Origin of the sequence: Pseudoclavibacter sp. AY1F1 (assembly GCF_002931075.1) — a bacterium.
Taxonomy (GTDB): domain Bacteria; phylum Actinomycetota; class Actinomycetes; order Actinomycetales; family Microbacteriaceae; genus Pseudoclavibacter.
In genome coordinates, this window is record NZ_PSTQ01000005.1 from 1 (window position 1) to 225532 (window position 225532).

At 67.4% G+C, this 225532-nt stretch carries 212 protein-coding genes, 4 tRNA genes, 1 other RNA gene and 1 pseudogene (1 of these 218 cut by a window edge); 125 read left to right on the top strand and 93 right to left on the bottom strand.

All coding sequences use genetic code 11. The annotated features are described in order from the left end of the window. Positions 1–40 precede the first annotated feature (40 nt). A complete protein-coding gene (locus C5B85_RS09470; protein ID WP_104285797.1) occupies positions 41–604 on the bottom strand; it encodes a DJ-1/PfpI family protein in 564 nt (187 codons plus the stop codon). A 361-nt stretch (positions 605–965) separates the two neighbouring features. Here C5B85_RS09470 and C5B85_RS09475 point away from each other — a divergent pair, with 361 nt between their 5' ends. Genes C5B85_RS09475 through C5B85_RS09485 form a run of 3 tightly spaced genes read left to right on the top strand, consistent with a single transcriptional unit; the run spans position 966 to position 4168 of the window. Next, the gene (locus C5B85_RS09475) at positions 966–1643 is read left to right on the top strand and encodes a hypothetical protein (RefSeq protein ID WP_181064369.1); all 678 of its coding nucleotides are present in this window, start codon (positions 966–968) and stop codon (positions 1641–1643) included. Beyond that, positions 1640–3241, top strand: coding sequence for a GMC family oxidoreductase (locus C5B85_RS09480; protein ID WP_104285798.1), 1602 nt, complete (start codon positions 1640–1642; stop codon positions 3239–3241). Before C5B85_RS09475 ends, C5B85_RS09480 begins: the two co-directional genes overlap by 4 nt. A 9-nt stretch (positions 3242–3250) precedes the next feature. Then, a complete protein-coding gene (locus C5B85_RS09485) occupies positions 3251–4168 on the top strand; it encodes an IclR family transcriptional regulator (RefSeq protein ID WP_104285799.1) in 918 nt (305 codons plus the stop codon). A 23-nt stretch (positions 4169–4191) separates the two neighbouring features. Here C5B85_RS09485 and C5B85_RS09490 read toward each other — a convergent pair whose 3' ends face one another. Then, positions 4192–4710 carry a hypothetical protein gene (locus tag C5B85_RS09490; protein ID WP_104285800.1) on the bottom strand — a complete coding sequence of 173 codons (519 nt, stop codon included), beginning with the start codon at positions 4708–4710 and terminating at the stop codon, positions 4192–4194. A 2-nt stretch (positions 4711–4712) separates the two neighbouring features. Beyond that, positions 4713–4943, bottom strand: a complete 231-nt coding sequence (locus tag C5B85_RS09495; RefSeq protein ID WP_104285801.1) for a hypothetical protein — start codon at positions 4941–4943, stop codon at positions 4713–4715. A gap of 203 nt (positions 4944–5146) precedes the next feature. Between C5B85_RS09495 and C5B85_RS09500 the strand changes: the two genes are divergently transcribed. From C5B85_RS09500 to C5B85_RS09520, 5 genes are all read left to right on the top strand, one after another. Then, positions 5147–6124, top strand: a complete 978-nt coding sequence (locus tag C5B85_RS09500; protein ID WP_104285979.1) for a DNA topoisomerase IB — start codon at positions 5147–5149, stop codon at positions 6122–6124. Positions 6125–6271: 147 nt separating this feature from the next. Beyond that, a complete protein-coding gene (locus C5B85_RS09505; RefSeq protein WP_104285802.1) occupies positions 6272–6820 on the top strand; it encodes a type 1 glutamine amidotransferase domain-containing protein in 549 nt (182 codons plus the stop codon). Positions 6821–7075: 255 nt separating this feature from the next. After that, positions 7076–7462 carry a hypothetical protein gene (locus tag C5B85_RS09510; RefSeq protein WP_104285803.1) on the top strand — a complete coding sequence of 129 codons (387 nt, stop codon included), beginning with the start codon at positions 7076–7078 and terminating at the stop codon, positions 7460–7462. Positions 7463–7661: 199 nt separating this feature from the next. Further along, positions 7662–8939: an aminoglycoside phosphotransferase family protein gene (locus tag C5B85_RS09515; protein ID WP_104285804.1), complete on the top strand. Its 1278-nt coding sequence runs from the start codon at positions 7662–7664 to the stop codon at positions 8937–8939. Then, positions 8936–9301, top strand: a complete 366-nt coding sequence (locus tag C5B85_RS09520; RefSeq protein ID WP_104285805.1) for a hypothetical protein — start codon at positions 8936–8938, stop codon at positions 9299–9301. Before C5B85_RS09515 ends, C5B85_RS09520 begins: the two co-directional genes overlap by 4 nt. Positions 9302–9631: 330 nt before the next feature. Here the strand turns inward: C5B85_RS09520 and C5B85_RS09525 are convergent, their stop codons facing one another. Both C5B85_RS09525 and C5B85_RS09530 read right to left on the bottom strand, forming a co-directional pair. Further along, positions 9632–10288, bottom strand: coding sequence for a response regulator transcription factor (locus C5B85_RS09525; protein ID WP_104285806.1), 657 nt, complete (start codon positions 10286–10288; stop codon positions 9632–9634). Further along, positions 10285–11973 (bottom strand): cell wall metabolism sensor histidine kinase WalK, encoded by a 1689-nt coding sequence (locus C5B85_RS09530; protein WP_146077917.1) that lies wholly within the window; start codon positions 11971–11973, stop codon positions 10285–10287. Before C5B85_RS09530 ends, C5B85_RS09525 begins: the two co-directional genes overlap by 4 nt. 149 nt (positions 11974–12122) lie before the next feature. Between C5B85_RS09530 and C5B85_RS09540 the strand changes: the two genes are divergently transcribed. Further along, the gene (locus tag C5B85_RS09540) at positions 12123–12455 is read left to right on the top strand and encodes a tryptophan synthase subunit alpha (protein WP_181064370.1); all 333 of its coding nucleotides are present in this window, start codon (positions 12123–12125) and stop codon (positions 12453–12455) included. Positions 12456–12523: 68 nt separating this feature from the next. Next, positions 12524–13240 carry a metal-dependent transcriptional regulator gene (locus C5B85_RS09545; protein WP_104285808.1) on the top strand — a complete coding sequence of 239 codons (717 nt, stop codon included), beginning with the start codon at positions 12524–12526 and terminating at the stop codon, positions 13238–13240. Between the two features lie 116 nt (positions 13241–13356). Here the strand turns inward: C5B85_RS09545 and C5B85_RS09550 are convergent, their stop codons facing one another. From C5B85_RS09550 to C5B85_RS09560, 3 genes are all read right to left on the bottom strand, one after another. After that, positions 13357–14235, bottom strand: a complete 879-nt coding sequence (locus C5B85_RS09550) for a metal ABC transporter permease (protein WP_104285809.1) — start codon at positions 14233–14235, stop codon at positions 13357–13359. A 172-nt stretch (positions 14236–14407) separates the two neighbouring features. After that, a complete protein-coding gene (locus C5B85_RS09555) occupies positions 14408–15187 on the bottom strand; it encodes a metal ABC transporter ATP-binding protein (protein WP_258070699.1) in 780 nt (259 codons plus the stop codon). Next, a complete protein-coding gene (locus C5B85_RS09560) occupies positions 15184–16134 on the bottom strand; it encodes a metal ABC transporter substrate-binding protein (protein ID WP_104285810.1) in 951 nt (316 codons plus the stop codon). Before C5B85_RS09560 ends, C5B85_RS09555 begins: the two co-directional genes overlap by 4 nt. A 401-nt stretch (positions 16135–16535) precedes the next feature. On the opposite strand from C5B85_RS09560, the gene C5B85_RS09565 reads away from it, so the two are divergent. From C5B85_RS09565 to C5B85_RS09575, 3 genes are all read left to right on the top strand, one after another. Next, positions 16536–17321: a pentapeptide repeat-containing protein gene (locus C5B85_RS09565; protein WP_219819393.1), complete on the top strand. Its 786-nt coding sequence runs from the start codon at positions 16536–16538 to the stop codon at positions 17319–17321. A 298-nt stretch (positions 17322–17619) separates the two neighbouring features. Further along, on the top strand, positions 17620–17820 hold the full coding sequence (locus tag C5B85_RS09570) for a hypothetical protein (protein ID WP_146077918.1): 201 nt from the start codon (positions 17620–17622) through the stop codon (positions 17818–17820). 198 nt (positions 17821–18018) lie between these two features. Beyond that, on the top strand, positions 18019–18393 hold the full coding sequence (locus tag C5B85_RS09575; RefSeq protein ID WP_104285813.1) for a VOC family protein: 375 nt from the start codon (positions 18019–18021) through the stop codon (positions 18391–18393). A 471-nt stretch (positions 18394–18864) separates the two neighbouring features. On the opposite strand, the gene C5B85_RS09585 is transcribed toward C5B85_RS09575, so the two are convergent. After that, entirely contained in the window at positions 18865–19710 is an 846-nt protein-coding gene (locus tag C5B85_RS09585) for a PhzF family phenazine biosynthesis protein (protein WP_104285815.1), read from the bottom strand. Between the two features lie 459 nt (positions 19711–20169). Between C5B85_RS09585 and C5B85_RS09590 the strand changes: the two genes are divergently transcribed. Then, positions 20170–20652 carry a hypothetical protein gene (locus tag C5B85_RS09590; RefSeq protein ID WP_258070700.1) on the top strand — a complete coding sequence of 161 codons (483 nt, stop codon included), beginning with the start codon at positions 20170–20172 and terminating at the stop codon, positions 20650–20652. 352 nt (positions 20653–21004) lie between these two features. On the opposite strand, the gene C5B85_RS09595 is transcribed toward C5B85_RS09590, so the two are convergent. Next, positions 21005–22798, bottom strand: coding sequence for an HNH endonuclease signature motif containing protein (locus C5B85_RS09595; RefSeq protein WP_104285816.1), 1794 nt, complete (start codon positions 22796–22798; stop codon positions 21005–21007). A 162-nt stretch (positions 22799–22960) separates the two neighbouring features. Here C5B85_RS09595 and C5B85_RS09600 point away from each other — a divergent pair, with 162 nt between their 5' ends. From C5B85_RS09600 to C5B85_RS09610, 3 genes are all read left to right on the top strand, one after another. Further along, a complete protein-coding gene (locus C5B85_RS09600) occupies positions 22961–23545 on the top strand; it encodes a TetR/AcrR family transcriptional regulator (RefSeq protein ID WP_181064371.1) in 585 nt (194 codons plus the stop codon). A gap of 104 nt (positions 23546–23649) precedes the next feature. Further along, the gene (locus C5B85_RS09605; protein WP_104285817.1) at positions 23650–24495 is read left to right on the top strand and encodes a sugar phosphate isomerase/epimerase; all 846 of its coding nucleotides are present in this window, start codon (positions 23650–23652) and stop codon (positions 24493–24495) included. After that, positions 24492–25661 (top strand): Gfo/Idh/MocA family protein, encoded by a 1170-nt coding sequence (locus C5B85_RS09610; protein ID WP_104285818.1) that lies wholly within the window; start codon positions 24492–24494, stop codon positions 25659–25661. The genes C5B85_RS09605 and C5B85_RS09610 overlap by 4 nt, the downstream gene beginning before the upstream one ends. 113 nt (positions 25662–25774) lie before the next feature. Here the strand turns inward: C5B85_RS09610 and C5B85_RS19555 are convergent, their stop codons facing one another. The 3 genes and pseudogenes from C5B85_RS19555 to C5B85_RS09625 form a co-directional block, all read right to left on the bottom strand. Next, positions 25775–26236, bottom strand: coding sequence for a hypothetical protein (locus tag C5B85_RS19555; protein WP_258070701.1), 462 nt, complete (start codon positions 26234–26236; stop codon positions 25775–25777). A gap of 17 nt (positions 26237–26253) precedes the next feature. Further along, positions 26254–26538: pseudogene (locus C5B85_RS19785) on the bottom strand (maleylpyruvate isomerase N-terminal domain-containing protein); the annotation flags it as partial. A 48-nt stretch (positions 26539–26586) separates the two neighbouring features. Further along, positions 26587–26865, bottom strand: coding sequence for a hypothetical protein (locus C5B85_RS09625; RefSeq protein WP_104285821.1), 279 nt, complete (start codon positions 26863–26865; stop codon positions 26587–26589). 183 nt (positions 26866–27048) lie between these two features. Here C5B85_RS09625 and C5B85_RS09630 point away from each other — a divergent pair, with 183 nt between their 5' ends. Genes C5B85_RS09630 through C5B85_RS09640 form a run of 3 tightly spaced genes read left to right on the top strand, consistent with a single transcriptional unit; the run spans position 27049 to position 29392 of the window. Next, positions 27049–27582: a quercetin 2,3-dioxygenase gene (locus tag C5B85_RS09630; RefSeq protein WP_104285822.1), complete on the top strand. Its 534-nt coding sequence runs from the start codon at positions 27049–27051 to the stop codon at positions 27580–27582. Next, a complete protein-coding gene (locus tag C5B85_RS09635; protein ID WP_104285823.1) occupies positions 27579–28496 on the top strand; it encodes an alpha/beta hydrolase in 918 nt (305 codons plus the stop codon). Before C5B85_RS09630 ends, C5B85_RS09635 begins: the two co-directional genes overlap by 4 nt. Positions 28497–28498: 2 nt before the next feature. Next, positions 28499–29392 carry a LysR family transcriptional regulator gene (locus C5B85_RS09640; RefSeq protein WP_104285824.1) on the top strand — a complete coding sequence of 298 codons (894 nt, stop codon included), beginning with the start codon at positions 28499–28501 and terminating at the stop codon, positions 29390–29392. A gap of 55 nt (positions 29393–29447) precedes the next feature. On the opposite strand, the gene ppk2 is transcribed toward C5B85_RS09640, so the two are convergent. Continuing rightward, positions 29448–30353, bottom strand: a complete 906-nt coding sequence (gene ppk2, locus C5B85_RS09645) for a polyphosphate kinase 2 (RefSeq protein WP_104285825.1) — start codon at positions 30351–30353, stop codon at positions 29448–29450. 145 nt (positions 30354–30498) lie between these two features. Next, positions 30499–31821 (bottom strand): pyroglutamyl-peptidase I, encoded by a 1323-nt coding sequence (gene pcp / locus C5B85_RS09650; protein WP_181064372.1) that lies wholly within the window; start codon positions 31819–31821, stop codon positions 30499–30501. 183 nt (positions 31822–32004) lie between these two features. Between pcp and C5B85_RS09655 the strand changes: the two genes are divergently transcribed. From C5B85_RS09655 to C5B85_RS09670, 4 genes are all read left to right on the top strand, one after another. Continuing rightward, on the top strand, positions 32005–32565 hold the full coding sequence (locus C5B85_RS09655; RefSeq protein WP_181064373.1) for a recombinase family protein: 561 nt from the start codon (positions 32005–32007) through the stop codon (positions 32563–32565). Positions 32566–32636: 71 nt separating this feature from the next. Then, complete coding sequence (locus C5B85_RS09660; RefSeq protein WP_219819395.1) at positions 32637–33281, top strand: RNA polymerase sigma factor; 645 nt, start codon at positions 32637–32639, stop codon at positions 33279–33281. Beyond that, a complete protein-coding gene (locus C5B85_RS09665; protein ID WP_104285829.1) occupies positions 33235–34302 on the top strand; it encodes a hypothetical protein in 1068 nt (355 codons plus the stop codon). The genes C5B85_RS09660 and C5B85_RS09665 overlap by 47 nt, the downstream gene beginning before the upstream one ends. A 153-nt stretch (positions 34303–34455) precedes the next feature. Next, entirely contained in the window at positions 34456–35511 is a 1056-nt protein-coding gene (locus C5B85_RS09670) for an ankyrin repeat domain-containing protein (protein WP_104285830.1), read from the top strand. Here the strand turns inward: C5B85_RS09670 and C5B85_RS09675 are convergent, their stop codons facing one another. Together C5B85_RS09675 and C5B85_RS09680 are read right to left on the bottom strand one after the other, a co-directional pair. After that, positions 35512–37890: a glycoside hydrolase family 65 protein gene (locus tag C5B85_RS09675; protein ID WP_258070702.1), complete on the bottom strand. Its 2379-nt coding sequence runs from the start codon at positions 37888–37890 to the stop codon at positions 35512–35514. 109 nt (positions 37891–37999) lie between these two features. Further along, on the bottom strand, positions 38000–38992 hold the full coding sequence (locus C5B85_RS09680) for a cation transporter (protein WP_104285832.1): 993 nt from the start codon (positions 38990–38992) through the stop codon (positions 38000–38002). Between the two features lie 171 nt (positions 38993–39163). Here C5B85_RS09680 and C5B85_RS09685 point away from each other — a divergent pair, with 171 nt between their 5' ends. Then, positions 39164–40051, top strand: coding sequence for an SDR family oxidoreductase (locus C5B85_RS09685; RefSeq protein ID WP_104285833.1), 888 nt, complete (start codon positions 39164–39166; stop codon positions 40049–40051). A 50-nt stretch (positions 40052–40101) separates the two neighbouring features. On the opposite strand, the gene C5B85_RS19560 is transcribed toward C5B85_RS09685, so the two are convergent. Then, positions 40102–40224, bottom strand: a complete 123-nt coding sequence (locus C5B85_RS19560) for a hypothetical protein (RefSeq protein ID WP_258070703.1) — start codon at positions 40222–40224, stop codon at positions 40102–40104. A gap of 68 nt (positions 40225–40292) precedes the next feature. Here C5B85_RS19560 and C5B85_RS09690 point away from each other — a divergent pair, with 68 nt between their 5' ends. Next, complete coding sequence (locus C5B85_RS09690) at positions 40293–40634, top strand: ATP-dependent DNA ligase (protein ID WP_104285834.1); 342 nt, start codon at positions 40293–40295, stop codon at positions 40632–40634. Between the two features lie 21 nt (positions 40635–40655). Here C5B85_RS09690 and C5B85_RS09695 read toward each other — a convergent pair whose 3' ends face one another. From C5B85_RS09695 to C5B85_RS09715, 5 genes are all read right to left on the bottom strand, one after another. After that, positions 40656–40946: a hypothetical protein gene (locus C5B85_RS09695; protein ID WP_104285835.1), complete on the bottom strand. Its 291-nt coding sequence runs from the start codon at positions 40944–40946 to the stop codon at positions 40656–40658. Positions 40947–41071: 125 nt separating this feature from the next. Next, complete coding sequence (locus tag C5B85_RS09700) at positions 41072–42469, bottom strand: cytochrome P450 (protein ID WP_104285836.1); 1398 nt, start codon at positions 42467–42469, stop codon at positions 41072–41074. Between the two features lie 71 nt (positions 42470–42540). Continuing rightward, on the bottom strand, positions 42541–42810 hold the full coding sequence (locus C5B85_RS09705) for a hypothetical protein (protein ID WP_104285837.1): 270 nt from the start codon (positions 42808–42810) through the stop codon (positions 42541–42543). 177 nt (positions 42811–42987) lie between these two features. Continuing rightward, entirely contained in the window at positions 42988–43701 is a 714-nt protein-coding gene (locus C5B85_RS09710) for a GAF and ANTAR domain-containing protein (protein ID WP_258070704.1), read from the bottom strand. Continuing rightward, positions 43698–44405, bottom strand: coding sequence for a GAF and ANTAR domain-containing protein (locus tag C5B85_RS09715; RefSeq protein WP_181064374.1), 708 nt, complete (start codon positions 44403–44405; stop codon positions 43698–43700). The genes C5B85_RS09710 and C5B85_RS09715 overlap by 4 nt, the downstream gene beginning before the upstream one ends. Positions 44406–44577: 172 nt before the next feature. On the opposite strand from C5B85_RS09715, the gene C5B85_RS09720 reads away from it, so the two are divergent. Then, on the top strand, positions 44578–44835 hold the full coding sequence (locus C5B85_RS09720; protein ID WP_104285839.1) for a hypothetical protein: 258 nt from the start codon (positions 44578–44580) through the stop codon (positions 44833–44835). Here C5B85_RS09720 and C5B85_RS09725 read toward each other — a convergent pair. Beyond that, positions 44817–45224 carry an ATP-dependent DNA ligase gene (locus C5B85_RS09725; RefSeq protein ID WP_104285840.1) on the bottom strand — a complete coding sequence of 136 codons (408 nt, stop codon included), beginning with the start codon at positions 45222–45224 and terminating at the stop codon, positions 44817–44819. The genes C5B85_RS09720 and C5B85_RS09725 overlap by 19 nt on opposite strands. Before the next feature lie 86 nt (positions 45225–45310). Further along, positions 45311–45664 (bottom strand): ATP-dependent DNA ligase, encoded by a 354-nt coding sequence (locus C5B85_RS09730; protein WP_104285841.1) that lies wholly within the window; start codon positions 45662–45664, stop codon positions 45311–45313. A gap of 240 nt (positions 45665–45904) precedes the next feature. Here C5B85_RS09730 and C5B85_RS09735 point away from each other — a divergent pair, with 240 nt between their 5' ends. The 13 genes from C5B85_RS09735 (at position 45905) to C5B85_RS09795 (ending at position 59183) form a co-directional block, all read left to right on the top strand. Beyond that, entirely contained in the window at positions 45905–46378 is a 474-nt protein-coding gene (locus C5B85_RS09735) for a hypothetical protein (protein ID WP_104285842.1), read from the top strand. Between the two features lie 87 nt (positions 46379–46465). Beyond that, entirely contained in the window at positions 46466–47728 is a 1263-nt protein-coding gene (locus tag C5B85_RS09740) for a glycosyltransferase (RefSeq protein ID WP_104285843.1), read from the top strand. Next, complete coding sequence (locus C5B85_RS09745; RefSeq protein WP_104285844.1) at positions 47721–48500, top strand: PIG-L family deacetylase; 780 nt, start codon at positions 47721–47723, stop codon at positions 48498–48500. Before C5B85_RS09740 ends, C5B85_RS09745 begins: the two co-directional genes overlap by 8 nt. Before the next feature lie 339 nt (positions 48501–48839). Then, positions 48840–49946, top strand: a complete 1107-nt coding sequence (ribD, locus tag C5B85_RS09750) for a bifunctional diaminohydroxyphosphoribosylaminopyrimidine deaminase/5-amino-6-(5-phosphoribosylamino)uracil reductase RibD (RefSeq protein ID WP_258070705.1) — start codon at positions 48840–48842, stop codon at positions 49944–49946. Next, the gene (gene ribB / locus C5B85_RS09755) at positions 49943–50635 is read left to right on the top strand and encodes a 3,4-dihydroxy-2-butanone-4-phosphate synthase (protein ID WP_104285846.1); all 693 of its coding nucleotides are present in this window, start codon (positions 49943–49945) and stop codon (positions 50633–50635) included. Before ribD ends, ribB begins: the two co-directional genes overlap by 4 nt. Next, positions 50632–51156: a 6,7-dimethyl-8-ribityllumazine synthase gene (gene ribH / locus C5B85_RS09760; RefSeq protein WP_104285847.1), complete on the top strand. Its 525-nt coding sequence runs from the start codon at positions 50632–50634 to the stop codon at positions 51154–51156. The genes ribB and ribH overlap by 4 nt, the downstream gene beginning before the upstream one ends. Positions 51157–51158: 2 nt before the next feature. Continuing rightward, complete coding sequence (locus C5B85_RS09765) at positions 51159–51791, top strand: riboflavin synthase (protein ID WP_104285985.1); 633 nt, start codon at positions 51159–51161, stop codon at positions 51789–51791. A 210-nt stretch (positions 51792–52001) separates the two neighbouring features. Continuing rightward, positions 52002–53483, top strand: a complete 1482-nt coding sequence (locus C5B85_RS09770) for a family 43 glycosylhydrolase (protein ID WP_104285848.1) — start codon at positions 52002–52004, stop codon at positions 53481–53483. Positions 53484–53524: 41 nt separating this feature from the next. Then, positions 53525–54862 carry an ABC transporter substrate-binding protein gene (locus C5B85_RS09775; RefSeq protein WP_104285849.1) on the top strand — a complete coding sequence of 446 codons (1338 nt, stop codon included), beginning with the start codon at positions 53525–53527 and terminating at the stop codon, positions 54860–54862. A gap of 61 nt (positions 54863–54923) precedes the next feature. Next, positions 54924–55805: a carbohydrate ABC transporter permease gene (locus C5B85_RS09780; RefSeq protein ID WP_104285850.1), complete on the top strand. Its 882-nt coding sequence runs from the start codon at positions 54924–54926 to the stop codon at positions 55803–55805. Further along, positions 55802–56728 (top strand): carbohydrate ABC transporter permease, encoded by a 927-nt coding sequence (locus tag C5B85_RS09785; RefSeq protein ID WP_104285851.1) that lies wholly within the window; start codon positions 55802–55804, stop codon positions 56726–56728. The genes C5B85_RS09780 and C5B85_RS09785 overlap by 4 nt, the downstream gene beginning before the upstream one ends. Then, the gene (locus C5B85_RS09790; RefSeq protein WP_104285852.1) at positions 56725–57744 is read left to right on the top strand and encodes a LacI family DNA-binding transcriptional regulator; all 1020 of its coding nucleotides are present in this window, start codon (positions 56725–56727) and stop codon (positions 57742–57744) included. The genes C5B85_RS09785 and C5B85_RS09790 overlap by 4 nt, the downstream gene beginning before the upstream one ends. Continuing rightward, positions 57714–59183 (top strand): glycoside hydrolase family 32 protein, encoded by a 1470-nt coding sequence (locus C5B85_RS09795; RefSeq protein WP_104285853.1) that lies wholly within the window; start codon positions 57714–57716, stop codon positions 59181–59183. The genes C5B85_RS09790 and C5B85_RS09795 overlap by 31 nt, the downstream gene beginning before the upstream one ends. 61 nt (positions 59184–59244) lie before the next feature. Here C5B85_RS09795 and C5B85_RS09800 read toward each other — a convergent pair whose 3' ends face one another. Then, positions 59245–59667, bottom strand: a complete 423-nt coding sequence (locus tag C5B85_RS09800; protein WP_104285854.1) for a low molecular weight phosphatase family protein — start codon at positions 59665–59667, stop codon at positions 59245–59247. An 87-nt stretch (positions 59668–59754) separates the two neighbouring features. Between C5B85_RS09800 and C5B85_RS09805 the strand changes: the two genes are divergently transcribed. Together C5B85_RS09805 and C5B85_RS09810 are read left to right on the top strand one after the other, a co-directional pair. Further along, positions 59755–60666, top strand: a complete 912-nt coding sequence (locus C5B85_RS09805) for an aminotransferase class IV (RefSeq protein ID WP_104285986.1) — start codon at positions 59755–59757, stop codon at positions 60664–60666. Then, the gene (locus C5B85_RS09810; protein WP_181064375.1) at positions 60663–62903 is read left to right on the top strand and encodes a chorismate-binding protein; all 2241 of its coding nucleotides are present in this window, start codon (positions 60663–60665) and stop codon (positions 62901–62903) included. The genes C5B85_RS09805 and C5B85_RS09810 overlap by 4 nt, the downstream gene beginning before the upstream one ends. Positions 62904–63047: 144 nt before the next feature. On the opposite strand, the gene C5B85_RS09815 is transcribed toward C5B85_RS09810, so the two are convergent. Together C5B85_RS09815 and C5B85_RS09820 are read right to left on the bottom strand one after the other, a co-directional pair. Next, on the bottom strand, positions 63048–64115 hold the full coding sequence (locus tag C5B85_RS09815; RefSeq protein ID WP_104285856.1) for an ABC transporter permease: 1068 nt from the start codon (positions 64113–64115) through the stop codon (positions 63048–63050). Continuing rightward, positions 64112–65047 carry an ABC transporter ATP-binding protein gene (locus C5B85_RS09820; RefSeq protein ID WP_181064376.1) on the bottom strand — a complete coding sequence of 312 codons (936 nt, stop codon included), beginning with the start codon at positions 65045–65047 and terminating at the stop codon, positions 64112–64114. The genes C5B85_RS09815 and C5B85_RS09820 overlap by 4 nt, the downstream gene beginning before the upstream one ends. Before the next feature lie 383 nt (positions 65048–65430). Between C5B85_RS09820 and C5B85_RS09825 the strand changes: the two genes are divergently transcribed. Beyond that, a complete protein-coding gene (locus tag C5B85_RS09825) occupies positions 65431–66321 on the top strand; it encodes a class II glutamine amidotransferase (RefSeq protein WP_181064377.1) in 891 nt (296 codons plus the stop codon). 31 nt (positions 66322–66352) lie between these two features. Here the strand turns inward: C5B85_RS09825 and C5B85_RS09830 are convergent, their stop codons facing one another. Both C5B85_RS09830 and C5B85_RS09835 read right to left on the bottom strand, forming a co-directional pair. After that, a complete protein-coding gene (locus tag C5B85_RS09830) occupies positions 66353–67921 on the bottom strand; it encodes an SLC13 family permease (RefSeq protein ID WP_104285858.1) in 1569 nt (522 codons plus the stop codon). Beyond that, positions 67918–69138 carry a glycerate kinase gene (locus C5B85_RS09835; RefSeq protein WP_104285859.1) on the bottom strand — a complete coding sequence of 407 codons (1221 nt, stop codon included), beginning with the start codon at positions 69136–69138 and terminating at the stop codon, positions 67918–67920. The genes C5B85_RS09830 and C5B85_RS09835 overlap by 4 nt, the downstream gene beginning before the upstream one ends. Positions 69139–69376: 238 nt before the next feature. Here C5B85_RS09835 and C5B85_RS09840 point away from each other — a divergent pair, with 238 nt between their 5' ends. The 3 genes from C5B85_RS09840 to C5B85_RS09850 are packed head-to-tail and all read left to right on the top strand — an operon-like array spanning position 69377 to position 71383. Further along, complete coding sequence (locus C5B85_RS09840) at positions 69377–69835, top strand: MaoC family dehydratase N-terminal domain-containing protein (protein WP_104285860.1); 459 nt, start codon at positions 69377–69379, stop codon at positions 69833–69835. A gap of 4 nt (positions 69836–69839) precedes the next feature. Further along, on the top strand, positions 69840–70331 hold the full coding sequence (locus C5B85_RS09845) for a MaoC/PaaZ C-terminal domain-containing protein (RefSeq protein ID WP_104285861.1): 492 nt from the start codon (positions 69840–69842) through the stop codon (positions 70329–70331). After that, positions 70328–71383 (top strand): UDP-N-acetylmuramate dehydrogenase, encoded by a 1056-nt coding sequence (locus tag C5B85_RS09850; protein ID WP_104285862.1) that lies wholly within the window; start codon positions 70328–70330, stop codon positions 71381–71383. The genes C5B85_RS09845 and C5B85_RS09850 overlap by 4 nt, the downstream gene beginning before the upstream one ends. A gap of 97 nt (positions 71384–71480) precedes the next feature. Here C5B85_RS09850 and C5B85_RS09855 read toward each other — a convergent pair whose 3' ends face one another. From C5B85_RS09855 to C5B85_RS09885, 7 genes are all read right to left on the bottom strand, one after another. After that, positions 71481–71756, bottom strand: coding sequence for a hypothetical protein (locus C5B85_RS09855; RefSeq protein WP_104285863.1), 276 nt, complete (start codon positions 71754–71756; stop codon positions 71481–71483). A 341-nt stretch (positions 71757–72097) separates the two neighbouring features. Then, the gene (locus C5B85_RS09860) at positions 72098–72613 is read right to left on the bottom strand and encodes a GNAT family N-acetyltransferase (RefSeq protein ID WP_104285864.1); all 516 of its coding nucleotides are present in this window, start codon (positions 72611–72613) and stop codon (positions 72098–72100) included. A 59-nt stretch (positions 72614–72672) separates the two neighbouring features. After that, complete coding sequence (locus C5B85_RS09865) at positions 72673–73119, bottom strand: hypothetical protein (protein ID WP_104285865.1); 447 nt, start codon at positions 73117–73119, stop codon at positions 72673–72675. Between the two features lie 50 nt (positions 73120–73169). Continuing rightward, entirely contained in the window at positions 73170–73844 is a 675-nt protein-coding gene (locus C5B85_RS09870; protein WP_104285866.1) for a response regulator transcription factor, read from the bottom strand. Then, the gene (locus tag C5B85_RS09875; protein WP_104285867.1) at positions 73841–75097 is read right to left on the bottom strand and encodes a sensor histidine kinase; all 1257 of its coding nucleotides are present in this window, start codon (positions 75095–75097) and stop codon (positions 73841–73843) included. Before C5B85_RS09875 ends, C5B85_RS09870 begins: the two co-directional genes overlap by 4 nt. A gap of 52 nt (positions 75098–75149) precedes the next feature. Next, positions 75150–76052 carry an ABC transporter permease gene (locus C5B85_RS09880; protein ID WP_104285868.1) on the bottom strand — a complete coding sequence of 301 codons (903 nt, stop codon included), beginning with the start codon at positions 76050–76052 and terminating at the stop codon, positions 75150–75152. Beyond that, positions 76049–76990: an ABC transporter ATP-binding protein gene (locus tag C5B85_RS09885; protein WP_104285869.1), complete on the bottom strand. Its 942-nt coding sequence runs from the start codon at positions 76988–76990 to the stop codon at positions 76049–76051. The genes C5B85_RS09880 and C5B85_RS09885 overlap by 4 nt, the downstream gene beginning before the upstream one ends. A 208-nt stretch (positions 76991–77198) precedes the next feature. Between C5B85_RS09885 and C5B85_RS09890 the strand changes: the two genes are divergently transcribed. From C5B85_RS09890 to C5B85_RS09905, 4 genes are all read left to right on the top strand, one after another. Continuing rightward, the gene (locus C5B85_RS09890) at positions 77199–77624 is read left to right on the top strand and encodes a helix-turn-helix domain-containing protein (RefSeq protein WP_104285870.1); all 426 of its coding nucleotides are present in this window, start codon (positions 77199–77201) and stop codon (positions 77622–77624) included. Between the two features lie 78 nt (positions 77625–77702). Continuing rightward, the gene (locus C5B85_RS09895; RefSeq protein ID WP_068492670.1) at positions 77703–78107 is read left to right on the top strand and encodes a VOC family protein; all 405 of its coding nucleotides are present in this window, start codon (positions 77703–77705) and stop codon (positions 78105–78107) included. Positions 78108–78230: 123 nt separating this feature from the next. Continuing rightward, a complete protein-coding gene (poxB, locus tag C5B85_RS09900) occupies positions 78231–79964 on the top strand; it encodes a ubiquinone-dependent pyruvate dehydrogenase (RefSeq protein WP_104285871.1) in 1734 nt (577 codons plus the stop codon). 69 nt (positions 79965–80033) lie between these two features. After that, positions 80034–81236 (top strand): hypothetical protein, encoded by a 1203-nt coding sequence (locus C5B85_RS09905; protein WP_146077921.1) that lies wholly within the window; start codon positions 80034–80036, stop codon positions 81234–81236. A gap of 126 nt (positions 81237–81362) precedes the next feature. Here the strand turns inward: C5B85_RS09905 and C5B85_RS09910 are convergent, their stop codons facing one another. Continuing rightward, positions 81363–82574 carry a pyridoxal phosphate-dependent aminotransferase gene (locus C5B85_RS09910; protein ID WP_181064378.1) on the bottom strand — a complete coding sequence of 404 codons (1212 nt, stop codon included), beginning with the start codon at positions 82572–82574 and terminating at the stop codon, positions 81363–81365. 189 nt (positions 82575–82763) lie between these two features. Between C5B85_RS09910 and C5B85_RS09915 the strand changes: the two genes are divergently transcribed. The 5 genes from C5B85_RS09915 (at position 82764) to rplA (ending at position 85584) form a co-directional block, all read left to right on the top strand. After that, positions 82764–82836 (top strand) — tRNA-Trp (locus tag C5B85_RS09915). Between the two features lie 70 nt (positions 82837–82906). Continuing rightward, positions 82907–83218 carry a preprotein translocase subunit SecE gene (gene secE / locus C5B85_RS09920; RefSeq protein ID WP_104285874.1) on the top strand — a complete coding sequence of 104 codons (312 nt, stop codon included), beginning with the start codon at positions 82907–82909 and terminating at the stop codon, positions 83216–83218. Between the two features lie 75 nt (positions 83219–83293). Next, positions 83294–84223: a transcription termination/antitermination protein NusG gene (nusG, locus tag C5B85_RS09925; protein WP_104285875.1), complete on the top strand. Its 930-nt coding sequence runs from the start codon at positions 83294–83296 to the stop codon at positions 84221–84223. A gap of 139 nt (positions 84224–84362) precedes the next feature. Beyond that, the gene (rplK, locus tag C5B85_RS09930; RefSeq protein WP_104252140.1) at positions 84363–84794 is read left to right on the top strand and encodes a 50S ribosomal protein L11; all 432 of its coding nucleotides are present in this window, start codon (positions 84363–84365) and stop codon (positions 84792–84794) included. A 103-nt stretch (positions 84795–84897) separates the two neighbouring features. Beyond that, entirely contained in the window at positions 84898–85584 is a 687-nt protein-coding gene (gene rplA / locus C5B85_RS09935; protein WP_068482355.1) for a 50S ribosomal protein L1, read from the top strand. 97 nt (positions 85585–85681) lie between these two features. On the opposite strand, the gene C5B85_RS09940 is transcribed toward rplA, so the two are convergent. Continuing rightward, positions 85682–87376 (bottom strand): 2-isopropylmalate synthase, encoded by a 1695-nt coding sequence (locus C5B85_RS09940; protein ID WP_374953094.1) that lies wholly within the window; start codon positions 87374–87376, stop codon positions 85682–85684. An 85-nt stretch (positions 87377–87461) separates the two neighbouring features. On the opposite strand from C5B85_RS09940, the gene C5B85_RS19180 reads away from it, so the two are divergent. Further along, entirely contained in the window at positions 87462–87635 is a 174-nt protein-coding gene (locus tag C5B85_RS19180) for a hypothetical protein (RefSeq protein WP_181064379.1), read from the top strand. 7 nt (positions 87636–87642) lie between these two features. Next, positions 87643–88311 (top strand): FadR/GntR family transcriptional regulator, encoded by a 669-nt coding sequence (locus C5B85_RS09945; RefSeq protein WP_104285877.1) that lies wholly within the window; start codon positions 87643–87645, stop codon positions 88309–88311. Positions 88312–88348: 37 nt separating this feature from the next. Here the strand turns inward: C5B85_RS09945 and C5B85_RS09950 are convergent, their stop codons facing one another. The 4 genes from C5B85_RS09950 to C5B85_RS09965 all read right to left on the bottom strand — a co-directional run bounded on the left by C5B85_RS09950 (position 88349) and on the right by C5B85_RS09965 (position 92907). Continuing rightward, positions 88349–89350, bottom strand: coding sequence for an NADP-dependent oxidoreductase (locus tag C5B85_RS09950; protein ID WP_258070707.1), 1002 nt, complete (start codon positions 89348–89350; stop codon positions 88349–88351). Between the two features lie 33 nt (positions 89351–89383). After that, entirely contained in the window at positions 89384–90412 is a 1029-nt protein-coding gene (locus C5B85_RS09955; RefSeq protein ID WP_258070708.1) for a YqaJ viral recombinase family protein, read from the bottom strand. Between the two features lie 72 nt (positions 90413–90484). After that, positions 90485–91744, bottom strand: a complete 1260-nt coding sequence (locus C5B85_RS09960) for an allantoate amidohydrolase (RefSeq protein WP_258070709.1) — start codon at positions 91742–91744, stop codon at positions 90485–90487. Positions 91745–91755: 11 nt separating this feature from the next. After that, on the bottom strand, positions 91756–92907 hold the full coding sequence (locus C5B85_RS09965; protein WP_104285878.1) for an FAD-dependent oxidoreductase: 1152 nt from the start codon (positions 92905–92907) through the stop codon (positions 91756–91758). Between the two features lie 103 nt (positions 92908–93010). On the opposite strand from C5B85_RS09965, the gene C5B85_RS09970 reads away from it, so the two are divergent. The 5 genes from C5B85_RS09970 to C5B85_RS09990 all read left to right on the top strand — a co-directional run bounded on the left by C5B85_RS09970 (position 93011) and on the right by C5B85_RS09990 (position 98125). After that, positions 93011–93892, top strand: coding sequence for a LysR substrate-binding domain-containing protein (locus C5B85_RS09970; RefSeq protein WP_258070710.1), 882 nt, complete (start codon positions 93011–93013; stop codon positions 93890–93892). A 277-nt stretch (positions 93893–94169) separates the two neighbouring features. Next, positions 94170–94685, top strand: coding sequence for a 50S ribosomal protein L10 (gene rplJ, locus C5B85_RS09975; RefSeq protein ID WP_104252145.1), 516 nt, complete (start codon positions 94170–94172; stop codon positions 94683–94685). Between the two features lie 45 nt (positions 94686–94730). Next, a complete protein-coding gene (gene rplL / locus C5B85_RS09980; RefSeq protein WP_104252146.1) occupies positions 94731–95114 on the top strand; it encodes a 50S ribosomal protein L7/L12 in 384 nt (127 codons plus the stop codon). 249 nt (positions 95115–95363) lie between these two features. After that, positions 95364–96725, top strand: a complete 1362-nt coding sequence (locus C5B85_RS09985; RefSeq protein WP_104285880.1) for a hypothetical protein — start codon at positions 95364–95366, stop codon at positions 96723–96725. A gap of 266 nt (positions 96726–96991) precedes the next feature. Then, on the top strand, positions 96992–98125 hold the full coding sequence (locus C5B85_RS09990; RefSeq protein ID WP_104285881.1) for a hypothetical protein: 1134 nt from the start codon (positions 96992–96994) through the stop codon (positions 98123–98125). A gap of 293 nt (positions 98126–98418) precedes the next feature. On the opposite strand, the gene C5B85_RS09995 is transcribed toward C5B85_RS09990, so the two are convergent. The 3 genes from C5B85_RS09995 to ffs all read right to left on the bottom strand — a co-directional run bounded on the left by C5B85_RS09995 (position 98419) and on the right by ffs (position 99559). After that, a tRNA-Ser gene (locus C5B85_RS09995) sits at positions 98419–98506 on the bottom strand. 107 nt (positions 98507–98613) lie between these two features. Then, the gene (locus tag C5B85_RS10000) at positions 98614–99267 is read right to left on the bottom strand and encodes an SDR family oxidoreductase (protein ID WP_104285882.1); all 654 of its coding nucleotides are present in this window, start codon (positions 99265–99267) and stop codon (positions 98614–98616) included. Between the two features lie 195 nt (positions 99268–99462). Continuing rightward, an RNA gene (gene ffs, locus C5B85_RS10005) (signal recognition particle sRNA small type) lies at positions 99463–99559 on the bottom strand. A gap of 102 nt (positions 99560–99661) precedes the next feature. On the opposite strand from ffs, the gene pta reads away from it, so the two are divergent. Next, entirely contained in the window at positions 99662–101776 is a 2115-nt protein-coding gene (pta, locus tag C5B85_RS10010) for a phosphate acetyltransferase (RefSeq protein ID WP_104285991.1), read from the top strand. Between the two features lie 54 nt (positions 101777–101830). Next, complete coding sequence (locus tag C5B85_RS10015; RefSeq protein ID WP_104285883.1) at positions 101831–103018, top strand: acetate/propionate family kinase; 1188 nt, start codon at positions 101831–101833, stop codon at positions 103016–103018. A 64-nt stretch (positions 103019–103082) separates the two neighbouring features. Here C5B85_RS10015 and kynU read toward each other — a convergent pair whose 3' ends face one another. Genes kynU through C5B85_RS10030 form a run of 3 tightly spaced genes read right to left on the bottom strand, consistent with a single transcriptional unit; the run spans position 103083 to position 106505 of the window. Beyond that, the gene (gene kynU / locus C5B85_RS10020; protein WP_104285884.1) at positions 103083–104354 is read right to left on the bottom strand and encodes a kynureninase; all 1272 of its coding nucleotides are present in this window, start codon (positions 104352–104354) and stop codon (positions 103083–103085) included. Continuing rightward, positions 104351–105154 (bottom strand): cyclase family protein, encoded by an 804-nt coding sequence (locus tag C5B85_RS19790; protein ID WP_181064380.1) that lies wholly within the window; start codon positions 105152–105154, stop codon positions 104351–104353. Before C5B85_RS19790 ends, kynU begins: the two co-directional genes overlap by 4 nt. Next, a complete protein-coding gene (locus tag C5B85_RS10030) occupies positions 105111–106505 on the bottom strand; it encodes an amino acid permease (RefSeq protein ID WP_104285886.1) in 1395 nt (464 codons plus the stop codon). The genes C5B85_RS19790 and C5B85_RS10030 overlap by 44 nt, the downstream gene beginning before the upstream one ends. Positions 106506–106724: 219 nt before the next feature. Between C5B85_RS10030 and C5B85_RS10035 the strand changes: the two genes are divergently transcribed. The 6 genes from C5B85_RS10035 to C5B85_RS10060 all read left to right on the top strand — a co-directional run bounded on the left by C5B85_RS10035 (position 106725) and on the right by C5B85_RS10060 (position 115073). Beyond that, on the top strand, positions 106725–107174 hold the full coding sequence (locus tag C5B85_RS10035) for an Lrp/AsnC family transcriptional regulator (RefSeq protein WP_146077922.1): 450 nt from the start codon (positions 106725–106727) through the stop codon (positions 107172–107174). 108 nt (positions 107175–107282) lie between these two features. Continuing rightward, positions 107283–110156 (top strand): DNA polymerase III subunit gamma and tau, encoded by a 2874-nt coding sequence (locus C5B85_RS10040; protein ID WP_104285888.1) that lies wholly within the window; start codon positions 107283–107285, stop codon positions 110154–110156. 42 nt (positions 110157–110198) lie between these two features. Beyond that, complete coding sequence (gene recR / locus C5B85_RS10045) at positions 110199–110795, top strand: recombination mediator RecR (protein WP_068476612.1); 597 nt, start codon at positions 110199–110201, stop codon at positions 110793–110795. Positions 110796–111041: 246 nt separating this feature from the next. Beyond that, a complete protein-coding gene (locus C5B85_RS10050; RefSeq protein ID WP_104285889.1) occupies positions 111042–112313 on the top strand; it encodes an aspartate kinase in 1272 nt (423 codons plus the stop codon). 25 nt (positions 112314–112338) lie between these two features. Further along, entirely contained in the window at positions 112339–113391 is a 1053-nt protein-coding gene (locus C5B85_RS10055; RefSeq protein WP_104285890.1) for an aspartate-semialdehyde dehydrogenase, read from the top strand. 191 nt (positions 113392–113582) lie between these two features. After that, a complete protein-coding gene (locus tag C5B85_RS10060; protein ID WP_104285891.1) occupies positions 113583–115073 on the top strand; it encodes a malate:quinone oxidoreductase in 1491 nt (496 codons plus the stop codon). A gap of 487 nt (positions 115074–115560) precedes the next feature. Here C5B85_RS10060 and C5B85_RS10070 read toward each other — a convergent pair whose 3' ends face one another. Further along, entirely contained in the window at positions 115561–116799 is a 1239-nt protein-coding gene (locus tag C5B85_RS10070; protein WP_104285893.1) for an APC family permease, read from the bottom strand. A 90-nt stretch (positions 116800–116889) separates the two neighbouring features. On the opposite strand from C5B85_RS10070, the gene C5B85_RS10075 reads away from it, so the two are divergent. After that, positions 116890–117399: a GNAT family N-acetyltransferase gene (locus C5B85_RS10075; RefSeq protein WP_104285894.1), complete on the top strand. Its 510-nt coding sequence runs from the start codon at positions 116890–116892 to the stop codon at positions 117397–117399. 91 nt (positions 117400–117490) lie between these two features. Beyond that, positions 117491–118093: a thymidine kinase gene (locus C5B85_RS10080; RefSeq protein WP_104285895.1), complete on the top strand. Its 603-nt coding sequence runs from the start codon at positions 117491–117493 to the stop codon at positions 118091–118093. A gap of 87 nt (positions 118094–118180) precedes the next feature. On the opposite strand, the gene C5B85_RS10085 is transcribed toward C5B85_RS10080, so the two are convergent. Both C5B85_RS10085 and C5B85_RS10090 read right to left on the bottom strand, forming a co-directional pair. Beyond that, on the bottom strand, positions 118181–119206 hold the full coding sequence (locus C5B85_RS10085; protein ID WP_104285992.1) for a methionine synthase: 1026 nt from the start codon (positions 119204–119206) through the stop codon (positions 118181–118183). A 20-nt stretch (positions 119207–119226) separates the two neighbouring features. Beyond that, the gene (locus tag C5B85_RS10090) at positions 119227–120219 is read right to left on the bottom strand and encodes a DUF1852 domain-containing protein (RefSeq protein WP_104285896.1); all 993 of its coding nucleotides are present in this window, start codon (positions 120217–120219) and stop codon (positions 119227–119229) included. A gap of 121 nt (positions 120220–120340) precedes the next feature. On the opposite strand from C5B85_RS10090, the gene C5B85_RS10095 reads away from it, so the two are divergent. Continuing rightward, positions 120341–121282, top strand: a complete 942-nt coding sequence (locus C5B85_RS10095) for a LysR family transcriptional regulator (RefSeq protein WP_104285897.1) — start codon at positions 120341–120343, stop codon at positions 121280–121282. Between the two features lie 12 nt (positions 121283–121294). After that, positions 121295–121549, top strand: a complete 255-nt coding sequence (locus tag C5B85_RS10100) for a type II toxin-antitoxin system prevent-host-death family antitoxin (RefSeq protein ID WP_104285898.1) — start codon at positions 121295–121297, stop codon at positions 121547–121549. 123 nt (positions 121550–121672) lie between these two features. Here C5B85_RS10100 and C5B85_RS10105 read toward each other — a convergent pair whose 3' ends face one another. Both C5B85_RS10105 and C5B85_RS10110 read right to left on the bottom strand, forming a co-directional pair. Continuing rightward, positions 121673–123322, bottom strand: coding sequence for an amidohydrolase (locus C5B85_RS10105; protein WP_104285899.1), 1650 nt, complete (start codon positions 123320–123322; stop codon positions 121673–121675). Continuing rightward, positions 123319–124581, bottom strand: a complete 1263-nt coding sequence (locus C5B85_RS10110) for an MFS transporter (RefSeq protein WP_104285900.1) — start codon at positions 124579–124581, stop codon at positions 123319–123321. The genes C5B85_RS10105 and C5B85_RS10110 overlap by 4 nt, the downstream gene beginning before the upstream one ends. A 181-nt stretch (positions 124582–124762) precedes the next feature. Here C5B85_RS10110 and C5B85_RS10115 point away from each other — a divergent pair, with 181 nt between their 5' ends. From C5B85_RS10115 to C5B85_RS10125, 3 genes are all read left to right on the top strand, one after another. Continuing rightward, on the top strand, positions 124763–125377 hold the full coding sequence (locus tag C5B85_RS10115) for a TetR/AcrR family transcriptional regulator (RefSeq protein WP_104285901.1): 615 nt from the start codon (positions 124763–124765) through the stop codon (positions 125375–125377). A gap of 150 nt (positions 125378–125527) precedes the next feature. Continuing rightward, positions 125528–126196 carry a hypothetical protein gene (locus C5B85_RS10120; protein ID WP_104285902.1) on the top strand — a complete coding sequence of 223 codons (669 nt, stop codon included), beginning with the start codon at positions 125528–125530 and terminating at the stop codon, positions 126194–126196. Continuing rightward, positions 126193–127863: a polysaccharide deacetylase family protein gene (locus C5B85_RS10125; protein ID WP_104285903.1), complete on the top strand. Its 1671-nt coding sequence runs from the start codon at positions 126193–126195 to the stop codon at positions 127861–127863. Before C5B85_RS10120 ends, C5B85_RS10125 begins: the two co-directional genes overlap by 4 nt. 13 nt (positions 127864–127876) lie before the next feature. On the opposite strand, the gene C5B85_RS10130 is transcribed toward C5B85_RS10125, so the two are convergent. Beyond that, positions 127877–128275, bottom strand: a complete 399-nt coding sequence (locus tag C5B85_RS10130; protein ID WP_104285904.1) for a DUF1801 domain-containing protein — start codon at positions 128273–128275, stop codon at positions 127877–127879. A 60-nt stretch (positions 128276–128335) separates the two neighbouring features. Continuing rightward, on the bottom strand, positions 128336–129118 hold the full coding sequence (locus tag C5B85_RS10135) for a glucose 1-dehydrogenase (RefSeq protein ID WP_104285905.1): 783 nt from the start codon (positions 129116–129118) through the stop codon (positions 128336–128338). A 146-nt stretch (positions 129119–129264) separates the two neighbouring features. Between C5B85_RS10135 and C5B85_RS10140 the strand changes: the two genes are divergently transcribed. Together C5B85_RS10140 and C5B85_RS10145 are read left to right on the top strand one after the other, a co-directional pair. After that, positions 129265–130371 carry a glutathione S-transferase family protein gene (locus C5B85_RS10140; RefSeq protein ID WP_104285906.1) on the top strand — a complete coding sequence of 369 codons (1107 nt, stop codon included), beginning with the start codon at positions 129265–129267 and terminating at the stop codon, positions 130369–130371. Next, a complete protein-coding gene (locus C5B85_RS10145) occupies positions 130368–130880 on the top strand; it encodes a DinB family protein (protein WP_104285907.1) in 513 nt (170 codons plus the stop codon). Before C5B85_RS10140 ends, C5B85_RS10145 begins: the two co-directional genes overlap by 4 nt. A 45-nt stretch (positions 130881–130925) precedes the next feature. On the opposite strand, the gene C5B85_RS10150 is transcribed toward C5B85_RS10145, so the two are convergent. From C5B85_RS10150 to C5B85_RS10170, 5 genes are all read right to left on the bottom strand, one after another. Further along, the gene (locus C5B85_RS10150) at positions 130926–131822 is read right to left on the bottom strand and encodes an aminoglycoside phosphotransferase family protein (RefSeq protein WP_104285908.1); all 897 of its coding nucleotides are present in this window, start codon (positions 131820–131822) and stop codon (positions 130926–130928) included. A 112-nt stretch (positions 131823–131934) separates the two neighbouring features. Then, positions 131935–132008 (bottom strand) — tRNA-Pro (locus tag C5B85_RS10155). A gap of 85 nt (positions 132009–132093) precedes the next feature. After that, positions 132094–134622: a transglycosylase domain-containing protein gene (locus C5B85_RS10160; protein ID WP_104285909.1), complete on the bottom strand. Its 2529-nt coding sequence runs from the start codon at positions 134620–134622 to the stop codon at positions 132094–132096. 4 nt (positions 134623–134626) lie between these two features. After that, complete coding sequence (locus C5B85_RS10165; RefSeq protein WP_146077923.1) at positions 134627–135610, bottom strand: metallophosphoesterase; 984 nt, start codon at positions 135608–135610, stop codon at positions 134627–134629. A gap of 50 nt (positions 135611–135660) precedes the next feature. Then, a complete protein-coding gene (locus C5B85_RS10170) occupies positions 135661–138186 on the bottom strand; it encodes a transglycosylase domain-containing protein (protein ID WP_104285910.1) in 2526 nt (841 codons plus the stop codon). A gap of 98 nt (positions 138187–138284) precedes the next feature. On the opposite strand from C5B85_RS10170, the gene C5B85_RS19185 reads away from it, so the two are divergent. Both C5B85_RS19185 and C5B85_RS10175 read left to right on the top strand, forming a co-directional pair. After that, a complete protein-coding gene (locus C5B85_RS19185; RefSeq protein WP_167349022.1) occupies positions 138285–138449 on the top strand; it encodes a hypothetical protein in 165 nt (54 codons plus the stop codon). Beyond that, positions 138446–138907 carry a RidA family protein gene (locus C5B85_RS10175; protein WP_104285911.1) on the top strand — a complete coding sequence of 154 codons (462 nt, stop codon included), beginning with the start codon at positions 138446–138448 and terminating at the stop codon, positions 138905–138907. The genes C5B85_RS19185 and C5B85_RS10175 overlap by 4 nt, the downstream gene beginning before the upstream one ends. 122 nt (positions 138908–139029) lie before the next feature. Here the strand turns inward: C5B85_RS10175 and acs are convergent, their stop codons facing one another. Further along, positions 139030–140997 (bottom strand): acetate--CoA ligase, encoded by a 1968-nt coding sequence (gene acs, locus C5B85_RS10180; RefSeq protein WP_104285912.1) that lies wholly within the window; start codon positions 140995–140997, stop codon positions 139030–139032. A 585-nt stretch (positions 140998–141582) separates the two neighbouring features. On the opposite strand from acs, the gene C5B85_RS10185 reads away from it, so the two are divergent. The 14 genes from C5B85_RS10185 to C5B85_RS10250 all read left to right on the top strand — a co-directional run bounded on the left by C5B85_RS10185 (position 141583) and on the right by C5B85_RS10250 (position 155458). Further along, positions 141583–142755 carry a TadA family conjugal transfer-associated ATPase gene (locus C5B85_RS10185; protein WP_104285994.1) on the top strand — a complete coding sequence of 391 codons (1173 nt, stop codon included), beginning with the start codon at positions 141583–141585 and terminating at the stop codon, positions 142753–142755. Continuing rightward, on the top strand, positions 142752–143792 hold the full coding sequence (locus tag C5B85_RS10190) for a hypothetical protein (RefSeq protein WP_146077924.1): 1041 nt from the start codon (positions 142752–142754) through the stop codon (positions 143790–143792). The genes C5B85_RS10185 and C5B85_RS10190 overlap by 4 nt, the downstream gene beginning before the upstream one ends. Before the next feature lie 60 nt (positions 143793–143852). Beyond that, on the top strand, positions 143853–144071 hold the full coding sequence (locus C5B85_RS10195; RefSeq protein WP_104285914.1) for a DUF4244 domain-containing protein: 219 nt from the start codon (positions 143853–143855) through the stop codon (positions 144069–144071). A gap of 8 nt (positions 144072–144079) precedes the next feature. Beyond that, on the top strand, positions 144080–144430 hold the full coding sequence (locus tag C5B85_RS10200) for a TadE/TadG family type IV pilus assembly protein (RefSeq protein WP_258070712.1): 351 nt from the start codon (positions 144080–144082) through the stop codon (positions 144428–144430). Next, positions 144427–144777 carry an Rv3654c family TadE-like protein gene (locus C5B85_RS10205; RefSeq protein WP_104285916.1) on the top strand — a complete coding sequence of 117 codons (351 nt, stop codon included), beginning with the start codon at positions 144427–144429 and terminating at the stop codon, positions 144775–144777. The genes C5B85_RS10200 and C5B85_RS10205 overlap by 4 nt, the downstream gene beginning before the upstream one ends. A 169-nt stretch (positions 144778–144946) precedes the next feature. Further along, complete coding sequence (gene topA / locus C5B85_RS10210; protein WP_104285917.1) at positions 144947–147844, top strand: type I DNA topoisomerase; 2898 nt, start codon at positions 144947–144949, stop codon at positions 147842–147844. Beyond that, entirely contained in the window at positions 147841–148479 is a 639-nt protein-coding gene (gene tmk, locus C5B85_RS10215; RefSeq protein WP_104285918.1) for a dTMP kinase, read from the top strand. The genes topA and tmk overlap by 4 nt, the downstream gene beginning before the upstream one ends. Position 148480: 1 nt before the next feature. Continuing rightward, positions 148481–149650 carry a DNA polymerase III subunit delta' gene (locus tag C5B85_RS10220; protein WP_104285919.1) on the top strand — a complete coding sequence of 390 codons (1170 nt, stop codon included), beginning with the start codon at positions 148481–148483 and terminating at the stop codon, positions 149648–149650. Next, positions 149647–151245: an alpha/beta hydrolase gene (locus C5B85_RS10225; protein WP_104285920.1), complete on the top strand. Its 1599-nt coding sequence runs from the start codon at positions 149647–149649 to the stop codon at positions 151243–151245. The genes C5B85_RS10220 and C5B85_RS10225 overlap by 4 nt, the downstream gene beginning before the upstream one ends. Positions 151246–151332: 87 nt before the next feature. Continuing rightward, positions 151333–151408 (top strand) — tRNA-Thr (locus C5B85_RS10230). 70 nt (positions 151409–151478) lie between these two features. Then, a complete protein-coding gene (gene folP / locus C5B85_RS10235) occupies positions 151479–152405 on the top strand; it encodes a dihydropteroate synthase (protein WP_104285921.1) in 927 nt (308 codons plus the stop codon). A 62-nt stretch (positions 152406–152467) separates the two neighbouring features. Next, positions 152468–153268: a dihydrofolate reductase family protein gene (locus tag C5B85_RS10240; protein ID WP_104285922.1), complete on the top strand. Its 801-nt coding sequence runs from the start codon at positions 152468–152470 to the stop codon at positions 153266–153268. A gap of 140 nt (positions 153269–153408) precedes the next feature. Beyond that, positions 153409–154821 carry a D-alanyl-D-alanine carboxypeptidase/D-alanyl-D-alanine-endopeptidase gene (dacB, locus tag C5B85_RS10245; protein ID WP_104285923.1) on the top strand — a complete coding sequence of 471 codons (1413 nt, stop codon included), beginning with the start codon at positions 153409–153411 and terminating at the stop codon, positions 154819–154821. A 70-nt stretch (positions 154822–154891) separates the two neighbouring features. Then, the gene (locus tag C5B85_RS10250; RefSeq protein ID WP_104285924.1) at positions 154892–155458 is read left to right on the top strand and encodes an isochorismatase family protein; all 567 of its coding nucleotides are present in this window, start codon (positions 154892–154894) and stop codon (positions 155456–155458) included. A 39-nt stretch (positions 155459–155497) separates the two neighbouring features. Here C5B85_RS10250 and C5B85_RS10255 read toward each other — a convergent pair whose 3' ends face one another. The 7 genes from C5B85_RS10255 to C5B85_RS10285 form a co-directional block, all read right to left on the bottom strand. Then, positions 155498–157516 (bottom strand): ABC transporter ATP-binding protein, encoded by a 2019-nt coding sequence (locus C5B85_RS10255; protein WP_258070714.1) that lies wholly within the window; start codon positions 157514–157516, stop codon positions 155498–155500. A 186-nt stretch (positions 157517–157702) separates the two neighbouring features. Then, entirely contained in the window at positions 157703–159112 is a 1410-nt protein-coding gene (locus C5B85_RS10260) for an MFS transporter (RefSeq protein ID WP_104285926.1), read from the bottom strand. 238 nt (positions 159113–159350) lie between these two features. After that, positions 159351–159983, bottom strand: coding sequence for a GTP cyclohydrolase II (gene ribA, locus C5B85_RS10265; RefSeq protein ID WP_104285927.1), 633 nt, complete (start codon positions 159981–159983; stop codon positions 159351–159353). 14 nt (positions 159984–159997) lie between these two features. Then, complete coding sequence (locus tag C5B85_RS10270) at positions 159998–160735, bottom strand: polyprenol monophosphomannose synthase (protein WP_104285928.1); 738 nt, start codon at positions 160733–160735, stop codon at positions 159998–160000. Positions 160736–160827: 92 nt separating this feature from the next. Beyond that, positions 160828–161835: a tryptophan--tRNA ligase gene (gene trpS / locus C5B85_RS10275; protein ID WP_181064381.1), complete on the bottom strand. Its 1008-nt coding sequence runs from the start codon at positions 161833–161835 to the stop codon at positions 160828–160830. 72 nt (positions 161836–161907) lie between these two features. Next, positions 161908–162756, bottom strand: coding sequence for an exodeoxyribonuclease III (locus C5B85_RS10280; protein ID WP_104285930.1), 849 nt, complete (start codon positions 162754–162756; stop codon positions 161908–161910). Positions 162757–162836: 80 nt separating this feature from the next. Further along, positions 162837–164018, bottom strand: a complete 1182-nt coding sequence (locus tag C5B85_RS10285) for a YihY/virulence factor BrkB family protein (protein WP_104285931.1) — start codon at positions 164016–164018, stop codon at positions 162837–162839. A 61-nt stretch (positions 164019–164079) separates the two neighbouring features. On the opposite strand from C5B85_RS10285, the gene ptsP reads away from it, so the two are divergent. From ptsP to C5B85_RS10305, 4 genes are all read left to right on the top strand, one after another. After that, positions 164080–165771, top strand: a complete 1692-nt coding sequence (gene ptsP, locus C5B85_RS10290; protein WP_104285932.1) for a phosphoenolpyruvate--protein phosphotransferase — start codon at positions 164080–164082, stop codon at positions 165769–165771. A 228-nt stretch (positions 165772–165999) separates the two neighbouring features. After that, the gene (locus C5B85_RS10295; protein ID WP_104285933.1) at positions 166000–166740 is read left to right on the top strand and encodes an ATP-binding cassette domain-containing protein; all 741 of its coding nucleotides are present in this window, start codon (positions 166000–166002) and stop codon (positions 166738–166740) included. Next, positions 166740–167420 carry a methionine ABC transporter permease gene (locus C5B85_RS10300; protein ID WP_104285934.1) on the top strand — a complete coding sequence of 227 codons (681 nt, stop codon included), beginning with the start codon at positions 166740–166742 and terminating at the stop codon, positions 167418–167420. Before C5B85_RS10295 ends, C5B85_RS10300 begins: the two co-directional genes overlap by 1 nt. Before the next feature lie 70 nt (positions 167421–167490). Continuing rightward, on the top strand, positions 167491–168306 hold the full coding sequence (locus C5B85_RS10305; RefSeq protein WP_104285935.1) for a MetQ/NlpA family ABC transporter substrate-binding protein: 816 nt from the start codon (positions 167491–167493) through the stop codon (positions 168304–168306). Positions 168307–168507: 201 nt separating this feature from the next. Here C5B85_RS10305 and C5B85_RS10310 read toward each other — a convergent pair whose 3' ends face one another. From C5B85_RS10310 to C5B85_RS10345, 8 genes are all read right to left on the bottom strand, one after another. After that, positions 168508–169752, bottom strand: coding sequence for a beta-ketoacyl synthase (locus C5B85_RS10310; protein WP_104285936.1), 1245 nt, complete (start codon positions 169750–169752; stop codon positions 168508–168510). Next, the gene (locus tag C5B85_RS10315; protein ID WP_104285937.1) at positions 169749–171287 is read right to left on the bottom strand and encodes a class I adenylate-forming enzyme family protein; all 1539 of its coding nucleotides are present in this window, start codon (positions 171285–171287) and stop codon (positions 169749–169751) included. The genes C5B85_RS10310 and C5B85_RS10315 overlap by 4 nt, the downstream gene beginning before the upstream one ends. 53 nt (positions 171288–171340) lie before the next feature. Next, positions 171341–172405 carry a YihY/virulence factor BrkB family protein gene (locus C5B85_RS10320; RefSeq protein WP_104285938.1) on the bottom strand — a complete coding sequence of 355 codons (1065 nt, stop codon included), beginning with the start codon at positions 172403–172405 and terminating at the stop codon, positions 171341–171343. 171 nt (positions 172406–172576) lie between these two features. Further along, complete coding sequence (locus C5B85_RS10325; protein ID WP_068476849.1) at positions 172577–173338, bottom strand: succinate dehydrogenase iron-sulfur subunit; 762 nt, start codon at positions 173336–173338, stop codon at positions 172577–172579. A 14-nt stretch (positions 173339–173352) separates the two neighbouring features. Continuing rightward, positions 173353–175155 carry a succinate dehydrogenase flavoprotein subunit gene (gene sdhA, locus C5B85_RS10330; RefSeq protein ID WP_104285939.1) on the bottom strand — a complete coding sequence of 601 codons (1803 nt, stop codon included), beginning with the start codon at positions 175153–175155 and terminating at the stop codon, positions 173353–173355. Between the two features lie 55 nt (positions 175156–175210). Then, positions 175211–175654: a succinate dehydrogenase, hydrophobic membrane anchor protein gene (gene sdhD, locus C5B85_RS10335; protein ID WP_181064382.1), complete on the bottom strand. Its 444-nt coding sequence runs from the start codon at positions 175652–175654 to the stop codon at positions 175211–175213. A gap of 12 nt (positions 175655–175666) precedes the next feature. Next, a complete protein-coding gene (sdhC, locus tag C5B85_RS10340) occupies positions 175667–175999 on the bottom strand; it encodes a succinate dehydrogenase, cytochrome b556 subunit (RefSeq protein ID WP_104252310.1) in 333 nt (110 codons plus the stop codon). Between the two features lie 302 nt (positions 176000–176301). Continuing rightward, positions 176302–177447: a glycosyltransferase family 1 protein gene (locus C5B85_RS10345; RefSeq protein WP_104285996.1), complete on the bottom strand. Its 1146-nt coding sequence runs from the start codon at positions 177445–177447 to the stop codon at positions 176302–176304. A gap of 124 nt (positions 177448–177571) precedes the next feature. Here C5B85_RS10345 and C5B85_RS10350 point away from each other — a divergent pair, with 124 nt between their 5' ends. The 12 genes from C5B85_RS10350 (at position 177572) to C5B85_RS10405 (ending at position 191266) form a co-directional block, all read left to right on the top strand. Next, positions 177572–178684 carry a mannose-1-phosphate guanylyltransferase gene (locus C5B85_RS10350; RefSeq protein ID WP_104285997.1) on the top strand — a complete coding sequence of 371 codons (1113 nt, stop codon included), beginning with the start codon at positions 177572–177574 and terminating at the stop codon, positions 178682–178684. A 102-nt stretch (positions 178685–178786) separates the two neighbouring features. Continuing rightward, positions 178787–179872 (top strand): BMP family protein, encoded by a 1086-nt coding sequence (locus C5B85_RS10355; protein ID WP_104285941.1) that lies wholly within the window; start codon positions 178787–178789, stop codon positions 179870–179872. 235 nt (positions 179873–180107) lie between these two features. Continuing rightward, positions 180108–181193: a BMP family ABC transporter substrate-binding protein gene (locus C5B85_RS10360; RefSeq protein ID WP_308471333.1), complete on the top strand. Its 1086-nt coding sequence runs from the start codon at positions 180108–180110 to the stop codon at positions 181191–181193. 184 nt (positions 181194–181377) lie between these two features. Next, positions 181378–182877 carry an ABC transporter ATP-binding protein gene (locus C5B85_RS10365; protein WP_104285942.1) on the top strand — a complete coding sequence of 500 codons (1500 nt, stop codon included), beginning with the start codon at positions 181378–181380 and terminating at the stop codon, positions 182875–182877. Beyond that, on the top strand, positions 182874–184187 hold the full coding sequence (locus tag C5B85_RS10370) for an ABC transporter permease (protein WP_104285943.1): 1314 nt from the start codon (positions 182874–182876) through the stop codon (positions 184185–184187). The genes C5B85_RS10365 and C5B85_RS10370 overlap by 4 nt, the downstream gene beginning before the upstream one ends. Next, positions 184184–185494, top strand: coding sequence for an ABC transporter permease (locus C5B85_RS10375; RefSeq protein ID WP_104285944.1), 1311 nt, complete (start codon positions 184184–184186; stop codon positions 185492–185494). Before C5B85_RS10370 ends, C5B85_RS10375 begins: the two co-directional genes overlap by 4 nt. 6 nt (positions 185495–185500) lie before the next feature. After that, entirely contained in the window at positions 185501–185920 is a 420-nt protein-coding gene (locus tag C5B85_RS10380) for a cytidine deaminase (protein ID WP_104285945.1), read from the top strand. Further along, positions 185917–187239: a thymidine phosphorylase gene (locus C5B85_RS10385; RefSeq protein WP_104285946.1), complete on the top strand. Its 1323-nt coding sequence runs from the start codon at positions 185917–185919 to the stop codon at positions 187237–187239. Before C5B85_RS10380 ends, C5B85_RS10385 begins: the two co-directional genes overlap by 4 nt. A 138-nt stretch (positions 187240–187377) precedes the next feature. Further along, complete coding sequence (locus C5B85_RS10390) at positions 187378–188520, top strand: adenosine deaminase (RefSeq protein ID WP_258070716.1); 1143 nt, start codon at positions 187378–187380, stop codon at positions 188518–188520. Next, positions 188517–189002, top strand: coding sequence for a PTS sugar transporter subunit IIA (locus tag C5B85_RS10395; RefSeq protein ID WP_104285947.1), 486 nt, complete (start codon positions 188517–188519; stop codon positions 189000–189002). The genes C5B85_RS10390 and C5B85_RS10395 overlap by 4 nt, the downstream gene beginning before the upstream one ends. Before the next feature lie 120 nt (positions 189003–189122). Further along, positions 189123–190730 (top strand): DNA-3-methyladenine glycosylase 2 family protein, encoded by a 1608-nt coding sequence (locus C5B85_RS10400; protein WP_104285948.1) that lies wholly within the window; start codon positions 189123–189125, stop codon positions 190728–190730. Then, positions 190727–191266 (top strand): methylated-DNA--[protein]-cysteine S-methyltransferase, encoded by a 540-nt coding sequence (locus C5B85_RS10405; RefSeq protein ID WP_104285949.1) that lies wholly within the window; start codon positions 190727–190729, stop codon positions 191264–191266. The genes C5B85_RS10400 and C5B85_RS10405 overlap by 4 nt, the downstream gene beginning before the upstream one ends. Before the next feature lie 220 nt (positions 191267–191486). Here C5B85_RS10405 and C5B85_RS10410 read toward each other — a convergent pair whose 3' ends face one another. Both C5B85_RS10410 and C5B85_RS10415 read right to left on the bottom strand, forming a co-directional pair. Then, positions 191487–193208 (bottom strand): phospho-sugar mutase, encoded by a 1722-nt coding sequence (locus C5B85_RS10410; protein WP_104285950.1) that lies wholly within the window; start codon positions 193206–193208, stop codon positions 191487–191489. Further along, positions 193208–194038, bottom strand: coding sequence for a purine-nucleoside phosphorylase (locus C5B85_RS10415; RefSeq protein WP_104286000.1), 831 nt, complete (start codon positions 194036–194038; stop codon positions 193208–193210). The genes C5B85_RS10410 and C5B85_RS10415 overlap by 1 nt, the downstream gene beginning before the upstream one ends. Positions 194039–194166: 128 nt before the next feature. Between C5B85_RS10415 and C5B85_RS10420 the strand changes: the two genes are divergently transcribed. Continuing rightward, entirely contained in the window at positions 194167–195615 is a 1449-nt protein-coding gene (locus C5B85_RS10420; protein WP_104285951.1) for an NAD(P)H-quinone dehydrogenase, read from the top strand. Positions 195616–195741: 126 nt separating this feature from the next. Here C5B85_RS10420 and C5B85_RS10425 read toward each other — a convergent pair whose 3' ends face one another. Further along, positions 195742–196506, bottom strand: coding sequence for a TSUP family transporter (locus tag C5B85_RS10425; RefSeq protein ID WP_104286001.1), 765 nt, complete (start codon positions 196504–196506; stop codon positions 195742–195744). A 129-nt stretch (positions 196507–196635) separates the two neighbouring features. Beyond that, positions 196636–198420, bottom strand: a complete 1785-nt coding sequence (locus tag C5B85_RS10430; RefSeq protein WP_104285952.1) for a biotin carboxylase N-terminal domain-containing protein — start codon at positions 198418–198420, stop codon at positions 196636–196638. Between the two features lie 362 nt (positions 198421–198782). On the opposite strand from C5B85_RS10430, the gene C5B85_RS10435 reads away from it, so the two are divergent. Continuing rightward, on the top strand, positions 198783–200516 hold the full coding sequence (locus C5B85_RS10435; protein WP_104285953.1) for an ABC transporter ATP-binding protein: 1734 nt from the start codon (positions 198783–198785) through the stop codon (positions 200514–200516). After that, positions 200513–202585: an ABC transporter ATP-binding protein gene (locus C5B85_RS10440; protein WP_104285954.1), complete on the top strand. Its 2073-nt coding sequence runs from the start codon at positions 200513–200515 to the stop codon at positions 202583–202585. Before C5B85_RS10435 ends, C5B85_RS10440 begins: the two co-directional genes overlap by 4 nt. A 181-nt stretch (positions 202586–202766) precedes the next feature. Here the strand turns inward: C5B85_RS10440 and C5B85_RS10445 are convergent, their stop codons facing one another. The 3 genes from C5B85_RS10445 to C5B85_RS10455 all read right to left on the bottom strand — a co-directional run bounded on the left by C5B85_RS10445 (position 202767) and on the right by C5B85_RS10455 (position 206762). Beyond that, a complete protein-coding gene (locus C5B85_RS10445) occupies positions 202767–204974 on the bottom strand; it encodes a hypothetical protein (RefSeq protein ID WP_146077925.1) in 2208 nt (735 codons plus the stop codon). Beyond that, positions 204967–205617, bottom strand: coding sequence for a response regulator transcription factor (locus C5B85_RS10450; protein WP_181064383.1), 651 nt, complete (start codon positions 205615–205617; stop codon positions 204967–204969). Before C5B85_RS10450 ends, C5B85_RS10445 begins: the two co-directional genes overlap by 8 nt. A gap of 131 nt (positions 205618–205748) precedes the next feature. Beyond that, positions 205749–206762: a hypothetical protein gene (locus C5B85_RS10455; RefSeq protein WP_146077926.1), complete on the bottom strand. Its 1014-nt coding sequence runs from the start codon at positions 206760–206762 to the stop codon at positions 205749–205751. Between the two features lie 1086 nt (positions 206763–207848). Here C5B85_RS10455 and C5B85_RS10460 point away from each other — a divergent pair. Next, positions 207849–208166: a hypothetical protein gene (locus C5B85_RS10460; protein WP_146077927.1), complete on the top strand. Its 318-nt coding sequence runs from the start codon at positions 207849–207851 to the stop codon at positions 208164–208166. A gap of 428 nt (positions 208167–208594) precedes the next feature. Here C5B85_RS10460 and C5B85_RS10465 read toward each other — a convergent pair whose 3' ends face one another. Next, complete coding sequence (locus C5B85_RS10465) at positions 208595–209656, bottom strand: SDR family NAD(P)-dependent oxidoreductase (RefSeq protein WP_104285959.1); 1062 nt, start codon at positions 209654–209656, stop codon at positions 208595–208597. A 116-nt stretch (positions 209657–209772) separates the two neighbouring features. Here C5B85_RS10465 and C5B85_RS10470 point away from each other — a divergent pair, with 116 nt between their 5' ends. Beyond that, positions 209773–210327 (top strand): TetR/AcrR family transcriptional regulator, encoded by a 555-nt coding sequence (locus tag C5B85_RS10470; protein ID WP_258070718.1) that lies wholly within the window; start codon positions 209773–209775, stop codon positions 210325–210327. 6 nt (positions 210328–210333) lie between these two features. On the opposite strand, the gene C5B85_RS10475 is transcribed toward C5B85_RS10470, so the two are convergent. After that, positions 210334–210789: a MarR family transcriptional regulator gene (locus tag C5B85_RS10475; protein ID WP_104285961.1), complete on the bottom strand. Its 456-nt coding sequence runs from the start codon at positions 210787–210789 to the stop codon at positions 210334–210336. Positions 210790–210897: 108 nt separating this feature from the next. Between C5B85_RS10475 and C5B85_RS10480 the strand changes: the two genes are divergently transcribed. Further along, positions 210898–211464 carry a hypothetical protein gene (locus tag C5B85_RS10480; RefSeq protein WP_104285962.1) on the top strand — a complete coding sequence of 189 codons (567 nt, stop codon included), beginning with the start codon at positions 210898–210900 and terminating at the stop codon, positions 211462–211464. Between the two features lie 23 nt (positions 211465–211487). Here the strand turns inward: C5B85_RS10480 and C5B85_RS10485 are convergent, their stop codons facing one another. Continuing rightward, a complete protein-coding gene (locus tag C5B85_RS10485; RefSeq protein ID WP_104285963.1) occupies positions 211488–213548 on the bottom strand; it encodes a glucose PTS transporter subunit IIA in 2061 nt (686 codons plus the stop codon). Positions 213549–213721: 173 nt separating this feature from the next. Further along, positions 213722–214372 (bottom strand): nucleoside triphosphate pyrophosphatase, encoded by a 651-nt coding sequence (locus tag C5B85_RS10490; RefSeq protein WP_104285964.1) that lies wholly within the window; start codon positions 214370–214372, stop codon positions 213722–213724. A 218-nt stretch (positions 214373–214590) separates the two neighbouring features. Here C5B85_RS10490 and C5B85_RS10495 point away from each other — a divergent pair, with 218 nt between their 5' ends. Next, the gene (locus tag C5B85_RS10495) at positions 214591–215244 is read left to right on the top strand and encodes a putative glycolipid-binding domain-containing protein (RefSeq protein ID WP_181064384.1); all 654 of its coding nucleotides are present in this window, start codon (positions 214591–214593) and stop codon (positions 215242–215244) included. A gap of 47 nt (positions 215245–215291) precedes the next feature. Beyond that, complete coding sequence (locus tag C5B85_RS10500; protein ID WP_181064385.1) at positions 215292–216569, top strand: class I SAM-dependent RNA methyltransferase; 1278 nt, start codon at positions 215292–215294, stop codon at positions 216567–216569. Positions 216570–216678: 109 nt separating this feature from the next. Here the strand turns inward: C5B85_RS10500 and C5B85_RS10505 are convergent, their stop codons facing one another. Genes C5B85_RS10505 through C5B85_RS10520 form a run of 4 tightly spaced genes read right to left on the bottom strand, consistent with a single transcriptional unit; the run spans position 216679 to position 219881 of the window. Next, positions 216679–217212, bottom strand: coding sequence for a septum formation family protein (locus C5B85_RS10505; RefSeq protein ID WP_104285966.1), 534 nt, complete (start codon positions 217210–217212; stop codon positions 216679–216681). 56 nt (positions 217213–217268) lie between these two features. Then, positions 217269–218015 carry a hypothetical protein gene (locus tag C5B85_RS10510; RefSeq protein WP_104285967.1) on the bottom strand — a complete coding sequence of 249 codons (747 nt, stop codon included), beginning with the start codon at positions 218013–218015 and terminating at the stop codon, positions 217269–217271. 10 nt (positions 218016–218025) lie between these two features. Then, positions 218026–218271, bottom strand: a complete 246-nt coding sequence (locus C5B85_RS10515) for an acyl-CoA carboxylase subunit epsilon (protein ID WP_068476504.1) — start codon at positions 218269–218271, stop codon at positions 218026–218028. Continuing rightward, positions 218268–219881: an acyl-CoA carboxylase subunit beta gene (locus C5B85_RS10520; RefSeq protein WP_104285968.1), complete on the bottom strand. Its 1614-nt coding sequence runs from the start codon at positions 219879–219881 to the stop codon at positions 218268–218270. The genes C5B85_RS10515 and C5B85_RS10520 overlap by 4 nt, the downstream gene beginning before the upstream one ends. A 110-nt stretch (positions 219882–219991) precedes the next feature. Here C5B85_RS10520 and C5B85_RS19190 point away from each other — a divergent pair, with 110 nt between their 5' ends. The 3 genes from C5B85_RS19190 to C5B85_RS10530 are packed head-to-tail and all read left to right on the top strand — an operon-like array spanning position 219992 to position 222134. Then, positions 219992–220432, top strand: coding sequence for a hypothetical protein (locus tag C5B85_RS19190; RefSeq protein WP_181064386.1), 441 nt, complete (start codon positions 219992–219994; stop codon positions 220430–220432). Continuing rightward, entirely contained in the window at positions 220429–221301 is an 873-nt protein-coding gene (locus tag C5B85_RS10525; RefSeq protein WP_181064387.1) for a biotin--[acetyl-CoA-carboxylase] ligase, read from the top strand. The genes C5B85_RS19190 and C5B85_RS10525 overlap by 4 nt, the downstream gene beginning before the upstream one ends. Next, positions 221301–222134, top strand: coding sequence for a PH domain-containing protein (locus tag C5B85_RS10530; protein ID WP_104285970.1), 834 nt, complete (start codon positions 221301–221303; stop codon positions 222132–222134). Before C5B85_RS10525 ends, C5B85_RS10530 begins: the two co-directional genes overlap by 1 nt. On the opposite strand, the gene C5B85_RS10535 is transcribed toward C5B85_RS10530, so the two are convergent. Next, the gene (locus C5B85_RS10535) at positions 222121–222750 is read right to left on the bottom strand and encodes a GtrA family protein (protein ID WP_181064388.1); all 630 of its coding nucleotides are present in this window, start codon (positions 222748–222750) and stop codon (positions 222121–222123) included. The genes C5B85_RS10530 and C5B85_RS10535 overlap by 14 nt on opposite strands. Positions 222751–222933: 183 nt before the next feature. On the opposite strand from C5B85_RS10535, the gene C5B85_RS10540 reads away from it, so the two are divergent. The 3 genes from C5B85_RS10540 to C5B85_RS10550 all read left to right on the top strand — a co-directional run. After that, a complete protein-coding gene (locus tag C5B85_RS10540; RefSeq protein WP_258070720.1) occupies positions 222934–224118 on the top strand; it encodes a 5-(carboxyamino)imidazole ribonucleotide synthase in 1185 nt (394 codons plus the stop codon). A 141-nt stretch (positions 224119–224259) separates the two neighbouring features. Further along, positions 224260–224802 carry a 5-(carboxyamino)imidazole ribonucleotide mutase gene (gene purE / locus C5B85_RS10545; protein WP_104285973.1) on the top strand — a complete coding sequence of 181 codons (543 nt, stop codon included), beginning with the start codon at positions 224260–224262 and terminating at the stop codon, positions 224800–224802. A gap of 59 nt (positions 224803–224861) precedes the next feature. Further along, positions 224862–225532 carry the 5' end (the start) of an LCP family protein gene (locus C5B85_RS10550; protein WP_104285974.1) on the top strand. 718 nt of this gene lie beyond the right edge of the window, so the window shows 671 of its 1389 coding nt (coding positions 1–671); it begins with the start codon at positions 224862–224864; its stop codon lies off the right edge, out of view.

The following is a 225532-nucleotide window of genomic DNA, read 5'->3' on the forward strand; positions in this document are numbered from 1 at the left end:
GGGCAGGCCAGACGGGGGAGACGGGCGGGGAGCGGGGAGGCTACGCGGAGAGGGGCGCCTTCTCGCGGAGGAGGGCGATGAACTTGCCGAACCAGGGGCCGTTGTCGTTCCAGGCGCGGGCGCTCACGAGGTTGCCGTCGACGAGGGCCTCCGAGTTTTCGTAGGTGCCGCCGCCGGCTTCAATGTCCGCGGCGATCTCCGGGAAGCCCGACGTGGTGCGCCCCTGGAGTACGCCGGCCTTCGCGAGGATGATCGGCCCGTGGCAAGTGACGGCGACGGGGGAGTCCTCGCCGAAGAAATGCTTCACGATGCGCTTCACGTCCTCGTTGTTGCGCAGGTACTCGGGGGCTCGCCCGCCGGGCACAACAAGCGCGACGTAGTCGGACGGGTTCACGTCTGCGAGGGCGATGTCGGCGTTCCAGCCGTGCCCGAGCTTCTCCGTGAACGTGTCATAGCCCTCGAAGTCGTGCACCACGAACTGGAGGCGCTTCTTGGTCGGGGCCGCGATGACGGGCTCGTAGCCCTCTTCGCGGAGACGCTCGTACGGGTAGAACACCTCGAGCGTCTCGGAAAAGTCACCGGCGAGGATAAGGACCTTGGACATCGTTGTCTCCTGTTCTCGGTTGCTGCAGGCGCGAAGGGTGCTGCATGCGGGATGCGCGGGGCGGTTCTGTTCCGCTCCGACACGTCACAGACTCCCGCCGCATCGATCGTCCAGGCAACGCCGTTTCTTGCATGTCGAGAATCCGAGTGGTGAGGGAAGGAGCGCGCGGGGCAACGTATGAGCACCGCATCCGCCGCCGCGTCACTGGTGACACGAGATGGATGCGGGCCCCCACTGGATCGGACGTTGCGTGTCCGAAACCTCGATGGACCTGCCTGGGTCCACCGAATCCCGAAACTTCGATGGAGCTCCCAGGGTCCACCGAACACCGAAACCTCAACGACGAGGAGAGCGATACCCCATGGCATATCCGGCCAAGTACCCCCAACTCAACGAGACGGAGCTCACCGAGCACGCGCGAGATCTTCTTGTGCGTGTGATCCGGGTGGCGTTCCCGCATCCGTCTTTCCCCGATTCGCCGTACGAGCGGACCGCGCAGATCATCCTCGAGGAGTCGAAGTCGTCGACATGGTTGCGGGTGACGCTCACGCAGGGCCTTCTCACGCTCGATTCGCTGTCGGCGGGCGACTTCACGGGCCTTGACGAGGATCAGGCGACGGCGGTGCTGCGCAGCATCGAGCACACGGACTTCTTCGGCTTCATCCGCCGCACGACGGTGCTGAACCTCTACGACGACCCGGAGGTGTGGAAGGCGGTCGGCTACGAGGGGTCCTCGTTCGAGCTCGGCGGGTACGTGAACCGCGGCTTCAACGACCTCGACTGGGTGCCGGAGCCGCTCATCGAGGAGCCGGCGGATGTGCCCTTCGCGCCGCTCCCCGGCTTGCAGCGGCCGCACACGGGTGCGGTCCGCATCCCGGCCGCATCCACGGCAGCGGCGGCTTCCCCGTCACCCGCAGCATCTCCAGCATCTCCGCCAGCTTCTCCGCCAGCATCAGCCACCCCGTCCGACGACAGGGCCCCCATCTCCACCAACCAGCCGGGCGGCCTCGCCGCGAGCCACGAAGGAGTCGAGCGATGACCGAGGACACGGGCGCACGCCCCACGCAGTTCGGGAAGCCCATCTCGCAGGACGACGAGGTTGTTGTTGTCGTCGGCTCCGGCGCGGGAGGCGGCACGATCGCGCACGAGCTCACGGCGAAGGGCATCCCGGTGGTGGTCCTCGAGGCCGGTCCGTACCTGCAGAACGAGGACTACGAGAACAACGAGTGGCAGGCGTTCAATCAGATGGCGTGGTTGGATGCGCGCACCACAAGCGGGTCGTGGCGCATCGCGAAGGATTTCCCGAACCTGCCGGCGTGGATCGTGAAGGCGGTCGGCGGCACGACGACGCACTGGTCTGGTGCGACGCCTCGCTTCTACGAGCACGAGTTCAAGGCGCGGAGCACGTACGGGCGCGTCGACGGAGCGAACCTCCTCGACTGGCCGATCACGCTCGAGGAGCTCGCGCCGTGGTACGTGAAAGCCGAGGACGCGATCGGCTCGACGCACACGGGCGGTCGGGCGCCGCTGCCGGCCAACAACAACTACAAGGTCCTCGCCGAGGGTGCGAAGCGGGCCGGCTACACGCACTACTCGACGGGGCCGTACGGGACAAACGCGGAACCGTACGACGGGCGGCCCGCATCCATTCAGGATGGCTTCAACTTCCAGGGCGACAAGAACAAGTCGAAGTGGAGCACGATGGTGCGCGAGATCCCGCGCGCCCTCGAGACGGGCCTGCTCGACCTGCGCACCGAAAGTCACGCCGTGCAGGTCACGCACGATGTTGACGGGCGAGCGGATGGGGTGCTGTACCTCGACCGGGACGGCAACCTGCAGCGCCAGCGCGCCAGGGTCGTCGTCGTGGCGGGCAACTCGATCGAGACACCGCGCCTGCTGCTGCTGAGCGCCAGCTCGCTGTTCCCGGACGGCCTCGCCAACTCGTCCGGCCAGGTCGGCCGCAACTACATGCGCCACACGACCGGCTCGCTGTACGCCCGCTTCGACAAGCCGGTGCGGATGTACCGCGGCGAGACGATGGCCGGCGTGATCCGCGACGAGTCCGGGCACAACCCGAGCCGCGGCTTCGTGGGCGGCTACTTCATGGAGACGCTGTCGCTTGGGCCCGCGTTCCTCGCGAGCTTCGCCGACCCCGGCGCGTGGGGCAAATCGTTCACCTCGGTGCTCGACGCCTACGAGAACACGGCGGGCATGTGGATCGTCGGCGAGGACCTGCCGCAGGAGACGAACCGCATCACCTTGAACCGTTCGGTGACGGATGCGAACGGGCTGCCCGTCCCGAATGTGCACTACGACGACCATCCGAACGACGCGGCCATGCGCGAGCACGGCTACGAGCGCGGCACGCTGCTCTACGAGGCGGTCGGCGCGGAGCACGTGCACCGCACGCCGCCGTACCCATCCACCCACAACCTCGGCACGGCCCGCATGAGCGAGCGACCCGAGGACGGCGTTGTCGACAGGTGGGGCGCATCCCACGACGTGCCCAACCTGTTCGTGGGTGACGGCTCGGTGTTCACGACCAGTGCCGCGGCGAACCCGACGCTCACGATCGTGGCGCTCGCCATGCGCCAGGCCGACTACCTGGCGTCTCAGCTGCGCGCCGGCGAACTGTAAGGGGACGTCATGAGCCACGCGACACTCACCGCGGGTCCAGTCTTCACTGCGCATACTGCTGCGGTGAGTGTCGACGTGGATGCCCCCACCAACAGAGCCGCCCTGACCATCGCCGCCGTGCCTCCGCTTGAGGCGGAGACGGGGCCGGAAACAGTGCCGAGCCCGGTATCGGCCGCGCCTTCTTCCAGCACGCTCAAGGCGCTGTCGCTGCTCGAGCTCGTCGCCCAGAACGGCGGTGCGAGCGCGACCGAGATCAAGGAGACGCTCGGCTTCTCCCTGCCAACCGTGTACCGGCTGGCGCAATTGCTCGTGGATGCGGACTACCTCGTGCATCTGCGCGAGGAGCGCCGCTTCGAGCTGGGCTACAAGGTGCACGAGCTCGGCCGGGCGCTGCACCAGCAGCTCGGAGTCTCACCGCCCATGCGCGCCGTGGTTCAGGCACTGCATGAGGCGGGCGACGTCGCGGCGTACTTCGCGGTCTACCGGGGCACGGACGTCGTCGTCGCGCACGTTGCCGACTCGGCGCGGGCACAGCGCATCCGACCTCTCGAGTTCGGCTTCCACGAGGCGACGCATGCTACGGCGTTCGGCAAGATCATCCTGGCGGGCATGAGCGTGGAGGAACGCGACTCGTTCCTCGACGCCAACGGCATGCCGGCGTTCACCGACGCCACGATCACGTCCCGCGAGGAGCTCGAACGGCACCTCGAACGGGTACGGCTGCGGGGCGTCGCCTGGGAGCGCGAGGAGTTCGTGCCCGGCCACACGTGCGCGGCCGTGGGGGTGCGCAGCGCCTCAGGCGAGGTGATCGGCGCGGTCGCCCTCTCGCTTGAGTCGCCGCGCCTCGGGCATCGGTCTGATGAGCTCGAGCGACTCCTGCGCGGGGCAGGTGCGCGCGCGAGTCACCTCGTGCGCCGCGGGCGGTAGTCGGGCGACGACCGCGCGGCCAGTCAGTCGGCGGATGCGCCCAGGAACTCGACCTGAGTGCTGGCGGTCAGGGGCTCATCGGCGACGTCGGTGATGCTGACCGTGATCGTGTACGTGCCTGGCGTTCCGAGCTCGAACGAGATGTCGCCGCAGATCGTGTCGTAGTTGCTGGCGAGCGCCTTCGCGGTGCGCGTGATCGTGTCGACGCCCTCAGCGCTCGCGGTGTACTCGCACGTGCCCGACTGCGTGACTCCCACGACGCGGGCCTCCGCCGTGATCCACGAGTGGCGGTTGTCTGCCGTGGCGGCGAGCACCAGCTCCCCGCTGCCGTTCGCATCGGCATCCTCGGCGCCATCGGCGCCCGCGTCGGTGTTGTCTGTGCCTGGCGCGGAGGCGCCAGGCGGGGAGCTCCCGTCGTTCGGGGCCGAACCCGCGTCGGAGGCCGGTGCCGCGCATCCGCTCAACACGAAGGCAACAGCGCACACGAGCCCGAGGCCCGCTGGCTGCCAGCGGGCCGGGGTGCTGCGGTGGGGCGATGGCATGCTCAGGCCCGGTCTTGGAGCTCCTTGACGGCACGAGCGAAGTCGCGCGTCTGCAGCACTTCGAACGCGGCACCGGAGTCGGACCCGGCCGAAACGACGCAGAGCTCGTCGATCTTGTTGATGAAGCCGAGGATTTGACCGTCGCGGACGACGCGGTAGGTGTTCTCGGAGAGGCGGTCGACGCGGCCCTCTGCGGGCATCGTCGCGGTGAGAGGTGGAACAGGGAAAGGCATGAGGCTCCTGCCGTCGTTGGCGACCGTCTCGAACGGATAGTCGCATCTTCGCTCACCGACGTGTGCGGTAGGGCGGTTCCCAAGGGATCTGTGGATGGTTGTCACGACATCGTTGGGAATCGGATACCTCCAAGAAATACGCCATGTGGTTCAGCAGCGTTCAGGTCTTGCCTCGCGAGGTCTCCGAGTGCTACTCAGAGAGGATGGTTCGACTGCGAAGGTGGACATCGTCTGACGCCGCGTGGACGCGGCATCCGGCCGGGAGCGGCTTCAGCTACCGGGATGAGCGCGGCGAGCGGATCGTCGACGCCGAGGTGCGCAACAGGCTCGCCGCGCTGGCCATCCCACCCGCCTGGCGAGATGTTCGCATCGCGCCGCAGGAGAACGCGCACGTGCTTGCCGTCGGGGTGGATGCGCTCGGCCGCACCCAGTACATCTACCACCCGGACTGGACGGCGAAGCGGCAAATCGTGACCTTCGACCGGGCGCTCGAGCTCTCGCGGGTGCTGCCGTCGGCGCGGCGCGCCGCCACAAGTGCTCTCCGGACGGCGAACGATGGGCGGGAAGCGTCGCTCGCGGCGAGCTTCAAACTCCTCGACACGGCGTTCCTCCGCGTCGGGAGTGAGCGTTCTGCGAAGCAGTTCGGGCATAGGGGCCTCACGACGCTCCTGAACCGGCACATCTCACTGCAGGAAGAACGGGTGCTGCTCGAATTCAAGGGCAAGAGCGGGGTGCCGTGGAGCGCACTCATCGACGACCTCGAGCTCGTCTCGTTCCTCAGGGAGCGCAAGGCGAGCGGGTCACCTGGTCGGCGCATCCTGTCGTGGAAGGACGGGCGTGCGTGGCGTCGCCTGTCGGCTCGGGAGGTGAACGACGACATCCGCTCGCGCACGAAGGGCGAGTTCACGGCGAAGGACTTCCGCACTTTGCACGGCACGGTGTTCGCGGCCGGGCGCCTGGCCGAGCTCGGTGTCGGCGGGACGGTCCGGGAGCGCAAGTCGTTGGTCGCCCAAGCGGTGCGGGATACGGCCGAGCTGCTCGGGAACACGCCGGCCGTCGCGAGGTCGAGCTACATCGACCCGCGCGTCATCGACGCCTACGACGAGGGCCGCGTCGTGGAGGCGGGCAGGGGGTCGGGCGAGGCCGCGCTGAGGAAGCTGCTTTCAGGGTCATCCAGCTGACGGCCAGGCCACGCACACTGCGCGTTCAACGTTCGCGACGGTGGATGCGAGACGGTGGTGACCTGTTCGATTCCCGATGCGAGTATCCATCGCCCGAATCGAGACAGGAAACCCCCAACACTTCCCTCGACGAAAGGACGATCAGCAATGACGACTCTCGACACCAAGCGCGTAGCTTTCCTCCTCACGAATGACTTCGAGGACAGCGAGCTGACGAGCCCATGGGGCGCCGTGACGGAGGCGGGCGGCACGGCGTCGCTCGTCGCGCCGGAGACCGGCAGCGTCACGGGCAAGAACGGGCACGAGCAGGCGGTCGACCTGGCGTCCGGCGACGCCAAGGCGGCCGACTTCGACGCGCTTGTCCTGCCGGGCGGCGTGGGCAACTCCGACCTCCTCCGACTTGACAAGGCCTCGGTCTCGTTTGTGCGGGATTTCTTCGAGGCCCACAAACCGGTTGCGGCGATCTGCCACGGCGCGTGGATCCTCACGGACGCGAAGGTGCTCGACGGGCGCACGCTCACGAGCTTCCCGAGCCTCAAGACCGACCTCGTCAACGCCGGGGCGACCTGGGTTGACGAGGAAGTGCACGTCGACCAGGGGCTCGTCTCGAGCCGCACCCCAGACGACCTTCCCGCGTTCAACGCGAAACTCGTCGAGGAGGTTGCCGAAGGCAAGCACCGGGGCCAGACGGCGTAAACGCTCTCGCGCGTTCGAGGGGCGGGTGGATGCACGCATCCACCCGCCCCTCTTGCGCGCGCGGAGCTGCGTGGCGGAGACGGCCGGTGGGCGTGCGCTGCGCGGCCGCCGGCGCAACTGCACGCCGGTTCGAGTCGCCGAGGCGAACATGAGGCCGCTCTCATCTTCGGAGCACTGTGCGTCTCATGAACGCTCACGAAGCTTGGGGCTACCGAGGCGAACTCACGGCTCGGGAGTTAACCGGAGGAAGCAGCCATGAAGAAGAACACCTGGATCATCGTCGGATCAGCCAGTGCCCTCGGGCTTGGCATCCTCGCCGTCGGCGGCGCAGGCGTCGCCAACGCGCTCGAGGTGCGCGACGTCCCCGGAGAGCAGCTGAACCTTTCGGCGCCGTCCGCGGCGATCGACCCGGCATCGTCCGTGGCGCCCACCGCATCGACCTCGCCGTCGACCGGCACGAGCGCATCGCCGACCGCGACGCCCGTCTTCAGCTCGCCGAGCCCCGTCTCGGCGCAGACCCCGCTGAGCGCCCCGACGGTGCAGAGCCCGGTCTCCGCGCAGAGCCCCGTCAATGCGCAGAGCCCTGTTTCGGCGCAGAGTCCCGTGAGCGCGCAGACGCCGCCATCGGTTCCGAGCGCTTAGCTCGTATCTGACCGTGTCTCGCCTGCTCCGCTGCGGAGGTCCACTGTCGGACACTCTCATGGCATCGTTCTCCACAGCCTGGCAGGGTCCCGGGAGATGACTCGACCTGCCCCGGTAGGTTCGAGGTCACGGACGACGACGGGCACAGCGCACGCCCGGGCCGCATCCACGCATCCGTTCAGCGCCGCAGGAGGAAGACATGTTCGCAGCAGCCAGGCAGGTGATCGAGGCCGTGGCCTCGGGCACCGGCCGCGAGGTGGCCTCGGTCACGCTTGCCTGCGCTGAGCCGAGCGGCGACGGCGTGCTCGCCGGCTACGACGTCGAGCTGGCGTCGTTGCGGGGGCCGGATGAACGCATTCGCCTGTTCATCGACACTGCCACCAATCCGGCCGCTGCGGCGCCTTCCGGTGAGGCGCAGCAGTGGACAACGGTGCAGAACCCCGCCACCCACGAGCAGGTTCGAGTGTGGCGGTACCCGCACGATCCCGCACTGCCGGCTCTGCCGGCGACAGCATTCCCGGACTCCGCGCGTGAGACGGCCGCCCGGTTCGGCGCCGTCGGCGAGGGTCAACTGGAGATGCTCGCCTACCGGCCGGGACGCCGGGCTGTGCTGCGCCTCGCTGGCCCGGACGGCACGCTCTTCTTCAAAGTCGTGCGGCCAGGTCACGCCGAGCCGCTGCACCGCATCCACGAGGAGCTTGTCGGGGCGGGAGTTGCGGTGCCGCGCAGTCGAGGCTGGAGCGAGTCGGGGCTTGTCGCCCTCGAGCGAATGCCCGGACTTCCAGCTGATTCGCACGTGCCGCGGACCCCGGATGGGCGGCTCGCGTTCCTGCGCGAGCTGCAGCTGCTCGTCGCGTCCATCGGCGCGGCCCGAGTCTCCCGGAGTGCCAGGGCAAGCCTGACGGCGGGACTCGACTGGTACCTGCTGCGTCTCCACGACCTGCTTCCCGCCCGTCGGGCCGACATCGACGGGGTAGCCGTTGGCATCCGCGAAGCACTTGCCACAGCCAGGCCGGGGCCGCGGCGGACCGTCCACGGTGACCTGCACCTCGGGCAGATCTTCGTGGACCCCACCCCGCGGGCGGGCGGGGATGCCGCGATCACGGGTGTGGTCGACATCGACACGGCCGGCGTCGGCGACCTCGCCGACGACCTCGGCGGCCTCTACGCGCACGCCATCGTGACGGCACTCACCCATGACCTGGGCGGTCGAGCCGAGATCCGCACTGCCACGTTCGAGCTCGCCGAGCTTGTCCGGCTCGCGTGGGCCGACTTCGCACGCACCTGGAACCAGCCCGGCGATGGTGCTCTCGTGACGGACGACCCCGACCTGAGCATCCGTGCCAACGCGGTCGCCCTCACGCACCTCCTCTCGCACGCGTTCGGGGCTGCCGTGCGGGGCGGGGCAGGGCTCGACGCGCTACCGGACCGCATCCTGGACTTCGCCGTTGCACTCTCGAAGGAGCCGAGACGATGACCACCAACAAGCCCCGCCCTCGCTGGCTTGTACTCGCGCTGGCCGGGGCCGGGGCGATTGCCATCGCGCTCGCCGGAGTCACCTTCGCGCAGGCCATGTCCTTGCGGTCCTCGCCAGGTGAGGCCGTAGACCTGGGCCCCATCGTCGGGGCCCAGTCGCCGGTGACCACCATCAGCGTGACCCCCGCCCCGACGGGGCCAACGTCCACCGGTTCGCCATCGCCGAGCGCGGTGCCCGACCCTGTCCAACCCGCCCTGCCGACGGGGGGCATCCAGGCACCCGTGCCGGTCGACCCGGTCGGGCCATCCCAAATCGATGACGACGATGATGATGATGACGATGACGGAGATGACGAGGACTGAGCGGCGGAATGGGCGTGAGGGTTGGGTCTGCGGAGTGAGCGTGAGGACTGAGCGTGACGACTGAGCCCGAGGACTGAGCTTGAGAACCGAGCCCGAGGACTGAGCGTGCGGAGTGAGCGTGCGGAGTGAGCGTGCGGATGAGCTTGAGAACCGAGCCCGCGGGCCTGCCTGAGCCGCGTCCCGACCGCAGGCACACGGGGAATGTCGGCTCGGGACGAAACGAACATGCATCTCCCGTGTGGGTTCGGCCCGTCGGGTGTCGATCCCGAGCGGGTTAGCGCCCAGCAACCGACCCAGCGACCGACCCAGCGGCGGGTCCAGCGACCTGCCTCAGCGCAGCCGGTAGCCCATTCCTCGCACCGTCTCGATGCGGTCGGAGCCGAGCTTGCCGCGCAGGTAGCGCACGTACACGTCAACGACGTTCGAGCCGGGGTCGAAGTCGAACCCCCAAACGCGGCTCAGCAGCTGCTCGCGGCTGAGTACCTGCCCTGGGTTCGCGAAGAACTGCTCTGCGAGCCCGAATTCGCGCGCGGAAAGGTCGACGTCGGCACCGTTGACGCGCACGCGGCGCGTGCGGAGGTCGAGCAGCAGGTCGTCGTGGGTGAGCTCGGTGGTCGCCGCCTGCCCCGCATCCCGGAGCCGTAGGCGGATGCGCGCGAGCAGTTCGTCGAACTTGAACGGCTTCGCGAGGTAGTCGTTGGCGCCCCCGTCGAGGCCACGCACCGTCGCCTCGACGGAGGTGCGGGCCGTGAGCATGATGACGGGAACGGTGTGTCCCTCGGCGCGCAGCCGGTCGAGGACCTCGAAGCCGTCGATGCCGGGGAGCCCCACGTCGAGGAGTACGAGGTCGAAGTCGCCTCCGCGGGCGAGTTCGAAGCCGTCGGTGCCGCTCGCGGCCGCTGTCACGGCGTAGCCGGCCGACTTCAGGCCCTTCTCGACGAACGAGGCGATTCGGGCCTCGTCCTCGACCACCAGGATGCTGCTCATGCGTGGTCCTCTCGCTTGGGTTCAGGTGACGAATCGGGGAAGAGGGCGCTCGCGGAAGCGTCGGCCCCAGGGACGGCGTCTGCGTCTGCGTCTGCGTCGGCGTTTGCGTCGGCGTTGCCATCACGCCCCACCCCGGGGAGCACGATCGTGAACGTCGACCCGACCCCCGGCTGGCTCGCAAGCTCGACGCGGCCGCCGTGGCCACGCGCGATGGACTGCACGATCGACAGCCCGAGGCCGGACCCGGTCTGGCTGCGGCCCGTCTCGGCCCTCCCGAAGCGGTCGAAGATGCGTTCCTGCGCGGAGGTGGGGATGCCGACGCCCTCGTCGCGCACCCACAGGCGCAACTCGCCGTGCGCATCCACGAGGCTGCCGATCCCCACCCGGGAGCCCGTTGGAGAGTACTTGGCGGCGTTGTCGGCGAGCTGCAGCCAGGCTTGCGTGATGCGGCGCGTGTCGACGTCGACAACGATCGGCGCCGCCCGCTCGAGGACCCAGTTGTGGCCGGAGAGGGCGCTCGCCTTGGTCTGCACCTGCTCGGTCAGCTCGAGCACATCGCACGGCGCGAGGCTCAGGAGGCCCTGCTGCTCGCTGACGGCGAGCGCTTCGATGTCGTCGATCAGCTCGCTCATGCGGTCGAGCTCGTCGAGGGCGAGGGCAACCGTCTCGCGGGTCTCGGCGGGGTCGGTGGGGTCGAGGATCTCGAAGTGCCCGCGCACGATCGTGATGGGTGTCTTCAGCTCGTGGCGCACGTCGTCGAGCAGCTGCCGCTGGGAGGTGAGGGAGCCGTCGAGGCGGTCGAGCATCCCGTTGATCGTGGCGGTGAGGGCCGAGACGTCGTCGTGGCCGACGACGGGGATGCGCGCCGAGCGGTTGCTGCCGGTGATCGAGGCCGCGGTCTGACGCAGCTCCCGCAGCGGCCTGAGGAGGCGCCCGGCGACGAACCAGCCGACGAGGCCGACGACGACGAGCGCCGCGACGGCGACAAGCGAGTACGTCTGGAACGTGCTGTTCGTGTCGGCGAGCTCGGCTCGCAGGTCGTAGGCGGCGAGGTACAGGGCCGTGGCCCCGCCGTCGCCCACCGTGAAGGGGACGGCAACGTAGCGGAGGGCGTGCGTGGCATCCACGAACGTGCCCATGCGCACGGACCCGTCTGCCGTCTCGACAACGGCCCGCTCGACGAGGCCGGGGATTTCGGTCAGCGAGAACGGTGTTGCCGTCGACGGGATGAACGTGGGGATCCCGTCGATGAGGCCGACGGCGCCCTCGTTGCGTTCGGGGACGAGGCGCTGCATGACGAGCTCGAGCGCCTCGGTGGTGCTCGCGAAGGTTCGGGTGGTGTCGGGGGCCGGAGCCGTCGGGCTGGCGGACGCGGACGCAGACGCGGACGCAGACGGGGCCGCAGACGCGGACACGGACGGGGCCGTGGTTGGGGCAGCCGGGTCCGGCGACGTGGGTGCAGCGAGTTCCTGCCCGCCGACGAGTCCCCGCACACTCTCGGCCACGGTGAGGAGGCGCTCGTCGACCCCGCTGAGCACGCGCTCTCGGGCGGCGACGTAGCTCGTCGCCCCTGCAGCCACCATACCGAGCAGCGTGACAAGCAGGATCGACGCGAGGATGCGCACCCGCACGGAGGCGCGCGGCCGCACCTCCTGCCGTTCCTCGCCCGCTGTGGTCACCTGCATCCACCGATTATCTGGGGCGGAGGAGTCCGTAGCCTGGCAGGTGAGAAGACTCTCACGCGGGGACGCCCGAGCCGACCTCTCCTCGGGCTCGCACGACACCCTTTCCACAAGTCTCAGCGGGATGGCGAGGCGGCGCGTAGGCTCGTCGAGTGGAAACCGAGCGCTACGAACTGACCAGGCGAGCCAGCCTTGAGGTCCTGCGCGCGGAAGCGCAGGACGAGCGCGAGACCATGATTTACGGCCGGGCCCGCCGAGGCGAGGACCCGTGGCGCTTCATGCAGGAGCTGCCAAGCGTGGATGAGCTTGTTGTGCTGCTCATGCGCGCAGAAGCGCTCGAACGGGGCGGCGATGAGGCTCCAGAGAGCGGTGCGCACGACGCGCAACTCATGCGCCGCATCGCGACAGAGTACCCGCCGTTGAGCACCACAGTGTGGACGATGCTGGCGGGCCAGAGCCGGTTCGGCGATCGCTGGGGCGCCTGACACGAGGCCCGCGCGAGGCTGCGGGGCACGAAGCTCGGCGGCGCGCCCCTGCCCGTAGGCTTGTCGGCATGTCGGTGTCAGAACTCTCGGTGAGCGCGCAGAACTACCTCAAGGTGGTCTGGAGCCTGCAGGAGTGGTCTGATGCGCCGGTGACGGCCACAATCGTCGCCGAGCGGCTGCAGCTTCGCCTCTCGACTGTGTCGGAGGGCATCCGCAAGCTCGCCGACCAGGGACTCCTCGAGCACGCGCGGTACGGCAGCATCTCGCTCACAGCCGAAGGTCGCGCGCATGCGCTCACGATGATCCGCAGGCACCGGCTGCTCGAGACGTTCCTCGTGGAGGTGCTGCAGTACGGGTGGGATGAGGTGCACGACGAGGCAGAGAACCTTGAGCACTCCGTCTCCGACCTCATGGTGGAGCGCATCGACGCGATGCTCGGGCACCCGGAGCGTGACCCGCACGGCGACCCGATCCCGTCGGCCGCCGGCGAGGTGAGCATCCCGCAGGCTGTGCTGCTCAGCAGCCTCGGGGCCGGTACGAAAGTTGTCGTGGAGCGCATCTCTGACTTCGACCCGGAGCTGCTCAAGTACTTCGCGGCCAAGGGCCTCACGGTCGGTTCTCGGCTCGAGATCGGCGAGAGCGACCCGTACTCCGAGTCGATGCTGCTGAGCGTCGTGGATGCGGCGGTCGTGGGGGCGGCGGATGCCGCGCTCCCTTTGCCCGTTTCCGCTCCGTTTGCGCTCGGCCCCGTCGCTGCCCGCGCCGTCTGGGTCACGGAGGGCTAGGTCCGGAGCGTGCCCTCGGGCATTGCTGTTTTCCGGCAGCCCTGTCTTCCGGGAGCCCTGTCTTCCGTCTGCCCTGTCTTCCGTCTGCCTCTGCGACCCGTCGCTGCGCCCCGCCGCTACGCGGACTCGCGTTCCGCCGCCCTGGCGCGGCGACGCGCGAGGAGGCGTGACGTGACGAGCCCCTGCGTGGGCGAGAGCAGGTAGGCGAGCAGGAACGCGACGCCCTGGGCGAGCACGATCATGCCGCCGGATGCTGCGTCAAGGTAGTAGCTGGCGTAGAGGCCGACGGCCGAGCAGACGACGGACACGATGGGCGCGATGACGAGCATGCGCGCGAAGCTGCGCGTGAGCACGGTCGCAGTGGCGCCGGGGATGATGAGCATCGCGACGACGAGGATCACGCCGACGGTCTGCAGCGCGACGACGGCCGTCAGCGCGAGGAGCCCGAGGAGCGCGCCCCGCAGGAGGCGCGGGTTGAGGCCGATCGCGTGGGCGTGGGTCGCGTCGAAGGCGACGAGCGTGAAGTCGCGCCGCTTGACGAGCAGGACCACCGCGACGATCGCGGCGAGGATGCCGATCTGCACGAGGTCGGCACGGCTCACACCGAGGAGGTTGCCGAAGAGGATGTGGCTGAGGTCGGTCTGGCTCGGGGTGACCGAGATGAGCACGAGCCCGAACGCGAAGAGGGTCGTGAAGACGATGCCGATCGCCGCGTCTTCCTTCACCCGGCTCGTGTCGCGGATGACGCCGATGAGGCCGACGGCGAGGAGCCCGAACGCGAGGGCTCCGAGCGCAAACGGTGCCCCGACGATGTAGGCGAGCACAACGCCGGGGAGGACGGCGTGCGAGACGGCGTCGCCCATGAGGGACCAGCCGATGAGCACGAGCCAGCAGCTGAGGAGGGCGCACACGATGGCCGTGATGACGGTTGTGATGAGGGCCCGCACCATGAACTCGTAGCCGAGCGGTTCGAGGAGGAGGTCGACGAGATTCATGCGCGGTCTCCAGCCCAGGGTGCGCCGGGTGCGCCAGCCCCGGGTGCGCCGTGTGCGCCGTGTGCGCCGCAGTCGCCGCAGTCACCGCGCTCGTGGCGCAGAGTTGTGGATACTTGCTGTCGAGGCGGCGGAAAACTGCACGTGGCCACAACTCTGTCGGCGGATGCGGGGCTCATGCTGCAGCCCCCTTGCCCGGGGCGATCCCGAACGCGAGGGCGAGGTTCTCTGGCCTGATGATCTCCTCGGGGCTCGCGTGCAGGAGTACGCGCCTGTTGAAGAGCACGGCCTCGTCGGCGAGCTCCGGCAGGGAGCCGAGGTCGTGCGTGGCGATGAGGATGCACACCCCCTGCGCCGCGAGCTCGCGGAGGAGCCGCGTCATGGTCGCTTGCGAGCGGGTGTCGACGCCAGCGAACGGCTCGTCGAGAAGCAGCACCTGCGCCTCCTGGGCGATGCCGCGGGCCACGAAGGCCCGCTTGCGCTGCCCGCCGGAGAGCTGACCGATCTGCCGGCCCGCGAGGTCGGTGAGCTTGACGCGTTCGAGCGCCGCGTCGACGGCGGCGTGGTCGCGCGCCTTGGGTCTCCTGGTGATGCCGAGGTGCCCGTAGCGGCCCGTCATGACGACGTCGCGCACTGAAAGGGGGAAGTCCCAGTCGACTTGCTCGCTCTGCGGGACGTAACTGACGCTGCCACGCTTGCGTGCATCCGCCGACGTGCCGCCGAGGATGCGGACGGTGCCGGCATCGGGGCGCACGACACCCATGATCGACTTGAAGAGCGTCGACTTGCCGGAGCCGTTCATGCCGATGAGGCCGCACACGCGCCCCGGCGAGATGGCGAGGGTGGCGCCGTCGAGCGCAAGCACCTCGCCGTAGTGCACCGTGAGGGCGTCGACCGCGATGGCAGGCGATGCGGTGATGCCTGGTGTGGATGCAGAGGTGAATGCGTCGCTCACGACTTGCTTCCCTTCTTGCCGGTGAGACCTGCGACGATCGTGTCGACGTCGTGCCTGATGAGGTCGAGGTAGCTGGGCACGGGGCCGTCCTCCTCACTGAGCGAGTCGACGTAGAGGGTGCCGCCGAACTCGGCGTCGGTGGCGTCGACAACCTGGCGCATTGGCGCATCGGACACGGTCGACTCGCAGAACACGGCAGGGATGTCGTTGTCACGCACGTGATCGATGACCCCGGCGATCTGCTGCGGGGTGGCCTGCTGCTCGGCGTTCACGGGCCAGATGTAGACCTCCTCGAGACCGGCGTCGCGGGTGAGGTAGGAGAACGCGCCTTCGCAGGTGACGAGAGCGCGTTGCGAAGCTGGGAGCGGCTCGATGGCGGCGACGAGCTCGTCGTGCACTGCCTGCAGCTCGGCCTTGTAGGCGGCCGCGTTCTCCTCGAAGACACCCGCGCTTTCCGGCACGAGCTCAGCGAAGGCGGTTGCCATGTTGTCGACGTAGAGCTGCACGTTGAGGGGCGACATCCAGGCGTGCGGGTTGGGGAGACCCGCGTAGGCGTCACCCGCGATCGGTACCTCTTGGACGCCGTCGCTGACAACGACGTGGGGAACGTCCATGCTCGCGACGAACTGCTCGAACCACGCCTCGAGGTTCATGCCGTTGTCGAGGATCAGGTCGGCCTCCGACGCCTTCGCGATGTCGAGGGGTGTGGGCTCGTAGCCGTGGATCTCGGCGCCGACCTTCGTGATCGATTCGACGCGGAGCTCGTCGCCCGCGACCTGCCTGGCGATGTCGGCGAGCACCGTAAAGGTCGTGAGAACGACGGGGCGGTCGTCGTCTTCGGCGGCGGGGGCGCAGGCGGTGAGGGATGCGAGCGCGACGAGTGCAAGCCCCGCCGCGACGATGCGGTGGGCCTTCCGTCGGGCTGCGTGCAGCACGGGGATCAGCATGACCTGAGCATAGCGCTACGGTAAGCAGAAGAACAATGTTCGGTGCGCCGAACTTTATGGGCCACTGTGCTGGGTGGCAGTGTGTCGGTGCCAGGCAGCGGGGTCTCGGCGTGTTCCAGAGGTGGTTCCCGGCCCATCCGGAGGCAGTCGCGGAGTGATCCTCGGGGTGAAGTCCGCACACCGGGCTTGTGTGGGTGCGAACGTAGGCTGTGGCCGAGATGTCACCTGATGACCCCCGCGAGCAGTTGCGGCGCCGGCCGGTAGTGCCGATGCCGTCGTCTGGCGAGCCCTCTTCGGACCGGTCTGCCGGTGGGGCTGGTGGGGAAGGCGCGGCAGGCTCCGGACGGGGCCACGGGGCGGCCGTCGACGAAACCCGATTTCGAAGCGACTGCGGAAACTGCGTGGCGCTCTGCTGCTCTGCCCTCGGCTTCTCCCGCGGAGACGACTTCGCGCACGAGAAACCGGCGGGGAAGCCGTGCCGCAACCTTGACGCTAATCTCGGCTGCAACATCCATGCGGTGCTGCTCGAGCGCGGCTACCGAGGTTGCACCGTCTTCGAGTGCCACGGCTCTGGCCAGCGCGTCACGCAGGAGACGTTCGGCGGCGGAGATTGGCGAGAGAGTGACGAGCTGCGTGACGCCATGTTCGCCGTGTTCCCGCTGGTGCGCCAGCTGCACGAGGTGCTGTGGCTGCTCAGCGCGGCACGGCGACGCACCGCTAATCGGCGGCTGCTCCGACACATCGACAAGCTCTTTGAGCAAGTGGATGCGCAGGCCGCTTCCCCCGACGTCGGCGTGCTGCGTGCCGCCGTCGAATCGAGCCGGCCGGCTGCCGGCGAATTGTTCGGCGCCGTCAGCCGCGAAGTTCGGCGGACGCACGAACCCCGCCGCCGCGCATCCGGCGCCTGGTCGCGCGTCGAGCCGCGCGGCGTCTACCTCGGGACCGACTTCTCTGGCGCTGACCTGAGGGCTGTGGAACTGCGAGGGGCGATGCTCATCGCGGCCAACCTGCGAGGTGCGGACCTGCGCTGGGCTGACCTCCTCGGCGCGGACCTGCGGGACGCTGAACTGTACGGTGCGGATTTGCGCCACGTGCTGCATCTCACGCAGACGCAGCTCGCGGCGGCGTTCGGGGACGAGGCGACCCAGCTGCCTGACTCGCTGACGATGCCTCGCCATTGGCGCTGACGAGCTGACGCGCTGGCGCTGACGCGCTGACGCGCTGGCGCTGACGCTGACGCGCTGACGCTGACGCGCTGACGCTGACGCGCTGACGCTGACGCTGACGCGCTGACGCGCTGGCGCTGGCGCTGGCGCTGGCGCTGGCGCTGGCGCTGGCGCTGGCGCTGGCGCTGGCGCTGACGCGCTTCCGCTTCCGCGCTGCCGTGCTGGTGCTGGCGCTTCCGCTGCCGTGCTGGCGCTGACGCCGCTCCCGCTTCCGCTTCCGCTCCCGCTTCCGCTTCCGCTTCCGCGCTGCCGCGCTGCCGTGCTGGTGCTGGTGCTGGTGCTGGCGCTGGTGCTGCCGTGCTGCCGTGCTAGTGCTGGCGCTTCCGCTTCCGCTGGCGCTTCCGCTTCCGCTGCCGTGCTGACGCTGACCCGCTCCCGCTCCCGCTCCCGCTCCCGCGCTGCCGTGCTGGTGCTGGCGCTGCCGCTGCCGCTGCCGCTGCCGCTGGCGCTGCTGCGCTGATGCGCGGGCCCCGAGTTCGTCTGTATCGCGCCGTGAACTTCGTCCTGGTATCTGCGCCCGACCCGCCCCAAAGTGTCGCTCGCGGGCACGCTCGGCGACCATCTGAAGCGAGCTGCGGTGGCGTCAGCTGGCAGTGTCCAGCCAGGGTTCTTTCCTAGTTTGGGCCCTGATCCGCACGCTGGAACCCTTGGAGGAGCAATGAAGATTCGCCGCACCGTCGTCGTGTTGGACGCTGCCGACATCGAGGCCGAGAGCGCGTTCTGGGCGTCGCTGTTGGAAGGCACGGTCGAGAAGGACGACGACTGGCACAGCATCTACGCCGACGGAGAGTGGCGGCTCGGGATCCAGCTCGCGCCCGACCACGTGCCACCTCGGTGGCCGGATGGGCAGCCGCAGCAGCAGATGCACCTCGACCTGTACATTGACGACCTCGACGAGGGGCACAGGCGGGTCCTCGAGCTCGGCGGCCGTCTCCTCAAGGCAAGCGATAGGCCGGACAGTCCCGAAGATTTCGTGGTCTACGCCGACCCTGCTGGCCACCCGTTCTGCCTCTGCAAGTCGCCGCAAGGCTGAGCCGTGAGCCGTGAGCCGTGAGCCCCGAGCCGTGAGCTGAGAGCTGAGAGCTGAGAGCTGAGAGCTGAGAGCCGAGCGCCGAGAGCCGAGAGCTGAGAGCCGAGCGCCGAGCGCAAAGCGCCGAGAACCGAGAGCCGAGAGCGGGGCGGGGTGGGCAGAGGTAGGTCGCGCCCGTGCCCGCACTGCCCGGCGCTGTGTTGCGATCGCAACCGCACGGTGGTCGCAATCGCACGGTTTTGACGACCATGAGTCCGCCCTGGGTTTTCACGAGTTGACGCGGCAGCCGCAGCGGAGGCTCGCGCGGCCGGGGCGTTGGGCTTTGCGGCATGGGCGTGGCCCGTGCGGCCTGGCCTGCGCGGGGTCCCAGAAGGGGCTGCGCAGTCGTCAAACAACCACCAGTCACAAGTCCCCTCGGGGAAGCGTGGCGCGCGGGGGCCTGGCGTTTTCGCGAGCGCGCTGACCGAGCTCGCCTTACGCGAGGGCCGTCCCCGCGAAGAGTGTCGTCGTGGCGCCACCGACCCAGACGTCGCCCGAGTCATCGACCGTCACCGTGATGTCGCCCGCGCGGCCGAGGCGTGCGCCCTGGGAGACCCGCCAGGTGGAGCCCGGCGCGGTGCCGGTGCGGTGCATCCACTGGGCGGTAGAGGCGTTCATGCTTCCGCAGACCGGGTCCTCGTCGACGCCGATGCGAGGCGCGAAGCTGCGCAGTTCGAACGCCTGCGGTGAGCCAGGCGGGTAGGCGCCGACTGCCCCGACCATGTCGTCAGGTAGCAGCGAGAAGTCAGGGTCGAGGTCGAGCACCTCCTGAGCGGATGCGAGCTGCACAACTGCCCAGCCTGGCCCGTTGTCGATCCACTGGTGCGCCACGACCTGGTCGGCGGCGATGCCGTAGGCGTCGACGATGCGTGCGAGGAGCTCCGGCTCGAGGAGGCCCGTGCGAAGAGTTGGCGGCGCGGCGAACGACAATCGGCCAGCGTCGATGCGGACCTCCACGAGCCCCGCGCCGCACTCCTGCAGGATGCGCCCCGCGGCCTTCGGAGTGCCACCGTGCTCGAGCCAGGCGTGCGCCGAGCCGAGCGTCGGATGTCCCGCGAAGGGCAGCTCGCCGCCTGGCGTGAAGATGCGCAGTCGGTAGTCGGCCGCGTCGTCGGTCGCTGGGAGCACAAACGTTGTCTCCGAGAGGTTCGTCCATCGGGCGATGCGCTTCATGTCGTCGGTGGTGAGCTCGCTGCCGTCGAGGATGACCGCGACAGGGTTGCCGAGGTAGGGGGTCTCCGAGAAGACGTCGACTTGGGCGAATGGACGCGAGATGGTCACGATGCGGGCCTTTCGAAACGAATGCTGCGCGAGAGCGATGCGCGTACCGTCACGGTAGGGCGGCGACGCTGAGGCGCGCTCGTGCCAGTTTCGAGACGGTGGACTTGAGGTCCAATCGGGCACGTGTGGCCTCCTTTCCGGGGCGAGCTCTGCACGCGGCAAGGGGATGACTCCGCGGGCTGTTCCGCGGGAGGTTCCTTAGCCGGTCGTGCGGGTAGCTCCGCTCGCTGCTCTGCGGGTGATTCCGCGTGCGGGTGCGCGGGTGCGCGGGTGCGCGGGGGTTCCGCGGCCGGGTGTGCGGGGGATTCTGCGGGTGGTTCCGTTCCCGGCCGTGCGTGACTTCGCGGCGGCTGCGCGAATGACTCGGCGGCGGGGCTGTGCGAGTGACGCCGCTTGCGGCGCTGCGTTGACTCCGCGCGAGCGCATGGGGTACCCAGGGGAGGCCGCCACAATCGCGGCATGAGTGACGACAGCAAACTTGTGCAGGGAGCCAGCGACGACCCCCGGGAGACCCCGAGCATCGAGCATCTGCCTCCCGAGGGCGCCGACGCGGCGACCGTCGCAGCCGTGGGGAAGCTGACGGAGGCGCTCGAAATGGTCGAGCAGGCGCGGGGGCTGCTCTACGGCTTCCACCGGTTGACGGGCGCGGCCGACCTCGCGCTCGGCGAGGCTGCCGACGCGTTGCGGGACTCCGGTCACGCGGCGATCGCCGACCGGCTCGACACGGAACTGGTGGGCCGGAACGTGGTGGAGGGGCGGTGGACGTTCCAGATCGTCGAGGACTACGACGACACCTACTGGGGGCCGTTCCGGTCGGCGGAGCGTGACGTCAGGGAGGAACTCGTCGCCGGTCGTCGACACCTGGCAGAGGCGTCAATGAAGGAAGATCGTCGGACGCACGGGGCTCGCCACCACGAGGCGCGGCCTGCCGACGGACGGTAGGGCGTCGCCGGTGTCGGCCTTGACCTCGTCCATCGTGCGCTCATCCGGCGCGTCCAGTGACGTCTCGACTCGTCTCGGTCCGCGCCTTCCGCGAGGCGTGCTTTCCGGGATGCGAGTGTCGGCGAGGCGCGCCTCCCGGAGGCGTGTCCGAGATGCGTGTGTCCGCGAGGTGTGTTCTCCGGGATGCGTGTGTCCGCCGTTTTGCGCCTTCCGCGACCGGCGCCCTCGACGACCTGCGTCTTGCACGAACTCGCATTGCGCGACCCGAGTCTGATCTCCGTGGCGCTCGTTTTGCCGGCCGGCCCGGATCGCCGTTGAGGGGTGTCGTCGAGTTTCTCGGGTTCGCACACGGTCAAAAGGGTGCTGGCTTGTCAGAAGCGCGCGCCGATGCGGTCTCCGTGGTGCTTGGTCTCGAAGGCGAATCGCTTTGCAATGGCGGTGGAGGTGGAGGTGGAGGCTCTGGGAGTCGCTCAGGGGTTTGTTCACTCTTCCCGGGGGCTTCGTCGTTGGGGCTGAAGTAGACGTCGTGGTGTTCGGGTTGGTCGGTGAGGGTTTTGCCGCTGGGGGTGCGGAGTTGCATGACGCCGCCCGGGAGTTGGGTGGCGGTCCAGGCGGTGGTGTGTTTCATGACGTGGTGGTGTCTGCAGAGGCCGCAGAGGTTTTCGAGGGTGGTGGTGCCGCCGTGTTCCCAGGCGTGGGTGTGGTCGAGGTCGCATCTCGCGGCGGGTTGTCGGCAGCCGGGCCAGCGGCAGTGGATGTCGCGGGCGGCGAGGAAGGCGCGCATGGCTTTGGTGGGGCGGTAGGTGTCGACGGCTTCGACGGTGCCGGTGATGGGGTGGGTGAGGATTCTCACGAACGAGGTTGCGGTGCCGGCGAGGCGGATCGCGTCCTCGATCGGGACCGGGATCATGCCATCGAGCAGTGCCGGGGCTGGGGTGAGGCGGACCGAGCCATCAACACGGCTCGCTGCGGCAGCGGGACCGAACACGGACCCCAACTTGGTTGTTGGGTCGGCTCCAGAGGCGCCGCTGCCGCCGAGCTTGGTGAGGGCGGTGAGGATCGGGATCGTGAACTGCACGCTCGCCTGGATCCCGGCCGCCGCAGCGCAGGACATGGGGTCGGAGGTGAGGAGCATGTCCGCGAACAGGTCGGCCTTGACCTCGTCCATCGTGCGCTCATCCGGCGCGTCCAGTGAGGCGCCGAAGGCAGCATCGACATCCGCATCTGCGTTCGTATCGGCCTCGATTTTCGCCTCGGCATCCCAGCCGCCTGCCCGGAACTTCCCAGCAGCCCCGGCGCCGGCAGCACTACTGACGCTCGTCGCGCTACTCGTGCCGGCTGTCGCGCTCCCGCCACTCGTCGCGTTCGTTGCGCCATCTGTCGCACTCGTCCCGCCACTCGTCGCGCCGCTCGTCCTGCTCGTGGCCTTCGGGCGCGCCTTGATGAGCGCTTTCCCCTGCTTCCGTAACCGGTCCGCGATCGCTTTCCCCTCGACCAGCGGCAGCCGAGCACGCAACACGCACATGCCGTTCTCCGTCGCCGTCACCGACACGTACCTCGTCTTCCGCGCCCGCTCATGCCGCTCCGACACCGACTCCTGCGTCAACGACTCCGCGACCCGCGCCGCCGCCATCCGCAACGCCTTCGGCGGCAACACCCGCGAGCCCAACTCGGCAAGCATCACCCGCACGAACTCACCCCGCCGCGCCGACTGCTCCACCCCATCCACATGCGACACCGACAACCCCGCCCCCGTCAGCACCCGCAACTGCTCCTCGCTGAGCTTGCCCGCACCAAGCGCGTCCACGAACCCAGGGAACTCGCGCACCACGATCCCCGCATCCGACAACGCACCCTCCGCCGCCGAATGCCCGATCTGCTCGATCAACGCGACCTCCGCCGCGACCGACTGCACATGCATACCGTGCTCGGTGGTGCCCTCCATCGCATCCAACACCGCCGCCATCTCCGCCATCTCCGCCAGCTTCGCCCGCACCCGCACCTGATCCGCCGCGACCGCAGCCGCCATCACCGCAAGATGAGCATCCCAATCCAACAGAAACCTCCGCCACACCACGACCGACGCCGGGTCATTGGGATCAAGCCCCAACACCTTCAGCGGCTCACCGTCGTAGAAGTCGTCCATGACCACAGCCTGGACCGGACCACCGACAAACCACGCCCCAGCACCCGCACGCGAACAAAAGTCCAGATCAAACGGCGTGTCACTGTGTTAGTGCGTCTCGGCTTGCTGCCGTACCGGTGCCTAGGTCGAGCAGGTGCTCGTGCCCCGGCTACGATGCATGGCGTGGCAGCAGTCGGAGCACGGGGGCAATACGCGAAGGGTGTCGAGCGGAAGCGCCAGATCTTGGCGCAGGCCTACGAGACGCTCCGTGTGACTGGCGCGAGTGGCGCCTCGTTGCGCGCGATCGGTGAATCCATCGGCGTCTCGCACGGCATGCTTACCCACTACTTCGGCTCGCGTGAGGGGCTCCTCGTGGCGGTGATCCGCGAGCACGACCGCGTCAACGACGAGCGGATGCCCGCCGGCGTCTCCCTGGTGCAGCGGATGCGTCTCAGTGCTGAGTTCAACGTGCAGTTCCCTGGCATGGTCTCCCTCTTCACGGAGATGCTCGCGAAGTCTGTCGAGGTGGGGGATGGGCCAGCTCGCGACTTCTTCACCGCTCGGTTCGCCCGCGCGAGGGTCGAATTGGCTGCCGAGCTCGGCGGGCAGCTCGCGGCACTCCCCGAGGATCGCCGTGCCGACGCCGCAATGCTCGTCGACCTCATCATGGCCGCGTCGGATGGGCTCCAAGTGCGCTGGCTTCTCGACCCAAGTGTCGACGTCGCAGCGACCCTCGCTTTGCTGCAGCACCTTGGCCACAACGGGTGAGTCGCCTCCACAAACTTGAAAGTCGCCAACTGGCAATTTTCTAGTAGCCTCTCCAGTGAGAGCGAACCGCGACGTGGCGGGAGCCCACCGACACAGGAGTCACCGTGCCAACTACTCGACGAGACGCACCTTCGACCCGCCAGGGAGCGCAGCGCCCGGCGACCTCGCTGCAGCTCTACAGCATCAACTCGCACCTCGAGGCTGATCTCGACGGCACACTCGCGCGACTCAGCGAGATCGGCTTGCGCAACGTGGAGGCGTTCGCCTTCGTCGAGCGGGCCGACGAGCTCGCCGCGGCGTTCGCGAGGCACGGCATCTCCGCTCCTACGGGGCACGCCATGCTCGTCGCGAAGGAGGTCACCCGCGAGGGCGTGACGACGCAGGTGCCGAGCCACGCGTCCACCTTCGAGGCGGCCAAGAAGCTCGGGATCGAGTACGTCATCGACCCGGCAGTCTTCGACTGGTCCACGCGCGAGGCGGTCGAGGCGACGGCGGAGGCGCTCAACGACGCGGCGAGGGCAGCTTCCGAGCACGGCCTCCGCGTCGGCTACCACAACCACGCATGGGAGCTCAGCAATACGATCGACGGCGTCCCGGCCCTCGAGTTCTTCGCCGGGCTCCTCGACGACGAGGTGGTGCTCGAGATCGACGTGTACTGGGCGCATATCGGCGGCGTGGATGCTCCGGCCCTCCTGAGTCGCCTCGGCGACCGGGTCAAGGCCTTGCACATCAAGGATGGCCCGCAGGTCGAGAACCCGTTCCTGACGGAGACACCCTTCGACCCGTCTGGACTCGGCCAGGTTCCGGCAGGGCAAGGCGTCATCCCGCTCGGCGCCGCGCTCGATGCCGCACCTTCCGCCGAGTTCGCCGTCATCGAGTTCGATCACTTCGACGGCGACATCTTCGCCGCGATCGCCGCCAGCTTCGACTACCTGGAGAACCGCGCATGAGCAGCACGCAGGCAGAAGCGGCAGCGCGCGAGAGCGCCAGGCGTGGCCCGGTCGGCATCGGCATCATCGGCACCGGCATGATCAGCAACGCGTACCTTGACAACCTGACACGCTTCCCTGACGTCAGGGTCGTCGCGCTCGGTGATCTGAACGAGGCGCTCGCCGCCGAGAAGGCGGGCGCCTACGGGGTGCCGTTCTCTGGCTCGCCCGCCTCGGTGCTCGCGAACGATGAGGTCGAGATCGTCATCAACCTCACCATTCCGGTCGCCCACGTGCCGGTGGCGCTCGACGCCATCGCGGCGGGGAAGCACGTGTGGATTGAGAAGCCCATCGGCATCAACCGCGAGGAGGCGCAGGCACTCCTCGCAGCCGCGGATGCGGCTGGGTTGCGTGTGGGCGTCGCTCCGGACACGGTACTGAACCCGGGCATCCAGACTGCCCTCCGGCACCTCGCGGCTGGCGTCGTCGGCACCCCGATCACGGCCCGCACGATGATGCGCTATTCCGGTCCCGACCTCTTCCACCCGAACCCGGCGTTCCTCTTCGCGCGAGGCGGGGGCCCGCTGCTCGACATGGGCCCGTACTACGTGACGACCCTTGTGAGCGCTTTCGGCCCGGTCTCCAAGGTGTACGCCACTGGCTCGACGGCGAAGCCGAACCGCACCGTGAAGCTCGGCCCGAACGCCGGACAGGCGTTCCCAGTCGACGTGCTGACCCACGTGGATGCGCTGGTCACGTTCGAAAGCGGAGCGAACGCGCAGGTTACCTTCAGCAACGACTCCCCACTCGCCGAGATGGGCACCGTAGAGATCATCGGCGCGGACGGCATGCTGCTGACGCCCGACCCGAACCACGCCGACGGTGCCACGCGGGTCGCGAGGCATCCGCAGGAATACTCGGAGAAGCTCGAGCCGAACTGGGAGGACTACCCGGAAGAGGGAACGGTCACGGGCCGGGGGTACGGCGCGCTCGACATGGCGCGCGGCATCCGCGAGGGCCTTCCGCACGTCGCCACGGGCGAGCTCGCCCTGCACGTGCTCGACATCATGCTCGCCATCGAGGAGTCGGCGGCCGCTGGCGAGGTCGTCGCCATTCAGAGCACGGTCGACCCGGTCCCGCTGGTCGACCACAAGCGCGACCCGTTCGCGGCGACGCTCGGCGCCTAGCGCCGGGGTCCCGACCGCCTATCGCTCAGCGCCGGGTTCCCAACGCCGCTCGCGCAGCGCACAGCCGCACGGCCGCCCGCCGCATGGCCGCCCGCCGCACAGCCGCCCAGCGATCACGGGACCAGCGGATGCGCGAGCACACGCTCGAGTGCCGCACGGGACCCCGTGAGTCGCGCATCCACCGTGGTGAGGTCGCGTCGCTTCCAGAGGAGAAGCAGCGCGTCCTCCGCGGTGAGTTCGAGGGTCGCGTCGGCGGGCCTGGAGGCGTCGGCCCTCGGCTCGCCGACCGGGCCGAGCCGCACGATCAGTCCTGGCTTGCCGCCCTCCGCGCCGCTGGCATCGCTCAGCCGCAGGTCGACCACCGCGCTGAGCGAAGGCGTCCGGCCGAGCGCGACCTGCCTCGGGTACATGTCCTGCGCGACTTCGGCGACGCCGGCCGCAGCGATCCGCGACGGGAGGGTCGCGCCGAGCCCGAGGGCTTCGGTCGCATCCCAGAGGTGCAGAGTCGTCTCGAGCGCCTGCCGCTTCGCTTCGCCCACGTGGATGCGCGTGCCGGCGGGTAGAGGGCCCAGCACGCAGCGTCTGCCGGCAGCTCGCGCAGCGTCCCCACGAGCTCCGCCGCGCCCTCTCGGAACCAGGCGACGAACGCATCCCGGTCGCCAAGCGGCGCATCCGGTGCCTGCCTGTCGACCTGCTCCCCGCCGCCGAGCAACTGGGCGCGCGCCCAGCGGTGCACCCCGCCGAGGTGCGCGGCGAGGTCCGCGAGCGACCAGCCGGGGCACGAGGGCACAGGCATCGCGAGGTCTGCCGTCTCGAGCAGCAGGCCGAAGCTGGCTGCCGCTTTCTCAGTCGCGTCGATGAAGTCTGCGTGGCGCATGGTCAGATCCTAAAGATGAGGGCCAGATGGGGCGCCGAAGTCGGCCTGTCACCGACGGCGGATGCGCCCGTACAGCTTCACGAGGTTCGGCACGACGAGGTACACGGCGAGCGGCACGACAACGAGTGTCACGACGCAGGCCCGCGCGATGGGGTGCCAGGTGCCCACGAGCGGTTCGGCGATCATCGAGGTGATCGCGACGAGGGGGAAGATCGCGAGCCACGTCAGCACGGCCCGAATGTGGATCGACGGCGGAGCGGCCGGAGGCCCCGCGGGCTGCCCACCCTGGCTGATCGTGTCGCCCGTGGGAGTGCCGCTGCCGGTCATGCTGGTGTCTCGTGACTCATGAAAGCTGATGGTAGTTCCCGGATGCGGCGATGTCTGGCCGCGCTGGCGTCCAGACGTTAGGAGGGGGCTCACGAGCGTTAGGCAGGACCCCGTCGCGAACCGCGAGCCGAGTTGCGATGGTTGAAAGCCAGGGCCGACCGGCCCGCAACAAGGAGGTTGCCGATGTCAGAACTCGCCCCGCTCGAGAGCCTGCTTCCCGCCGCCCCGCTGCCGTACCTGCTCTGTGACGGTGAGGGCGACAAGCTGGTGCTCTTCGACCAGCTCTTCACCCTGCTGACGACGTCGCCGCAGACTGCGGGCCAGTTCGACGCGTTCATCACGGAGGGTCGCCCCGGGCGTCCCGTCCCGCCGCACTTCCACGCGGAGACGCACGAGACGTTCTTCGTGCTCGAGGGCGCGATTCGCCTGTGGATCGACGACCGGCAGGGCAACCGCGAGACGCGCATCCTCGAGGCCGGTGGCTTCGGGTTCGTGCCCAAGGACACGATCCACTCGTACCGCATCGAGCGGACGGGCAAGATCTTCGGCGTCACCAGCGCGGGCTTCACCGACTTCTTCCGGGCCGTCGCCAGGCCGACCGCGAAGCCTGGGATCCCCGAGGAGTCGGAGTTCCACATTCCCGCCCCCGAGGTATTCGGCGCCGAGGGAGCGAAGCACGACGTGCACTTCGTGCAGGGATACGAGCTGTTCGATTGAGCCCCGCACCGCGCGCCGATTCCCCGGCGGGCCCGCCGCGCCGCGTCGAACGGGACCTCGTCTTCTCGGAACCGCCCGGGTTCCGACCCCTCACGCTCGACCTGCACCTGCCGGTGGGTGAGCATCCGCCCGTCGTCCTGTTCATCCACGGCGGCGGATGGTTCCGCGGCAGCAGGCGCATGTTCTGCCCTGGTCGCTCGGATGCGGAGACCTTCGGGCGCCTCGCCCGAGAAGGCTGGGCTGTTGCCGCGATCGACTACCGCCTGAGCGGCGAGGCCACGTTCCCGGCGCCGCTCGCCGACGTCGAGGCTGCCATCACCTGGGTGGTTGGCGATGGCGCGGAGACGTTCGGGCTGGACGCCTCACGCCTCGCCCTGTGGGGTGAATCTGCCGGAGGTCACCTTGCAGCGCTCGCGGCCGCAGCTCCCGGAACTCCGGCTCGGGCGGTTGTCGACTGGTACGGCCCAAGCGACCTTGCCGCGATCCCGAAGCATGCACCGCAGCCCGGCACGCCGGCGACGCCGAGTCGGGAGGAGATGCTGATCGGCGGGTTCCTCGCCGAGCATCCCGAGCTGACGAGGGCCGCGAGCCCCGTGCACGCCGTGCACGCTGGGGTTCCTCCGGTCCTGCTGGCGCATGGCACCGCCGACAGCATGGTGCCGCCCCAGCAGAGCGTGCTGCTGCGGGATGCGCTCGAAACGGCCGGCGCGCACGTCGAGCTGCAGCTCGTGCCCGGCGCCGACCACATGTGGCGCGGGCTCGACGACTTCGAGACCGTCCTGGCGCCTGCTCTGCGGTTCCTCGACGAGCACGTACGGTCCGCCGGAGACGCCCTGACGCCCCCTGCGCCCGCCGTCACGGATGCCCCAGACACGACAAGGTCGGCGTCGGTCTCGACACGACCTAGTCTCTGAACATGGATATCCCGGTTCACGCCGTGCAGTACTTCTGCGTGCTCGCGGAGGAGCTGCACTTCGGACGCGCAGCAGAGCGCATCAGCATCGCGACGCCGTCGCTGAGCCAGCAGATCGGCCGCCTCGAACGGCAGCTGGGCGTGAAGCTCTTCGACCGCGAATCGCGCCCGCTGACCTTGACGCCGTTCGGCGCCGAGCTCCTGCCGCTCGCGCGGAGACTCCGTGACGACCATCGGGAGATTCTCGAGTGGGCCAAGCTGCTCGCGAGCGAGCGTGCGGTGCCGCAGCTGCGCCTCGGGGTTGTGGCCTCCGCTACTGGTTCGCTGGCGGCATCGGCGATCGGCTCGATGCTGCAGCGAGTGCCGGAAGCGCGCCTCGAGATGCGCCGCACCGGCTTCTTCGACGTCGTCGACGACCTGGTCGGCGACCGGGTCGACGTCGTCCTGGCCCCGTCGCCAGTGTCCGCCTCCGACGAGGTCGCCTGCGAGCCGCTCTGGTCGGAGGGGCGGATGCTCGTGGTCTCCGCCCACCACCGCCTGGCCGGCCGATCATCGGTCTCGATCCTGGACACCAACGACGAAGTGTTCGTGGCGGCCTCTGCTGGACCGCAGGAGATTCTCGACTGGTGGGTCGTGAACCCGCGACCGGACGGGCGGCGGATCGTGCCTGGCGCATCCGCTGACAGCATGGAGGGCCTGCTCGAGCTCGTGGCCGCCGGGGTCGGCGTGAACATCGCAGGGAGCGCGGCCGCCCACCAGTACCAGCGCGACGATGTCGTCTTCGTGCCGATCGACGACATCGAGCCGGTCACGGTCATGATGTGCACTTTGCGGTCGAGCGAGAACCCGCTCGTGCCGGTGTTCCGCGACCTCATGCGGGGCCAGATCCCGAGCTGACCGGGCCCCCACTTTCACTCCAGGACGCCGCAGGCCTCCCCGCCGCGCCCGGCGCCTACTCGTCAGCCGTCTCCTGCTTGCCGCGCATGACGAGCAGCGGGTCGGGCTTTGTGACGACGTCGTGGTCCTTGCCCTCGTAGTCGAACTGGCCGAGCCAGAAGCGCATCGCGTTGAGGCGCGCACGCTTTTTGTCGTTGGAGCGGATGATTGTCCACGGTGCGTGCTTCTTGTCGGTCAGGCGGAACGTCTCTTCCTTCGCCGCCGTGTAGTCGTCCCAGCGGTCGAGGGAGGCGAGGTCCATGGGGGAGAGCTTCCAGCGGCGCACCGGGTCGAGCTGGCGTATCGCGAAGCGCGTGCGCTGCTCGGTGCGGGAGACGGAGAACCAGAACTTCGTGACGTGGATGCCGGAGTCGACGAGCATCTTCTCGAACGCGGGCGCCTGCTGCATGAACTGCGCGTGCTCGGCGTCGGTCGCGAAGCCCATGACCCGTTCGACGCCGGAACGGTTGTACCAGGACCGGTCGAACATGACGAGCTCCCCGTCGGTGGGGAGGTGCTGGATGTACCGCTGGAAGAACCACTGCCCGCGCTCGCGGTCGCTTGGCTTCGCGAGGGCCACGACGCGCGCCTTGCGCGGGTTGAGGTGCTCCGTGAAGCGCTTGATGGTGCCGCCCTTGCCGGCCGCGTCGCGCCCCTCGAAGAGGATCACGGCACGCTGGTTCGTGTCTTCCATCCAGTACTGGCATTTGAGCAGCTCCACCTGGAGCCGGTACTTCTCGCCCTCGTACTCGTCACGGCTGAGACGCTCCTCGTAGGGGTAGCCCTCCTGCCAGGTGTAGACGGGGTTGCCCTGCGGGTCGATGAGGTCCGGGTCGTTGGTGTGGCCGTCGCGCACCGAGTAGCCGAGCGTGCGCAGGTGCTCGATGTACTCGCGCAGGTCCTGGGGTTGGTCGATAGCCATGCGTTCCTCCGGGGGTCAGGTGCGCGGCTCGTCAGCGGATGCGCGAAGCCGTTGTGCTCGCATGCTCGCGCATCCAGGCGAACGGTTCGTGTACGGCCGGCCCGGACCCGGCTGGCCCAGATCTGCTGGGCGGCGAAGGTCGGCCCTAGTCGAGGGTGCCGCCGCCGACCTTCACATCCGTCTCATTCGAGAGCGCGGCTTCCACAACGGCGGTGAGCGCGGTTGTGAGCCGCTCCAGCGCCAACGACGGCGAGTCGGTGCCAGGCGCTTCCTCGTGGGAGTGCGGGATGTGGACGAAGCCGCCGCGGGTACCTGGGCGCTGGCGGAGCTCGTGCATGAGCAGGTAGAACACATGGTTGCAGGTGTAGGTGCCCGCGGTCTGCGAGACGACCGCCTGGATACCCTTCGCACGGATGGCCGCAACCGCGCCCTTGATGGGGAGGGTGCTGAAGTAGCCTGCTGGACCGCCGTCGACGACGGGCTCGTCGATGGGCTGGTAACCGCTGTTGTCGGGGATGCGGGCGTCGTCGACGTTGATCGCGATCCGCTCCACCCTGATCGACTCGGTTCCCGCGGCGAGGCCAACGGAGATCACGATGTCGGGATTCACCTCGGCGAGTGCTGCCCGGAGTGCACCGTCGACGCTCGCGAAGTCGACGGGCAGCTGTCGGACCTCGAGGCGCGCGTCGCCAGCCCAGCTGTCGCGCACCAACTGCACCGCCGTCCACGACGGGTTGCTCGCGTGACCGCCGAAGGGTTCGAAGCCGGTGAGGAGAACCGTGGGCACGCGAGGCTCCGGGTGAGACACGCGAGGCTCCGGGTGAGAGGAGGAAGAGGTGCAGCTCGATTCGACGACCCGCGTCCCGGAGCCGTCGGCAAGGAGCGCCTGATCATCGGCGAGGGGAACCAGCGGATACTGGCCACCGAAGCTGTCCAGCGTCGCGCTGATCAGCTTGGGAGGGTACGGCGGCAGCTTCCCGTCAGCGTGCGGGATCACCGTCTGCTCTACCAGCGCGAGACCAGCGAAGCTGGTGAGCGCAGGGCCATCTGCGATGTCATCCAGGAGGGACGCCGGGGTGATGTCCGGTCCCGCGACGATCGATCCGGCGCTGGAGCCGATGTACGGCAGCCCGGCCCGAACATGCCTGATCAGTGGCGCGTCGCAGCCGGATATCCGAAGCGCCTCGAGCAGCGCGAACGTACTGCCGCTGGCGACGTACACCGCGTCCAGGTCTGCCAGCATTCGATCGAAGTCGTCGGCGGCCATGTCGCGCACCGTGATCGCGATGCGCTCGTGACCGAGCGCGTCCACTGCGTCGCGTTCGGCCCGCACGAACGGCGCTTCTGCGAACGCGACCTGGGCGTCGTCGATGTAGCCGATGCGGAGGCGGGAAGCGGCGGAACCCGTTGATTCGGCCAGGAAGGGCGCCAGCGCGCCTGTGCATCGAGAGAGCAGGAGAATCTTCACGCCGGGCACCGTAGCAGCCGCTGCCGACATCCGGGCATGAGCATCCGAGCGGTCGTGCCAGCCACGGATCAGCCAGGTTCTGGTGCGATCGCGGACATCCACGGCCCGGCGAGTTCGTGGCCGAGCTCGACGGCTCCATCGGTAGAGTCGCGGTTTCGACGTTGGTCCGGCGACAGGAGAACCGTGCCCAGACTCATCGGCTACGCCCGAGTCTCGACGAGACTCGAGAGCTCGGACCGACAGGAAGCCGAGCTTCGAGCCGCCGGTGTGGCCGCAGAAGATCTCTACCTGGACCGGCCCGAGAGCGGCGGGAACGCATTCCTCCCCGCGCTCGAGGCGGCCCTGCAAGCACTCGAGGCCGGCGACACGTTCGTCGTGCCGGCCCTCGACAGGCAGGCGCGCTCGACGGGCGAGCTGCTGACGCTGGCCGCTGAGCTTCGCGCTGAAGGCATCGCACTTCGCGTTCTGGACCTCGACGGACGTGACGTGGACACGTCGTCGCCGACGGGGGCGATGCTGTTCAACGTGATGGCCGCGCTCGCCAAGACGAAGGCGGAGCTCAAGCGCGAACGAGTCCTCGACGCATTGAGCAAGCGACGAGCGTCGGAGTTCGACCTCGACGAGCGCCCCCGCAGGACCCCTGACAGCATGACCGGGGCTGGCGGGCACGAGCTGCCCGAGGTGGCCGGAGGCACGCATCCACCTGCCCTGCACGGGCTGACGATGCCGATCAGGCGACTCTGACCTCGCAGACGGTGGCGCCGAGGTCCGAAGATTGCCGCGAACTCTTCTAGCCGGATCCTGCAATACCTATTGTGAGCACTGACAGCCAGATCATCGAGAGATCGCGGGCAGACCCGGCGGCCTTCGCGGAGCTGTACGACCGGCATCACCGCCTCGTGCACCGCTACGCGGCTCGGAGGACGAACCAGGAGATCGCCGACGACCTGCTGTCCGAGACGTTCCTCGTCGCCTTCGAGCAGCGGGGCCGCTTCGATCCGACCAAGGGAGAACCGCAGGCGTGGCTGCTTGGCATCGCGACAACGCTCCTGAAGAAGCACAGGAGAGTGGAGGAACGCGAATGGCGCAACTTCACGGCCGCTGACGCCGCATCGAGCATCGAAGACCACGACTTCACGCGAGATGCCGAATCGCGGCTTGACGCCTACGCCCAGGTGCGCAGGCTCCGGACTGCCGTCAACGCCCTCGCGAAAGGGGACCGGGACGCTCTGCTCCTGTACGCCTGGGGCGATCTCGACTACGAAGGCGTTGCCGCGGCGCTCGGCATTCCAATCGGAACCGTGCGTTCCCGACTCAACAGGGCCAGAAGGAAGCTGCAACGGGCGAAAACGAGACTCGAGCCGCAGCCGCACCCAGAACGACCGCAGAACATCACAGGATTGGAGACCGACGATGGACGAGATCGAGCTTCTGCGTCGCGTGCGCAGAGATCAGCCTGAGCCGAGCCAGGCGGCGGTCGATGCAGGCAGGGACGCGCTCCTGAAGCGCGCCGCACAGGCTAAGACCGAGCAGTCGCCCATCGCCAGCAGGGGACGCAGCGCTCGAGTCGGTCTCCGTTGGGGACTTGGCACATTCGCGATATCGGGCGCGGCCGCCGCAGCCTTGGTGCTCGCCGCGGCATTCCAGACCGGGCCGCCCGTGCCCGTCGTCGGATCGTCGTCGTCCCCCGTGTCCTCGCCACTGCTGGATCTGAGCGGCCCTGAGCTCCTCGAGACGGCCGCCGAGAACATCCGTGCGGCGGGCGACGAGCAGCTGCTCCCGGGTCAGTACCTCAGGGTCGACAGCCGGGAGATCGAGAGCCACCACGTCTCCGGTGACCCGCAATCACCGTCCTGGACGTTCGACTACCTGCGGACGCTCTACATTCCGGCCGACAGAGCAGACGAGTGGGTCGCCACGCGGTCCGAGGAGAGCGTTGAAACCTACACCGAGGCCGGTGCGAACGAGCTCAAGGAAGTCCGCGACGCGATCGAGGAGCAAGGCGGACAGCTTCCTTCGGTTCCCCAGTATGAGCGCGCTGAACGGGGTGACTTTTTCGGTGACGTCGGCAACGGATACGAGTTGCTGGACTTCGATTGGGCGGACGAGCCTGGGGAGGTACTCGACCAGCTCTATGAGATCGACAAGCACAACGTGGAGCCCGAAGCACAGGCGTTCTCGAGGGTAAGCGGGCTCGTGGAGCCGGGCTACCTCACCGCTGAAGACCGGGCGCTACTGCTGGAAGCCGCCGCCATCCTTCCGGCCGTCGACGCTGCCGTCAAACCCGTCGAGATCCACGGAAGATTGGGCATTGCCGTGACCCTTCAGGATGGTGGTGTCGAGCGACAGATCATCTTCGACCCCCACACCGCGCTCCCCATCGGCCGCCAAGTGATCTCCGACACGAGCAGCAGCTTCGGCTGGGGCATCAACGCCACGACCTACACCTACGAGGTCGTCTCGGAGGCCCCTCGGGAATAGGGCGCACGCGGGCCGGACTGCTGGTGCACCGCCGAGACCTTGCCGAAGCGTGGCCGAGGCGCCGCGAGGCGCTGTCGACGGCCTCCGGCTTCGTGGGACGTGACGTTCAGTCCGCCCGCTTATCCTCCCGTCAACGACACGGAAGAGGAGACCATGCCGAAGAAGCGCATCACGCTGCCGAAGGATTTCAGAAGGGGCGAGACCTTTGCGCCTGCTGAGCTGGAGGAGATCTTCGCGAAGGTCGAGACAACCGCCCTCGGTCGCGACTTCAACAAGGAGTCCGCGCTCATGAGCGACCGGCTCGATGCCGTCGGCATCCGCTGGCTACTCGAACGCGGGGCCGACGGGAACGCAACGGACCGCTTCGGCAATACCGCGCTCACACACCACTCGAAGTGGGAGGCGAAGCTCGACCTCGTGGCCATCCTCCTCGAGCATGGCGCCGACCCCAACATCAGCGGCCACTCCTCTCCGCTTGCCTCAGCCGCCGAGTACATGAACGTCGACGGCATGCGACTGCTCCTCGAGGCAGGAGCCGACCCCCTCCTCAACTTCGGGCGACACGGGGGCAACGCGCTCGACCGCGCCATGACGAGGATGAAGCACTACCAGGCGCCGCAAGCGCTCGAGGTGGCGCGCATCCTCGTTGACCGGGGTGTCACGGTCTCCGGAGACACTCCGAAGTACCTGCGGCAGACCATGTCGCAGCTGCAGGGCTTCATCGCGAAGGGCAACGGCTCAGAAGCGAACCTCGCAACGCTCATGGAACTGTTCGAGCTGCTCGGCGTGGAACCGACGGTGCCGCCAAGGGTTCTCGAGCCAGGCGAGCCCATCACGGTCACGACCGAAGGGTGGAAAGCGCAGTACAGCGAGCTGTGGAAGATGCTGGTGCCAGGGGGCGGTGCCGCCGAGAGTGTGCAGGGCGAGGTCGTGCGCATCGCCGGTCGCGTCGGCAACGAGATCCTCGGCAATGGCGGCGGCAACTGGGACAAGGATTTCGACAAGATGCTGCAGGCGTACCGCGCACACGTGCGCACGGGGGCGCCGCTCGAAGACACGGAACTGGCGAGCGTCGACAAGGCGGCCGCGCGTCTCGCCGGCGGGGCCTTCGACGAGCCGGCCATCGACACGCTCACCGAGCTCGCGGTGACGTGGGTTCTCCGCAACCCAGACCGGGTCGAGCTGCCGAAGCCGACGTATCGGCGGTAGTCACTCCTCCCGCATGGCCACAGCGAAGGGTCTCGGCGCCCGGTGCCTCGGCTGCGCGGGGGCGGGGCCTGGGTCTGGCAGCGGGGGAGTGGATGCGGTCACCGCGTCCCCCGCCCGCAGCTCCAGCTCCTCGTCGAAGTGGCGGATAAGGAGCGGCTCGCCGGCGCTCAGCCTGTAGACGGCGGAGTCCGGACGGATCTCGACGCGCAGCGTGCGCCCCTGCACGCGCATCCCGAAGCGGATGCGCGTTAGTTGGTCAGGCAGGCGCGGCGCGAACCGCAGCCCCCTGTCGCTTTCCCGCAGGCCGCCGAGTCCAGCCGTCACGGCTGTCCAGATGCCTGCGAGCGACGCCATGTGCAGCCCCTGCGAGGTGTTGTCGCGGAGGTCGTCGAGGTCGAGGGTCGCAGCCTCGGCCAGGTAGTCGGCCGCGAGCTGCAGGTGTCCGACCTCGGCTGCGAGGATCGACTGCACAGAGGCGGACAGTGATGAGTCGCGCACCGTCAGCGACTCCGAGTACTCGAAGGCGCGCTGCTTCTCCTCGAAGCTGAATGCCTCGTGCGCGAAGTAGAGGGCGAGCACCAGGTCGGCCTGCTTGATCACCTGCTTGCGGTACAGGTGGAAGTACGGGAAGTGCTCCTGCAGGGGGTACTGGGATGCGGAGGTGGCGGCGAAGTCCCAGACCGCGAGGTCCGTCGATCCGGCCGCGTGGGCGTGCATGCCGCGGTGCTCGTCGTAGGGCACGACGACGGCGTCGGCGGCGTGCGTCCATCGCTGGATCTCGTTGTCGTCGACACCGAGCGCGGCCGCCTCGGCATGGTGTCGTTCCGCGACGGACGCCGCGGCGCGCAAGTTCAGCCTTGCCATGAGGTTCGTGTACGTGTTGTCGTCGACAAGCGCGGAGTACTCGTCCGGTCCGGTGACGCCGTCGAAGTGCAGCCCCCCGTCGGGGTCCCAGCGTCCGAGCGAGCACCAGAGTCTGGCGGTCTCGACGAGCACGTCGACGGCGACCTCCCGCTCGAAGCGCTCATCGCCAGTCGTGCGTATGTGGTGCACCATGGCCGCCGCGATGTCCGCGTTGACGTGGAATGCGGCCGTGCTCGCCGGCCAGTAGCCGGAGCTCTCCCGGCCGTCGATCGTGCGCCACGCGAACGCGGCCCCCTCGAGCTTCAGGAGCTTCGCGCGCTCGCGGGCGTACTGGAGGGTCGAGTGGCGCCAGCGGAGCGCCTGCTCAGCTGCGGCCGGCACCGTCGAGGTCAGGAGCGGCAGCACGTAGCTCTCGAAGTCCCAGAACGTGTGCCCCAGGTAGCCTGCGCCGGTGAGGCCCTTGCCCGGAACGGAACGCGCTTCGAGCCGAGCGGCGGACTGGTACACGTGGAAGAGCGCGAAGCGGGTCGCCTGCTGCAGTCGCGGCGATCCATTGATCTCCACGTCCGCGCACGCCCAGAACTCGTCGAGGTTCGAGCGCTGGTCGGCGAGCACGCGCTCCCACCCGTCTCGTCTCGCGTCGTCGACGGCCCCCTCCGCCCGGTCGCGCAGGGCCTCCGGCGAGAGCGTCGACGAGAACTCGTGGCCCACGTACTTCGTGATCTCGAGGGTCTCCCCGGCGGCCAGCTCCGCGCTCACGGTCGTGCGGGCCAGGTCGCGGGATGTCTCGGTCTCGACGCTCGGCGGCGAAGCGCAGGTGCCCGCCACCACGTTGTCCATGGCGACGGCGATGCTGATGCCACTCCTCAGGGTGCGGTGCACGAGAGTGGCCGCGCTTGCCAGTGAGAAGTGCCCGAGGCCCTCGAACGGTTCGTCGAGCTGGTCGTTGACCCGCTGGTCTGGGTGAACCTCTGGCATGTCCTCGTTGGCGACGATCTCGGACTGCACGCTCACGTGCACTCCTTCGCCGAGCCCCTCGACCTCGTAGCGCACGGCTGCGATGGATCGGTGCGTGAGCGAGACGAGGCGGATGGTGGTGACCCGCACGGTGTGTCCCGCCGGCGACGTCCATTCGAGGTCGCGCCGCAGCGTGCCGGCGCGGAAGTCGAGGCGTTGCTCGTGGCGCACGACCCTGCCCTGGCGGAGATCCAGCGGCTCGTCGCCGACGAGCAGGCGCAGCACCTGGCCGTTCTGCACGTTCACGACGCTCTGCCCCGTGTCCGGATACCCGTAGCCGTCCTCGGCGTACGGCATCGGGTGGTCCTCGAAGACACCGTTCAGATACGTGCCGAGCACCTCGTGCGGGTCGCCCTCGTCGAAGTTCGCCCTCCAACCGATGTGGCCGTTGGAGAGCGCGAACACCGACTCGAGATGCGCGAGCTGGGGTGCGTCGAGGTCGAGTCCGGTGAAGCCGAGGCTCCACGGTGCGACGTCGAAGGGGATCGCGCCGGTCACGCGCGCGTCTCGCGGTCGGAGATGCCCGGGGTGTCGTTCGACATGAGGAGAGGGTACCGACGTCCACTTGGACATCTCATGGTGGTGAACGCGCAGCGGCGCAGCCGCGTCAGGTCCGGCCGCCCCCTCGGAGAGACGCCAGCGTCTGCGCCTCGTCCGGGATGCTGGCGACCGGAACCAGCACCACGTCTTGCATCTTCCAGTCGAGTCGCGCGAGATCCCGTTCGACGTCCTGCAGTGCGTCCACGGTCGGAGGACGTCGGTCGATGGGCACGACGAACGCCTCCACGTGGAACACCTGGCCCTGGTCGCGCATACGAACGCCGACCTCGTCGACCCAGCTCTGGGCGTGGAGGTGCAGGATCACGCGCTCCATGAGCGGATGCGGTTCCTGATCGTCGTGGGTGCGCGCCTGCTCGTCGATGAGGCCGCGCACCGAGGAACGCGTGTTCTTGATCCCGTCCCAGACGATCCCGACGGAGATGAAGAGCGCCGCGACGCCATCGAGCCACCAAAACCCCACGCCAATGCCGAGGACGCCCAGGATCGAGGCGGCGTTCGTCTGCCAGTCCGCTTTGGCCATGTCGGCGTCGGCGGCGAGGAGCTTGTTGTGGAGCTTGGGGGCGAGCCTGGACTTCGCTCGGCCGTAGACAAGCGGTCCGACGACGATGACCGCCATGACGGCGATCATCAGCCACCCCTGCCAGATGGTGGTCCCGAAGAGTTGAACGCTGCCGATGGTGGGGTGCTCGGCGTTCACCAGCCCAAGGAGGGACTCCACCGCGAGGTGACCACCGACGGCGAGGAGGGCGACACCGGCGACGAGATGCCCGACGCCCATCACCCGATGCAGCCCGAACGGGAACATGCGGGTGGGCGCGCGCCGGATGAAGATGAGCGCGACGAGGAACGCGAACTGGGGGATGACGGAGAGCATGTCCTCGATCCAGGCCGTCTTCATCGCCTGCGAGTTGCCCACGACGAACGCGACGATCGTGATGGTGCAGGCAGTGAAGCCGATGGTCGCCCACTCCCAGCGAACCGCGGCCCTCAGCGCCTCCCGTTGCTCCTGTGGCAGGTCCGTGCGGCTGGTGCTCCCCACCGGAATCTCCTCGCCGTCACGCGCGCCCCATTGGTCGACTCCAATTCAGTGTCACGAATGCGCCCACGGGTCGCGAGACCTTGACGTGGGCCGCTGACGGTGCAAGGGCGGGAGAAAGCTGGGAGGTCAAGCGGTTGTCGGCGCATCCGGCTCGAAATTAGCGTCCCGGGTATGAGCCTCTACGAGAAGAAGAACCCCCTCGACCTCTACCCGAAGCCGCCGTTCCCCGAGCAGGAGCAGCAGCTCCCTGGCCTGGCGCGGAAGATGACCCCGAGACCGGACCACGGCGAGGAGAGCTATGTCGGCCTCGGCCGCCTGAAGGGGTTCCGCGGCATCGTCACGGGTGGTGACTCGGGGATCGGTCGCGCGGCGGCGATCGCCCTGAGTCGAGAAGGGGCAGACCTCGCCCTGAATTACCTCCCGAGCGAGCAGGCGGATGCGGAGGAAGTGCGCGACCTGCTCGTCGGTGAGGGGCGGAAGGTCGTGCTCCTGCCAGGCGACATCAGCGACGAGGAGTTCTGCCGTGACCTCGTCGAACGCGCCGTCGCGGAGCTCGGCGGACTCGACACGCTTGTGATGGTCGCAGGCCACCAGGAGAGCAACGGCGATATCACCACCATGACCACCGAGAGCATCGACCAGACGATGAAGACCAACGTCTACTCGCTGTTCTGGCTGACGCAGGCGGCGCTCCCGCATCTCGAACCTGGCTCGTCGATCGTCACGACCGGCTCCATCCAGGGCGCAGAGCCGTCGCCTGACAAGCTCGACTACGCACTCACCAAGGGGGCGATCGGCGTCTTCACCGCCGGTCTGGCGCAGCAGCTCGCGCCGAAGGGCATCCGAGTCAACTCGATCGCGCCTGGTCCGATCTGGACGCCACTGCAGCCGGCCTCATCTGACGGCGAGACCGTGGCGCACTTCGGCGAGCAGGCCCCGTACGGGCGGCCTGGACAGCCCGCCGAGCTGGGCGCAGCGTACGTGCACCTGGTCAGCCCGGAGTCGAGCTACACGAGCGGGGCGACGATCACGATCGCCGGAGGCACGCCCGCGTTCTAGGTGTACTGCTCAGGGACGCGGAGCGATGAACGGGAAGGCGAGGCGATGGGTCAGCGCACGAAGACCGGCATGTCGGGGCCCTTGGTGGTGTTCTCCAGCGAGTCGAAGCCTGTCTGCGTGCCGCACGGCACGAGCAGCGTCGAGACCGATTGAACGCTGAGCGCATCCAGCACAAGTCCTGCGGGTTCCCGGTGACGGTCCGTATTCTTGGGCGCATCCCTCAGACTGACAGGAGTACACCATGGGCACGCTCGTATACGACGGCACGTCGATCCACTTCGACGACCGTCTCCTGACGCACCTGCAGATCGTGATCGTGCAGAAGCTGAGCCGCAACGAGTCGTTCCTGATGTCCTGGAAGGACTCACCGTCGGTCGGAGACGGGCGCTCGGCGATCTGGATGACCCCGAGCACGTCAATGCAGTTCAAGTTCCTGGGCGGCAAGGTGCCGGAGATCAACCGCGACTGGCTCAAGCGGCTCGGCGAGTCTGCCGAGAGCAGCACTGGGCTTCTCGTGACGGATGAAGAGGGCAAGCTCGCGCTCGTCGGCACCGACGCGCCGTATCCGGGCACCCTGCGCTGAACGCCGGGAGCTGACTCCCGATCAGTACTGATCGAAGTCGATGAACACGACATCTCCCGAGTCGGTACCGTCGCGCTCTTGGGCCCCGCCAGGGCGGCCGACTTGGCCTGCATCCTCGCGGACCTCGAGGATGTCGATGCGAACTGGCGTGGCAGGTGTGATGAGCACTTCGGGGCTGTCCGGGCGGCTGCCGACTGTGACGAGGTTGCCACCCGCCCGGACGGCGTCTCGGATATCCCCGTGCAGGCGGGAGATGGCCTCGGCGTCATGGAGCACGAATCGATCCTGGTTGACGGTGAGCGCTATCGACATGGGTGACCTCGCTTCGGCCCCCGCCGACGGGGGCGTTGCCTGGTTCTTCGGAGCCAGCGCCGGATCGGATGGGATCGCAGGCGGCTCGACACGCTGAGACATCCAGCGGCTGGCCCGACGTCCGCTCAGTGCACGGGACAGCGGGACGAGGCCGTTTCCGACCGTGTTCGGCTCGCGGAGGCAGCTGGGCGGATGAGCCCTCCGGAAGACGGCTTCGTGGGCAACCGCCTCCGGTTCACCTCCAGGCCAATGCCGGAGATGTCCAGGCGGAGGTCGCTCAGGGCCGCGATGGCGGTCGCGAGTCCTGCGATGGCAAGCTTCTCGCCCGGGCACCGGTGCCCGTCCGCGACGTCGGCCCCGCCGTGCGGGATGAACTCCTCGAGGGCCTCGTAGTCGTCGACGCCGAGGAACCGCTGCGGCAGGAAGGAGCCAGCTTCATCCCAAGAGCTGTCGTCCGTGTTCGTGCCGAGGATGTCCAGGAGTAGCCGCCCCCCGGCCGGAACGCGCGCGCCGTCGAACTCGATGTCGTGGCGCGCCCAGCCGGGCAGCGTTGGCACGAAGGGAGCGGTGCGCCGAACCTCCTGCGCGAACGCGGTGGCGAGCGGGCCGCCGTGCAGGGTGCCGCGGGCGGCTGCTTCTTCACCGATGCGTCGTTGCCAGTCGGGTCGCTCGTGCAGCTCTTTGGCGGCGAAGGCCACGAATCGGGCGACGGCGATCATGGGGCGGATGCTGTTCTGCAGCTCGATCCCCGCCAGTTGCGGCGACAGCAGCTCGCCGCGCTCGTCGACGTGCCAGGCCCATTCGTGCAATGCGGTCCCGGCACGGGCAGGGATCGTTCCAGCACGTGCCGCCTCGACGAGGCGTGCAGCGTGCCGGTCCGACCACATCCGATTGCCGAACGCGAGCAGGAACTCGGGAGAGTATGGGACACCGAATCCGTCGACGATCTGGGCGAGACGCACCGCCCACCGCGATTTCGCGGCCGCCGTGCCTGGCAATCCCGCCCAGGTCATCGATGCCCGACCGAACGCGGCCACCGCGGCGTCGTAGGCCGAAGCGCCGTTGCCGCCGACCCAGGCCTCCACCTGCGCTCGCCACTCGCGCTCGAGGTGGGGGACCAGCTCCTCGACGCGGTCGTCGTCGTAGGCCACGCGCAGGAACGACGCCTTCCGATGCCGGTGCTCGGGGCCGTCGAGGCTGTGCACGGAACCGTGGCCGAAGAGCGACTCCTGCACGAACGCGGGCATCGCCCCGTGGCGCGCGATGCTGTCCTCGTCATAGAAGAGACGAACGGCGTCGCTGCCGCGCACCAGCATGGCTTTCCGGCCGAGGAGTCGCAGCGGCACCGCCCTCGCCTGCGCGCGAGCCCTGCTCCAGATGTGTGACCCGAAGCCGTAGCCCCTCGTCATCAATGACAGGGTGTCATCGTCTAGGACAGCCTGCCAGCCCGGGGAACTGGAGTCTCCGGTGGTGTGGTCTCTCGCGGCGCGGTCTTCGGTGGCCAGTGCGGTTGAGTCGGACATTCGTCCAGAGTGGCAAACCGCTCCGGCAGATCGCTGGGGAGGAACTCCGCGTCACGTGAATGCTCCCTCGGTCAGTACTCGTCGAAGTCGAGGAAGGTTACCTCGTCGACCTCGTCCCGCTCGTCGCGCGGTTCGTCGTCGGATGACGTGATCGGCAGAATGTCGATGCGCACGTTGCTCGCCGGGGTGACGAGCACCTCGGGGCCGTCTGCGGCGTCGCCAATGACGAGCATGCGCCCACCAGAACGGGCCGCGTCCTCGATCTCAGCGCGCACACGGGTGATCGCATCCGGATCTCGCAGCACGAACTGCTCACGATTGACGGTGACAAGAATGGACATGGCTGACCCCGGTTCAGCCTCCCGGCGGAGGCCTCTCGTTTCTCGACGCCAAGGTCCGAATTCAACGGATGGCGGCGACCGTGCGGCCCCGGTGGAAAGCTCGGGGCGCGTCGGCGAGGTCTGGGCCAACAGGAAAAGACTACGCCCGGGAACGTGTGACCGCTAGGGGCGGATGAGTCAGATGCTGAGCGTACGTGCCACGAGCTGCGCGGCCACCTGAGAGAGCGAAAGCCGATTCGCCCGCGCGTACCCGCGAATGACATCGAACGCCAGCTCCGGCGTGATGGAGTGGCGGTAGGCGACGACGCCCTTGGCCTGTTCGATGACGACGCGGCTCCTGAGGGCGCTCTGCAGCTGCTGGCGCACGGCGTCGGCGTGCCGGATCGTGCGCTCCTGGATGATGCCGATCGTCGCGACGTCCGCGAGGGCACGAGCCGCGACAGTCTCTGGCTGGGGAAACTCGCCGGGCGTCGCGCGGAGCAGGTTGAGGGTGCCGATCGTGGTGTCCCGCAGTTTCAGGGGCACGGCCTGTACGGCGAGGTACCCGTGCTCGAGCGCGCTCTCCTTGAACATGAGCCACGAGTCAGGGGCCTCGCGGATATCCTCGACGGCGACGATGCTCCCTTCGGTGAAGCTCTGGATGCAGGGGCCCGCGTCCGCTGAGATCTGCATCGTCTCGACGACGCTCGCCGCCTCGCTCGTGGAGACCACCAGCTCGAGGTCGCCGTGCTCGTCGGCGAGCAGGATGCCAGCGGCCGTCACCTCAAGAAGCGACTGGCAACGGTCGACGAGCGTCTGCAGCAGGTCCACGACGTCGTAACCCGCGACGAGCGTGTCGGCAAGCACCGCGAAGGTCTCGAGCAGCTGCGTGTCCCGACCATCCCGAATCATCGCCGCTCCTCGATCCCGGACGGCCCCGAGTGGAACGCCAGGCGCCCGGCGAGGATCTCCTCGGCGACCTTCATCATGGGCTGGCCGGTCGCGAAGGCGTGCCCCTGGATGACGAGCGTCGCCTCGTCCGCGGTCGTCTCGAGCTGCGCGAGCACCATCCCGGTCGCCTGATGGATCTTGCGACGGGAGTGCTTACTCTCTGGCCGCGGTTCGTCATGGGATGCGGCGAGCGCCAGGCGGAGCACGTTGCGCGCGACGAGGGTGGCGAGGCGACTCGCCTGTTTCGTCTGCAGCGGCTCGAAGTTCGTCGGGGCGGCGGCGTAGAGGTCTATGGCCCCGACCTGCAGCGGGCCAACCAGCATCGGGAACGCGAAGAGAGCGCCCACCTGGTCGCGGGGGATGGCTGCACCGAACACCGGCCAGCGGGTCTCTGGCAGCTCGTGGAGATTCGGGGCGAGCACGGGGCGCCCGGTTGCGAGCGTGTCCCAGCAGGGTCCTTCGCCGAGGTCGAACTGCAGCTCATCCAATCGCGCGGCGATCTCGTTCGATGCCGAGACTGTCTGGTTGCCGAGTAACTCGCCGATCGTGGAGACGGCTGCTCCCGAGACGGGGAACAGGTCGACAAGGGAATCCGCCACAGCTTCCACGGAGTCGAGCGGCGCCTGCAGCGTCTGCACTGCGGCGTCGTAAGCGTCTCGTGCCATGTCGGTTCCGTTCTCAGTCCTCGAAAAGCTCGGAACAACTCTAGAGGGAGGGGTCAAGATTTCTCTCCGCGGCGTGTCGATTAGCACATGAAGTTGCGGTGAGCCAGACCCAGATTTCTGGCCGGCAAGCGCGTTCACTTGACGGTGACAGCTTTTCCCGGTGGAGGTGGACATGCCATTCCTGGTGACGGTAGACGACCGTGCGCACTACGTCGAAGATGACGCGATGCCGACCTTGCGGCACGTGATCGTGGATGCGGTTCGGCAGGGCGGCGACCTTGTCCGATTTCCGGCTCGTGGTCGCCTCGAGCGGTGGGAGCTCATCACCACCGCTTCGTCCGTGAGCATGCGCGAGGTGCCGGGTGCCACCGCTGAGGAGGATGACGGCGCACCGTTCGCGGATATCTCGTTCTACGACTTCGAGAGCTGACGCTCGTGCGATGGCCGCTGCTCGCGCTGCGATTCAGACGCCGAAGCGCTCTGCCGAGGCGCCGGCTGGTAGGGGACGGGTTCGTTGGACTGCGTGCACTCTGGGACCAGGTGCAGCCCCGCGGCTGAGTCGTTCGTCGCGATGATGGCCCGCACCCAGTGCTCGTTGAGGTTCGGTGCACGGCTTCCGCGGAATCGGAAGCGCAGATCGGTCTGCGGTGTGATCCAGATCGACTCTCGTCCGCCGCCGAGGTCCTTCGAGCGCGGGCAGGTGAAGGCCACGCTGCGCCCCGCGCGGAGCAGACTCAGGATGGCGACGCGCAGGTGCGCCAGTGGCCTGTCTTCGATCTCGATCGCGTGGGCGTCCGCCCCGTAGTAGAGATATCCCATCGCGGTCCCCCAATCGTCGTGGCCTTCTAGTAGCGTCCCGAGGCTCAGATGAAAATTCGAGGGGTAGAGATCTGTGACTGGTTGTGCTAATGGCGGATGTGGTGGGCAGTTCCAGGGTGGCTTGTGTCCTGCGAGGCCAGCGCGAGCTCACCGTCCTCACCGGTGACGATCAGACCGGTCGAACTGTCCGCTGAACGCCCCAGCGACGTGAGCCAGTCGCGGTTCACCGACGGCGCCTTGCTGCCGTAGAACTTGAAGGAGATCGGAACGTGCGGTGTGAGCCAGATCGCCGCCCTGCCATCACCTGCGCTTGCGGATTCCTTCCACGACATGAGAAACGCCTCGTGTCGACGGAACTTCTGGATGATCACGATCTGCAGGTGCTGGAGGAGTCGATCCTCGAACTCCAGACGCAAGGACGCGTAGGTGAGAGTTCCCATCGTGCTGCCTTTCTGGTCGGCGCGTGTGGCACGTGCATCCAGCCTAGGAAGTGCGCCGAACGGCGACGCGGAGATTCCTTCCGGCTCCGATTCGCGCTAGGGGCGGTGGGCACCCAGGCGGTCGGCGGTCGGCGACCCGTCGCGATCGCTAGCGGCACGGCAACGCTGGCGCAAGCCGTTTCAGGTTCCTCCGTCCCCCTCTAGGTTCGCTGGGTGCCGAGTCCGAGGAGGTGGTGATCGATGACGGTTCTTGAATTGGCGGGGGTCGTGATCCTCATCCAGTCCGCGGTGCTCTGGGCGTGCGTCGCGAGCTGCGCCGCCTGGCAGCTCGCCAAGCGAGCTCGATACTGGATCCATTACCACGTTCCCTCGAATCGTGCTAGCACTGCCGCCCGTGACCTGGATACGGGACCCTGGAATCTGACGGACAAGGAGGTCCTCATGAAAGCCAACCAGCGTCCAGCCGCCGCTAGCTCGACATCCGAGACTGCACTCGCCGGGATCATCGACATCCGAGAGTCGTTCTTGGAGGCGCCCCTGCGCAGCGAAATCCGCGAACTGCTGTGGGAGATCGAGTATCCGGCCTCAGGAGACGATCTGCTGCGCGAGGCAGTGCGCCGCCAGCTTTCGCCGCCGGCCATCGACGTGCTCCGGAACGCACGCGGCAGGTCCTTCGACGGCTGCCACGCCGTGTGCCGCTGCCTGCACCTCTGAACGCCGCCAGAGCCACGACGGCCGGTACCTCGTAACGCGAAGCATCCCGAATGGCGAAGCGGGGCCGCGACGCCTACGGTCGGAGGCATGCCTGATGTCCTCCCCGACGAGCGCCCCCTCCGCATCGCGTTTGTCGTGCTCCACACCTCCCCCCTCGACGAGCCCGGCACGAAGGATGCGGGAGGTATGAACGTCGTCGTGCTGGCCCAGGCAGAGGCGCTCGCGGCCCACGGACACCAGGTCGAGCTCATCACGAGGCGCAGCGACCCCGACTCGGCGCCCACCGTGCAGCTCGGCGAAAACCTCCGCCTCCACAACCTCGACGCCGGTCCCGCGCGTCTCATTGCTAAGGGCGAGCACGAGCACGTCATCCAGGAGTTCCAGGATGCGCTTGCCGCCCTCCTGAGTGAGCTGCCCGTCGACCTGCTGCACGCCCAGCACTGGTTCTCCGGCGTCGCGTCGCTCCCCGTCGCCCTCGAATTGGGGATCCCGATCGTGCAGAGCTTCCACTCCATCGCTGCCGACAGCTCCACTCCGCTCGCCGACGGGGAACGCGCCGAGTCGCCGGGCCGCCTCGCGGGCGAGGCGATGCTCGCGAAGTCGGTCGACGCCATCGTCGTCGTGAGCCAGGCCGAGCGGGATACCGTCCTCACGCGTCTCGGTGGCAACCCGGCGATCACCCACATCGTGCCGCCCGGCGTCGACGCCGACCTCTTCTTCCCCGCCTGGGACGCCCGCGCCGAGCCGGCCGCGCGCGAGCCGCGACCGACACGTGCCCTGTCGGCCGGGCGCCTGCATCCGCTCAAGGGCTTCGATCTGGCCCTCGACGCGATCGCCGAGATCGACGACGACGTGCGCCCCGACTACGTGCTCGTGGGGGCCGCCCCGCCCGACGAGGACGGCCGCGCCTATGAGGCCCAGCTGCACGAGGCCGTCGAACGCCACGGGCTCGCCGAGCACGTGCAGTACATCGGTTCTCTCAGCAGGCAGGCCCTCGCGGCGCAGCTCCGGCTCGTCGACATCGTGCTGATCCCCTCGCACTCGGAGACCTACGGGCTGGTTGCCCTGGAAGCCGCCGCCTCCGGGATACCGGTTGTCGCCGCCGCGGCCGGCGGGCTCCGCGAGGCCGTCGTCGACGGCGTCACCGGCACGCTGCTCGAAAGCCGCGACCCCGCGGCCTGGGCCGGCGCCATCGCGGGCATTCTGCGCGATCCGGCCCTCGCCGAACGCCTGAGTGTCGCCGCACGCGAGCACGCGCTTGCCCACTCCTGGGACCTCAGCGCCGAAGGGCTCCTGACCGTATTCCGCCAGCTGGTCGCCCGTGCAGAGCCGGGACTGACACATGCCTGAGCGGCGTGCGAGCCTGCTCGACTCCGTGCGCCACGTCCTCATCGTGCACGCGCATCCCGACGACGAAGCCCTCGCGGGCGGCGCTTTGCTTCGCGAGTTGCACGAGCGCGGCGCCAAGGTGACGCTCGTGACCTGCACGCGGGGTGAGCTCGGTGAGATCGTGGCGGGCGTCCTTCCCGCCGACACGTCGGTCGCGGAGCTCGCAGACGTGCGCGAGCGCGAGCTGCGCGGGTCCCTCGATGCGCTTGGCATCGACCAGCACAGGTGGCTCGGAACGCCGCCCGCACGGGCCGCGGGCCTCGAGGCCCGCGACTACCGGGACTCGGGGATGCGCTGGCTGCGGCCAGGGCTTGCGGGCCCCGCCGACGAAACCGAGCTGCGTGCGTTCAGCGTCGCCCCGCTCGAAGAGGTCACGGCCGACTTCGCGGCCGCGATCGCGCACGATGTGCCGGACGTGGTCATCAGCTACGACGCGACGGGCGGCTACGGGCACCCAGATCATGTGCGGGCCCGGGAGGCGAGCCTCGCCGCCGCGCGGGCGGCCGGCGTGCGGTTCGCGGAGCTCGTCGAGCAGAGCGAGCGTGGTCTCGCCGCCGAGATCGGCGACCTCGAATGGTTCGAGCTCGAGCAGCACCGTGGCGCGGTCGTCGCGGCCCTGCGCAGCCACCGCACGCAGCTCACCGTCGACGACGACGGTGCCGGGCTTGTGCACTCCGGCGGGCAGCGGCAGGACGTGCACGTCGCGATCGGCCTGCGGGAAGTGGTCGCGTAGCCGCGTTCACTCGTCGCGGCAGGCGGGCCCCGGTTGCCTGGCGTCACACTCTGTCTTTCAGCGGTCGGCTCGCCTAGGCTCGCCGTGCAACATGCTCCGGGGTCGGTGAAAGTCCGAACCGGCGGTGAAAGTCCGCGACCCGCTCGTCCGCGAGCGGTTGATCCAGCGGCCCTTTTCTTCAGGGGCAGAGGCGGGACCGACGGTTAAAGTCCGGATGGTAGGTGCATGGGAGGCGCTCGTTTCGGCGAGGGCCCTCGTTGGCGTCGGCTGCCGGAATCTCCGGCTGCGCTGGCACCGGGACATGGCCCCGTGGCACGCAATATGCGGAGGTCACCGGCGATGCCGATCCAAGAACTCAACCGCGTCGACTCTGTCGACGCCGCCATGCAACTGGCGCTCTCCCTCGCGGCCAGAGGCCCCGTCCGAGATCCCAATCCACAGGTCGGATGCGTGCTCCTCGCACCACCCTCTTCTGGCGGTTGGCCGCGCCGCATCCTGGGCCGCGGCTTCCACCGCGGGGCCGGGAGCCCGCACGCCGAGGCGGCCGCGCTCGACGACGCACGGTCTGCCGGGGCGGATGCGCGGGGCGCGACCGCCGTCGTCACCCTCGAACCCTGCGCCCACACCGGCCTGACGCCGTCGTGCGCCAACGCGCTTCTCGAGGCCGGAGTCGCGGAAGTCGTGTTCGCGGTCGCGGACCCGAACCCGGTTGCCTCCGGGGGAGCGGCGCGGCTCCGCGCACAGGGGGTTCGCGTGCTCGAAGGCCTCCGGAGGTCCGAAGGCGAGGCGCTCCTGCGTGTCTGGCTTACCGGTGTCACCGAGCGCCGGCCGTTCGTGACGCTCAAGCTCGCCTCCACGCTCGATGGTCGAGTTGCTGCGGCGGACGGGTCGAGCAAGTGGATCACCTCGGACGCCGCGAGGGCGCATGCGCATCAGCGACGGGCCGAGGCCTGCGCGATCCTTGTCGGAACGGGCACGCAGCGCGCCGACAACCCGTCGCTCTCCGTTCGGGCTCCCGCGGCCGAAGTCGCCTCGCAGCCGCTCCGGGTGGTCATGGGGTTGCGGGCTGTCGCGGCCGACGCCGCCGTGCGTGCCCAGCCCGAGCTGTTCGTGCACTTGCGGACACACGACGCGGTCGCTGCGCTCGAAGAGCTTCGGGCGAGAGGCGTGCGCCACGTCATCGTCGAGGGTGGTCCCACTATCGCGGCCGCGTTCCTCCGTGCGGGGCTTGTCGACGAGATTGACGCGTACCTCGCGCCGATCCTGTTGGGCGACGGCGCGAGTTCCGTCGCGTCGCTCGACATCGGGAGTCTTCGCGACGCGAACCGGTGGGCCACAGAGTCGGTGCATCCGCTGGGCGTGGACACGCTCATCCACCTGGTTCGGGAACCGCAAGCAGAAAGCACGCCCAGTCGTGCTGCCGACGCCGAGGGAGTCGCAGCATGAGCCACCGGTTCGCCCGCGCGCTCGAGGCGCTTCAAGCCGGACGCCCCGTGCTCGTCGCCGACGCCGCATCGCGCGAGAACGAGGTCGACGCGATCCTCGCCGCCAACACAGCCACACCCGAGTGGATGGGGTGGATCATCCGCCACTCATCCGGCCTCCTGTGCGCGCCGCTGCCGGCGCCGCTCGCCGATCGGCTCGAACTGCCGCTCATGGTCGAACGCAGCGAGGATGCACGTGGCACCGCCTACACGGTCACCGTCGACGCGGCGGTCGGGGTGACGACGGGCATCTCCGCGAGCGACCGCGCCACGACGGTCAGGGCACTCGCATCGGCGGACGCTTCGCCGCGCGACCTCATCCGCCCCGGCCACGTGCTGCCGCTGCGGGCCGTCGACGGCGGCGTGCTCGAGCGGCCCGGCCACACGGAAGCCGCCGTCGACCTCGTGCGCCTCGCCGGTGCAGGCGAGGTCGGGGTCATCGCCGAGCTCGTCCGCGACGACGGCGAGATGCTCTCGTACGCCGAGGCGGGTGAGCTCGCGCTGGCACACGACCTCGTGCTGCTGCACGTCGACGACATCGTCAGCTTCCGCGTGGAGTTCCCTGGATTCCCGGCGACGGCCACAACACAGAACCACCACCACAGCAGCACACGCGCCGCAGAGGCGCTGACCAGAGGAGCACAGCGATGAGCGGACAGGGAGCACCGACGGTGCAGGCAGACGGCACGGGGATGCGGGTTGTGATCGTCGCTGCCACGTGGCACGCGACGGCCATGGCGGCGCTCCTCGACGGCGCCTACCGGGCCCTGTCGGCATCCGGCGTCACCGACGTGCGGGTTGTGCGGGTTCCAGGCTCGTTCGAGCTGCCCGTCGCAGCGAGCCGAATCGCGGCCAGCAAGCCGGATGCGATCGTCGCCCTCGGCGTCGTCATCCGCGGCGGCACCCCGCACTTCGAGTACGTCTGCTCGGCCGCCACGAACGGCCTCACCGACGTCGCCGTGCGCACCGGCATCCCGGTCGGCTTCGGCGTGCTGACCTGTGACGACGAGGAGCAGGTGCTGGCGCGCATAGGCCTGCCCGACAGCTTCGAAGACAAGGGCGCGGATGCGGCGCTCGCGGCGATCGCCACGGCCGCTGTCCTGCGCGACATCGCGTCGGCGTCGGCGTCGGCAGGGGCCTCGGTGTCGGTTTCCGCGAAGGCCGGTGAGTGACGGTGTTCACCGGCATCATCGAGGAGCTCGGGCTGATCACGCGCATCGTCCGGCACGACACGGATGCGCGCCTCACGGTGCGCGGGCCGCTGAGCGTGAGCGACGCCCAGGTCGGCGATTCCGTCTCCGTCGACGGCGTGTGCCTCACCGTCGCGGCGCTGCTCGACGACGGTTTCACGGCCGACGTCATGGGGGAGACCCTGCGCGCCTCCACCCTCGGCGACAGGTCAGAGGGGGACGCGGTGAACCTCGAGCGCGCCATGCGCCTCGGCGACCGGCTCGGCGGGCACATCGTTCAGGGGCACGTCGACACGAGCAGCCAGGTGCTGGAGGTCGAGCGCTTCGACGCCTGGCGACGCATTCGCTTCGCGCTCGACCCGGCGCACGCCCGGCTGCTCGTCGACAAGGGCTCCGTGGCGGTGTCCGGGGTCTCGCTGACGGTGAGCGCCGTCGGGTCGGCGGGAACGAGTGGGAATCCCGGTGACGGCGACTGGTTCGAGGTGTCGCTCATCCCCGAGACGCTCGGCGCGACGACGCTCGGCTCGCTCAGCGTGGGGGACCGCGTCAACGTCGAGACCGACATCCTCGCGCGGCACGTGGCGAGGCTCGCGAGCTTCCCCGGGGCGGTGGGCTGAAGTCGCGACCGCCGCGATCGCAGGGCAGGTGGTGTGAGGTCCTCACTCCGCCTGCCCTGCCCTGCCTGCCCTGTCTGCCCGGGACGGGGCTGGTGCCGGCTGGTCGGGGAGTTTGGTCTGATCTGTCGCAATCGTGATTAACCGCTTGATCATCGGGCGGTCGTGTGGTTATAGTCTGCGTAACCGATTAACCACGACCAATGAGGTGTCATGAACCAACGAGGGTTCTACAAGCCAAACGACGCTTGGGTGGGCGACGTGATCCCGTGGCAGGAAGACGGACGCTTTCACCTTTTCTACCTCCACGAGACTCGCGAAGAGCCGAAGGCTGGCATGCCTTGGCATCGCATCGAGACGGACAACGTCGTCGACTTCTCCGAAACCGGAGTTGCACTCGCGTCAAGTGGCGCAGAGGCCGCCGATTTCAACGTCTACACGGGCAGCATCGTGCTTGACCAGAACGGTCTCCACCACGCGTTCTACACGGGCCAAAACCCAGCCATCGTCGGCCGGGACGGTCGGGCGCTCCAGGTAGTCATGCACGCAACAAGCAGCGACGGCATGCTCACCTGGGAACGACACCCCGCGCACACCTTCGGTGCAACATCCGGCTACGAAACCGGCGACTGGCGCGATCCGTTCGTGTTCTGGGACGCAGATCAGCAGCTCTGGCGCATGCTCATCACCGCTCGTCACGCGCAGGGACCCGACCGACGCCGTGGCGTCATCGCGCAGTGCACCTCGGAAGATCTCACGACTTGGCGCGCTGCCGCTCCGTTCTGGGACCCGCGGCAGTACGTCGCGCACGAATGTCCAGAGGTCTTCAAATGGGGCAACTGGTGGTACCTCGTCTACTCGGAGTTCAGCGACGCCTTCACCACCCGCTACCGAATGTCGCGCAGCCTCGAGGGCCCCTGGCATGTCCCACAGCACGACACCATCGACGGGCGGGCCTACTACGCGGCGAAATCCGCAGAACGAGAAGGCCGGCGGTTCTTCTTCGGCTGGATCGCAACACGGGAGGGCGCGCACGACGACGGCGCCTGGCAGTGGGCAGGCACCATGGCCGTACTCGAAGCGGAGCAGCAGCCCGATGGGACCCTGGCGTTCCATCCGGCAGACGAACTCCGAGAAACGTTCGACACGTCCGTCGGCATCGACGGCATCACACCAGGGGCTGCGCTGACCTCAGCTGGCGGATACGCCGAAGCGCTCACGGACCGCGACGCACCGAGCTCCGTCCGCGTGCGTGCGCGCTTCCACATCAAGGAGGACGCCACTGAATGCGGCGTTCTCCTGCGGGCGAGCGCAGATGGCAACACGGGGTACCGCCTGCGACTCGAACCGAAGCGCAATCGCCTCGTCTTCGATCGTTGGCCGCGCGCATCCACCGGTACCGAGCAGTGGCAGATCTCAGGGGATGTTCCCCACGTCGTCGAGCTTGAACGGCCCTGCCAACTCGACGCGGGCCTGCATGAGATCGAGGTGATCCTCGACGGTGAACTCTGCGTCGCGACTGTCGACAACGCCGTGGTCCTGAGCACTCGACTGTACGACTTGCCCGCCGGTCGGCTCGGCGTCTTCGTCGGTGAGGGCGCCGCAACCCTCGACAGCTTCATCGTCCAGACGCGCGACCCGGCACCCCATTCGCTTCCCCCACACCACCAGCAGCTCGTCACCTCGGCGAACTGACCCTCACTCGCTGTCCCGATCAATCAACGGAGATCTCGATCATGTTCAGAACACCCAGAAAGACCGCCATCGTCGCGACCGTCGCGGCGACACTGCTTGCGCTCACGGCCTGCGCAGGTGGTGCCAAGAGCGTCGACCCGAGCAACGTGAATCCGGAGGGAGAGGTCGTCGCCAGGGAGATCTCGTGGCTCCTGTCCAGGCCAGCTGACGGCGGTGTCATCACGGCCATGCAGCAGATCGCCGAAGAGTATGCCGCGGAGCATCCTGGCTTCGCGCTCAACCTGATCACCACCCCCGACCGTCCTTCCTACATCCAGAAGTACGAGACGCTGGCCGCGGCCAATCAACTCCCTGAGCTCTTCGACACGGATGCAACACCGTTCGCTCAGAAGCTCGCCGACCAGGGGCGGATGCTCGACATCGACGCGCTCCTCGAGGACCTCGGGCTTGCCGACGATTATCGTGAGACAGCGCTCAACTACCAACGGTTCGACGACGGTTCGCTCCACATGGTGCCGTTCGAATTCCAGCTGGAGTTCTTCTGGTACAACCAGGCGCTCCTGGACGAGGCAGGCGTGCAGGTGCCCGCAACGCTCGATGATTTCCCGAAGATGTGCGAGGGCCTTCGAGCAGCAGGGATCACACCGATCGCCCTCAACGGGCAGGATCAGTGGCCGCTCGAACGGTACATGGCGTACTACCCGTTCCGCATGGTCGGGCCCCAATACGTGCAGGACCTGAAGAACGGCGAGGCGTCCTTCTCCGACCCAGCCGGGCGCGCTGCCGCCGAATGGCTGTCGTCGCTCGGACAAGCCGGCTGCTTCCAAGAAGGCTTCTCCTCCACCGGCTACGCAGACGCGCAGGCACTCTTCACCTCGGGCAAAGCCGCCGTCTACAACATCGGCACGTGGGAGCTGGGGAACCTGGCGACCGAAGCGCTCGACGCCGGCGTGCGCGACGACGTCAGCTACTTCACCCTCCCGACCACTGACGGAGCGGTCAATGCCGACAACGAGTACGTCACCCCGTCGGGTATCGGGATGGCCGTCAACACGAAGACCTACGACCCACTGGTCCGCGACTTCCTCGCGTTCGCGCTCGAGCGATACCCGACGCTCTACGCCGCAACGGGTGCGATTTCTCCGACAATCTCTGCAGCAACCGTCATCCCTGACAGTGCAACCCCGCTGTACGAGCAGGCGGTTTCCCAGGCCGACGACACTGGAACAGCGATTGCCATGCCGTGGGACACCCAGCTCGACCCCGCCACCAACACTCGCCTCCAACAGGAACTGACCTTGCTCGTGCAGGGAGACATCACACCCGACCAGTTCGTGGAGACCATGGACGCCGCAATCTCGGAGAACCGCGTTGAGTAACGCAGCCCCCACGGAGAATCACGACTCGCGCCCGCGTCGTCCGAAGAAGCAGTTTGCGTCGATGCTCCCGCTCCGATCTCGTCGCTCGGTGCTGGTCTTCCTCCTCCCGCCACTGCTCCTCTACAGTGCCGCGGTGCTGTTGCCGATCGTGCAGTCGCTGTTCCTGAGCTTCTACCGCTGGGACGGCATCACGGACATGGTCTTCATCGGCCTCGACAACTACGTGAAGATGTTCACACGCGATGACGTCTTCTGGACGTCGTTTGTGAACGCGCTCGGCTACCTGGCTATCTGCCTTGTGCTGCAACTGGGTGGAGCACTCGCCGTCGCGGGGCTCCTCACCGCGATGCCAAGAGCGCGCGAGCTCGTGAAGACGCTGTACCTGCTGCCCGCTGTCATCTCAACGGTGGCGATCGCGTTCCTCTTCCAGCGCATCTACTCGCTGGAACCCGTCGGGCTGATCAACCAGATTCTCGAATGGGTTGGACTCGGTGCTTGGCAGACTGCCTGGCTCTCCAACGTGCAGACTGTGCTCCTTGCCGTCTCCATCCCAGAAGGGTGGAGGTTCACGGGCCTCTACATGCTCATCATCTACGCAGCGCTCATCGCGGTCCCGAAAGAGCTGGAAGAGGCTGCTCGTCTCGACGGGGCATCTTGGTGGCAGATCTTCTGGCGGATCAGATTCCCTTACATTCGCCCCGTCTGGATCACAACCACGATCATGGCGACCACTTTCGCGCTGCGTGGCTTCGACATCCCGTACCTGCTGACCAACGGTGGGCCAGGACAGTCCTCGGAGCTCCTGACCACGTACATGTACAAGACAGCTTTTGTGCATACCGACTACGGCTACGCCAGTGCAATCTCCGTGTTCATCGTCGTTGAGTGCCTTGTGGCTGTTGGCCTCATCTTCCTGCTTCTTCGTAGAAAGGACGCCTCATGACCGCGACACCCGTTCTTGCCCCCGCCACGTCGCCGCTCGAACCCGAGCCAGCGCCAACACCACAGCTGCGGCGTGCCCGTTCACCCCGACCGCCCCGAGTCCGGGTCCAACGGACGCTCCTCACCGTGACCGTCGTACTCGTTGTGCTCGCGCAGGTGTATCCACTGGCTTGGCTCTTTGTGACGAGCTTCCGCACCGCTGCAGATTTCGCCGGCGGCAATCCCTTCGCGCTTCCGGCCGAGTTCACGCTCGAGAACTACTCACGAGCGTTCGCGACCGGCAACCTCTGGCTCAACATCGCCAATAGCTTCATCGTCACGCTCGGCTCGAGTGCGCTCATTGTCATCGCAGGAATGATGGCCGCGTTTGCTCTCCAGGTGCTCGGGTTCAGACTCAGCGGCCTCGTGCGAGGGCTCTTCCTGCTTGGCATCATCGTGCCCGTGCAGATTGCACTTGTGCCCCTGTTCATCGACTACTCGCAGATCGGGTTGCTCGACACTCACCTGTCGATGATCATTCCTCTCGCTGCCTTCGCGATGCCGATGGCCGTCTACTTGTTCTCTTCGTTCTACGAGTACATTCCGCGCGAGATGTACGAGGCGGCGTCCCTCGACGGGGCGGGCCCGTACCGGATCTTCACCCAGATCACGTTCCCGCTTTCCGTGAACACGATCATCACGGTTGTCCTCGTGAACAGCATCTTCATTTGGAACGACTTCATCTTTGCGAATACGTTTGTGCTCTCCGATGGGCTCAAGACGATCCCACTCGGATTGCAGAACTACATCGGCGCGATGGGCAACACGGACTGGACAGCGACGTTCGCTGCCGTCTGCGTCACCGTGACGCCGCTGCTGCTCGTTTTCCTTGTCCTCAACAAGGCAATGATCAGTGGCCTCGAGAGCGGAGCGACCAAGGGATGAACTCGTCCGAACACCAGAAAAACGGCCCTCCAGTGACGATGCGCGAGGTTGCCAAGGCGGCGGGAGTGTCCGTCGCCACGGTTTCCCATGTCGTCAACAACAAGAAGGGCGCACGCATCGGCGAGGATGCTCGCCGCCGTGTGCAGCAGGTCGTCGCTGACCTCGGATACCGTCCGAACGCACTTGCCAAGACACTCTCGCAGGGCACGTCTCGTTTCATCGGGCTGGTCGCCGATGCCATCGCGACGACCCCGTTTGCCGGTCAGATCATCCACGGAGCGCAGGATGAAGCCTGGAAACACGGCTACATCCTGCTCGTAGCCAACACGGAGAGCAACGCGGCGGCGGAGAGCGAGGCGATCGCCATGATGCTCGAGCACCAGGTGCACGGCATCCTCTACTCCACTTGGTATCACCGCGGAATCACGCCTCCTGAGAGCCTCAAGCAGACCGACACCGTGCTCGTGAACTGTTACGCCCTTGAAGGCGACTACCCCGCGGTCGTCCCAGACGAGCACCAAGGCGGCCAGGCCGCAACTGCGGCGCTGCTTGCCGCAGGCCATCAACGCATCGCGTTTATCAACACGACGACAGAATCTCCCGCGCAGTCCGGTCGCCTCGAAGGGTACCGGGCAGCACTTGAAGCCGCAGGGATCCCGTTTGATGACTCTCTGGTGTTCCCCGCCGCCCCGCAGCAAGAAGGCGGCTACGCGAGTACCGATGGGGTGCTGCGCGCTGAAGCCACCGCCGTGTTCTGTCACAACGACCGCGTCGCGATGGGCCTCTACGACGGGCTCCGCGAACGCGGCCTGCGGATCCCCGAGGATGTCGCCGTCATGGGCTTCGATAACCAGGACGTGATCGCCGCCCACCTGCGGCCACCGCTCTCGACGGTTGCGCTCCCGCACTACGAGCTTGGAGCGCAGGGTGTGCGTCTGCTTCTCGGGCTCGAGCGCTCCACGGAGAACGATCCGCAGTTGATCGAATGCCCGCCTATCGCGCGGAGCTCCGTCTGATGGCGGGCAGCCTGCACCACACAGCTGAGCTCCGTGTGCCGCGGCCGATCATCCACTTCGCCCCTGAACGCCACTGGATGAACGACCCGAATGGGCTCATCCACCACCAGGGCCGCTGGCATGTCTACTTCCAATTCAACCCGGAAGGCAACGAATGGGGGAACATGAGCTGGGGCCACGCGAGCAGCAGCGATCTCCTCTCCTGGACAGAGCATCCCGTTGCCCTTCGCTACAGCCCAACCGAGCAGATCTACTCGGGGTCGATCGTGCACGACCAGACCAGCGAGCACGACCGATTGCGGGCGATCTACACGAGCGCGTACTCCAACGGCAAGCAGGCTCAGTCCGAGGCCACGAGTTCAGACGGAGGCATGACGTGGACGCGGAGTCCGCACAACCCGATTCTCGACAGAGGCACATCGAACTTCCGGGACCCGAAGGTCATCAGGTGCGCTGATCCCGAGGGGCGCGAACGGTGGATTCTCCTCGCCGTCGAAGCCGAAGACCGTCAGGTGCTGTTCTATGGCTCAGACGACCTCGAGACCTGGGACTACCTGAGCTCGTTCGGACCGACCGGCCCGGTCGGCGTCGTGTGGGAATGCCCAGATCTTGTTCGGCTCCCGCTCGACGAAGACCCGGAACGTGCCCGCTGGGTGCTGACCCTGAGCACCAACCCCGTCGGTGATGAAGCGGACAGGGAGGGATCGTCGATGAGCTACGTGGTCGGTGACTTCGACGGGCACACGTTCACGGCGGAAGCCCCAGGTCTTCGGCGACTCGACCACGGGCGTGACTTCTACGCCGGCGTCACCTTCGCTGATGCGCCGAGCGACGCACCCATCATGCTCGGCTGGATGAGCAACTGGCAGTACGCCGACCAGATCCCGTCGGCACCGTGGCGCGGAGCCATGTCTCTGCCCCGAGAGCTTTCGCTTCGGGAGCTGGGTGGGCGGGCGCAGTTGGTTCAGCGCCCGCTGGGGCTTGACGAGGCGCTGCTGCGGTCGGACGTGAGCAGCGCGCCCGTCCCGGCCGGCGGCGCTTCGTGGAACCTGAGCGTCCACTCCGTCATCGACCTCGCTTGGGACCCGCGCGTGACCGGGAACGCGAAGTTGGTGCTGCGCGGCCAAAGCGACTTCGTTGAGGTGACACACGACACCAACTCGGGTGAGCTCACCATCAGGCGAGGTGGGCGAGCGTCCGAGGCTGTGCACCCTGACTTCCCGTCGCTGATCTCCATGCCGCTGGATCCTTCAGCGCCGGTGCGCCTTCTTATCTGCCTCGACGGACCACTCCTCGAGGTGTTCGCAAACGGTGGTGAGCAGGTGGCGTCGCACCTCGTCCTGTTGGGTGGAGGGGCAGTGAGCGCCTCGATCACAACAGATCGGCCTGCGCTCATCACGGTGGCCGTTGGAGACCTCGCTGGAGAGAGCCAGCGCTGAGACTCCCTGCGTCGCGATACTGGATGGCGCAGCCTCGCCTCGGGGTCGGAAGGCGACCCTTTCACGCGTCGCGGAGCCGCGTGTGCAGCTCCGCGACGCGGGCGCGGATGTCGTCGCGCACGAGCCGCATCCGCTCCATACCGGCGATGCCGCGCTCCGAGGGCTCGTCCGTGATCCATCGCTCAACGGGGACGGTCACGCCGTCCGGAAGCTGCGCCTCGTCGCCAAGCACGACGATCAGGTCGGCGCTGTCGAGCATCGCGGGCGTGAGCGGCTTCGGGTGCTCATCGCCGACGTCGATCCCGAGCTCGGCGAGCGACTCGACTGACTCGACGTTGAGCGCGCCGCCCGGCGTGGTCCCGGCGGAGGTGACTTGCACGGAACCGTCGCCGAGTGCACGCATCAGGGCGGCGGCCAGCTGCGACTTCCCGCCGTTCTTCTTGCAGACGAAGACGACGTTCGTTGGGGTGCTTGAGGCGCTCATAGCAGCATTCTCCGCCACGCGGGTAACGCGGAGGCGTTTGTTTGCCGGCGAGGGTGGTGTTGCCGGCACCTGAGGCAGAATGGGGCGATGCAGGGTCAAGGTGCAGCAGAACGCGACGATGATGCCGCGGGAGACGACAACACGCACCAGAACGCGGCCCAGAACTCGGCCCAGGATTCTGCCGTGAGCACGGCCGTGAGCGTCGTCGAGTCGTGGCGCGTCGACTCAGGCCGAGTCATCGCGCACGCCGCCCATCGGGAGCGCTTCGAGCGCTCCGTCGGTGAGCTCTTCGGGGACTCCGCGACGGTACGGCCTGTGCTCTGGACTGGGAGCCCCGCCGGGGCCAATCCTGTCGAAGCAGAGTGGTCACGCATCTGGGCCGACGTTTCCGAGAGCGTGCCCCTCGCCGAGTCGTGGTTCCCGCGGCTCACGGCGCGCCTCGATGGCGGCCGAGTGATTGTCGAGCTCAACCTCCGTCCCGCCCCCGAGGCGAGGCCCCTTACGAAGCTCGCGACGCGCCTCGACGAACGCCGGTGGCCGACCATCAAGGGACCGGACTTCCCGTACCTGTCGGAGCTTCGTGTGAGCGTCGCCGACGAGGGCGCCGCAGACGCCCTCCTCGTCGACGAGCACGGCATGATCAACGAGGCAGCCCACGGCACCGTCGTCGGCTGGCTCGGCGAGACGCTGGTTGTGCCCAAGGCGCACCGGCGCGTGCCGGGAACCACGCTGGGCGTGCTCGAGAAGCTGTTCGCCATGGCTGGCGTGCCTCGCGTGGAGGGCGACCTGCTCGCCGATCCACTGGCCGCATCCGCGGGCCGTGGCTGGGACGAGCTCTGGTACCTCAACACGCTCCACGGCATCAGCCCCGTGGCCATGCTCGACGGGACGCGCCTCGGCCTCGACGTCGCACGCGTGCGCCGGTGGCGGCCACGTCTCGAAGAAGCCAGCTCAGTGCCGCTGCTCGATGGGCCGCTCCCCGACGGGCGCTCCGCGTGATCGTCGTCGTCGACAACCGCGACTCCTACACCTACAACCTCGTGCAGCTGCTGCTCGAGCACAGCGACCGCGACGTGCGGGTCGTGGACGCCGGCGATCCGGCCGCGATCAAGGCCTGCCTCGGCTGGATCTCCGCCGGCCTCGTCTCGGGCGTTGTCATCTCGCCCGGCCCCGGGCATCCGGCCAACGCTGCCGACTTCGAGGGCTCGGCCGCCGTGCTGGATGCTGCCCTCGCGCCAGGATCGAACCTGCCCGTCTTCGGGGTGTGCCTCGGGCACCAAGGCATCGCCCTTGCGTTCGGCGGCGAGGTCGTCGCCGCCCCCGAAGCGAGGCACGGTTGGCGCTCGCCGCTCGAACACGACGGCACGGGCCCCTTCGCCGGGATCCCGCAGGGTACGCTCGTCACCCGCTATCACTCGCTTGCCGTCCGCGAGCCGCTGCCCGCGGGCCTGCGCGTGACCGCCCGCAGCGAAGACGGGGTCGTGCAGGGGCTCGAAGTCGTGGGAAGGCCCGTGTGGGGAGTGCAGTTCCACCCTGAGTCCATCGCAAGCGAACACGGACGGCAGATGGTCGCGAACTTCGTGGCGGCGGTGGATGCGATGGGGCTCGACCTTGCGGATCCCGTCGACCGGGTTTCGCGGGACCCCGATGGCGTCGTCTCGGGTGCGGTCGCGACCTCGGGCGGCGAAACCTCCGCGCTGTCTGACGTCAGCGAGCTCTTCGTCGCGAGCCGGGTCGCGCGCGGGCCGCAAGCCGACGGACGGTCGGCCGCCGAGACCGCCGCGACGTACATCTACCGCGACGTGCTCCGAAACTCGTCAGCGAGTGTCTGGGTGGATGTGCCGGACGAGACGGGCAGGCTGGCGCGGTGGAGCATCCTCGCCGACGACGCCCCGATCACCGGTATGAACTCCCACACTCGCACCGCCAGCGAACCCGCGCGCGTGGTGCGGCTCTGCGGCGAAGGCAGCTTCGAGGCAGTGCAGCGGGCTCTCGAAGGGATGCACCCTGTCGGTGGAGAGGGGCTCGCGTTCCGAGGCGGCTTGCTCGGCTACTTCGGCTACGAGCTCGGGGTGCAAATGCTGGGTGTCAGGCCACGGCAGCCCGATCAAGCAGAGCCCCGGCTTCCGGACGCCTGGTGGCTCGACCCGCGGCGCGCAGTACTCGTCGACCGCGCGACCGGCACCGTCACCGTCATCGCGACCGCGTCCACCCGGGCGCTCGCGGAGGCCGCGGCGCAGCTCTTCTCTGACGAGGTTCGCGGCGCGCTCGACGCCGAGCCCAGCACCACGCCTCAAACCGAGCCCAGCACTGCGCCCAGAACAGAGCCCAGCACCACAACCGGCGGCGCGCTCGACGCGACCAGCCCATCCGCCCGCCCCGGCGATCGCGATGCCCTCGTCGAGGGAACCTGGCACACCACGAGGGTGCAGTATGCCGCCGACATCGCACGATGCCGCGAGCACCTGCTCGCCGGCGACTCGTACGAGCTGTGCCTCACCAACGAGTTCAGGCCAGACACCGACGCAGATCCTGACCCGCTCGACCTGTTCCTCGAACTGCGCGCCACCGATCCCGCACCATACGCGGCGCTGCTCGAGTTCGATGGTGGTGCCGTCGTGAGCGCCTCTCCGGAGCGATTCCTGCGCGGCACAACAGGCGGCGACTACGAGACCAAGCCCATCAAGGGCACGGCGGCTCGCGCATCCGACCCGCTCGTCGACGCGGCTGCCGCGCGTGAGCTCGCGAACGACCCGAAGGTTTTCGCCGAGAACCTCATGATCGTCGACCTGCTGCGCAACGACCTGGGCCGCGTCTGCACGCCAGGTTCTGTGCACGTCCCGAGCCTCATGGCTGTCGAGTCGTTCGCGACCGTGCACCAGCTCGTCACCACCGTGCGCGGTTCAGCCCCGGGCACCCCGCCGCTCGACGTCGTGCGGGCGCTGTTCCCAGGCGGGTCCATGACGGGTGCGCCCAAGCTGCGCAGCGTCGAGTTGCTGCGCGACATCGAGGACCGCGACCGCGGCGTCTACTCTGGCGCCCTCGGCGTGCTCGGCGCGGACGGTTCGACGGAACTGGGCATCGTCATCCGCACCGCAGTCCGAGATGCGCGCGGCTGGTCCATCGGGGCAGGTGGCGCGATCGTTCTGGCGAGCGATCCGGAAGGCGAGACCCTCGAAGTCGAACTGAAAGCAAGCGCCCTACGGCGCGCCTTCGCGAGGGCCGCGCGGGGCTGAGCACGTGCGGGGTTCCCGCAGAGCTCAGGGGTCTCTCGGATGCGCGTGCGGGGTTTCTGCAGACGGTGGTGGGAAAAAACCCAGCACGCCCACGAATAGCCCGCACGGGCACGCGCGAGCCGCGCGAGGGTGACCGTCGCCTCGTCAGGCGACCCGCGTGCCCGGCGGGAGACGCTTCGCGGGTGTCCTCGTGCGCGCCCACGCGCCCACAAGCAGACCGCCGGCGAGCACCAGCTGCAGCGCGAGGCCAACAAACCAGCTGGGCGCTGTCGAGGTCATGAGGTCGTCGGGCGTCGGCCCTTCGACATAATTCATGCCGTTCGGGTCGGCGCAGCCGTCGTAGCGCTGCTCGCCCATGTCCGGGGCGAGCTGCGACTGCCGGAGCAGGAGCTTCGCTCCCGCGAAGAAGTCGTCAGGCTGACCGAACTCGCCGAAGGAAACCGGGGTGGCATCCGTGAGCACCGCGAACGGGTTCGCGGCCAGCACTCCCCAGACCAGGTCGTAGCGGGGCACGTCGTACGTGTACGTCTCCCAGGGACCGCACGTGAAGTTGTTCTCGTCGAACTCCTCGTTCGGCGCGAGCTCCTCGTAGACCGGGTAGCGGGACACGTTCGTCACCTCGGCCGTCACCGCCGCACCACCGAGGCCGAACGCGATGCCCGTGCCCACGGTCAGTGCCGCGATCGTGAGGTAGCTCGCCGCAACAGAGAAGAGGGGCCGCGCGAGGATGCCGCTGAAGCCCACCCCGATGGCGGCGACGACGCCGACCTCCACGAGCAGCACCAGCAACGACACGAGCACCTGGATCGGCGCAACCGCACCGACTACCCCGGCGAAGATCAGGAAGGGGGCCGCGACGATGAGAAACGCGAGGCCCGTGATCCAGGCCGCAACGAACTTCGCGGCCACGATCTCGGCCGTCGTCGCGAGGGTCACCTGGATGGGCGCGAGCGTCGCCGCGTCCCGGTCGCCGTTGATCGCGTTGCCGCTGAGCGTCGGCGAAACCAGCAGGGCAAGCAGCAGCACGAAGTACACGATGATCGAGTACATCCACGACCCCGACTGCTGCAGGTCGCCGAAAACCGCCAGAGAGAGCACGGTCATACCGAGGAGCAGCACGGCGAAAATGCCGAGGAGCACGTACCAGGCGACGTTGCGGAGACGCTGGCGCAGTTCCAGATTGACGAGCGTCGTGATGCGGGCGGGGCTCATGACTGGTCTCCGAGGTCGAGGTACGTGTGCTCGATATCGCCGAGGGCCGGCGCGAACTCGGCAACGTCGATGCCGGCCGTGAGAATCGTCCGCAGCCCGGCAGCGGCAGCGGCATCCGAGGGGAACGGCACGAGGAAGCCCGTTCGTTCGACACGGATGCTCGGGGCTGCGCCAAGGACTTCAGCAAGCCGGTCGGACCCGATGCCTTCCGTCAGCACCCGAACCCGCCACTGCCGTTCACGCGCCGACGCCTGCGCCAGCCGGTCGGCGCGCACCGTGACGCCCGCCTCGATGAAGACGGCGTCGTCGACGATCTCGTCGAGCTCCGAGAGCACGTGGCTCGAGATGAGGATCGTGCACCCGGCCGCCGCAAGCTCCCGCAGGTGCTCGCGCAGGCCGACGCGGGCACGAGCATCCAGACCGGATGCCGGCTCGTCGAGGAGCAGCACGCTCGGGTTGTGGACAAGCGCGCGGGCGAGGCCGAGGAGCTGCTTCTGGCCGCGTGACAGCACGCGCGCCGGCGTCTTCGCGAGCTCCATGAGGCCGACTCTTGCGAGCAATTCGGCCGCGCGCGCGTCCGCCGCGGCGCGCGGCAGGTCGTAGAGGCGGGCGGTCGTCACGAGGGTGTCGTGCACCGACAGGGACGGCCACGCACCGAGCGAGTCTGGCATCCACCCCAGCTGCGCCCGGACCTCCGCCGTCGATGTCGACGGGTCGAGTCCGTGGATGCGGATGGTGCCGGCATCCGGTTGAAGCAGCGAGGCGAGCATCAGCAGCAGCGTCGTCTTGCCAGAGCCGTTGGGGCCGACGAGGCCCGTGACCGCGCCGGCGCGAGCGGCGAAACTCACATCTCGGACCGCGTGCGCTGCGCCGAAGGAGCGCCTGACGTTCTCGACGATGATCCCGCGCTCTGAGATTCCGCGTTCTGGCATGCGCCCCAACGTAGCGAGCCGACGCGTCGCGACGCTGGGAGGCGCCGCGTGTGTCCAACTTCAGTGCAATATCCGCCCGTTTCGATGCCTGGAGCCCGATATCGCCCGAAATCGCACTCATGTTGGACAGAGCCCGCAGCGCCAACCGCGCGGAGGCGAGCCCGTAGGTTGAGCCCGAGCGCCGAGCGCCGAGCGCCGAGTACCGGGAGCCGAGCTATCAGCGCCAATCACTGAGCGCCGTAGGCCACCGCAATCGTCCGTCACACAGCGTCGCGAAGGTGGACCCCGTGACGCGACTGTCACAGGATGGTCAGATGCTCGTGAGCCGCTCGGCTCCGAACAACATCCGACAGCAAGCTCGACAACCTGGAAGGAGTTCGCACATGTGCCGTCTGCTCGCTTACGCAGCCCCACGTGACACCACCGTCACGAAGGTGATCGGAGACATGAACAGCGACGCCTTCCAGCGCATGACGAGCGTGCACAACGACGGCTGGGGCACGGCTTGGCTCGCGGCTGGCTTCGGCGAGACCGAGCGCGAGATCGAGTCGCTGCGAGTCTCGACGCCGGGTCAGAACGACCCGCTGCTGTCGACGTTGCTCGCGGACGCGCCCTCCAACGCGCGCATCGTGCACCTGCGCCTCGCGACTGACGATTTCAAGCGCACCAAGGTCAACACGCACCCGTTCGTGGCCGACGGTCTCGCTTTCGCGCACAACGGCTCGATCGTTCCGACGTGGCGCTTCGACGACCTCCTCCGCCCGGAGATCCGCGCGACCGTCGCTGGCGACACCGACAGCGAGCTGTACTTCGGCCTCGTGCGCCAGAACGTGCGCGACGGCCTCTCCCTCGAAGACGCGGCGGCGGCCGCCGTGCGCGTGCTGCGCGCGGAGTTCCCCGAGTCGAGCCTCAACGCGACCATCCTCTCCGCCGACGAGCTTGTTGTTGTGCACGCTTCCAGCACGGCGCACGTCACCGAGGAGACGTTCGCGCGCTACGGCATCGACGCATCCACCCTGCCGAACGGGCACACTGATGAGTACTACCGGCTGAGCATGCTCCGCGCGGCCGATGGCACCACCGTCTTCTCTTCGACCGGCATCGACACCGCTGGCTGGACTTCGGTTCCCGAGGACACCATCTCGCGCGTCGACCTCGACTCGCTCGACTTCACGCAGCGCGCGCTCTTCTCGAGCGCAGCAGAGGCGCGCGCCTCGGGCTCAGGAGCAGCCGCGGCCACCGCATCTGCTCAGCCGCACCTCGTCGCTGTCTGAGTCGCGCGACGAGGATGCGCGGAGCTTCGGCCTAGAGGGCCAGGCCCGTGTGCTTCCACCAGAGCTCGTAGGTGACGACCATGAGGCCGATGTAGGCCGGGAGCAGCACAAGCGAGAGCCGGAGCAGGTCGCGCGGATCGAGTCCCTGGCCGTTACCGTCCGCATCGGTGAACACGAGCAGCGCCTTCGAGCTCACCGGCAGGGTGAGGCAGTAGTCGAGTCCGATGCTCACGATGAACGCCACGGCGACCGGTGAAAGGTCAGCCGTCGCGGCGAGCGCGAGGAACGGCGGAATGAGTGCGATCGCCCGCACTGTGTGCGACGTGACATAGAGGTGCGCGGTGACCGAAAGCGCAGCGATGATGACCACGAGTGCCAGGGCAGAGGTGAGCCCCGCGACGCCGCTCAGGGCGAAGAGGCTCGACACGATCCAGTCGCCTGCCCCCGTCTCGACGAGCGCGCTGCCGAGTGCAAGCGCCCCGGCGACAAACAGCACAAGCGGCCAGGACACCGAGGCAACCCCTTCCTTCCACTTCATCACTCCGATGCCCGGGAGGCAGAGCACCACCGCGGCGATGATCGTGACAGCAGCGATTCCCAACCCGTGCAGTGGCTCCGTCAGCCAGCCCACCAGCGCCAGCGCGACAACGGCAGAGACAGTCCGCTCGGCACGCGTGAGCGGAGAGCGGCCAGTCGTGGCGGGTGCCGTCGGCTGCATGATCGGCCGTCGCCGCTCCTCTCGACGGAGGAACAGGACCTGCACGGCCAGGCACACGACGACGCTCGCGGCGATGCCGAAGGGCGCGCCCCACAGTGCCCACTGCAGGTAGGAGATGGTGTCGCCGCTCGTCTGCTGCAGGAGGTCGACGGCGACGAGGTGGGAGGTGGCGCCGACGAGCGTCGCGGTTGTCGAGACGAGAACAACCGTGGGCATCAGCAGGCCGAGGGCCTTCGCGATCCGAGCGTCGCCCAGCCGGTCCGTCAGCGAGCGATAGACGGGCAGGAGCACGGCCGCGCGACCGGATGTGGACGGCACGAGGAACGAGAGCGGCACGACGGCGGCCGTCACCAGCCACATGAGGCCCCGGACGGACCGCGCCCGCCCGATGATCGCGCCCGTCAGGCGAGCGGCGAGCCCGGAGCCCGCCGTGGCCCCGCCGATGATGAACGCCCCGATGATGAGCCACACGACGTCGTTGCCGAGCGCTGAGAAGAACTCCTCCTGGCGCCCAGTCGGAATGCACACCAGCAGGCCCGCGCCGAGGGCGACGTAGCCGGGTTCGAGATCCGTCAGCGTCCACAGCACCGTGGCTGCGGCGAACGCGAACAGCGCCAGCCGCACCTCCGCCGGCAGATCTCCGGGCAGGCAGACCACGGTGCCGATGACCGAGATCAGGGCAATGGCCATGCGCGCTCGGACGGACAGACGAGTCAAGGCTCCAAGCAGTGCGCAGGAGGAGAACGGCGAGCGTATGGGCTTGGGTCTGGGCTTGGGCTTGGGCTGCTCGGTGCCGCACGGGGCCTCGAGCTCCTGCAGTGCCTGGATCTTCTGCAGGGCCTCAAGCTGTTGCTTCTGATCGGCTGCGCCCCGCGTGCTCACGACACGCTCCTCAGCAGCGGCGCTGGCTCGGGATGCTCGACTTGCCCGAGGTGGCAGCCGATCATCATGAGCCGCATCGACCGCTCGGCGGCGTCGGCGAGCAGCTGCGGCGAACGAGCGATGGACTCCTCGAGGGTCAAGGGCAGCGGCACGATCGAGACGATCGCGTCGATGCCGATGTCGTGCACGTCCCGCGCATGACGGCCGATGGTTCCGGCGAGCGCGAACACCGGCTTCCCCTGCTCCTTTGCGCGGCGCGCGACCTCGGCGGGCACCTTGCCGTGCGGCGTCTGCTCGTCGATGGACCCCTCGGCCGTGATGACGAGGTCGGCGAGCCTGACAAGCGCGTCGAGGTCGACGTGGTCGAGCATGACTTCGAAGCGGGGCATGAGGCGGGCGCCGAGGCCACCCGCCAGCCCTGCGCCGAGGCCACCGGAGGCACCGGTGCAGCTGCCGGTGGCGAGGTCGTAAGACTTTGGCTGCACCCCGTCCCGGCTCAGCACGCCGGCCCAGCGCTCGAGCGCTGCGTTGAGCACATCGACTTGCTCGGGCGTCGCGCCCTTCTGCGGGCCGAATACGCGGGCTACACCGCGAGGGCCCGTGAGGACGTTGTGCGGGTTGCACGCGACGAAGATGTCAACGCCGGAGAGCCGCCCGTCGAGCCCCGAGAGGTCCAGCGCCGCGACATCGGCGAGGGCGTTGCCACCATCCCCGATCTCTTTGCCAGAAGAGTCTGTGATGCGCGCGCCCAACGCCTGCAGGGCACCTGCTCCGCCGTCGCAGGTGCCTGAGTCGCCGCAGCCCACGAGGATGCGCTTCGCGCCCTCGTCAAGGGCGGCTCGGATGAGCTCTCCGACGCCGTAGGTCGTCGTGGCGCCCGGGTCGCGGAGCTCGGCGGGGACGAGGCGCAGGCCTGCCGCCTCGGCCATCTCGACGACGGCCGTGCCCTTCGCGTCACCGCCGAGGAGCGCGAGGACGGCCGTCACCGGGAGCCCGACGGGCCCCGTGACCGTGCGCTCGACGAGACGCCCACCCGTGGCGGCCGCGAGCGTCCGCGCTGACCCCTCGCCGCCGTCGACGACCGGCACGCGGTCGATCACCGCACCCGGCAGCACGCGGCGCACGCCGGACGCGATGGCGTCGGCGACCTGCTCTGCTGAAAGGCTCTCCTTGAAACCGCTTGGAGCCACCAGAATGCGCCCTGGAACCTGTGTCATGTTCGCCGACCTCCTCGAGGCCGCAGCGCCAATCGCCGCGGCATGAGTTCGACTGTGATCGGCGTTCATGACCCGTTCATGGCTTGTTCATGAGGAGAGTCTCACGGCACGAGCCCGTTTCGCGCGGCGTGGGCGGTCGCGTTTCGGGATGGCTTCCTCACCTCAATGGCTTGCAAGCCATCCCGAGGTGAGGAACCCATCCTGAGACTTCGATCTGCCGCCACGTAGACTGGCGGCCGTGTCTGTGAACCCTGAACTTGCCGGCCGCCGGTACGAGCTCCCCGAGCCGTACCTCGTGGGCCGAGAGCACATCCGCTCGTTCGCGAAGGCCGTGCTGGCCTCGCACCCGACGCACTTCGACGTGGCCGCGGCGAAGGCAGCAGGCTACGCCGACCTCGTCGCGCCCGCCACGTTCCCTGCCGTGCTGCAGGATGCGGGGCTGCAGCTGTTGCTCTCCGATCCTGAGGCGCAGATCGAGCTCTCGCACATCGTGCACGGCGACGAGCGGTTCACGTACGTGCGCCCCATCGTCGCTGGTGACGAGCTGCGCGCCTCCCTCGAGGTGAAGAGCGTCAAGTCACTCGGCGGCAACTCGATGATCAGCGCCGAGACGGTGCTGACGGATGCGGCGGGCGAGCAGGTCGTCACCGCGTCGGCCACCCTCGTTGTCCGTGCAACGCCAAGTGAGAGCGAGTAATCGCATGACTGACACGATCGCCGCTGCCGTGCTGCCGCGCCCCGACTTCACCGGCCTTGAGGCCGGCACCGTCATCGCCGAGCGCACGGTCACGCTCACGCGTGACAACCTCGTTCGCTACGCCGGTGCGTCCGGAGACTTCAACCCCATCCACTACCGCGACGACGTCGCTGAGTCCGTCGGGCTTCCCGGGGTTCTCGCGCACGGGATGCTCACGATGGGTGTCGCCCTGCAGCCGGTTGTCGACGCCCTCGGCGACCCCGGCCGGGTTGTCGACTATCAGGTGCGGTTCACTCGCCCCGTTGTCGTCGACCCGCAGGACGGTGCCGAGGTATTGATCGTCGCGAAGATCGGTCAGCTCGCAGGGGAGGACGGCGTCGGACGCATCGACCTTGTCGTCTCTTACGGCGGCCAGACCGTGCTCGCGAAGTCCCAGGTGCGCGCCGACTTTCGCGGCGAGGTCCCCGCCGCTCTGCCCGCAGAGGCCACCGCGTGACGAGGCTCTCCGAGTTGACGACCACGCAGGTTGGTGGCGAGGCGGCGAACCTCGTCGCGCCAGCCACCCGCGATGAGCTCGTGGCGGCCGCCGAGGAACTGTTCGCGAACCACGAGCAGCCCCTGGTGCTGGGAGGCGGGTCGAACACGATCGCCACCGACGACCGCATCGACGAGCCGGTCCTGCACGTCGTGACCAAGGGCATCCACCAGCTCGACGGGCCCGTCGACAAGGTCGGCCAGGCTCGTGTCCGCATCGACGCGGGCGAATCGTGGAGCGCGTTGGTCGACTACGCGGTCGCCCGCAATTGGAGCGGCATCGAGGCCCTCGCGGGCATTCCAGGCTCGGTTGGCGCGACGCCCGTGCAGAACATCGGCGCGTACGGGCAAGAGCTGGCCGACGTGCTTGCCCGCATCGAGTTCTACGACGCCGACCTCGACGACGTGCGCTGGATCAGCGCCGCCGACCTCGGTCTCGGCTACCGCACGTCCACCATCAAGCGCGGCGAGCTGCGCGGCATAGTCACACGCGTGGAACTCGACCTCGTCGAGATGCCGGAAGGCCAGAGCGAACCTGTGAAGTACGACCAGCTTGCGCGCGCCCTTGGCGTGCCCCTCGGCGAGCGGATGCCCGTGCACGTCGTGCGCGACGCCGTCATCCGCCTCCGTGCCTCGAAGGGCATGGTGCTGGATGCGCACGACCAAGATTCCGTGTCGTCCGGCTCGTTCTTCATGAACCCCGTCGTGCGTTCGTCGTTCGCGAGCGAGCTGCCGGAGATGCCGAAATTCGAGGCGGGCAAGGACGAAGACGGTTCGCCGCTCGTCAAGCTGAGCGCCGCCTGGCTCATCGACCACGCCGGCGTGAAGAAGGGCTACTCGTTGCCCGGCTCGAACGCCGCCATCTCGTCGAAACACACGCTCGCCATCACGAACCGCGGGGGAGCTGCGGCCGAGGAGATCGTCGAGCTCGCCCGCTTCGCGCGCGCCCGCGTCGAAGCCGAATACGGCGTTCGACTCGTCAACGAGCCCGTGCTCGTCGGGCTGACGCTCTGAGGACGCAAGACACCAGGTGAGGCGGAAGCCCCGAAGCGCTGCACGCGCTTCGGGGCTTCCGTGTTGGTGTGCCGGTGTCCTGGCAGGGCCCGCCGTCCTAGTAATGCATGGACTGTGTGCACCAGGCGCGGAGCGCCTCATGCTCGCGGCGGGCTCGCGCCGCGCTGTTCGCGCGGCGGCGACCCCGCTCAGCGTGGTCGAGAGCGATTTCTTGACGCCGAGCGTTGCGCAAGAGCAGCCACAGCGCGACGCGCAGCTCGACACGGTGCAGCATCGACGGCTTCCCCGCTTCGGGTGCCGCGGAAGTGGGCGTGATGGTGACGAGCACGCTGCTCGGGTTCGAGGTGGTGACGGTGGTCAGGACGTGATTCATGAGAGGTGTTTCTCCTGCAGAAGGCATGCAAAAAGGAGGCGCTCGGTGGAGCGGGGCCGCGGAAACGCAGCGCGAGAAACGTGACTGCCGTGCAGTCGACGGAAGCGACGGCTACTGTGCCGACGAGCATCCGTCACGGGCGGAGACAGACTCCACCCAGGACACGGAGCTTAGGAGATGTGGGCGCCCAGGGGACGAGTCACCAACGGCTGGTTGCAGATTGTGAACGTACGCATCATCGGGACTCCTCTCTAGATAGGCGTGTGCTGCGATCCTACCGATTTCGCGGTTGAGGGTCAATAGCGTTCGGGCGAGGCGCCTTTCCCGGATCGGGGGGGGGCTCATGGAGAGGTGCCGCCCCCGCTTGCGGTTCGGAGCATCCCGATCTCACGGACGCCGTCTTCGACCTTAACCGTGCCGTCCGGGATGAAGCCATGCTTCCGATAGGACGACTGCGCTCGAGGGTTTGGGTCGCCGACCCAGAGCGTCGTGTTTTCGTCGTGACGCGTCACCGCGTGGAGCAGGGCGGTCCCGCTTCCGTCGCCGTGGTGTCTGGCCAGTGCGTAGAGCACGAAGAGGTGCTGGCATGCGGCATCCGGCTCGGACGGTCCGGACATGGCTATTCCGGTGATCTCGCCATCGTGCTCGCTGACCGCAACTCGCATGTGCGCCCAACGCTCCTCGGTGAGCGCGCGCGTCCAGAAGCGTTCCCGATCGGGAAGGAACGTCGGGGCATCGAGGACTGAATCGGGGACGAGCGTCCCGCGATAGGTCTCGCGCCACGAGGTTGCATGCACAAGGGCGATCGCCGTGGCGTCTTCCGAACGGGCAGGGCGCACCGTGAAGGCTGACGTCATCTGGGCACTTCAGGAGAACACTGTCGCGTCACAGCGGTCAACTCGAGCGAGCGCGTGGCTCAGTCGAGGACGACGGATGCTCGTGGCGATTCGCCGTCGAAGCTGACCGTGACCGTCAGTGGAGTAGCAGTGACATCGGAGGGTAGCTCGATCTCGCTCGTGTGCGGTGCGTAGTCCGCCGTGCATGCCTGGTCGGGGTACGCCGTCGCCTCGAGGTACTGCAGGTCGAGTGTCTGCGCGTCGACGGCGTTGATCTCGGTGAGGATCGCAGGGCAACCGGAGCTCCCCCAGGTCGTGACCGCGATCGAAGAGCCCTCGTCGAGCCACTGCACGAGTGGACCTTCCATGTCGACGACGTCGACTTCCGTCGACTGGCCCGCTGGCAGACCCCCGTAGTTGTTCGTCGCGACGCTCGTTGGCGGGGTGGCGGATGCGCATCCGCTCAGCCCGAGGGCGGCGACGGCGATCAGGGGGAGCGCGAACAGGGCGCTGCGTTCGAGCTTCATGTTCCTCAGCCTACGACTCGGAGCATCGCCTGGCCCGTTTGCATCGCGTCCTAGCCTCGCCGAAGCAGGCCGAGGTCGAGGCCGCGAGTCACGGCACGCACCCGCGAGTTGACTTCGAGCTTCGCGAAGACGTTGCCGAGGTGCGTCTTCACCGTCGCCTCGCCGATGTGGAGGCGCAGTGCGACCTCGGGGTTGGAGAGGCCGTCGGCGACGAGCTGCAGCACCTGCAGCTCGCGCTCGCTGAGCGCGGGCACCGAGCCGACCGACCTGGCGGGCGGACGTCCCGCACCAGAACCGGCGGCCGCAGCGGCTCGGGTCTGCGCGACGAGCTTCGCGGTCACTGAGGGAGCGAGTGCCAGCTCGCCGGCGGCTACACGTCGCACCGCTTCGATGAGCTCCCCGCCGCTCGCGGTTTTCAGCAGGTAACCGCTCGCGCCCGCTTCGATGGCGCCGATGATCGCGTCGTCGCTGTCGTAGGTGGTCACGACGAGTACTCGGGTCTCGGGCAGGGCTGCCAGGATCTGTCGCGTGGCCGCGACGCCATCCGTGCCAGGCATGCGGAGGTCCATGACAACAACCGCCGGCGTTGTCGCGAGGGCGCGCGTGACCGCTTCGGCGCCGTCTGCCGCTTCCGCGACGACTTCGATGTCCTGCTCGTCTTCGAAGATGCCGACCAGTCCGGCTCGCACGATGGGGTGGTCGTCGGCGACCAGGATGCGGATCACGCGTCAGCACCCGCCTTGGCTGGGATCGTCACAGTCACGATGGTGCCACTGCCGGGGCTGCTGGAGATGTCGACGCTGCCACTGATCGCGTTTGCTCGATCGTGGAGGCTCGCCAGACCGTAGCCGGCTGGCTCGGCGGTGAGCTCGAACCCCCGTCCATCGTCGGCGACCTGCAGCACGACGTCGCCGTCCTTGGTCTCGACGGAGAGGCGCACGTTCGAGGCTCCCGAGTGGCGGCGGGCGTTCGAGAGTGACTCCTGTGCGCACCTGAGCAGCACCACTTCGCTCTCCCGGTCGAGCGCGGCCGGCGCCACGTCGATGCGCGCCTCAGCGAGCACGCCGGTCTCGCGGCGGAACCTCTCGACGAGGCGTCGGAGCGCGTCCGAGAACGTCGCCTCCGCAGAGTCGCCAGCATCGGCGGAGTCTGTAGACCGCACGGGAGCGTTTTCGGCGATGAGCACCCGTGCCTCGGCAAGCGCGTCGCGCGCAAGCGACGCGATGAGGTCGGCTCGCTCCTCCTGGGCCCGGAGCGCCGCCTGCGCCTCCTCGCCCGCGGCGGCCTCGTCGCTGCGAAGACGCGAGATGTCGTTGGCGCTGCGGTCGGCCAGCATCGCGAGCCCCGCGAGGGTCTGCGCGAGTGTGTCGTGCAGGTCTCGCGAGATGCGCTCCCGCTCGACGGAGGCGCCGCTCAGCCGCGACAGCTCCTGGACCTGCTCCTGCGACGCAGTGAGCTGCTCAAGCACCGCACGCCGTTCATCCGCGACCCGCCAGGCATAGCTGATCGAGAGCCCGATGCCGCACGTCGCCGCAACGCTGAAGAGCTGGCCCGGAAGGATGTCGGGGATCTCGTCGACGCCGTTGTAGAGGGCGGACACGACGCCGATGCCGACGGCGATGGCGATCGACACGAGGATGCTGCGTCGCGCGCTCACGCAGACCAGCCAGACCAGCGGGTACACGAGGGTCTGCACGAAGCCGGTCCATGGCACGAGCACCATGGACACGGCAACGAGCAGCGTGACGAGTGCGATGAGCACCGTGCCCCTGCGCGGTTCTCCGATGGACTTCACACCGAACGCGAGCCACACCACTGGGATGAGGAGCAGCGCTCCCGTGGCGACAAGACCCTCGGTGCGCTCGGCTCGGGTTGCGGCGCTGACCGCGACGAACCCCGCGACAAGCGCGTTCGCGAGCGCCGTGCCCACGATGAGCACGTGCCACCAGCGCCCGTTCCGAATCAGGAAGTCCATCATGTGCTCATCCTCTCGCGACCCACCGACATCGACACCGAGTTGGGGCAGGTCCCTAGCTGCGGCCGCGACTCCACCGGAATGTGAGCAGGCTCGCGACGAGCCCGATGACCGTCCATACGCCGAGCGTGAGTGCCGCGGCGCCAAGGCCCCACGTGCCGCCGACCTCCGCCGCCGCGAACGCGTCCGGCAGGAAGACGCTGCGCATGCCTCGGACGAGGCCGGCGAGCGGGAAGAGGTTCGAGACCTGCTGCATCCACTCGGGGAGCATCGAGAACTGCACGTAGATGCCGGACAGGAACTGTGGCACGAGCACAAGCGGCAGCACGATGGCGGATGCGGACCTCGCCGACCGGGGGATCGCGGAGATCGCGATGCCAAGCGAGGAGAAGCAGAAGATGCCGAGCAGTGAAAGCCAGGCGAATCGCATCCAGAGCTCGCTGGAATCCGGCAGCGTGATGTCGAACGCGACAACCGCGAGTGCCATGACGAGCGCGAGCTGGAGCGTGCAGGTGATGAGGACAAGGCCGATCTTCCCGATGAAGAACGAGACGGGGCTGAGCGGCGTCGCGCCGAGGCGGGCGAGGCCACCCTCGTGCTTCTCCGTGGCGATGTCGATGCCGAGGAACTGCATGCCGGAGAGCAGGATCGCCATGGCGAGCATGCCCGTCAGGTAGTACTGCGACATCGTCACGTCGGCGAACCGCGGGTCGTCGACCACCGTTTCGCCACTGAAGATCGACGCGAAGAGCGCGAACATGACAAGAGGGAACAGGAAGACGAAGAAGACCTGGTCGGTCTGTCGGAAGTAGCCGAGCAACTCGAAGGAGATGCGGCGAAGTCCGTTGCCGATCGTCGACTTGGGCTTGGAAGCGCGGCCGGCGTCTGGGCGCCGCGCTGACGCTGGGGTGTCCTGCGAGTTATTGCCCGCATGGCTGGGGGCTGAGATCTGCGTCATTTTGTGCCTCCGACGAGTTCGGCAGCGGATGGGGTGCCGGTGGCGTCCGCCGGGTATGCGCCGTCCGCAGGGTGTGCTGGGGCGGTGCTCGCATGCTCGCCGATGATCTCGAGGTACACGTCTTCGAGCGAGGGGCGGGTCACCGTGAGACCCGCGGGCTCCGGGCCGAGTCTCCCGGCGAGCGCGGCTACGAGCTGGGCGGGCGCATCCGTCTTCTGCTCGTGCCACTGCCCGTCGGCCTCCTGCCACCGAACCCGAGGGGTGCGAGCAGCGGGACCGCCGATCGTGGTGATGTCGCCGATCTCGACGAGCCGCCCAGCCGAGATGATCCCCGCCCTGTCGCTGAGCTGTTCGGCCTCGTCGAGGTAGTGGGTCGTGAGCACCATCGTCATGCCCTCACCCTTCAGCTGCTGGATGAGGCCCCAGAACTCGCGGCGCGCGTTGGGGTCGAAGCCCGTGGTCGGCTCGTCGAGGAAGAGGACCTCCGGGTTGCCGATGATGCCGAGCGCGACATCGACTCTGCGCTTCTGGCCGCCCGAAAGCCGACCGACGCGCTTCGTCGCGAACGTTGCGATTCCGCAGCGCTCGATCGTCTCGTCGACATCCCGAGGATGCCGGTAGAGGCTCGCGAAGTGACGCAGCACCTCCCTCGCCGAATAGCGTTCGATATCGGCGCTCGACTGGCTGACGACCCCGATCCGGCCGCGCCACTCGGCGTCGCCGTGCGCCGGGTCGTGCCCGAGCACGCGTGCGCTGCCGGAAGAAGCCGTGCGGAAGCCCTCAAGGATCTCGATGGTGGTGCTCTTGCCCGCACCGTTCGGGCCGAGCAGGGCGAAGGTCTCGCCGCGGCGAACTTCGAACGAGAGTCCGTCGACGACGTCGCGGTCCCCGTAGCGCTTGCGGAGGTCGGTGACCTCGATGGCTGCCTGTGTACTCATGCCTCGATTCAACGCCGGGCGCGGCCACCACGGCAGGGTCCGACCGGCTGATTCGCCTCCACCGATCGGGGGACCCGCTCTGCCCGCAAACTTCGGTGACAACTCAGCGATTTCGTCGCGCAACTTCGCGCTGTGCCTCGTCTTGTCACCGAAGTTGGCTCATCTCGTGGCTACCGAGGTCGCGACGGTGCGCGCGCATACTGGAGGCATGGCCTCGACCGACCTCGACGAGCTGCGTTGCCTCCGTCGCGCACGCGACTTCATCGACCGCGAGTACGCGCGGCCGCTTGACGTCCCGGCCATGGCCAAGGCGGCCCACATGTCGACCGCACACTTCAGTCGCCGCTTCCGCGAGGCGTACGGCGAGACCCCGTACGCGCACCTCATGACGAGGCGCATCGAGCGGGCGAAGGCGCTGCTGCGCCGAGGCGACGTGAGCGTGACGGATGCCTGCACTGCGGTCGGTGCGACGAGCCTTGGGTCGTTCAGCAGTCGCTTCACGGAGATCGTCGGCGAATCGCCGAGTGCCTACAGAGCGAGGGATCACAGCCGGAGCATCGTCATCCCGAGCTGCACCTCGCAGATCTGGGGTCGGCCGCGGCGCGTGCACGAACGGGCCAACAAGGTGAGCTGAGCGCCGAACCACGCAACGCCGCAGCTTCGAGCAGTTTCCGAGAAGTGAATGTCGGTGGCCAGTCCTAGCATCGGAACCATGACACTCTCACTCAGCCACGTGCACGTGTTCACCGACGACCCGGACGCAGCTCTCGTGTTCTATCGAGATGCCCTCGGCCTCGAGGTGCGCAGCGAGGTTCCCAACGAGGGCTTCCGCTGGATCACCCTGTCCACGGAAGAACAACCGGAGCTCGAGATCGTGCTCTCGCATCCCAAGGCCGGGCGATCCGAGGAAGACGGTGAAACGCTCTCGGCGATGCTCGCCAAGGGCGAGCTGCCTGGTCTCCTCTTCCGCACGAGCGACCTAGACGCGCTTTTCGAGAAGGTGCAGGCGACGGGTGGGGTCGAGGTGCTGCAGGAACCGACGGATCAGTTCTGGGGTGTCCGAGATGCCGCCTTCCGAGACCCCTCCGGCAACATGGTGCGGGTGAGCCAGGCGTAGACCGGCTGTAGTCCGGCCCTCGTCCGTCGGTGGGCCAGCTCGAAACCAGCCCTAGCACGCACTGTGCGCAGAGAGTGGCGGATTCCTCGGCTGGCTCCCCGGTTCGGGGCAGAAGATCTCGCCATGACTACAGTCGCTGACACGATCGTCGATATCCTCCACGACGCCGGAGTCGAGCGGGTCTACGGGCTTCCCGGAGACTCGCTCAACGGATTCACCGACGCCATTCGCCGAAACGGGGAGGTCGCCTGGTCGCACGTGCGACACGAGGAGGCCGCAGCCTTCGCTGCGTCCGCGGACGCCGCGTTGACCGGCGAACTCGCCGTGTGTGCCGGAAGCTGCGGGCCGGGCAACCTGCACCTCATCAACGGGCTCTACGACGCCAACCGAAGCCGTGTCCCCGTCCTCGCAATCGCTGCGCACATCCCGTCAGCGGAGATCGGCAGCGGTTACTTCCAGGAGACGCACCCCCAGGAGCTGTTCCGGGAGAGCAGCGTGTACTGCGAGATGGTCAGCGTGCCCGAGCAGCTGCCCCGGGTGTTGGAGATCGCGATGCGCGCAGCGGTCGAGAAGCGCGGCGTGGCCGTTGTGGTCATTCCAGGTGAGATCTTCCTGAAAGAGAGCGCAGGCCGACGCAAGTCGGCGCCCATCCTCCCGGCGAAGACCGTAGTGCGGCCGGCCGACGGCGAGCTCGCGAGGGCCGCGAGCATCCTCAACTTGGCGAAGAAAGTCACGATTCTCGGCGGCGCCGGCACGCAGGGCGCACACGCGCAGCTGCTCGCGGCGGCAGAGGCATTGCAGGCTCCCATCGTCCATGCGCTGCGTGGCAAGGAGTTCATCGAATACGACAACCCCTACGACGTCGGCATGACGGGCCTACTTGGGTTCTCGTCGGGCTACCGCGCCATCGAGGACTGCGATGCCCTCCTCATGCTCGGCACCGACTTCCCGTACCAGCAGTTCTTCCCGTCGAAGGCGAAGATCATCCAGGTCGACCTCCGTGGTGAACAGCTCGGCAAGCGCACACCGCTTGACCTCGGGCTCGTGGGTGACGTGGGGGACACGCTCGATGCGCTCATCCCGCTGCTCGAGGCGAACAAGAGCAGCAAGCACCTCGAGGTGTCCGTGAAGCACTACCGGAAGGCGCGCAAGGAACTGGACTCCCTGGCCGACAACGACCGCGGTCGCGCCCCCATCCACCCGCAGTACGTCGCGCGGCTCGTGAGCGAGCTCGCAACCCAGGACGCGGTATTTATCCCGGATGTGGGCTCGCCAGTCGTCTGGGCGGCCCGGTATCTCGAGATGAACGGGCAGAGGAGGCTCATCGGCTCGTTCAGCCACGGGACGATGGCCAACGCGCTGCCGCAGGCAATTGGCGCGCAGTCCGCGTTCCCGGAGCGTCAGGTGATCGCGCTCGCGGGCGACGGCGGGCTGGCGATGCTCCTCGGCGAGCTGCTCACGCTTAGGCAGAGCAAGCTCCCGGTGAAGATCGTCGTGTTCAATAACTCATCGTTGAACTTCGTCGAGGTGGAGATGAAGGCGGCCGGCTTCGTCAACTACGGTACCGACCTTGAGAACCCGAACTTCGCCGATGTCGCTAAGGCCATCGGTATCCATGGGCGGCGGGTCGAGAACCCGAACGATCTCGAGGATGCGCTGCGTGAAGCCTTCGAGCACGACGGGCCGGCCCTCATCGATGTCGTGACCGCGCGGCAGGAGCTCTCGATCCCGCCAACCATCACGGCCGAGCAAGTCAAGGGGTTCACGCTGTACGCGCTGCGCACCGTGCTCTCAGGGAGAGGCGATGAACTCGTCGACCTCGCCGACACCAACCTCCTGCGCCGCATCTTTGACTGAGCTCGAAGCCTCGGCGTCGTACCGCCCGCGTCAAGGCAGCTGCCTGACGCGGGCGGTACTCTCGCAGGCATGACGCAACCGCCCATCACGCCACCGCCAGGTCAGAACGGCGGCCAAGACCCGCGCCGGCAGCAGCCGGGAAGTGCTGGGCAGAGCGGTCGCCCTGGGCAGGCGCAGGCGCCAGGGCAGATCCAGTGGGGAGTGCCGTCCGGCGCAGCCCAGCGTGGACAGTACCCCCAGCAGGGCCAGTACCCCGCGCCTGGCCAGACCCAGGGGGCGCCGCAGGCCTGGGGGAACGGGCAGTTCTCGGCACCGGGCCAGGCGCCCCAGCAAGGGCAGCCGCCGCGGCAGCCGGGACAGGTCCCTCCCGGGCAGTTCCCGCAGCCGACCCAGCATCCCGGGCATCAACGGCAGCAGCCGGGGCAGTTCCCGCAGCAGCAGGTCCCTGGGCCCGGTCAGGTTCCGTTCGGGCAGGTGCCGCCATCGAACCTGCCCGCAGGTGCCCCGCCTCCCCGCTTCGCGCCGCAGCAGCAGGCTCCCGCGCAGCCGAAGCGTCGCGAGCTCGGTGAAGATCCGGAGCTGCAGAAGCAGCGCAAGCGACCTGTTGGCCTCCTCGTGGGCATCGGCGTGAGCGGCCTCGCGATCCTCGCGCTGGTTGTCGGGCTGTTCATGGCGTTCAACTCACCGAACGACCCCACGATCCCTGTCGGCGGCGCAGACCCGCAAGGGGTGACATCGACCCCCATCCCGACAAGCACGCTCATGCCTGCCTCGCCTCAGGACGCGGCGTCCGGGTACATCCCGATCACGACGGACGTCGTGTTCCCGAACGGCCTCACGGTCGTGAACCCGTCGCTCGGCGGATGGGAGCAGGATGTCTCGGAGCGGCAACCGAATCTGTACATCCTGAGCGACCCCCAGTCCGGCGCATATTTCTCGGTCGCGCAGGAGAACCTGCATAAGAACGAGTACCGCGACGAGGACATGACCCGTTCGGAGCTGAACTCAGCCTCGCTGCAGTTCACGGCCAAGCCGGAGCCGGTCGGTGACCCCGTGCCCTTGGTGCTCAAGGGGCAGGGAGGGTACGAGCTCGAGCTGCTCGCGCAGCGCCTCCGATGGTCGGATGGCTCCGAGGGCATGATGGCAACGCGCTACATGCCGTCGACCGGAACGAAGATCACGATCCTGGCGAACGCCTGGGGCGGCGAGCTCGACGACCCCACCTCGCGGATATCGCAGAAGGTCGCCGAGATCACTTTCACGACGCCCTAGTCGCGTCCGCTTGCAGGCCCGTGCGTCCGCGCACCGCGAGATAGGGCAGTTTCGCCCCATCCCGAGCTTCAGGATGGGGCGAAACTGGCCTCTCAGCGACGCGGCTGCGCGCGTGCGCGGTACGGCCTAGAGCTCGACCCCTGCGAAGAGCTTCTGAAGGCGTTGCACTCCCTCGAGGAGCGCGTCGTCACCGAGCGCGTAGCTGAGACGCAGGTAGCCGGACGGTCCGAAGGCCTCGCCTGGCACGACCGCGACCTCAGCGACATCGAGGATGAGGTCGGCGAGGTCGAGCGAGGAGGTGATCTGGCGGCCCTCGATCTCCTTGCCGATGAGCTGCTGCACGTCGGCGTAGACGTAGAAGGCGCCCTCAGGTGTCGGGACCCGGAAGCCGTTCACCTTGCTGAGCTCTTCGACCATCGTCTTGCGGCGGCGGTCGAAGGCGAGGCGCATCTCCTCGACGGGCTCGGTCGGCCCCGTGAGGGCCGCGATGGCAGCGCGCTGGGCGATGTTGTTGACGTTGCTCGAGAGATGCGACTGCAGGTTGCCTGCGCCCTTGATTGCGTCGGCGGGTCCGACCATCCACCCGACGCGCCAGCCGGTCATTGCGAACGACTTCGCGACGCCGTTGACGAGGATGGTGCGGTCGGCGACTGCCGGGGCGGCTTCGACGATCGAGACGGCGCGAACGCCGTCGTAGGTGAGGTTCTGGTAGATCTCGTCGGCGATGACCCAGATGCCGTGCTCTGCGGCCCACTCGCCGATGGCGCGGGTCTCATCCTGGGAGTAGACGGCGCCCGTCGGGTTCGAGGGTGAGACGAAGAGCATCGCCTTCGTCGCTGGGGTGCGTGCGGCCTCGAGCTGGTCGACGGTGACCTTGTACTCCTGGTCGGCGCCCGCGAACACGGGAACGGTCGTGCCGCCCGCGAGCTGGATGACCTCGGGGTACGTGGTCCAGTAGGGGGCGGGGAGGAGGACCTCGTCGCCCGCGCCGACGACCGTGTTGATCGCCTGGTACACGGCCTGCTTGCCGCCGTTCGTGACGATGACCTGCGAGGCGGGGACGTCCCAACCGGAGTCGCGCTTGGTCTTCTCGGCGATGGCCTCACGAAGCTCCGGCAGGCCTGGGGCCGGCGTGTAGCGGTAATTCTTCGGGTCGCTGACGGCCACGAGGGCTGCGTCGACGACGTGCTGCGGGGTGGGGAAGTCGGGCTCGCCCGCGGCGTAGCTGATGACGGGTCGGCCTGCGGCCTTGAGGCCCTTGGCCTTCGCGTCGACCTTGAGCGTTGCGGATTCGGCGATCGCGGCGATGCGAGGAGAGAGACGTGAGTCGGAAACCATGGCTTCGAGTCTAGGTCCGGAGCCGCTTCGCCGTCCGCGAGTTGCGCCCGCGTTGGACTTCCGGCTCGCACCTGTCGTATGCTTTCCTGGTTGCCGAAAGCGACATACTGAAACGCGCCTGAAACTGTTCCTGGAACGGCGGCAGACCGTATCAGGGTGAACGGATGCGCGCATCCGGTTTTCACGCAAAGGGCGGTGGCTCAATTGGTAGAGCAGCGGTCTCCAAAACCGCAGGTTGCAGGTTCGAGTCCTGTCCGCCCTGCATTTCGGTGCTGAACGCACCCACTACGGGGCCCACCATCGAAGGTCTCAACCATCGAAAGGGAGAGCGCGTGAGTCCAAGCAAGTCAGACGAAGCGACCGATGTCGCCGAGTCAAAGCGAGGCTCCGAGCCCAAGCGCGGCCTCGTCGGCCGTATCGCTCTTTTCTTCCGCCAGGTCATGGGTGAGCTCAAGAAGGTCGTCACCCCGACCCGCGCGGAGCTCTTCAAGTTCACGGGCGTCGTGCTCGTCTTCGTCATCTTCATGATGGCGCTGGTCACGTTGCTCGACTTGCTCTTCGGGTGGGGCGCGTCGTGGGTCTTCGGTCAGGGAAGCTCGCTCTTCCCGAGCGAGCCGGCGGCGACGCCGGTCCCGACGGAGTAGCCGAAGCGCCCCGGCCCCAAGCCTCCACCGACAACGGGCGAGCAGCCCAGCACCACAGAATCGAGATGAGGAATCGTGTCAGACCCGAACGTCGCCGACCCGAACGGTCTTTACGAGACCGCACTGGAGCAGGACTCCGAAGTCGTAGAGGCTCAGGAGGGTGACCGCGACATCGACGCAGAGCTCGACGCCGCCCACGAGATCGAAGAGTCCGATGAAGTCGTGACCGAGGAAGACCTCGACGATGGAGAAGGCGCGGACGTCGTCGACCCAGAGGTCGACGCGATCGTGAACGACGTTCTCGAGATCGACACGAGCGAGGAAGAGGCAGCCGCGGCTGCCGCGACCGAGGACGAAGAGGTCGAGGCCCGCGAGGAGGACCCTGACGTCGACCCGTATGAGACCTTCAAGCGCGAGCTGCGCCTCAAGCCAGGCAAGTGGTACGTCATCCACACGTACGCCGGCTTCGAGCGTCGCGTTAAGCAGAACCTCCACCAGCGCACTGAGTCCATGAACATGAGCGACTTCATCTACCAGGTGGAAGTTCCCATGGAAGACGTGGTCGAGATCAAGAATGGACAGCGCAAGATGGTCACGCGCGTCCGCATCCCCGGCTACGTGCTCGTTCGCCTCATGCTGAATGAAGACAGCTGGTCGGTTGTTCGCCACACCCCAGGTGTGACGGGCTTCGTGGGCAACGCTCACAACCCGACCCCGTTGCGCTTCAACGAGGCATTTGAGATGCTGAAGAGTCTTGTTGAGATCGCAGAAGCGCCCGCGAAGGCGAACGCTTCCGGTCAGGGCGGCGTTCAGAAGCGTCAGCCCATTGCTGAGATCGACTTCGAGATCGGCGAGACCATCACGATCAAGGAGGGCTCCTTCGAGGGGCTCACCGGTTCGATCAGCGAGATCAAGCCAGAGAGCGGAAAGCTCACTGTGCTCGTGTCGCTGTTCGAGCGCGAGACCCCGGTCGAGCTCAGCTTCGACCAGGTCACGAAGCTCTAGGCCTCAGGGGCCACTGCTTCACCACAGTTTTGCAGCGACGCCCGCGTCGACTGCCTGAACCACCGGAGTCCGGAACCGCCGGGCCACCGGGAGAGCGCCGCGCATCTGCGCGGAGTTCGAATCGAAAGAAGGAAAAGACATGGCACCCAAGAAGAAGGTCTCGGGTCTGATCAAGCTTCAGATCCAGGCTGGCGCCGCTAACCCGGCTCCTCCTATCGGCCCCGCGCTCGGTCAGCACGGCGTCAACATCATGGAGTTCTGCAAGGCCTACAACGCGGCTACCGAGTCGCAGCGTGGCAATGTGATCCCCGTTGAGATCACCGTGTACGAGGACCGCTCGTTCACCTTCATCCTGAAGACCCCTCCTGCTGCCGAGCTCATCAAGAAGGCTGCCGGCGTCAAGAAGGGCTCCCCGACGCCTCACACGGCCAAGGTCGGCAAGCTCACCGCCGCCCAGGTCCGCGAGATCGCCGAGGCGAAGCAGTCCGACCTGAACGCGAACGACCTCGACATGGCGTCGCGCATCATCGCCGGTACGGCTCGCTCCATGGGAATCACGGTCGAGGGCTAAAGCCTTCCCGCTCCCAACACCACACGTCGCGCCCCGGGCGCGGTATTGAACATCGCGGGAGAGCCGGCCAGGCTCGCAACCGCAACTCTTGAAGGAGAACAACATGGCTAAGTCCAAGGCATACCGTGCCGCGGCAGAGAAGATCGGCGAGGACAAGTTCTACGGTCTCGCTGAGGCCGTCGAGCTCGCACGCGAGACCGGCTCGTCCAAGTTCAACAGCACCGTCGAGGTCGCTCTTCGCCTGGGTGTAGACCCTCGCAAGGCTGACCAGATGGTCCGCGGCACCGTCAGCCTGCCCAACGGCACCGGCAAGACGGCTAAGGTCATCGTCTTCGCGACGGGTGACAAGGCTGAGGCAGCTATCGCTGCTGGCGCCGACGAGGTCGGCGGCGACGAGCTCATCGCTCGCGTTGCTGACGGCTGGACCGACTTCGACTCCGCAGTCGCCACCCCTGACCTCATGGGCAAGGTCGGACGCCTCGGTAAGGTCCTCGGACCCCGTGGCCTCATGCCGAACCCGAAGACCGGAACGGTCACGACCGACCCGGCGAAGGCTGTCACCGAGATCAAGGGCGGAAAGATCGAGTTCCGCGTCGACAAGCACTCCAACGTGCACTTCATCGTCGGCAAGTCGGCGTTCACGTCGGAGCAGCTCGGGGAGAACCTCCGCGCAGCCCTCGACGAGGTCGTCCGCCTCAAGCCGTCGAGCTCGAAGGGTCGCTACATCCAGAAGGCTGTCGTCTCGACGACCTTCGGCCCCGGCATCCCGCTGGACGTCAACGCGATCTAGTCTGTCGCGAGCTGCATAGCTCAGGCGGATGCGCGCATCCGCCATCAAGAACGGCCCAGTCCTCGGACTGGGCCGTTCTTGCGTTCCCCGGTGCGACTTAGATTCGGGTGAACTCCGCGAGGGTGCTTCGTGCTGCGCTGAGGATCGCGTTCACGGTCGACGACAGCACCGACCGGTCTCGGCCGGCGACCCATCGTGGCCCGGCGCTGTCGCGATACTCGAGGAGCGTCAACGCCTCGCTGTCGTTCCCTGTTCCGAGTGACGTCTGGTGCAGTGAGAGGACGTCGACGGAGATGCCAGCCCCGTGGAGCAGCCGGGTGACGGCCTCCACGGGGCCAATCCCGTCGTAGCTGCCGCTCAGCTCGCTGCCGTCGGCGCGGACGCGGATGCTCGTGCGTGCCACTCCGTCGCGTGTCGCGACGCTCAGCTCGAGGAGCTCGAGCTCAGGCGCCGCGGCCAGCAGGTAGCTGTGCTCAAAGAGCTCGAGCAGCTGTGCCGCCTCGACTTCTCGGCCGCTCGCTTCAGTGTGTGCCTGGACGCGCCTCGCGAAGTCGATCTGCAGGCGCCGGGGGAGTTCGATTCCGTAGTCGGTTTCGAGGAGGTAGGCGATGCCGCCCTTTCCTGACTGCGAGTTGACGCGAATGACGGCGTCGTAGTTGCGCCCGATGTCGGCCGGGTCGATCGGCAGGTACGGCACTCGCCACTCGATTTCGTGTTCTGGACGCTCCTCGCGCGCGGCACGGGAGTGCTGCTCGGCGAACCCTTTCTTGATGGCGTCCTGGTGCGTGCCGCTGAATGCGGTGTGGACGAGGTCGCCCACATACGGGTGCCTTGGGTGGATCTCGAGGCGGTTGCTGTATTCGACCGTGCGTCTGATCTCGTCGATGTCCGAGAAGTCGATCATCGGGTCGATGCCCTGCGCGTGCAGGTTCAGGGCCAGTAAGGCGATGTCGACGTTGCCGGTGCGTTCGCCGTTGCCGAAGATGCAGCCTTCCACTCGCTGGGCACCGGCAAGCACCGCGAGTTCCGCGCAGGCGATTCCCGTGCCTCGGTCGTTGTGGGGATGCACCGAGAGGATCACGGAGTCGCGCCTCGCGAGGTGCTTGTGCATGTACTCGATCTGATCCGCGTACACGTTCGGGGTCGCGACTTCGACGGTGGCGGGGAGATTGAGGATGACCGGCCGCTCGGGGGTCGCTGCCCAGAGTTCGGTCATGGCATCGCAGATGTCGATGACGTAGTCGGGTTCGGTGAGGTTGAACACCTCTGGGGAGAATTCGAAGCGCACGTTCGGCAGGTGGCCGGCGAGTTCGAGGACGTCTCGCCCTCCGGCGAGGATCAGCTCACGAAGCTGCGCGCGGTCCTTGCCGAGCACCACGTTGCGCCAGGCGGGGGCCGTGGCTGTGTACAGGTGGATCACCACGGGGTTCGTGATTCCTCTGATCGAGGCCACTGTGCGTTCGATGAGGTCCCGGCGTGCTGGGGTGAAGACGACGATCGTGACGTCGTCCGGTGCGATGTCGCTCGCAGCGATGTGCCGGACGAAGTCGTAGTCGGTCTGGGAGGCGGAGGGGTAGCCGACCTCGATCTCCTTGTAGCCCATGCGGATCATGAGCTCGAAGAAGAGGCGTTTGCGGTCGGGGTCCATCGGCTCTGAGAGCGCCTGGTTCCCATCGCGCAGGTCGACTGGCACCCAGAGTGGCGCTTTCGTGAGGCGGTGTGAGGGCCACTCTCGTTCCGTGAGGGGCACATCGACTCGCGAGTACACGTCGCGGTAGCGGTGCGATGGCATCTGCGAGTGTCGCTGACGGTTCCAGTGTGGTGCGTCGTTCGGCATTGGGCCAGCCGGTGTCGAGATCTGAGATGCAGTGCTGTGCATGGTGTTTCCTTGGCAGTCGTTGGAGGGTGACGACCGGCGCGCGCTTCGACTCCACGTCGGGGAGCCGGTCAGGCTAGGCCCCGCCGTGGCGGCGAAGAAGGAGTGTGCGCTGCATGTTGAGACGGTAGCACAACTCCTCAGACAAGTAGAGGAGTTCGTGGATGAGAGATGATGGAGCCATGAACACACTTCGCCGGGAACCACTTGCCGAACAGGCGGCTGAGGTCCTCCTGGAGCGCATTCGCGGTGGTGAGTGGGAACTGGGGCAGAAGCTGCCGGGCGAGACGACGCTCGCACCCCAACTCGGGGTCGGACGGTCAACAATCCGCGAAGCGATCCGTCAGCTCGCGGGTAGTGGCGTGCTCGCCACCAGGCAGGGCGCAGGAGTGTTCGTCACCGCGCTTGACGTGCCGGAGGGGCTGGAGGCGATGCTGAGGCGCGCCGATATCGAGACGGTGATCGAGGCGCGCATCGCGATCGAGGTCGAAGCCTCCGCGCTCGCCGCTGAGCGCCGTACGACCGCTGATCTCCGTGCAATGAGACTCGCCGCCGATGCCCGCAATGCGCAGCGCACGAGCATCGAATCGCACGTCGACGCGGACACGGCCCTGCATCGCAGCATCGTCGTCGCAGCGCACAACGAGATCCTCACGGAGCTCTTCGACGGCTTCGCGCCGCGCAGCAGGAAGGCCATGATCGGGATGCTGCGGCGTCGCGGTGAGTTCGGCAGTGACAGCGACCAGCTCGTCCACAGTCGGATCCTGGATGCGATCGCCGAGCAGGACGCCACCGCGGCGGCCGAGTTCACCCGCACTCACCTGTTGGACCTCAAAGCGAGCGTGGCGTAACCGAGGCCTGCGCTCTCAGTGCCGCCGCGGGGTGCCGCTACGCGTCGATGTCCAGGACAACCTTGCCGCGCACGTGTCCTTCCGCGATGAGCTCCTGCGCCGTGCCGGCTTCGGCGAGTGGGAACACACGGTCGACGTGCGTCTGCAGCGCGCCATGCTCGAAGAGCTGCGTGATGGTCTGCAGGATGCGTCCCTCGGGCGAGAGCTTCAGGGTCGATGCGACGATGCCGCGGTCCTCGGCGGCGGCCTCTTCGAAGAGCTCCGGGTAGCTGCCCGTCGGCACGTTGATGAGGGTGCCGCCGTCACGGAGGACTCGCAGCGAGCGGGTGCCTGTCTGGTCCTTGACGTTGCCGATGAGGTCGATGACCACGTCGACGGGCTCTGAGATGACGTCCTCGAAGCGCTCGGTCCGATAGTCGATGACCTGGTCGGCGCCGAGCCCGCGCAGCCAGTCGTGGTTGCGCTCGGAGGCCGTCGTGATGACGTGCGCGCCGTAGTACGAGGCGAGCTGCACGGCGAAGTGACCGACCCCGCCAGCGCCGGCGTGGATGAGGACACGCTGTCCCGTGTAGACGCCGCCGGCTTCCACGACGGCGGCCCAGGCGGTGAGTACCGCGAGGGGCACGCCGCCCGCCTCGATGAACGACAGATTCTTTGGCTTCTTCGCGAGGCTCATGAACGGGACCGACACGTACTCGGCGTAGGCCCCTGAGTAGCGCGGGAACAGGAGCATCCCGTACACCTCGTCGCCGGGCTGGAAAGGCGCGAGCTCGTAGGAGGCGCGGACGACGACGCCGGAGAACTCGCCACCGAGGGTCGATGGGAAGCTCGCAATCGCCTTCGAGGCACCGGCGCCCGAACGGGTCTTGCCATCGATGGGGTTCACGCCGGCGGCTTTGACGCGCACAAGCGTGTCGGAGTTGAGGGTGATCGGGATGGCTGCTTCGCCGAGCTGCATCATCTCTGGCCCGCCGATGCCCGTGAGGAGGGCGGCGCGCATGGTGTCGGAGGTCGGCTGGAGATCTGCGGCGTCAGTCATGGGTGCCATTCTCCTCCGTCGCGCCTGGGCCGACTACGCGTACGTCTCTGCGTCGTAGAACGACTGCGTGTAGTCGCTGGTGCTGTGCGTGTTTCCATATCCCTGGAACGGCTGAGTGTTGCCGGTGGAGTACTGGGCGAACTCGCCTCGGTACTTCTCGACATCTTTGAGCACTTCGTTGGCGAGTGTCACGAGCTTGGCGATCTCCGCTTCGTCGCGGTCGATCCACACGAATTTCGGCTCGCGGTCCACGACGATGAAGTCCTGGTGTCGTTCCCAGACCATGAGGGTGCGCTCGGCGCCGAGCACGTACTGCTGCCACCAGATCTGGCGCATGTACGAGCGCGGGATGCGCTTCCACACCTTGTTTGTGGTCTTGATCTCCGCGAGGAGGATGCGGCCCTCTTCGTCGCAGTGCAAGCCGTCGGGGGTTGCGAGGTGGCTCTTCGAAGCCTCGGCGTGGAAGAGGAGGCCGCTCGCAGGGATGCCGTGGCGCTCCAGGACCCACCGGGCGATCTCAGGTTCGCGCTGTCGGCCGAAGTCGGTGTAGGCGTTGCCACTGAAGGAGTTGCCCATGACCTTGTCTTTGACGACCTGCTTCACGGAGGCCGGGGTCGCGAGGCGTGCTGCGTCGGTTGCCGTGACGCCGTCGGCGCGCGCCTTGAGCCAGGCCGCGCGATCGTTGGAGTCTGCGAGCACCCGCAGCAGGTGCGCGCTCATGGCCTCGACCTCGGGAGTCGCGGGCAGCTCGATCGCGGACGTCTCGCCAGAGGGGCCGTGTGCGCGCCAGACGCCGACCTCGCTGGCCGAGAGCGCCGTTGTCGCCAAGGCCGGCCGGGTCTCTGAGGTGTAGAAGCGGTGCAGCGGCTCCGCCTGGGGTTCGGACCCGACGTCGCTCGCCGCTGGATGCTCCTGCTGCGCGAATGCGGCCGGAGCCGTGTAGTCCATCAGGGCGGCAGGGCCGTAGAGCTCGCGGTCACGTCGGCGCGACTTGGGCGCAGGCTGGGGTTCGCCGAACCAGGACGTCTCGTCGACGTCGGGGCTCGGGCGGAACATGACCATCCCCCTATTCTTTCTCACACCACCGACAGAGTCGGTACCAAGCGCCGAGATGGGAGAAGAATCTGCTCCTGCTCAGGCGCTGTCTGACCCTGCCGCCATGATCGCCGTGGCCAGCGCGCGTGCCCCGTGGTCCGCATCGGCGTCTTCGACGTATTCCTCGGGGGAGTGGGAGATGCCGCTCGGGTTGCGGATGAACAGCATGGCGGTCGGGAGGTGGGCGGCGAGCACACCCGCGTCGTGCCCGGCTCCCGTGTCGAGCACGGGTGCGTCCGGGAGTGCGAGCTGGAGCGTATCTCGGAGCTTCGAGTCGAAGTTCACGGTGGGGGAGAGCGACTCTTCGACTAGCGTCGCCTCGCATCCCTGATCGGCTGCGACCTCGGCGGCCCGGGCGCGGATGCGTTCGACGAGCGCCGCGGTCACGTCGTCGTCCGGGTGACGGACGTCGAGCCAGGCATCAACGCGAGACGCGATGACGTTGGTCCCGCCCGGAACGGGCTCGAGGCGACCGACGGTGGCTCGAGCCCCGGGGACGGCGCGCGCGATCTCCTCGATGCCGACGATGAGGCGTGCGGCGGCGACCATAGGGTCGCGTCGGTCAGCCATGAGTGTTGTGCCGGCGTGGTTGCCCTGGCCGGTGAAGCTCACGCGCCAGCGGCCGTGGCCCAGGATCGATGAGCCGATCGCGACTGGCCCGGCGAGGTCGATGAGGCCACGACCTTGCTCGACGTGCAGCTCGACGAACGCGCTGAACTGAGCGAGCCGAGCGCGGTCGGCGCCGAGATGCTCGGGGGCGAAGCCGGCCGAGGCTGAGGCCTCCGCGAAGGTCGTGCCGTCCGCATCCCGGAGCGACCGTGCCCTGTCTGGGTCGATGGCGCCCGTGAGCAGCCTCGATCCGAGGCAGGCGACGCCGAATCGGGATCCCTCCTCCTCGGGGAAGACCGCGATGGCGACGGCGACGCTCGGCTGACGGCCCTCGCTCCGCAGTAGATCGATGGCGGCGAGTGCGGCAGCCACTCCGAGCGGTCCGTCGAACGCGCCGCCACCAGGCACCGAGTCGAGGTGGCTGCCCGTGATGAGCGCCCCGGAGCGGTCGCCGTCGGTACGGTCCCACCACGCCCAGATGATGCCGTTCTGGTCGACTTCGACATCGAGCCCGCGGGTCTCAGCCGCGGCGAGGAACCACTCGCGGAGCTCGAGTTCGGGATGCGAGTACACGGGCCTGCTGTAGCCGCCGCGTGTGCGATCGCGTCCCAGGTGCTCGATCTCGCGCATGAGCGAGGAGACGCTGGTCGGCTGCTTGGCCTGGCTGATCGTGTCCATGCTCTTCATCATGCGCTCTCCGTTCATGCGTCTGCACCCGCCTGGGCCGCGATGCGGAACTCTTCCGGCACGGTTCCGGCTCCCGTGAGCAGGTCCGCCGCGAGCTCCCCGAGCAGTGGCGCGAACTTCCCGCCGTGACCTGAACAAGCGGAGAGCACGACGAGGTTGTCGACTCGGTCGATCACGAAGTCCTCCGTCGGTGTCGTGGTGAACAGGCAGGTGGTCTCCGCGTACGGCTCGGGCAACACGCCAGGGAGGTATTCCGCGGCGTAGGCGATGAGCGCACGCCGGTTCGCCGCATCCACGACACCGTCCTGCCCCAGCGCCGAGTCGATGAGCTTGCCGCCGTTGAACTGCGCGACCTTCTGCCCGCGCCAGTCGGCGTCGCGGCCGCCCGGCAGCCCGTACGTCTGCAGTCTGCGTGACTTGGAGATGAAGGTGGGCCACGGGTCGGCGTCGGCTCCGACATCCTTCGCGTCGAGGTAAGGGAAGTGGTACGCCTGCTCCTGTCGAACCTCGAGCCCAGGGAACTGGTCGAGGAAGGCTCCCGGCAGCGAGAGATCCCCGAGGAGGGCAGGGAGCCAGCCGCCAGCAGCGACCACGATCGCCTCCGCCTCGACGGTCGTGCCGTTCGCCGAGTGCACGCGGTAACCGCTCGCGATCCGCTCGACTCGGGCTGCGGGCCACGAGGTGCGCAGCTCGAGCCTGCCGGTGGCGGATGCGGCGGCCAGCATCGCATTGACGGTGCCCCCCGCGTCGAGCACGCCTGCACCCGGGTGCCAGAGCACGTCAGTCTCGAACGTGAACTGCGGCCAGCGCTCGTGCGCCGCCGTTGCGCTGAGAAGCTCATGCTCGACGCCGGCGGTCGCAAGCACGGTCGCGAGGCCTGCGGGATCGCGGATGTCTCCGTGGTCGAGTGCGCCGGTCGGTCGGATGAGCTGGGTCCCGCTCACCCGCTGAAGCTCGTCCCAGCATGCCTTCGACCGGACGACGAGGTCGGTGTACATCTGCTCTGGGTACGCGTAGCGGAAGATGCGGGCTGAACCGTGGGAACTGCCCTGCTCGTTGGCCGGGGTCGTCCGCTCGAGCACGGTCACCTGGTGGCCACGCTCGGCGAGCCGCCAGGCAGCCGAGGCGCCGGCGAGTCCTGCGCCGATGATGATGGTGTCGGTCATGTCTGCTCCCTACGTGGCCGTCGAATGGATCCTGTCTCGATTACCGCACCACCGAAAGCACTGCGTCCAATATCATTTGCAGCAGTATTGATAGTTCTCCCGAATGGATCTTATGGAGCTCCGCCAACTCAGGTACTTCCTGGCCGTCGCCGATGAGCTGCACTTCGGCCGCGCCGCCGCGCGCCTCCACATGACCCAGCCGCCCCTCACCGTGGCCGTGCGCAAACTCGAGGAGGAACTCGGCGTCGAGCTGTTCGAGCGCACGACCCGGAACGTCTCGCTGACCGCCGCCGGCCGCATGTTCCGCCAGAGAGCGGGGGCGGTGTTGGAGGACCTCGAGTCGGCCGTTGCCGACCTGGGTGACGTCGCCGCCGGGGTTGCCGGGCGCCTGCGCATCGGTTTCGTGAGCTCGGCGAGCTACAGCGTGCTTCCCCGAGGGCTGCAGGCGTTCCAGGAACTCAGGCCACGCATCCACCTCGAGCCGCGCTCGCTCACCAGTGCCGAGCAGATCACACTCCTGCTCGAGGGGGAGCTCGACGTGGGAATCCTGCGTGATCCCCTCTCGGTGCCGGGGCTCCACGCGACGCTGCTGGAGGGCGAGGACCTCGTGGCCGTGCTCCCCGCGGCCGATGCGCTCGCCGCCGAGTCGATCGTGCCTGCCTCGAGCTTCCACGAGAAGGCGGTTGTGCTGTTCCCATTCGAGCTCATGCCAGGGTTCGTCTCCGCCGTCATGTCCTGGCTCGGGACGGCCCAGGCTGTGCCGCGCATCGTGCAGAGCGTCATCCACCAGGAGACGGTGCTCGGCCTCGTGGCTGCTGGAGTCGGGGCGTCGATCCTGCCGGCCTCTGTCGCACGCTTCCAGATGCCGGGGGTGGTCACCCGCCCTCTGCTCGGCTCCCCGCGCACGGAGCTGTATGCGGTCGAAAGCCCGCGCTCGCACCCCAGCTCCGCACTGCTCATCGACAGCCTCCGCGGCTCGAAGTGAGGAACTGTGTACCTCACGTTGACGACCGGCGCGCGAACATGTACTCTTTCGGAAGCCCAAGACCGCAGGTCTTCGTTGTGCGTGAGAACGTACACGAACGAAGGTTCGCAAGAACGTCCCGCGCAGGTGAACGAAGCAGAACTGCTCTGCGCGCAAGCGCATCCTCTCAGCTCCGGTCCACCTGCGACCGGAGCTTTTTTGTGTGTTGTGCATCGAAGATGCGCCTGCGGTGCGTGAATGACAAACGTGATTCACGTGCAAGAGAGAGAGGAGTGCCATGGCGACCAAGGAAGCAACTGTTGCCGAGCTTCAGGACTTGTTCCAGAACTCGACCGCCGTCCTGCTGACTGAGTACCGCGGTCTCACTGTTGCGCAGCTCAAGACGCTGCGTCGCACTATCGGTGAGCACGCAAGCTACGCCGTGGTGAAGAACACGCTGACGAAGATTGCGGCGAACAACGCCGGAATCACCGCGTTTGACGACGAGCTGGCTGGACCGAGCGCAATCGCGTTCGTGCACGGCGACCCCGTCGCAGTCGCGAAGAGTCTTCGTACCTTCGCCAAGGACAACCCTCAGCTGGTTCTGAAGGGCGGTTTCTTCGATGGAAACGCCCTCAGCGCAGAAGAGGTCAACAAGCTCGCCGACCTCGAGTCCCGCGAAGTTCTGCTCGGCAAGCTTGCCGGCGCCTTCAAGGCCTCGCTGTTCGGTGCCGCATACCTGTTCACCGCGCCTGCAGCCAAGGCTGTTCGCACGGTCGAGGCATTGCGCGAAAAGCAGGAGTCCGCGAACTAGTCCTACGGGATCTCGCGGCTAGAACAACACACAAGGAGAAAACACATGGCAAAGCTCACGACTGACGAGCTCATCGCAGCATTCAAGGAGCTCACGCTCATCGAGCTCTCCGAGTTCGTCAAGGCGTTCGAGGAGACCTTCGAGGTCACCGCTGCTGCTCCCGTTGCAGTTGCAGGCGTTGCTGCTGCAGCAGCAGACGCACCCGAAGAGGAGGAGAAGACGGAGTTCGACGTCATCCTCGAGGGTGCTGGCGACAAGAAGATCCAGGTCATCAAGGAGGTGCGCGCACTCACGAGCCTCGGCCTCGGCGAGGCGAAGGCACTCGTTGACGGCGCTCCGAAGCCCGTTCTTGAGGGCGTCAACAAGGAAGCTGCTGACAAGGCAAAGGACGCCCTCGAGGCTGCCGGCGCTTCGGTGACCGTCAAGTAGTCATCCCGCAGCGGTTCTGCGCGGCGTGTTCCGACACGCCGAAGGAACTTTTTTCACGAGGCACCGCATCCGGTTTCCGGATGCGGTGCCTCGTTCCTTGTCCCCAGAAAACCCCTGTTGAAGATGCGATTCCTGAGGTCAGTGTGACCAATGTGACTGGTGTGTCGACCGAGAATCGAAACTTTCAGCGTGTCGCTTGACCCGTTTTCGGCCTCGACGGACAATAATCCGCCGTGTTAGCGTCCCCTCATGCTTTCCGACACCTTCAAGAGCGCCCGCGCTCGCACTACCGCCCTCGTCATCGCCTTCGGCGTCGTCGCCGGTGGGGTAGCAGTCACGGCCGCGCCTTCCTTCGCTGCGAACGGCGACCAGGTAGACGCGAGTGTCGATGGAGACACCAGCGCCGCATCCGCTTCCGTCTCCGAAGAGACGATCGCCGCGGACGCCCCGGGTCTCACCGTTACTGGATCCGGCTTCACGCCAGGCAACCTCGTCCACGTGCAGGTTGTCGGCCCCGACGGAGAGACCAACTGGTCCTGGGGGACCGAGTCGCACAAGGTCGACGAGTCCGGAGCGGTCAGCGCCGAGCTGACGAGCGACGTGCCATGGACTGAGGGCGACTACGCCGTAGTCCTCTTCGAGTCTGACGACGTGCAGGCCTCGACCGCCTTCGCGGCTGAAGCCTCCCTCGACACTGAGACGCCAGCACCGACTGAGACGGCCACTCCAGAGCCCACGGAAACCTCGACAGAGACCGCGTCGCCGGAGCCGACCGAGACTGAGACGGCCACGCCTGAGCCGACTGAGACGGCCACTGAGACGCCGGAGCCCACACTCACCGAAGAGCCCACGCTCGAGCCGACCGAGACGACGAGTGTCACGCCAACCGCCACTGAGACGGTCACGCCGGAGCCGACCGAGACCGAGGCGCCAGTCGTCGAGGCCGCCGTCGCGACCGAGCAGTCCAGCTACACGCAGGATGAAGCCGCGAAGGGGATCACGTACGTCGCAACCGGCTTCACGCCAGATGTTGAGCTCGAGCTGACGCTGGTGCTTCCGGACGGCGAAGAGGCACCCTTCGAAGCTGCAGAACCGATCGTCCCGGATGCTGACGGCAACTACGCCGGCATCATCACGTACGACGGTGCGTGGGCGACTGGCAGCTACGGCATCAAGCTGACCACAATCACTCCCGACGCCACGACTCCGCCTGCTGCGACAGTCCCCGCGGCCGAAGAGGCTGAATCTGACTCGAGCCTGCTCATCGTGTCGGGTGAGTCGGAGCTGACGCGGGCTGCTGAATCGCCCGCAGCCACCGAGGTGCCGGCCCCTGCTCCGGTGAGCTTCCTCGAGCAGGAAGCCTCGACCACCTTCGAGGTCACCGGCGATGCGGTCTCGACATCCACGGCGACGCCGAGCGCATCCGCTGCCCCTGCTGGCAACGGCAGCAACGGTAGCGCTGACGGCAAGGGCAAGGCGCAGAATAAGTCGCTCGCGACCACGGGTGCCGAGGATGTGTTCGGGGCCGCAGGCATTGGCCTTCTGGTGCTCGGCCTCGGCGCAGCAGCTGTGACGGGCGCGCGCTTCCTGAGCCGCCGTCGCGAGAGTTGATTCGTCAGCACTGAAGCTGAACAGTGAGCGGGGCCGGACGCCGAATGGCGTCCGGCCCCGCCGCTTTCGTCTGACGGGCAGATATCTATGCATATTCAAGCGCTCGGGGAGAAGTCCCCGTCTTCGAGGCCGGTCCAGAAGCGTGCGTCAAAACCTAATCTGATCAGGCATTTTCAGTCGACCGAGCGAGTCCACTGAAGCAATAGCTCACTAGGATCGTCCGTAACCTTCTGGACATCACCTGTGAGTCAGGCCACTCTTTAGTTATGGCTTCCTCATTCTCCTCCTCGTCGCGCAAGCGCGCGTCTGCCCTCACGATCGCCTTCGGTGTGCTCGCCAGCGGTGCCGTGCTGACCGCTGCACCCGCGTTTGCAGCGACCACCACGCCTCCGGCGACCCCCGTCGAGACGACTCCTGCCGCCACCGAATCGGCTGCTCCGACCGAGACGACCGCTCCGACGGAGACGTCCTCAGAGGAGTCGACGCCGTCGTCGACCCCCTCCGAGGAAGCGGCGACGCCGGCGCCCACTGAGTCGGCTGAGGCACCTGCCGCCGCCGGTGCAACGACGAAGCCCAGCTTCACGCCTGACGAGGGCATCACGTACGTCCTCACCGGGCTGGCGCCCGAAACCAAGCTGTCGAGCATCACTCTCACGCTGCCTGACGGTAGCGCTGTGGCAGTGCCCGCGGCAGCAGGCAACGCCTGGACCACGGACGCCGAAGGCACGTACGCGGGCGAGATCACCAGCACTGGGCTCCTCGCTGAGGGTGCATACTCCGCCACTGTCACGCAGGACTACACCGACGACGCCGGCCAGCCGGCTCAGAACGTCGTCAACTTCAGCTTCGCCGTTGCCGCCGTCGCCACGGCCACGCCGACGCCGACCGTCGACCCGACTCCCACGGTCGAGGCACCCGTCGCGTACGCCAACGCGGGGAGCTTCCTCCCCACGGACGACATCTCCTACACGGCGCAGCACTTCACGCCGGGCCTCGCGCTCGACATCACCGTTGTCTACCCCGACGGTTCCTCCGTCGAGGTCGAGCCGACCGACGACTCCGTCGTGGCAGAAGACGGCACCTACCCCGGTGTCCTCATCAACCAGTCGGGCACAGCGCTGCCCGTCGGCGAGTACACGGTGACGCTGTCGCAGTCGAGCGGTCTCTCGGCCACCTTCACGTTCCTGATCGCCGAGGCAACCCCAGGCGGCACGACGTCGCCCACGACGACCGCAGCTCCTGCGGGCAACGGTGGCGGCACGAACACGGGCCACAAGACGCCTGAGCTCGCTACCACGGGTGCAGAAGACGTCTTCGGCGCGGCAGGCATCGGCCTCCTCGCCCTCGCTACGGGCGCCGGCGTGCTCGTCGCTCGCCGCCTCGCGGCCAAGAAGGCCTAGTAGCCCACCGAGCTCTTCGCTGAGAGGGCGTCACCTTCGGGTGGCGCCCTCTTTTTGTGCGCCGCCTGCGCCCGCCGGTCTGTGCCCGCGCGTCTGCGCGCGCCCGCCCGCATCCGGCCGCCCATGCCTCCGCAAACATGCGGGAGATGCAGGTTCCCTGCGTCAGGAAGCTGTTTCTCCCGTATGGATGCACCATCGAGCGGCTGGGACGCGCGGGCGTCGCCAAGCTGCGAGCGCGCGGCGAGATGACGAAAGCCCCGACCTGGAATCCCTGGTCGGGGCTTTCGTGCGCGTGGCGGAGGATAGGGGATTCGAACCCCTGAGGGCTTTCACCCAACACGCTTTCCAAGCGTGCGCCATAGGCCACTAGGCGAATCCTCCGTGGGAGCGCCAGGCGCTCACCTCGAAAGAGCATAGCGGTTCTCGCGACCGTTCGTGAACGCGAGCGCCAAAACGCCCCCAACAGGCAACCCCCGACGGGCTCCTCGCTAGAGTTTCTTGACTGCTGATCCGATCTCCACGTCGCCCGAAACGACTTCGAACTGCTTGTGGATGCCCGCGTGGCGGTCGAGGAGGGCCGCGATCACCGCGGCCACGTCGGCGCGCGGGATGGACCCGCGTTCGACCTGCTCGCCCACCTTGACGAGGCCGGTGGGCTCATCGTCGGTGAGTCCACCGGGGCGCACGATGGTCCAGTCGAGCTTGGCGCTGCGGGCGCGGATGTTCGCGTCGGCCTCGCTCTTGGCCCGGAGGTACACCTGGTAGACGTCGTCAGAGTCTCGGTCGAACGTGTCGGTGCCGATGGCAGAGACGACGACGAACCTGCGGATGTTCGCGAGCTCTGCCGCATCCGCTGACAGGATGGCGCCGTCGCGGTCGAGTGTGAGCTTGCGCTCCGCCGTGCTCCCGGGCCCTGCGCCGGCCGCGAAGACGACCGCGTCGACGTGGCCGAGCTGCTTTGCGAGATCTGTCGGGGAGTTCTGCTCGAGATCGGCGACGACGGGGTCCGCGCCGAGCTCCTTGAGGGAGTCGACGTAGTCCGGGTTGCGGATGATGCTCGTGACGCGGTGTCCGCGCTGGATGAGCTGGGTCGTTAGATGGCGTGCGATCTGACCGTTTCCACCGATGACTGCGATTCTCATGCCCACCAGTCAAGCTGGTCAGCCTGAGTTCGAGGCCAGCGTTCGCGGCGGGCGATCTGCGCGGCGCGTCCTCAGCGGCGGAGAATTGTGGCCCCCTGCGGTTCCGCCCCCGCGGAACAGCGTTGCGCCACAACCCTGCGACCGGGGCGAGGATGCGGCGTCGGGTGAGGCAAGCGCACTTGCTGCATCCGCAAAAGAAAAGACCCCCCGCGCACCCGCCAGAGCCCGGTTACCCTTGCTGCGTTTCCGCCCTGGGGGAGTTGGCCTGGATGGCGCCACGCGAGGAGCCGTCGACCAGCATAGCGCGACCATCGCCGTACGCGAATTCCGTTCCGCCACAATTGGCAGGATCACGACAGCCCGCTGACTCTCCACCCGACTACCATTGCCAGACGTGGGGACAAGCATCTACATCACGTCATCAGAGGGTCACTCTGGCAAGTCAGCCGTCGCTCTCGGGGTCGTGAATGCCCTGAGTCGCTCGATCGGCAGGGTCGGCGTGTTCCGGCCCATAGTCCAGAACGCCGAGGCGCGAGACGACATCCTCGAGCTCCTGCTCTCGCAGCTCGACCCGCAGAATCGCGGTCTCGAGTACGAGTCCGGCTTCGGCGTCACCTACGACGACGTGCACGCCGATCCGGACGAGGCGCTCTCCCGCATCGTCACCCGATATCGCGCGCTCGAGCGCCGCTGCGACACGGTGGTCATCGTCGGCAGCGACTTCACCGACATTGGCAACCCGGCAGAGCTCGGCTTCAATGCTCGTGTCGCCGCTAACCTCGGCGCACCCGTCCTGCTTGTCCTGACCGGCCTCGACGCCGACAAGGGGCAGCCGCGCACGCCAGAGCAGCTTGCGCAGGCGCTCGAAGTGACGCTGCCGGAACTGGACGCGGCCCACGCCACCCTGCTCGCGATCGCTATCAACCGGGCCGACGAGAACGCGACGGAGGAGGTTCGCCTGGCAGTCGCCGAGCGCGCCCTCCGCGAGCTCGGCCACAAGGTGCCCGTGTGGGCGATCCCCGAGACGCCGCTCCTCATGGCACCGTCCCTGTCTCAGCTGCTGGATGCGGTCGGCGGCGAGCTCGTCTATGGCGACCGTGAGCTCCTCGGCCGCGAGGTGCTTGGCATCGTGCTCGCGGGAATGTCGATGCAGAACGTCCTCGAGCGACTCAAGGAAGGCGCGGTTGTGGTCATCGCGGCCGACCGCACGGACGTTCTGCTTGCCGTGCTTCTGGCCCAGGGGGCTGAGACGTTCCCGTCGCTCGCTGGCATCGTGGTGAACGGGCCATTCGAGTTCCCGCCGGCGGTCGAGCGTCTCATCAACGGACTCAACGTCCAGGTGCCGATCATCCGCACCAACTTCGGCACGTACGACACTGCCCAGCGCATCATGCAGACGCGAGGCCGCCTCGCAGCTGCGGGCATCTCGCGACGCAAGATCGACCTCGCTCTCGCGAAGTTCGAGCAGCACATCCCGGCCATCGAGGTCGTCGCGCTGCTCAACGTGAAGCAGTCACTGGTCGTCACGCCGCTGATGTTCGAGAACACGCTCCTCGACCGTGCCCGTTCCGACCGCAAGCACATCGTGCTGCCAGAGGGCAGCGACGACCGCATCCTCGTGGCTGCTGGCTCGCTGCTGGCCCGCGAGGTTGCCCAGATCACGATCCTCGGCGAGGAGTCCGTGGTGCGTGGCCGTGCATCCGCCCTCGGCGTCGACCTCTCGGCGGCCAACGTGCTCAGCACAAGCAACCCCGACTACGTGGCACGCTTCGCCGAGGAATACGCGAGGCTCCGCGCCCATAAGGGCGTCACGATCGAGGCCGCCACCGAGCGAGTACGCGACGTCAGCTACTTCGGCACACTCATGGTGCACCTCGGCCTGGCCGACGGCATGGTCTCTGGCGCCGCGCACACGACGGCGCACACCATCCGCCCTGGCTTCGAGATCGTCAAGACCAAGCCAGGCGTCTCCGTCGTCTCGAGCGTCTTCCTCATGGCCCTCGCCGACCGGGTGCTCGTCTACGGCGACTGCGCCGTCAACCCCGACCCGACCGCCGAGCAGCTCGCCGACATCGCGATCTCCTCGGCCGAGACGGCGAACCAGTTCGACATCGCGCCTCGCGTGGCGATGCTCTCCTACTCGACGGGCGAGTCGGGCTCCGGCGCCGACGTCGACAAGGTCCGAACGGCGACCGGCATCGTACGCGAGCGGATGCCCGAGCTGCTGGTCGAAGGACCCATCCAGTACGACGCGGCGACGGATGCTGCGGTCGCGAGCAAGAAAATGCCTGGCAGTGAGGTGGCCGGGCGCGCGACGGTGTTCATCTTCCCCGACCTCAACACGGGCAACAACACGTACAAGGCGGTGCAGCGTTCGGCCGGTGCCGTCGCGATCGGGCCGATCCTGCAGGGACTCAACAAGCCCATCAACGACCTGTCCCGTGGGGCGCTCGTCTCAGACATCATCAATACCGTCGCCATCACGGCGATCCAGGCCCAGCGCTCCTGAGGGCGTCCGCCTCACGTCCTGCCCGCGCCTCGCGGGTCTCGAGAAAGGGTGCTCATGAGCATCGTCCTGGTCGTCAACTCCGGCTCCTCGTCCTTCAAGTACCAGCTGATCGACATGGAACGCGAGGCGACGCTCGCGTCCGGTCTTGTCGAGCGCATCGGTGAGCCCGTCGCGAGCGTCACCCACAAGTCCGGTGGAGCGACCTTCACCCGTGAGGCCGACATCCCGAACCATACGCGTGGCTTCGAGGCGATGCTCGAGGGCTTCGAGGAGCACGGTCCGAGCCTCGCCGAGTTCCCGCCACTTGTCGTGGGCCACCGTGTGGTGCACGGCGGGCGCCGCTTCTTCGACGCAGCGGTCATCGACGGCAAGGTGCTGCAGGACATCGAGGACCTCATCCCGCTCGCCCCGCTCCATAACCCGGCGAACCTCGAGGGCATCGTCGGCGCCCGCGACGTCTTCGCAGAGACGCCGCACGTCGCGGTGTTCGACACCGCCTTCCACACGACGATGAGCGAGGCCTCGTCGCTCTACGCGCTGGATGCCGAGGTCGCGAAACAGCACCGGGTGCGCAAGTACGGCGCGCACGGCACGAGCCACAAGTTCGTCTCCGAGGAGACCGCCAGCTTCCTGGGCCGCGACCTGCGCGAGCTCAAGACGATCGTGCTGCACATCGGCAACGGCGCCAGCATGTGCGCCGTCGACGGCGGGCGTTCGGTCGAGACGAGCATGGGCATGACGCCGCTCGAGGGGCTTGTCATGGGCACGCGAACTGGTGACCTCGACCCGGCGGTTCTGGTGCACCTGTCGCGGCGTGGCGGCTACACAATCGACCAGCTGGACGATCTCCTGAACCGCAAGTCGGGGCTGCTCGGGCTCACGGGCTCCGGCGACATGCGCGACGTGCGGCAGAAGGCCAACGCCGGGGACGAGCGCTCGCAGCTCGGGCTCGCGGTCTACGCGCACCGCATCCGCCACTACCTCGGCGCGTACATGCTGCTGCTCGGCGGTGCCGACGCGATCGTCTTCACGGCGGGCATCGGCGAGAACGATGCGCAGCTGCGGGCCGACGTGCTCGAGGGTCTTGAATGGCTCGGCGTGAAGTTGTCGCCCGAGCGAAACGAGTCGCCGTCACGGGATGCGCGCCGCATCTCCACAGACGACTCGCGCATCGAGGTGCTGGTCGTGCCCACCAACGAGGAGCTCGAGATCGCACGGCAGAGCCTGGCCGCGATCGCCTGACAGCATTGAAGTCAAGGGCAGATCGCGCGCCCGCGAGTGCGCGACCTGCCCTTCGCGTGGCTACTCAGGTGACTGAATGGCGCACCTGGTGCTCGGGGGCTCGCCAAAGCTCCTCGTCCAGCACTCTCCGCAGGGTCTCGACCGCATCCCAGACATCTGCGTAGCCGATGTAAAGCGGGGTTATGCCGAACCTCAGCACATCCGGTTCCCTGTAATCCCCGACGACTCCCTCTGCGATGAGCGCTTGCATGACAGCGTGGCTGTTCGGGTGGTGAAAGCTCACATGGCTACCGCGCTTCTCCGGATCGCGTGGCGTGATGAGGGTCAGGGGGTGGGCTGGGAGGCGCGTCTCTACAAGTTCGATGAAGAGCGTCGTGAGGGCGATGGACTTCCCTCGTACGAGGTTCATGTCCGCCTCGAGTGCGAGATCCAGCCCCGCCTGCATCGTTCCGAGCGAAATGATCGGCTGTGTGCCGGACAGGAAGCTACGAATGTCGCGGGCGGGTCGATAAGTCGTCTCCATGTCGAAGGGGCGCGCGTGACCCCACCAGCCGGACAGAGGCTGTTGAGCGTCCGCCAGGTAGCGCTCAGCCACCCAGATGAATGCCGGAGAGCCGGGCCCCCCATTGAGGTACTTGTATGTGCACCCGACGGCGAAGTCAGCGTCGGCTTTGTCGAGGCTGATGGGCAAGGCGCCAGCAGAATGACAGAGGTCCCAGATCGTGAGCGCTCCAACCTCATGAGCTAGACGCGTTACTCGCTGTATGTCCCACAAGCTGCCGGAACGGTAGTTGACCTGTGTGAGAAGCGTGACGGCGACGTCCTCGTCAAGGGCGTCCTCAATGCAGAGCTCATCGTCGACCAAGCGGAGTTCGTAGCCTCGGTCGAGGAAGCGGATCAAGCCCTCAATGATGTAGAGGTCGGTGGGGAAGTTGTCACGTTCTGACAGGATCACCCGGCGTTCAGGATGATGTTCAGCCTGAATCTGGAGAGCGGCCCCGAGCGCCTTGTAGATGTTGATGCTCGTGGTGTCAGTTGCCACACACCCACCAGAATCTCCTCCGACAAGGGTGGCGATTTTTTTGCCTAGCCGGAGCGGAAGGGCGAACCACTCGTTCTTGTTCCAACTTGTGATGAGGTCGTTTCCCCATTCCGTTTCGATGATTTCCTTCGCCCGCTCCGGCGCGCTTTTGGGAAGCACGCCTAGGGAGTTCCCGTCGAGGTAGACAAGATTCTCTGGAACGGAGAAACGTCTACGGAATTCCCTGAGTGGGTCAGATGCATCCGCGGTGACGCACTCCTGGCGGCTTTGAAGAGGATGGGTGGGGCCGGTCATGGATTCCTCCGAGTGGGGATGATTGGGTTGGGGGTGGGAATAGAACACACGGCTTCTCGTCGGAAGACGGCTCTCACGGGCGCTGCGTCTGCACCGATCCAGAGTGCTGGGAGTGCGATGAGATCACCGAATCCTTCCGGCACTCGAGTCAGGTCGAGGCCTTCCAACATGACGACCCCCGCGTCGATTGCGGCGCTATGAGCAGGAAGCATCTTGCTCGTCTCCGGGTCAAAAGACAGGAGGTCGATGCCGATCAGACGTCCGCCATGATCCCCAAACCACTGCACGAACGCAGGGTCGAGGCCGGGTGTCTGCCCATCCCAAGTCGAAACTGGGGCGTCGCGGTGCCGAAGAAGCACTCTCTTGATGCTGGATGCTTCGCGACCGACACCCCTGGCAAGGGCTGCTATCCGTGATCGAACCAGTGTGAGAGGCGCGAAGCCGTGGGGCGAGGTGGAAACACCCACGAGAGGACGAACGTCGACAATCAGGCAGTCGCCGATGCACGCGTCCAGCGGGGTCCGGTCGATCGAATGCCCCCCGCTTCGGACATGCGATGGTGCATCGATGTGCGTTCCAATGTGTGTCGTGGTGGTCACTGTGTCCACGTTGACTGCGTCGCCGGCCTCGATGCTCCACCGAGATGCCCGTCGGAACGGTTGGTCCCCCGGCCAGGGCGGCGTCAGCGCGTCGACCGGTGTGGTGAGATCGTGGAGAGTTGTCTGGACCTGCGCGCGATTGAGAGCGACGCGAGCATCAGTCACCGGAAACCCCTTCCGCCGAGCGCCGAGTCCGCGCACGTCGGACGAAGAGGTAAGCAAAGCTGCACAGCAGCAGAGTCGGGATCCCGAACGCGAGTGTCGCCTGGAAATCAGCAACGAACACAGTCGTGATCGTGATGGCAAGCATCATGACAGCTCCAAAGTAGGAGCCGATGCCTGTCGCTCGAACGCGGTACTTGAGCACGGTGTTTGTCTTCAGCAAGCGACGCCGGAAGGCGATATGAGTTACGAAGATCATCAACCACGTGAACATGGCGCCGAACATGGAGATCGCGAGCATGGTTGTGAATGCTTGACCCGGGATGATGAAGCCGACGACTGCGGCGATCGCGATGCCGGCGGTGGACAGCATGAGTGCGTTCACGGGTGCACCGTTCGGGCGAATTTTTCCAAGTGCTCGCGGGGCCTCGCCGGCTCGCGACAGAGAGAACATCATTCGAGTAGAGATGTAGAGCTGGCTATTCATCGCCGACAGTGCAGCGATGATGACGATGAAGTTGAGAATCGAGTCTGCGAACGGGATGCCGATGACCTGCATCACGGTCACGAACGGGCTGCCCCCGCTGAGGATCTCTGAAACCGGTGCGATAGAGACGATGAGCGTCAGTGTGAGGATGTAGAAGACGACGAGTCGGAAGATCGTGGCCTTGTACGCCTTCTTGACAGCTTTCTCAGGCTCTTTGGCTTCTCCGGCAGCTACCGCGATCATTTCGATGCTCAGGTAACTGAAGATCGAGATGACGACAGCGATCCAGATACCTGAAAGACCGTTGGGCGCGAAGCCACCCTCTGCACCCCAGTTGCTCGCGCCGAACGAAGGGTTGCCGGAGAAGAAGACGACTCCGGTGCCCACGATGATGAAGGCCACGATTGCGAAGACCTTGATCGCTGAGAACCAATACTCGAGAGTTCCGAAGTTCTTCACGTTCATTGTGTTGACGGCGATCAGGGTACCCGCGAAGAGCACGACCCAGATGAGCGGCGGCACGGTGGGGAACCACAACTGCATGTACTCGCCGACAGCGGTCACCTCCGTGCCCACGGCGAGTACGATGCACGCCCAGTACATGTAGCGAACAAGGAAACCCATCATGGGGCTCAGATAGTGCTCGGCGTAGGCGCCGAATGAACCGGAGGTGGGGTGCTGCACGGTCATCTCGGCGAGCGCGGCCATGAGCAGCAATGCGATCGTGCCGCCGATGATGTAGCTGATGACGACGGCGGGGCCGGCGTAGCCGATCGCGAATTTGCTGCCGAGAAAGAGTCCTGTCCCGACCGCGCCGCCGATGGCGATCATGCTCAGCTGGCGGGCAGTGAGCCCCTTCTGCAAGCCGATCTCTCTGGTCTGAATATCACTAAATTCGGGCATGGATTGGAATCCCTTCGAGCGCCATTGCAGGTCGGTGTCCTTGAACGCGCAGTTCCGCACCTCAGGAGATGCGCGAACGTTCTGCGTGGAAGCGTGCCAAATCTGCCATTTCGACCGTCTGTGAGCTAGCCTTCAGGACAAGATTCGAGTTTCGGGTCGAAATTCCGCAATTTCGAGATTTTTGGGACACCAGTAGGGGAAACTGTGAATGAAATTCAGTTGTCCAAGAGCGATCGCCTGATCCTCACCGAGCTCTCGAAGGACGGCAAACTCACGAACCGGGAACTCGCGTCACGGGTGGGGCTCGCACGGTCGACTTGTCACGGTCGTGTGCGAGCGCTGGAAGCTGCCGGGGTCATCCGTGGCTACCACGCCGAGATTGACTCCGTGTCGACCGGGACCAGCGTGGAGGCGCTCGTCTCCGTAGGGATGCTCGCAACAGTGCGTTCGCAGGTCACACAGGTGATGCCTCGACTTCGAGCGATCCCTGGGGTGCAACGTGTGTATCTGGTGGGGGGCGACTACGACTTCCTGCTTCACGTGGCATGCGCGAGTGTGCCTGCACTCAGAGATCTCATCCGTATTCACCTCACCGCCGATGGATCCTTCGGGAGCACTCGCACCCAGATCGTGTTCGAGCGAATGGAAGGGGGCGCACCGCTCGGTTGAAGACGCTGGTCCGCGGCGAGTCGCTAGGAGGGGGTATGCATTGGCGCCCTAGATCGAAACACCGCATTGCTCGCATCGGCGTCGGTGGCGCCGTCTACGATGGAGCGCATGGCCACAGCCCTGTATCGCCGCTATCGGCCTGAGAACTTCGCCGAGATGATCGGGCAGTCGCAGGTCACCGAACCCCTCATGACCGCGCTCCGCACCGGCCGCGTCAACCACGCCTACCTCTTCTCCGGTCCGCGCGGCTGCGGCAAGACGAGTTCCGCGCGTATTCTGGCCCGCTGCCTGAACTGTGCCGAGGGCCCAACCGACACCCCCTGCGGCGTCTGCCAGAGCTGCGTCGAGCTCGCCCGCGACGGCGGAGGGTCGCTCGACGTCTTCGAGATCGACGCCGCCAGCCACGGTGGCGTTGAAGACGCTCGCGAGCTGCGCGAGCGCGCAATCCTCGCGCCGAGCCGCGACCGCTACAAGATCTTCATCATCGACGAGGCCCACATGGTGACCTCGGCTGGTTTCAACGCCCTGCTCAAGGTCGTGGAGGAGCCACCGGAGCACGTCCGCTTCGTGTTCGCGACGACCGAGCCCGAGAAGGTCATCGGCACGATCCGCTCGCGCACGCACCACTACCCGTTCAGGCTCATCCCGCCCGCACTCATGCTCGAGTACGTCGAAGAGCTCTGCACAAGCGAGAACGTGACGGCCGAGCCTGGCGTGCTCCCGCTTGTCGTGCGCGCCGGCGGCGGTTCCGCGCGAGACACGCTTTCGCTGCTCGACCAGATCATCGCCGGCTCCGAGACGGGCCTCCTGGGCTACCAGCGTGCGGCGGCGCTCCTCGGCTTCACCGGCCAGGAACTCCTCGACGAATCGATCGATGCCTTCGCCGACGCCGACCCGGCTGCGGCCTACACGGCCGTCGATCGCGTCATCCAGTCGGGCCAAGACCCGCGCCGCTACGTCGAGGATCTGCTCGAGCGACTTCGCGACCTCATCGTCGCGAAGGCCACTGGGCCAGGCGCGGGTGCCGTGCTTCGCGGGCTCGGCGCAGACGAGGTCGAGGCGCTCCGCGTGCAGGCAGGCCGGTTCTCACCCGCCGCGCTCACGGGCATCGCTGACCTCGTCAACGAGACCCTCAGCGAGATGAGCGGCGTCACCTCGCCGAAGCTCCACCTCGAGCTGCTGGTCGCCCGCATCCTCGTCGCGTCACGTGCCGAGTTCATTGACAGCGGCACGCTGCTTGCGGTCGCGGATGCACCCGGCACGTCGCCGACACGGCTCGCCCCCGCAACTCCCGCCGCAATCGTCGCGCCTGTTGCCGAGGCGGTGCCTGCAGCGCCGCCGGCTACGGCGGCAGCTGCGGCCCCGGACGCGGAACGCAAGCCCGAGATCGTTCAGGAACCGCGCCCGGCTCGAGCCGCGGACCCGGCTCCGAGCGAGCGCGAAGCCGCTCCAACTGCGGCCGTCACTCCCTCTGCCCCTGAACAGGACACTGCCTCCGCCGCACGTCTGGCCGCCGCTTCCTGGGCCGCTGCTTCTCCCGGCTCCGGTGTGCCGTCAGCGACGCCCGAACCGGCGCCGGTCGAAGCTGGAACCCCTCGTCCGGAACCGGTTGTCATGGCACCCACTGATGCCGATGCACCCACTGATGCCGATGCTCCAGTCGAGGACGAGCCCGCTGCCCCACCCGTTGGGGACCCCAACTCTGACTCCGAGCCCGAGCGCACTCCTGCGCCCGAGCCCTCGCCTGGGTCTGAGCCCTCGCCTGTGCCCGAGCCCTCGTCTGAGTCTGAGTCTGACGCCGAGCATGCCCCGGAGTCCTCGCCTGAGCCAGCGGCAGTGGTGGCGCCAGAAGCAGAGGCAGGGCTCGAACCAGCTTCCGGTGCGGAGACCGAGGCAGAGCCGGTTTCCGCGTCCGAACCCGCGTCCGGCTCCAGATCTGCATCCGCGTCTGAACCCGCGTCCGGCCCCAAATCTCCATCCGAGTCTGTACCCGCGTCCGGCGAGACTTCCGGTTCCGTTCCGGTGCCTCACGCCACGGCGGCGCGCGCATCGGCCGAGCCTCCCGTGTTCGCGCAGCTGCGCGATGCCTGGCCGACTTTGCTCGAGCGCATGCGTGACCTCGGCGGCACGCACGCCTGGAGCGTCGCGCAGTCGGTGCATCCTCGCGACCTCGCCGGCGATTTGCTCGTGTTCGAGGTGCCTTCGCGTACCGTGCTCGACCAGTTCCGCGGCGAGCGCGGGGCAACCGATTCGCCGAGCGCCGTGCTCCGCACCGCGATCAACGAGATGTTCGGCATCACCGTGAAGTTCCAGCCGCAACGACCGGCTGGAGCCAGCGCCTCGGGGACTCCGAGCGGAACACAGGCGCCGAGCCGCGCCGACGAGCCTGCTCCGGCCCCCGCGGAGCCCGACCCGGCCCCAGCCAGGGCGGCCTCTCCGGCCGCGCGGGAACGATCCGCGCCAACATCGAGCGCACCGGCGGCGCAGTCCAAGCCCGCGGCAGCACCGAGCTCGGCCCCGGCCTCCTCGAGCGGTCTCAACTGGACCGTCGCGAAGATCCCAGGCCAGGAGTCCATTCCCGACGATGGCCCCGGTTCCGGATGGGCGACCGCCGCGATCCCGGGAACGGCGACCGCGCCAGGCGCGGGCTCTGCCTCGCAGCCGACCCCGTCGGCCACGCCGAACGCGGCCGCCACAGCGACCGCACCACGAAACGCGACTGCGGCTGCGCAGTCCACACCGACCGACGAGGCACCAGCCCCGGAGGCCCAACCGGCGCCGCCCGCCCCGAAGCGCACGCAGCGAGTCGCGAGCGCACCCGTCATTCCCGGCGTCGAGCGCTACGGTGAGGCGATCGTGCGCGAACGCCTCGGCGCCCGCTTCATCGGCGAGGACATCATCGCGCCTGAGCCCGAAGCCGTCGAGCTTCCGCCGGAGGACGACTTCTCCGCACCACCACCACCGGAAGACGGGGGCTACTGAGCCGTGTCTGCACCATCACTCGAAGACCGGGGACTCTGACCCATGTACGAAGGCATCATCCAGGACCTCATCGACGAGCTCGGGCGCCTGCCAGGCGTCGGCCCCAAATCGGCGCAGCGCATCGCCTTCCACATTGTGCAGACGCAGTCGTTCGACGTGTCCCGCCTCGCGCAGATCCTCGCGACCGTCCGCGAGCGGGTGCAGTTCTGCACCGTCTGCGGCAACGTCAGCGAAGGCCCCGAGTGCAACGTATGCCGCGACCCGCGCCGCGACCGCACCGTCATCTGCGTCGTCGAGGAGCCCAAGGACGTGGCCGCCATCGAGCGAACCCGCGAGTTCAGCGGCCTCTTCCACGTGCTCGGCGGCGCCATCAACCCCATGGAGGGAATCGGGCCGGACGACCTGAACATCCGCACGCTCCTCGCCCGCCTCGAATCCGGTGAGGTGAAGGAGGTCATCGTCGCGACCGACCCGAACCTCGAGGGCGACGCGACGGCGTCGTACCTGAGCAGGTTGCTCACGAGCATCGGAGTTCCCGTCTCGCGGCTCGCCTCCGGCCTCCCCGTCGGCGGCGACCTCGAGTACGCCGACGAGATCACCCTCGGCCGCGCATTCTCCGGGCGTCGCGCGATCGACTGACCATTCCACGGCACGGAACTCTCCCACGGCACAGAGTTGTGGGCCGGAGTGCTCGTGAGCGTCACCGAGAGCATCCCGCCACAACCCTGTGGCGCGAGCAACGTGCTCGAAGGTCCTCGTGCCGCGCAATCAACGGAAACGAACGCCGCCCGCGCTAGGAACCGCATGCCCCCGCCGGATAGGATGGGAGCTTGTGGCGCGCGAGCGAGGCTCGACGCGCATCCCGAACCGGAGGAGACAAGACACGTGAGTCTGATCGTCCAGAAGTACGGCGGATCATCGGTCGCGGATGCCGAGAGCATCAAGCGAGTGGCCCGCCGAGTAGTCGAGACCCGCAAAGCGGGCAACGACGTCGTCGTTGCCGTCTCCGCAATGGGCGACACCACGGACGACCTCATCGACCTGGCGCACCAGATCGCGACGATTCCTGATGCTCGCGAGTTCGACATGCTTGTCACCACGGGTGAGCGCGTCTCCATGGCCCTCCTCGCGATGGCCATCAAGGACCTCGGCATGGACGCCAGGAGCTACACGGGCAGCCAGGCCGGCATGATCACTGACTCCACGCACGGCGACGCGCGCATCGTCGACGTCACGCCCGTGCGCGTCCGCGAGGCGCTCGACGAGGGAGCCATCGCCATCGTCGCCGGCTTCCAGGGCTTCAACCGCGACTCCAAGGACATCACCACGCTCGGCCGCGGAGGCTCCGACACGACCGCCGTCGCGCTCGCCGCTGCGCTCGGGGCCGACGTCTGCGAGATCTACACCGACGTCGACGGCGTGTTCTCGGCTGACCCGCGCATCGTGCCGAAGGCGCACAAACTGAACTACATCTCAAGCGAGGAGATGCTCGAGCTCGCCGCCTCAGGCGCGAAGGTCCTGCACATCCGCGCCGTCGAGTACGCGCGCCGACAGGGAGTCACGCTCCACGTCCGCTCGTCGTTCTCCGACCACGAGGGCACCATCGTCTACAACCCGAACCGGGCAGAGGAGTACGAAGTGGAAGCAGCAATGATCGCGGGTGTCGCCCACGACCTGAGCCAGGCCAAGATCACCATCGCGGGGGTCCCGGATGTGCCAGGCAAGGCGGCCGCGATCTTCACGATCGTCGCCGAGCAGGGCGCGAACATCGACATGATCGTGCAGAACGTGTCGGAGCAGGACACGAAGGTCACCGACATCTCGTTCACGCTGCCCAAGGCCGACGCGCAGCGCGTGCTCGACGCCATCGCCTCCGAGGGTGAGCAGATCGGCTACGCCTCGTTGCGCCTCACGGAGGACATCGGCAAGATCTCACTTGTCGGCTCCGGCATGCGCACGAACATCGGAGTCACCGCGAAGCTCTTCACGGCACTCAAGGATGCTGGCATCAACATCGACATGATCTCGACGTCGGAGATCCGCATCTCGATCATCACGCAGGCCGACCTCGTTACCGAGGCCACCCGCGTCATCCACACCGCTTTCGACCTCGACGGCGACGCCGAGGCAGTCGTCTACGCAGGCACCGGCCGCTGACGCGGCTGAGCAGAAAAGAGCACTCATGAGCACCAAGTTGAACGTCGCCGTCGTCGGCGCAACGGGCCAGGTCGGCGCCGTCATGCGCACCCTCCTCGAAGAGCGCGACTTCCCCGTTGCGAGCATCCGCTTTTTCGCCTCCGCCCGCTCGGCTGGCACGACCCTCCCGTTCCGTGGCGAGGAGATCACGGTTGAAGACGTGGCCGTCGCTGACGTGAGCGGCATCGACATCGCCCTCTTCTCTGCGGGAGCGACCACGTCGCGCGCGCAGGCCGAGCGCTTCGCCGCCGCCGGCGCGCTGGTCATCGACAACTCGAGCGCCTGGCGCCGCGACCCTGAGGTGCCGCTGGTCGTCTCTGAGGTCAACCCGGAAGAGATCGTCGCACCGCCGAAGGGCATCATCGCGAACCCCAACTGCACGACGATGGCGGCAATGCCGGTCCTGAAGGTGCTGCACGAGGCTGCCGGCCTCGAGCGCCTCATCGTATCGACTTACCAGGCCACTTCGGGCTCGGGCCTCGCCGGTGCGCGTGAGCTCTCGGGTCAGGCCATCGCGGCCGTCGGCCAGGGCGAGGATGCACTCCTCGGGCTTGTCCACGACGGCTCGTCCGTCGATTTCCCGGCCCCTGACAAGTACGTCGCCCCTATCGCCTTCAACGTGATCCCCCTCGCGGGCTCGGTCGTCGACGACGGCACGGAGGAGACGGACGAGGAGCAGAAGCTGCGCAACGAGAGCCGCAAGATCCTGGGTCTCCCCGAGCTCCGCGTGAGCGAAACGTGCGTGCGTGTGCCGGTCTTCACCGGCCATTCGCTCTCGATCAACGCCGAGTTCGCTGAGGCGCTCACGCCGGACCGCGCGCGCGAGCTCCTCGCGGCCGCACCGGGTGTTGCACTTGTCGACGTGCCCACGCCGCAGCGGGCCGCCGGCGCCGACCCGAGCCTTGTCGGCCGCATCCGCCAGGACCAGTCGGTTGACGGCAACCGCGGCCTCGCGCTGTTCATCTCGAACGACAACCTCCGCAAGGGTGCAGCGCTCAACGCGGTGCAGATCGCCGAGCTCGTCGCAGCGAAGGCCTAACTGCCGAGCGTGCACACGCAAGAACGGACGCCCGATCAGGGCGTCCGTTTTTGCGTTCCCGGACGAGATCGAGGCCGAAGCCGCGGGGCGTTGGCCCTCCGGCATTCGAAATCGGCAAAAAATGCCGAATGTGCAGCCCGTGCGGCCTCCGTGAAGCGGATGCGCATCCGCCCCCGTCGTAGACTGATTCGGTGACTGATTCACAGAAGATCTACGACGTCGTTCTCATCGGCGGGGGCATTATGAGTGCCACCCTCGGCTCGCTTCTCAACAAGCTTGAGCCCGAGTGGAGCATCAAGATCATCGAGCGACTTGACGGGCTCGCTCAGGAGAGCTCGAGCCCGTGGAACAACGCAGGCACGGGGCACGCAGCCCTCTGCGAGCTCAACTACACGCCAGAGAAGGACGGCGTCATCGACGCCTCCAAGGCGATCCAGATCAACGAGCAGTTCCAGGTGTCGCGCCAGTTCTGGGCCACCCTCGTCGAGGCGGGTGAGCTGCCGGAGCCGTCCGGCTTCATCAACTCCGTGCCGCACATGACGTTCGTGCGTGGGGCTGAGAACGTCGACTTCCTGCGCCGCCGCTTCGAGCTGCTCAAGACCGAGCCGCTCTTCTCGACGATGGAGTTCTCGGACGACCCCGAGGTCATCAAGGATTGGGCTCCAACTCTTGTCGAGGGACGTCCGGCCGGCGAGAAGATCGCGGCGACGCGTGTTGCCGCCGGCACCGACGTCGACTTCGGCTCGCTGACCCACAAGCTTGTGCAGGGTCTCGTCGACCGGGGCGCTGTTCTGCGCCTCAACACCGAGGTCATCGCGCTCCGTCAGCAGCGCGACGGCATCTGGCAGATCGCGACCCAGCAGCTTGCCGGCGAGCAGAAGGGTCGCAAGAACGTGACTCGTGCGCGCTTCGTGTTCGTCGGAGCGGGCGGCGGGGCCCTCCCACTGCTCCAGAAATCGGGCATCGATGAGATCAAGGGCTACGGCGGCTTCCCGATCTCCGGGCAGTTCCTGCGCACCGACAACCCCGCCGTTGTCGAGAAGCACCTCGCGAAGGTGTACGGCAAGGCATCAGTCGGGGCACCGCCCATGTCGGTGCCCCACCTCGACACCCGTGTCGTCGACGGCAAGCCGGCCCTCATGTTCGGGCCGTACGCGGGCTTCAGCCCCAAGTACCTCAAGACGGGCAGCTACCTCGACCTGGTCAAGTCGCTGCGCCCGCACAACCTCATCCCGATGCTCGCCGTCGCGAAGGACAACTTTGACCTCGTCACCTACCTCGTCGGCCAGGTGCTGGCGAGCAAGGACAAGAAGTTCGATCAGCTCAAGGAGTTCTTCCCAGAGGCGAACGCCGCAGACTGGCGTCTCATCACGGCGGGCCAGCGCGTGCAGGTCATGAAGAAGGACCCGAAGCGCGGCGGAATACTGCAGATGGGTACCGAGGTCGTCGCGAAGAAGGACGGCTCCATCGCCGGCCTGCTCGGAGCCTCGCCCGGTGCATCCGTCGCCGTCCCGGTCATGATCGACCTCCTCGGCCGCTGCTACCCGGAGAAGAAGTCGGAGTGGGCGTCGAAGCTCGAGGCGCTCGTGCCGAGCCTCGGCACCGACGTCAACTCGTCCGCTGAGCTCGCCGACTCGACGCAGACCGCCAGCGCCAAGGCGCTCGAGCTCAACGCGCACTAGACCCCTTCGGTCGGCGACACCTGGCCGTCGCTGCTCTGCTTCGAAGCCGTCCCGCACTCGCGCGGGGCGGTTTCGCTGCGTCGGCGTCTCTGTTTCTGTTTCTGTCTCTGTCTCTGTCTCTGTCTCTGTCTCTGTTTCCGTCTCCGTCACAACCGCTGCTCCCGTCGCAGCTGCTTGGCCCCGGGTCCCAGCACACCGACCCCCTCTCGAGCCTTCCCTGTCAATTTGAGGGCGAAGTGAAGCTGGAGCGCGAGTGAGCGGCGAGGCTGCCCCGGAATTCGGGGGTTGTCGAGGAGAGCCGCGCTAGCCCCAGGCCAATTCGCCCTAAAATTGACGGTGTGCGATAGTCCCGGCGAGCGTGGCTCGGGAAGTGGCGCCCGTGGCTCGGGAGGTGGTGACCAAGGCTCAAGAAGAGGCGAGCGTGGCATGGAAGGGAGCGAGCGTGACTTCGGAGTAAACGGGGTACGGCACCGGAGGAAACGCGCCGTCAGGCGCGTCTTGTGCGAGCCGTGAGGCGCGCGACGACGCCCACGAGGAACACTCCGAGCGCGGACACGAGGGCCAGCGGGGGCAGCGTCACGACGAGGGCGACGCAGCCGAGGGCACCGAGCACCGAGACGGTGCGGGGAACGCTGCGATGCTCCCGCAGTTGTGTGAGGGCGCTGAGGTTGGCGACGAGGTAGTAGACGAGCACACCCGCGCTCGAGAAGCCGATGACTTCGCGGATGTCGCCGAGGCAGATGAGCAGGGCGGCACCCGCGGCGACGGCGAGCACCGCAACGCGAGGTACCGCGGTTGCCGAATGCTGGCGCGCGAGTTGTTGGGGCAAGTCGCGTCGCCTGCCCATCGCCATGGCGGTGCGGGAGCTGCCCGCGAGCACCGCCGAGAGCGCCCCCACCGACGACACAGCGGCGAGGACGCCGATGGCCGCGGCCGCGGCGGGCTGGGTCTCGACGAGCGCCGCGATCGGGGCTGGGGTGAGCGCGAGTCTGCCGGGGCCGAGGGTCGACAGGAGCGTCCAGCCGAGCGCGGCCAGCAGGGCGCTCACGATGAGGAAGGACATCAGCATCGCTCGGGGAACGGTGCGCCGAGGGGTGCGCACTTCCTCGGACAGCGTCGCGACGCGGGCGTAGCCGGCGAACGCGAAGAAGAGGATGCCGGCCCCCTGCAGGACCCCGTGGACCCCGAAGTCGGCGTCGCCTCCATCCGCCGAGCCGAAGAGCGGCGGGGAGACTCGCGCGACGATCATGACCCCGACGAGTCCCGCGATGACGACGACGCCGATGACGGCCGCGACGGCCGCGGTGCGTGTGATGCCGAGCATCCCTGCCGCCGTGACCGCGACAAGTACGGCCAGGGCGGCGGGCCGCGCGAACGGCTCTGGCACGAGGTAGGCGGCGGCGGTGATAGCCATCGCGGCGACTGACGCTGTCTTGCCGATCACGAACCCCCAGCCGGCGAGGAAGCCGGGCCACTCGCCCAACTGCTCGCGCCCGTACAGGTACACGCCGCCTGCGCCCGGATGCTGACGCGCGAGTTGCGCGGTCGACGCTGCGTTGCTCGCGGCGACAACCAGGGCCACGCCAAGGCTCAGCAGCAACCAGCCGCCGGCCGCTTGTGCCGCTGGCGCGAACGCCGAGAATACTCCAGCGCCGAGCATTGCGGAGACGCCGATCGCCGTCGCGCCGATCGTGCCGATCTTCCTCGGCTGTGCGTCCTCCGGCATCGGCCTGACCTCCGATTCTCTGCGTGCCGTCTGGCCGCGCGACTGACGATAGGGCCCGACGGTGAACGGTTCGGGCGGTACGCTCAGGCGATGACCTCAGCCCGATTCACGACTCGCGCGACGACGCCGGAAGACTGGCGGAAGGTGCGGGCGATCCGGCTCGAGATGCTGGAGGACACGCCGCTGGCGTACACGGAGACCCTCGATGAGGCGCTTGGCAACACCGAGGCTGAGTGGCGCAGGCGCGGAGCCCGAGGTGCCGCCGCCGACGGCATCTCGCTGGTCGCGGAGCTGGAAGACGGTCGCTGGGTCGGGACGATGGGGTGCGTCTCGTTCCGCGACGAGCCGTGGCCGATGCTCGTCAGCGTGTACGTGGCGGCTGACTACCGCGGCAAGGCTGCCGGGGTGACGGATGCGCTGCTCGGTGAGGTCGAGGCGTGGGCGTCTTTGCGCGCGTCCGGTCTCATGCTGCACGTGCACGAGGACAACGCCCGCGCCCGGAGCGCTTACGAGCAGCGCGGCTTCGTCGCGACCGGGTCCACGATTCCGTACCCGCTCAACCGGCGGCAGCGGGAGCTGGAAATGGTCAAGCGCCTCTGACCTTTACACGCCGACGACGGCGCCACGAGGTGAGCGGATGCCCGTGGTGCGGGTACGATCGACCGGGCTCAGCCCTGAATCTAGGAGGACCATGGCCAAGCTGTACTTCCGCTACGGGGCGATGAACTCGGGCAAGTCGACGGCGCTGCTGCAGGCGGCGTTCAACTATGAGGAGCGGGGCCACCGGGTTGTGCTCGCGAAGCCCGCGATCGACACGAAGGGCGAGGGTGAGATCTCGTCCCGCCTGGGTATGACCAGGGGAGTAGAGATCCTGGTGGGCGCCGAGGACAGTCCGCGCGAGCAGCTCGCGGCGCTCGTCGCCGATGGCCAGCCGATCTCGTGCCTGCTCGTCGACGAGGCGCAGTTCCTGACGACGTGGCAGGTCGACGAGCTGCTGCGCATCGCGGTGCTCGACGGCATCCCGGTGCTCGCGTATGGAATCCGCACCGACTTCCAGACGATCGCGTTCCCCGGCAGTCAGCGGCTGCTCGAGATCGCGCACTCGCTTGAGGAGCTCAAGACCATCTGCCGCTGCGGGCGGAAGGCCATCTTCAACGGTCGCCGCGTTGCAGGGGAGTTCGTGTTTGATGGCGGACAGGTCGCGATCGATCAGGGCGAGGTCAGCTACGAGTCGATGTGTGGCAACTGCTACCTCGAGGCGTCGCACGGGCGGCTCGGGGCGGGGCGCGTCTGACGTTCTCGACGGCTCGTCGCAGGTGCAACGAGTGCGGCCGCCAGGTTCGCGTGAGCGATCCTGGCGGCCGGTTCCCGCGGGGTTTGGCTAGCTGAGCTCCGCGCGGAGGAGGGCAGCTCCTGCCGACAGTGCGCTCAGCTTGCCGTAGGCGACGTCGCGCGGCAGGGGAGCCATGCCGCAGTTGGTGCTGGCGATGAGCTTGTCGGCGTCCACGAACTGGAGCGCCTTGCGGAGGGTGTCGGCGACCTCTTCTGGGGTCTCGACTTGCTCGCTGGCCACGTCGATGGCGCCGAGCATGACCTTCTTGCCGCGGATGAGCTCGATGAGGTCCGTGGGCACGTGCGAGTGGTGGCTCTCGAGCGAGACGATGTCGATAGATGACTTCTGGATGAGCGGGAACGTCCGCTCGTACTGACGCCACTCGGCCCCGAGGGTCGCCTTCCAGTCGTTGTTGGCCTTGATGCCGTAGCCGTAGCAGATGTGCACGACCGTTTCGGCGCGGAGTCCCTCGGCCGCGCGCTCGAGGGCTGCAACTCCCCAGTCCGCCACGTCGTCGAAGAAGACGTTGAAGGCGGGCTCGTCGAACTGGATGATGTCGACGCCGGCCGCCTCGAGCTCCTTGGCTTCCTGGTTGAGGATGGTCGCGAACTCCCACGCCAGCTTCTCGCGGCTCTTGTAGTGCCGGTCGGAGAGGGTGTCGATCATCGTCATCGGCCCGGGCAGCGCCCACTTGATGGGCTGGTCGGTCTGCGAGCGCAGGAACTTCGCGTCGTCGAGGAAGACGGGTTGCTTGCGGCTCACGGCGCCGACGACCGTTGGCACGCTCGCGTCGTAGCGGTCGCGGATGCGGACCGTCTCGCGGTTCTCGAAGTCGACGCCTTCGAGGTGCTCGATGAACGTCGTGACGAAGTGCTGACGGGTCTGCTCGCCGTCGCTGATGATGTCGACGCCGCGGCGCTGCTGTTCCTGGACGGCGATGCGCAACGCATCCTGCTTGCCCTCGACGAGCGTGTCGCCCTCGAGCTCCCATGGCGACCAGAGGACCTCGGGCTTCGCGAGCCACGACGGCTTGGGCAGGCTGCCAACGCTGGCAACGGGGAGGAGGGTGTTCATGATCGTCGATCCTTCGTCGGTCATCGGGGGGACACGGAGTAGTTGGCGGCCCACGCATCCAGTACGTCGCCGTGCGGCTTCACGAAGTGCTCGGCCGTGTACGCGCCCTGTGTCTTCGCGAGCTGGCTGCGCTCTTCGCGGTCGTAGCCGATCTCGGTGCGGGAGAAGTCCTGCTGGTCGAGCGTGGGGCTGTAGACGTTCGCGGCAGCCGAGTTGGCGTTGTAGATCTCGGGGCGGTAGATCTTCTGGAACGCCTCCATCGTGCTGATCGTGCCGGTGAGCTCGAGGAGCGAGTAGTCGCTCAGCAGGTCGCCGCGGAAGTAGAACGCGAGCGGCGCGACGCTGCCCGGCGGCATGAAGTAGCGCACCTGAAGGCCCATTTTGCCGAAGTACTGGTCGGTCAGCGAGTAGTCGTCCTGCCGGTACTCGACGCCGAGGACGGGGTGGTGGTTGTCGGTGCGCGTGTACGTCTTGCTCGTCGAGACGCTGATGCAGATGACGGGCGCCTTCGGGAAGCGCTCCTGGTACGCGGGGGAGTCGAGGAAGTGCTGGAACAGCTTGCCGTGCAGCTCGCCGAAGCCGTCCGGCAGGGTGAATCCGCCACCGCCGGCGTTCGCGGCTGGCAGCAGCACGCTGAAGTCGTAGTCGCGCAGGTAGGACGAGAAGTTGTTGCCGACGATGCCCTGGTGGCGGGCGCCGGTCTGCCGGTCGACGATCCAGATGTCGAGGACCTCGAGCAGCGGGAACTCCCGGTCGTCGCCTTCGTCGTCGAACTGCAGCGACGCCGAGATGATGTCGAGCTCGAGCGTGTAGCGGTCGCCGGTCGGGTTGTCCCAGCGGGCGAGGTCGTTGAAGCGGCGGTCGATCATCGTCAGCGCGTTACGGAGGTTCTGCTGACGGTGCTCACCGCGGGCCAGGTTGGCGAAGTTCGTGGTGATGCGGGAGCTCTCCGACGGCGCGTAGTGCTCGTCGAAGCGCGTGGTGGTGATGTTGAACGTGATGTCGCTCGCCATGTGAGGCCAATCCGGGAGTCGAGAGGCCGGTTGGCCTGTGGGCGTGGATGCGTCCATTGTGCAGGCGGTCAGTGGCTATCGGGTAATTCGCCGCAACTATTCGTCACTATAGGCTTCGGCTATGACTCGGCGATCGAACGGCGTGACTCTGCAGCAGCTGCACTACTTCGTCGAGGTCGCCGAGGAGCGCTCGATCAGCGCCGCCGCCGACGTGCTCTACGTCGCCCAGCCGACGATGTCCGCGGCGATGAAGGATCTCGAGGTGCGGGTGGGCCGCGCCCTGCTCGTCCGCTCGGCCCGCGGGGTCTCGCTGACGACCGACGGCACGGAGTTCCTCCGCTACGCGAAGCAGGTTGTCGAGCAGATGGCGCTTCTCGAGCAGCGGTACCTCGGACGCCCGCCGTCGAGGCGCCTGCTCGCGGTGTCGGCGCAGCACTACTCGTTCGCCGTCGACGCGTTTGTGCGGATGGTCAAGGCGACCGGGGCGGCCGAGTACGAGTTCTCGCTGCGCGAGACCCGCACGTGGGAGATCATCGAGGACGTCCGGACGCTCCGCAGCGAGCTCGGCCTCCTCTACCGGAACGACTTCAACGGAAACGTCATCGACAAGCTGCTGCGCGATTCCGGGCTGGTGTTCCATCCGCTGTTCCTCGCCGAGCCGCACATCTTCGTGTCGCGACGAAATCCGCTGGCGTCGAAGGCGCGTGCGACTCTCGACGACCTCGCCGACTTGCCGCGGCTCACCTTCGACCAGGGCGCGAACAACTCCTTCTACTTCGCCGAGGAGATCCTCTCGACGCTGTCGAGCAAGCGGGAGATCCGGGTCTCCGACCGGGCGACGATCTTCAACCTCATGATCGGCCTCGACGGCTACACGATCTCCACCGGCATCATCAGCGACGACCTCGACCCTGGAATCGTCGCCGTGCCGCTCGACGTGGATGAGCGCATCGAGATCGGCTGGATCGGCCACTCCGCGATCCCCCTCACGGAGCAGGCGCAGCGGTACCTCGAGGAGGTGCGGGCGGTTGTCGCGGAGGCAGGGGTCGAGTTGCTGGGGTAGGGGAAAGCTCAGATCGCTCTCACCGATGCCCGTGCCCGCTTGGCCTCCATCATCGACGACGCGCGTCTTGAGCCCGTCTACCTGACTCGAGGGAGCCGTCCCGTCGCCGCGGTAATCGACGCAGCACAACTCCAGGAGCCTCTTGAAGGAGCCGACGAGCTGGCTGACATTCGGGCAGTGGAAGCTGCGTGGGAAGAGACCGCGGCGCTGGGGGAAGAGCCAATCCCGCGGCACGCCGTCAAGCGTGACCTTGGTCTCGCGCTGTGAGCTAGCGAATCCTGACCTCGCGGCAGCGGTCAGAGCCATCAAGAAGCTCCCGCCGGAGGCGAGGCGTCGCATTCAAGCAGCATTCGAGCTGCTCGCCGAGAAACCGCGATTTCCTGTCTTCGGCTAGGCGTGAGCTTCGGCCTCGAACGTCACCCGCCCGCCCACAACCGTCAGCACCGTCCGTGCCGTGAGCAGGCTCGCGACGGGCTCGCTCAGCACGTCGGTGTCGACAACGACGAAGTCGGCGGCGAAGCCCTCGCGGATCTCACCCCGCCAGCTTGCGTCGCCGACCGAGGCGGCCGCATCCCGGGTCGCGTGCACGATCGCGCGTTCGATCGGCACCGTGCGGCCCATCACCTGCGCCGCCGGGAAGCTCGGGTCGAGCGCCGACTCGCGGGTCGCCGCGACGTAGAGGTTCGCGAGCGGCCCGTACGGGGCGGTGGGCGCATCCGTCGAGAAGGCGAGCCTGGTCTCCGCCTCCTCGTACTCGTGCCACGCGAAGCCGCGCTCGACGCGGCTGTCGTCGAGCTGGGCGATCCAGTTGCCGAGGATCGCCGGGTCGGCGTGCACGGGCTGCATGGATGCGGTGACGCCAAGCGCCGCCATCCGCTCGGCCGTGCCCGGCGCCGCGTACTCGAGGTGCTCGATGCGGTGGCGCCGCGCGATATCGCCGTTCGCCTCGAAGGCAGCCTCGAGCGCATCGAGCGCCATGGTGCTCGCGGCGTCGCCGATCGCGTGCATCGCGATCTGGAGGCCCGCCGCGTCCGCAGCGGCGACCACCGGGAACAGGCGATCGGCAGGCCAGATAGCGTCGGCGTTCGAGCCGTCCGCGTACGGCAGGCTCATCGCCGCCGTGCAAGCGTCGATCGTGCCGTCGAGGATGAGCTTGATGCCCACAACCCGCAGCCACGGCGATGCGTAGCTGGCCGCGAGCGCCTCGGCGCGTTCAACCTGCTCGAGGTTCGCAGCGTCGTCGTCGGTGTTGGCGACCAGCCAGTGCGCGGCCACGCGCAGCGGCAGCTCGCCGCCCCGACGCTCGGCGGCGCGCTGCAGTGCGTCGAGGGCAACCTCGTTGAGCGCCATGTCGACGACTCCGGTCACCCCCGCCTCGCTGTAGGCGGCGAGCACACGTTCGACAGCCTCGTCGCGGTCGGTGTCGGTCATCGCGAGGTCGCGCTGCACCCACGCGTACTCGACCGCGGCGGTCTCATAGAGCATGCCGTTCGGCTCCCCGTCGGCGTCGCGCTCGATGCGTCCGCCGCTCGGGTCAGGCGTCTCACGAGTGATGCCGAGCTCGCGCAGCGCCGCGCTGTTCACCCAGCACGAGTGGTAGTCGTTGGCGTCAAGGTACACGGGAATGTCGGCGACGACCTCGTCGATCATCGCGGCGGTCGGGGCGCCGCCGGGGATCGAGTCGAAGAGCCAGCCACGACCGCGCAGCACACGGGCGTCGGGGTCCGCGGCGCGCGCCTCGGCGAGCAGGCGCTGGATTCCGGCGAGGTCACGCGCATCCGTAAGCCCGACCTGGCCGAGAGCCTCGCCCATCATGACGAGGTGCGTGTGCGCATCCGTGATGCCGGGGAGCACAAGCTGTCCGCCGAGGTCGACGGTCGCATCCGGCTCCGCAGCGATGGCACGAGCACTCGCCTCGCTGCCGATGAACGCGAACGCGCCGTCACGCACAACAAACGCGCTCGCGGTTGGCGCATCCGCCGAAGAATCCGATGCGGGTGCCTGAAAGACGCGACCGTTCAGGTAGAGGGTGGTGGTCATGCGTGGGCCTCCGCGAGGATCGAGGTGGAACGTTCGGTGCGAGTCGAGATGGCGGCGATGATGCCGGTCGGCACGGCGAGGATGAAGCTCGTGATGCCGAGCGCCAACGTGAAGCCCTGCGCGCCGAGGAGTTCGGTGAGGCTGGCGCCGATGAGGGGCGTGAGGGCCGAGCCGACGAGGTAGACCGACAGCAGCGGGCCCGACCAGCGGCCACGAGCATCCAGCGCCGCCGCTGTCGACAGGAAGTACATGAACGCGACGGCGTAGATCGAGTTCCAGGCGATGAACGCCACGATGAGCGCCGTCTCGTCGGTGAGTGTGCCCTGCACGATCTTCAGGATGCCTCCGAGCACCAGCAGGACAACAAGCGGGACTGCCCGGCCGAGTCGGTTGCCGACGGCCATGAGTGCGAGCGAGCCGAGGAGTCCGCCCGCGGTGGCGCCGGAGAGCGCGATGCCGAGCCCTTCCGGGGTGAGACCGCTCGTCTCCGCACCGATGATGCCGATCATGGCCCACAGGGAGTCTTCGCTGATCGCCCACAACGCGAAGACGATAAGCAACCCGAAGCCGCAGATCGTGAGGAGACGCGACGACGCCGCGCTCTGGGTGCGGATAGCACCGGTGGGCGGGATCTCGATCGGCATGGCCTCGCCGGTCGCGGCGCCCACGGCCCCCAGCGTCGCGCTCGGGTCGAGCATGGGGGCGCGGGGGAGCCACTTCGTCATGACCAGGCCGATCGCCGAGAAGAGGGCGAGCGCGCCGAAGACGTTGAGGGGTGCAAGCCCAATCAGAGGCAGCGTTGCAAGGACGATCGAGATGACGCCTCGGTTCGCGAAGCCGTTCCAGCCGGCAACACGGTCCGGGTTCCGGAACGACGCCATCGCAGCCCCCGCGGAGGCCACGGCGCCGCCCGCGCCGATGCCACCGATGAGCAGGCCGGCAATGGTGAGGGTCGGCACGAGGGCGGCCGCGAGGAAGCCGAGCGTCGCGACTGCGAGCCCGATGCGCGCGACCTGGTGGCGGCGTGCGCCGGCGCAGAAGCCGGCGGTAGCGAGGCCGGCCAGCGCAGTCAGGAGCAGTGTTCCCGTGACGAGCCAGCTGGCGCCGAGGACGTCGAGGCCGACAGCCTCCTGTGCTGCGCTGATCATGTACGGCGACAGGTTCACGGCAAGGTAACCGGCGATCGCGATGGCGAACGTCGCCGACGCCGGAGCGAGGCGCAGGGGCACACGCGTGCTGAGTTCGGCTGCAGAGGTCATGGGGCTCCAGTGGGGTCGGGGCTCGGCGGGGGCGCCGGGTCACCGAGTGCAAGTTTTGGCGAACACCATTCGCCAGCGAATGGTGTTCGCTAGTATGCACGGAGACGGGGCCGAGCGGAAGGCATCCGGAATATTTTCCTCGAATGAGGGAACTTGACAGTGCACGACGAGAGGGCTGCCGATGGACGGACGCAGAATCGTCGGCCTCACCCCGACGCTCATCGCCGACGCAGGTTTGCAGCTCGTCGAGGCGGGGGAACCCTTCGGCGTCAACGCCATCGCGCGCAGTCTCGAGGTGCGGCCGTCATCGCTGTACAAGCACGTCTCTGGACTCGACGACATCGTCGAACTCATGCGCGGACACCTCGTGGAGCGCTACCGCGTCGTCCCGGAACGGCAGGCGTGGGACACGTATGTCGAGCAGGTCGTGCGACTCCAACGGCGCATGTACGCCGACCACCCGGCGCTGCTTCCGTTCCTGATCGGCAAGACCATCACGAGTCCATCCGTCATCGAGGCCTACGACGACCTCGCCGTGGTGCTGCAGTCTGGGGGATTCCCCGACGGCGAGATTCTCACGTTCATCGGCATGATCGACGCGTTTGCGATCGGCTTCGGGCTCGAGCTCGCGTCGCCTGAGCAGGTCTGGCAACCGGATGCGCCGACCAGGCTCTTCGGGAGGCTCCTGGCCGATTCTGGGTCGGGCTCCGGGCGCGTCGAGCGCTCCTTCGAACTTGCGCTCGAGGTCCTACTCGGTGCGCTGCGCGACCGCCTCCCCGCGGGGGGCCAGGGCTGACCTGTGGTCGTTCTCGCGCCCCGGGGGCTCGTCCTTCAGGCCGATCTTGGGGCCTGGAGTGCGAAGTTCCGCGTCATTGCGGGGCAGAAGGTCGCGGAAGTCAGTAGCCTGGTTGCACCCGCCCGCGTCCCCGACCGCACGGAGTCTCCGATGACGTTCTCGCACAGTGCCGCCCCCGAGCGCACACGCAGCAGCCCCTGGCTGTACGTCGCGCTCGGCGTCGTGCTGGTCGCTGCGCTCGCGGTGCTCGGGTTCTTCTTCGGCGGCTCGCTGCTCACGCAGATGACGAGCCGGGCTGCGGATGCGGACGAGACGGTCACGATCGGCAGCGAGCAGACTGCGGTCACGGTTGTCGCACCGACAGGCTGGGTCATAGTGCCCCACTACTTCGGGAACGACGTCGTCACGCTTCGAAGCCCGGATGCCCGCCTCGAGATCACCTTGCAGGTGCCGGATGCTCCCCAGTCGCTTGTGGAGGCCGCGCAGGCCGGGTCCACCCAGACATTCGAGGCGCTTGCCGACGAAAGCGACGCACCGGAAGGGGTGCCCACCTCCGGCTCGGAGAACCTGTTCTGGATTGACGAGACGCCCAAGGAAGGGCTGCTCGTGCGGCACGCGAGCGTCGAGTATGCGGCCACGGTTGCTGATGGGCAGGGCGCGCCTGGCGTCATGGTCGGTTCAGTGGCGTTCGCCAGCGCAGGTTCCGGAGCGGAGTCACCGAACGCGTCGGTGATGTTCTCCGCCGAGGCCGACGATCTTGAGCTGTACCGCCCCGCGATCGCCCAGATTCTCGAGAGCATCGGCGGGCCGGTCGCGTGACGGCTGGAGGACCGCGCTCGCGGGGTCAGCGCACGCAGCCCCGCCCACTCCGCCGCCTGATCACCGGTGCCATGCTCGCGGCGGCGACGCTCGCGCTCTCGGCCTGCACACCCGCGCCGGACCTCGCCTGGCAGCCGCCTGTTCGCGCCGCCGTCACGAGCTTCGACGAGGCCGCGGGTGACGTCGCCGGTGCGGAAGCGGGCGCAACGCCGCTCGACCACTTCCGTATCCGCGACTCCGCACCCGCCGTCGACGCGAGATGGACGGAGGTGCCGGGGCAGACCGATCTGAACGCGCGCATCCGCTCGCTTGTCGTCGACACCGTCGGCGCGTTCGCGACGCGACTCGGCACCGCCTACGCGCCCGAGGCTGCAGCGGCGGGTGCCGGTCTCGGCAACCGCGGTTGCGAGGCAGGCTCCAGTAGCACCCCGGCGGCCGAGATACTCGCCCAAGGCGGCGCCACCGAAGGGGACGCGCTGATCATCACGTGCGAGATCGTGGTCGCGAGCGGCAGCGAGTTCGGGGAGCGCGTGCGTGTCGTCGAAGGGACTGTGGGCTCGACGCCGGCCGTGACCCGCGACGAGAGCTTCGTGTTCTTCGCCGATACGGCGACGGCGCAGCAGGCTGGCGGAGCCGACATCATCACGGCGGATGCCGCACTCGCGATCTGGAACGAGCTTGTGCTCGCAGCTCGGCACGAGCTCGGCGCGCTTTGGGACACGCAGGTCGCGGCACCGAGCGAGGCGAACGCGGCCGTGCTCGCGCAGGGCTTCGCCGACGTCACACCGACGCCTGACGGCGGGTTGCGGATCGGCATCCCCGCCGGTCTCCTCACTCCCGAGATGGACGTGTCCGGCGGCGAAGGCACGGCCCCAACGGTCTCGCCGGACGGCACGACCACGCTGGTCGTCGGGGAGCCGATCGCGCACCGCTTCCCGAGCATCCACATCGGCCCGGAGGCCGCGTCGCCCATGCTCACCGACCTCGGTCGGGAGCTTGTCGCCGCTTCGGCAACCCCGCAGCCGCTCATCGCCGGCGAGCGACCCCTCGCGGGCGACCGCGCAGTCGACTGCGACCTCTTCCCCTGTGTCGCCCTGACCTTCGACGACGGGCCCGCGCCGATCACCGAGACGCTGCTCGACCAGCTCCAAGAGCACGACGCGACTGCCACTTTCTTCCTCGTCGGACCGAACGTGCAGCGGCATCCCGAGATCGCGCGACAGATCGACGACGACGGCCACCAGCTCGGCAACCACTCGTGGACGCATCCGCAGTTCACGACCCTCGACGATAAGAAGATCGAAGAGGAGGTCAAGAAGACGAACGACGCCATCGTCGCCGCGACGGGCGAGCGGCCGACCGTCTTCAGGCCGCCGTACGGCGACCTCGACGCTCGGGTGCTCACGAAGCTCGGCATGCCGGCGATCCTCTGGGACATCGACACGCTCGACTGGGAGGGGCCAGCCCACGAGACGCTCGTCGACCGGGGCGCGAACGAGGCGCAGGCGGGCTCGATCATCCTCATGCACGACATCCACGACTCGACGGTGGATGCGGTGCCCGAGATCCTCACCGGGCTGCACGACCGCGGGTTTGTGCTGGTCACGATCGACCAGATTTTCGGCGGTACCCCAGCCGCAGGCAACAGCTACACGTCGGCGCGCTGACGCCGCCGCCGGGTTACGCCTGAACCTGAGCGGCCCACGACCGGACGATGTCCTCGAGCGCGCCGCGCGCATCCTCGAACTCGGCGAGGCTCGCGAAGGAGGCGGTCGCGCGGTTTCGGCCCGGCCACTTCAGCAGCTTCGCGGGCGCGTCGACCACAAGCTCGGGATGCTCCGGCTTCACCTTCGCCCCCGTGTGCAGAACCAGCTGAACCGCCGTCGGGCGACGAAGGTTGAGGGTCGCGAAGTCGTCGGCGCCGGCGACCGCGTAGTTCGGTGCCTTCCACTTGATGCTCTCGACCACGTCCGGGTGGGCGCTGAGGAGCAGCTCCCGGAGCGCTTCGGCGACGCCTCTCAGCGGATGCGCGAGCTCGGCGAAGTAGGCGTCGACATCCGGCGAAGTGGCAGCGGTCATGCCGCCAGCGTAGACCCGAGGATCGCTGGCGGCGGGACCGCTGCTGCCTGCAGATGCCGGTTAGTACTTGGCCGACTGGCCGCCGTCGATGGGCACTACCGCGGCGTTGATGTAGCTCGCGTCGTCGGAGAGGAGGAACGCGACGACGGCCGCGATCTCCTCTGGCTGCCCGTACCGCTTCGTGGGGTTGATCTGGATGAACTGCTCCGCAGCCTTCTCCGGGTGCTCGGCATCGAGCTGGCGCATGGAGTTCTCGACCATGGGCGTCCAGATCGCGCCGGGCGCGATGGCGTTGATGCGCACGCCGAACTGGCCGTACTCGATGGCCGAGTTGCGGGTCAGGCCGACGACTCCGTGCTTCGCGGCGGCGTAGCCGGACTGGTTGCCGACGCCGCGGATGCCGCCGACGGAAGCCGTGTTGACGACGTAACCGGAGCCCTGCTCGCGCATGACCTTCAGCACCTTTTCGAGGCCGAGGAACACACCGCGGAGGTTGATGGCGATGACACGCTCGAACTCTGCTGCGCCGAAGTCTTCGGTGAGGTTCTGGCGGCCCTCGATGCCGGCGTTGTTGAAGAAGCCGTCGATGCGGCCGAAGCGCTCGATGGTCGCCGCGACGTAGGCGTCGGTGTCAGCCTCGCTGGAGACGTCTGCGGTCGTGGTGAAGACCTCGGCTCCAGGGATGGCATCGAGGATGGCGGCCTTGCTCGCCTCGAGGCCCTGCTCTGAGATGTCGACGAGCGCGAGCTTCGCGCCTTCGCTCGCGACGCGGATGGCGGCGGCGCGGCCGAGGCCTGAACCCCCACCGGTGATCAGAACGACTTTGTCGGTGAACCGAGACATGCTGCTCCTTCGTAGGTTGCATCGCCCGGCAGTCGCAGGACGACACTTTAGTTATGTCATGAGTCAGTGAAAATATTCCGAACCCGCCGACGAATGCGAGAAGCCGCCCCCAGGGAGCATCCACATCCGCTTCCTAGGATTGGCGCATGACTCAGGCGACGCAGGATGCACGGCCAGACGGTGAAGAAGCGGCGAGCGAGGAAGCGGCCGAACAGGGCGTGTACTCGAAGGCAGGTCAGCCCTTCGACCGCGACACGAACTACATCGGTGACCGCATCACGAAGGGTGCGCGCTCGGTCGGCGAGGGCATCCAGACCTGGCCCGTCGAGGCTGGCCGCTACCGGCTCGTCGTCGCGCGGGCCTGCCCGTGGGCGAACCGCGCCATCATCGTGCGCCGGCTCCTTGGCCTCGAGGACGCGATCTCGATGGGCATCTGCGGACCGGTGCACGACAAGCGTTCGTGGACCTTCGACAAGGACCCGGGCGGCCTCGACCCGGTGCTCGGCATCCCACGCATCCAGGACGCCTACCTGCAGCGCTTCCCCGACTACCCTCGTGGCATCACCGTGCCCGCGATCGTCGACGTGCCGAGCGGCGGCGTCGTCACCAACGACTACCCGTGGATCACGCTCGACTTCTCGACCGAGTGGACCGACTTCCACCGCGACGGGGCACCCGACCTCTACCCGGAGGTGCTACGCGACGAGATGGACGCCGTCATGAAGCACATCTACACGGAGATCAACAACGGCGTCTACCGCTGCGGATTCGCGGGCTCGCAAGAGGCCTACGACGAGGCCTACGACCGCCTCTTCACGGCGCTCGACATCGTCTCGGAGCGCCTCGAGACGCGTCGCTACCTCATGGGCGACACCATCACGGAAGCCGACGTGCGCCTCTTCACGACCCTGGCGCGCTTCGACGCCGTCTACCACGGCCACTTCAAGTGCAACCGGCAGAAGCTGAGCGAGATGCCCGTGCTGTGGGCCTACGCGCGCGACCTGTTCCAGACCCCAGGCTTCGGCGACACGACCGACTTCGTCGACATCAAACGCCACTATTACGACGTGCACCGCGACATCAACCCAAGCGGAATCGTGCCGGCTGGCCCCGAGCTGCACAACTGGAACCTGCCGCACTTCCGCGAGCAGCTCGGCGGCTCCCCGTTCGGCGACGGCACCCCGCCAGGTCCGAACCTCGAACCCATCGAAGCCGATCACGACCTCGTGCACCTCGGACGGACGCGCGCATGAGCGTCGACGCACGGGACGTGCTCGACGAGTTCGCGAGCCGGCCCATCGAGACGGCCAGGCGATTTGCGGACAAGCTGGCCGCAGATACGCTCAACGCGCATCCGGGCGGCCACGACAACTCGATCGCGTGGCTGCTCTGGCACACGGCGCGCGAGATCGACGTGCAGGTTGCTGCGCTCTCGAGCAGCGACGAGGTGTGGTCGTCGCAAGGGTTCGATACTCGGTTCGACCTCGGTGAGGTCGGGAACTCGGTCGGTTACGGGCACTCGAGCGCGGAAGCCCGGGCGGTCGTCGTCGACGATGCGACGCTGCTGCTCGACTACCTGCGCGCGACGACGGATGCACTGCGCTCGTACATCCGCTCGCTCGCCCCCGACGCACTCGGCGAGGTCATCGACGAGGATTGGGATCCGCCCGTCACGAGAGCCGCCCGCATCGTCAGCATCATCGATGACGCGGCCCAGCACATTGGCCAGGCCGCATACGCCGCGGGGATCGCTCGGGGCTGACGCGCGGAAGCGGTGACCCCGGCCGCTCAGCGGACGGCGGGGTGCTCAGATGTCCGACAGCGCCTTCGCGATGGCGAGGTGCAGGGTCACGAGCGTCGGCCAGCCTTCCTCGGCGACCTGGTGCGCGTTGAGCACGGCGTGCGCGATGCACCACTCCCTGGCGTCGTCGAGGTCGATACCAGCCTCACCGCTGATGAGCTCGACCCGGCTGCGCACCTCGGCGTGCATGAGCGCCCCGCCGCGGTAGTCGTCGACACGAGTGCGCAGCGCCGGGTACACCTCGAAGCCCGCCGGCCCCGCGACAGGTTTCGGGTCGATGGCCAGCCACGGCTCGCGCTCGGCCGCGAGCACGTTGCCGTAGTGCAGGTCAAGGTGCAGCAGCTTCGGATCGTAGGGTCGCGAATCGAACGTGTCGAGCGCGCGGTCGACCCAGCGTCGCGGCACCGACGACGGATACGCGCGGAGCGGCTCGATCCAACCCCTCGCCTCCTCGCGGAAGTCGGGCACCGAGTGCGGGGGAGCGACGTGCAAACGACGCAGAAGCCCGCCGATGACAAGGCAGGCGTCGTCAGTCTCGATGGCGTGCAGGTCGCGGGATGCGTGGAGCGGCTCGAGGAGCAGGGCGAAGTCGGCCGGATGGGCGGCCGTGAGGCGCACGATCCCGTTGCTGTTCCAATGTCGCAGCCCGAGGTGCTCCGCCGACGCCTCCCGGTGCGGCCAACTGAGCTTCAGCATCTGCGCCTCGCCACGCCTCGTGACCGGGATCACGATCGCATTGTGGCCGTTGCGGGCGTCGCCTGCGATGGTCAGGTCCCAGGCGGTGAGGCGCTGCTCGATGAGCGCGGGCAGTCGCGCGAGCCAGGCGTCGCCGTCGTCCGAGATGTCTGCGGGGCGGCCGGTCAGGCGGCGCACGAGGTCGTCAGGGATCAGCACGAGGACCACGCGTTTGGCATGGGCCGAAGCTACACCACAGGCGACCGAATGCTCGCGGTGGCGACAAAAGAGGCCCGAGTTCGCGTTGCGAACTCGGGCCTCTTCTTGTTACGACACAGTGTCGGGGTAGCGGGATTTGAACCCACGACCTCTTCGTCCCGAACGAAGCGCGCTACCAAACTGCGCCACACCCCGATCGCTCACCGCCGAGCGGCGAACTCCCCAAGAGTACCCGAAGGTTGCCCGCGCCGCCAACCGAGGGCGCGAGCAACGGAAACTCCTACGGGCCGGATGAGACGAACAGTCTGATCTGGCCGGTCGGCTCGATCGGCGTCCCCGTCGAGGGATCAGTTCGGATGACCTGTCCGCTCGGCACGGTGGCGTTCTTCTCCGCGATGATCGTCACGGTTCCGCTGAAGCCGGCGCCCGCGAGCAGCGTCGTCGCCTCGTCCTGCGTCTTGCCGGCGACGTCAGGCGCGAGCAGCCCGCTCGCCGCGTCCTCGGGCAGCGCGGAAGGGTGGATGGTGATGGTCGTGCCCTTGTCGACGCGCGTGTTCGCGGTCGGCAGGGTGTTCGCGACGCTGCCAGGCGACTGGTCAGACGTGACCGAGGGGCCTATGGAGACGCCGAATCCGAGCCCTTCGAGCACCTGGCGTGCCTCCTCCGTGGAACGGCCCGTCAGGTCCGGGACGGTCGCGAGCACAAGCGCGTCCTCGTCTTCGACGTACTCCGGGAAGTCGCCGCCGCCGTACGTCGTCATCGCGTGCCCGATGATCTCGTTGAAGAGCACGTGACGCGTCTGGCTTCCCGCGGCCTGCGGCAAGTCGACGTCGTACATCGGCACGAGGCCGTTGGCGTTGCCGACCCAGACGGCGAGGCCAACCCTCGTCGTCGCCCCGACCATCCAGGTCTGCAGGCCGTTGTCGGTGGTTCCCGTCTTGCCGATGAGCGGCACGATTCCGGGGTTCGACCGCGAACCGGTGCCACCTTCGACGACGCCAGCGAGGGCTTCGTCGACGCCAGCAGCCACCTGCGGTGAGACGGCCTGAATGCAGCGCGACTTAGGGCCAGTGACGTCCGTTCCGTCGCTGAGCGTGACGCGGTCGATGCCGGTCGGCGTGCAGGTGAGGCCGTTGTTCGCGAGGCCAGACATGACGGTCGCCATGGAAAGCGGGGCCATCTCGTTGGCTGCACCCAGGATGGCGGAGGGCAGCGAGGAGTTGATCGCGCCGTCTGCGCGGTGGCCGCCGAGGGCCATCGCGGTGTCACGGATGCGGCACTGGTCGAGGCGTTCGGCCATGGACACGTACGCCGTGTTGATCGACGACGCGGTCGCTGACTTCACCGAGACAGTGCCAACCCGCTGTCCGCTGTCATTGGTGGGCGCCCAGGGGCCGTCAGTCTCCGGCTCGCACGTGTTGGAGAAGTCTTCCTGGTAGAACGTGCGGTTCTGCCCGGGGATCGACGCGTACAGCGACTTTCCCGATGAGAGCCACTCGGCGAGCGTGAAGATCTTGTACGTCGACCCTGTCTGGAAGCCCGTCGATCCGCCGTACTCGTAGTCCGTGTTGTAGTTCACGGAGGTCACGCCGGGTTGCTCTTGGTTCTCGGCGACTTCGCTGAACTGGGTGTTCTGCACCATCGCGAGGATGCGGCCAGTGCCGTTCTCGACCATGGACGCCGCGGCGCCGAGGTCGGTGCCCGGGTACGTCGCAGGCACCGCGTTCTGCATGGACTGCGTTGCGACGCCCTGCATGTCGAGGTCGAGCGACGTGTAGATCTTGTAGCCCTTGCCTGCGAGGTTGAACATCCGCTCGGCCTCGGTGGCGCCGAAGGCCTCGTCCTGGAGCACGGAGAGCTGCACGAACTTGCAGAAGTACTTCGCGTTGCCTTCTGCGAACTCGCAGCCGTGGTTTGGGTCTTTCGGATTCGGCTCGACGGGCGTCGCGATGGTGGCCTCGTAGGTGGCCTGGTCGATTGCGCCTTCTTCCATCATGCGCATGAGGATGTAGTCGCGGCGTTCTTTGTTGCCCTCGATGTTCTCTTCGCGGTCGAGCCGGTACGCGTTCGGCTCCTGCACGATCGCAATGAGGCTCGCGGACTCGGCGAGCGTGAGGTCGAGTGCCGACTTCCCGAAGTAGCGCTGGGCCGCCGACTCGATGCCGTACGTGGTGCCGCCGAACAGGGCGATGTTGAGGTAGCCCTGCAGGATCTCGTCCTTCGAGTACTGCTGCTCGACACCGATGGCGAGCCGCATCTCCTGGAGCTTTCGGCCCGTGTTCGGGTCGGTCGCCTCGACGTAGGCCTTCTTGCTTTCCTCGGGGTCGAGGATCGCCTCGGCCTCCTGCACGCGCACATTACGTACCCACTGCATGGTGATGGTGGAGGCGCCAGCCGAGGCGTCGCCGATGACCGAGGTCACGAGCGCACGGGCCGCAGAGATCACGTCGACGCCGTCGTGCTCACGGAAACGGGGGTCTTCCACCGAGATCGCCGCGAGGGGAACCCACGGGGAGATCTGGTCGAGCGGAACCTCGACGCGGTTCTGGTTGTAGAACTGGGCGAACTTGACGTCCTGCCCGCCCTGCTTGGCGTAGAGCTCGGTGACCTGCTGGAGTTCGTTGATCTCCAGGTAGTCGGGGAGGCTCTCGAAGAGGTTGATCGAGCTGTTCTCCGCGATGTTGGCGACGGAGACGAGCGGAGTCACGAGCGCGGTGATCAGGACAGCGGCGAGCCCGCTCACCCCGACCAGTCCGAGGACGCGGGTCAGAGGACCGCGCTTCCAGCTTCCACGTTGCTTTGTTGCCATGGCGTCACGATACCCGGGGTAGGAAGGTCAGGAGAGTCGCCTCCGGTGGGCACGCGAAACGCACGGGTGCGTAGATGGACGTGCCGAGACCGGCGGAGACGTGGAGTGCGGCGGATCGGCCACGCGAGGTCCAGGTGCTCAGGCCCTTGACCTGCTGGCGTGGGATGTCGCAGTTGGTGACAAGCGCACCGTACCCGGGCACGCACACCTGGCCGCCGTGGGTATGGCCCGCGAAGATCGCATCCGCTCCCAGGTCGACGAGGCCGCTGAGCACACGTTGGTACGGCGCGTGCGCCAGCCCGATCGTGAGATCCCAGTCCTGCCCCTCCGATGCCTCGCGGAGCGCTTCGCCAGCCGCGGCGAAGTCATCGGCGTCGATGTGCGGGTCATTCACCCCGAGGAAGCGGATGCGCCTGCCCGCGACCTCGAGAACGGCCGCCGCGTTGTTCAGGGCAGTCCAGCCGAGACGGTCGAAGTGGCCCGTGAGGCTCTTCGTGTCGAGCTTTGGGGCCTTCTTCGCGATGTGGGCAGAGCGGCCGAAATACGTGAAGGGGTTCTTGAGGACCGGGCCGAGGTAGTCGTTCGAGCCGTAGACGTGCACCGAGGGGATTCCCTCGAACGGCTCGAGCATGTGGGCGACGGTCGGGACGGCGTCGACGTGGCCGAGGTTGTCGCCGGTGCCGACGACGAGGTCGGGCTTCAGAGCCGCGAGTCCCCTGACGAACTCCTGCTTCTTGCGCTGCCACGGGGCGACGTGGAAGTCGCTCAGGTGCAGCACACGCAGCGGAGCCGACCCCGGGGGCAGGATGCGCGCCTCGACGCGGCGTAGGCGGAAAGCGCGGCGCTCGATCATCGTGCCGTAGACGGCGGTCGCCGCCCCCACCCCGGCGAGGGTGAGGGCGACGGCCGCGACGGGTCTGAGTCGGGATGAGGCTGGTCCGAGTCCGGAAGATCTCGCGGAGCTCGAGTTGGCGAGGGAATTCGCCATGGTGAAACTCGTTTCGGTTGGTGCGGCGGCCCCATGTGGGCCGGTCGGGACTACGGGCCGGAAGAGACGTAGACCTGGACGGACCCGTTGCGTTCGAGCTCTGAGCCCGGCGCCGGGTCGGTTCGGATCACCTGCCCGCTCGGGACGGTGGCGTTCTTCTCCGTCAGGATCGACATGGTGCCGCTGAACCCGAGCTGGGAGAGCGTCGCCTGTGCCTGCTCCTGGGTCTGGCCGGCCAGGTCAGGCGCGACGATGGCGTTTGTCGTCGGTGCTGTCTCCGGGCCGCGCGACGGGTTGATCGTGATCGTCGTGCCCTGCGTGACCCGTGTGTTCGCGCTTGGCAGCGTGCTCGCCACGGTGCCCTCGGCCTGATCCGATTCAACGGGGTTGCCGATCGAGACGCTGAAGCCCAGGCCCTCGAGCGAGGTCTTGGCCTCTGCAGTCGTCTTGCCGGCCAGGTCTGGAACTGTTACCTGCTCGTTCTGGACCGCGCTGCCGGTCGGCTGCGGGAACGAATCGCCACCGTAGACGCGCATCGCCTGAGCGATGACGTCGTTGAAGATCACGTGACGCGTCTGGCTTGCGACCGCGCGCGGCAAGTCGACGTTGTACATCGGCTGCTGACCGCTGGCGTTTCCAACCCAGACAGCCATTCCGACCTTGCTGGTCGCCCCGACCATCCAGGTCTGGATGCCGTTGTCAGTGGTCCCGGTTTTGCCCATGAGTGGTGCGATGCCCGGGTTCGAAGCGTTCCCGGTTCCACCGTTGACAACGCCCTGGAGCGCCGACGTGACACCAGCTGCGACCTCCGGGGTCACTGCCTGGTTACAGGTCGATTTCGGTGCTTCCACTTGGGTGCCGTCGCGCAGGTCGATGCCGTCGATCGCGATGGGCGAGCAGGTGACGCCGCCGTTCGCGAACCCGGCGATAGCCGTTGCCATGGAAAGCGGGGCGATCTCGTTCGCGGCGCCGAGAATCGCGGCGGGCAGCGAGGAGTTCATCTCGCCGTCCGCTCGGTGAGCGCCCATTGCCATCGCCGTGTCACGGATGCGGCACTGGTCGAGCTGCTCGGCCATGGCAACGTAGGCGGTGTTGATGGACTGCGACGTGGCCTGGCGAACCGAGACGTTGCCGACCTTCGCGCCGCCGTCGTTCGTCGGCGACCAGGAGCCGCCGTCCGCTCCGATGCACGAGTCTTGGAAGTTGAGGCGATTGAAGGCCCGGTTCTTGCCGTCTACCGACGCGTTCAGCGACTTGCCTGAGGCGAGCCACTCGGCCAGTGTGAAGATCTTGTACGTCGATCCGGTCTGGAACCCCGTGGATCCGCCGTAGTCGAGGTCGGTGTTGTAGTTGACCGAGGTGTAGCCGGGCTGCGATGCGAGTTCCTCGGTGTCACCGAAGGCGGTGTTCTGCACCATCATGAGCACGCGTCCCGTGCCCTCCTCGACCATCGAGGCCGCTGAACCGAGGTTCATGCCGTCCACGTATGCCGGAACGGCAGAAGCCATCGTGGCCGCGCCCTGCGCCTGCATGTCGAGGTCGAGGGTCGTGTGGATCTGGTAGCCCTTGGTCTGGAAGTTGAACTGCCGTTCCTCGTAGGTCTCACCGAACGCCGGGTCCTGCACCATCACGAGTCGCACGTAGTCGCAGAAGTACTGGGCGTTGCCCTCAGCCGCGCCGCAGCCGTGCCTCGGCTCGGTGGGATGCGGTTCGACGGGCGTCGCGACGGTCGCCTCGTAGGTGGCCTGATCGATGGCGCCTTCCTCCATCATGCGCATCAGGATGTAGTCGCGGCGGATCTTGTTCGCCTCGATGTTCTCTGGCACGTCGAGGCGATAGGCGTTCGGCTCCTGCACGATCGCGATGAGGCTCGCAGACTCCTGCAGATTCAGGTCGAGTGCCGACTTTCCGAAGTAGCGCTGGGCTGCCGACTCGATGCCGTACGTGGTGCCGCCGAAGAGGGCGATGTTGAGGTAGCCCTGGAGGATCTCATCCTTGGAGAACTGCTTCTCGACGCCGATCGCGAGGCGCATCTCCTGAAGCTTGCGGCCCGTCGTGGTCTCGGTGGCCTCGAGGTAGGCCTTGTCGCGCTCCTCCTCGTTGGGGATCGCTTCTGCTGTCTGGACGCGCACGTTGCGGACGTACTGCATTGTGATCGTAGAGGCGCCTGCCGCGCCATCTCCGATCACGGACTGCGCGAGCGCGCGTGCGGCGGAGATGACGTCGACGCCGCCGTGCTCACGGAACCGCGGGTCCTCCACCGAGATCGCGGCCTGCGCGACGTACGGGGAGACCTGGTCGAGCGGGACTTCCTCGCGGTTCTGGTTGTAGAACTCAGCGAACTTCTGTCCGTTGGAGGCGTACAGCTCGGTCTTCTGCTGCAATGAGCCGATCTCGAGGTACGTCGGCAGGTTCTCGAACAGCGAGATCGTGCTGTTCGCGGCCACACCGGTGACGGCGATGAGCGGAGTGATCATGGCCGTGACGAGCACGCCCGCGACTCCGCTCATCCCGAGCAGCCCTAGGAGGCCACCCAGAATGTTGCGTTTGGGCGCCCCTGGATTCGTGACAGACATAGGATCAAGGGTAAGTCACACCCGCTCGCGGCGTCTTCAGGAGTGTTCAATGAGAACCCCATGAGATGTCTGAGCGCTCACCGCACAGGAGGACGTCCATGCAGAAGTGGGAATATTTCATCACCCCGCTCCCGTTGCACACCCCCACTGTCATCCTCAACAACTGGGGTGCTCAGGGCTGGGAACTGGTGCAGGTTTCCACAAATGCCGAGGGCGGATCAGTCGCCTACATGAAGCGTCCGATCGCAGGGGAGCAAGCATGAGTCAGGTCGAAGAGCGTCTCGGCGCGATGGGACTCGCAGTGCCACCCGTCGCTGCCCCCGTCGCCGCCTACGTCCCCGCCGTCGAGCACGGGGGACTCGTCTACACGTCCGGGCAGCTGCCGTTCATCGAGGGAGCCCTTCCTGAGAAGGGCAAGGTCGGCGCCGAGGTTCCTCGCGACGACGCCATCGAGTTCGCCGCGTTTGCCGGCCTCAACGCCCTCGCAGCGATCAAATCCGTCATCGGCGACCTCGACCGCGTGACGCGCGTCGTGAAGGTCACCGTCTACGTCGCCTCTGCTCCCGATTTCACCGAGCAGCCGCTTGTCGCCAACGGGGTCTCCGAGATGCTCGGCCTCGCCTTTGGCGATGCGGGTACGCACGTGCGCGCGGCCGTCGGGGTCGCAGTGCTGCCGCTCGACTCGCCCGTCGAGGTCGATCTCATCGTCGCGTACGAATAGCGAGTCAGCTCGCGAGCATCCGCTCAGACCGAAGCCCTGCATCCCTCTTCCGAGAGGTGCAGGGCTTCGTCGTTCCCCGGCGCTGTCAGCCACGTCTCCGCGGCAGCCAGGAGCAATCGTCGTCAGTCGTCGTCAGCGGCTCCGGAAGTGACCCCGGCCGAGATCGCCGACATCACGGACGCGTCCGTGAGGGTCGTCGTGTCACCGACGGCCTTGCCATCCGCGACATCCCGGAGCAGGCGGCGCATGATCTTCCCGGAGCGCGTCTTGGGGAGCTCAGCGACGACGTACACCTGACGGGGACGCGCGATCGCGCCGATCTTCGACGACACGTGCGAGCGCAGCACCTGTGGTGCATCCGACGCTTCGATCTCCGCCTTCTTGCTCTCCTTCAGGACGACAAACGCGACGACGGCCTGACCGGTCGTCTCATCGCTCGCGCCGACGACCGCCGACTCCGCGACAAACGGGTGGTCGACAAGCGCCGACTCGATCTCGGTGGTCGAAAGCCGGTGGCCCGAGACGTTCATGACGTCGTCAACGCGGCCGAGCAGCCACAGGTGCCCGTCCTTGTCGACACCCGCGCCGTCGCCGGCGAAGTAGCGGCCGGGGAACTGCGACCAGTAGGTCTCGATGAAGCGCTCGCGGTCCCCGTAGATGCCGCGCGTCATGGACGGCCACGGCTCGGTGATCGTGAGGAGGCCCATCTCGCCGGGGTTGACGCGCTCACCCCTGTCGTCAACGACTTCGACAACCACACCCGGCACGGGAACCTGCGCGGCCCCCGGCTTGAGGGCGACCTGGCTCGGAATCGCGGAGATCATGATGGCACCCGTCTCGGTCTGCCACCACGTGTCGACCACCGGGACCCGGTTCCCTCCAATGACCTCCCGGTACCAGGCCCAGGCCTCTGGGTTGATCGGCTCACCCACGGAACCGAGGAGGCGGATCGACGACAGGTCGTACTTCGCGGGAATCTGCCTGCCCGACTTCATGTAGCCGCGGATCGCCGTCGGCGCCGTGTAGAAGATCGTGACGCCGTAGCGCTCGATGATGTCGAACCAGCGGCCGAGGTCAGGAGTGTCGTGTGTGCCCTCGTACATGACCTGAGTTGCGCCGTTCGCAAGCGGGCCGTAGACGAAGTAGCTGTGCCCCGTGACCCAGCCGACGTCGGCGGAGCACCAATAGACGTCCTGCTCCGGCTTCAAGTCGAAGATGGTGCGGTGGGTGAACGACGTCTGCGTCAGGTAGCCGCCCGTCGTGTGCAGCAGCCCCTTCGGCTTCCCAGTCGTTCCCGACGTGTAGAGGATGAACAGCGGATGCTCGGCGGGGAAGGGCTTCGCGACGTGCTCGTCACTGACCTGCGCGATCTCCTCATGCCACCACAGGTCGCGCCCGGGGGTGAGCGCCGGCTCGTTGTCGGCGCGACGGACGACGAGCACATGCTCGACGGTGTGCCCCTCGGCCTCGAGCGCCGCATCCACCGTCTCCTTGAGCGGGAAGATGCGACCCTTCCGGATGCTGCCGTCGCTCGTGATCACGAGCTTCGCGTTCGCATCCTCGACTCGGCTTCGGATGGAGTCGGCGCTGAAGCCGCCGAAGATGACGGAGTGCACGGCTCCGATGCGCGCGCAGGCGAGCATCGCGACGACCGTCTCCGGGATCATCGGCATGTAGATCGCGACCACATCCCCTGCCGTGACGCCGAGGCTCTCGAGGAGGTTCGCTGCCCGCTTCACCTCCCCGAGAAGGTCGGCGTAGGTGATCGTGCGCTTGTCGCCTGGCTCGCCCTCCCAGTAGATCGCGACGCGGTCGCCGTTACCCGCCAGCACGTGGCGGTCGACGCAGTTGAAGCTCGCGTTGAGCGTGCCGTCGCCGAACCATTTGGCGAACGGGGCGTCGCTCCAGTCGAGGACCTCGGTGAACGGGGTCGACCAGTGGAGTTCCCTGGCCTGGTCAGCCCAGAAGCCGAGCCTGTCTTCTTCGGCACGTCCCGCGAGGTCTGCGGGTACGGGGGAAGAGGACGCGAAGTCGTCGCTTGGTGGGAAGGTCTCGAGGTCTTCCAGGAGGTGTTCGATCTTGTCAGCCACCGCAGGTCCTTTCGCGTCATTGCGATCTGGCACCGCATCTTTGCGGCGCAGTGTGCCAGAAGTCTACGGAGCCAGCATGGGCTGCGACTCCCGCCTTTCGGGGGGAATGTCGAGGGCCTTCCGGCTCGAGAAGCCGCCCGCAGGAGGGGAAGTGAACCGCGACCCGTGCCATACCTTGTGCATTCTGTGCCACCCGGGTGGTCTCTCGCTCGGCGTGTCGCGGGTGAATTATGCAGCGAGATCCGTGATTCCATGCGGGGATGCGGCCTGTAGTCGAACTTTTTTCGATTGCATGAGGCCTGGATATTTTTCCGGACGAATTATGCACTAGCATGGACATCGATGGTTTCGCTCTCTGTCGCAACTATCGTCGCTCTGCAGCAATCAACCCCCCCTGAACGCTGCATGAGCTGAGGCGCTCGGATATCCCCCTGTCCGGGCGCCTCTTCAGTTAACTACGCGACTGACGGCGCGAGGAGCTGCTCACTGCGCGACTCTGTCGACATACGCCCTGTGCAGAACCTTCTCTCCACAGCCGAGAGGTTCGCCATCCCACGAGCTGCGGAGCGTTCCTACGCTTCGTGCATGTCATATGGCTCAGCTCCTGGTTCCGCATCCGGTCAGCGGTTCGTCGCACGTCCGGCGGCTCAACGGGCGGCGTCGCTCACCCTGCCTCCACGAGCGGCCGTCGACGATGGCACGGTACGCTCCGTCCGCTCGCTGACCCGAGGCCAGGCCGAAGCCTTCGGCCCGCTGGCTGCGTTCGTCGCAGACGGTGAAGTCACCGACCTCTTCGTCAACGGCGCAGACGGGCTCTACGTCGACCGCGGAAAGGGCGCAGAACGAGAGGAGACCTGGCTCGCGCCGAGCGAGCGGGCCCTTCGCGAGCTCGCCGTCCGCATCGTCGCGGCAGGAGGCAGGCACCTTGATGAGTCCGCGCCCTGCGTCGACGTGCGCATCGCGGACGGAATCCGCGTGCACGCCGTGCTTCCACCCGTGTCAATTTCCGGCACCCTCCTCTCGATCAGGACACCGAGGGTGCGGCAGCTCACTCTGGAGCAGCTCGACCGGCAGGCGTTCTTCTCCCCGGGCGCGGAGGAGCTGGTCAGGGAGGCCGTGCGTGCGCGAGCGAACGTGCTCGTCACGGGCGCCGGTGGGAGCGGGAAGACGACGTTCCTCTCCGCCATGCTCTCCGAGGCCGACCCACGCGACCGCATCATCGTGATCGAGGACGTGGCCGAGCTCCGCCTCGCGCACCCGCACAGCGTCTCACTCGAGGCGCGGCAGGCGAACATCGAGGGAGCCGGGAGCGTGCCGCTCGAGCGTCTGGTGCGTGAGTCGCTGCGGATGCGCCCAGACCGCCTTGTGCTCGGCGAATGCCGTGGCGCCGAGCTCCGAGAGTTGCTGGGGGCGCTCAACACCGGCCATGACGGGGGTGCGGGCACGCTCCACGCGAACTCGCTCGCCGACGTGCCGTCGCGGCTCGAGGCGCTCGGCGCCCTCGCGGGAATGACGCAAGACGCGGTAGCTCGGCAGACGGTGAGCGCGATCGACCTGGTGATGCATGTCGAACGCACGTCGGTCGGCAACAGAAGGCTCGCGGACATCGGAGAGTTCTGTCTCGACGACGCCGGTCGTCTGGCGATCGTGTCCCTCAAGGAGCGCGCCGCGGGCGACGCCAAGAACGTCACGACGATTGCGCCTGCCCCCGTGGAGGTTTCTGCGGCCGTGCGCCGCCGGGATCCGGGGCGGCGGTGACGCGGCGGGACGTGGATGCCGCGGAGCGCGCCGCCGCGGCCGTCGAACGGCTCGCGGCTCTGCTCGCGGGCGGCGCGACCCCGGTCTCAGCGTGGCAGCACGTTGCCAGCTTCGCGGCTTCTGACGGTCCTCGCCCGCCTGACCGCAGCGGGTGGTTGCGGCGGACGCTGCGGCGCTGGGTTCGACTGAGAACCCAACTCGTAGGCGCTCCGCCGAGCACAGCTGGCCACATCGAACCCATCGAGTTGAGCGTCGCGAGGGGAATGCGAGCGGGGCGACGGGCCGGGCTGATACTCCGCGAACACGACGAGTCGAGTTGGCGCGCCCTCGGTTGCGCCTGGTCGATCGCAGAGCGCACGGGGGCGCCGCTTGCCCGTGGCCTCTCCGATCTGGCCCAGACCTTTCGCGACTACGGGGCGGCCGAGCGCGAGGTGGAGCTCGCGCTCGCAGGTCCGAGCAGCGCGGCCCGTCTGGTCATGGGGCTGCCCGCCGTAGGCGTGCTGCTTGGCCTCGCACTCGGATTCGACAGCTTCGGGATGCTCCTCGGTACGCCGCTCGGGCTCGCGTGCCTCGCTGGAGGCCTCTCGCTCATGCTCGCCGCGCAGCTCTGGAACCGGGCACTCATCACAGCGGCATCCAAGCGAGAGCATCTGCCTGGCCTCGCGCTCGACTTGACGGCGCTCGGAATGCTCGGTGGTGCATCCGCGCTCGCGGTGGTCACCCAAGTACAACGGGTGCTCGAAGACGCGGGTCTCGACGGGACTCGGCGCCACCGATCCGAGACGCGGTTCGCGGAGAGTCGGGTCGAGCGCGTGCTGACGCTCGCCCGAGAAGCAGGAGTGCCGGCGGCGTCGCTCCTTCGCAGTGAAGCCGCACTGGAGCGGCGCGATGCGCGTTCGGCCTCGAGCGCGAAGGCGGCCGAACTCGGTGTGCGTCTCATGCTGCCGCTCGGGCTTTGCGTTCTCCCCGCGTTCCTGCTGCTCGGCGTCGCGCCGCTCATCCTCGCCGTCGTCACCCAGACCGTCTCGCGGCTGTGAGCCGCCACGAACGCTCGTGCCGAATTCGATATGGCAATGCGTAATAAGAGAGGTACACCAATGTTCCAGATCCAGAGCATCATCGAGCGGTCGCGCGACCTGCTGCGGGGAGTCCGCAGCCGTCTTCGCGACGAGGAGGGGGCCGCGACTGCCGAGTACGCGATCGCCACGATGGCGGCTGTCGCCTTCGCGGGGCTCCTCGTCGTCATCATGCAGAGCGACGAAGTGCGGGGACTGCTCGAGAACATCATCCGGACCGCCCTCACGCTGGACGAGTGATGCGCCGGGTGCGGCGATCGCGCACGGGCTCGGCCAGGGGGTCCGCGACAGCGGAGTTCGCCATCGTCGCACCTGCCGTCGTCCTGCTGCTCGCCTTCTGCCTCGCCGGGCTCCAAGGCGTTGTCGTGCAGGTCCGACTCCAGGACGCGGTTGCCGACGCCGTGAGGCTCATCGCCAGGGGAGACGACGAAGCGATCGCGCGCGCGAGCGTGCTGGCGCTCGTTCCGACCGCGGAGCTCGAGATCAGTCGCCCGGATGACCTCGTCTGCGCACGTGCATCCACGCCGCTCGAGCTCGGCGAGCGGGAGCTCCCGATTCGAGTGGTTGCCCGCGCTTGCGCGCTCGGCGGGGGCCGATGAGCGCCGGAGACCCGTCCGGCGAACGCGGGGCGGGCGGAGTCCTCGTGCTCGCCGTGGCGCTGCTCCTCGTCGCGATCACCGTTGGGGCGGTCGGCGTGCTGGCTGTCTTCCCGGCGAGGCAGTCAGCACAGGCCGCCGCTGACGCTGGAGCACTCGCTGCGGCCGACGTGGCGTCCGGCCTCCGAGACGGAGAACCGTGCGCAGAAGCCGCCCGTGTCGTGAGGGCAAACGGGGCATCCCTCGAGGAGTGCAAGGTCAGCGGCCGGGAGGCCGTTGTGCGAGTTCGTGTAGAGTCCGGCCCGTTCGTCTTTTCGGAACCGTCGAGGGCAGGACCGCCGCCGGAATGAGAAGTCGTGAGGCGGAGCCGCCAGCAGTTGGAGGCCTTCCGTCCAGCCAGCCCGTTCACAAACCAGCCCGTCCATATAATGGGCGCCGACGGGTGGCAACAGCCCCCACATCACTCCGGCCAGCCGGAATCGTCGTGCGAAAGCACGCAGACCCATCCAAGGAACGCTTGTGTCAGGCAGCAACACACTGGTCATCGTCGAGTCGCCGACCAAAGTGAAGAGCATCTCGCAGTATCTCGGTGATGACTACACCGTGCTCGCTTCTGTCGGCCACATTCGCGACCTCATCGAGCCCAAGAACCTCCCGCCAGAGCTCAAGAAAGGCTCACTCGGAAAGTTCAGCGTCGACGTCGACAACGGGTTCGAGCCGTACTACGTGGTCTCCGAGCAGAAGAAAAAGACCGTCGCCGAGCTCAAGCGAGCGCTGAAGGATGCCGACGAGCTCATCCTCGCAACTGATGAGGACCGCGAAGGAGAGGCCATCGCCTGGCACCTCCTGCAGGTGCTCCAGCCGAAGGTGCCCGTCAAGCGCATGGTGTTCCACGAGATCACCCGCGAGGCCATCGAAGCCGCCAAGGACCGGACGCGCGACATCGACGTGCACCTCGTCGATGCCCAGGAGACCAGGCGCATCCTCGACCGGCTCTACGGCTACGAGGTTTCACCCGTGCTGTGGCGCAAGGTCGGTCCAGGGCTCTCCGCCGGTCGTGTCCAGTCGGCTGCCACCCGTCTCATCGTCGACCGCGAGCGTGAGCGCCTTGCGTTCGTAAAGGCCAGCTACTGGGGCGTCGAGGCACGCTTCGCGCCGGAGCAGGGCAAGGAAGGCTCCGCGTTCGTCGCCCGCCTGACGAAGCTCGACGGCGAGCGCGTCGCGACCGGACGCGACTTCGACGACCACGGTGTGCTCAAGAACTCGTCCGTGATCCTCGGTGAGGCCGAGGCGACGACGCTGACTGTGCAGCTCACGGCGGGGACCGTACCGGTCACGGTGTCCTCGGTCGAGTCCAAGCCGTACACGCGCCGCCCCGCCGCCCCCTTCACGACCTCGACGCTGCAGCAGGAAGCCGCGCGCAAGCTGCGCTTCACCGCCCGCCAGACGATGAGCGTTGCGCAGTCGCTGTATGAAAACGGCTACATCACGTACATGCGTACCGACTCCTCCTCGCTGTCGTCGCAGGCGCTCAACGCCGCCCGTACCCAGGCCGCCAAGCTCTACGGCGCCGAGACCGTACCCGCCTCCCCTCGCCTCTACGGCTCTAAGTCGAAGAACGCCCAGGAGGCGCACGAGGCCGTCAGGCCAGCAGGGTCCACGTTCGCGCTCCCGAGCGAGCTCCGCCCGAAGCTGAGCCCCAACGACTTCAAGCTCTACGACCTCATCTGGAAGCGCACGATCGCCTCGCAGATGGCCGACGCCAAGGGCCAGACGGCGACCGTCACCATCGACGCCTCTCCCGTCGACGTGTCCGACGCTCAGGGAACAGTCACAACCCGCGTCGCGGAATTCCAGGCGTCAGGCACCGTCATCACCTTCCGCGGCTTCCTCGCCGCCTACGAGGAGGGCAAGGACGAGGCGCGCGACGACTCGACCACCGCTGAAGCGAAGCTGCCACCGCTCACGAAGGGGCAGAAGCTCGACCCCGAGTCGGCCGACGCGAAGAGCCACGAGACGAGCCCGCCGCCGCGCTACACGGAGGCGAGCCTCGTCAAGACACTCGACGAGCTCGGCATCGGCCGCCCGTCGACGTACGCGTCGATCATCTCCACGATCATCGATCGCGGCTACGTCGCGCCCCGCGGCAGCGCGCTCGTGCCCAGCTGGACGGCCTTCTCCGTCGTTCGCCTCCTCGAGGAGCACTTCCACGACCTCGTGGAGTACAACTTCACGGCGCAGATGGAGGGCGACCTCGACCGCATCGCAGCAGGCTCCGAGCAGCGCACCGACTGGCTACGCGGGTTCTACTTCGGCACGGAAGACCACAAGGGTCTCCGCGGCGTCATCGACAACCTCGGAGAGATCGACGCGCGCGAGATCAACTCCACGCCGCTCGCAGAAGGCATCGTCCTGCGCATCGGCCGCTACGGCCCCTACCTCGAGGTGGCGCCGGAGACGGAAGGTGACACCCCGCGTCGCGTCAACGTTCCCGAAGACCTCGCTCCCGATGAGCTGACGGCCGCGAAAGCCGTGGAGCTTGTGGAAGCGCCCATCCAGACCGACCGCGTGCTCGGAGTTGTTCCCGAGACCGGCAAGCGCATCCTCGTGAAGGACGGTCGCTTCGGCCCGTACGTCACGGAAGGCCCGTCCGAGGCCGAGGAAGCTGCCGCCGAGTCAGAAGCGAAGGCCAAGGCTCTCGCAGAAGAAGCCGAAGCGAAGGCCGCCGCAGCAGAGGGGCGCCCCGTCAAGAAGCCGCGCGCCAAGAAGGCCGCTGCCGCAGACAAGCCTCGCACCGCGTCCCTCTTCAAGTCGATGATCCCGGAGCAGGTCACGTACGAGCAAGCCATCGGGCTGCTCGAGCTGCCGCGCGTGGTGGGGGCGGACTCCGAAACGGGCGCCGAGATCACGGCGCAGAACGGCCGCTACGGCCCGTACCTGAAGAAGGGCACCGACACGCGTTCGCTCACGAGCGAGGACGAAATCTTCACCGTGACGCTCGAAGCCGCACATGAGCTCTTCGCGCAGCCGAAGTACGGCGCTCGCACCACGAAGGCGGCCATCAAGGAATTCGAGGCCGACCCGGTGAGCGGCAAGCCGATCAAGATCAAGGACGGCCGCTTCGGCCCGTACGTCACCGACGGCGAGACCAACGTCACCGTGACGCGCGGCGCGAACCCCGAGGACGTCACGTTCGAGGAAGCCGTGCAGATGCTCGCCGACAAGCGCGCCAAGGGCCCGGTGAAGCGCAAGACGACAGCGGCCAAGAAACCCGCCGCCAAGAAGCCCGCAGCGAAGAAGCCTGCAGCCGCGAAGTCTGCCGCTACGAAGACGACTGCAGCGAAGAAGCCTGCCGCGAAGCGCGCACCAGCCAAGAAGCCGGTGGCCAAGGCCAGCGAAGCAGCAACCACCGAATGACGGGTCTCTTCATCACGCTCGAGGGCGGCGACGGCGCAGGCAAGTCGACGCACTCGGGCCTGCTCGAGAACTGGCTGACGTCGCTCGGCCAGACGGTTGTGCGCACGCGCGAACCGGGTGGCACCGACCTCGGCGCCGATATCCGCGAGCTCGTGCTGCACCGCAAGGGACACATGGATGCGCGCGCCGAGGCGCTCCTGTATGCCGCCGACCGCGCGCACCACATCGCAACGGTTGTCCGGCCGGCGCTCGAGCGCGGCGAGATCGTCGTGCAGGACCGCTACCTCGACTCGTCGATCGCCTACCAGGGCACGGGGCGCGAGCTCGGCGCAGACGAAGTCAGGGACCTCTCGCTGTGGGCGGCCCGCGGCCTGCTCCCAGATCTCACGGTGCTCTTCGACCTCGACCCAGAGGAGGGCCGGCGACGCATCGGCGCCACCCGCGGTACCTACGACAGGCTTGAAGCCGAGTCGAAGGCCTTCCACGACTCCGTGCGCTCAGCCTTCCTCGGCCTCGCCGCTGCAGACCCGGGCAGGTTCCTTGTGATCGACGCAACCCAGCCGCGCGAGCACGTCGCCGAACGCATCCGCACCCGCGTCGCCGAGCTCCTCGAGCGGCCACCGGCAGGCGAGTAGCGTGACCGTCTGGGACGACCTCTCAGGTCAGGACGACGCGATCGCCCTGTTCGCGAACGCCGCGAAGGCCTCCAAGCGGGGAGCCGTCGACACGAGCGGCATGACCAACTCCTGGCTCATCACCGGCCCGCCAGGTTCGGGCCGGAGCAACATGGGTTACGCCTTCGCCGCGGCCCTGCTGTGCCCGAACGACGGATGCGGCGTGTGCCCGTCCTGCGTGCAGGTGAGGGCTCGCTCGCATCCTGACCTCACGGCCGTGGTCACCGAGACCGTGCAGCTCGACATCAAGACGGCGCGCGAGCTCGTCGAGCGCGCATCGATGTCCCCCATGACGGGGCGCTACCGGGTCATCATCGTCGAGGACGCAGACCGCATGGTCGCGCGCACCTCGAACACCCTGCTCAAGGCCATCGAGGAGCCGCCGGAGTCGACCGTCTGGGTGCTCTGCGCGCCAAGCGAGGCCGACCTGCTGCCGACCATCCGCTCGCGCGTGCGCAGCGTCCGCCTGCGTGTGCCCGAGGTGCGCGACGTCGCAGGGCTGCTCGTGCGGAGAGACGGCATCGAACCGGACGTCGCCCTCCGCGCGGCTCGCGAAGCCCAAAGCCACGTCGGTATGGCCAAGCGCCTCGCGACCAGCGAGGAAGCCTGGGGCCGTCGCGACGCGTCGCTCGACGGCCTGCTCGACATCCGCACAACGGGCGACGCCGTCCGCAAGGCCGCGCAGCTCGTCACGATCGCCGACGAGGACGCAACCGCCAACGCGGCCGACCGCGACGACAAGGAGCGCGCCGCAGCCTTCCGATCGCTCGGGCTCACGCCAGGACAGGCGGTGCCGAGGCAGCTCCGCGGGCAGATCCGCGAGCTCGAGGAGCACCAGAAGCGCCGGGCCAAGCGCGGCCAGGTCGACGCGATCGACCGCATCCTCACTGACTCCGTGTCTCTGCTGCGGGACCTGCTCATGCTGCAGCTTCAGTTGCCGGTCGAGCTCGTCAACGAGCACAGAAGGCACGAGTTGGAGGCCGCGACGAGCTCCCGCAGCTCGGACGACGTGCTCACGAGCATCGACGCGGTCAGCAAGGCCCGAGCGCGACTCGCCGCCAACGTACCCGTCGCGCTTGTCCTGGAGGCATTCTTGATCAGCTGGACGCCGAAGCAGCAGGGAGCATCATGACCAGACCGACCACTCGTCGTCGCACCACGGCCAGAGGCATCGGCGCCTCGCTTCTGACCGGTGCCGTCATCGTCGTGCTCAGCGGATGCACGCTCATCACGACACTCGCCGGTGGCGGTTCCGGAGGGGGAAGCGGTCCGCAGGAGGACGTTGACGTCATCCCGTCCGGCCTCGAGCCGAGCATCCAAGCGTTCTACGAGCAGGACCTCGACTGGGATGCCTGCGGCAACGGGCGAGAGTGCGCCACAGCGGAAGCACCCATGAACTGGGCGGATGGGGACTCCGAGAAGATCGAGCTCGCACTGGTGAAGGTGCCGGCGACTAGCGGCGATTCGCTTGGAACGATCTTCACGAACCCTGGTGGTCCTGGTGCATCCGGCGTCTCGTTCGTGCGCGACAGCGCCGAGTACGTCTTCACGCCGGAGCTCATGGAGAACTTCGACATCGTGGGCTGGGACCCGAGAGGCGTGGGTAAATCGAGCGCCGTCGACTGCCGCGACGACGCAGGCATGGACGAGTGGTTCTACGGAGTGGACGAGAACTTCGACGCCGACACGGCGACTGATGAGCAGATCATCGCCGAGGTGACCGCGAACTCGAAGGAGTTCGCCGACGACTGCCTCGAGAACACGGGCGCGCTGCTCGAGTTCGTCGACACGAAGAGCACTGTCAAGGACCTCGACATGATGCGGGCCCTTGTCGGCGACGCGAAGGCAAACTACTTCGGCTTCTCGTATGGCACCGACATCGGTGCGCAGTACATCGACATGTTCCCCGAGACGGTCGGACGGGTTGTGCTTGACGGCGCCACCGACCCGACGCTGTCCACGTTCGAAGTCGTGCTCGCCCAGCAGGGCGCGTTCGGCGAGGCCACCCGCACGTACCTCGAGGACTGCCTGACGACGACGGCGTGCCCCTTCACCGGCACCGTCGACGACGCGATCGCGAAGATCAACACCCTCATGGCCGAGGCAGACGACACCCTCCCCGTGAACGCAGACGGCAGGATGCTCACGAGCGGCGTCATCGATACAGCAATCAGCTCGGCCCTCTACAACGACCAGAGCTGGCCGTACCTGAGCGACGCGTTCGCCACCTACGAAACCGCGGGCGACCCGGCGGGCTTCTTCCTGCTGAGTGACTCGTACTACGGCCGCGAGCCTGACGGCACCTACGCGGACAACATGTTCGAAGCCTTCACCGCCATCAACTGCCTCGACTACCCGGTCGAGACGGACCCGGCCAAGATCGCCGACTTCAACCGGCAGATCGCGGAGTCCACCCCCATCGGCATCCCTGGACCCGAGGCGCTCGGCGATACGACCTGCCAACAGTGGGCGTTCCCGTCGACCAACGAGCTCGCTCCCGTCACGGGAGCGGGAGCAGACCCCGTCCTGGTGATCGGCACGACCGGCGACCCGGCCACACCGTACGCATGGGCGGAGGCCGTGACCGAGCAGCTCGAATCTGCGGTGCTCGTCACCTTCGAGGGGGAGGGGCACCTCGCCTACACGCAGGGTGACAGCTGCGTCACGGGTGCCGTCGACGCGTACTTCATCGACGGAACGGTGCCCGCGGAAGGCCTGGTCTGCTGACCGCGACACCCCGATGTGCACTTGAGCAAAGTGTGCGTTATGCTTTGGTGTCGAGTTCAGCACCCCAGGGAGTTGAGCTGCAGGCAGGCCGCCTTAGCTCAGTCGGCAGAGCGATTCACTCGTAATGAATAGGTCGCGAGTTCGATTCTCGCAGGCGGCCCCATTGCCCCTCCTCACTTTGGTGCGGAGGGGCTTTTGTCTTCTCGAGACCACCGTTCCCGTACGCTGAGGGGATGCTCGAGCGCAGGCACCACGACCCCGATCAGCACCCGCGACTCGCGGTTCCCGCGCTGCGTAGCCCGCTGCACCGCCTGGGGTCCGGCGACGCGTTCGACTTCTCGCGTCGGGTCGCCGTGATGGCGATCGTGAATCGCACGCCCGACTCGTTCTACGACGGCGGCGCCACATTCGGGTTGCAGAGCGCGGTGGATGCCGTGCTCGCGGCCGAACGGGCGGGGGCCGACATCGTGGACATCGGCGGGCAGCCGTTTGCGCCAGGCCAGGAGCTCTCCGAGGCGGAAGAGATCGAGAGGGTCGTGCCCGTCATCCGCGCGGTCAGGGAACGCACGAACGTGCCGATCTCCGCCGAGACGTATCGCGCGCGAGTCGCTGACGCCTGCATTGCAGCGGGAGCCGGGATCATCAACGACACGAGCGGCCTGCGAGATGAGGACCTGGCTCGGGCCGTGGCCGCCTCAGATGCCCAGCTCGTCATCACGCACAGCGTCGCGGCCCCAAGGGCCGAGCTCGCTCGCCCGGAGTACAACGACGTTGTCGGCGAGGTTCGCGCCTTCCTGCAAGCCAGAGCCGGGCGTGCAATGGAGCTTGGCGTCCGGGACGATCAGCTCATCATCGACCCGGGGCACGATCTCAACAAGAACACGCTGCACACGCTCGAGCTGACCAGGCGGTTCGACGAGATCTCGTCGCTCGGCTTCCCTGCGCTCGCCGCCGTCTCGAACAAGGACTTCATCGGCGAGACTCTCGACCGGGAAAAGCACGACCGAGTGGCAGGGTCGCTCGCTGCGGCCGTCACGTGCATCCTGCTCGGTGCGCGCATCGTCCGCATGCACAACGTGCCGGAGGCGGTGGATGCGACGCGCATGACCGAAGCGATCCTCGGCCTGCGAGCCCCCGCCTACACGCGTCACAACGCGTAGCACCCACCTGGCTCGCACCCGACTCACCACCGCCACGCACGTCGGCGTGGCATGCTCACTGCATGAACGCTCCAGCCGCGGCGATCCGCTCACTGCTCGGGCCTGACTCGGTTCCTGGGCCAGCAGGGCAGCATGGGTGGCTCGACGACGAGCAGCTGCTCGCCCACTATGCCTATCCCGCGAACGGTGCTTTCCGGTTGAACTTCGTGGCGAGCGTCGACGGCGCCGCCATGGGCGGTGACGGACGTTCCGGAAGCCTCGGCACCGCGGCCGACCACCGGGTCTTCGAACTGCTGCGCCGCCTCGCCGACCTCGTCCTCGTTGGCGCAGGGACGCTCCGTGACGAAGGCTACGTGGGCCTTCGGGTTTCCGAGGCATCGGTGGCCTGGCGGGAGGCGCGCGGGCGCCCGGCGCATCCGACGCTCGGCATCGTCTCGAGCCGGCTCGCCCTCGACCCCAAACACGAGATGTTCGCGGATGCGCCAGTTCCCCCCATAGTCGTCACCCCCGTCTCCGACCCCGACCGGCTCGCCCCCTTCCGGGAGGTCGCCACGGTCCTCACCGTGCCCGAGCACCCGGAGCGCCCAGGAACCCTCGACGTCACCGAGCTGCGCGCCATGCTGCACGACCTTGGCCACAGCGAGGTGCTCTGCGAGGGCGGGCCATCACTGTTCGGTGAGATCAACGCGCAAGGCGCATTCGACGAGCTCTGCCTCACTCTCTCGCCGGCGCTTGTCGGCGGATTCGGGGGCCGGATCACGCACTCCGAAACGCTCGCGCAGCATCCGCTTGCGCTCTCGGGCGTTCTCGAATGCGACGACACGCTGCTGCTCCACTACCGGCGCTCGGCCGGACTCAGCTGAACGTGAGTCGCTTTCAGGGGCATCGGCGTGCCAGGCTCGGGCTGCCCGCGCTCGGAGAGACGCATCAGGCGGCTGAGTAGACTGGCAGCTTGCCGCGGCGTCAGACGCAAGGCGGCACCCTGGTTCCACTCGGAGGTGACATGGCCGGATCAGCAAGCTCGCGGCTTCGAGGCCCAGGCATCGGTCGCCTCGTCGGCTTCGCGCTGGCCGGCGTCCTGGCGCTCGGCGTTGGCTTCGCAGCAGGCGGTGGCGGGTTCGCGGTCGCCGCGCCCGCCTTCGCGAGCGACGCCCAGGTGCTCGCCCCGAAGACCCTCGGCGCCGTCCGCGCGGACCCGGCCGAGCCGACGGCCGCTGCGCCTCTCCGCACGTGCTCGATCGAAGACGCGGCGAGCGCGGCCGGCGCCCTCGACTTCCACGGCGTCGTCGTCGACTCTCAGAGCGGCGAGACCGTCTACGAGCGCAAGGCGACGGACGCGGTGCCAACCGCATCCGTCATGAAGCTCCTCACCACGTCCGCCGCCATCGAGGTGCTCGGCCCCGACTTCCGAATCCCGACCCGCGTCTACGCAGGCAGCGAGCCAGGCAGCGTCATCATCGTGGGCGGGGGAGACGTGACCCTCGCCTCGACCGACAGCGGCGCGTCGAGCTACTACTCCGGCGCCACGGCGACGCTCGCCGACCTCGCCGCGCAGACTCGCACGGCCTGGTCGAACGATCCGAGCCTCGCGGGCACAGCGCTCACGCAGGTGCTGGTCGACAAATCTGCGTTCAGCGGCGCGGAGTGGCAGCCCTCATGGTCGCAGGCCGACCGCACAGACGGCTACATCAGCCCCATCTCCGCGCTCATGGTCGACGGCGGACGGCAGAACCCCGCCAGCCTCGTCTCGCCCCGCACAGAAGACCCGAGCGGTGCCGCAGCTGGAGCCTTCGCCGCGCGGCTCGGCGCGGCCACAACCGGCGCGAGCGGGTCTGTGCCTGATGGCGCGAAGCTCCTGGCCGAGGTCTGGTCGCAACCCGTGTCCGAACTCGTGCACTACGCCCTCATCGATAGCGACAACAACGTGGCCGAGATGCTCTCGCGCCTCGTCGCCATCGAGCAGGGCGTCGGCACGGACTTCGCCGCGATCCAGGCCTCCACAAGCAAGGCGCTGTCAGAGCTCGGCCTCGACACGAGCGGGCTCGTGCTCGCTGACGGGTCCGGCCTCTCGGCAGACAACCGCGTCCCACCCGAGCTTGTCGCCGAACTCCTCCAGACCATCTCGCAGCCCGACATCGCAGCGTCCCAGCTGCTCGACGACCTCCCCGCTTCCGGTGAGACCGGTACCCTCCAGACCCGGCTCACGTCTCTCGGCGTGCCGCCAGGCGCCATAACCGCGAAGACCGGCTGGATCAACGAGGTCTACGGCCTCGCGGGCTACATGACAGCGGCAGACGGCAGCAGGCTCACCTTCGCCTTCTTCGTCGTCGGCGCCGTCACCCCCGCGAACCGTGACGCCCTCGATACCATCGCGGCCCGCACCTACTCGTGCGGAGCATCCCTCGCCAACTGGTGAGCGGATGCGGCAGCCACGCCTGAGGTGAGCGCGCCTGGCTCATCCAGGCGGCCTGCGGCAGACTGGTGACATGAGCCGCGCACTGCTGATCGTCGACGTCCAGAACGACTTCACCGAGGGTGGTGCGCTCGAGACTGCTGGCGGCGCGGCCGTCGCGGCAGGCATCACCGAGCACCTCGCCAACACCAGCGGAGACTACGACGTCGTCGCCGCCTCCCGAGACTGGCACGATCCCGAGAGCGATAACGGCGGGCACTTCGCTGCGCAGCCCGACTTCGTCGACAGCTGGCCAGAGCATTGCGTCGCCGGCACCGCGGGGGCCGACTACCACCCGGCGCTCGACACCAAGCTCGTCGACCTCCACATCTTCAAGGGCCAGGGCTCACCGTCCTACTCAGCTTTCGATGGCGCGACTGCTGAGGGTGAGACGCTCGCCGACGCGCTGCGTTCCCGCGGCATCGACGAACTCGACGTCGTCGGCATCGCGACTGACTATTGCGTTCGCGCATCCGCCCTGGACGCCCACCGGGCGGGCTTCAAGGTCCGTGTCATCGACGGCCTGACCTCGGCCGTCGCCGCCGAGACCCGCGCCGCGTCCCTCGACGAGCTGCGCGCAGTCGGCATCACGGTCGAATAGCGCGCCTTCGCTTCGCGACGGCTGCGCGCCATTGTGGCGTCAGCGGGGGAGCAGCAGCTGGTGCTGTGCGAGTTCACGGTAGAGCGGGACGGTCTCGACGAGCTCGAGGTGCGTGCCCCGGCCGAGGACCTGCCCATGTTCGAGGACCACGATCTCGTCGCTGTCGACGACCGTCGAGAGGCGGTGAGCGATCACGATGACGCTGCGTCCCTCTGACACCTTGTCGAGGGCGTCGCGCATGAGCCGCTCGTTGGCGCCGTCGAGAGCGGACGTCGACTCGTCGAGCAACAGGATGGGCGGGGCCGAGAGCAGGGCGCGCGCGATGGCGAGGCGCTGCCGCTCGCCACCGGAGAGCATGACGCCCGACTCGCCCACCTGGGTGTCGAGTCGGTCGTCACTGCGGTCGAGCACTTCCCCGAGGTTCACCTCGCGCAGCACCTGCTCGCAGGCGATGTCGTCGGCATCGGGCCGGCCGAGCAGCAGGTTCTCGCGCAGGCTGCCGGCGAGCACGGGCGCGTCCTGCTGCACGTAGCCGAGCTGGGCGCGCAACTGATGGCGATCGATGGACCGGAGGTCGACACCACCGAGCCGGATGCTTCCACCAGTCGGGTCGTAGAAGCGCTCGAGCAGGGCGAGGGCCGTCGACTTGCCTGAACCGGAGGGGCCAACAAGGGCGAGGCGCTCGCCGCGGCGCAGCGCGAAGCTGACGCCGTCGAGCACGAGGGGGGCCTCGACTCTCGCCTGAGTGCCGTCCTCGGCGAACAGGCGGGCGTCGGGGTCGGATGCGGCACCGGTCATGGCCGCCGCCATGCCCCCGCGGGATGACTCGCGGCGGATCGTCTCGAGCCTCGCGGCGGCACGTTCCCTGGCCGCACGAGCTCGGACGACGTCCTCGGGGTAATGGAACGAGACACCATCGAACTCGACGGCAGGTGCATCCGGTGCGGCGTGCTCGTTGGCAGGCCCCTCGAGCACAACAAGCGGCGCCTCGGTGCGATCGCCTGAGCCCTCCTCGGGGATGGCGATGATCTCCTCGATCCGGCCAAGCGCGCCGAGCGCCGTGTTGACCGCGGTCAGAGCACCGAAGAACAGGCCGAGCGGCATGATCATCATGAAGAGGAACATGATGAACGCGATGAGGTTAGCGATGCTGAGGTCGCCGGCGGCGACACGAAGTCCGCCGACGCCGAGGACGGCGATGAGTGCACCCTGCATGGCGAAGCCCGCGACCGGCACGATGAACGCCGAGATGCGCGCCACGTCCAGGCCGCGCTCGTACGCCCCGACGGCGTCGCTGTCGACGAGGCGCTCCTCGCGCTCGGTCGCGCCGAAGGCACGCACGGTGCGTACCGACGAGATGGCCCGCTCGACGGATGCGGTGAGGTCGCCGACCTTCTGCTGGGCGGCGGCGCTGGCCTCGCGGATGCGCATGGACATGCCCACGACGAGCAGGAGAGCGACGACAACAACGGCGAAGGTGATGAGGAACAGCACACCGTCGAGGACGATCATGGCGACCACGGCGCCGATGAAGGTGAGGGCGCCCCCAATGGCCTCGACGAGTCCCTGCGTGAGTACGGCGCGGAGCATCGTCGTGTCGCTGCCGACGCGCGAGACGAGGTCGCCGGTGCGCCGCGCGTCGAACTCCGCGACGGGCAGGCGAAGCAGCTTCGCGACGAGGCGGCGGCGTGTGTTCAGCACGATCGACTCGCCCGTGCGCTGCAGGAGGAAGTGCTGGACGCCATTCGCGATGGCGCCGATCACAACGGCCCCGACAAGCACCCACACAACCCAGGCTGCGATCGTGCCAACCTCAACCTGGCCGATGAGCACGTTCACGAGCAGCGGCTGGGCGAGGCTCAGCGCCGAGCTGAAGACGCTGATGGTGATGATGCCGGCGAGCAACGGCTTGTTGACGAGCAGATGCGGGAGGAGCTGCTTGAAGGTCACCCTCGGGGCGCCTGTCGCTGCGCGAGCTGGCCGCCCGGGGAAGCCCCTGCGCTTCTTCTGCGTCGCTGTGTCGCCGACCGCTTCTGCATCCACTGGCTTGTCGCCCAAACTCCTGGCCTTTCGCCCGCAGCGCGCTGAAATGCGCGCACGCCGATGGCGCGCAGTCGAGTGCGCGCACCCGCCAAGGGTACCCGTCTCGGCCTGGAGTGAAGTTGGGCACATGCCACGACCGACAATCGAAACGGGGCCGTGCATCCGCAGTGGATGCACGGCCCCGTCGAAGCGGCGCGAAGGCTACTTCGTGTTGGTCACGTAGGCGATGTCGCGGGTCTCCTTGGAGATGAGCAACGCCACGAACGTCAGCACAGCGGCACCGGCGAGGTACACGCCGACCCAGAACGGGCTGCCGTCGCCGAACGCCCAGAGTGCGATGAAGACCGTCGGCGCGAAGCCCGCGCCGAAGACGCTCGAGAGGTTGTAGGCGATGGCGCTTCCCGTGTAGCGCACGTTTGCGGGGAAGAGCTCCGGGAGGACGGCGCTCATGGGGCCGAACGTGAGGCCCATGAGGGTCATGCCGATCACGAGCATTCCCTGCGTGCCGACGAATCCGGCCGCGAGGAGCGGAGTCATGGCGAAGCCGAAGATGAAGATCGCGGCCGTGGTCCACAGCAGCATCTTGCGGCGCCCGTACTTCTCGGCGAGCGGGCCGGAGACAAGCGTGAAGATGCCGAAGAAGACAACGGAGACGATGAGCATGATGAGGAACTGCTCACGCATGTAGCCGAGGCCGGGAACCCACGCGTTGGGGTCGAAGGCCTCACCGGCGGCGAGAGCCTTGGCCTCAGCCTGCTCGGTCGTCGCCTTGGTGCCGAACGACAGCGTGAACGCGGTCATCATGTAGAAGAGCACGTAGGTGGCGAGCATGATGACCGTGCCGAGGATGATCTGGCGCCAGCTCGTCTTGAACGCCGCGAACAGCGGCACCTTCGAAACCTCACCGGCAGCGACGACCTTCTCGAACGCCGGCGTCTCGAGGAGGCTGATGCGCACCCAGAGGCCGACGATGACGAGGATCGCACTGAGCAGGAACGGCACGCGCCAGCCCCAGGCGAAGAAGGTCTCGTCGCTCATGAAGTGCGAGAGCAGCACGAACAGCAGGTTGCCGAGGATGAAGCCGATGGGGGCGCCAAGCTGCGGGAACGTGCCGTAGATGGCGCGCTTGCCCGCCGGAGCGTTCTCGGTGGCGAGGAGGGCAGCGCCGCTCCACTCGCCGCCGAGGCCGAGGCCCTGGCAGAAGCGCATGATGACAAGCAGCGTCGGCGCGAGGATTTCCCAGCCAGGCGTCAGGGCCGTGGGGAGGAGGCCGATCGCGAAGGTGGCGATACCCATCGTGAGGAGCGTCGCGACGAGTGTGCCCTTACGCCCGATGCGGTCACCGAAGTGTCCGAAGAGGATCGAGCCGATGGGACGGGCGATGAAGGCGACACCGAAGACCGCGAACGAGGCGAGGAGCGCCGTCGTCTCGTTGTCGTTCGGGAAGAAGAGGGCAGGGAAGACGAGGCTCGCCGCGGTCGCGTAGATGTAGAAGTCGTAGAACTCGATGGAAGTTCCGACGAGGCTCGCGGTGAGGACCTTGCCGCGGGAGTTCTTGACCTCGAACTCCTCGACGGCTGCACCTGGCGTGGTCTTGCTGGGGGATGACACGTTGCTCCTGAAACAGCTGGCTCGCTGGTGAGTCGCGGTTTCGGTGCGGGTTGCGCGGTGCTTGAGCTCAGAGCAGCGGTGGGTGGAACGCGCCCGACCCGTCTGATGCGGGGCCGAGTGGCGCGCGTTCGGCCGAATGCTTGTGGCGTTCGGCCGAGACGAGGTTACACGGCATTCAGCAGTTTCGCTGGCCCACTACCCAATCGCCCGTTACCTGGTGTAGGCGGACGCCCGCAGGTCAGCTCGCGGCGTCGTCGCCAGGCAGCTGAGGCAGCTCGCTCATGATGTGACCCATGCGCTGGACCTTGGTGGTCAGGTAGGCCAGGTTCGCGTCCTCGCGGCCGACCTCGAGAGGCACCCGCTCCTCGACGGTGATGCCGTGAGCTTCGAGCGCCTCCGCCTTGGCGGGGTTGTTCGTGAGGAGGCGGATGCGCGTGATCTCGAGGTCGTCGAGCATCTGCGCGGCCGCCGTGTAAGCGCGGCTGTCGGCTGGAAGTCCAAGCGCGAGGTTCGCATCCACCGTGTCGAGCCCCTGCTCCTGCAGCGCGTAAGCGCGCAGCTTGTTGAGGAGGCCGATGCCGCGACCCTCGTGGCCACGCAAGTAGAGCACGATGCCGCCGTCGCGACCGATCGCCTCGAGGGACGCATCAAGCTGCGGCCCGCACTCGCACTTCAGTGAGCCGAAGGCCTCGCCGGTGAGGCACTCGGAATGCACGCGAACGATGGCACCGTTCTCGGGTTCCCCCGAGATGATCGCGAGGTGGAGCTGACCGTTGGAGTTGTCGGTGTAAGCCCGGAATCGCAGGATTCCGTGCTTCGTGGGGATCGAGGTCTCTGCCTCGAAGCTGATGGATGCTGATGAGTCGCTCATGGGGACGCCTACGTCTAACGACCGGCGTGACGCGAGAACGCACCGAGTCGGTAGCCGAGACCCCACGCGAAGACGCGCCAGACGGCCTCGACGATGATGTCGCTCGACATCTTGGAGGCGCCTTCCTGGCGTTCGACGAAGGTGATCGGCACCTCGCTCACGCGAATGCCGGAGCGTTCGAAGAGCCAGGCCATCTCGATCTGGAAGCAGTAGCCGGCGCTCTTGATGCGCGTGAGGTCGAAGCCCTGAAGGAGCTCGACGCGGTAGCCGCGGTAGCCGGCGGTGATGTCACGAATCTTGCTCTGCAGCAGCACGCGCGCGTAGATAGAAGCGCCGCGAGAGAGGATCTGGCGCTGCACGGGCCAGTTCTCGGTGCGCCCGCCGGGCATCCAGCGCGTGCCGATGACGAGGCCGGCGCCGGAGTCGAGCGCGTCGATCATCTCGGGGAGCTTCTCGGGTGGGTGAGAGCCGTCTGCGTCGAACTCGAAGACGTACCTGTAGCCACGCTCGGCCGCGATGGCGAACCCCTCGAGGTAGGCCGTGCCGAGCCCGAGCTTCCCGGAACGGTGAAGCACGGAGATGCGCTCGTCTGCTGCGGCCATCTCGTCCGCCATGTCTCCGGTGCCGTCTGGGCTGTTGTCGTCGACAACAAGCACGTAGATGCGCGAATCCGCACTCAGAACGCGGTCCACGATGGAGCGGACGTTTTCGCGTTCGTTGTAGGTGGGGATGATGACGAGCGTTTCGGGCATTGCGTCATCCTAGCGCGGTGAATGGTCAGAACTGATGCGATCCGCTGAGCTGTGCGGAACGGGCGGATCGGTGCCTGCGGTGCGGCCGCCGCTCAGCGAACCGGCTTCGGGAAACCGACCCGCTCGTAGACCTCGTCGAGCGTGCTGAGCGCGAGCTCGTTTGCACGCTCGGCGCCGCTTGCGAGGATGCGGTCGAGCTCGGCAGGGTCGGCGAGGAGCTCGTTGGTGCGCTCCCGGATTGGTGCGAACGTGGACTCGACCAGCTCTGCCAGGCCCTTCTTCAGGTCACCGTAGCCGCCGCCCGCGTACTGCGCAGTGATCTCGTCGATGCTCGAGCCGGAGAGGACCGACGCGATGGTGAGCAGGTTCGAGACGCCTGGTTTGCTCTCCCGGTCGAAGCGGATTTCGCCATCCGCGTCGGTGACGGCGCGCATGATTTTCTTGCGGGTGACTTTCTCGTCGTCGAGGAGACGGAGCAGACCGGCGTCGGACTCGGCAGACTTCGACATCTTGGCCGTCGGATTCTGCAGGTCGTAGACCTTCGCGGTCTCCTTCATGATGTGCGGCTCAGGGACGACGAACGTGTCACCGAAGCGCGAGTTGAAGCGCTCAGCCAGGTTGCGTGTCAGCTCGATGTGCTGGCGCTGGTCTTCACCGACCGGGACGGAGGCGGCCTGGTACAAGAGGATGTCGGCCGCCATGAGCACCGGGTAGGTGAACAGCCCGACGGTCGTTGTGTCGGCCCCGTACCGTTGCGACTTGTCCTTGAACTGCGTCATACGGCTGGCCTCGCCGAAGCCCGTGATGGTGGAGAGCACCCACTGCAGCTGCGCGTGCGCGGGAACCGCCGACTGCACGAAGAGGATCGACTTCTCCGGGTCGATCCCGGCCGCGATGTACTGGGCGGCCGTGACGCGAGTCCGCTCGCGGAGGGACGCTGGTTCGAACGGAACCGTAATGGCGTGCTGGTCCACGACGCAGTAGATGGCGGTGAAGTCATCCTGCATGGGTACCCAGTTGCTGAGCGCTCCGACGAAGTTGCCGAGGTGCAGCGAGTCTGCGGAGGGCTGCATGCCGGAGAAGAGCACGGGCTTGGTCATCAGTTGGTCCTCAAGGTCTTGCGCTTGGTCGAGCGAGGTGGATGCGCGGGCACGCGGCGCTAGTGTGGCGCGTCAGAACGTGTAGTCGACGACAACTGGGGCGTGGTCGGACCAGCGAGTGTCGTAGCTCGCTGCACGGTCGACGGCATAGCTCGCCGCCCGCTGAGCCAGCTCGGGGGTCGCAACCTGGTAGTCGATGCGCCATCCGGTGTTGTTGTCGAAGGCCTGGCCACGCTGCGACCACCACGTGTACGGCCCCTCGATCTCGCCCGAGAGCTTGCGGCCGACGTCGACGTAGCCGAGCCCCGTGCCGGTGGAGCCGTCCGCGCCTTCGACGCTCGCCCCGGCCTCGCCGAAGATGCGATCGAAGTAGGCACGCTCACGCGGCAGGAAGCCTGCCCGTTTGACGTTGCCCTTCCAGTTCTTGATGTCGAGCGTGGTGTGGCCGACGTTGAGGTCGCCGACGACGAGCGAATGCGGGCTGTGCGCCTGCAGTTCTGGGAGCCTCGCGCTCATGGCGTCGAGGAACTTCCACTTCTCGTCTTGCTTCGGGGTTTCGGCTTCACCCGAGTTGACGTAGCAGCTCACGACCGTGAGTGGGGTGCCGTCGATGTCGAAATCGGCCTCGAGCCAGCGGCCCGCGGAGTCGAAGTCCTCCGAGCCGAGTTCGGTCCGGACCTCGCGGATCGGGAGGCGTGACGCGATAGCAACGCCTGCTCGTCCCTTCGCCGTTGCGAGGTGGTCATGCAGGTTCCAGTCGGCGGTGTCGATGAGCTTGTGCAGCTCTTCCGTCGGCGCGCGAACCTCTTGCAGCGCGAGGATGTCGACATCGCGTTCGGCGAGCCACTCACCCATGCCCTTCTTGTAGGCGGCACGGACTCCGTTGACGTTCACTGACGCGATGCGAATGGTCTTAGGCATGGGTTCGAGTCTAGACGCGACCGCCGACACGGGCGCCCGGGCGGGCACCGCCAGTCGTGTCCTCGCCAGTCGGGTCTTGGCTAGACGCGGCCGCCCTCGAAGCGCCTCCGCTGGGCTTCAGCCTCGACGCGGCGCTGCTGCCGAAGCAATGTGCGGTACTCGGCCATGGCCTTCCAGCGGAAGAAGCGCGGCGCGGCATTGAGTCGCTCCCTGGCCTCGATGACCTCGGTCGCGATCTTCTCGCGCTCGGCACGCAGGATCGTGTCGGTCGACTCCTCCCTTGCCTCCTTCGCAGTGAGGAGCCTCGGGGATGCCCCTATGTCATCCATCGTCACCTTGACCCAAGCCGCCGTCAGGAGCAGCACGGTGCACAGCAGATTCAAGAAGATCATGAGGCCGAGCAGCACGGCGAAGGAGGCGACAAGCGGGTTGCTCGTTGCGCCTCCGATGAGCGCCGTCGACACCTGCTTCAAGATGCCGATGATGATCGCCCCGAGGAAGGCAGCAAAGAACAGGGAACGAATTGGTATGCGGAGGCCGGCCAGGATGCGCAGGATCCCGGCGAGGACGACCGTGTCGAAGCCGAGCAGGATGAGCACCGTCACGATGCGGATGGCGACAAGCGCGAATGCGCTCGACTCGTCGATGCCGACGGTGCCGAGCAGCGATGAGAGGAACGTCGAGGAGAGCACGGTGAGTGCCGCCGAGATCGCGAGGGCCACCGCGAATGCGAGGAGGAAGCCGAGATCGATGAGCTTCTGCACGACGAAGCTTCGCTTCGTGGCGACCGGGACGTCGAAGATCGTGCGGATGCCCGTGCGGGCCTGACCGAGCCACCCGAGCGCGGTTCCGAGGGTACCGATCAGGGCGATGGCGCTCGCCCACCCGAAGGCTCCCGTGTTCTCGAGGAGGCTCGGATCGATGGCGCCGTCTTCGCCGATGAGGCCGGGCAGTGACGAGTTGAGTACCCCGATGAGCCCATCGCGCAGCTCCGTGTTCGTTGCCAGAAAAATGCCAGCAACAGAAAAGAGTAGCCAGATGCCCGCGAAGATGGAGAAGATAGCGGAATAGGCCATGCCACCCGCAAGGACCGAGGCGCTCCTCGCCCCGAAATGGGCGAAGACTCGGGCGGGGCGGGTAGCTTGAGCCCAGGCGATCAGCGCTTTGACGCGCTCGCCGAACGGCGCCTCCGGGGGGAACTTCGGAAACGGCGGCGCGAACGTGGAGCTGCGCGAACTCTTTGCTGAGTCTTGCTCGGTCACGGTCGAAGCCTACGTTGCTGTGCCGATACGCTGTCTGAGTTACCAGCACGAAGGAGTTGCTATGAAATACACGGGGTTTGGCGTCGGGACCGGCGTCGCTTTCGGTGAAGTCCTACGCATGCCTGATCCGCTCCCCGAACCGGCCGACGAGCGCGCCACGGGCGACGCCGCGACCGAGTACGAGCGGGCCATCACCGCACTCCGTGAAACCGGCGAGAGTCTGACCGCTCGCGCGGCCACCGTCGACGGCGCCGCGAAGAACGTGCTGGAGTCCCAGGCCATGATGGCCGCGGACCCGTCGCTCGCCGACAGCATCAAGGCGGCGACCGAAGCAGGCAAGACCGCAGAGCGTGCCGTCTTCGAGTCCTTCTCCTCCTTCGCTGAGATGCTGAAGAGCCTCGGTGGCTATCTCGCCGAGCGCGCCACCGACCTCGGCGACGTCTCCCAGCGAGTCATCGCGCGGCTCCGCGGCGTCCCGGCGCCCGAGGTGCCCTCGAGTGACACCCCGTTCATCCTCGTCGCGCACGACCTCGCGCCTGCCGACACGGCGAAGCTCGACCTGTCGAAGGTGCTTGCCCTCGTCACGCGCGACGGAAGCCCCAAGGCGCACACGGGCATCCTCGCGGCGGAGAAGGGCCTCCCCGCCGTCGTTGCCGTCAAGGAAGCCGACAGCCTGCTCGACGGCATGACGATCCTCGTCGATGCCGCCAAGGGTCAGGTCATCACCGACCCCACCGCCGAGCGCATCGCAGAGGCTCAGGCCGAGATCGACCGCGTCGCGGCGATGAAGGCCGCTCCTGTCGAGCCGGGTGAGCTCGCTGACGGCACGCCGATCCAGATCCTCGCGAACATCGGCAAGCCAGCGGATGCTGAGCGCGCGGCTGCGCTTGGAGCTGAGGGTGTTGGCCTGTTCCGCACCGAGTTCCTCTTCCTTGACAGCGACACCGCGCCGAGCGTGGAGAAGCAGACGGCCGACTACACGGCTGCACTCGCGCACTTCCCAGGCAAGAAGGTTGTCGTGCGTGTGCTCGACGCCGGCGCCGACAAGCCCCTCGCCTTCCTCACCGAGGCAGACGAGCCGAACCCGGCGCTTGGTCTGCGCGGCATCCGCGTACTCATGAAGAAGGAGCAGATCCTCCGCGACCAGCTTCAGGCGCTTGCCAACGCGCAGGCTGCAACCGAGGCGAAGGTCTGGGTTATGGCCCCGATGGTCTCCGACGCGCACGAGAGCGAGCACTTCACATCGCTCGCCCGCGAGTACGGGCTCATGACGGCGGGAAGCATGATCGAGGTGCCTTCCGCTGCGCTGCTTGCTGAGCAGGTGCTCGAGTCGAGCGACTTCGTGTCGGTCGGCACCAACGACCTCACGCAGTACACGCTCGCTGCCGACCGCCTCCTCGGAAGCGTCGCGGCATTCCAGGACCCGTGGCACCCCGCCGTGCTTCGCCTGATCGAGCGCATCGGCGAGGCTGGCGAGCACCACCAGAAGAACGTCGGCGTGTGCGGCGAGGCTGCCGCTGATCCCAACCTCGCGATCGTGCTCGTGGGTCTCGGTGTCCGTTCGCTGTCGATGGCTCCTCCCGCGTTTGTCGAGGTCCGTGCCGCGCTCAAGCGCGTCACCCTCGAGCAGGCGAAGGAAATCGCACACCTCGCGATCTTCGCGAAGTCGGCCGTCGAGGCCAAGGGTCGCGTCGTGGACGCGCTCGCAACGCGCGGCGTCATCACGACCGCAGTGCCGGTCGTCGAGGTCTAGCCACTTTCTCAAGGCTCGGCGGTTGGCCGCCAGGCCGAGCAGGCTCTCAGCGGGGTGCATCCGGGTTCTTCCGGGTGCACCCCGCTTTGCTGCGTGGTCGGCGTCTGCCGTCTGCCGTCTGCCGCCTATCGCCCACCGCGCCATCCCGAGTCACGAGCGGACGCTCGACCGGCACTGCGAGCACCTGGCGCGTATAGTTGTACAGAATCCAAAAACAATGGAGTGTGCATGCCAGACCCCGGCCCCGTGGCCGCTCTCGAACGCGTCACCGTGCGATACGGGGCGGGTGAGCCAGCGCTCGACGGCATCGATCTTGAGATCCGCCGCGGTGAGATCATCGGCATCGTGGGAGAGTCGGGTGCGGGAAAGTCGACACTTTTGCGCCTCCTGGATGCTGACGAGACGCCGAGCGAGGGGCGGGTCCTCATCGAAGGAACCGACCCGGCAACCATGCGTGAGCGAGACCGGCGGGGGCTTCGCCGCCGCATCGGCATGGTGTTCCAGAGCTTCAACCTGCTCGCGAACCTCACGGCGCGACAGAACGTCGAGCTGCCGCTGCGTTTGCAGCGCCGTCGAGATTCCGCCCTGGTGACCGAACTGCTCGACTACGTGGGGCTCAGCGACCGCGGCGGGGACTACCCGGCGCAGCTCTCGGGCGGGCAGAAGCAGCGTGTGGCCATCGCGCGGGCCCTCGTGACGAGGCCGCCGCTGCTGCTCTGCGACGAGCCGACGTCCGCGCTCGACGAGCGCACGACCAGCGACATCCTTCGCCTGCTCGCTGCGACTCGCGACGACTTCGGCACGACCATCGCCCTCGTCACGCACGAGCTCGCCGCGGTGAAAGCGATCTGCGACCGGGCGGCGATCCTCGACAGGGGCCACTTGCAGGGGATCGTCGCGGTGGAGCACAGCGCGAGGGACGACCGCGGCTCGTACGTCGAGCACGCGAAACGGGTGCTCGGGTCGTGATGGAGCTCATCGACAGCATCGTGACCTCTCTCACGGCCAACGCCGACGCTATCTGGCAGGCGCTCGGCGAGACGGGCTACATGCTCGCGTTCTCGCTGGTCGCCGCGATCGTGCTCGGGTTGCCGCTCGGCGTGCTCATCTACCTGACCAGGCCGGGGGGAGTGCGCCAGAACCGTGCGCTGTGGCGGGTCGCGAACCTCTACGTCACCGTGGTCCGCTCCTTCCCGTTCCTGCTGTTCGTGGTGTTCCTCATCCCGCTGACCCGCCTCGTGTTCGGTACGACCTTCGGCACGCAGGCAGCGACGTTCCCGCTGTGCTTCGTCGGTGTCGCGATCTACGCTCGGCTCGTCGAGCAGATCCTGCTCGAGGTGCCTTCAGGCGTGCTGTATGCGGCGAGGTCGATGGGCGCGAACACGGGCCAGGTCGTCACGCGATTCCTCTTCGTGGAAGCGCGCAGCGGCCTGGTCTACGCGCTCACCTCCGCGGCGATCAGCCTGCTCTCGTATTCGACGGTGCTCGGAGTCGTCGGAGGCGGTGGGCTCGGGGACTTCGCCCTGCGCTACGGCTACCAGGAATACGACTACCCGCTCATGTACACGACGATCGTTATCGTCATCGTGTGCGTGCAGCTGCTCCAGACGGGCGGACACCGGCTCTCGGTGGCGCTCGACCGTCGCTGAGCGGCCCCGACATCCTCCATCCAGTCCCGACCGAATCTCCGTTGCACGACGCGAAAAGGAACCAACAGCCATGACACTTCGACCACGCACGATCGGGGCGGCGCTGGCCGTCGCATCCCTCGCCCTCCTCACGGCCGGATGCGCCCCGTCTGCCGGTCAGGCGAACGGCGGTGCCGACGTCGTCACGATCAAAGTTGCGGCCACCGTGACCCCAATGACGGACGTCGTCGAGGCGGCGGCCGAAGCCATCGAGGACGGCTACGAGATCGAGCTTGTTCCCGTCTCCGACTATGTGCAGCCGAACGTGCTCGTGGAGAACGGCGAGATCGACGCCAACTTCGTGCAGTTCGTGCCGTTCATGGAGGAGTTCAACACGAAGAACGACGCGTCGCTCGCGGGCGTGCAGCCGATCTACTCGACGGTCGTCGCGTTCTACTCCAAGAGTCTGGGCTCACTCGACGAGCTGCCGCAGGGCGGCAGCGTCGTCATCCCGAACGACAGCGCCAACGCGGCTCGCGCACTACAGTTGCTCGCCGACGATGGCGTCATCACGCTCGACGAGGGTGTCGAGCGATTCAAAGGCAAGGTTGCTGACATCACTGAGAATCCCCGGGAGCTGACGATCACGCAGGTCGACCTGCTCCAGCTCAACACGGCCTACGAGGAGGCGGATGCGGTCTTCAACCTGCCGTCGTTTGCGCGTCAGCTCGGGTTGACGCCCGTCGACAACGGGCTCGCGGTCGAGCAGGATCCTCAGTTCGCGGTCACGCTCGTGACGCGCGAGGACAAGCTCGGCACCCCGAAGATCGCTGCGCTCGAGAAGGCGTTCACGAGCGACAAGGTGCGGGAGACGCTCGAGTCGCTGGACGTGCCGCCCGCGTTCTAAGGGATGTGCCCGTTGGCAGTTCTCGCGGCCCGTCGATTTGCCACCTCGGCTCCATCGACGTCGATCGCTGCCCGGCGATTCTCCCTCTGAGCGCCCGCTCAGAGGGCGAATCGCCGGGCAGCGATTATGTTGCTGAGCAGGCTCGGGATCGGCGAGGGAGCGAAGCGACCTGGTCCGGCGGCCGCGGCGGCGTGCGAGAAGTCAGGCGTTGTGCTCGCGCAGCAGGAGCGAGGCATTGTGCCCGCCGAAGCCGAACGAGTTCGACAGCACGGTGCGGATGCGCGCGGGCCGTGCTTCGTGGGCGACCACGTCGAGTTCGGGGAACTCCGGGTCGTCGAGGTTGAGGGTCGGCGGGATCACCGAATCGCGCATCGTCAGCAGCGAGATGACGGCTTCGAGAGCCCCGGCGGCTCCAAGGAGGTGGCCCGTGGCTGACTTGTTGGCCGTCACGGGGACCTCGCCGAGGCGGGCGCCCAGAAGCCCGCGCAGGGCGGTCGCCTCCATGGCGTCGTTCAGCGGGGTGCTTGTGCCGTGTGCATTGACGTGGTCGAGGTCGCTTGCGTCGATGCGGGCGTCGTCGAGGGCCGCTCGCATGGCGTCGAGGGCGCCGCTGCCGTCGGGTCTCGGCGCTGTCGGGTGGTAGGCGTCCGACGTCGCGCCGTAGCCGGCGACCTCGCCCAAGATCTCAGCACCGCGTGCGAGCGCAGTCTCCTCTGACTCGATGAGCAGGGCTGCCGCGCCGGCCGCCATGACAAACCCGTGGCGACCGCGGTCGAAGGGCCTGCTGGCCGTCTCCGGTGCGTCCTCGTGTCCGAGTGCTAGGGCGCCGAGGGTCGCGTTGACGGCCAAGTTGACCCGGTTGAGGCAGTCATCGGCCGCGACGACAAGCACGGCGTCGGCGTAGCCGTGGCGGATGCTGCGCATCGCCTCGCCGAGCGCGACGGTGCCGCTTGCGCACGTCGCGGAGAGCCCAGCGCTCGCGCCACGCGCCCCGTAGCGCTCGCTGAGGTAGGCGGCCGCCGCGTCCGGGCCGCCGTAGACGACAACCCCCGGCGGCACTCTGCGCGGCCCGGAGGCGTCGAGGATACGCGCGGCGTCCTGCGTGAGCGAGACGGGGCCCGAGCCGGTCGCGATGGTCACGGCGAATCTCGTCGCGTCGAACGGAAGCGAGCCCGGCGTGATGCTGGTCGAGCGCATCGCTTCGCCTGCCGCCGCGATGGCGTAGTGCGCGTGGCGGTCCAGGCGTGCGACGTCACGCTTCGGTAAGTGCGCCGCGGCGTCGAAGCCGCGCACCTCTCCGGCTACGCGCACGGCGAGGTCGGAGACATCGACGCTCTCGACGAGCCCGATGCCGCTCTTGCCGGCGAGGAGCGACGGCCAGGTGCTCGCGATATCGAGCCCGTTGGGGGTCACGGCGCCGACGGCGGTGACGACGGCGCGCCTCACAGCCGCACCGCCTCTCCAGCGGTGACGAGGTCGAGGACTGCAGCGCGGCGGATCTTCCCACCGGCCGTGCGCGGGAGGAGCTGTGCGCGGTAGAGACGGTGGGGCACGAACTGGGGTGCGAGGTGCGCGCGCAGATGGCCGAGCATCTGCGCCTTGCTGGGCAGCGCATCCGCCTCGCCTTCGACGACAACCGCGACGATCGCGCCGAGCTTGCTGTCGGGCAGCGCAACGGCGCAGCACATTTCGCAGCCGGGCAGTGAGGCGAGCGCGCGTTCGACCTGGGGGAGGGACACCTTGTGCCCGCCGGAGACGGCGACGTCGCCGGCCCGGCCGAGCAGCTGGATGCGCCCGTTCGCGAACGCCGCGAGGTCGTTGACGCTCGCCCAGCCGTCGGCGTCGGTGATGCGGTCCGCGCTCGTCGCGGAGAGGTAGCGCTCGACTGCCGAGCCCACGCGGATGTGCAGGGTGCCGGTCTCGCCGGCAGGCACCTCAGCCCCCGCTTCGTCCCGCACGCTCACCTCGACGCCACCGAACGGAGTCAGGTTGGTGCCGTCACCCTCGTCGCTGAAGCCGATGAAGCCGATCTCTGAGGCCCCGTAGTAGCTGCGCAGGTGCGCCTCGGGAACGGCTTCCTCGAAGCCGCGGCGGATGTGCTCCGGCTGGTTCGCCCCGCCCGTGATGACCTCGACCAGCGAGTCGAGCGGCAGGTGCCCGCGGCGGGACGCCTGCAGGACGGCAAGCAGCATGGCCGGCACCCCGACGAGGCGCTCCACGTGCTCACCCGCGATCGTGCGAGCCGCGGCCTGCGCGTCGAAGCCGCTCTGCAGGTAAAGGGAGCCACCCGTTGCGAGCACCTCCACAAGCGCGTAGAGGGTGAGGCTGTAGGACAGGGGGCCGGGCGCGATTGTGGATCGTCCGTCGGCGGTGCCGAGGTACCGGCGGCTGATGTTGACGTTGTGGTCCCAGCTGCCGCGGGTGCGCAGGAAGCCCTTGGGCAGGTCGGTGGTGCCGGAGGTGAACAGGAGCAGGAAGGGCTCGTCGCGTGGCCGAACCTCGGGCCCGGGCGCTCCCTGACCACGCGTTGAGAGTGCATCCGTTGCGACTGCGTCGAACGCTGCCAGCGAGGTGACCATGCCTCCCCACGAAGCTGCGTCGAGCTGCGCCTCGAACTCGGGATCATCGGTGATGACCAGCGAGGGTTCCACCCGGCGAAGGATCTCGAGGCGGTGCTCGAGTGGCCAGAGCGGGTCGAGCACTGCGGCCACCGCGCGGAAGCTGACGACGCCGGTCAGGAGCCTGGCGGCATCGAAAGCCTGCGAGAGGGAGACCGCGACGATGGGCACGCCGTGCGTCTCGGTTGCGGATGCGCCGCTCGCGATCGGCTCGGCCGAGCCGAGCAGCGTCTCGACGCCGGCCCGCACGGCCTTGCACGAGAGGATGAGATCGCCGTAACTGAGCCGCTGGCCGTCACCGGCAATCGCAGTGCGGGTGGGCCAGCGGGTGGCAGTTTCGATGAGCGTGCGAGTGATGGGCACCCGTCGAGTCTAGGACGCCAACTTGCCGGCCGGAGCGCCCAGCCCCCAGCTCGTCAGTCGACGGAGCCGTTCCTCAGCTCGCGACCCCTCGTGATGTCCTTCTCGATCTGCTCGAGCCGCTTGAGGCTCGCCTTCGTGTCGCGAGGTGGCAGCTGGATGCTCTGCTCCGCCGGGATACCACCGCGCAGCTGTCGCACTCGCTCGATCTCCGCGTCGCACTGCGCGCCGAACAGGAGCGCGAGGTTCACGATCCAGAGCCACAGCAAGCCGATGATGACGCCGGCCACGCTGCCGTAGAGGCGTTCGTAGCTGCTGAAGTTCGCGACGTAGAAGAAGAACCCCGCGCTCGCGACGCCGGTCACGAAGAGCGCGATGAAGGCACCGAGCGTCATCCACTTGAACTTCGGCAGCTTCACGTTGGGCGTTCCGTAGAAGAGCACGGCGATCATGACGATCACCACCAGCAGGACGATGGGCCACCGCGCGACGCTCCACACGGCGAGTGACGCGTCGCCGAGGCCAATGAGGCCGCCGACCGCAGAAGCCACCGGGCCGGAGAGCGCGAGGATCGCGAAGATGACGAGCATCAGCACGAGCAGGACGATCGTCCACAGCATCATGATGGGGCGAAGCTTCCAGAACGGGCGGCCCTCGTCGATCTCGTAGACCGTGTTCATGGCGTGCGAGAAGCAGTTGACGTAGCCGGACGCCGACCAGAGCGCTCCGAGGAGACCGACCACAAACGCGGTCCCGGCGCCGCTCGACTCGCCAAGCTGCTCCACCGTATTGCGGAGCGTCTCGGCGAACGTCGGGTCAGCCAGATGCGTCGCCATCTCGTCGATGAACGAGACGGCCGTCTCAGTGAGGCCGAAGAGGCCGATGACCGACATCAGTGCGAGCAGAGCGGGGAAGAGCCCGAGCAGCATGTAGAACGTGAGCGCGGCGGCGAGCACGGTGCTCTTGTCGCGCAGGAACTCGCGGATGGCGCGCATCAGGATGTATCGCCAGGCGGGCTTCAGAACGGGTCCGAGCCCTTCCGGCTTCCGCGGGTCGCGTGCATCCGGCGCGGTCTGCGCTTTGACGACGCTGGTCTCGTGGGGTGAGCCGGGGGTGGTCATAGAAGAAGGCTAGGCGCGGTCGGCTCACACATCACGGAGGGCGCGCGCTGGGCACGCACCTGACAGTCGGAACCTGCCTGAGACAGTGAGAGGGAGCAGCCGAGACCGGCTGCTCCCTCTCACTTACGATCCGTTGGCTTGCGAGCCTTGACGGCCTGCGAGCTCTGACGACTAGACGCGGCCCTTGAGCATCGCCTGCTTGACCTCGGCGATTGCCTTCGTCACCTGGATGCCACGCGGGCAGGCCTCGGTGCAGTTGAAGGTCGTGCGGCAGCGCCAGACGCCCTCACGGTCGTTGAGGATGTCGAGGCGAACCTTCGCGTCTTCGTCGCGGGAGTCGAAGATGAAGCGGTGCGCGTTCACGATCGCTGCCGGGCCGAAGTACTGGCCGTCGGTCCAGAACACGGGGCACGACGTGGTGCACGCGGCGCACAGGATGCACTTCGTGGTGTCGTCGAAGCGCTCGCGGTCGGCGATCGACTGGAAGCGCTCCTTGCCCTTCTCGGGCTTCGAGGTCGTCTGCAGGAACGGCTGCACCTCGCGGAACGCCTCGAAGAACGGCTCCATGTCGACGATGAGGTCCTTCTCGAGGGGAAGTCCCTTGATGGCCTCGACGTAGATGGGCTTCGAGATGTCGAGGTCCTTGACCAGCGTCTTGCAGGCGAGGCGGTTGCGGCCGTTGATGCGCATGGCGTCCGAACCGCAGATGCCGTGCGCGCAGGAGCGACGGAAGGCGAGCGAGCCGTCCTGGTCCCACTTGATGCGGTGCAGCGCGTCGAGGATGCGGTCGGTCGGATACATCTCGACGTCGAAGGCCTGCCAGTACGGCTCTGTGTCCGTCTCGGGGCTGTACCGGCGAACGTTGAGCGTCACCGTGAACGGCTTGGGAGCCTCGATGGGAGCCTCGGGTGCTTCAGTTGTTGCAGCAGTCATTCGATGCGCCCTTCCTAGTACTTGCGCTCGGTCGGCTCGTAGCGCGTCACGCGCACGGGCTTCTTGTCGAGTCGGATGTGGTCGGCGGGGTCGGGGGATTTCCGGTCGCCGGTGAGGTACGCCATGGTGTGGTGCATCCAGTTGACGTCGTCGCGCTTCGGGAAGTCGTCGCGCATGTGGCCGCCACGGCTTTCCTGGCGGTTGAGCGCGCAGTAGACGAGCACCTCGGCGAGGTCGAGCAGGAAGCCGAGCTCGATGCCCTCGAGGAGCTCCGTGTTGTAGCGCTTGCCCTTGTCGAACACCGCGATCTGCGTGTAGCGCTCGCGCAGCGAGTGGATGACCTTGGTCGCCTCGGTCAGGGTGTCTGACGTGCGGAAGACCTGGGCGTTCTTGTCCATCGTCTCCTGCAGCTCGCGGCGCAAGCCGGCGACCGACTCCGTGCCCGTCGAGGCCTGGAGGTCGTCGACCATGCCCTTGACAAACGCGGCGGCGTCGTCGGGCAGGGGCGCGAACTCGGCGGTCTTGACGTACTCGACCGCGTTGCGGCCGCTTCGCTTGCCGAAGACGTTGATGTCGAGCAGTGAGTTGGTGCCGAGTCGGTTCGAGCCGTGCACGGACACGCAGGCGCACTCGCCGGCGGCGTAGAGGCCGGGGATGACGGTCTCGTTGTCGGAGAGGACCTCGCCCGCGTTGTTCGTGGGGATGCCGCCCATGGCGTAGTGCGCGGTCGGGTAGACGGGCACGGGCTCGGTGACGGGGTCGACGCCGAGGTATGTGCGAGCGAACTCGGTGATGTCTGGCAGCTTCGTCTCGAGGACCTCGGCGCCCAGGTGGGTGCAGTCGAGGTAGACGTAGTCCTTGTGGGGGCCGGCGCCGCGGCCGTCGAGGACTTCCTGCACCATGGAACGCGCGACGATGTCACGCGGTGCGAGGTCCTTGATGGTCGGCGCGTAGCGCTCCATGAAGCGCTCGCCCGAGGCGTTGCGGAGGATTGCGCCCTCGCCGCGTGCACCTTCGGTGAGGAGGATACCGAGGCCGGCAAGGCCGGTTGGATGGAACTGGTAGAACTCCATGTCCTCGAGTGGGAGGCCACGACGCCAGACGATGCCCATGCCATCACCCGTGAGCGTGTGCGCGTTCGACGTGGTCTTGAAGACCTTGCCGAAGCCGCCAGTCGCGAAGATGAAGGCCTTGCCCTGGAAGACGTGCAGCTCGCCGGTCTTGAGCTCGAGGGCCACGACGGCCGCGGGGACCTCCTGGCCGTCGACCTCGGTCATCACGATGTCGAGCGCGTAGAACTCGTTGAAGAACTTCACGTTGTGCTTGACGCAGTTCTGGTACAGCGTCTGGAGAATCATGTGACCCGTGCGGTCGGCCGCGTAGCAGGCGCGGCGGACGGGCGCCTTGCCGTGGTCGCGCGTGTGGCCACCGAAGCGGCGCTGGTCGATCTTGCCCTCTGGCGTGCGGTTGAAGGGGAGGCCCATGTTCTCGAGGTCGATGACCGCCTCGATGGCTTCCTTCGCGAGGATCTCGGCAGAGTCCTGGTCGACGATGTAGTCGCCGCCCTTGACGGTGTCGTAGGTGTGCCACTCCCAGTTGTCGTCCTCGACGTTGGCGAGGGCGGCAGCCATGCCGCCCTGGGCTGCACCGGTGTGCGAGCGCGTCGGGTAGAGCTTCGTGACGACAGCCGTGTCAGCGCCCTGCGCGGCCTCGATGGCCGCGCGCATCCCGGCACCGCCAGCGCCGATGATGACGATCTCGTGCTGGTGGTAGTGGACGCCGTCGACGGTACGCGTCGGAGCGAGCTTCTCTGCCATATGTCTGTGGCTCTTCTTTCTCAGGTGTTGGAAGTCGTGTGGCCGAACGGGGCGGCTAGGCCGAGCAGAAGCTCGGCAGGTTCTCGGCGGCGCCGTTGGCGGGGCACGGGTCGAACGTGTAGATCACGAGAAGGCCGAGGACGATGAGCACCGTCGTGACGATGAACAGCGTGACCTGCAGGGCGCGACGCGTGCTCGCCTTCGACACGTAGTCGTTGATGATCGTGCGCATGCCGTTGGCGCCGTGGATGAACGCGAGGACCAGCATGAGCGTGTCCCAGACGACCCAGAACGGGTCGGCCATCTTGCCCGCGACGAACGCGAAGTCGATGGCGGCGACGCCCTGCCCGACCATGAGGTTCGTGAAGAGGTGGCCGAAGATGAGGATGACGAGCAGCACGCCGGAGACGCGCATGAACGCCCAGCCGATGCGCTCCCAGTTGGTGCTGTTCTTGGCGGCAGCTGCGGAGCGCGGGTACTCGATGGTTTCGATAGTCATGGCAGCTCCCTCCTAGTGGCTGAACACGTTGATGAGGTGGCGGGGCGTGAAGCCGATCATCGTGACGACGCAGAGGCCGATGACGATCCAGAACATGAGCTTCTGGTACTTCGCGCCACCTGGCAGGAAGTCGATGAGGATGATGCGGATTCCGTTGAATGCGTGGTAGCAGATGGCTGCCACGAGTCCGACCTCGCCGATGCCCATGATGGGGGTCTGGTAGGTGTGGATCGCCGCGTTGTACGCCTCAGGGCTGACCCGCACGAGCGACGTGTCGAGCACGTGCACGATGAGGAAGAAGAAGATGGAGACGCCGGTGATGCGGTGGAGAACCCAGGACCACATGCCCTCGTTCCCCCGGTACAGCGTGCCGCCGCGTTGCGGCTTCTTCGCTGTGTTCTTCGGGGCTGACGAGCCCGCCGGAGCTGGTGTCTGTACGGCTGACACGGGTTTGCCCTTCTGTCGCGTTGCGTTCTTCCGCTCAGGACTCTTGCGCCGAGGAGGTGAAGATGAGCGGCAGGCCCCAACCACACTGCGTTGGGCATGTTGATACCCGCCTAGACTACGCCTCCCGCGGTTTTGGGCTGGGAAGGTAAGCCTTCCTTCACGCCGATTCGACGGCGTTGTTCAGGCCCGGACCGGGCCGCTCACGCGAGGGGGAGCGCCGTCGGCTGCCGGGCGTCCGCCAGTACGGATGTGTAGTGGCCGAGCAGCTCGTCGCAGACGCTCGCCCACGAGCGTGAGAGCACGCGTCGTCGACCGGCCTCGCCCATCCTGGCTCGGAGACTGGGCGAGTCGACGAGCTGCTCGAGCATGCCTCTGAGGTCGAGGTCGCCTGCGCGGTCCGGGTCGAAGTGGAACCCGTCGACGCCATGCTCGAGGAGATCGATCGGGCCGCCGGCGTATGGGGCCACGACGGGGAGCCCGCTGGCGTGCGCCTCCTGGATCGTCTGGCCGAACGTCTCCTCGGTGCCCGTGTGCACGAAGACGTCGAAGCTCGCGTACGCGAGAGCGAGGTCGCGCCCGCCGAGTCGTCCCGCGAAGTGGGTCGGGACCCCTTTGAGGGCCTTGCGGATGCTGGGCTCGGAGGGCCCGTCACCAACCACGACCAGCTGCACGTTGTCGAGGCCACGGAGGGAGGAGAGGCGTTCCACCTGCTTCTCCGGTGCCAGCCTGCCGACGTAGCCGACGACGGTGCGCGAGTCGGCTCCCAGTCTGCGCCGACTGTTGAGGACAGCGGGCACGTGCTTGTTGCGCGGGTGATAGGTCTCGAGGTCGACGCCGCGGCCCCACCTGACGGCGTTCGTGATCTTCGCGCGGCGCAGGTCGCCCAGGGCGGCGCTCGAGGGAGCAAGCGTGAGGTCGGCGTTGTTGTGCAGCCAACGGATGAACCACCAGGCGAAGCCCTCCATGGCGCTGAGCCGATTGCGCTTCGTGTAGCCGGCGACGTCGGTCTGGAAGACGGCGACGCTCGGGATTCCGCGGCGCTTCGCGGCGGCGATCGCCTGCGACCCCAGGAAAAGAGGACTCGCGGCGTGCACGACGTCCGGGGTGAACTCGGCGAGCAGCCGGTCGACCCTGGGGGAGGGGAGGCCTACAGGGAACTGCCGGTAGTCGAGCGCAGGCACCTCCACGACCCGGAAGCCTCGGTATTCCCTCGGCGAGCCAGCGGCCGGGGTGATGACGATGGCCTCGTGTCCGCGCAATGCGAGGTGGTCGAGCACCTTGCACACGCTGTTCGTCACGCCGTTGACAGTGGGGAGGAAGCTCTCGGTCACAACCGCGATGCGCATAGGGCGAACGTAAGCGTCGGGTGTGGCGTCGAGGTGAACTCCCGACGACACCTTCTCGACGACTTGTCCACAGCTTCGTCTCGTCGAAACAGACACGAGACGGTGTTCCCCTATGGTGTTGCGCATGGCAGATGCGATCGATCGGTTCTATGGCGTGATCCCAGCGGGAGGCGTCGGCTCACGGCTGTGGCCTCTCTCGCGGGCCGAAGCCCCGAAGTTCCTCCACGACGTCGTCGGAAACGGCTCGACCCTCTTGAGGGCGACCTGGGACCGACTTGCGCCCTTGTGTGCTGAAGACAGGCTCCTCGTCGTGACGGGAGAGGCCCACGCCAAGGAGGTGCGCGCCCAGCTCCCCGAGCTCATCGACGAGAACATCGTCCTCGAGAGCGAGGGGCGAGAGTCCACGGCTGCCATCGGCCTGGCGGCCGCCATCCTGCAGCGTCGTGTCCCGGACGCGATCATCGGCTCCTTCGCGGCCGACCACCTCATCGGCGCGACCGACCGATTCGCGGCAGCGGTGCGCGAGGCTGTGGAGGCTGCCGATGCCGGAGCGATCGTGACGATCGGCATCCAGCCCATCGAGCCGTCGACCGCGTTCGGCTACATCCGCGCGGGCAAGCCGCTCAGCATCCCGGCCGCGCCGAGCGCACGCAAGGTCGATGCGTTTGTCGAGAAGCCCAAGGAGGCGACCGCCCGTCGCTACCTTGCTTCTGGCGAGTACCTCTGGAACGCCGGCATGTTCTTCGCCCGCGTCGACCGCCTCATGGAGGCGCTCGCGGAATCCAACCCCGCTCTCGCGGCCGGCATCAACGAGATCGCGGACGCGTGGGGCACTGACAGGCAGGCCGAGGTCACGGCCCGCATCTGGCCTGGCCTCGAGAAGATCGCCATCGATTACACGGTGGCGGAGCCGGCGGCCGCTCGCGGAGAGCTCGCCGTGATCCCCGGCTACTTCCAGTGGGACGACGTCGGGGACTTCGCGGCTGTCAGCCGCCTCCGGAAGAGCACCAACGGCAACGGCGTGACAGTCCACGGCGACGAGAACAACGTCGTCGTCGTTGACGGCTCCGGTCTCATCGTCAACCACACCGACCGCGTAGTCGCCATCGCGGGCATCAAGGACATCGTCGTGGTCGACACCCCTGATGCGCTGCTCGTCACGACGGCCGCCAACGCGCAGAAGGTCAAGCAGCTCGTCGCCGAGATCAAGGCCTCGAAGCGCCCTGAGGTTCTGTAGACCCCAGCTCCGCGATGCGTGCCGGCGCGCACCGATTGTGGGTTCACAACGATCGGTGCGCGCCTGTAGCGGTCCGAGCTCGGCGCCCACTACTCTTCCGGCATGTCACGCTCTCGCATTCCAGGCGCCGTCGGCGCCCTCGCAGTCGCAACGCTCGCACTGACCGCCTGTCAGGCGCCACCTGAGACGCCGAGTTCGACGGGTGCGGAGTCGGCAGGCAGTGACTACCTCGCGTGCATGGTCGCCAACAGCGGCAATATTCAGGACCGCTCCTTCAACCAGGCCGTCTTCGAATCCCTTGAGGCGGCTCAGGAGGAGTACGGCGTGGAGATGCGCGAGACGGTGTCGCAGTCGCAGGCCGATTACGAGACGAACCTCGAGACGATGGTCGGCGAGGGGTGCGACTACATCGTCACCGTCGGCTGGGAGCTCGCCGACGCGACCAGGGCATCCGCCGAGGCGAACCCGGACATCACCTACTCGATCGTCGACGAGGTCGTCGAGGGGCCGAACGTGGCCTCGATCGTGCACGACACCGCGCAGGCCGCCTTCCTCGCGGGCTACCTCGCGGCGGGCGTCAGCAAGACCGGGGTCGTCGGCACATTCGGCGGGGGAAACCAGCCACCGGTGACCGTCTTCATGGACGGCTTCGCCGCTGGCGTCGATCAGTACAACTCGGCGAAGGGCGCCTCGGTGCGTGTCGTCGGATGGGACCCGAAGACTCAGCAGGGCTCGTTCACGGACGACTTCACCAACACGAACGCCGCGCAGACCACAGCGCAGGGCCTCATCTCCCAGGGGGCAGACATCATCATGCCCGTCGCCGCTCAGGCTGGCGAAGGAGCCGCCGCGGCTGCCCTGGCCGCTGGCGACGTCGGCATCATCTGGGTCGACTCCGACGGCTACGAGCTGCTGGGCGAGGAGTACCGTCCGCTGCTCGTCACGACCGTCGAGAAGCGGATGGAGCCTGCGATCCTCGGCGTCATCGGGGCCGACATCGACGGCACGTTCGAAGCGGGCAACAACGTGGGCACGCTCGAGAACGAAGGCGTTGGCCTCTCGTCGTTCCACGACTGGGACGCGAAGGTCCCTGCCGAGCTGAAGGCAGAGGTCGAGGACCTCAGGGCAAAGATCATCTCGGGGGAGATCGTCGTCGAGTCCCCGTCGTCTCCGACCGGCGCGAACTGACGCTTGAGCGTCAGCCAGCGGTCCTCACCGACCGATCGGCCCGGATTTTTCCGGCCCCGTGAGAATCGCTAGCCGACGCGCCGAGAAACACACTCGTAACTGTGCAACGGTCGGGTTTCGATTCCGAATTCGACCGAATTGTGACGCCGAGCTACGGCTATGCTCGGGCAATCACCAGCTTCGCCGGAGTCCGCGTTCTGCGGTCCGACGAACATCCAACTCAGGAGGACCGAGAGTGGCTATCTCTTCGAAGCAGCGTTTCGCTGCAATTGGCACGGTGGGCGTCGCAGCCCTCGTGCTCGCCGGTTGTGCACCTGCTCCAGAAGCGGGCGACGCTCCCGCTGAAGGTGCATCCGACTTCACCGCGTGCATGGTGTCTGACGAGGGCGGGTTCGACGACCGCTCCTTCAACCAGCTCGCACACACGGGACTCGAGAACGCAGAGTCCGAGCTCGGTGTCAACGTGCTCGAAGCCGAGTCCGCGACACCAGACGATTACGCGGCGAACCTGACGACCATGGTCGACCAGGGCTGCAGCATCATCGTTCCTGTCGGCTTCAAGCTGGCAGACGCGACGGCGGCAGCCGCCGAGGCGAACCCAGACGTCGACTTCGCGATCGTCGACGTCGAAGGCCTCGGCATCCCGAACGTCCTCGAGCTGAACTACGACACGGCTCAGGCCGCGTTCCTCGCGGGCTACGCAGCTGCCGCGTACTCGAAGACCGGCACCGTCGCCACCTATGGCGGCGCGGCCATCCCGACCGTCACGATCTTCATGGACGGCTTCGCCAACGGCGTCAAGCACTACAACGAAGCCAAGGGCAAGGACGTCAAGGTCATCGGCTGGGACGTCGAGTCGCAGCAGGGCTCGTTCGTCGATGACTTCACGAACGTCTCCCGCGCGAAGGAGATCTCGACCGGCTTCCTGAGCCAGGGTGCAGACGTCATCCTCCCCGTCGGCGGCCCCCTGTACCAGGGCGCGGCTGAGGCCATCCGCGAAGGCGGCCAGGATGCGGTCATCCTCGGCGTCGACTCCGACCTCGCCGTCGCTGACGAGCAGTACGCGGACATCATCCTCGTCTCGATCATGAAGGGACTCGACGTCACCGTTCTCGACGCGATCTCGCAGAGCCTCGACGGCACCTTCGAGGGTGGCACGACCTACACGGGTGTCCTCGAGAACGAGGGCGTCGGCCTCTCCGGCTTCGGCGACTTCGAGTCGAAGCTTCCCGCAGGCACGACCGACGAGATCGACGCGCTGAAGCAGGAAGTCATCGACGGCAAGTACCCGGATCTGTCGCCTTCCTCTCCTCAGGTCTAACCCTCTGTACGTCCGGATTGGCGTCCGGACACAACATGAATGCGGGGCCGTCGCGCAACTCGCGGCGGCCCCGTAGCATGCCTACGCATGCATTCCGAGGTCGGTCGGCCACCCGCCGACCGCCTCGGGTACGACCGGCCCAACTGGCCGATTCCCGCACTACCGCACAGCGAAGTGGACCGCTATGAAACTCGAGCTTCGAGGCATCACCAAGCGATTTGGTGCCTTCACGGCCAACGACAACATCAACCTCACGATCGAGGAGGGCGAAATCCATGCGCTCCTCGGCGAGAACGGTGCTGGCAAGTCGACCCTGATGAACGTGCTCTACGGCCTGTACCAGGCCGATGAGGGCGAGATCCTGCTGGACGACGTCGTCCAGCGCTTCTCCGGTCCTGGCGACGCCATGGCCGCGGGCATCGGCATGGTCCACCAGCACTTCATGCTCATCCCCGTCTTCACCGTCGCGGAGAACCTCATGCTCGGGCACGAGCCGGCCAACGGCGTCGGGGTCCTCGACATCGACAGCGCTCGCCAGAAGGTCCGCGACCTCTCTGCTCAATTCGGCTTCAACATCGACCCAGACGCGCTGGTGGAGCACCTGCCCGTCGGCGCGCAGCAGCGGGTGGAGATCATCAAGGCTCTCTCGCGCGACGCGAAGATCCTCGTCCTGGATGAGCCCACAGCCGTGCTCACGCCGCAGGAGACCGACGAGCTCATCGTCATCATGGACCAGCTCCGCAAGGCGGGCACCTCGATCGTCTTCATCACGCACAAGCTGCGTGAGGTCCGCAAGGTCGCGGACCGCATCACGGTCATCCGCCGAGGCAAGGTCGTCGGGACGGCGCTTCCGAGCGAGTCCAACGAGGAGCTCGCAGCGAAGATGGTCGGCCGCGCGGTTGACCTCGACGTCGACAAGGAAGCACCGAAGCTTGGCGACACGACCTTCGTCGTCTCGGAGCTGACGGTCTTCGACGAGATCGGGGCGAAGCAGGTCGACGAGCTCAGCTTCGAGGTTCGCGAGGGCGAGATCCTCGTCATCGCCGGAGTCCAGGGCAACGGGCAGACGGAACTCACGGAAGCCATCCTCGGCCTGCACAAGAAGGCGCTCGGCTCGATCACCCTTGATGGCAACGAGCTCATCGGCCAGTCGGTCAAGAGGACACTGGATGCCGGCCTCGGCTTCGTGCCGGAGGACCGCACCGAAGACGGCATCGTCGGTGACTTCACGATCGCCGAGAACCTCGTCCTCGACCGCGCCGACCGTCCACCGTTCTCGAACGGCATCGCGCTCAACCTGCGCGAGATCACGGCATTCGCCGAGAAGAACGTCAAGGACTTCGACGTGCGCGCGCCCTCCATCGAGACTGCAGTCGGCCGTCTCTCCGGTGGCAACCAGCAGAAGGTTGTCCTCGCTCGTGAGCTCGGCCGCGACCTGCGGATGTTCATCGCCTCGCAGCCGACTCGCGGACTCGACGTCGGATCGATCGAGTTTGTGCACGAGCAGATCGTGCGCGTGCGCGATTCCGGCATCCCGGTCATCATCGTCTCGACTGAGCTCGATGAAGTTGTGCAGTTGGCGGATCGGATCATGGTCATGTACCAGGGCAAGAGCATGGGAATCGTTGGACCGGAGACGTCTCGCGACGTGCTCGGCCAGATGATGGCAGGGGTTGAGGTATGAGCCAGCTTCAGAACGTGACGGCAGAGACGCCGCCACCACCAGGCACGCAGGTGCCGGTAGCAGCGAGCGAGCAATCGCCGTGGCACGGCCTCTGGCGAGACATCCTCGGAGGCGGACCGCTGCGCTCGATCCTCGCGATCGTGCTCGCGCTGCTCATCGGCTCGCTCCTCGTCGTCTTCACCAGCGATGAGGTTCTCGAGACCACTGGCTACTTCTTCTCCCGCCCGATGGACCTCTTCGCCGCAGCTGGCGGGGTCATCGGCGGCGCGTTCCGCGCGCTGTGGGAAGGCGCGATCTATTCGCCCCGCAACGGCTTCGTCCCGCTGACGAACACGCTCATGTGGGCGACCCCGCTCATCACGGCGGGCCTCGGTGTCGCGTTTGCCTTCCGCGCTGGGCTGTTCAACATCGGTGGCCAGGGCCAGATCCTCATCGCCGCGCTCTTCACGGGCTTCGTCGGCGCAAGCCTGCAGCTTCCCTTTGTCGTGCATGTGCTCGTCGCTGCCTTCGCCGGCATCGTCGGCGGCTCCCTGTGGGCAGGCATCGCAGGCTGGTTGAAGGCGCAGACCGGCGCGCACGAGGTGATCGTCACGATCATGCTCAACTGGATTGCCTTCTGGGGCATCACGTACCTGCTCAAGACCCCGGTCTTCCAGGCGGAAGGTGCCGGCGGAAACGCGAAGGCCAAGCCCATCGTCGAGTCGGCCCAGCTGCCTGACCTCGTGGGTGCCGCCGACTGGGGCTTCATCCTCGCGATCATCGCCGCCTTCGTCTACTGGTGGATCATGGAACGCACGACGGTCGGCTTCAAGGTGCGGGCCGTCGGCCTCAACCCGAGCGCCGCTCGCACAGCCGGTATCAACGTCGCGTTCATCACGTTCCTGACCATGGCGATCGCGGGCGCCTTCATCGGCCTCGCCGGAGCCACGCAGGTGCTCGGTCGCGCGACGGCGGGCTACGACCCAGGCGTGCACGCCGGCATCGGCTTCGACGCCATCACGGTCGCGCTCCTCGGAGCCGGGCACCCCGTCGGCATCATCCTCGCCGGCCTCCTCTTCGGAGCGCTCAAGGCCGGCTCGTTCCCGATGCAGGTCGTCGAGGGCATCCCCATCGACATCGTCGCGGTCATCCAGGGGCTCATCGTGCTCTTCATCGCGGCTCCTCCGCTCATCCGGGCGATCTTCCGCCTGCCGAAGCCTTCCGGCATCCGCCTGCTCGACCGCATCCGCGCGTCGCGCGAGGGTCGGGATGACCCAGACTCCGGCAAGAAGGACGACAGCCGTGGCAAGAAGAACGAGGTGAACGCATGACCGCAGTGACGCCAAGCACCGAGGAGCAGATCCCGGTGGGCGCAAGCACCAAGGCTGAGGTCCGCTCCACACGCAGCTGGAAGGCGCCCATCGCGTACGCCTTCTTCAGCGCGCTTGTGCTCATCGTCTTCGGGTTGCTCGCTCCGTCGGGCGCCTCCAGCACGATCGACCTGAACTCTGACGGCGTGCCGATCAAGTTCGACCCGCTGGTTCTTCCGACCATGGTCACCAACCTCGTCATCGGCGTGATCCTCGCCGGCATCACGGTGGTCGCGTTCCTGCGCACCGCGGCAGGCGGCAAGCTGCCGATGTGGGTCATGGTGGTCTTCGGCATCCTCTGGGTGTGGGCGCTCATCGTCTTCATCGGCGCCAACGCCAACGTGCCGCTCACCTGGCTCCTCACGGGTACGCTCGCGATCTCGACGCCACTGATCTTCGGATCCATGGCGGGCCTCGTGTCCGAGCGCGTCGGCGTTGTGAACATCGCAATCGAGGGGCAGCTCCTCGCCGGCGCGTTCACGTCGGCGCTCATCGGCTCGATGACGGGCAACCCGTTCCTCGGCCTCCTCGGCGCGATACTCGCCGGCATGCTCGTGTCGCTCATCCTCGCCGTCTTCTCGATCCGCTACCTGGTCGAACAGGTTGTGGTCGGTGTTGTCATCAACATGCTTGTCATCGGCCTGACGAACTTCCTCTACTCGGGCGTCATGACGCGCGACAGCGGCTTCCTCAACACAATCGCGCAGAACGAGAAGTACCCTCGCTTCGCGATTCCGCTGCTGAGCGACATCCCGGTCATCGGCCCGCTGCTCTTCGACAACACGTTCATCGTCTACCTGATGTTCCTCACCGTGCCCGCGCTCACCTTCGCGCTTTTCAAGACCCGCTGGGGTCTTCGTCTCCGCGCCGTCGGCGAGCACCCGAAGGCGGCGGACACGGTTGGCATCAAGGTCAACAAGACGCGTTTCTGGAATGTCATGCTCTCCGGCGCCATCGCCGGCGCAGGCGGCAGCTTCTTCACGCTCGGAAGCGTCGGATCGTTCAGCCAGGAGATGACAAGCGGTCAGGGCTATATCGCCCTCGCGGCCCTCATCTTCGGACGCTGGCACCCGGTCTACGCCACCCTCGCCGCGCTGCTCTTCGGGTTCGCCTCGAACCTGAAGACGCTCGTGAGCCAGGTCGGCGCGAACATCCCACCCGAGTTCATGGCAATGATCCCGTACATCGTGACGATCCTCGCGGTCGCCGGATTCGTTGGCCAGTCCCGCGGCCCCGCCGCCGCGGGCAAACCCTACGTGAAGGCATAGGCAGCTATGACAGCAACAGGAACCGAAGCGCTCGAGCCCGACTGGGCAGCGCTCCGTGAAGCCGCGCGCGACATCATGACGAAGGCGTACGCGCCCTACTCGAACTACTCGGTTGGCGCGGCCGCGCTTGTCGACGACGGTCGGATCGTCGTCGGCTGCAACGTCGAGAACGCGAGCTACGGCGTCGGCCTGTGCGCCGAGTGCGGACTCGTCTCCGCCCTGCAGGCGAGCGGGGGAGGCAAGCTGGTCGCCTTCACCTGCTGCAACGGAGACGGCGACGTCATCATGCCGTGCGGCCGCTGCCGCCAGCTGCTGTACGAGTTCTCGGCACCGGGGATGCTCCTCGACACCGTCTCGGGCATCCGCACCATCGACCAGGTACTGCCGGACGCGTTCGGCCCAAGAGATCTCGAAAGGATCGCATGAGCTCCACCCCCACCCAGTCCGCAATCGAGGCGTTCGACGCCGTCGACCTCATCAAGGCAAAGCGTGACGGCCGTGCGCTGTCGACGCCGGAGATCGACTGGCTCATCTCGCGCTACGCGAATGGCTACGTGGGCGACGAGCAGATGGCCGCGATGGCGATGGCGATCTTCCTCAACGGCATGGAGCGCACCGAGATCCGCGACATGACGCTCGCGATGATCGCCTCGGGTGAGCGGATGAACTTCGACGGGCTTGGCAAGGTCACCGTCGACAAGCACTCCACTGGTGGTGTCGGCGACAAGATCACGCTCCCGCTCATGCCGCTCGTCGCGTCGTTCGGGGTCGCAGTGCCGCAGCTCTCCGGCCGAGGGCTCGGACACACGGGCGGAACACTCGACAAGCTCGAAGCCATCCCAGGATGGCGGGCCGAGCTCTCCAACGAAGAGATGTTCACTCTCCTCCAGGAGATCGGCGGCGTCATCTGCGCGGCAGGCGCAGGCCTCGCCCCCGCAGACAAGAAGCTGTACGCGCTCCGCGACATCACGGGAACGGTCGAGTGCATCCCGCTCATCGCCTCGAGCATCATGTCGAAGAAGATCGCGGAGGGCACCGACTCACTCGTGCTCGACGTGAAGTTCGGCTCCGGCTCGTTCATGGGCGACATCGAGCGTTCGCGTGCGCTCGCCGAGACGATGGTCGCGCTCGGCGAGGATGCCGGTGTGCGCACCTCTGCGCTGCTCACGAACATGAACGTGCCGCTCGGTCTCGCGATCGGCAACGCCAACGAGGTGCGCGAATCGGTCGAGGTGCTCGCCGGTGGCGGACCCGCCGACGTCGTCGAGCTCACGGTCGAGCTGGCTCGCGAGATGCTCCGCCTGGCTGGCAAGCCTGACGCCGACGTTGAAGGTGCGCTGAAGAACGGCGCGGCGATGGACGTGTGGCGTCGGTGGGTCTCGGCGCAGGATGGCGACCCGGATGGGGTGCTGCCCGTTGCACGCGAGACGCATGAAGTACGCGCCGACCGCGACGGTGTGCTCGTCCGCCAGGAAGCTCTGCCGTTCGGAATCGCGGCCTGGCGCCTGGGAGCAGGGCGCGCGCGCAAGCAGGACCCGGTCATCCACTCGGCAGGCATCGACCTCGTCGCGAAACCGGGCGATGCCGTGAAGAAGGGGGATGTGCTCTTCACACTCTCGGCCGAGGATGCGGCCCGCTTCCCTCGCGCGCTCGACGCGCTCGAGGGTGCCTACGAGATCGGCGACGCCGGGTCGGAGATCCTGACGGGCGGTCCACTCATCGCGGGCCGCGTCGGCGCAGAGTAGTCCTCGTGGAGGTGTGGAGAAGGGAAACCTTCTCCACACCGCCACGCCAGGTCGCGCGCTGGTTGCCTCCGCCAGATAGAATCATGGCTCTGGACGGCTGCATTTTCTGGATCGCGGCCACATTCGAAGGGGAACACCGTGTCTGTGCAGAGCTCCGCGCCATACGACGAGGACGATTTCACGCTGCGAGACGGCACCAACATCCGCGCGCTGCCCAAGGTGTCGCTGCATGACCACCTCGACGGTGGACTGCGCGCCCAGACAATCATCGAGCTCGCTGACGAAATCGGCCTCGACCTCCCGGCGGCGAACGCACCAGAGCTAGCCAACTGGTTCGCCGACCAGTCCGATTCTGGTTCGCTTGTCGAGTACCTGAAGACCTTCGACGTGACCACCGCGGTCATGCAGACCTCCCACGGCCTGCGCCGCGTCGCCCGTGACTTCGTCAACGACCTCGGCGCCGACGGTGTCGTGTACGGCGAGGTGCGTTGGGCTCCCGAACAGCACCTCAAGCGCGGTCTGAGTCTTGACGATGCCGTCAACGCGGTCCAGGCTGGCATCAACGAGGGCATCGATGACGTGCGCTCGCGCGGCTTGCGCATCCGGGTCGGTCAGCTCGTGAGCGCGATGCGCCACGCCGGCAACGGGCTTGAGATCGCGAAGCTCGCGGTCCGCCACCGCGAGCAGGGCGTCGTCGGCTTCGACATCGCGGGACCGGAAGACGGCTTCCCGCCCAGCAACCTGCAAGAGGCGTTCGACTACCTCATGTCTGAGCGCTTCCCCACGACGGTCCACGCCGGCGAAGCGGCCGGGCTCGACTCCATCGAGAGCGCGCTCTTCGACGCGCACGCCCTGCGCCTCGGCCACGGCGTGCGCATCGCCGAGGACATCGACCTCGAGGGCGAAGACGCGGACGGCACGTACGTGTCCCTCGGAAGGCTCGCCCAGTGGGTGCGGGACCGCCGCATCCCTCTGGAGCTCAGCCCTTCGTCCAACCTGCAGACCGGCGCGATCACTGCGTGGGGCGAGAGCATCGACGACCACCCCTTCGACCTGCTGTACCAGCTTGGATTCACGGTGACCGTTAACACGGACAACCGACTCATGAGCGCGACGAGCATCTCGCGAGAGCTCACGCTGCTGGCCGACACCTTCGACTACGACCTTGCCGACCTGGAGACGTTCCAGCTGAATGCCGCCGAAGGCGCCTTCCTGCCGATCGAAGACCGCGAAGAGCTGGCCGAGATCGTGAGCGAAGGGTTCGACGAGGCGGGAGCATGAACGCGCAGGCCACCCCTGAGCTGCAGTTCGACCCCACTAGCGTGCGCCTCGCGGAGCACGCCCTCGACTGGCGGCAGGCCGTCGGGCAGATGGGGGAGCTGCTCGCCGAGCGCGGATTCGCGAAGCGCGGCTACACGAGCAACATGGTCCGCGTCATCGAGCGCTTCGGCCCCTATGTCGTCGTCGGTCCAGGCGTCGCCCTGGTGCACGCTCGGCCAGGCGAGGAGACGATCGAGAACGGTCTCGCCGTCATCACGTACCCGGAGGGTGTGGGCTTCGGCCACGCGCGCTACGACCCTGTGAAGGTGGTCGTCGGCATGACCGCGACAAGTGCATCCGAGCACCTGAAGCTCATCGCGGCACTCGCGAAGACCTTCGACAACGACGCGGTCCTCGGTGAACTCATCGCCGTGGAATCGTCCGAGGAGCTTGTCGAGCTGCTTAAGCCGAGGCTCGTCGCAGCTGGGCTGCTCATCGCCTGAGGCTTTCCACGGTGGATGCGTGATCGGCCGCCGTCGGTTCGCGGAGGGCTGGCTCGAGTCACCCACTGTCGTGTCCGATTTCCGCGAGCGATGGTCAGTCGAACCTGCCAGACTCCTCGCATGGCAAGCACCAACCTGACCGGAGAAGACCGGTACCGCGCGATCCTCGCCAAGGACCGCCGCTTCGACGGGCAGTTCATCACCGCCGTCGGCTCGACCGGCATCTACTGCCGCCCGAGCTGCCCGGCGCGCACGCCGAAGCGTGAGAACGTCACCTTCTATCCGACGAGCGCGGCGGCGCATGAGGCCGGCTATCGGGCCTGCAAGCGCTGCCTGCCAGACGCCGCGCCCGGAGATCCGGCGTGGAACGTGCGCGGCGATGTCGCTGGCCGGGCGATGCGTCTCATCGCGGACGGTGTCGTCGAGCGCGAGGGCGTCTCTGGCCTCGCGGCGCGACTCGGCTACTCCTCGCGTCACCTCGGCCGTGTGCTCACGGCGGAGCTCGGCGCGGGTCCACTCGCCCTCGCTCGCGCCCAGCGCGCGCGCACGGCTGCGTCGCTGCTCGCCGCAACAGAACTGGGGCTCGCAGATGTGGCGTTCGCGGCGGGTTTCGCCAGCGTCCGTCAGTTCAACGAGACCGTGCAAGAAGTGTTCCAATTGACGCCGACGCGTGTCCGCGAGCGATCACGCGGACGATTTACAGCAGTGGGCTGGCCCGCCAGGGCCGCCTCCGGCAGCGGCCTCGCGCTCGGGGACGCTACCGTTCCGCTGACGCTCGCCCTCGTCTACCGCGAGCCGTACGACGCGGCGGGCGTCTTCGCGTGGCTTCGCGAGCGTGCCATCGCCGGCGTCGAGGTCGCGAGCGAAAGCAGCTACGAGCGCAGCCTGAGCCTGCCAGGGGGCCCCGCCTGGTTCGGGGTGGATGAGGACGGCTCGCAGCCGTCCTCGCTGCGGCTTCGCGCGCGGCTTACCGACCTCAGCGACCTGCAGACCCTCGTCACTCGTGTGCGACGGCTCTTCGATCTGGATGCCGACCCGGCTGCCATCGACGGCGCGCTCTGCGTGCATCCGGCAATCGCGGAGCGCGTTCGACTCCGCCCCGGCAGGCGCCTGCCGGGCGCAGTTGACCCCGACGAGATGCTGTTCCGCGCCATCATCGGGCAGCAGATCACCGTCTCGGCGGCTCGGACGGCCCTCGGGCGGCTCGCGGCTCGTGCCGGAACGTCGCTGGCAAAGGACGACGACGTCGTGGAGACCACAGGGGGTCAGGCTGTGACGCGCCTCTTCCCAAGCGCATCCGCCATCGCTGAGCTCGGGGAGGAGTCGTTCGCGGGCCCGAGGTCTCGGTCTGCGACGATCACGAGTGTCGCGGAGGCGCTCGCGAGCGGGGAGCTTCGGCTCTCAGCGGGTGACGACGTCGGCGAACAGCACGCGGCGCTCACAGCGTTCAAGGGCATCGGGGACTGGACGGCGGGTTACGTCAGCATGCGAGTCCTCGGGAACCCCGACGTGCTCCTCACGGGCGATGTCGCCCTGCGCAGCGGAGCGAAGGCTCTTGGGCTGCCGTCGGAGCCCAGACAACTTATCGAGGCCGCGGAGCCGTTCAGGCCGTGGCGCAGCTACCTCTCGCTCCACCTCTGGGGAGCGACCCCGCCCAGAACACGGACAGGCGACAAGAAGAGCGCCGTCGCACAGACCACACCTCTCACTACGGAGACTCCAGCATGAGCGCACACACCATCACCAACACGCCCACCCAGGGCCGCGGCGTCATCGAGACGATCAGCACGCCAGACGGCCCCTTCACGATCATCGCCCGAGAGTCCGACGGCGCCGTGCTCTCCTCCGGTTGGAGTGAAGATGAGCAGCGCGTATTGGCCCGCATCGCTCCGAAGGCCAGGCCTGCTGCCCTTGTACGGGGTAGCGCCGCCGCCTCCGCGGCAGTTCGGGCCTACTACGACGGGCAGCTCGACGCCATCGACGACGTACTGGTTGCCCAGTTCGGAGCTGAGTTTCGGATGCAGGGCTGGCTTGGCCTGCGCGACATCGCACCAGGGCATCCGCTCACGTACACGGAGTTCGCGACCGCCCTCGGGCGGCCGACCGCTGTTCGGGCCGCTGCTAGTGTGTGCGCCTCCAACGCCCCGGCGCTCTTCGTTCCGTGCCACCGCGTCCTGCGCTCGGACGGCACGCTCGGCGGTTTCGCCTGGGGCGTCGACGTGAAGCGTTCGCTCCTGCAGCGCGAACTCGCCCACGCCGCCTGACGCGCGCATCCGTTCGCTACTGTGTTCGCCCGTGTTGGCCTGTGTTGGCACGTGTCCGCAACGGCGCTCTGCCTTAACGCTGCCCACCTCCCCAGACTCGGGATGGCTGCGGGCGCCGGGGCGGGAACGACAGCGAGGGTTGGAAGGCAAGAACGGCAAGAGCCCCTCGGGGCGGAAAGATCTCCAACCCGAGGGGCTCTGTGGATGCGAAGTGCGCCGCCTACGCGGTCGTGAGCGTCACGCGGAGCGCTTCGCCGGCGGCCGCGGCTTTCGCCTCAGCGTCTGCGGCGCGCTCGGCTGGTGAGCCGACTTCGCTCGAGGCGTCGACGTAGACCTTGATCTTCGGCTCGGTTCCTGATGGGCGCACCATGACGCGGGTGCCGTCGGCGAGCTGGTAGCGCAGCAGGTCGATGGGCACCTCGTCACCGGAGAGGTCGCCGGTCTCGGTGACCGCGACGCCACCGACCTCGCTCGGGGTGTGGCTGCGCAGCACCGCCATGACGCGCGGGATCTCGGTGATGTCGTCGAAGCGCACCGAGACCTGTGTCGACACGAACGTGCCGAACCGCTCCGCGAACGCGTCGTCGTGGTCGATGAGCGTGCGCCCCTCAGCCTGCAGCCCCATGATGAGCTCGAGGATCGCGACGGAGGCGGAGATGCCGTCCTTGTCGTGCACGGTCTCGGGGTTGACGAGGTACCCGAGGGCTTCCTCGTAGCCGTAGAGGATGTTGGCGGCGCGAGAGATCCACTTGAATCCGGTCGGCGTCTCCGCGTAGTCGAGGCCGTACTCCTGCGCGATGCGCCCGAGCGCGGGGGCTGAGACGACGGATGTCGCGAGCGTGCCGTGCACGCCGTCCGCCTTCGCCTGCTCGGCGGCGCGCCAGCCGAGGATCTTGCCGATGTCGTTGCCACCGAACCTGCGCCACCCGGATGTGTCCTTGACTGCGACCGCGAGCCTGTCGGCGTCCGGGTCGTGCGCGATGACGAGGTCGATGCCGGCAGCATCGGCCGTCTCGTAGGCGAGATCCAGGGCGCCGGGCTCCTCGGGGTTCGGGAAATCGAGCGTCGGGAATGAGCCGTCGGGTTCCACCTGCTGCGCGACGACGACGGGCTCGGAAATGCCGAGCGCGCTGACGACGGCCCTGAAGGTCTCCCAGCCGACGCCGTGCAGCGGCGTGTACACGAAGCGGACGTCGCGCGGTGTGCCCCGCAACAGTGCCGCCGTGGCCGAGACGTACTCGCTCACGATGGAGTCGTCTGCAGTGGCGTACCCGGTCGAGCGCGGGATCTCGGGCACCGTCGTGCCAGCTGCGACGGCGGAGATGGCCGAGGCGATCTCGAGGTCGACTGGGGCGACGATCTGCGAACCGTCGTCGGCGCCGCCGAGGTAGACCTTGTAGCCGTTGTCCCACTTCGGGTTGTGCGACGCGGTGACCATGACGCCGGCTGATGCGCCGAGGCGGCGCACCGCGAAGGCCAGCACGGGGGTCGGCAGCTGTCTCGGCAGGATCGTGGCGGTCACGCCTGCGGCCTGCATGATCTCAGCCGTGTCCTCGGCGAAGCGCCTCGAGTTGTTGCGAGCGTCGTAGCCGATGACGATCGACGGCGACTCCTCGCGCGAGATCAGGAAGTCGGCGAAACCACGCGCGGCCTGGGCGACAAGCACCCGGTTCATCCGGTTGGGTCCGGCTCCGAGCCTGCCGCGGAGGCCCGCGGTCCCGAATGCGAGTCGGGCGGAGAACCGGTCGTGCAGTTCGCGCCACGCGTCGGCCCGCTCGCTCGTGTCCGTGTCCTCGATCGCGGTCAGCTCGGGGGACACGTCGCCCGCCGTGTCGAGCAGCTGCTGCAGCTCGGCGCGCGTGACCTCGTCGGGGTCTTGGGCAAGCCACGCGATCGCGTTGTGGCGCAGCGCGACCTGAAGCTGACGTGCGAGGCCGCTCATCAGAGCTTCACCACGATCTGCGAGAGCAGCTCGGCGAGGTCGGCTTCGGCGGCCTTGCCGGCCTCCAGCACCTCGGTGTGGCTCAGCGGGTTGGGCGAGACGCCGGCCGCCGGGTTCGTGATGAGCGACATGCCCAGGACCTCCATGCCCGCCTCGCGAGCGGCAATGGCCTCCAGCGCCGTCGACATGCCGACGATGTCGCCGCCGATCGTGCGGGCCATCTTGACCTCGGCGGGGGTCTCGTAGTGCGGTCCGCGGAACTGCACGTAGACGCCCTCGTCGAGGTCGCGCACGGTGAGTGCCAGCTCGCGCAGGCGGGCCGAGTACAGGTCGGTCAGGTCGATGAACGTCGCCCCCTCGAGGGGCGAGTCGGCCGTGAGGTTGATGTGATCAGAGATGAGGACCGGCGTGCCGGGGCCCCACTCTGGTCGCACGCCACCCGCGCCGTTCGTGAGGATCATGACGGAGGCGCCCGCGGCGGCCGCGGTGCGCACGGAGTGCACGACTCGGCGAACGCCCTTGCCCTCGTAGTAGTGGGTTCGTGCGGCGATGACCAGCGCGTGCTTGCCGTTCGCGAGGCGAATCGAGCGGAGTGTGCCCGAGTGGCCCGGGATGTCGGACTTCGCGAATCCGGGCACCTCGCCGGCCGGGATGGTCGCGATCGTCTCACCGAGCATCTCGGCAGTTTGACCCCATCCGCTGCCGAGCGTGAGCGCGATGTCGTGACGTTCGACACCCGTCTTCTCGGCGATGACCGCTGCAGCTGCCTGCGCGAATTCGAAGGGTGAGGTGGCTGGATCGTCGATCGAGGCTGATTCGTGCGTTGACATGCTCACCAGAGTAGCGACCGGGACGCGGCCAGCGGGGAGCACGAGCGGATGAACTCCAGGCTCGTCAGGAAACGGTCCGGATACCCTCCCGGTTTGGCGGGTTCATGCGGGAGGAGGACAATAGCCGCATGGCCACGCCTTTTGATCGCAAGCACCGCATCGTCGTCGTCGGCGGGGGGCCAGGCGGGTATGAAGCCGCACTCTCGGCAGCCCGCCTCGGCGCAGACGTCACTCTCATCGAACGTGTCGGCGTCGGGGGCTCCGCCGTCCTCACCGACGTCGTCCCCTCCAAGACGCTGATCGCGAGCGCGGAGGCCGCAACCGCGATCCGCGAGTCGGGCGAACTCGGCGTGCAGTTCTTCGCGAAGGGCGACACGGGCAAGCCGCTCAAGCCCGAAGTCGCGGTGAACCTCTCGAAGCTCAACAAGCGCCTGCTGCGCCTCGCGCAGAACCAGTCGGATGACATGCAGCGCACCCTCGAGGAGGCTGGCGTCAACGTCATCCAGGGCGAGGGCAAGCTCGATGGCAACTCGGCGGTCACCGTCGGAACGGGCTCTGGCGGGCAGGACTTCGACCGCATCGAGTTCGACTCGGCCGTGATCTCGGTGGGTGCTCGCCCGCGCACGCTCGACTCGTGCAAGCCGGACGGGGAGCGCATCCTCACGTGGACGCAGCTCTACAACCTGAAGGAGATGCCGAGCCATCTCATCGTCGTCGGCTCCGGCGTAACCGGGGCAGAGTTCGCCTCCGCGTACTCGGCCCTCGGCTCGAAGGTCACGCTCGTCTCGAGCCGCGACCGCGTGCTCCCGAACGAGGATGCCGATGCTGCCGACGTCATCGAGGATGTCTTCAAGCGCGGCGGCATGACCGTGCTCTCCAAGGCTCGTGCGGCAACCGTGGTCCGCGACGGCAACGAGGTCGTGGCGACGCTCGACGACGGGCGTGAGGTGCGCGGCTCGCACTGCCTCATCGCGGTCGGTTCGATCCCGAACACGTCCGGAATCGGCCTCGAGGAGGCCGGCGTCGAGGTATCTCCCTCTGGCCACATCCGCGTGAACCGTGTCGCGCGCACTTCGGTGCCGAACATCTACGCGGCTGGCGACTGCACGGAATTCTTCCCGCTCGCCTCCGTCGCCTCGACACAGGGGCGCACGGCGGTCTTCCACGCGCTCGGCGACGAGGTGCGGCCGATCAACCTCCGCAACGTCGCCTCGAACATCTTCACGTACCCGGAGATCGCGACGGTCGGCTGGCAACAGCGCTCCATTGAGGACGGCACCCGCGAGGGCCGCGTCTACAAGCTGCCGCTGAACGAGAACCCGCGCGCCAAGATGCAGGGCGTCCGCGACGGCTTCGTGAAGCTCATCGCTGGCAACGACCTCGGAACCGTCATCGGCGGCGTCATCGTGGCGCCGCGCGCATCGGAGCTGGTCCTCCCGCTCTCGATCGCGATCGAGCAGCGCCTCACCGTCGACCAGGTCGCGCGCGCTTGGGCGGTTTACCCGTCGCTCGCGAGCAGCATCTCCGACGCAGCCCGCGCCATGCACATGCCCTACGCGGAGCAGACGAAGGGCTGAGCGCGGAGCAGACGAAGAGCTAGCAGGCAGGCAACCGATAGCGGATGCTCGGGGCTCGGCACGCGTGCCGGCCCCGGGCATCCGCCGTCTGCTTTCAACGCTTGGCCTAGGGCTCGATTGCTCGAGTTAGGCCCCGAAGTACTCGTTCCAGATGTCGAACGCGAGCTTCACGAAGAGCACGGCGACGACGATGAGGAACACCCAGCGGATGAGCTTGCTCCCGCCGCGGATGGCCGTGCGCGCGCCGAGGTAGCCGCCTGCCACGTTGGAGACTGCGAGCACGGCGCCGAGCGCCCACAGCACGTAGCCCTGCGGGGCGAAGAACAGCAGCGCGCCCAGGTTCGTTCCGAAGTTGACGATCTTCGCCTTCGCGCTTGCCTGCAGGAACGAGTAGCCGAGGAGCGACACGAGCGCGATGACAAGGAACGAGCCGGTCCCCGGCCCGAGCACACCGTCGTAGACGCCGATCGCGAAGCCGATGAGGCCGGCGACGACGTGGTGCTTCCGCCCCTCGTACTTGAGCTTGTCGAGCTGGCCGACGCTCGGCTTGAACGCCGTGAAGATGCCGATGCCGAGGATGGCGACGGCGATGATGGGCTTGAATGCTGCTGCCGGGATGCTCGAGGCGAGGATCGCCCCGCCGTAGGCCCCGAAGAGCGCGATCGCCGCCATCGGCAGCGCAGTGCGCAGGTCGGGCTTCACCCGTCTGAAGTACGTGATCGAGCTGGTGGTGGTGCCGGCGATGCTGCCGAGCTTGTTGGTCGCGAGCGCCTGCACCGGCGTGACGCCGGGCAGTGTGAGGAGCATCGTGAGCTGGATCAGCCCGCCGCCCCCGACCACCGCATCCACCCAGCCAGCCGCGAAGCCGCCCGCGATGACCAGCGCGAGCAGCCAGCCGTTGAATCCCTCAAGTCCGGTGAACGACTCGAGCCAGCTCGGGTCGCTCGCCGCGAGCGTCGCGTCGAGCGGAGAGGAGAGCAGGGTGGATGTCAGGAAGGAAGCGTCGAGCACCTGTTGAGGCTACTCGGCGTCTGCGAGCTCGAGGAGCTTCGTGCCGCTCGAGACCGTCTCGCCCGCCGCGCCGCTGATGGATGCGACGATGCCGTCGCGCGGAGCCTGGATGGGCTGCTCCATCTTCATGGCTTCGAGCACGACGAGCAGGTCGCCCTTGACGACCCTCTGTCCCTCTTCGACGGCGAACTTCACGATCGTCGCCTGCATGGGGGCGGTGATGTCGCCGCTCGAGTGCGTCTCGACGTTGGTGTGCGAGCGGCGCTTGGGAGCGTGACCGGCCATGGTGCGGCCGGCCCCGCCGTGGCCTGCGCCGGTGACGGCGAGCAGGCGCTCTGGCAGGGACACTTCGAGGCGCTTGTCGTTGACCTCGACGACCACGTTGCGGCGGGCGACGGGCTCGTTGACGTCGCCGGCTTCGCCGCCCCATGGCTCGAGGGTGTTGTTGTACTCGGTCTCGATCCAGCTCGTGTAGACGCCGAACTCGCCGTTCTCGGCGGTGAAGGCGGGGTCGCGCACCACGGAGCGGTGGAAGGGCAGCACGGTTGGCATGCCGTTCAGCTCGAAGTCCTCGAGCGCGCGGCGGGAACGCTCGAGCGCCTCCTCGCGGGTTGCCCCCGTGACGATGAGCTTCGCGAGCAGCGAGTCGAAGGCGCCGGAGACGACGTCGCCCTCGCGGACTCCGGAGTCGACGCGGACGCCAGGGCCACCGGGAACGCGGAAGGTCGTGACGGTTCCGGGCGCCGGGAAGAAGCCGCGGCCCGGGTCCTCACCGTTGATGCGGAACTCGAAGGAGTGGCCGGTGACCCGCGGGTCGTCGTAGCCGAGCGCTTCGCCCTGAGCGATACGGAACTGCTCGCGCACGAGGTCGATGCCCGTGACCTCTTCTGAGACCGGATGCTCGACCTGGAGGCGGGTGTTGACCTCGAGGAACGCGACGGTCCCGTCGGAAGCGAGCAGGAACTCGCAGGTCCCGGCTCCGACGTAGCCGACCTCCTTGAGGATGGCCTTCGACGCGCGACGCATCTCGGCTTCCTGTTCTGCCGTGATGAAGGGGGCTGGCGCCTCTTCGACGAGTTTCTGGTGGCGGCGCTGCAGCGAGCAGTCGCGAGTCGAGACGACAACGACGTTGCCGTGTGCGTCGGCGAGGCACTGCGTCTCGACGTGGCGGGGCTTGTCGAGGTACTTCTCGACGAAGCACTCGCCGCGTCCGAAGGCCGTGATGGCCTCGCGGGTGGCGGATTCGAAGAGCTCGGTCACCTCGTCGCGCTCGCGTGCGACCTTGAGGCCTCGACCGCCGCCGCCGAAGGCAGCCTTGATGGCGACGGGCAGGCCGTGGATATCGATGAAGGCGAGCACCTCATCAGGACCCTCGACGGGGTTGAGCGTGCCTGGTGCGAGCGGTGCGCCCACCTTCTCGGCGACGTGGCGCGCGGTGACCTTGTCTCCCAGTGCCTCGATGGCTTCGGGGGAGGGGCCGATCCAGGTGAGGCCCTGGCCGATGACGGCGCGGGCGAAGTCGGCATTCTCTGCGAGGAAGCCGTAGCCGGGATGCACGGCGTCTGCGCCGGAGCGGCGGGCGATCGAGAGCAGCTTGTCGATCACGAGATACGTCTCGGCACTGGTCGATCCGCGCAGCGCGTAGGCCTCGTCGGCGAGGCGAACGTGAGGGGCGTCACGGTCCTGGTCTGCGTACACGGCGACGGAGGTGATACCCGCGTCTCGAGCCGCTCGTGCGATGCGTACGGCGATTTCGCCACGGTTGGCGATGAGGAGCTTCGAGATTCGCGACATGGTTCCTAAGCCTATTGAGGTCGGGGCGGCCGGATTTGGCTCGATTCGACAAACTTATCCGGAGAAGGTTGTCAGATGCGCGCGGTTGGAGGTTCTCACCACGCCGAAGCGCTGTCATGTGGACGACATTGGTCCCGTGTCGCATTCCCACAGCGCGAGAATGTGATTGCGCAGCCTATTACCCCGTGTTTAGCTACATGGCTGCGGTTTTTTCGTCAGCCGGGCACCTAGTTAGCAATGACTCAGCGTGCCAGGTCCGATCCGGGCCCACCCAATTGCCGTCCACTCCGCGTCTCCGGTGACGCGCATCCACCACGTTAGTGGATGTATCGCTGGGGACGCCTCGTCGTTCCGGAGAATCGATGCTCGGTAAGCTCCTCGCCCGTTACCTACGGAAGTACTGGCCGCTCCTCGCGGGCGTGCTGGTGTTCCAATTCCTACAAGCGCTCGCGTCGCTGTACCTTCCGCGACTCAACGCCGACATCATCGATAAGGGCGTTGCCAACGCCGACACCGACTACATCTGGTCGACCGGCGCCGTCATGCTCGCGATCTCGCTCGGCCAGATCACCTGCTCGATCATCGCGACAGTCTTCGCGGCCCGCGCCGCTATGGCGCTCGGCCGCGACATCCGCGCCGACGTCTTCGCCCGTGTCAGCAGCTTCTCCGAGCGCGAAGTCTCTCGCTTCGGTGCGGGCTCGCTCATCACGCGAAACACGAACGACGTGCAGCAGGTCCAGATGCTCGCGATGATGGGCTCGACCATGCTCGTCTCGGCCCCGATGCTCGCCATCGGCGGCATCATCATGGCCCTGCAGCAGGACGTCGGCCTCTCCTGGATCATCGGCGTCGCGGCCCCCGTGCTGCTTGTCCTCGTCGGCATCATCATCAGTCGCATGGTGCCGCTGTTCCGCCAGTTCCAGGTGAAGCTCGACAACATCAACCGGATCCTGCGCGAGCAGCTCACCGGGGTGCGGGTCGTCCGCGCGTTTGTGCGCGAGCCCATTGAGGAAAAGCGCTTCGAGGTCGCGAACAACGACCTCTTCCTCCTCGGCAAGCGCGTCGGAGACCTCTTCGTCACGCTGTTCCCGCTTGCGATGCTCGTCCTCAACATCACGGTCGTCGGGGTCATCTGGTTCGGTGGCATCCAGGTCGACCAGGGCACCGTCGAGATCGGCACGCTCTTCGCCTTCATGGCCTACGTCATGCAGATTCTCATGGGTGTCCTCATGGCGAGCTTCATGACGATCATGATCCCGCGTGCAGCGGTGAGCGCCGATCGCATCTCCGAAGTCCTGGCGACCGAGTCGACGCTCATCATGCCCGCTCATCCGGTGACCGACTTCCCAGAGCCAGGCGTCATCGAGTTCGACGACGTCGAGTTCACGTATCCGGGCGCGGAGGAGCCGGTCCTCACGGGGATCTCGTTCCGCGCTGCCCCGGGTGAGACGGTCGCGATCGTCGGCTCGACCGGCGCGGGCAAGACGACACTCGTGTCGCTCATCCCTCGCCTGTTCGACGCGACGGGGGGAACCGTCAAGGTCAACGGAGTGGATGTGCGTCAGGCAGACGCCGAGCTCCTCTGGGACGGCATCGGCCTGGTCCCGCAGCGCCCGTTCCTCTTCACCGGGACGATCGCCTCGAACCTGCGCTATGGCCGCGAGGCTGCGACCGACGAGGATCTGTGGGACGCGCTCGAGATCGCGCAGGCCACGGCCTTCGTTCGGGAGAAGGACAAGCAGCTCGAGGCGCGTATCGCGCAGGGCGGCACCAACGTGTCCGGCGGGCAGCGCCAGCGGCTCGCGATCGCACGCGCCATCGTGCACGAGCCTCAGGTCTTCGTCTTCGACGACTCGTTCTCAGCGCTCGACCTCACTACCGACGCCAGGTTGCGTCGCGCCCTCTGGGAGAAGCTGCCCGGCGTCACGAAGATCGTGGTGGCGCAGCGCATCTCGACCATCGTGGAGGCCGACCGCATCGTCGTCCTCGACGACGGGCACATGGTCGGTCTCGGCACACACGACGAGCTGCTTGAGAGCTGCACGACGTACAAGGAGATCGTGGATTCCCAGCTTGCAGTGGAGGCACAGTCATGAGCCATGACGCAGAGAACCAGAACCAGGACGCGAAGAGCGCCCGGCGCCGTGGGCGCAAGCCCAAAGAGGTCGTCGAGAAGATCCTGACGGAAGATGAGCAGCTCGAGCTGGAGCTCGCCGAGCAGGCGCGGCAGTCCTCGGGCGACTGGGACAGCGTCGCGCCTGGCAAGGCGAAGAACTTCGGGCAGAGCTTCGGCCGTCTCCTCGGACGCCTGCGCCCGCACCGGGCGGCACTCATCATCGTGTCGTTCCTCGGCGCCGTCGGTGTTGTGCTTTCGGTCATCGCCCCGAAGGTGCTGGGCGAGGCGACGAACCTCATCTTCGAGGGCGTCGTTTCGAGCCAGCTCCCCGCAGGAGCGTCAAAGGACGAGGTCGTCGCGGGGCTCCGCGACTCGGGTCAGACCCAGTTCGCCGACATGGTCGCGGCGATGGACATCACCCCGGGTGACGGCGTGAACTTCGAGCGCCTCGGTACGGTACTGCTCTCCGTGCTCGCGCTCTACGTGTTCTCCGCGCTGCTCATGTGGCTGCAGGGCTACGTCATCAACATCATCATGATGAAGGCGATGTTCAAGCTGCGCGAGGACGTCGAGCGCAAGATCAACGCACTGCCGCTGAGCTACTTCGACCGCGTGCAGCGCGGCGAGCTGCTCAGCCGGGTCACGAATGACATCGACAACATCACGCAGACCATGCAGCAGTCGCTGTCGCAGGTCGTCACGAGCGTGCTCACCGTCGTGGGTGTGCTTGTCATGATGTTCTCCATCTCCTGGCAGCTCGCGCTCGTCGCGCTGGTCACCCTTCCGCTCATGGGCGTCATCTTCGGCGTCATCGGACCGAAGTCGCAGAAGAACTTCGCCGAACAGTGGAAGAAGACCGGGCGCCTCAACGCTCGCGTCGAGGAGTCGTTCTCCGGTCACGCGCTGGTGCGCGTGTTCGGTCGCGAGAAGGATGCGCGCGAGCAGTTCCAGGTCGACAACGAGCAGCTCTTCCAGGCCGCGTTCAAGGCGCAGTTCTGGGCTGGCGTGATGATGCCGGCGATGATGTTCATCGGAAACCTCTCCTACGTCGGCATCGCCGTGCTCGGTGGCCTCATGGTCGCGAGCGGCAACCTCCGTCTCGGAGACGTGCAGGCGTTCATCCAGTACTCGCAGCAGTTCACGCAGCCCCTCGCGGAGCTCGGCGGCATGGCCGCCGTGTTGCAGTCGGGCACGGCCTCCGCCGAGCGCGTGTTCGAGCTGCTCGACGAGAAAGAGCAGGAGCCCGACTCGAAGGATGCGCCCAAGCCGGCGAACGGCGCAGGCGAGATCGTCTTCGACGACGTCACCTTCTCGTACACCCCGGAGCAGAAGCTCATCGAGAACCTCAACTTCTCGGTCGAGCCTGGCCAGACGGTCGCGATCGTCGGACCAACCGGTGCAGGCAAGTCGACCCTCGTGAACCTCATCATGCGGTTCTACGAGCTCGACGGCGGGCGCATCCTGCTCGACGGGCAGGACATCGCCGAGCTCAGGCGCGACGATGTCCGCAGTCGCACCGGCATGGTGCTGCAGGATCCGTGGCTGTTCGCGGGCTCGATCCGCGAGAACATCCGCTACGGCAGGCAGGACGCGACCGACGAGGAAGTGCTCGCAGCCGCGACCGCCTGCTACGTCGACCGCTTCGTGCACTCCCTCCCCGAGGGGTACGACACCGTGCTCGACGAGGACGCGTCGAACGTCTCCGCCGGTGAGCGCCAGCTCATCACGATCGCGCGCGCGTTCGTCTCGGACCCGCAGGTGCTCATCCTCGATGAGGCCACGAGCTCGGTCGACACCCGTACCGAGCTGCTCCTGCAGCAGGCCATGGCGGCACTCCGCCAGGGCCGGACGAGTTTCGTCATCGCGCACCGTCTCTCGACGATCCGCGACGCCGACCTCATCCTCGTCATGGAGCACGGCTCGATCGTCGAGCAGGGGACGCACGACGAGCTCGTGAAGCAGGGCGGCGCGTACGCGAGGCTCTACAACTCGCAGTTCGAGCAGGCCATCAGCGACCTCGACACCGAGCAGAGTCAGCTCACCTCGTAGTCCCGCTTCGCTGACCGGGGCCGGCCCGGAATCCGGCGTGGCCGGGTGCATTCGCTTTCTGGCGGATACACCCGGCCATTTGCGTTGTGTCCCAGGGCAAACCACATCGTGGGCCTCCCCGATTTCAGCGCTCGGCAATTCACGAAAGGCAACCGGTTCGAGTCGCTGATGCATCCTTCCATCACGGGAGCTGGATGCGAGTGATCCCGCCTGCGCCGGTGCTGCGAATCGTTCCGACGGACGATCGTCCCGGGGGCGACAATCGGACCGTGATCTCCGAGAAATCAGGAGAGGACAGGGCGGCGTGAATGCTCTCCTCGGCGCTGTCACTCAAATCTGCCGCACCGTCACCGGAATCGTCGATGAGGGTGACTCTGGCCCCCCGCGCCCGAGCTGAGGCGGCGGCATCGGCGAGGCGACCACCGGCGAGTCTCGGCGCCCTGATCGTGTCCCGCAGCTCGTTCTCCAGGAGACGAGCGCGGAGGCGCGTAGCCTCGCGGACCTCGCTAGACGCGCTGATCTCCTCGAGCACGGGCGAGACGCGCTCCGCGATGAGGGTGAGTCGGGATTGTTCGGCGCTCATCGCGAGGTCCCGTTCACGAAGGGCGACGAGTGCTCGTTCCTCTTTGCTTCGGTGTCGGGTGATGCTTGCCAACTGGTGTCGCAGAATGAGGTTCCAGGACGTGCCGGTAATGAGGCCGGCTCCGGCGATGGCCGTGAAGTGGACGAGGAAGTCGCGGTCGTCGGCCGCGAGCATCACGGCGAGTGTCACGACGGTTGCAGCGAACACGGGCCAGGCCACGCTGAAATTGCCGCGAAGAGCGAGAAGCGCGCAGAGGTATCCGAGCAGTTCGAAGTGCCGTGTGGCGAGGGCTGTCCCCGTGTCCGGGCTTGCCGCGAGCGTCCACAGGAGTCCGAGGCCCACGGAAGCCGCGAAGACCGCTTTTCGCCGCCTTGAGAGTCGGTCTGGCCCGGGGGAGGTGACGACGAGAACCGCGACCAGGAGGACGATCAGCGACGGGAGTTCCTGCGCCAGGCGCGCGTTGGCGTGCAGGAGCGTCTGGCCCAGGAAAGTGCACCAGACGAACAGGAAGGCTGTCCGGATGATCGGGTCGCCCATCCCGGAGACGGCCGTGGCCTGCGGATCCCGGGTGCTGTTGTCTGCATAAGTCGAGTTCTCTCCGTCGACGCTGCGCCAGGTGAGCTCGACCCGCGTGCCCGTGCCGATCGTGGACGTGATCCTGGAGAGTCCTCCCGGCAGCAACCGCATCCGCTGGCTGATGCTCACGCGCACGCCGAGACGGTCAGCGGGGGTTTCCTCGACGAGGAATCCCGGACCGTCGTCTTCCACTGTGACGACCACGGAGGCGGGCGTGATATGTGCGATGAAGCGCACTGTGGCGGGGCTCTGGCCACGCCGGGCGTGACGTTCCGCGTTGACGAGTGCCGCGAGTGCCGCCTCTGCGACTGTCGTCGATACCGTGAGCGGCAACTCTCCGTGCGTCGAGACGAGTTGGGTGCTCAACTTGAGGTCGAGGTCCTCGGCGGACCGGCGGAGCCGAAGCTCGAGGTCGTTGCACGTGACGGTGCCCTCGAGGTGAGGTCCTTCGTCTTCGAGCTCGCTCTCCAGCGATGTCAGCGACGCGTCGGCGGCGAGCTGGATCCTCGGGGCGTGGTCGGCCGTGAGAGTCGAGGCGGAGTTGAGCGTTGAGAGCAGCTCATCGTGGACGAAGGCCACGGCGCGCTGTTTGGCGCGCAGGACGGCTTCGGCGCGAGCGACATCGCGGATGCGCTGCGCGAGACTGCGTTCAGCGAGTGCTGCCGTCGTCATCTGTGCCCTCAGGAGAACGATGAGGGCGAGAAAGACGATGTCGCCGAGGTGCGCGAGAGTCTGCGAGAACAGCTCGACCGTGAGTGGATACCCGAACAGCAGTGAAAGCGTCAGGGGCAGCGTGGTGGACAGTAGGGCGTACCCGACCGCGATTTTCCGGCTCCACACGAGTCCAGCACAGGCGATTGCGGTCGGCTGGAAGAGCCACGGCCAGGGAACGTCGGACAGGTCCAGCTCGGGTTGCGGCGCGCCGACCGTCGTCGGTGTGAGTGCGGTAACAATCAGGGCGAGGTTCGCCAACGCGACGAAGGTCCAGAGCAGTTCCAAGGTCGTGACCTTGGAAACGAAGGTGAGAGGCAGAGTCGCGATGAGTGCGGTAGCCATCAGCGTAGCGAGGAGCCACCACCAGAGCGGATGCGCGTGGAGTTGTTCGAGGATGGTGCTGGTGAAGACCAGCAGGAGGGCGATACCACCGATGGCGTTCATGAGACCCGCACGACGTTGCACGATCGCTCTAATGGCGCGGTCGTCTTCGTTGTGCAGTGAGGGGTCAGTCAACGGAGAGAACGCCATCTTCGATGGCGCGCTGGTAAAGGTGTATTTTCGTTCGGGCCGGACGGCCAACGTCCGCGTATTTTCTTCTGATCCGCTGGACGTGTTCGAGCACCGTCTCACGTGAGATGAAGAGTGCCTTGGCAACATCGCTAGCGCCCTCACCGGAGGCGTAGCGCTCGAGCACGTCCCGTTCTCGGGGACTCAGCCTGGCATCGAGCAGGGTGGGGTCGGAATCGAGAGCTGCCGCCCAGTCGATCGATGCCGCCACCTCGCCGTGGCAGGCGGCAAGAGTTGCTGCGAGCAGCACATGCATCGGCTCGGTTTTGCGCAGCATGCCCATAGCCCCAGCTCGTGCCGCCTCACGAATGAGCGGAGGTGATTCTCCCGAGGTGTAGCAGACCACGTCGATGGATTTCTCCTGCAGGTGGGCGATGTTCTCCCGGGGTCGCGAGCCATCCGCGAGACGAAGGTCGAGCAAAAGCACATCGATGTGCTGACCATGTCCCAGCGCTTCACTCACCGAAGCGCCTGTCGCTGTGAGATTCATAGATGTCGTGCGGTGAAATGCGGCAGCTACTCCAACGCGAAGCAACATGTGGTCGTCGACGATGGCGACGCTGAAGGGGATTCCCCTGGAAGGGAGCATGGGGCTGATCATACGGTGTGGGGGTCGACCGGTGTCATGTCGAGTTTCCGGGTTCATCTCTGTCGTTCTCGTAAGGAAAGCGTTGGGCGCATCTGGATCAGACCAGATGCGCCCGGCCTTTTCGAAGGCGATTAGGCAGTTGCGCAGTGCCGAATAGTGATCAGGCCCGGCTCGCGGTGATCGGGGACGCTGTTCGCGTTTGGTCCCCGCCTGATCACGGCGCCGGTTGGCGTGAGGCTTGACCCCGCGCCGCCACCGGAGGCCACACCGAGTAGCGCGTTTGGAACACTTGTCGACGTAACCGTGTAGTCACCTTTATAGGCGGCAGCCACAGTCCCGCCTCCGCCGCCGCCCGCGAAGCCTCCGCCGCCGCCGCCACCGCTGGCCCCACCGGGCAGGATGCCCTTCACGCTGTTGTCGATGACCACTGTTGTCCGTTCGGCGAATGCACCTGCACCGCCAGCGCCACCGGTGGCCGCAACGTGGGCTCCTCCGCCGAGACCGGCTGCTGTAGCCGTGTCGACCAGCAGAGGTGAGGTTGATGCCGAGATATTGGTCGAGACCGCTCCGCCGGCTCCGCCAGTTGCTCCGCTCGCTGCACCGCCGCCATTGGACGCGATCAGCTTCGGGCTGATGGCAGGAGTGTAGGGGTTGGGGCTCCACAACATATTGGCGTCGTTCCCGGGCTGGGTGACGTCCCCTCCGCTGCCACCCGCTTGGGTCGGGTTGTACTGCCATTGGCCGGCGTTCACGGGTTGTGCGAGGCCGACCGCGACGCCTTCTCCACCTCCACCGCCCGCAACAACGATTGGTGCGCCGCCGACCAGGATGGCTGAACCACCACCGCCGGATGCGCCCACGAAGCTCGCGGAAGTCCCGGTCGACCCATCAGAACCGCCACTTGGTCCGCCGTTGCCGTACCCGCTGCCGCCAAGGAGTCCGGTTGTGGTCTCAGACCCGGCGAGACTTCCGATGCCGCCCTGTCCGACGATGAACTGCAGGCTCTGACCCGGTGTGACTGCGAGTGCGCCGACGATCTCGGCACCAGCACCGCCACGGCCATTGTTGTAGGACGCCCCGCCTGCTGCGCCGAGCACTGTGTACTCGATCTCGGTGACACCGGGCGGTACTGTCCAAGAAGTCACGCCGGCGTGATTGGAATTCGGAGAGGGCAGGTTGACTGCAACGTCTGCGTATCGCTTGCAGGGGCTGGCCGCTGCAAGCGGGGCCGAAACTGCCATGGCGATGACGGGAGTCGCCCAAGCCGCGCCCCGAAGGACGGTGCGCCGTTTCATGTTCTCGGGACTTCGCGAGGAGGAATTCGAGGTATTCGCGTTCATGAACTTCTCTCTGTAAAGGTCAATCGCTGGCGCGTGGTTTGCACAAGCGGGAATTAGGGTGCGGGAATGCATTGCCGACGGCCCTCAGGTGCTGCGTGAATGAGTTCACGGACTGCTTGACCGTGAGGATGCGCGGGAAGAAACCCTCAACGCTTTTGAGATGCCCGCCCCGAGCGCAAGAGCTGTTCCCACAACTCAGGCAATCAGCGAGAGTGTACGCATTTGCACCTCTCCGAGCTACAAGGAGTCCCTCGTTCAAGGGACAGCAAGTTCGGGTTTTTCATGCAGGCTCGCTTGCGAAACAGTTCCGTGGGTTTCGCAGCGGCAGAGTCTTCTCGCAGCGGAGGAGCGCTCGAACGGGGTGGTGCATCCGATTGTCTAAATGGTGATCCCAAGCGAAATGACTGCTGAATCTCCCAGGTATGAGAAACGCGAGGCTTTCCGCTGACGGCGGGCGTCGTTAAATTCGTTGCTTCTAGGGATACCCGATTCTTCGTTCGACGGTTTGACTCGAAGCTGGTCCGACCCCCTCGGCCGATACGACCTAAGAGCATTCCCGGGAGAGTGGCCTAGATGGATCTGGCAACCAAACAATGCGAAGAACCTCACAACGATGGCTCGAGTCGACGGTCCCTGATGTCCGCCGGAGCTTGGACCGTCCCCGTAATCGCATTTGCGCATGCCGCGCCCGCAGCGCAGGCATCTGGACCCAAATGCCCCACCTGCCTTAAGGCGGGAGTATTGCCCGGCCTCCTGACTTCTCAGGCTGTGGTCCTGGGAGGGAAGGGCGCGCTCCTGTTCGCGGGGAGCTTCGCGCTTGATGCCACGGGGTGCAGCCTCACTGCGTTCCAGCCTGGGTATAGCGTCGTCACGACGTCGGCGTCGTTGACGATGAGTGATGGTGCGATCCACACGGGGTCCGGTCTCGGCACCGGAGGCGGGACGTTCGGGCAGGTCGGCGCGATTCCCGGCAGCTTTCTGTTCTCCAACATTTCGTTCCCCAACGGAACTTTCACGCCGACCGCAAACCCGGTTCGACCCGTGAAGCTCACTGTCACGGTCAACGTCATCATGGTCGGGCTTCCTGGCCTCGTCAGCGTGACCTGTCCGCAGACGCTCTCCTGGAATCTGAATGTCTTCGGAACGGGCATTGTTGTCTTCGGTGCGGGCACGATCAACTACTCGGGTTCCGCGACGGTCGCCGCTTGATCGATTCGTGGTGCGCCGGACGCGCTGGCAAGTGCCTCGTTCCTAGTGGTCCCTGACAACCGCTGACTGGGTTTCGCGAGTTCGACGGGTTGCACTCCCAACCAGTCCGCCTCTGCGAAGCCCGATCCCGATGTGGCCGTCGCGCGGTGCCCCCATACTTCGAGGCCGTGCCGTTCGGGATGCAGCAAGCCCCTCGGGGTGGAGAACGTGTCCACCGCGAGGGGCTTTCCTGTCCGCGGCTGCGGATAGATGCGTCGCGGTGCGGCTACGCGAGCATCTCGTAGACGCCGGAGCCGATGAAGATCAACGCGATCACGACGAGGCCGATCCAGAAGAACTTGCGTGTGCGCGTGACGGGTTTGCTCATGCTGGAAGCCTACGTGGGGAGCGCCTGCCGTGCGGCGGGCTCCCCACGTGGCATCGGGCCCCTACGCGGCCGACCAGCCGCCGTCCGAGGGAAGGATGACGCCGTTGATGTTGACGCCGTCGTCGCTCAGCAGGAACGTGATGGATGCGGCGAGCGCGGTCCCGGTCGTGGGCGTCGGCAGGACGGCCATGGCAAGCTGCACGCGCTTCGCGCCGAGCTCGGAGTCGAAGCGTGCTTCGATGTTGGTCGCGACGGGGCCAGGCGCGACGGCGTTGATGCGCAAGCCGCTCGGGCCGTACATGAAGGCGCTCGACTTGGTGAGGCCAGCGACGGCGTGCTTCGATGCCGTGTAGGCGGCACCGGCCGCCGACCCACGAAGCGCTGCCTCAGAGGCGACGTTGACGATCGCGCCCTTGCCGGCGGCGAGCATCGCCGGGATGACGGCGCGCATGAGCTTCATCGTGCCGGTCACGTTGACCGCGAAGACGCGGTTCCAGATCTCATCGGTGACCTCGCCTACCGGCGTCATGTTGTCCATGATGCCTGCGATGTTCGCGAGGCCGTCGATCTGGCTTCCCGCGGCTTCGACGATCTGCGTGACACCGGCGTCGTCGGTGATGTCGGCCGTGAGGGTGACGATGTCGGCGCCTTCGTGCTCCGCGACAAACGCCTCGAGGCGCTCAGCAGAGACGTCGACGGCGATGACCCGCCCACCCTCACGCGCAACGCGCGACGCGGTGGCCTTGCCGATGCCGGAGCCTGCGCCCGTGACGATGACGGTCTTGCCGGCGAAGCGTCCACTGGTGAGCGCTTCGACCCACGCGGCAGCCCTCGGGGCGCGCGGTGCGTCGAGATCGGCGACCGGGCCGAAGTCGCCGGGCGAGGCTGGCGTGACCTCGCCGCTGTTCACCCGCGCGATCATCGCATCCACCATCTCCTGCGGAAACTTGCCCTGGCTGAGCTCGACGAGTTGCGAGAGGGGCACGCCGGCCACGGGCGTGAGGGTGGTCGCATCCTGCCCGCCTTGCGCGAGGATCTCGCGGATCACGACGCCCCCAGTCGGGTCCGTGAGCCATTCGCCGATCGTGTTGTCGGCGGTGAGGGAGCTCGGGTTCGAGGTCATCTGGGGGCCAGCTTTCTGCTCGGTCCGCCGGGCGTCGCTCGGTGGAGCGTCGTGTTTGGCGGTGACAGCTTCGGCTCGAACGAACCGGACAACACTGTCCGGATTATGCTATCCCGGTGTCGACTCCAGCGAAAGCCAACCGAGGCCCAAGTGCGGGTCCGGAGAACCGCCGTGCCCTCATCGAAGCCGCGAGGGTCGTATTCGCCGAAGGGGGAGTGGATGCGCCGCTCAGTGCGGTCGCCAAACGGGCAGGTGTCGGCCAGGGGAGTCTCTACCGGCATTTCCCCGACCGGGCGGCTCTCGCGCTCGCGGTCTTCGGTGAGGCCATCGTTGAGCTCGAGGACCTCTCGGCCGCGCCCGAGTCCGACCTCTCCGACCTTCTCGACCTCATCGTTCAGCAGATGCTCGTATCGGTGGGGCTTATTCAGCTCACGCTGACCGACGCCGCCGATGCGCAGGGGGAGAGCGTGCGTGGTCGCATGCTCTCCGTGCTCGGCGTCGCCCTCCGGCGAGAGTGGTCTGCCGGTCGGGTGGGTGAGGACATCACTGCTGAGGACGTGCTCCTGCTGCTCTCGATGCTCGCCGGCGTGCTGCCGCGCACGCCACGTGACGAGCGGGAGGCTACGGCTCGGCGTTCGGTGGAGTTGTTCTGGCGTTCGTTTGCCCCCTGAGTCCTCTCAGGCGTCTTCCGAGAATTGGCGGAGCACCCGGCGAATGCCTCGAAAACCAACGACCAGGCCCTGAAGCTCGTCGTCGCTGAGGTGGGCGGCGAACTCGTCGGTGTCCGTGCGGAGTCCGAGGAAGCGCTCGTGGAGTCGGATGGCCTTGCGGGTGGCGGTGAGGTGCCGGATGCGTCGATCCGGCTTGCCCTCCGTGCGGGTCAGGAGGCCGTTCTCGACGAGCTTGTCGATGCTCGCGGATGCGGTGGGTACAGCGACGCCGAGTTGCTCGGCGGCCTGCGAGACGGTTGTGACGGTGCCGGTGGTCACGAGGAACACGGTCTTCAGCTGCTGGGCGGTGATGTCGAGCTCCAGGAATGGCGCCATGTGCCTGGCGGAGAGTCCTCGAGTGAGCTCGGCCTTGACCTCGTTCAGCTGTGCAAGGAGCTCCTCGCGTGATTCGTGGGCCTGCATGGGAACCTCCTGGGATTGCCGAGCCTCTCACTAATAGTGAGGACTTGCCTAAGTATAGTTCGGAGTGGCGGCACCAGAGCTGGTGCTGTGAGGAGAACGGAGTAGACCATGACGAATCAGACCTGGTGCATTGCTGGCGGAGAAGATGGGGCCGATCGGCGGCTCGCGGACGCGCTGCTCCGCGGCGGCAACACGGTTGCCATCGTCGGTCGCGACGTCGCTCCGTTTGCCCTCCTCGTTGACGACTACGCCGACGCGATCATGCCCGTCGAGATCACCGCGACGACCTCCGAGGCGCTCGCCGAGGTGCGCAGGAGCATCGAGCTCAACCTCGGCGAAGTGACGCACTTCGGAGTGCTGCTGGGTGGGCTCGGCGAGGGGACGGCCGAGGAGGTCGCTGAGCGCCTGGTCGGCAAGCTCGCCAGGGCAAGCAGGCATCGCGACGCTGAGGGCGGCGACGCGCAGGCCGACGAGCGCTGGCCGGCGGACGCGCAGCTGATCCTGGTGCGAGGCACCTCGGCAGGCGAGGACGGTGGGCCGCGAGCCGCCGAGAACTCGGACATCGAGGCACGCATCCGATTCGCGGCAGAGCAGACCAAACAGCCCATGCCGAGCGTGCGGGTGCGCGAGCTCGAAGAGCTCATCCGCGGTGAGTCCGCCGTCGCGCTCGGGTAGCCGGGCGCGACGAGCAGACGCGGCTACACCCCGCTTGAGGCGGTTGCCTTAGTCACCGCCTCGAGGATCGGCGCGCCGACCTTGCCGCTGCCGAGGCCAACCGCCTCGACGGAAGCGAAGGTAGCCGCGTTGAGGACGATGACCGGCGTGATGAGCGAGAACCCCGCCGCTTCGACGATGTCTCTGTCGAACTCCACGAGGACCGTCTCCGGCGTGACCTTGTCGCCGACCTTGACCTTGACGTCGAAGCCCTTGCCGTCGAGCTCGACCGTATCGATGCCGACGTGGATGAGGATCTCGAGCCCGTTGTCGAGCTGCAGGCCGAAGGCGTGACCGGTCGCCTGTGCGACGGCGACGGTTCCGGTCCCCGGAGCGTAGACGATGTTTCCGCTCGGCTTGATGGCAGCGCCAGGGCCCATGATGCCCTGGCTGAAAACCGCGTCGGGGACGTCTGAGAGGGGCACGACCTCGCCTTCGAGGGGCGAGAGCACCTCCACGGTGCGGGGAGCTGACTCGCGCTGGCGGACACCCGCCGCGGCGATGACGTCTTCCGTGCTCTCGCCCTTCTTCGCCGTCTCCATGTCGGCAACGGGCACGCGGGCTGCCTCGAACGCGGCCTGCTGCTCCGGGCTGCGGTAGCCGGAGAAGATGACGAGGAACATCGACACGAGGAACGCGGCGCCGACAGCTGCCGCGTACAGCGGAATGTTGTCGAAAGCCGGGATGGTCAGCAGCGAGGTGAAGACGAACGCGCTGGTCTTCACGCCGCCGCCGATGCCGATGATGAGCCCACCAACGAGGCAGCCCACGAGCATCCGTCCGTAGATCCGTTTGAAGCGGAGATGGATGCCGTACAGCGACGGCTCGGAGATGCCACCGAGGAGTCCGGCCGCGAGGGCGCCGGTTGACGTCTGCCGCATCTGCGCGTCCTTCTCGCGAATCGAGAGGTAGAGAACGCCGGCGGTCGCGCCGAAGCACGCGAAGTTCCAGGCTCCCATCGGGCCCTGGATGTAGTCGTAGCCGAGCGTCTGGATGTTGAGGAGCATGATCGCGTTGATCGGCCAGTGCAGCCCGAGGGGAACCATGAACGGGTAGGCGAGCGGGATGACGATGGCGAAGATGAGGGGCGAGAAGTCGTTGATGGCCCGCAGCAGGTTGGCGAGCCCGGCTCCCGTGTAGACGCCGATCGGCCCGATGAGGAACGCCGTCATGGGGATCATGATGAGCATGCTCAGGAAGGGCACGAAGATCAGGTGCAGGTCTTCCGGGATGAGCTTCTTCAGACCCTTGTAGAGCGGCCCGAGCAGCGCGGCCATGAGCAGCGGCGGGAACACCTGCGAGCTGTAGTCGAAGACCGTCAGCGGCAGGCCGAAGATCTGCACGACCGAGACCTCCGAGCCGAAGACCTCGATGGGGTCGATGCCATCCGCGAGCCCTGTGAAGCCGGGCAGCATGACGACGCCCATGATGGCGAAGCCGATCCAGGGGTCGGCGCCGACGCGTTTCGACGCGTTGTACGCGATGTACAGGGGGAGGAAGACGAAGACCGCCTGCCAGCACAGGTTGAGGAAGCGCCACGAGGGTGGCAGGTCGGTGCGAGGGTCCGCCCAGTTGGGGATGACCCCCAGCGTGCTCATGAGGGCCATGAAGGTGATGAACAGGGATGCGCCGAGCAGCGCACCCAGGATCGGGCGGAACGAGTCGGAGAGGAACTCGAAGACGCTGTCGAGCCACGCGAACTTGCCGCGTGGGCCTTTCGCTCTGGCCGCCGCTTTGATGGAAGCGGCGTCCTCCGGGTCGGCCGGTGCGCCGCCACCCGCCATCGAGGGGAGCGCCTGGATATCGTTGTAGACGTTCTGCACACCGCCGCCGATGACCACCTGGTAGCGCTCACCCGACTGTGGGACGACCCCCATCACGCCGGGTATCGCCTCGACTGCCGCCTGGTCGATGCCGGATGCGTCGCGCAGCTGGAACCGCAATCGGGTCGCGCAGTGGGTGAGATTCTCGATGTTCCCCGCGCCACCGAGCTGGTTGACGATCGCCTCTGCTGGCCCCGAAGCGCCAGATGGATCTTGCGGCATGGCTGGACCTCCTCGCGGGGCGTCCTCGTTGACGCCTGATTCGCGACGTTACGCGCGGGTACCGACATTCACCAGACGCATGCCACGTCTGTGTTCAAACCGTAGCCAGGCGGCGATGCCGCAGCCGGGATCAGCACGGGGCGGGTGCCGCCATCATGCCGACCGAGCGCGCCTCAGGCCCGGTTCCAGAGCTCCGGCCAGCCGATCCCATACCCGCGCACGAGGCGTCGGAGGGCGGGGAGCGACAGCCCGACGACCGTCGACGGGTCGCCCTCGATGCGCTCGATGAAGGGGGCGCCAAGCGAGTCGATCGTGAACGCGCCTGCGACGTGCAGTGGCTCACCGGAGGCGACGTACGCATCAATCTCAGCGTCGTCCAGGTCTCCCGCGAACGTAACGCTGGCGCTCGCGGTACTGCCAACGCCGTCCCCAGAGGAACTCGTGCCGCCGCGGCGGTCCACGAGCCAGTGCCCCGACCACAGGGTGCCGGTCTGGCCTCGCTGCGCGAGCCAGCGCTCGCGGGCCACCTGCGGCTCGTGCGGCTTCCCGAGCATCTGGCCGCCGATCTCGAACATCGAGTCCCCGCCGAGCACAAGACCGTCGAGCGGCTCGCCCGTCGACGGGTCGGGGGCATCCGCGACGGCGAGTGCCTTCGCGCGCGCGAGCAGCTGCACGTACTCGCTCGGCTCGAGTGGCCCCTGCGCAAGCCTGGCCTCGATGACGGCATCCTCGTCGACGCTTGATGGGATCACGACTGGCTCGATTCCGGCCTGGCGGAGCAGCATGAGGCGAGCGGGGGACGTCGAGGCGAGGTACAGGCGCATGGGGTGAGGGTACCGGGGTGATCGCTGGCCCGCAGGGCGAGGGCCCCTGGCCGGGGTCGAGCCCCTCGGCGCTGCACGCATGCGACCATCAGGATGCGGTCAGCCAACGCGCCACCTCCTGCCAGAGTGCGTCAAGGCCGTCTGCATACGATCTGTCGCATGCTCATCAGGCTCCTCAGCTCGGCCAAGCGCCCAGATTCCGAAGGGAATGGTGCTTGGTGACCCGCCTAGAGTCGCGGTATCGCGCGCCGAAGCAGACCAGGTTCTCCCGCTCCTCGGTCGTGTGGGATGCGCCCGGCGTCGAAGCCGTCTCGGCCCCTTCCTCGCTCGCCTGGGTGGCGGAGGCAACCGGCCACGTGGAGGCGGCGAGTGTCGTGGAGAACGCCGTCGGCGCAATCACCGCGAACTCTCGAATCTCGGCCCCCGCAGCCGCCGACAGCTCGAGTGGACAACCTCACCTCGAGTACCTGCTCGAGACCGACCCGGTGCTGCGAACCCGTCTCGTCTCGCTGCGCCGCCCTGTCACAGGGGAGAGCCTCACCCTCACCTCGAACGGCCGCGGCGACTGGCGCGTCGGCGATCACGCCGCCCCAGAACTCAGCGGAGCGCTCGATGTCGACATCCGCGCGACGCCTCTGACCAACACCCTCCCGATGCGCAGGCTCGGGCTCGAAGTGGGCGAAGACCGCGAGATCTCGGTTGCTTACATCGACACCGACACCTTCGCCGTCTTCCTCGACCGCCAGCGCTACCGGCGACTGGGTCGCACCCGCTACCTCTTCCAGGCCGTCGACGGCTCGTTCGAGCGAGAGATCACGACCGACGAGCAGAGCTTCGTCACCTCTTACCCTGGCCTGTTCACTCGCCTCTGAGCCGCAACCGCGAGGAACGGTGGATGCGCACGGCTAGGCTCGAGCGCATGACCCAGGACGGCACGACCCAGGACCTTTCGGCGGAGATCAACCCAGGCGACGACATCGAGCTCGAGGTCGGCGACATCGCGCACGGAGGCATCTTCGTCGCCCGCCACGAGGGCAGGGTCGTGTTCGTCGCCGACGCCGTGCCTGGCGAGCTCGTCCGCGCCCGGGTCACCGAGGTGCGGAAGTCGTTTGCGAGGGCCGTCGCGACCGACGTGCTGCGTGCATCCGCCGACCGGCAGGCGCACGTGTGGCAGGAATCAGGTATCGAGCGAGCGCCAGAGGAACGGGCGGGCGGCGCCGAGCTCGGTCACATCCGACTGGCGCGCCAGCGAGAGCTGAAGGCGCAGGTGCTGAGCGAGTCCATGGCGCGCTTCGCCGGCCACGAATGGAGCGGTGTCGTCGAGCCGCTCCTCGGCGACGACGAGAACGGCGGGACTCGCTGGCGCACCCGCGTGACGCTGCACGTCGATAAGGACGGCCGCGTCGGCCCATACGCTGCACGCTCGCACCGGGTCATCGAGACGGAGACGCTGCCGCTCGCGCACGCCGACATCGAGGAGCTCGCTCCACTCGGAGAGCGGCTCGCGGGAACCGGGCGAATCGAGCTCGTCGCTCCCGCCGAGCTCGACACGCGTATGCGCACCATCCTCGACGGTGCCCACGGGCGCAAGCCCGGTGTGGTCACCGAGGTGGTCAACGGTCGCGAGTACAAGGTCGACGAGGATGGCTTCTGGCAGGTGCACCGCCTCGCAGCCGAGACACTCTCGAACGCGGTCGCCGACGCGCTCGACCCTGCGCTGGTCGACGCGGAAGCCGTCAACCTCGACCTCTATGGAGGTGTCGGGCTCCTCGCAGCTGCCTTCGCGCAGGAAGCAGGACCAGGCGCCTTCATCGAGACCGTCGAGTCGAACGCGGCCGCGACGGGCCACGCCACGGCCAACCTCGCCGAATGGCGAGGTGCAAGCGCCGTAACAGCACGCGTCGACCAGTACCTGGCGCGCCTCGACCGCGACGCCACGCACCTCGACCGTGAGGGCGTCAGCCGCGGAACCGTCATCCTCGACCCTCCCCGCTCCGGCGCCGGGAAGGATGTCGTCGACCGCCTGGCAGGCTTCGCGCCAGCCCAGCTCATCTACGTCGCCTGCGACCCGGTCGCCCTCGCCCGCGACACCGGCCTCCTCCTCGCGCACGGCTACATGCTCCAGTGGATGCGCGCCTACGACCTCTTCCCGAACACGCACCACTTCGAGACCGTCGCGCGTTTCGTCCGCGCCTGAGCGCGGCAGGGACCGGCGACATGGAACGCTGAAACGCCGGGTGCCCCGCCAGAGCGAGTACCCGGCGTTCTGCCGTCTTGGTGCCGTCAACTGACGGCACACCGGCTGCCTAGCGCGCTGCGCCCGCGAGGGTCCCTGTCGTCTGCGCGGCCTGGTCGGTGACGATGCACTGGATCAGGCGGTCGCCGGCGTCGTCCCAGCTCTGCTGCGTCGGCGTCAGGTAGGAGAAGTAGAGGGAGCTCTGGTCGTAGGGAAGCCCGATGAAGGTCGCGAACTGCGCTGTGCAGTCGGCCTCGGCCTGCGTGGTGATCGCCTCATCGCCGGGGAAGTCACCCGCCGGCATCTCCACCTCGTAGTAGACCTCGTAGTCGTGCGGGTTCGAGCACGGGACGACGGGGATCTCGCTGACCATGGTGCTGCCCGCGTCGTCGAAGCAGTCTCCGACTGCGAGCTTGAACACGTCGAGGTCACCCGACTCGGTGACTTCCTGCGTTTCGCCGTCGCGGACCTCGCTCTCGCCTCCTGAGAGCTCGCCCTCGACGGAGTCGGCGATCTCCTGCGCCGCAGAGCAGCCGCTGAGGCCGAATCCGAGCAGGGCCATAGCCCCGATCGCGAGTACAGATGTGACCGTGGTCTTCGCCATGATTTCCCCTGAGAGTTCGGTGGTTTTCGCTCACTTTAGCGACAAAATCGAAGACGCTACGGTCGCTTCTCAAGCAGCAGGGCGACAGCGCGCTCCTTGAACTCGACGGGGCAGTCGGCGAAGTAGGCGGAACTCTGAATGAGGGCCTGGGTGTAGCACTCCGCGTGCCCCTCGACGGCGGGCACGGTGCTGCCGTCGTGACCCGTGAAGGCGCCGTAGCCCTCCTCGTCGAGCACGCGCAGCATCTCGTCCGGACTCGGGAAGACGTATGCCTGCTGCGCGTGGCCGAGCTCGTGGATGAGCACCGAGGCGCCGACGTCGGTGATGACGGGGAAGAGCGTCGGATCATCCGCCCTCAGATGGATGCTCGCCGTCGGCGGCTCCAGGGGACACCCGTTGCCCTCGCACCAGGACTGCTTCGTGCACGCCTGCGCTTCTTCCGGGCAGGCCGTCTGGCCATCCGGCGCCCAGGTGGCTGGGACTCCCGCTGCGGCGATGAACGCATCGATGCCAGCCTCGCCCTCCGGCCAGGGCCCAGCCGGCGCCGCAACGAGGGGAGCATACGCCAGGGAGCTGCTCTGCGCCTCATCCTCGGGCACGATGACTGGCTCGAAGCCGTCCTCTGTGCCGAAGACGTGCACGCCGAACCACTCGCGGATGCCCTCAGGCCCCCACGGGTCTGACGCCGACGAGACGCCGTCAGCAGCCACCGGCACACCGGCGGGCGTCGCGAACACCAGCAGCGCTGCCAGCAGCGCCACGACGGCGAGGACCGCACCGCCGGTTGATCGCTCCGTGCTCATGTGCCCGGGCTCAGCTCCGGTAGGAGCCGCCGAACGGGTCGCTCGCTGAGCCGCCACCGCGCATTCCGCGCTGCGAAAGCTGCCAGGCAGTCCGGCGCTTGACGATGTCGCGAGGCCGATCGAGATCCTGCGCCGACTCGATCATCGACGCGAGCACAAGCGTCGCCGCTGCGAGCTCGTCCTCGCTCGGGTTGCCGCTGACCGTCCGCACGATGTGCTCGAGCCCGACGTGCGACGGGATTTGCTCCTGGCTCACAGCGGGATGTTCCCGTGCTTCTTGGGCGGAAGCGACGCGCGCTTCGTGCGCAGCGTACGCAGCGCCTTCGTGACGATCACGCGCGTCGATGCGGGCTCAATGACGGAGTCCAGCTCACCGCGTTCCGCCGCGAGGAACGGTGACGCGACGTTGTACGTGTACTCGTTCGCGAGACGCGTGCGCACGGCGGCGACGTCCTCGCCGGCCTCCTCCGCTCGCTTGATCTCGCCGCGGTACAGGATGTTGACCGCACCTTGGCCGCCCATCACCGCGATCTCGGCCGTCGGCCACGCGAAGTTCAAGTCAGCCCCGAGCTGCTTCGAACCCATCACGATGTACGCGCCGCCGTATGCCTTGCGCAGGATGACGGTGACCAGCGGCACGGTCGCCTCCGCATACGCGTAGAGCAGCTTCGCGCCGCGACGGATGACTCCGGACCACTCCTGGTCGGTGCCGGGAAGGTAACCGGGCACATCCACGAGCGTGAGGATCGGGATCGAGAACGCGTCGCAGAACCGCACGAAGCGTGATGCTTTCTCGCCGGCCTCGATGTTCAGCGTGCCAGCCATAGCGTTCGGCTGGTTCGCGACGATACCGACCGAGGTGCCGTCGACGCGAGCGAAGCCGATGATGATGTTCGGCGCGAAGAGCGGCTGCACCTCGAGGAAGTCGCCATCGTCGACGATGAGCTCAATGACCTGCTTCACGTCGTACGGCTGGTTCGGGGAATCCGGGATGACCGTGTTGAGCTTCTTGTCGAGATCGGTGATCTCGAGCTCCGTGTCGATGTCGTAGCTCGGCAGCTCCGCCTGGTTGTTGTCCGGCAGGAAGGAGAGCAGCTGGCGCGCGTAGTCGAGCGCGTCGTCCTCGTCGGCCGCGAGATAGTGGGAGACGCCGGTGGTGCGGTTGTGCGCGAGTGCTCCGCCGAGCTCCTCAAAGCCGACTTCCTCACCCGTGACGGTCTTGATGACGTCCGGTCCCGTCACGAACATGTGGCTCGTCTTGTCGACCATGATGACGAAGTCGGTGAGCGCGGGGGAGTAGACGGCGCCACCGGCGGCAGGGCCCATGATGATCGAGATCTGCGGGATCACTCCTGAAGCCTGAGTGTTGCGGCGGAAGATCTCGCCGTACTTGCCGAGCGCGACGACACCCTCCTGGATGCGCGCCCCGCCGGAGTCGAGCATGCCGATGATCGGCACGCCGACCTTCATGGCGTGGTCCATGATCTTGATGATCTTCTCGCCGGCGACCTCGCCGAGGGAGCCGCCGAACGTCGTGAAATCCTGCGAGTACACGGCGACCCCGCGGCCGTGGATCGTGCCGGTCCCCGTGATGACGGCGTCACCGTACGGACGTCGCTTCTCCATGCCGAACGCCGTGGTGCGGTGTCGCACGAACTCGTCGAGCTCAACGAAGGAGCCGGGATCGAGGAGCTCGAGGATGCGCTCACGCGCCGTCTTCTTGCCCTTCGCGTGCTGCTTCTGGGCGGAGGCCTCCTCCGCCTGCGTCACCGCTTCCGCGTGGCGTGCCCGGAGGTCGGCGATCTTGTCGGCCGTCGTCGAGATCGCCGGGGTGGAAGCGGTCGGTTCAAGTGGTGCGGAGTTCACCCGCGCTACTTTACCGGCCAACGGCTCACATCCGGCCGTACGGGTTAGCCTGATTCCCTGGTGAAGTGCAAGAGGAACGCACGACGCACGACATTTGAGAGGTTGGCGGCATGACTCAGGGGACTGGCGCACCGAACGGGGCAGCACCTCGACCGGGCGCCGAGGTTGCACCGCTGGCACCGGATGTGCAGGCACAGCAGTGCCTGCTGCCGTCGAGCGCACCCGTGGCGCCGTACGACTCGAGCGTGCGCGGCGAGGCTCCTGCGGCTCCTGCCGAACCACGACGCAACATCTGGGGGATGTGGGCGCTCGGCGTCGCCGCGCTCTCGCTTGTGCTCGCGTTCATCCCTGTCCCCGTCCTGAACATCGCGCTTGCGCTGTCGGTCGCCGCCGTCGGGTGTGTGCTTGCCGTCATCGCGCTGTGGCAGAAGCGGCGTTCGAAGGCCCTCGGCATCATCGCCCTCGTCACGCTCTTCGTCGGTGTGCTCGCCTCCGTCGTCATGACGTTCGTGTACTTGTCCGTCATCAGCTCGTCGATTGCGAACCTGTGAGCGCGCCAGCCATCACCCAGCTCCTTCTCGGGGGACGAGCCGCCGGCACCGAGCTCCGCCTCATCTCCGTGCCTGAGGCGACTTCCACAAACGACGTGCTCGCCGACATCTGGGAGCGCACAGGCGGGGAGGCCAGCCAGAACCGGGCCCTCAGCACGCTTGTCACCTACGCGCAGACCGCTGGCGTCGGACGGCACGGGCGCGAGTGGATCTCCCCGCGGGGCAAATGCCTCGCGGCATCCACACTCGTCCGACTCGCCGATGACGAGGCCGCGCCCCGCATCCTCGGCTGGCTGCCCCTCATCGCAGGTCTGGCCCTTCGCAGCGCGATCCTCGAGCTGTCGTCGCCGGCGCCCGGCTTCCGTCCTGACGAGCAGGCTGCCCGCGTCGAGATCAAGTGGCCGAACGATGTGCAGATCGAGGGCCGCAAGGTCGCGGGCATCCTCGGTCGAGTCCTCGGCACCCGCGATGGCGAGCTTTCCTGCGTCGTCGGCACTGGCGTCAACATCACCCTGCAGGCCGATGAGCTTCCGACCCCGCAGGCCACCTCGCTGGCACTCAGCGGCATGCTCCCCGAGCGCCCGGCAGAGCTTCTGCCGGCGTACCTCTCCGAGTTTGTGGCACGGCTCGAGGCGCTGCGCGAAGCAGGCGGCGACGCGCTAGCCAGCGGTGCGCACGGGGAACTGAGCGATGTCTGCTCGACCCTCCGCTCCCGAGTGGCAGCTACCCTCCCCTCTGGAGAGGTCCTGCACGGCTTCGCGACCGAGCTCACGCCCGAGGGACACCTCGTGATCCGAGGCGATGACGGCGCGACGAGGGCCGTCGCGGCGGGCGACGTCGAGCGGGTCCGCCCCGAGAACGGGGCCTGATGCGCGGGCGCCCACCGCACCCCAGTGAGCAGTCCTGGGACCAGATCTTCGGGGCCCCGGCGAACGTGCAGCAGACGGGGCAGCAGTACGCGGCGCAGCCCCAGGCTGCTCAGTACCCGAGCCAGCATGCGCCCCGGCAGCAGGCCGCCCCGGTCCGGCATGAAGACGCGTATCCCACCCAGTACGGCGACCCCAGCCAGCAGTACCAGCAGCCGGTTCAGCAGCACCCCGGCCAGCAGTACGGCGGCCAGCAGCACGGCCAGCAGTACGGCGGCCAGCAGCACGGCCAGCAGTACGGCGGCCAGCAGTACGGCGGATCCGCGCAGCAGTCGGGCGCCCGCCCGGACCTCCACCAGCAGCGCCAGTACGAGCCGCTCGGCATGCGACTCCCAGAGCAGACGATCATGCGTGTCCGCAAGCACGGCCGGCGCCTCGTCCTGCCATCGGTTGTGCTCGTCGCCGGGTTCGCCGCAGCTGGCTACAACCTGGGCGCGCTGCAAGAAGCGACGATCGGGGCCCGCCACGCTTGGCTGCTCATCTCACTCGCCGCGATCGTGCTGCTCGGAATCGTGCCGATCGTCGTCTGGCTGCAAGCACGCAACCGCATCACCACTCACCGCGTCGTGCTCTCGCATGGCACGCTCACCAGCGAGACCCGCGAGATCTACATGAACTCGATCGTCGACGTCACCCTGCGGCGCAACCTCTGGCAGGCGATGTTCCGCTCAGGGACGATCGTCATCACGTCCGTTTCCGGGCACCGGCTGAGACTCGTGGACGTACCGAGCGCCAACAGCGTTGCCGCCTGCATCCGGGAACTCAGCGGGCCGTGACGTCTGAGTTGTTCTTCTCCTGCATCTCGGCGACCCGCTTGGGGGAGAAGACCCAGAAACGGTAGAGAATGAAGCGGAAGATCGCACCGAGGCCGATGCCGACGAGGTTGGCGATGTTGTAGGCCACGAACGAGTGGTTGTCGAGCACGGCGTTCGTGAACCAGATCGGCAGGAGGCCGATGCCGAGGCCCACGAGACTCACGCCGAAGAACTCGATGGCCTCGCGGAAGTTGTCCTGCCGCTTGTGCTGGCGGAACGTCCAGATGCGGTTGCCGATCCAGTTCGTCACGATGGCCGCGCAGGTCGAGATGACCTTGGCCCAGAGCGCGCCGTGGGCGACCTCGCTTGGGTTGAGGACCGTCAGCATGAGGACGTTGAAGAGTCCAGTGTCGACGATGAAGCCGACCCCGCCGACAAGCCCGAAGTTGATGAGCTGCGCCATCATGCCCTTCGACGCGGCGATGCGTCGGAACACGTTCGTGACGCGGCCCCAGAGGGTTCGGGACGTGCGCTGCGCAGGGAGATCGAACTCTGCCGTCTCGGCGGCGACGAAGCCGACGAAATCTTCTGGCTCAGAGTGGTGCGGCTCTGCGTGCTTGCGGGAGCGATTGGTCAAGCGCTCGACCTCCATGGTGCGGCACTTGCGGGGATGAAGCCACCGCAAGCAAGATAAACTGTTGGGGAGATGTGACCCTCGTCGGAGTATAGACACGTCAGAGCAAAAGGCACGGAACTGCCACAGCAACGCGCGTGGGGAGAACTCCCCAAATGTCGAATTTCGACGCGAGCTCACAGACTTCTGCCGGCAGCAGGCTGCCGGCAGCACTTTCGAATGGAGCGAACCATGGGTCAGGTCGTCGGCGTCATCGGAGCCGGGCAGCTCGCGCGAATGATGCTCCCACCCGCCATCGAACTCGACGTCGATCTGCGGGTCTTCGCCGCCGGCCGCGGTGAGAGCGCAGACCGGGCGGTCACGGCCGTCGGCGACATGCACGTGCTCGAGGAGGTGCTCGGGTTCGCGCGCGACGTGGATGTGGTCACGTTCGACCACGAGCATGTGCCCCAGGAGGTCCTTCGCGGACTCGTGGATGCGGGGATCGCCGTGCGGCCGGGTCCGCACGCCCTCCAGTACGCGCAGGACAAGCTCCTCATGCGCCGACGCCTCGCCGAACTCGGCATCCCCATCCCCGAGTGGGCGGAAGTCCACAACGAGACTGAGCTGCAGTCCTTCATCGACGCCAACGGCGGCGTCGCGGTGCTCAAGACCCCGCGAGGCGGCTACGACGGCAAGGGGGTGCGCATCGTCCGGTCGGGAGCCGACGGTGCGGACTGGTTCGCAACTGGCGACCCGCTGCTCGTCGAAGAACGCGTCGACTTCCGCCGCGAGCTGGCGCAGCTCGTGGCCAGGCGCCCATCGGGCGAGATCGCGCTGTGGCCAATCGTCGAGACCGTGCAGCGCGACGGTGTCTGCGCAGAGGTCCTCGCCCCAGCCCCAGGCGCGGAAGGCGCGGACGACCGCCTCGGCTACGTCGCCGCCACCATCGCGCAGTCCGTCGCCCTCGGCCTCGACGTGACCGGAGTGCTCGCGGTCGAGCTCTTCGAGACCACCGACCAGCGCATCCTCGTCAACGAGCTCGCGATGCGCCCCCACAACTCAGGTCACTGGACGATCGACGGGTCCACGACAAGCCAGTTCGAGCAGCACCTTCGCGCCGTCCTCGACCTCCCGCTCGGTGACACCGGCATGACCGCGCCGCACGCTGTCATGGTCAACGTGCTCGGCGGCCCGCGGGAGGGCAGCTACGGCGACAGGTACGGGAAGGCGATGCACGAGCATCCCGATGCGAAGATCCACAGCTACGGCAAGTCGGCGCGTCCGGGGCGCAAAGTCGGCCACGTGACGGTCGCAGGCCAGGACCTCGACGATGTCGCCTACCGCGCACGCGCGGCCGCGGCAGCGTTCGACGACGCCAGCGCCACCTGAGCCGAACGCGAGACGGCTGCCGAGGCCGGCGGCTGAGGCTGCGCGAGGCGCCGCCTGAGACAGTGCAGGCGCGGCTTCGAGGCGCAACCTCACCGGCCAGCCTCAGCGCCGCCCGGCGCACGCGCGTCTACGCTTGCACGCATGAGCGACCACCCCACCGCATCGCCCGCGCCCGCTGAAGCGGCCTCGCAGACCGGGCCGCTCGTCGGCATCATCATGGGCAGCGACAGTGACTGGCGCGTTATGCACGAGGCCCGCGACGTGCTCGCCGAGTTCGGCGTGCCAGCAGAAGTCGAGGTCGTCTCGGCACACCGCACCCCAGAGAAGCTCGTCAGCTACAGTCGCGAAGCGCGAGACCGCGGCATCCGCGTCATCATCGCCGGCGCCGGCGGAGCCGCCCACCTCCCCGGCATGGTCGCCTCCCTCACGACGCTGCCCGTCGTCGGCGTGCCCGTGCCGCTCAAGTACCTCGACGGCATGGACTCGCTGCTCTCCATCGTGCAGATGCCAGCAGGTATCCCGGTCGCGACGGTCTCCATCGGCGGAGCGAAGAACGCGGGGATCCTCGCCGCGCGCATCCTCGCCACAGGTGATCAAGCGCTCGCGGCCAGACTCGCCGACTACAGTGACGGACTGCGCGACGCCGTCGAAGCCAAGAACGACGCCCTCAAGCAGTCGCTCTAGCCCACGAACACGCCGGTCAGACCGTCGCCGCATCCCTTGCTCCTCGACCGCAGGACCCCATGACACTCACCCTCCCGCTCCGGTACCCGGACGCCAGCTCGCCGCAGCTCATGACCAGGCGCGCCTGGTGGCTGCTCATCGCGAACTTCTTCCTGCCTGGGACCGCGCAGGTGCTCGCCGGGAACCGCAAGCTCGGGCGCTTCATGCTGTCGCTCTGGCTCGGCGGAATCGGGGCGATCCTCGTCCTGGCGATTCTCGCCTTCGTGCTCCGCGGCCCCCTGCTGTTCGTGTTCTCCACGACGCTCGGCATCACACTGGTGCACCTCGTGCTTCTCTTCTACGTCGCCATGTGGGTCGTGAGCGGTCTCGACGCGCTCCGTCTCGTCCGCATCATCAAGCTCGAGCAGGTCGCCCGGCCCCTCATCGCCATCGTCGGCGTTGTGCTCGTCGCCGTGCCGCTCGTCTTCGCCGCCGTCACCTCGCAGGTCGCCAACCAGGGCAAATCCGCCATCGAGGGCCTCTTCGGTGGTGCCTCGAATGGCATCCAGCTGCCCGCGGATGGCCAGCTCAACATCATGATGCTCGGCGGCGACCGCGGCGACGACCGCGAGGGTCTCCGCCCCGACTCCATCAGCGTCATGAGCTTCAACGCGTTCACCGGCAAGCTCACCACCATCGGCCTGCCCCGCGCGATGGAGAGCTTCCCGTTCAGCGAAGGCCCCATGCAGGA

Excerpts from the sequence above, each read along its gene's own strand:
- C5B85_RS09805 (WP_104285986.1), top strand. The coding sequence starts at position 59,755 with ATGCAGGGTCAAGGTGCAGCAGAACGCGACGATGATGCCGCGGGAGAC.
- C5B85_RS09970 (WP_258070710.1), top strand. The coding sequence starts at position 93,011 with ATGGATCTTATGGAGCTCCGCCAACTCAGGTACTTCCTGGCCGTCGCC.
- C5B85_RS10325 (WP_068476849.1), bottom strand. The coding sequence starts at position 173,338 with ATGACTGCTGCAACAACTGAAGCACCCGAGGCTCCCATCGAGGCTCCC.
- C5B85_RS09665 (WP_104285829.1), top strand. The coding sequence starts at position 33,235 with ATGGACGAGATCGAGCTTCTGCGTCGCGTGCGCAGAGATCAGCCTGAG.
- C5B85_RS09560 (WP_104285810.1), bottom strand. The coding sequence starts at position 16,134 with ATGCTGATCCCCGTGCTGCACGCAGCCCGACGGAAGGCCCACCGCATC.
- C5B85_RS09780 (WP_104285850.1), top strand. The coding sequence starts at position 54,924 with ATGCTCCCGCTCCGATCTCGTCGCTCGGTGCTGGTCTTCCTCCTCCCG.
- C5B85_RS10440 (WP_104285954.1), top strand. The coding sequence starts at position 200,513 with ATGAGCCATGACGCAGAGAACCAGAACCAGGACGCGAAGAGCGCCCGG.
- C5B85_RS10320 (WP_104285938.1), bottom strand. The coding sequence starts at position 172,405 with ATGACCACCCCCGGCTCACCCCACGAGACCAGCGTCGTCAAAGCGCAG.
- C5B85_RS09550 (WP_104285809.1), bottom strand. The coding sequence starts at position 14,235 with ATGAATCTCGTCGACCTCCTCCTCGAACCGCTCGGCTACGAGTTCATG.
- C5B85_RS10240 (WP_104285922.1), top strand. The coding sequence starts at position 152,468 with ATGAACGCTCCAGCCGCGGCGATCCGCTCACTGCTCGGGCCTGACTCG.
- C5B85_RS09735 (WP_104285842.1), top strand. The coding sequence starts at position 45,905 with ATGACGGTTCTTGAATTGGCGGGGGTCGTGATCCTCATCCAGTCCGCG.
- C5B85_RS10375 (WP_104285944.1), top strand. The coding sequence starts at position 184,184 with ATGACCGCAGTGACGCCAAGCACCGAGGAGCAGATCCCGGTGGGCGCA.
- C5B85_RS09625 (WP_104285821.1), bottom strand. The coding sequence starts at position 26,865 with ATGACCGGCAGCGGCACTCCCACGGGCGACACGATCAGCCAGGGTGGG.
- C5B85_RS09985 (WP_104285880.1), top strand. The coding sequence starts at position 95,364 with ATGCTTTCCGACACCTTCAAGAGCGCCCGCGCTCGCACTACCGCCCTC.
- rplA (WP_068482355.1), top strand. The coding sequence starts at position 84,898 with ATGGCTAAGTCCAAGGCATACCGTGCCGCGGCAGAGAAGATCGGCGAG.
- C5B85_RS09880 (WP_104285868.1), bottom strand. The coding sequence starts at position 76,052 with ATGACGCAGATCTCAGCCCCCAGCCATGCGGGCAATAACTCGCAGGAC.
- C5B85_RS09515 (WP_104285804.1), top strand. The coding sequence starts at position 7,662 with ATGTTCGCAGCAGCCAGGCAGGTGATCGAGGCCGTGGCCTCGGGCACC.
- poxB (WP_104285871.1), top strand. The coding sequence starts at position 78,231 with ATGACTACAGTCGCTGACACGATCGTCGATATCCTCCACGACGCCGGA.
- C5B85_RS10250 (WP_104285924.1), top strand. The coding sequence starts at position 154,892 with ATGAGCCGCGCACTGCTGATCGTCGACGTCCAGAACGACTTCACCGAG.
- C5B85_RS10110 (WP_104285900.1), bottom strand. The coding sequence starts at position 124,581 with ATGACCTCTGCAGCCGAACTCAGCACGCGTGTGCCCCTGCGCCTCGCT.
- C5B85_RS09510 (WP_104285803.1), top strand. The coding sequence starts at position 7,076 with ATGAAGAAGAACACCTGGATCATCGTCGGATCAGCCAGTGCCCTCGGG.
- C5B85_RS09480 (WP_104285798.1), top strand. The coding sequence starts at position 1,640 with ATGACCGAGGACACGGGCGCACGCCCCACGCAGTTCGGGAAGCCCATC.
- C5B85_RS10460 (WP_146077927.1), top strand. The coding sequence starts at position 207,849 with ATGAGTGATGGTGCGATCCACACGGGGTCCGGTCTCGGCACCGGAGGC.
- C5B85_RS10430 (WP_104285952.1), bottom strand. The coding sequence starts at position 198,420 with ATGTCGCGAATCTCGAAGCTCCTCATCGCCAACCGTGGCGAAATCGCC.
- C5B85_RS10000 (WP_104285882.1), bottom strand. The coding sequence starts at position 99,267 with ATGAGAATCGCAGTCATCGGTGGAAACGGTCAGATCGCACGCCATCTA.
- C5B85_RS09690 (WP_104285834.1), top strand. The coding sequence starts at position 40,293 with ATGGGCACGCTCGTATACGACGGCACGTCGATCCACTTCGACGACCGT.
- rplJ (WP_104252145.1), top strand. The coding sequence starts at position 94,170 with ATGGCGACCAAGGAAGCAACTGTTGCCGAGCTTCAGGACTTGTTCCAG.
- C5B85_RS09470 (WP_104285797.1), bottom strand. The coding sequence starts at position 604 with ATGTCCAAGGTCCTTATCCTCGCCGGTGACTTTTCCGAGACGCTCGAG.
- C5B85_RS09630 (WP_104285822.1), top strand. The coding sequence starts at position 27,049 with ATGTCAGAACTCGCCCCGCTCGAGAGCCTGCTTCCCGCCGCCCCGCTG.
- C5B85_RS09725 (WP_104285840.1), bottom strand. The coding sequence starts at position 45,224 with ATGGGATATCTCTACTACGGGGCGGACGCCCACGCGATCGAGATCGAA.
- C5B85_RS10410 (WP_104285950.1), bottom strand. The coding sequence starts at position 193,208 with ATGAGCGGCCTCGCACGTCAGCTTCAGGTCGCGCTGCGCCACAACGCG.
- C5B85_RS09595 (WP_104285816.1), bottom strand. The coding sequence starts at position 22,798 with ATGGACGACTTCTACGACGGTGAGCCGCTGAAGGTGTTGGGGCTTGAT.
- C5B85_RS10400 (WP_104285948.1), top strand. The coding sequence starts at position 189,123 with ATGGCAAGCACCAACCTGACCGGAGAAGACCGGTACCGCGCGATCCTC.
- C5B85_RS10135 (WP_104285905.1), bottom strand. The coding sequence starts at position 129,118 with ATGTCTCGGTTCACCGACAAAGTCGTTCTGATCACCGGTGGGGGTTCA.
- C5B85_RS10170 (WP_104285910.1), bottom strand. The coding sequence starts at position 138,186 with ATGTCTGTCACGAATCCAGGGGCGCCCAAACGCAACATTCTGGGTGGC.
- C5B85_RS09790 (WP_104285852.1), top strand. The coding sequence starts at position 56,725 with ATGAACTCGTCCGAACACCAGAAAAACGGCCCTCCAGTGACGATGCGC.
- C5B85_RS09820 (WP_181064376.1), bottom strand. The coding sequence starts at position 65,047 with ATGCCAGAACGCGGAATCTCAGAGCGCGGGATCATCGTCGAGAACGTC.
- C5B85_RS10500 (WP_181064385.1), top strand. The coding sequence starts at position 215,292 with ATGACCCAGGACGGCACGACCCAGGACCTTTCGGCGGAGATCAACCCA.
- C5B85_RS10450 (WP_181064383.1), bottom strand. The coding sequence starts at position 205,617 with ATGCTCCCTTCCAGGGGAATCCCCTTCAGCGTCGCCATCGTCGACGAC.
- rplK (WP_104252140.1), top strand. The coding sequence starts at position 84,363 with ATGGCACCCAAGAAGAAGGTCTCGGGTCTGATCAAGCTTCAGATCCAG.
- C5B85_RS10165 (WP_146077923.1), bottom strand. The coding sequence starts at position 135,610 with ATGGCGAATTCCCTCGCCAACTCGAGCTCCGCGAGATCTTCCGGACTC.
- kynU (WP_104285884.1), bottom strand. The coding sequence starts at position 104,354 with ATGACCGGCCCCACCCATCCTCTTCAAAGCCGCCAGGAGTGCGTCACC.
- C5B85_RS09945 (WP_104285877.1), top strand. The coding sequence starts at position 87,643 with ATGAACACACTTCGCCGGGAACCACTTGCCGAACAGGCGGCTGAGGTC.
- C5B85_RS09500 (WP_104285979.1), top strand. The coding sequence starts at position 5,147 with ATGGTTCGACTGCGAAGGTGGACATCGTCTGACGCCGCGTGGACGCGG.
- C5B85_RS10510 (WP_104285967.1), bottom strand. The coding sequence starts at position 218,015 with ATGAGCACGGAGCGATCAACCGGCGGTGCGGTCCTCGCCGTCGTGGCG.
- C5B85_RS09505 (WP_104285802.1), top strand. The coding sequence starts at position 6,272 with ATGACGACTCTCGACACCAAGCGCGTAGCTTTCCTCCTCACGAATGAC.
- C5B85_RS09685 (WP_104285833.1), top strand. The coding sequence starts at position 39,164 with ATGAGCCTCTACGAGAAGAAGAACCCCCTCGACCTCTACCCGAAGCCG.
- C5B85_RS10080 (WP_104285895.1), top strand. The coding sequence starts at position 117,491 with ATGGCCAAGCTGTACTTCCGCTACGGGGCGATGAACTCGGGCAAGTCG.
- C5B85_RS10115 (WP_104285901.1), top strand. The coding sequence starts at position 124,763 with ATGGACGGACGCAGAATCGTCGGCCTCACCCCGACGCTCATCGCCGAC.
- recR (WP_068476612.1), top strand. The coding sequence starts at position 110,199 with ATGTACGAAGGCATCATCCAGGACCTCATCGACGAGCTCGGGCGCCTG.
- C5B85_RS09885 (WP_104285869.1), bottom strand. The coding sequence starts at position 76,990 with ATGAGTACACAGGCAGCCATCGAGGTCACCGACCTCCGCAAGCGCTAC.
- C5B85_RS09610 (WP_104285818.1), top strand. The coding sequence starts at position 24,492 with ATGAGCAGCACGCAGGCAGAAGCGGCAGCGCGCGAGAGCGCCAGGCGT.
- C5B85_RS09835 (WP_104285859.1), bottom strand. The coding sequence starts at position 69,138 with ATGACACAGGTTCCAGGGCGCATTCTGGTGGCTCCAAGCGGTTTCAAG.
- C5B85_RS09530 (WP_146077917.1), bottom strand. The coding sequence starts at position 11,973 with ATGCAGGTGACCACAGCGGGCGAGGAACGGCAGGAGGTGCGGCCGCGC.
- C5B85_RS10095 (WP_104285897.1), top strand. The coding sequence starts at position 120,341 with ATGACTCGGCGATCGAACGGCGTGACTCTGCAGCAGCTGCACTACTTC.
- C5B85_RS09950 (WP_258070707.1), bottom strand. The coding sequence starts at position 89,350 with ATGACTGACGCCGCAGATCTCCAGCCGACCTCCGACACCATGCGCGCC.
- C5B85_RS09520 (WP_104285805.1), top strand. The coding sequence starts at position 8,936 with ATGACCACCAACAAGCCCCGCCCTCGCTGGCTTGTACTCGCGCTGGCC.
- C5B85_RS10380 (WP_104285945.1), top strand. The coding sequence starts at position 185,501 with ATGACAGCAACAGGAACCGAAGCGCTCGAGCCCGACTGGGCAGCGCTC.
- C5B85_RS09875 (WP_104285867.1), bottom strand. The coding sequence starts at position 75,097 with ATGATGGACTTCCTGATTCGGAACGGGCGCTGGTGGCACGTGCTCATC.
- C5B85_RS09575 (WP_104285813.1), top strand. The coding sequence starts at position 18,019 with ATGAAGATTCGCCGCACCGTCGTCGTGTTGGACGCTGCCGACATCGAG.
- C5B85_RS10175 (WP_104285911.1), top strand. The coding sequence starts at position 138,446 with ATGAGTCAGGTCGAAGAGCGTCTCGGCGCGATGGGACTCGCAGTGCCA.
- C5B85_RS09475 (WP_181064369.1), top strand. The coding sequence starts at position 966 with ATGGCATATCCGGCCAAGTACCCCCAACTCAACGAGACGGAGCTCACC.
- ptsP (WP_104285932.1), top strand. The coding sequence starts at position 164,080 with ATGAAATACACGGGGTTTGGCGTCGGGACCGGCGTCGCTTTCGGTGAA.
- C5B85_RS10105 (WP_104285899.1), bottom strand. The coding sequence starts at position 123,322 with ATGACCACCACCCTCTACCTGAACGGTCGCGTCTTTCAGGCACCCGCA.
- C5B85_RS09990 (WP_104285881.1), top strand. The coding sequence starts at position 96,992 with ATGGCTTCCTCATTCTCCTCCTCGTCGCGCAAGCGCGCGTCTGCCCTC.
- C5B85_RS09965 (WP_104285878.1), bottom strand. The coding sequence starts at position 92,907 with ATGACCGACACCATCATCATCGGCGCAGGACTCGCCGGCGCCTCGGCT.
- ribA (WP_104285927.1), bottom strand. The coding sequence starts at position 159,983 with ATGAGCGACTCATCAGCATCCATCAGCTTCGAGGCAGAGACCTCGATC.
- C5B85_RS09815 (WP_104285856.1), bottom strand. The coding sequence starts at position 64,115 with ATGAGCCCCGCCCGCATCACGACGCTCGTCAATCTGGAACTGCGCCAG.
- C5B85_RS10195 (WP_104285914.1), top strand. The coding sequence starts at position 143,853 with ATGTTCCAGATCCAGAGCATCATCGAGCGGTCGCGCGACCTGCTGCGG.
- ppk2 (WP_104285825.1), bottom strand. The coding sequence starts at position 30,353 with ATGGCTATCGACCAACCCCAGGACCTGCGCGAGTACATCGAGCACCTG.
- trpS (WP_181064381.1), bottom strand. The coding sequence starts at position 161,835 with ATGACCAAGCCCGTGCTCTTCTCCGGCATGCAGCCCTCCGCAGACTCG.
- C5B85_RS09715 (WP_181064374.1), bottom strand. The coding sequence starts at position 44,405 with ATGGCACGAGACGCTTACGACGCCGCAGTGCAGACGCTGCAGGCGCCG.
- C5B85_RS09495 (WP_104285801.1), bottom strand. The coding sequence starts at position 4,943 with ATGCCTTTCCCTGTTCCACCTCTCACCGCGACGATGCCCGCAGAGGGC.
- C5B85_RS09895 (WP_068492670.1), top strand. The coding sequence starts at position 77,703 with ATGACACTCTCACTCAGCCACGTGCACGTGTTCACCGACGACCCGGAC.
- ribD (WP_258070705.1), top strand. The coding sequence starts at position 48,840 with ATGCCGATCCAAGAACTCAACCGCGTCGACTCTGTCGACGCCGCCATG.
- C5B85_RS10090 (WP_104285896.1), bottom strand. The coding sequence starts at position 120,219 with ATGGCGAGCGACATCACGTTCAACATCACCACCACGCGCTTCGACGAG.
- C5B85_RS10405 (WP_104285949.1), top strand. The coding sequence starts at position 190,727 with ATGAGCGCACACACCATCACCAACACGCCCACCCAGGGCCGCGGCGTC.
- C5B85_RS19185 (WP_167349022.1), top strand. The coding sequence starts at position 138,285 with ATGCAGAAGTGGGAATATTTCATCACCCCGCTCCCGTTGCACACCCCC.
- rplL (WP_104252146.1), top strand. The coding sequence starts at position 94,731 with ATGGCAAAGCTCACGACTGACGAGCTCATCGCAGCATTCAAGGAGCTC.
- ribH (WP_104285847.1), top strand. The coding sequence starts at position 50,632 with ATGAGCGGACAGGGAGCACCGACGGTGCAGGCAGACGGCACGGGGATG.
- C5B85_RS09905 (WP_146077921.1), top strand. The coding sequence starts at position 80,034 with ATGACGCAACCGCCCATCACGCCACCGCCAGGTCAGAACGGCGGCCAA.
- sdhA (WP_104285939.1), bottom strand. The coding sequence starts at position 175,155 with ATGGCAGAGAAGCTCGCTCCGACGCGTACCGTCGACGGCGTCCACTAC.
- C5B85_RS09705 (WP_104285837.1), bottom strand. The coding sequence starts at position 42,810 with ATGTCCATTCTTGTCACCGTCAATCGTGAGCAGTTCGTGCTGCGAGAT.
- C5B85_RS10465 (WP_104285959.1), bottom strand. The coding sequence starts at position 209,656 with ATGACCTCGAACCCGAGCTCCCTCACCGCCGACAACACGATCGGCGAA.
- C5B85_RS10270 (WP_104285928.1), bottom strand. The coding sequence starts at position 160,735 with ATGCCCGAAACGCTCGTCATCATCCCCACCTACAACGAACGCGAAAAC.
- C5B85_RS10185 (WP_104285994.1), top strand. The coding sequence starts at position 141,583 with ATGTCATATGGCTCAGCTCCTGGTTCCGCATCCGGTCAGCGGTTCGTC.
- C5B85_RS10300 (WP_104285934.1), top strand. The coding sequence starts at position 166,740 with ATGGAGCTCATCGACAGCATCGTGACCTCTCTCACGGCCAACGCCGAC.
- C5B85_RS10395 (WP_104285947.1), top strand. The coding sequence starts at position 188,517 with ATGAACGCGCAGGCCACCCCTGAGCTGCAGTTCGACCCCACTAGCGTG.
- C5B85_RS10085 (WP_104285992.1), bottom strand. The coding sequence starts at position 119,206 with ATGAACACCCTCCTCCCCGTTGCCAGCGTTGGCAGCCTGCCCAAGCCG.
- C5B85_RS10030 (WP_104285886.1), bottom strand. The coding sequence starts at position 106,505 with ATGCCCGAATTTAGTGATATTCAGACCAGAGAGATCGGCTTGCAGAAG.
- sdhC (WP_104252310.1), bottom strand. The coding sequence starts at position 175,999 with ATGTGGTCCTGGGTTCTCCACCGCATCACCGGCGTCTCCATCTTCTTC.
- C5B85_RS10505 (WP_104285966.1), bottom strand. The coding sequence starts at position 217,212 with ATGGCGAAGACCACGGTCACATCTGTACTCGCGATCGGGGCTATGGCC.
- C5B85_RS09855 (WP_104285863.1), bottom strand. The coding sequence starts at position 71,756 with ATGAATCACGTCCTGACCACCGTCACCACCTCGAACCCGAGCAGCGTG.
- C5B85_RS10295 (WP_104285933.1), top strand. The coding sequence starts at position 166,000 with ATGCCAGACCCCGGCCCCGTGGCCGCTCTCGAACGCGTCACCGTGCGA.
- C5B85_RS10350 (WP_104285997.1), top strand. The coding sequence starts at position 177,572 with ATGGCAGATGCGATCGATCGGTTCTATGGCGTGATCCCAGCGGGAGGC.
- C5B85_RS10415 (WP_104286000.1), bottom strand. The coding sequence starts at position 194,038 with ATGTCAACGCACGAATCAGCCTCGATCGACGATCCAGCCACCTCACCC.
- C5B85_RS09700 (WP_104285836.1), bottom strand. The coding sequence starts at position 42,469 with ATGTCCGACTCAACCGCACTGGCCACCGAAGACCGCGCCGCGAGAGAC.
- C5B85_RS09795 (WP_104285853.1), top strand. The coding sequence starts at position 57,714 with ATGCCCGCCTATCGCGCGGAGCTCCGTCTGATGGCGGGCAGCCTGCAC.
- C5B85_RS10490 (WP_104285964.1), bottom strand. The coding sequence starts at position 214,372 with ATGCGCCTGTACCTCGCCTCGACGTCCCCCGCTCGCCTCATGCTGCTC.
- C5B85_RS10075 (WP_104285894.1), top strand. The coding sequence starts at position 116,890 with ATGACCTCAGCCCGATTCACGACTCGCGCGACGACGCCGGAAGACTGG.
- C5B85_RS09770 (WP_104285848.1), top strand. The coding sequence starts at position 52,002 with ATGAACCAACGAGGGTTCTACAAGCCAAACGACGCTTGGGTGGGCGAC.
- C5B85_RS10140 (WP_104285906.1), top strand. The coding sequence starts at position 129,265 with ATGACTCAGGCGACGCAGGATGCACGGCCAGACGGTGAAGAAGCGGCG.
- C5B85_RS10480 (WP_104285962.1), top strand. The coding sequence starts at position 210,898 with ATGACGAATCAGACCTGGTGCATTGCTGGCGGAGAAGATGGGGCCGAT.
- tmk (WP_104285918.1), top strand. The coding sequence starts at position 147,841 with ATGACGGGTCTCTTCATCACGCTCGAGGGCGGCGACGGCGCAGGCAAG.
- purE (WP_104285973.1), top strand. The coding sequence starts at position 224,260 with ATGAGCGACCACCCCACCGCATCGCCCGCGCCCGCTGAAGCGGCCTCG.
- C5B85_RS09695 (WP_104285835.1), bottom strand. The coding sequence starts at position 40,946 with ATGTCGATAGCGCTCACCGTCAACCAGGATCGATTCGTGCTCCATGAC.
- C5B85_RS10355 (WP_104285941.1), top strand. The coding sequence starts at position 178,787 with ATGTCACGCTCTCGCATTCCAGGCGCCGTCGGCGCCCTCGCAGTCGCA.
- C5B85_RS09785 (WP_104285851.1), top strand. The coding sequence starts at position 55,802 with ATGACCGCGACACCCGTTCTTGCCCCCGCCACGTCGCCGCTCGAACCC.
- C5B85_RS10305 (WP_104285935.1), top strand. The coding sequence starts at position 167,491 with ATGACACTTCGACCACGCACGATCGGGGCGGCGCTGGCCGTCGCATCC.
- C5B85_RS10055 (WP_104285890.1), top strand. The coding sequence starts at position 112,339 with ATGAGCACCAAGTTGAACGTCGCCGTCGTCGGCGCAACGGGCCAGGTC.
- C5B85_RS10485 (WP_104285963.1), bottom strand. The coding sequence starts at position 213,548 with ATGCCGCAAGATCCATCTGGCGCTTCGGGGCCAGCAGAGGCGATCGTC.
- C5B85_RS10530 (WP_104285970.1), top strand. The coding sequence starts at position 221,301 with ATGCGCGGGCGCCCACCGCACCCCAGTGAGCAGTCCTGGGACCAGATC.
- C5B85_RS09590 (WP_258070700.1), top strand. The coding sequence starts at position 20,170 with ATGAGTGACGACAGCAAACTTGTGCAGGGAGCCAGCGACGACCCCCGG.
- C5B85_RS09745 (WP_104285844.1), top strand. The coding sequence starts at position 47,721 with ATGCCTGAGCGGCGTGCGAGCCTGCTCGACTCCGTGCGCCACGTCCTC.
- C5B85_RS09670 (WP_104285830.1), top strand. The coding sequence starts at position 34,456 with ATGCCGAAGAAGCGCATCACGCTGCCGAAGGATTTCAGAAGGGGCGAG.
- C5B85_RS09890 (WP_104285870.1), top strand. The coding sequence starts at position 77,199 with ATGGCCTCGACCGACCTCGACGAGCTGCGTTGCCTCCGTCGCGCACGC.
- C5B85_RS10225 (WP_104285920.1), top strand. The coding sequence starts at position 149,647 with ATGACCAGACCGACCACTCGTCGTCGCACCACGGCCAGAGGCATCGGC.
- C5B85_RS09865 (WP_104285865.1), bottom strand. The coding sequence starts at position 73,119 with ATGAAGCTCGAACGCAGCGCCCTGTTCGCGCTCCCCCTGATCGCCGTC.
- C5B85_RS10070 (WP_104285893.1), bottom strand. The coding sequence starts at position 116,799 with ATGCCGGAGGACGCACAGCCGAGGAAGATCGGCACGATCGGCGCGACG.
- C5B85_RS09860 (WP_104285864.1), bottom strand. The coding sequence starts at position 72,613 with ATGACGTCAGCCTTCACGGTGCGCCCTGCCCGTTCGGAAGACGCCACG.
- C5B85_RS09710 (WP_258070704.1), bottom strand. The coding sequence starts at position 43,701 with ATGATTCGGGATGGTCGGGACACGCAGCTGCTCGAGACCTTCGCGGTG.
- C5B85_RS09640 (WP_104285824.1), top strand. The coding sequence starts at position 28,499 with ATGGATATCCCGGTTCACGCCGTGCAGTACTTCTGCGTGCTCGCGGAG.
- C5B85_RS09485 (WP_104285799.1), top strand. The coding sequence starts at position 3,251 with ATGAGCCACGCGACACTCACCGCGGGTCCAGTCTTCACTGCGCATACT.
- C5B85_RS09960 (WP_258070709.1), bottom strand. The coding sequence starts at position 91,744 with ATGATGAAGAGCATGGACACGATCAGCCAGGCCAAGCAGCCGACCAGC.
- C5B85_RS09490 (WP_104285800.1), bottom strand. The coding sequence starts at position 4,710 with ATGCCATCGCCCCACCGCAGCACCCCGGCCCGCTGGCAGCCAGCGGGC.
- C5B85_RS09730 (WP_104285841.1), bottom strand. The coding sequence starts at position 45,664 with ATGGGAACTCTCACCTACGCGTCCTTGCGTCTGGAGTTCGAGGATCGA.
- C5B85_RS19190 (WP_181064386.1), top strand. The coding sequence starts at position 219,992 with ATGACTCAGGGGACTGGCGCACCGAACGGGGCAGCACCTCGACCGGGC.
- C5B85_RS10420 (WP_104285951.1), top strand. The coding sequence starts at position 194,167 with ATGGCCACGCCTTTTGATCGCAAGCACCGCATCGTCGTCGTCGGCGGG.
- C5B85_RS10160 (WP_104285909.1), bottom strand. The coding sequence starts at position 134,622 with ATGGCAACAAAGCAACGTGGAAGCTGGAAGCGCGGTCCTCTGACCCGC.
- C5B85_RS10130 (WP_104285904.1), bottom strand. The coding sequence starts at position 128,275 with ATGACCGCTGCCACTTCGCCGGATGTCGACGCCTACTTCGCCGAGCTC.
- C5B85_RS10365 (WP_104285942.1), top strand. The coding sequence starts at position 181,378 with ATGAAACTCGAGCTTCGAGGCATCACCAAGCGATTTGGTGCCTTCACG.
- C5B85_RS09740 (WP_104285843.1), top strand. The coding sequence starts at position 46,466 with ATGCCTGATGTCCTCCCCGACGAGCGCCCCCTCCGCATCGCGTTTGTC.
- C5B85_RS09825 (WP_181064377.1), top strand. The coding sequence starts at position 65,431 with ATGTGCCGTCTGCTCGCTTACGCAGCCCCACGTGACACCACCGTCACG.
- C5B85_RS09940 (WP_374953094.1), bottom strand. The coding sequence starts at position 87,376 with ATGCCATCGCACCGCTACCGCGACGTGTACTCGCGAGTCGATGTGCCC.
- C5B85_RS09910 (WP_181064378.1), bottom strand. The coding sequence starts at position 82,574 with ATGGTTTCCGACTCACGTCTCTCTCCTCGCATCGCCGCGATCGCCGAA.
- C5B85_RS09545 (WP_104285808.1), top strand. The coding sequence starts at position 12,524 with ATGTCGGTGTCAGAACTCTCGGTGAGCGCGCAGAACTACCTCAAGGTG.
- C5B85_RS10280 (WP_104285930.1), bottom strand. The coding sequence starts at position 162,756 with ATGCCTAAGACCATTCGCATCGCGTCAGTGAACGTCAACGGAGTCCGT.
- sdhD (WP_181064382.1), bottom strand. The coding sequence starts at position 175,654 with ATGACTATCGAAACCATCGAGTACCCGCGCTCCGCAGCTGCCGCCAAG.
- dacB (WP_104285923.1), top strand. The coding sequence starts at position 153,409 with ATGGCCGGATCAGCAAGCTCGCGGCTTCGAGGCCCAGGCATCGGTCGC.
- C5B85_RS10040 (WP_104285888.1), top strand. The coding sequence starts at position 107,283 with ATGGCCACAGCCCTGTATCGCCGCTATCGGCCTGAGAACTTCGCCGAG.
- C5B85_RS19180 (WP_181064379.1), top strand. The coding sequence starts at position 87,462 with ATGGTGTTTCCTTGGCAGTCGTTGGAGGGTGACGACCGGCGCGCGCTT.
- C5B85_RS10385 (WP_104285946.1), top strand. The coding sequence starts at position 185,917 with ATGAGCTCCACCCCCACCCAGTCCGCAATCGAGGCGTTCGACGCCGTC.
- C5B85_RS10435 (WP_104285953.1), top strand. The coding sequence starts at position 198,783 with ATGCTCGGTAAGCTCCTCGCCCGTTACCTACGGAAGTACTGGCCGCTC.
- C5B85_RS09800 (WP_104285854.1), bottom strand. The coding sequence starts at position 59,667 with ATGAGCGCCTCAAGCACCCCAACGAACGTCGTCTTCGTCTGCAAGAAG.
- C5B85_RS10145 (WP_104285907.1), top strand. The coding sequence starts at position 130,368 with ATGAGCGTCGACGCACGGGACGTGCTCGACGAGTTCGCGAGCCGGCCC.
- ribB (WP_104285846.1), top strand. The coding sequence starts at position 49,943 with ATGAGCCACCGGTTCGCCCGCGCGCTCGAGGCGCTTCAAGCCGGACGC.
- C5B85_RS09525 (WP_104285806.1), bottom strand. The coding sequence starts at position 10,288 with ATGAGCAGCATCCTGGTGGTCGAGGACGAGGCCCGAATCGCCTCGTTC.
- C5B85_RS10015 (WP_104285883.1), top strand. The coding sequence starts at position 101,831 with ATGAGCATCGTCCTGGTCGTCAACTCCGGCTCCTCGTCCTTCAAGTAC.
- C5B85_RS09955 (WP_258070708.1), bottom strand. The coding sequence starts at position 90,412 with ATGGTCATGTTCCGCCCGAGCCCCGACGTCGACGAGACGTCCTGGTTC.
- C5B85_RS09775 (WP_104285849.1), top strand. The coding sequence starts at position 53,525 with ATGTTCAGAACACCCAGAAAGACCGCCATCGTCGCGACCGTCGCGGCG.
- C5B85_RS10370 (WP_104285943.1), top strand. The coding sequence starts at position 182,874 with ATGAGCCAGCTTCAGAACGTGACGGCAGAGACGCCGCCACCACCAGGC.
- C5B85_RS10475 (WP_104285961.1), bottom strand. The coding sequence starts at position 210,789 with ATGCAGGCCCACGAATCACGCGAGGAGCTCCTTGCACAGCTGAACGAG.
- C5B85_RS10120 (WP_104285902.1), top strand. The coding sequence starts at position 125,528 with ATGACGTTCTCGCACAGTGCCGCCCCCGAGCGCACACGCAGCAGCCCC.
- C5B85_RS09720 (WP_104285839.1), top strand. The coding sequence starts at position 44,578 with ATGCCATTCCTGGTGACGGTAGACGACCGTGCGCACTACGTCGAAGAT.
- C5B85_RS10345 (WP_104285996.1), bottom strand. The coding sequence starts at position 177,447 with ATGCGCATCGCGGTTGTGACCGAGAGCTTCCTCCCCACTGTCAACGGC.
- C5B85_RS09845 (WP_104285861.1), top strand. The coding sequence starts at position 69,840 with ATGACTGACACGATCGCCGCTGCCGTGCTGCCGCGCCCCGACTTCACC.
- C5B85_RS10205 (WP_104285916.1), top strand. The coding sequence starts at position 144,427 with ATGAGCGCCGGAGACCCGTCCGGCGAACGCGGGGCGGGCGGAGTCCTC.
- folP (WP_104285921.1), top strand. The coding sequence starts at position 151,479 with ATGCTCGAGCGCAGGCACCACGACCCCGATCAGCACCCGCGACTCGCG.